The organism is Paenibacillus flagellatus, assembly GCF_003217775.1.
Classification (GTDB): Bacteria; Bacillota; Bacilli; order Paenibacillales; family NBRC-103111; genus Paenibacillus_AB; species Paenibacillus_AB flagellatus.
The window spans coordinates 115,344-346,029 of sequence record NZ_QJVJ01000009.1; the positions used below are offsets into that span (position 1 = coordinate 115,344).

The 230,686-nt window shown below is 61.6% G+C and carries 206 protein-coding genes, 1 pseudogene and 2 riboswitches (2 of these 209 only partly in view); of the genes and pseudogenes, 140 read left to right on the forward strand and 67 right to left on the reverse strand.

The window, feature by feature from the left end; genetic code table 11:
* From DLM86_RS20070 to DLM86_RS20085, 4 genes are all read right to left on the reverse strand, one after another.
* Window positions 1-133, reverse strand: the 5' end (the start) of a protein-coding gene (locus tag DLM86_RS20070; protein WP_425453985.1) for an LLM class flavin-dependent oxidoreductase. The gene continues 938 nt to the left of window position 1, outside the view; only the first 133 of its 1,071 coding nucleotides appear in the window; it begins with the start codon at window positions 131-133; its stop codon lies off the left edge, out of view.
* Window positions 134-237: 104 nt separating this feature from the next.
* Window positions 238-1,212, reverse strand: a complete 975-nt coding sequence (locus DLM86_RS20075) for a 2,3-diaminopropionate biosynthesis protein SbnB (RefSeq protein ID WP_110841848.1) — start codon at window positions 1,210-1,212, stop codon at window positions 238-240.
* Between the two features lie 4 nt (window positions 1,213-1,216).
* Window positions 1,217-2,194, reverse strand: a complete 978-nt coding sequence (gene sbnA / locus DLM86_RS20080; protein WP_110841849.1) for a 2,3-diaminopropionate biosynthesis protein SbnA — start codon at window positions 2,192-2,194, stop codon at window positions 1,217-1,219.
* Complete coding sequence (locus DLM86_RS20085; protein WP_245954738.1) at window positions 2,184-3,428, reverse strand: phenylacetate--CoA ligase family protein; 1,245 nt, start codon at window positions 3,426-3,428, stop codon at window positions 2,184-2,186. The genes sbnA and DLM86_RS20085 overlap by 11 nt, the downstream gene beginning before the upstream one ends.
* 195 nt (window positions 3,429-3,623) lie before the next feature.
* Between DLM86_RS20085 and DLM86_RS20090 the strand changes: the two genes are divergently transcribed.
* The 4 genes from DLM86_RS20090 (at window position 3,624) to DLM86_RS20105 (ending at window position 8,028) form a co-directional block, all read left to right on the forward strand.
* Window positions 3,624-4,424 carry a YheC/YheD family protein gene (locus DLM86_RS20090; protein WP_110842072.1) on the forward strand — a complete coding sequence of 267 codons (801 nt, stop codon included), beginning with the start codon at window positions 3,624-3,626 and terminating at the stop codon, window positions 4,422-4,424.
* Window positions 4,425-4,555: 131 nt separating this feature from the next.
* The gene (locus DLM86_RS20095; RefSeq protein WP_110841850.1) at window positions 4,556-5,797 is read left to right on the forward strand and encodes a DEAD/DEAH box helicase; all 1,242 of its coding nucleotides are present in this window, start codon (window positions 4,556-4,558) and stop codon (window positions 5,795-5,797) included.
* A gap of 96 nt (window positions 5,798-5,893) precedes the next feature.
* Window positions 5,894-5,997: riboswitch (purine riboswitch) on the forward strand.
* A gap of 130 nt (window positions 5,998-6,127) precedes the next feature.
* The gene (locus DLM86_RS20100; RefSeq protein ID WP_110841851.1) at window positions 6,128-6,736 is read left to right on the forward strand and encodes a xanthine phosphoribosyltransferase; all 609 of its coding nucleotides are present in this window, start codon (window positions 6,128-6,130) and stop codon (window positions 6,734-6,736) included.
* A gap of 2 nt (window positions 6,737-6,738) precedes the next feature.
* Window positions 6,739-8,028, forward strand: coding sequence for a nucleobase:cation symporter-2 family protein (locus tag DLM86_RS20105; RefSeq protein WP_110841852.1), 1,290 nt, complete (start codon window positions 6,739-6,741; stop codon window positions 8,026-8,028).
* Between the two features lie 69 nt (window positions 8,029-8,097).
* On the opposite strand, the gene DLM86_RS20110 is transcribed toward DLM86_RS20105, so the two are convergent.
* The 5 genes from DLM86_RS20110 to DLM86_RS20130 all read right to left on the reverse strand — a co-directional run bounded on the left by DLM86_RS20110 (window position 8,098) and on the right by DLM86_RS20130 (window position 12,858).
* A complete protein-coding gene (locus DLM86_RS20110; RefSeq protein ID WP_110841853.1) occupies window positions 8,098-9,357 on the reverse strand; it encodes a saccharopine dehydrogenase NADP-binding domain-containing protein in 1,260 nt (419 codons plus the stop codon).
* A gap of 160 nt (window positions 9,358-9,517) precedes the next feature.
* Window positions 9,518-10,282: an SDR family oxidoreductase gene (locus DLM86_RS20115; protein WP_110841854.1), complete on the reverse strand. Its 765-nt coding sequence runs from the start codon at window positions 10,280-10,282 to the stop codon at window positions 9,518-9,520.
* A 59-nt stretch (window positions 10,283-10,341) separates the two neighbouring features.
* Window positions 10,342-11,172: a MerR family transcriptional regulator gene (locus DLM86_RS20120; RefSeq protein ID WP_425453986.1), complete on the reverse strand. Its 831-nt coding sequence runs from the start codon at window positions 11,170-11,172 to the stop codon at window positions 10,342-10,344.
* Between the two features lie 137 nt (window positions 11,173-11,309).
* Entirely contained in the window at window positions 11,310-12,323 is a 1,014-nt protein-coding gene (locus tag DLM86_RS20125) for a DUF3231 family protein (RefSeq protein WP_158289583.1), read from the reverse strand.
* A gap of 109 nt (window positions 12,324-12,432) precedes the next feature.
* Entirely contained in the window at window positions 12,433-12,858 is a 426-nt protein-coding gene (locus tag DLM86_RS20130) for a MarR family winged helix-turn-helix transcriptional regulator (RefSeq protein ID WP_110841857.1), read from the reverse strand.
* 286 nt (window positions 12,859-13,144) lie between these two features.
* Here DLM86_RS20130 and DLM86_RS20135 point away from each other — a divergent pair, with 286 nt between their 5' ends.
* From DLM86_RS20135 to DLM86_RS20170, 8 genes are all read left to right on the forward strand, one after another.
* Window positions 13,145-14,353 carry an MFS transporter gene (locus DLM86_RS20135; RefSeq protein ID WP_110841858.1) on the forward strand — a complete coding sequence of 403 codons (1,209 nt, stop codon included), beginning with the start codon at window positions 13,145-13,147 and terminating at the stop codon, window positions 14,351-14,353.
* A 143-nt stretch (window positions 14,354-14,496) separates the two neighbouring features.
* Entirely contained in the window at window positions 14,497-15,207 is a 711-nt protein-coding gene (locus DLM86_RS20140; protein WP_110841859.1) for a response regulator transcription factor, read from the forward strand.
* A complete protein-coding gene (locus tag DLM86_RS20145) occupies window positions 15,200-16,255 on the forward strand; it encodes a sensor histidine kinase (protein ID WP_110841860.1) in 1,056 nt (351 codons plus the stop codon). Before DLM86_RS20140 ends, DLM86_RS20145 begins: the two co-directional genes overlap by 8 nt.
* Window positions 16,256-16,339: 84 nt before the next feature.
* Complete coding sequence (locus tag DLM86_RS20150) at window positions 16,340-17,260, forward strand: ABC transporter ATP-binding protein (RefSeq protein WP_110841861.1); 921 nt, start codon at window positions 16,340-16,342, stop codon at window positions 17,258-17,260.
* A complete protein-coding gene (locus DLM86_RS20155) occupies window positions 17,253-17,987 on the forward strand; it encodes an ABC transporter permease (RefSeq protein WP_110841862.1) in 735 nt (244 codons plus the stop codon). The genes DLM86_RS20150 and DLM86_RS20155 overlap by 8 nt, the downstream gene beginning before the upstream one ends.
* Before the next feature lie 17 nt (window positions 17,988-18,004).
* Window positions 18,005-18,832 (forward strand): undecaprenyl-diphosphate phosphatase, encoded by an 828-nt coding sequence (locus DLM86_RS20160; RefSeq protein WP_110841863.1) that lies wholly within the window; start codon window positions 18,005-18,007, stop codon window positions 18,830-18,832.
* Between the two features lie 182 nt (window positions 18,833-19,014).
* Window positions 19,015-19,293 carry a hypothetical protein gene (locus DLM86_RS20165; protein ID WP_110841864.1) on the forward strand — a complete coding sequence of 93 codons (279 nt, stop codon included), beginning with the start codon at window positions 19,015-19,017 and terminating at the stop codon, window positions 19,291-19,293.
* Between the two features lie 43 nt (window positions 19,294-19,336).
* The gene (locus tag DLM86_RS20170; RefSeq protein ID WP_110841865.1) at window positions 19,337-19,651 is read left to right on the forward strand and encodes an MGMT family protein; all 315 of its coding nucleotides are present in this window, start codon (window positions 19,337-19,339) and stop codon (window positions 19,649-19,651) included.
* Between the two features lie 21 nt (window positions 19,652-19,672).
* On the opposite strand, the gene DLM86_RS20175 is transcribed toward DLM86_RS20170, so the two are convergent.
* On the reverse strand, window positions 19,673-20,029 hold the full coding sequence (locus DLM86_RS20175; RefSeq protein ID WP_110842073.1) for a DoxX family protein: 357 nt from the start codon (window positions 20,027-20,029) through the stop codon (window positions 19,673-19,675).
* A 141-nt stretch (window positions 20,030-20,170) separates the two neighbouring features.
* Between DLM86_RS20175 and DLM86_RS20180 the strand changes: the two genes are divergently transcribed.
* Window positions 20,171-20,869, forward strand: coding sequence for a Crp/Fnr family transcriptional regulator (locus tag DLM86_RS20180; protein ID WP_245954740.1), 699 nt, complete (start codon window positions 20,171-20,173; stop codon window positions 20,867-20,869).
* 77 nt (window positions 20,870-20,946) lie between these two features.
* Here the strand turns inward: DLM86_RS20180 and DLM86_RS20185 are convergent, their stop codons facing one another.
* Both DLM86_RS20185 and DLM86_RS20190 read right to left on the reverse strand, forming a co-directional pair.
* The gene (locus tag DLM86_RS20185; protein WP_110841866.1) at window positions 20,947-21,789 is read right to left on the reverse strand and encodes a 1,4-dihydroxy-6-naphtoate synthase; all 843 of its coding nucleotides are present in this window, start codon (window positions 21,787-21,789) and stop codon (window positions 20,947-20,949) included.
* Entirely contained in the window at window positions 21,786-22,445 is a 660-nt protein-coding gene (locus DLM86_RS20190; RefSeq protein WP_110841867.1) for a futalosine hydrolase, read from the reverse strand. Before DLM86_RS20190 ends, DLM86_RS20185 begins: the two co-directional genes overlap by 4 nt.
* A 71-nt stretch (window positions 22,446-22,516) precedes the next feature.
* Here DLM86_RS20190 and DLM86_RS20195 point away from each other — a divergent pair, with 71 nt between their 5' ends.
* The 8 genes from DLM86_RS20195 (at window position 22,517) to DLM86_RS20230 (ending at window position 30,272) form a co-directional block, all read left to right on the forward strand.
* Entirely contained in the window at window positions 22,517-23,074 is a 558-nt protein-coding gene (locus DLM86_RS20195) for an SRPBCC family protein (protein WP_146250262.1), read from the forward strand.
* A 609-nt stretch (window positions 23,075-23,683) separates the two neighbouring features.
* A complete protein-coding gene (locus DLM86_RS20200; RefSeq protein WP_110841869.1) occupies window positions 23,684-25,141 on the forward strand; it encodes a serine hydrolase domain-containing protein in 1,458 nt (485 codons plus the stop codon).
* A gap of 110 nt (window positions 25,142-25,251) precedes the next feature.
* Complete coding sequence (locus DLM86_RS20205; RefSeq protein WP_110841870.1) at window positions 25,252-25,728, forward strand: GyrI-like domain-containing protein; 477 nt, start codon at window positions 25,252-25,254, stop codon at window positions 25,726-25,728.
* Between the two features lie 47 nt (window positions 25,729-25,775).
* Window positions 25,776-26,588 carry an AraC family transcriptional regulator gene (locus DLM86_RS20210; RefSeq protein WP_158289584.1) on the forward strand — a complete coding sequence of 271 codons (813 nt, stop codon included), beginning with the start codon at window positions 25,776-25,778 and terminating at the stop codon, window positions 26,586-26,588.
* 93 nt (window positions 26,589-26,681) lie between these two features.
* Window positions 26,682-27,080, forward strand: coding sequence for a VOC family protein (locus tag DLM86_RS20215; protein WP_110841872.1), 399 nt, complete (start codon window positions 26,682-26,684; stop codon window positions 27,078-27,080).
* A 192-nt stretch (window positions 27,081-27,272) separates the two neighbouring features.
* Complete coding sequence (locus DLM86_RS20220; RefSeq protein WP_110841873.1) at window positions 27,273-28,550, forward strand: MFS transporter; 1,278 nt, start codon at window positions 27,273-27,275, stop codon at window positions 28,548-28,550.
* Window positions 28,551-28,591: 41 nt separating this feature from the next.
* Complete coding sequence (locus tag DLM86_RS20225) at window positions 28,592-29,506, forward strand: polysaccharide deacetylase family protein (RefSeq protein WP_110841874.1); 915 nt, start codon at window positions 28,592-28,594, stop codon at window positions 29,504-29,506.
* 127 nt (window positions 29,507-29,633) lie between these two features.
* On the forward strand, window positions 29,634-30,272 hold the full coding sequence (locus tag DLM86_RS20230) for a TVP38/TMEM64 family protein (RefSeq protein ID WP_110841875.1): 639 nt from the start codon (window positions 29,634-29,636) through the stop codon (window positions 30,270-30,272).
* A gap of 79 nt (window positions 30,273-30,351) precedes the next feature.
* On the opposite strand, the gene DLM86_RS20235 is transcribed toward DLM86_RS20230, so the two are convergent.
* Window positions 30,352-30,669, reverse strand: a complete 318-nt coding sequence (locus DLM86_RS20235) for an antibiotic biosynthesis monooxygenase (RefSeq protein WP_110841876.1) — start codon at window positions 30,667-30,669, stop codon at window positions 30,352-30,354.
* A gap of 386 nt (window positions 30,670-31,055) precedes the next feature.
* Between DLM86_RS20235 and DLM86_RS20240 the strand changes: the two genes are divergently transcribed.
* The 7 genes from DLM86_RS20240 to DLM86_RS20270 all read left to right on the forward strand — a co-directional run bounded on the left by DLM86_RS20240 (window position 31,056) and on the right by DLM86_RS20270 (window position 38,656).
* The gene (locus DLM86_RS20240) at window positions 31,056-32,240 is read left to right on the forward strand and encodes a ParM/StbA family protein (protein ID WP_146250264.1); all 1,185 of its coding nucleotides are present in this window, start codon (window positions 31,056-31,058) and stop codon (window positions 32,238-32,240) included.
* Entirely contained in the window at window positions 32,237-32,722 is a 486-nt protein-coding gene (locus DLM86_RS20245; RefSeq protein ID WP_110841878.1) for a hypothetical protein, read from the forward strand. Before DLM86_RS20240 ends, DLM86_RS20245 begins: the two co-directional genes overlap by 4 nt.
* A gap of 34 nt (window positions 32,723-32,756) precedes the next feature.
* Complete coding sequence (locus DLM86_RS20250) at window positions 32,757-33,218, forward strand: hypothetical protein (RefSeq protein ID WP_110841879.1); 462 nt, start codon at window positions 32,757-32,759, stop codon at window positions 33,216-33,218.
* A gap of 74 nt (window positions 33,219-33,292) precedes the next feature.
* Window positions 33,293-34,126, forward strand: a complete 834-nt coding sequence (locus tag DLM86_RS20255; RefSeq protein ID WP_110841880.1) for a DUF2935 domain-containing protein — start codon at window positions 33,293-33,295, stop codon at window positions 34,124-34,126.
* A gap of 136 nt (window positions 34,127-34,262) precedes the next feature.
* A complete protein-coding gene (locus tag DLM86_RS20260) occupies window positions 34,263-36,620 on the forward strand; it encodes an ATP-dependent DNA helicase (protein ID WP_110841881.1) in 2,358 nt (785 codons plus the stop codon).
* Window positions 36,621-37,005: 385 nt separating this feature from the next.
* Complete coding sequence (locus tag DLM86_RS20265; RefSeq protein WP_110841882.1) at window positions 37,006-37,443, forward strand: DUF1641 domain-containing protein; 438 nt, start codon at window positions 37,006-37,008, stop codon at window positions 37,441-37,443.
* A 34-nt stretch (window positions 37,444-37,477) separates the two neighbouring features.
* Complete coding sequence (locus DLM86_RS20270; protein WP_110841883.1) at window positions 37,478-38,656, forward strand: NAD(P)/FAD-dependent oxidoreductase; 1,179 nt, start codon at window positions 37,478-37,480, stop codon at window positions 38,654-38,656.
* 55 nt (window positions 38,657-38,711) lie between these two features.
* Here the strand turns inward: DLM86_RS20270 and DLM86_RS20275 are convergent, their stop codons facing one another.
* Window positions 38,712-39,773, reverse strand: coding sequence for a YeiH family protein (locus DLM86_RS20275; protein WP_110841884.1), 1,062 nt, complete (start codon window positions 39,771-39,773; stop codon window positions 38,712-38,714).
* Window positions 39,774-39,903: 130 nt separating this feature from the next.
* Between DLM86_RS20275 and DLM86_RS20280 the strand changes: the two genes are divergently transcribed.
* Window positions 39,904-40,797, forward strand: coding sequence for a LysR family transcriptional regulator (locus DLM86_RS20280; RefSeq protein ID WP_110841885.1), 894 nt, complete (start codon window positions 39,904-39,906; stop codon window positions 40,795-40,797).
* Window positions 40,798-40,831: 34 nt separating this feature from the next.
* On the opposite strand, the gene DLM86_RS20285 is transcribed toward DLM86_RS20280, so the two are convergent.
* The 6 genes from DLM86_RS20285 to DLM86_RS20310 all read right to left on the reverse strand — a co-directional run bounded on the left by DLM86_RS20285 (window position 40,832) and on the right by DLM86_RS20310 (window position 46,217).
* Window positions 40,832-41,290, reverse strand: coding sequence for a hypothetical protein (locus DLM86_RS20285; protein WP_110841886.1), 459 nt, complete (start codon window positions 41,288-41,290; stop codon window positions 40,832-40,834).
* 16 nt (window positions 41,291-41,306) lie between these two features.
* Window positions 41,307-42,068, reverse strand: a complete 762-nt coding sequence (locus DLM86_RS20290) for a hypothetical protein (RefSeq protein WP_245954746.1) — start codon at window positions 42,066-42,068, stop codon at window positions 41,307-41,309.
* Window positions 42,069-42,232: 164 nt separating this feature from the next.
* Window positions 42,233-43,300 carry a potassium channel family protein gene (locus DLM86_RS20295; RefSeq protein WP_281272178.1) on the reverse strand — a complete coding sequence of 356 codons (1,068 nt, stop codon included), beginning with the start codon at window positions 43,298-43,300 and terminating at the stop codon, window positions 42,233-42,235.
* 35 nt (window positions 43,301-43,335) lie between these two features.
* Entirely contained in the window at window positions 43,336-43,761 is a 426-nt protein-coding gene (locus DLM86_RS20300) for a PadR family transcriptional regulator (protein ID WP_110841889.1), read from the reverse strand.
* A gap of 28 nt (window positions 43,762-43,789) precedes the next feature.
* Window positions 43,790-45,610 (reverse strand): ABC transporter ATP-binding protein, encoded by a 1,821-nt coding sequence (locus tag DLM86_RS20305; RefSeq protein ID WP_110841890.1) that lies wholly within the window; start codon window positions 45,608-45,610, stop codon window positions 43,790-43,792.
* Window positions 45,611-45,626: 16 nt separating this feature from the next.
* The gene (locus tag DLM86_RS20310) at window positions 45,627-46,217 is read right to left on the reverse strand and encodes a PadR family transcriptional regulator (protein WP_110841891.1); all 591 of its coding nucleotides are present in this window, start codon (window positions 46,215-46,217) and stop codon (window positions 45,627-45,629) included.
* Window positions 46,218-46,663: 446 nt separating this feature from the next.
* Between DLM86_RS20310 and DLM86_RS20320 the strand changes: the two genes are divergently transcribed.
* From DLM86_RS20320 to DLM86_RS20335, 4 genes are all read left to right on the forward strand, one after another.
* Entirely contained in the window at window positions 46,664-48,019 is a 1,356-nt protein-coding gene (locus tag DLM86_RS20320) for a dicarboxylate/amino acid:cation symporter (protein WP_110841893.1), read from the forward strand.
* Window positions 48,020-48,209: 190 nt separating this feature from the next.
* Entirely contained in the window at window positions 48,210-48,800 is a 591-nt protein-coding gene (locus tag DLM86_RS20325; RefSeq protein ID WP_110841894.1) for a TVP38/TMEM64 family protein, read from the forward strand.
* Window positions 48,801-48,996: 196 nt separating this feature from the next.
* On the forward strand, window positions 48,997-49,515 hold the full coding sequence (locus DLM86_RS20330; protein WP_110841895.1) for an Rrf2 family transcriptional regulator: 519 nt from the start codon (window positions 48,997-48,999) through the stop codon (window positions 49,513-49,515).
* Window positions 49,512-50,729: a response regulator gene (locus tag DLM86_RS20335; RefSeq protein WP_110841896.1), complete on the forward strand. Its 1,218-nt coding sequence runs from the start codon at window positions 49,512-49,514 to the stop codon at window positions 50,727-50,729. Before DLM86_RS20330 ends, DLM86_RS20335 begins: the two co-directional genes overlap by 4 nt.
* Window positions 50,730-50,766: 37 nt before the next feature.
* Here the strand turns inward: DLM86_RS20335 and DLM86_RS20340 are convergent, their stop codons facing one another.
* Entirely contained in the window at window positions 50,767-52,440 is a 1,674-nt protein-coding gene (locus DLM86_RS20340; protein WP_158289585.1) for a two-component system sensor histidine kinase NtrB, read from the reverse strand.
* 141 nt (window positions 52,441-52,581) lie between these two features.
* Between DLM86_RS20340 and DLM86_RS20345 the strand changes: the two genes are divergently transcribed.
* The gene (locus tag DLM86_RS20345) at window positions 52,582-52,800 is read left to right on the forward strand and encodes a YwbE family protein (protein ID WP_110841898.1); all 219 of its coding nucleotides are present in this window, start codon (window positions 52,582-52,584) and stop codon (window positions 52,798-52,800) included.
* A gap of 48 nt (window positions 52,801-52,848) precedes the next feature.
* Complete coding sequence (locus tag DLM86_RS20350) at window positions 52,849-53,382, forward strand: DinB family protein (protein WP_110841899.1); 534 nt, start codon at window positions 52,849-52,851, stop codon at window positions 53,380-53,382.
* Between the two features lie 59 nt (window positions 53,383-53,441).
* Here the strand turns inward: DLM86_RS20350 and DLM86_RS20355 are convergent, their stop codons facing one another.
* The 5 genes from DLM86_RS20355 to DLM86_RS20375 form a co-directional block, all read right to left on the reverse strand.
* A complete protein-coding gene (locus tag DLM86_RS20355; protein WP_110841900.1) occupies window positions 53,442-53,921 on the reverse strand; it encodes a hypothetical protein in 480 nt (159 codons plus the stop codon).
* Window positions 53,922-54,096: 175 nt separating this feature from the next.
* The gene (locus DLM86_RS20360) at window positions 54,097-56,022 is read right to left on the reverse strand and encodes an ABC transporter ATP-binding protein (RefSeq protein ID WP_425453987.1); all 1,926 of its coding nucleotides are present in this window, start codon (window positions 56,020-56,022) and stop codon (window positions 54,097-54,099) included.
* The gene (locus DLM86_RS20365; RefSeq protein WP_110841901.1) at window positions 56,006-57,751 is read right to left on the reverse strand and encodes an ABC transporter ATP-binding protein; all 1,746 of its coding nucleotides are present in this window, start codon (window positions 57,749-57,751) and stop codon (window positions 56,006-56,008) included. The genes DLM86_RS20360 and DLM86_RS20365 overlap by 17 nt, the downstream gene beginning before the upstream one ends.
* Window positions 57,735-58,229, reverse strand: coding sequence for a MarR family winged helix-turn-helix transcriptional regulator (locus DLM86_RS20370; RefSeq protein ID WP_110841902.1), 495 nt, complete (start codon window positions 58,227-58,229; stop codon window positions 57,735-57,737). Before DLM86_RS20370 ends, DLM86_RS20365 begins: the two co-directional genes overlap by 17 nt.
* 168 nt (window positions 58,230-58,397) lie before the next feature.
* A complete protein-coding gene (locus DLM86_RS20375; protein WP_110841903.1) occupies window positions 58,398-59,084 on the reverse strand; it encodes a hypothetical protein in 687 nt (228 codons plus the stop codon).
* Between the two features lie 181 nt (window positions 59,085-59,265).
* Between DLM86_RS20375 and DLM86_RS20380 the strand changes: the two genes are divergently transcribed.
* The 3 genes from DLM86_RS20380 (at window position 59,266) to DLM86_RS20390 (ending at window position 62,784) form a co-directional block, all read left to right on the forward strand.
* Complete coding sequence (locus tag DLM86_RS20380; protein ID WP_110841904.1) at window positions 59,266-61,554, forward strand: sensor histidine kinase; 2,289 nt, start codon at window positions 59,266-59,268, stop codon at window positions 61,552-61,554.
* Window positions 61,484-62,185, forward strand: a complete 702-nt coding sequence (locus tag DLM86_RS20385) for a response regulator transcription factor (RefSeq protein ID WP_245954751.1) — start codon at window positions 61,484-61,486, stop codon at window positions 62,183-62,185. Before DLM86_RS20380 ends, DLM86_RS20385 begins: the two co-directional genes overlap by 71 nt.
* A 104-nt stretch (window positions 62,186-62,289) precedes the next feature.
* A complete protein-coding gene (locus tag DLM86_RS20390; RefSeq protein ID WP_342773101.1) occupies window positions 62,290-62,784 on the forward strand; it encodes a CcdC family protein in 495 nt (164 codons plus the stop codon).
* 101 nt (window positions 62,785-62,885) lie between these two features.
* On the opposite strand, the gene DLM86_RS20395 is transcribed toward DLM86_RS20390, so the two are convergent.
* Window positions 62,886-63,632: a Crp/Fnr family transcriptional regulator gene (locus DLM86_RS20395; protein WP_110841905.1), complete on the reverse strand. Its 747-nt coding sequence runs from the start codon at window positions 63,630-63,632 to the stop codon at window positions 62,886-62,888.
* A gap of 257 nt (window positions 63,633-63,889) precedes the next feature.
* Between DLM86_RS20395 and DLM86_RS20400 the strand changes: the two genes are divergently transcribed.
* The 3 genes from DLM86_RS20400 to DLM86_RS20410 all read left to right on the forward strand — a co-directional run bounded on the left by DLM86_RS20400 (window position 63,890) and on the right by DLM86_RS20410 (window position 66,280).
* Window positions 63,890-64,354, forward strand: coding sequence for a GAF domain-containing protein (locus DLM86_RS20400; RefSeq protein WP_110841906.1), 465 nt, complete (start codon window positions 63,890-63,892; stop codon window positions 64,352-64,354).
* 86 nt (window positions 64,355-64,440) lie between these two features.
* On the forward strand, window positions 64,441-65,094 hold the full coding sequence (locus DLM86_RS20405) for a response regulator transcription factor (protein WP_110841907.1): 654 nt from the start codon (window positions 64,441-64,443) through the stop codon (window positions 65,092-65,094).
* Window positions 65,087-66,280, forward strand: coding sequence for a PAS domain-containing sensor histidine kinase (locus DLM86_RS20410; RefSeq protein ID WP_425453988.1), 1,194 nt, complete (start codon window positions 65,087-65,089; stop codon window positions 66,278-66,280). The genes DLM86_RS20405 and DLM86_RS20410 overlap by 8 nt, the downstream gene beginning before the upstream one ends.
* A gap of 119 nt (window positions 66,281-66,399) precedes the next feature.
* Here the strand turns inward: DLM86_RS20410 and DLM86_RS20415 are convergent, their stop codons facing one another.
* From DLM86_RS20415 to DLM86_RS20425, 3 genes are all read right to left on the reverse strand, one after another.
* A complete protein-coding gene (locus DLM86_RS20415; protein ID WP_110841908.1) occupies window positions 66,400-66,822 on the reverse strand; it encodes a LexA family transcriptional regulator in 423 nt (140 codons plus the stop codon).
* Window positions 66,809-67,441, reverse strand: coding sequence for an ImmA/IrrE family metallo-endopeptidase (locus tag DLM86_RS20420; protein ID WP_158289586.1), 633 nt, complete (start codon window positions 67,439-67,441; stop codon window positions 66,809-66,811). Before DLM86_RS20420 ends, DLM86_RS20415 begins: the two co-directional genes overlap by 14 nt.
* Window positions 67,442-67,588: 147 nt before the next feature.
* A complete protein-coding gene (locus DLM86_RS20425) occupies window positions 67,589-67,981 on the reverse strand; it encodes a helix-turn-helix domain-containing protein (protein ID WP_245954754.1) in 393 nt (130 codons plus the stop codon).
* Between the two features lie 254 nt (window positions 67,982-68,235).
* Between DLM86_RS20425 and DLM86_RS20430 the strand changes: the two genes are divergently transcribed.
* From DLM86_RS20430 to DLM86_RS20545, 27 genes are all read left to right on the forward strand, one after another.
* On the forward strand, window positions 68,236-68,877 hold the full coding sequence (locus DLM86_RS20430) for a hypothetical protein (RefSeq protein ID WP_110841910.1): 642 nt from the start codon (window positions 68,236-68,238) through the stop codon (window positions 68,875-68,877).
* 254 nt (window positions 68,878-69,131) lie between these two features.
* Window positions 69,132-69,302, forward strand: coding sequence for a hypothetical protein (locus DLM86_RS32135; protein WP_158289587.1), 171 nt, complete (start codon window positions 69,132-69,134; stop codon window positions 69,300-69,302).
* Between the two features lie 134 nt (window positions 69,303-69,436).
* A complete protein-coding gene (locus tag DLM86_RS33205) occupies window positions 69,437-69,508 on the forward strand; it encodes a CD1375 family protein (protein ID WP_425453989.1) in 72 nt (23 codons plus the stop codon).
* A gap of 226 nt (window positions 69,509-69,734) precedes the next feature.
* Window positions 69,735-70,598, forward strand: a complete 864-nt coding sequence (locus tag DLM86_RS20435) for a hypothetical protein (RefSeq protein WP_110841911.1) — start codon at window positions 69,735-69,737, stop codon at window positions 70,596-70,598.
* 63 nt (window positions 70,599-70,661) lie between these two features.
* Entirely contained in the window at window positions 70,662-70,877 is a 216-nt protein-coding gene (locus tag DLM86_RS20440; protein ID WP_110841912.1) for a YqzN/YkzM domain-containing protein, read from the forward strand.
* Complete coding sequence (locus DLM86_RS20445; protein WP_110841913.1) at window positions 70,877-72,346, forward strand: phage tail sheath family protein; 1,470 nt, start codon at window positions 70,877-70,879, stop codon at window positions 72,344-72,346. Before DLM86_RS20440 ends, DLM86_RS20445 begins: the two co-directional genes overlap by 1 nt.
* 16 nt (window positions 72,347-72,362) lie before the next feature.
* Entirely contained in the window at window positions 72,363-72,767 is a 405-nt protein-coding gene (locus DLM86_RS20450) for a phage tail tube protein (protein ID WP_110841914.1), read from the forward strand.
* A gap of 51 nt (window positions 72,768-72,818) precedes the next feature.
* On the forward strand, window positions 72,819-73,208 hold the full coding sequence (locus DLM86_RS20455) for a phage tail assembly chaperone (protein WP_110841915.1): 390 nt from the start codon (window positions 72,819-72,821) through the stop codon (window positions 73,206-73,208).
* A gap of 180 nt (window positions 73,209-73,388) precedes the next feature.
* Entirely contained in the window at window positions 73,389-74,642 is a 1,254-nt protein-coding gene (locus tag DLM86_RS20460; protein WP_110841916.1) for a hypothetical protein, read from the forward strand.
* Window positions 74,639-75,313, forward strand: coding sequence for a LysM peptidoglycan-binding domain-containing protein (locus DLM86_RS20465; RefSeq protein WP_110841917.1), 675 nt, complete (start codon window positions 74,639-74,641; stop codon window positions 75,311-75,313). Before DLM86_RS20460 ends, DLM86_RS20465 begins: the two co-directional genes overlap by 4 nt.
* A complete protein-coding gene (locus tag DLM86_RS20470) occupies window positions 75,310-76,320 on the forward strand; it encodes an XkdQ/YqbQ family protein (RefSeq protein WP_110841918.1) in 1,011 nt (336 codons plus the stop codon). The genes DLM86_RS20465 and DLM86_RS20470 overlap by 4 nt, the downstream gene beginning before the upstream one ends.
* On the forward strand, window positions 76,307-76,699 hold the full coding sequence (locus DLM86_RS20475; protein ID WP_110841919.1) for a hypothetical protein: 393 nt from the start codon (window positions 76,307-76,309) through the stop codon (window positions 76,697-76,699). Before DLM86_RS20470 ends, DLM86_RS20475 begins: the two co-directional genes overlap by 14 nt.
* A 2-nt stretch (window positions 76,700-76,701) precedes the next feature.
* Window positions 76,702-77,169 (forward strand): DUF2634 domain-containing protein, encoded by a 468-nt coding sequence (locus DLM86_RS20480; protein ID WP_110841920.1) that lies wholly within the window; start codon window positions 76,702-76,704, stop codon window positions 77,167-77,169.
* Window positions 77,169-78,740, forward strand: a complete 1,572-nt coding sequence (locus tag DLM86_RS20485) for a baseplate J/gp47 family protein (protein WP_110841921.1) — start codon at window positions 77,169-77,171, stop codon at window positions 78,738-78,740. Before DLM86_RS20480 ends, DLM86_RS20485 begins: the two co-directional genes overlap by 1 nt.
* The gene (locus tag DLM86_RS20490) at window positions 78,737-79,306 is read left to right on the forward strand and encodes a putative phage tail protein (RefSeq protein WP_211326562.1); all 570 of its coding nucleotides are present in this window, start codon (window positions 78,737-78,739) and stop codon (window positions 79,304-79,306) included. Before DLM86_RS20485 ends, DLM86_RS20490 begins: the two co-directional genes overlap by 4 nt.
* Window positions 79,307-79,321: 15 nt before the next feature.
* Window positions 79,322-81,847, forward strand: a complete 2,526-nt coding sequence (locus tag DLM86_RS20495) for a hypothetical protein (protein WP_110841922.1) — start codon at window positions 79,322-79,324, stop codon at window positions 81,845-81,847.
* Window positions 81,848-81,860: 13 nt separating this feature from the next.
* A complete protein-coding gene (locus DLM86_RS20500; RefSeq protein ID WP_110841923.1) occupies window positions 81,861-82,289 on the forward strand; it encodes a hypothetical protein in 429 nt (142 codons plus the stop codon).
* A 34-nt stretch (window positions 82,290-82,323) separates the two neighbouring features.
* Window positions 82,324-82,431 (forward strand): CD1375 family protein, encoded by a 108-nt coding sequence (locus tag DLM86_RS33030; RefSeq protein WP_281272179.1) that lies wholly within the window; start codon window positions 82,324-82,326, stop codon window positions 82,429-82,431.
* 52 nt (window positions 82,432-82,483) lie between these two features.
* Window positions 82,484-83,059 (forward strand): putative phage tail protein, encoded by a 576-nt coding sequence (locus DLM86_RS20505; protein ID WP_110841924.1) that lies wholly within the window; start codon window positions 82,484-82,486, stop codon window positions 83,057-83,059.
* Complete coding sequence (locus tag DLM86_RS20510; RefSeq protein WP_110841925.1) at window positions 83,060-84,265, forward strand: hypothetical protein; 1,206 nt, start codon at window positions 83,060-83,062, stop codon at window positions 84,263-84,265.
* A 185-nt stretch (window positions 84,266-84,450) separates the two neighbouring features.
* Entirely contained in the window at window positions 84,451-84,684 is a 234-nt protein-coding gene (locus DLM86_RS20515) for a hemolysin XhlA family protein (protein ID WP_110841926.1), read from the forward strand.
* Window positions 84,685-84,688: 4 nt separating this feature from the next.
* Entirely contained in the window at window positions 84,689-85,009 is a 321-nt protein-coding gene (locus DLM86_RS20520; RefSeq protein ID WP_110841927.1) for a hypothetical protein, read from the forward strand.
* The gene (locus DLM86_RS20525) at window positions 84,993-85,739 is read left to right on the forward strand and encodes a glycoside hydrolase domain-containing protein (RefSeq protein ID WP_110841928.1); all 747 of its coding nucleotides are present in this window, start codon (window positions 84,993-84,995) and stop codon (window positions 85,737-85,739) included. The genes DLM86_RS20520 and DLM86_RS20525 overlap by 17 nt, the downstream gene beginning before the upstream one ends.
* Before the next feature lie 108 nt (window positions 85,740-85,847).
* Window positions 85,848-86,246, forward strand: coding sequence for a hypothetical protein (locus DLM86_RS20530; protein WP_110841929.1), 399 nt, complete (start codon window positions 85,848-85,850; stop codon window positions 86,244-86,246).
* A gap of 283 nt (window positions 86,247-86,529) precedes the next feature.
* Window positions 86,530-87,762, forward strand: a complete 1,233-nt coding sequence (locus tag DLM86_RS20535; protein WP_110841930.1) for an ornithine--oxo-acid transaminase — start codon at window positions 86,530-86,532, stop codon at window positions 87,760-87,762.
* Window positions 87,759-88,673 (forward strand): arginase, encoded by a 915-nt coding sequence (gene rocF, locus DLM86_RS20540; RefSeq protein WP_110841931.1) that lies wholly within the window; start codon window positions 87,759-87,761, stop codon window positions 88,671-88,673. The genes DLM86_RS20535 and rocF overlap by 4 nt, the downstream gene beginning before the upstream one ends.
* Window positions 88,674-88,841: 168 nt before the next feature.
* Complete coding sequence (locus DLM86_RS20545) at window positions 88,842-90,500, forward strand: glutamine--tRNA ligase/YqeY domain fusion protein (RefSeq protein WP_110841932.1); 1,659 nt, start codon at window positions 88,842-88,844, stop codon at window positions 90,498-90,500.
* 143 nt (window positions 90,501-90,643) lie between these two features.
* Here the strand turns inward: DLM86_RS20545 and DLM86_RS20550 are convergent, their stop codons facing one another.
* On the reverse strand, window positions 90,644-92,233 hold the full coding sequence (locus tag DLM86_RS20550; protein ID WP_158289588.1) for a lectin-like domain-containing protein: 1,590 nt from the start codon (window positions 92,231-92,233) through the stop codon (window positions 90,644-90,646).
* A gap of 171 nt (window positions 92,234-92,404) precedes the next feature.
* On the opposite strand from DLM86_RS20550, the gene DLM86_RS20555 reads away from it, so the two are divergent.
* A complete protein-coding gene (locus tag DLM86_RS20555; protein WP_110841934.1) occupies window positions 92,405-93,766 on the forward strand; it encodes a sensor histidine kinase in 1,362 nt (453 codons plus the stop codon).
* Window positions 93,763-94,440, forward strand: a complete 678-nt coding sequence (locus DLM86_RS20560) for a response regulator transcription factor (protein ID WP_110841935.1) — start codon at window positions 93,763-93,765, stop codon at window positions 94,438-94,440. The genes DLM86_RS20555 and DLM86_RS20560 overlap by 4 nt, the downstream gene beginning before the upstream one ends.
* Window positions 94,441-94,475: 35 nt before the next feature.
* Here the strand turns inward: DLM86_RS20560 and DLM86_RS20565 are convergent, their stop codons facing one another.
* Complete coding sequence (locus DLM86_RS20565; protein ID WP_110841936.1) at window positions 94,476-95,192, reverse strand: DUF6483 family protein; 717 nt, start codon at window positions 95,190-95,192, stop codon at window positions 94,476-94,478.
* 134 nt (window positions 95,193-95,326) lie between these two features.
* Between DLM86_RS20565 and DLM86_RS20570 the strand changes: the two genes are divergently transcribed.
* On the forward strand, window positions 95,327-95,953 hold the full coding sequence (locus DLM86_RS20570) for a DsbA family oxidoreductase (RefSeq protein WP_110841937.1): 627 nt from the start codon (window positions 95,327-95,329) through the stop codon (window positions 95,951-95,953).
* A 76-nt stretch (window positions 95,954-96,029) separates the two neighbouring features.
* Here the strand turns inward: DLM86_RS20570 and DLM86_RS20575 are convergent, their stop codons facing one another.
* A complete protein-coding gene (locus tag DLM86_RS20575) occupies window positions 96,030-96,344 on the reverse strand; it encodes a hypothetical protein (RefSeq protein ID WP_110841938.1) in 315 nt (104 codons plus the stop codon).
* A 191-nt stretch (window positions 96,345-96,535) separates the two neighbouring features.
* On the opposite strand from DLM86_RS20575, the gene DLM86_RS20580 reads away from it, so the two are divergent.
* From DLM86_RS20580 to DLM86_RS20600, 5 genes are all read left to right on the forward strand, one after another.
* Window positions 96,536-96,973: a hypothetical protein gene (locus DLM86_RS20580; RefSeq protein ID WP_110841939.1), complete on the forward strand. Its 438-nt coding sequence runs from the start codon at window positions 96,536-96,538 to the stop codon at window positions 96,971-96,973.
* A gap of 209 nt (window positions 96,974-97,182) precedes the next feature.
* On the forward strand, window positions 97,183-97,668 hold the full coding sequence (locus tag DLM86_RS20585) for an RNA polymerase sigma factor (protein ID WP_110841940.1): 486 nt from the start codon (window positions 97,183-97,185) through the stop codon (window positions 97,666-97,668).
* Window positions 97,665-98,369: a zf-HC2 domain-containing protein gene (locus DLM86_RS20590; RefSeq protein WP_110841941.1), complete on the forward strand. Its 705-nt coding sequence runs from the start codon at window positions 97,665-97,667 to the stop codon at window positions 98,367-98,369. The genes DLM86_RS20585 and DLM86_RS20590 overlap by 4 nt, the downstream gene beginning before the upstream one ends.
* A 149-nt stretch (window positions 98,370-98,518) precedes the next feature.
* Window positions 98,519-99,373, forward strand: a complete 855-nt coding sequence (locus DLM86_RS20595) for a DUF72 domain-containing protein (protein ID WP_110842081.1) — start codon at window positions 98,519-98,521, stop codon at window positions 99,371-99,373.
* 289 nt (window positions 99,374-99,662) lie between these two features.
* A complete protein-coding gene (locus DLM86_RS20600; RefSeq protein WP_158289589.1) occupies window positions 99,663-107,510 on the forward strand; it encodes an S-layer homology domain-containing protein in 7,848 nt (2,615 codons plus the stop codon).
* A gap of 288 nt (window positions 107,511-107,798) precedes the next feature.
* On the opposite strand, the gene DLM86_RS20605 is transcribed toward DLM86_RS20600, so the two are convergent.
* Window positions 107,799-109,673 carry a sensor histidine kinase gene (locus tag DLM86_RS20605; RefSeq protein WP_110841943.1) on the reverse strand — a complete coding sequence of 625 codons (1,875 nt, stop codon included), beginning with the start codon at window positions 109,671-109,673 and terminating at the stop codon, window positions 107,799-107,801.
* Window positions 109,674-109,764: 91 nt separating this feature from the next.
* Window positions 109,765-110,433 carry a response regulator transcription factor gene (locus DLM86_RS20610; protein WP_245954761.1) on the reverse strand — a complete coding sequence of 223 codons (669 nt, stop codon included), beginning with the start codon at window positions 110,431-110,433 and terminating at the stop codon, window positions 109,765-109,767.
* Between the two features lie 233 nt (window positions 110,434-110,666).
* On the opposite strand from DLM86_RS20610, the gene DLM86_RS20615 reads away from it, so the two are divergent.
* Window positions 110,667-111,221 carry a hypothetical protein gene (locus tag DLM86_RS20615; protein ID WP_110841945.1) on the forward strand — a complete coding sequence of 185 codons (555 nt, stop codon included), beginning with the start codon at window positions 110,667-110,669 and terminating at the stop codon, window positions 111,219-111,221.
* Here DLM86_RS20615 and DLM86_RS20620 read toward each other — a convergent pair.
* From DLM86_RS20620 to DLM86_RS20630, 3 genes are all read right to left on the reverse strand, one after another.
* Window positions 111,215-111,694 carry a nucleoside deaminase gene (locus DLM86_RS20620; protein ID WP_110841946.1) on the reverse strand — a complete coding sequence of 160 codons (480 nt, stop codon included), beginning with the start codon at window positions 111,692-111,694 and terminating at the stop codon, window positions 111,215-111,217. The genes DLM86_RS20615 and DLM86_RS20620 overlap by 7 nt on opposite strands.
* 160 nt (window positions 111,695-111,854) lie before the next feature.
* The gene (locus DLM86_RS20625) at window positions 111,855-112,040 is read right to left on the reverse strand and encodes a hypothetical protein (protein ID WP_110841947.1); all 186 of its coding nucleotides are present in this window, start codon (window positions 112,038-112,040) and stop codon (window positions 111,855-111,857) included.
* A 5-nt stretch (window positions 112,041-112,045) separates the two neighbouring features.
* The gene (locus DLM86_RS20630) at window positions 112,046-113,071 is read right to left on the reverse strand and encodes a DUF4062 domain-containing protein (RefSeq protein ID WP_158289590.1); all 1,026 of its coding nucleotides are present in this window, start codon (window positions 113,069-113,071) and stop codon (window positions 112,046-112,048) included.
* A 180-nt stretch (window positions 113,072-113,251) separates the two neighbouring features.
* Between DLM86_RS20630 and DLM86_RS20635 the strand changes: the two genes are divergently transcribed.
* The 11 genes from DLM86_RS20635 to DLM86_RS20685 all read left to right on the forward strand — a co-directional run bounded on the left by DLM86_RS20635 (window position 113,252) and on the right by DLM86_RS20685 (window position 127,107).
* Entirely contained in the window at window positions 113,252-113,539 is a 288-nt protein-coding gene (locus tag DLM86_RS20635; protein WP_110841949.1) for a hypothetical protein, read from the forward strand.
* A gap of 227 nt (window positions 113,540-113,766) precedes the next feature.
* Complete coding sequence (locus DLM86_RS20640) at window positions 113,767-115,458, forward strand: spore germination protein (protein WP_110841950.1); 1,692 nt, start codon at window positions 113,767-113,769, stop codon at window positions 115,456-115,458.
* Window positions 115,376-116,623, forward strand: coding sequence for a Ger(x)C family spore germination protein (locus DLM86_RS20645; protein WP_158289591.1), 1,248 nt, complete (start codon window positions 115,376-115,378; stop codon window positions 116,621-116,623). Before DLM86_RS20640 ends, DLM86_RS20645 begins: the two co-directional genes overlap by 83 nt.
* Complete coding sequence (locus tag DLM86_RS20650; protein ID WP_110841952.1) at window positions 116,616-116,858, forward strand: hypothetical protein; 243 nt, start codon at window positions 116,616-116,618, stop codon at window positions 116,856-116,858. Before DLM86_RS20645 ends, DLM86_RS20650 begins: the two co-directional genes overlap by 8 nt.
* Window positions 116,858-118,174: a GerAB/ArcD/ProY family transporter gene (locus tag DLM86_RS20655; protein WP_110841953.1), complete on the forward strand. Its 1,317-nt coding sequence runs from the start codon at window positions 116,858-116,860 to the stop codon at window positions 118,172-118,174. Before DLM86_RS20650 ends, DLM86_RS20655 begins: the two co-directional genes overlap by 1 nt.
* Before the next feature lie 86 nt (window positions 118,175-118,260).
* Window positions 118,261-120,729, forward strand: a complete 2,469-nt coding sequence (locus DLM86_RS20660) for a S1C family serine protease (protein ID WP_110841954.1) — start codon at window positions 118,261-118,263, stop codon at window positions 120,727-120,729.
* A 104-nt stretch (window positions 120,730-120,833) separates the two neighbouring features.
* Window positions 120,834-121,094 (forward strand): hypothetical protein, encoded by a 261-nt coding sequence (locus DLM86_RS20665; protein ID WP_245954764.1) that lies wholly within the window; start codon window positions 120,834-120,836, stop codon window positions 121,092-121,094.
* 17 nt (window positions 121,095-121,111) lie between these two features.
* On the forward strand, window positions 121,112-122,107 hold the full coding sequence (locus tag DLM86_RS20670; RefSeq protein ID WP_110841955.1) for an acrylyl-CoA reductase family protein: 996 nt from the start codon (window positions 121,112-121,114) through the stop codon (window positions 122,105-122,107).
* A gap of 35 nt (window positions 122,108-122,142) precedes the next feature.
* Window positions 122,143-122,226, forward strand: a riboswitch (cyclic di-GMP riboswitch).
* A gap of 75 nt (window positions 122,227-122,301) precedes the next feature.
* Complete coding sequence (locus DLM86_RS20675; protein WP_110841956.1) at window positions 122,302-124,335, forward strand: hypothetical protein; 2,034 nt, start codon at window positions 122,302-122,304, stop codon at window positions 124,333-124,335.
* A gap of 158 nt (window positions 124,336-124,493) precedes the next feature.
* The gene (locus DLM86_RS20680) at window positions 124,494-125,954 is read left to right on the forward strand and encodes an HD-GYP domain-containing protein (RefSeq protein ID WP_110841957.1); all 1,461 of its coding nucleotides are present in this window, start codon (window positions 124,494-124,496) and stop codon (window positions 125,952-125,954) included.
* Between the two features lie 97 nt (window positions 125,955-126,051).
* On the forward strand, window positions 126,052-127,107 hold the full coding sequence (locus DLM86_RS20685; protein WP_110841958.1) for an LCP family protein: 1,056 nt from the start codon (window positions 126,052-126,054) through the stop codon (window positions 127,105-127,107).
* Between the two features lie 70 nt (window positions 127,108-127,177).
* Here DLM86_RS20685 and DLM86_RS20690 read toward each other — a convergent pair whose 3' ends face one another.
* A complete protein-coding gene (locus DLM86_RS20690) occupies window positions 127,178-128,074 on the reverse strand; it encodes a cation diffusion facilitator family transporter (RefSeq protein ID WP_245954766.1) in 897 nt (298 codons plus the stop codon).
* Between the two features lie 190 nt (window positions 128,075-128,264).
* Window positions 128,265-128,462: a hypothetical protein gene (locus DLM86_RS20695; RefSeq protein ID WP_146250265.1), complete on the reverse strand. Its 198-nt coding sequence runs from the start codon at window positions 128,460-128,462 to the stop codon at window positions 128,265-128,267.
* Window positions 128,463-128,816: 354 nt separating this feature from the next.
* Between DLM86_RS20695 and DLM86_RS20700 the strand changes: the two genes are divergently transcribed.
* The 21 genes from DLM86_RS20700 (at window position 128,817) to DLM86_RS20800 (ending at window position 165,346) form a co-directional block, all read left to right on the forward strand.
* Window positions 128,817-130,124, forward strand: coding sequence for a hemolysin family protein (locus DLM86_RS20700; RefSeq protein ID WP_245954788.1), 1,308 nt, complete (start codon window positions 128,817-128,819; stop codon window positions 130,122-130,124).
* 124 nt (window positions 130,125-130,248) lie between these two features.
* Window positions 130,249-130,842 carry a TetR/AcrR family transcriptional regulator gene (locus DLM86_RS20705; RefSeq protein WP_110841961.1) on the forward strand — a complete coding sequence of 198 codons (594 nt, stop codon included), beginning with the start codon at window positions 130,249-130,251 and terminating at the stop codon, window positions 130,840-130,842.
* A 143-nt stretch (window positions 130,843-130,985) separates the two neighbouring features.
* Window positions 130,986-132,413, forward strand: a complete 1,428-nt coding sequence (locus DLM86_RS20710; protein WP_110841962.1) for an MFS transporter — start codon at window positions 130,986-130,988, stop codon at window positions 132,411-132,413.
* A 114-nt stretch (window positions 132,414-132,527) separates the two neighbouring features.
* On the forward strand, window positions 132,528-134,210 hold the full coding sequence (locus DLM86_RS20715; RefSeq protein ID WP_110841963.1) for a PhoX family protein: 1,683 nt from the start codon (window positions 132,528-132,530) through the stop codon (window positions 134,208-134,210).
* A 200-nt stretch (window positions 134,211-134,410) separates the two neighbouring features.
* Window positions 134,411-136,723, forward strand: coding sequence for a helix-turn-helix domain-containing protein (locus tag DLM86_RS20720; protein WP_158289592.1), 2,313 nt, complete (start codon window positions 134,411-134,413; stop codon window positions 136,721-136,723).
* A gap of 150 nt (window positions 136,724-136,873) precedes the next feature.
* Entirely contained in the window at window positions 136,874-138,499 is a 1,626-nt protein-coding gene (locus DLM86_RS20725; RefSeq protein ID WP_110841965.1) for an extracellular solute-binding protein, read from the forward strand.
* Window positions 138,500-138,601: 102 nt separating this feature from the next.
* On the forward strand, window positions 138,602-139,558 hold the full coding sequence (locus DLM86_RS20730; protein WP_110842084.1) for an ABC transporter permease: 957 nt from the start codon (window positions 138,602-138,604) through the stop codon (window positions 139,556-139,558).
* A 15-nt stretch (window positions 139,559-139,573) separates the two neighbouring features.
* Window positions 139,574-140,452, forward strand: coding sequence for a carbohydrate ABC transporter permease (locus tag DLM86_RS20735; RefSeq protein WP_110841966.1), 879 nt, complete (start codon window positions 139,574-139,576; stop codon window positions 140,450-140,452).
* A gap of 109 nt (window positions 140,453-140,561) precedes the next feature.
* Window positions 140,562-147,311, forward strand: coding sequence for a polysaccharide lyase family 8 super-sandwich domain-containing protein (locus tag DLM86_RS20740; protein WP_146250266.1), 6,750 nt, complete (start codon window positions 140,562-140,564; stop codon window positions 147,309-147,311).
* A 99-nt stretch (window positions 147,312-147,410) separates the two neighbouring features.
* A complete protein-coding gene (locus DLM86_RS20745; protein WP_110841968.1) occupies window positions 147,411-152,063 on the forward strand; it encodes a tandem-95 repeat protein in 4,653 nt (1,550 codons plus the stop codon).
* Between the two features lie 604 nt (window positions 152,064-152,667).
* The gene (locus DLM86_RS20750; RefSeq protein ID WP_110841969.1) at window positions 152,668-154,176 is read left to right on the forward strand and encodes a glycosyltransferase family 39 protein; all 1,509 of its coding nucleotides are present in this window, start codon (window positions 152,668-152,670) and stop codon (window positions 154,174-154,176) included.
* A 186-nt stretch (window positions 154,177-154,362) separates the two neighbouring features.
* On the forward strand, window positions 154,363-155,241 hold the full coding sequence (locus tag DLM86_RS20755) for a polysaccharide deacetylase family protein (RefSeq protein ID WP_110841970.1): 879 nt from the start codon (window positions 154,363-154,365) through the stop codon (window positions 155,239-155,241).
* A gap of 62 nt (window positions 155,242-155,303) precedes the next feature.
* The gene (locus DLM86_RS20760; protein ID WP_110841971.1) at window positions 155,304-155,873 is read left to right on the forward strand and encodes an RNA polymerase sigma factor; all 570 of its coding nucleotides are present in this window, start codon (window positions 155,304-155,306) and stop codon (window positions 155,871-155,873) included.
* Window positions 155,870-157,378, forward strand: a complete 1,509-nt coding sequence (locus DLM86_RS20765) for a DUF4179 domain-containing protein (RefSeq protein WP_110841972.1) — start codon at window positions 155,870-155,872, stop codon at window positions 157,376-157,378. Before DLM86_RS20760 ends, DLM86_RS20765 begins: the two co-directional genes overlap by 4 nt.
* A 156-nt stretch (window positions 157,379-157,534) precedes the next feature.
* Window positions 157,535-157,963: a VOC family protein gene (locus tag DLM86_RS20770; protein ID WP_110841973.1), complete on the forward strand. Its 429-nt coding sequence runs from the start codon at window positions 157,535-157,537 to the stop codon at window positions 157,961-157,963.
* Between the two features lie 17 nt (window positions 157,964-157,980).
* Complete coding sequence (locus tag DLM86_RS20775; RefSeq protein ID WP_110841974.1) at window positions 157,981-158,781, forward strand: VOC family protein; 801 nt, start codon at window positions 157,981-157,983, stop codon at window positions 158,779-158,781.
* A 12-nt stretch (window positions 158,782-158,793) separates the two neighbouring features.
* Window positions 158,794-159,312, forward strand: a complete 519-nt coding sequence (locus DLM86_RS20780; protein ID WP_110841975.1) for a GyrI-like domain-containing protein — start codon at window positions 158,794-158,796, stop codon at window positions 159,310-159,312.
* Entirely contained in the window at window positions 159,309-160,361 is a 1,053-nt protein-coding gene (locus DLM86_RS20785) for a cysteine peptidase family C39 domain-containing protein (RefSeq protein ID WP_110841976.1), read from the forward strand. Before DLM86_RS20780 ends, DLM86_RS20785 begins: the two co-directional genes overlap by 4 nt.
* Before the next feature lies 1 nt (window position 160,362).
* Window positions 160,363-161,271 (forward strand): aldo/keto reductase, encoded by a 909-nt coding sequence (locus DLM86_RS20790; protein WP_110841977.1) that lies wholly within the window; start codon window positions 160,363-160,365, stop codon window positions 161,269-161,271.
* Window positions 161,272-161,614: 343 nt separating this feature from the next.
* Complete coding sequence (locus DLM86_RS20795; protein WP_110841978.1) at window positions 161,615-163,300, forward strand: hydrogenase maturation protein; 1,686 nt, start codon at window positions 161,615-161,617, stop codon at window positions 163,298-163,300.
* Window positions 163,301-163,342: 42 nt separating this feature from the next.
* The gene (locus DLM86_RS20800) at window positions 163,343-165,346 is read left to right on the forward strand and encodes a bifunctional diguanylate cyclase/phosphodiesterase (protein ID WP_110842085.1); all 2,004 of its coding nucleotides are present in this window, start codon (window positions 163,343-163,345) and stop codon (window positions 165,344-165,346) included.
* Window positions 165,347-165,523: 177 nt separating this feature from the next.
* On the opposite strand, the gene DLM86_RS20805 is transcribed toward DLM86_RS20800, so the two are convergent.
* Together DLM86_RS20805 and DLM86_RS20810 are read right to left on the reverse strand one after the other, a co-directional pair.
* Complete coding sequence (locus DLM86_RS20805; protein WP_110841979.1) at window positions 165,524-167,314, reverse strand: ABC transporter ATP-binding protein; 1,791 nt, start codon at window positions 167,312-167,314, stop codon at window positions 165,524-165,526.
* Entirely contained in the window at window positions 167,280-169,100 is a 1,821-nt protein-coding gene (locus DLM86_RS20810) for an ABC transporter ATP-binding protein (RefSeq protein WP_158289593.1), read from the reverse strand. Before DLM86_RS20810 ends, DLM86_RS20805 begins: the two co-directional genes overlap by 35 nt.
* A 367-nt stretch (window positions 169,101-169,467) precedes the next feature.
* On the opposite strand from DLM86_RS20810, the gene murQ reads away from it, so the two are divergent.
* The 4 genes from murQ (at window position 169,468) to cysK (ending at window position 173,399) form a co-directional block, all read left to right on the forward strand.
* Window positions 169,468-170,382 (forward strand): N-acetylmuramic acid 6-phosphate etherase, encoded by a 915-nt coding sequence (murQ, locus tag DLM86_RS20815; protein ID WP_110841981.1) that lies wholly within the window; start codon window positions 169,468-169,470, stop codon window positions 170,380-170,382.
* Between the two features lie 27 nt (window positions 170,383-170,409).
* Window positions 170,410-171,387, forward strand: a complete 978-nt coding sequence (locus DLM86_RS20820; protein ID WP_245954769.1) for a DUF4434 domain-containing protein — start codon at window positions 170,410-170,412, stop codon at window positions 171,385-171,387.
* Window positions 171,384-172,325, forward strand: a complete 942-nt coding sequence (locus tag DLM86_RS20825; RefSeq protein ID WP_110841982.1) for an ROK family protein — start codon at window positions 171,384-171,386, stop codon at window positions 172,323-172,325. The genes DLM86_RS20820 and DLM86_RS20825 overlap by 4 nt, the downstream gene beginning before the upstream one ends.
* A 138-nt stretch (window positions 172,326-172,463) precedes the next feature.
* Window positions 172,464-173,399: a cysteine synthase A gene (gene cysK, locus DLM86_RS20830; RefSeq protein WP_110841983.1), complete on the forward strand. Its 936-nt coding sequence runs from the start codon at window positions 172,464-172,466 to the stop codon at window positions 173,397-173,399.
* 202 nt (window positions 173,400-173,601) lie between these two features.
* On the opposite strand, the gene DLM86_RS20835 is transcribed toward cysK, so the two are convergent.
* Genes DLM86_RS20835 through DLM86_RS20845 form a run of 3 tightly spaced genes read right to left on the reverse strand, consistent with a single transcriptional unit; the run spans window position 173,602 to window position 177,000 of the window.
* Window positions 173,602-175,179: an FAD-dependent oxidoreductase gene (locus tag DLM86_RS20835; protein ID WP_110841984.1), complete on the reverse strand. Its 1,578-nt coding sequence runs from the start codon at window positions 175,177-175,179 to the stop codon at window positions 173,602-173,604.
* A gap of 12 nt (window positions 175,180-175,191) precedes the next feature.
* The gene (locus DLM86_RS20840) at window positions 175,192-175,887 is read right to left on the reverse strand and encodes an N-acetylmannosamine-6-phosphate 2-epimerase (protein ID WP_110841985.1); all 696 of its coding nucleotides are present in this window, start codon (window positions 175,885-175,887) and stop codon (window positions 175,192-175,194) included.
* A gap of 42 nt (window positions 175,888-175,929) precedes the next feature.
* The gene (locus DLM86_RS20845; RefSeq protein WP_110841986.1) at window positions 175,930-177,000 is read right to left on the reverse strand and encodes a glycoside hydrolase family protein; all 1,071 of its coding nucleotides are present in this window, start codon (window positions 176,998-177,000) and stop codon (window positions 175,930-175,932) included.
* Between the two features lie 315 nt (window positions 177,001-177,315).
* On the opposite strand from DLM86_RS20845, the gene DLM86_RS20850 reads away from it, so the two are divergent.
* The gene (locus DLM86_RS20850; protein ID WP_110841987.1) at window positions 177,316-179,634 is read left to right on the forward strand and encodes a helix-turn-helix domain-containing protein; all 2,319 of its coding nucleotides are present in this window, start codon (window positions 177,316-177,318) and stop codon (window positions 179,632-179,634) included.
* Window positions 179,635-179,705: 71 nt separating this feature from the next.
* Here the strand turns inward: DLM86_RS20850 and DLM86_RS20855 are convergent, their stop codons facing one another.
* The gene (locus DLM86_RS20855) at window positions 179,706-180,749 is read right to left on the reverse strand and encodes a metallophosphoesterase family protein (RefSeq protein ID WP_342773102.1); all 1,044 of its coding nucleotides are present in this window, start codon (window positions 180,747-180,749) and stop codon (window positions 179,706-179,708) included.
* A gap of 293 nt (window positions 180,750-181,042) precedes the next feature.
* On the opposite strand from DLM86_RS20855, the gene DLM86_RS20860 reads away from it, so the two are divergent.
* The 4 genes from DLM86_RS20860 (at window position 181,043) to DLM86_RS20875 (ending at window position 185,603) form a co-directional block, all read left to right on the forward strand.
* The gene (locus DLM86_RS20860; protein ID WP_110841989.1) at window positions 181,043-181,999 is read left to right on the forward strand and encodes an ABC transporter permease; all 957 of its coding nucleotides are present in this window, start codon (window positions 181,043-181,045) and stop codon (window positions 181,997-181,999) included.
* Between the two features lie 25 nt (window positions 182,000-182,024).
* A complete protein-coding gene (locus DLM86_RS20865; protein ID WP_245954771.1) occupies window positions 182,025-182,900 on the forward strand; it encodes a carbohydrate ABC transporter permease in 876 nt (291 codons plus the stop codon).
* Between the two features lie 70 nt (window positions 182,901-182,970).
* Window positions 182,971-184,566: an extracellular solute-binding protein gene (locus DLM86_RS20870; protein WP_245954773.1), complete on the forward strand. Its 1,596-nt coding sequence runs from the start codon at window positions 182,971-182,973 to the stop codon at window positions 184,564-184,566.
* A gap of 320 nt (window positions 184,567-184,886) precedes the next feature.
* The gene (locus DLM86_RS20875) at window positions 184,887-185,603 is read left to right on the forward strand and encodes a TerC family protein (protein WP_110841990.1); all 717 of its coding nucleotides are present in this window, start codon (window positions 184,887-184,889) and stop codon (window positions 185,601-185,603) included.
* 47 nt (window positions 185,604-185,650) lie between these two features.
* Here DLM86_RS20875 and DLM86_RS20880 read toward each other — a convergent pair whose 3' ends face one another.
* A complete protein-coding gene (locus DLM86_RS20880) occupies window positions 185,651-188,128 on the reverse strand; it encodes a beta-propeller domain-containing protein (RefSeq protein ID WP_110841991.1) in 2,478 nt (825 codons plus the stop codon).
* 234 nt (window positions 188,129-188,362) lie between these two features.
* On the opposite strand from DLM86_RS20880, the gene DLM86_RS20885 reads away from it, so the two are divergent.
* Together DLM86_RS20885 and DLM86_RS20890 are read left to right on the forward strand one after the other, a co-directional pair.
* Entirely contained in the window at window positions 188,363-189,106 is a 744-nt protein-coding gene (locus tag DLM86_RS20885; protein WP_158289594.1) for a CPBP family glutamic-type intramembrane protease, read from the forward strand.
* Window positions 189,107-189,136: 30 nt separating this feature from the next.
* Window positions 189,137-189,772, forward strand: a complete 636-nt coding sequence (locus DLM86_RS20890) for a TetR/AcrR family transcriptional regulator (RefSeq protein WP_110841993.1) — start codon at window positions 189,137-189,139, stop codon at window positions 189,770-189,772.
* A gap of 190 nt (window positions 189,773-189,962) precedes the next feature.
* Here DLM86_RS20890 and DLM86_RS20895 read toward each other — a convergent pair whose 3' ends face one another.
* Genes DLM86_RS20895 through DLM86_RS20905 form a run of 3 tightly spaced genes read right to left on the reverse strand, consistent with a single transcriptional unit; the run spans window position 189,963 to window position 195,125 of the window.
* A complete protein-coding gene (locus DLM86_RS20895) occupies window positions 189,963-192,965 on the reverse strand; it encodes a DEAD/DEAH box helicase (protein WP_110841994.1) in 3,003 nt (1,000 codons plus the stop codon).
* Window positions 192,962-194,578, reverse strand: coding sequence for an SWIM zinc finger family protein (locus DLM86_RS20900; protein ID WP_110841995.1), 1,617 nt, complete (start codon window positions 194,576-194,578; stop codon window positions 192,962-192,964). The genes DLM86_RS20895 and DLM86_RS20900 overlap by 4 nt, the downstream gene beginning before the upstream one ends.
* 40 nt (window positions 194,579-194,618) lie before the next feature.
* A complete protein-coding gene (locus DLM86_RS20905; RefSeq protein ID WP_110841996.1) occupies window positions 194,619-195,125 on the reverse strand; it encodes a GNAT family N-acetyltransferase in 507 nt (168 codons plus the stop codon).
* Between the two features lie 125 nt (window positions 195,126-195,250).
* On the opposite strand from DLM86_RS20905, the gene DLM86_RS20910 reads away from it, so the two are divergent.
* The 4 genes from DLM86_RS20910 to DLM86_RS20925 are packed head-to-tail and all read left to right on the forward strand — an operon-like array spanning window position 195,251 to window position 197,777.
* Window positions 195,251-195,700 (forward strand): hypothetical protein, encoded by a 450-nt coding sequence (locus tag DLM86_RS20910; protein WP_110842089.1) that lies wholly within the window; start codon window positions 195,251-195,253, stop codon window positions 195,698-195,700.
* A gap of 30 nt (window positions 195,701-195,730) precedes the next feature.
* Complete coding sequence (locus tag DLM86_RS20915; protein ID WP_245954775.1) at window positions 195,731-196,030, forward strand: hypothetical protein; 300 nt, start codon at window positions 195,731-195,733, stop codon at window positions 196,028-196,030.
* A 23-nt stretch (window positions 196,031-196,053) separates the two neighbouring features.
* Window positions 196,054-197,343, forward strand: coding sequence for a glutathionylspermidine synthase family protein (locus DLM86_RS20920; protein ID WP_245954776.1), 1,290 nt, complete (start codon window positions 196,054-196,056; stop codon window positions 197,341-197,343).
* Window positions 197,340-197,777 carry a DUF350 domain-containing protein gene (locus DLM86_RS20925; RefSeq protein WP_110841998.1) on the forward strand — a complete coding sequence of 146 codons (438 nt, stop codon included), beginning with the start codon at window positions 197,340-197,342 and terminating at the stop codon, window positions 197,775-197,777. The genes DLM86_RS20920 and DLM86_RS20925 overlap by 4 nt, the downstream gene beginning before the upstream one ends.
* A 68-nt stretch (window positions 197,778-197,845) precedes the next feature.
* Here the strand turns inward: DLM86_RS20925 and DLM86_RS32140 are convergent, their stop codons facing one another.
* Complete coding sequence (locus DLM86_RS32140) at window positions 197,846-198,001, reverse strand: hypothetical protein (protein ID WP_158289595.1); 156 nt, start codon at window positions 197,999-198,001, stop codon at window positions 197,846-197,848.
* Between the two features lie 134 nt (window positions 198,002-198,135).
* Here DLM86_RS32140 and DLM86_RS20930 point away from each other — a divergent pair, with 134 nt between their 5' ends.
* The 4 genes and pseudogenes from DLM86_RS20930 to DLM86_RS20945 all read left to right on the forward strand — a co-directional run bounded on the left by DLM86_RS20930 (window position 198,136) and on the right by DLM86_RS20945 (window position 200,544).
* Window positions 198,136-198,321, forward strand: coding sequence for a hypothetical protein (locus tag DLM86_RS20930; protein WP_110841999.1), 186 nt, complete (start codon window positions 198,136-198,138; stop codon window positions 198,319-198,321).
* Between the two features lie 89 nt (window positions 198,322-198,410).
* Window positions 198,411-199,250 (forward strand): sulfurtransferase, encoded by an 840-nt coding sequence (locus DLM86_RS20935; protein WP_110842000.1) that lies wholly within the window; start codon window positions 198,411-198,413, stop codon window positions 199,248-199,250.
* A gap of 233 nt (window positions 199,251-199,483) precedes the next feature.
* Window positions 199,484-200,031 (forward strand): annotated as a pseudogene (locus DLM86_RS20940) (VOC family protein).
* Between the two features lie 45 nt (window positions 200,032-200,076).
* The gene (locus DLM86_RS20945) at window positions 200,077-200,544 is read left to right on the forward strand and encodes an SRPBCC family protein (protein ID WP_110842001.1); all 468 of its coding nucleotides are present in this window, start codon (window positions 200,077-200,079) and stop codon (window positions 200,542-200,544) included.
* A 113-nt stretch (window positions 200,545-200,657) separates the two neighbouring features.
* Here the strand turns inward: DLM86_RS20945 and DLM86_RS20950 are convergent, their stop codons facing one another.
* The 3 genes from DLM86_RS20950 to DLM86_RS20960 form a co-directional block, all read right to left on the reverse strand.
* Entirely contained in the window at window positions 200,658-201,422 is a 765-nt protein-coding gene (locus tag DLM86_RS20950; protein WP_110842002.1) for an exodeoxyribonuclease III, read from the reverse strand.
* A 49-nt stretch (window positions 201,423-201,471) separates the two neighbouring features.
* Complete coding sequence (locus DLM86_RS20955) at window positions 201,472-202,563, reverse strand: VanZ family protein (protein ID WP_342773103.1); 1,092 nt, start codon at window positions 202,561-202,563, stop codon at window positions 201,472-201,474.
* Between the two features lie 299 nt (window positions 202,564-202,862).
* Entirely contained in the window at window positions 202,863-203,537 is a 675-nt protein-coding gene (locus DLM86_RS20960) for a TetR/AcrR family transcriptional regulator (protein ID WP_110842004.1), read from the reverse strand.
* A gap of 174 nt (window positions 203,538-203,711) precedes the next feature.
* Here DLM86_RS20960 and DLM86_RS20965 point away from each other — a divergent pair, with 174 nt between their 5' ends.
* Window positions 203,712-205,415 carry an MFS transporter gene (locus DLM86_RS20965; RefSeq protein WP_110842005.1) on the forward strand — a complete coding sequence of 568 codons (1,704 nt, stop codon included), beginning with the start codon at window positions 203,712-203,714 and terminating at the stop codon, window positions 205,413-205,415.
* Between the two features lie 104 nt (window positions 205,416-205,519).
* Here DLM86_RS20965 and DLM86_RS20970 read toward each other — a convergent pair whose 3' ends face one another.
* The gene (locus DLM86_RS20970; protein WP_110842006.1) at window positions 205,520-206,545 is read right to left on the reverse strand and encodes an AI-2E family transporter; all 1,026 of its coding nucleotides are present in this window, start codon (window positions 206,543-206,545) and stop codon (window positions 205,520-205,522) included.
* A 210-nt stretch (window positions 206,546-206,755) separates the two neighbouring features.
* Here DLM86_RS20970 and DLM86_RS20975 point away from each other — a divergent pair, with 210 nt between their 5' ends.
* The gene (locus DLM86_RS20975) at window positions 206,756-208,021 is read left to right on the forward strand and encodes a WD40/YVTN/BNR-like repeat-containing protein (protein WP_110842007.1); all 1,266 of its coding nucleotides are present in this window, start codon (window positions 206,756-206,758) and stop codon (window positions 208,019-208,021) included.
* 216 nt (window positions 208,022-208,237) lie between these two features.
* Here DLM86_RS20975 and DLM86_RS20980 read toward each other — a convergent pair whose 3' ends face one another.
* The 6 genes from DLM86_RS20980 to nikR all read right to left on the reverse strand — a co-directional run bounded on the left by DLM86_RS20980 (window position 208,238) and on the right by nikR (window position 214,383).
* Window positions 208,238-208,834, reverse strand: coding sequence for an ABC transporter ATP-binding protein (locus tag DLM86_RS20980; RefSeq protein WP_110842008.1), 597 nt, complete (start codon window positions 208,832-208,834; stop codon window positions 208,238-208,240).
* Entirely contained in the window at window positions 208,824-209,750 is a 927-nt protein-coding gene (locus DLM86_RS20985; RefSeq protein WP_110842009.1) for an ABC transporter ATP-binding protein, read from the reverse strand. Before DLM86_RS20985 ends, DLM86_RS20980 begins: the two co-directional genes overlap by 11 nt.
* Before the next feature lie 48 nt (window positions 209,751-209,798).
* Window positions 209,799-210,674 carry an ABC transporter permease gene (locus DLM86_RS20990; RefSeq protein WP_110842010.1) on the reverse strand — a complete coding sequence of 292 codons (876 nt, stop codon included), beginning with the start codon at window positions 210,672-210,674 and terminating at the stop codon, window positions 209,799-209,801.
* Window positions 210,671-211,657 carry an ABC transporter permease gene (locus DLM86_RS20995; protein WP_110842011.1) on the reverse strand — a complete coding sequence of 329 codons (987 nt, stop codon included), beginning with the start codon at window positions 211,655-211,657 and terminating at the stop codon, window positions 210,671-210,673. The genes DLM86_RS20990 and DLM86_RS20995 overlap by 4 nt, the downstream gene beginning before the upstream one ends.
* A 25-nt stretch (window positions 211,658-211,682) precedes the next feature.
* Complete coding sequence (locus DLM86_RS21000; RefSeq protein WP_110842012.1) at window positions 211,683-213,281, reverse strand: ABC transporter substrate-binding protein; 1,599 nt, start codon at window positions 213,279-213,281, stop codon at window positions 211,683-211,685.
* Window positions 213,282-213,810: 529 nt separating this feature from the next.
* Window positions 213,811-214,383: a nickel-responsive transcriptional regulator NikR gene (gene nikR / locus DLM86_RS21005; protein ID WP_110842013.1), complete on the reverse strand. Its 573-nt coding sequence runs from the start codon at window positions 214,381-214,383 to the stop codon at window positions 213,811-213,813.
* Window positions 214,384-215,280: 897 nt separating this feature from the next.
* Between nikR and DLM86_RS21010 the strand changes: the two genes are divergently transcribed.
* From DLM86_RS21010 to DLM86_RS21025, 4 genes are all read left to right on the forward strand, one after another.
* Window positions 215,281-217,083: an RNA polymerase sigma factor gene (locus DLM86_RS21010; protein ID WP_110842014.1), complete on the forward strand. Its 1,803-nt coding sequence runs from the start codon at window positions 215,281-215,283 to the stop codon at window positions 217,081-217,083.
* Window positions 217,080-218,189, forward strand: coding sequence for an ABC transporter substrate-binding protein (locus DLM86_RS21015; RefSeq protein WP_110842015.1), 1,110 nt, complete (start codon window positions 217,080-217,082; stop codon window positions 218,187-218,189). The genes DLM86_RS21010 and DLM86_RS21015 overlap by 4 nt, the downstream gene beginning before the upstream one ends.
* A gap of 400 nt (window positions 218,190-218,589) precedes the next feature.
* Window positions 218,590-219,042 carry an SRPBCC family protein gene (locus DLM86_RS21020; RefSeq protein ID WP_110842016.1) on the forward strand — a complete coding sequence of 151 codons (453 nt, stop codon included), beginning with the start codon at window positions 218,590-218,592 and terminating at the stop codon, window positions 219,040-219,042.
* 85 nt (window positions 219,043-219,127) lie between these two features.
* Window positions 219,128-219,553, forward strand: a complete 426-nt coding sequence (locus DLM86_RS21025; protein ID WP_110842017.1) for a DUF6157 family protein — start codon at window positions 219,128-219,130, stop codon at window positions 219,551-219,553.
* A 133-nt stretch (window positions 219,554-219,686) separates the two neighbouring features.
* On the opposite strand, the gene DLM86_RS21030 is transcribed toward DLM86_RS21025, so the two are convergent.
* Window positions 219,687-220,496, reverse strand: a complete 810-nt coding sequence (locus DLM86_RS21030; RefSeq protein ID WP_110842018.1) for a helix-turn-helix domain-containing protein — start codon at window positions 220,494-220,496, stop codon at window positions 219,687-219,689.
* Window positions 220,497-220,607: 111 nt separating this feature from the next.
* On the reverse strand, window positions 220,608-221,150 hold the full coding sequence (locus tag DLM86_RS21035) for a hypothetical protein (RefSeq protein ID WP_110842019.1): 543 nt from the start codon (window positions 221,148-221,150) through the stop codon (window positions 220,608-220,610).
* A 94-nt stretch (window positions 221,151-221,244) separates the two neighbouring features.
* Here DLM86_RS21035 and DLM86_RS21040 point away from each other — a divergent pair, with 94 nt between their 5' ends.
* Window positions 221,245-221,862 carry a TetR/AcrR family transcriptional regulator gene (locus DLM86_RS21040; RefSeq protein WP_110842020.1) on the forward strand — a complete coding sequence of 206 codons (618 nt, stop codon included), beginning with the start codon at window positions 221,245-221,247 and terminating at the stop codon, window positions 221,860-221,862.
* 250 nt (window positions 221,863-222,112) lie between these two features.
* On the opposite strand, the gene DLM86_RS21045 is transcribed toward DLM86_RS21040, so the two are convergent.
* The 3 genes from DLM86_RS21045 to DLM86_RS21055 form a co-directional block, all read right to left on the reverse strand.
* Window positions 222,113-222,466, reverse strand: a complete 354-nt coding sequence (locus tag DLM86_RS21045) for a DUF4190 domain-containing protein (RefSeq protein ID WP_425453990.1) — start codon at window positions 222,464-222,466, stop codon at window positions 222,113-222,115.
* A gap of 355 nt (window positions 222,467-222,821) precedes the next feature.
* A complete protein-coding gene (locus tag DLM86_RS21050; protein WP_110842022.1) occupies window positions 222,822-223,274 on the reverse strand; it encodes a MarR family winged helix-turn-helix transcriptional regulator in 453 nt (150 codons plus the stop codon).
* A 71-nt stretch (window positions 223,275-223,345) separates the two neighbouring features.
* Complete coding sequence (locus DLM86_RS21055; protein WP_158289596.1) at window positions 223,346-223,993, reverse strand: sensor domain-containing protein; 648 nt, start codon at window positions 223,991-223,993, stop codon at window positions 223,346-223,348.
* A gap of 176 nt (window positions 223,994-224,169) precedes the next feature.
* On the opposite strand from DLM86_RS21055, the gene DLM86_RS21060 reads away from it, so the two are divergent.
* The 3 genes from DLM86_RS21060 (at window position 224,170) to DLM86_RS21070 (ending at window position 227,200) form a co-directional block, all read left to right on the forward strand.
* Window positions 224,170-224,823, forward strand: a complete 654-nt coding sequence (locus tag DLM86_RS21060; RefSeq protein WP_211326563.1) for a glycosyltransferase — start codon at window positions 224,170-224,172, stop codon at window positions 224,821-224,823.
* A 173-nt stretch (window positions 224,824-224,996) separates the two neighbouring features.
* A complete protein-coding gene (locus DLM86_RS21065) occupies window positions 224,997-226,424 on the forward strand; it encodes a PQQ-dependent sugar dehydrogenase (protein WP_110842025.1) in 1,428 nt (475 codons plus the stop codon).
* Window positions 226,425-226,636: 212 nt separating this feature from the next.
* A complete protein-coding gene (locus DLM86_RS21070) occupies window positions 226,637-227,200 on the forward strand; it encodes an FAD-dependent oxidoreductase (RefSeq protein WP_110842026.1) in 564 nt (187 codons plus the stop codon).
* Between the two features lie 132 nt (window positions 227,201-227,332).
* Here the strand turns inward: DLM86_RS21070 and thrC are convergent, their stop codons facing one another.
* Entirely contained in the window at window positions 227,333-228,643 is a 1,311-nt protein-coding gene (gene thrC, locus DLM86_RS21075) for a threonine synthase (protein ID WP_110842027.1), read from the reverse strand.
* A gap of 161 nt (window positions 228,644-228,804) precedes the next feature.
* Between thrC and DLM86_RS21080 the strand changes: the two genes are divergently transcribed.
* Window positions 228,805-229,728 (forward strand): LysR family transcriptional regulator, encoded by a 924-nt coding sequence (locus tag DLM86_RS21080; protein WP_110842028.1) that lies wholly within the window; start codon window positions 228,805-228,807, stop codon window positions 229,726-229,728.
* Window positions 229,729-229,916: 188 nt separating this feature from the next.
* Window positions 229,917-230,686 carry the start of a BglG family transcription antiterminator gene (locus DLM86_RS21085; RefSeq protein WP_110842029.1) on the forward strand. 1,207 nt of this gene lie beyond the right edge of the window, so 770 of the gene's 1,977 nt are visible here — the first part of the coding sequence; the start codon lies at window positions 229,917-229,919; the stop codon falls past the right edge of the window.

Below are 230,686 nucleotides of genomic sequence, written 5' to 3' on the forward strand. Positions count from 1 at the left end.
CGGCCAAGACGATCTCCTCGACCGCGCGGCGCAGCCGCTCGGCGTGGCTGACGCGCTCCCCCGTCACCGGGTCGGGGGTTGCTTCCAAAAACGTACTGATTCCGATTTCCATGCGGCTTGCCGGTTCGGGCATATCGAATTCGCCTCCTTAAACATTACCTCCAGTTTACTCATTTTTTTAAGGTTTCTCAAATTAAGTAAGCTGGGGCGGAGGAGAGGCCCGTGTTCGACGTCCCGTTAGACGCCGGCCTCCAGTCGCATGCCCTTGCCGAGTCTCGACGCTTCCCGCCCGTAATGAGCGGCCACGGCGATATCGAAGGTGGCGAGACCCATCGGGTTGAAGAAAACGGGTTCGTCCCGGCCGAAGGCGGACAATTCGTCACGGCATACAATATCCGCCAACGTCAGGACGTCGGACCGCCGCAAGCCGTAAAGGAGATGCAGACGCTCCACGTCCGTGTTCTCCCGGCACACCTCCGTCCAATCGTCGACGACGATGGCCCGCACGCCCGCCACGCTATCCGGCATGTAGTCCCGCAGCGACACGTTGAGCAGCAGCGCTCCTTCCGGCGGCGTCTCGTCGATATAGCGTTCCGCGGCTACGGTGCATGTGGCGACGATGTCGGAGCCCCGGTATGCCGGCCTCCAATCGTCGGCGATCCGCGTCTTCGCCCGGACGGCTTCGGGGACCGTGTCGGGATCGACGGGCTGCAAGTCGTACAAGGTCACGCGCTCCAGCCGATCCCCCCATAGGGCGGCGCACATGTCAAGGTGGGTGCGCCCGATCGGTCCCCACCCGATGATGCCGATCCGCAGCTTGCCGGTCGGTCTGGCGGCGAGATATGCCCGCATCATCGCTCCGCTGACGGCGGCCGTCCGCAGCCCGTTCAGCAGCCCGCTGCGAAAGAAAGCGGTAGGCTCGCCGGTATCGGGATCGTTCAGAACGATCGTATTGTGGGCGCGGGGGAGGCCGATCAGCCGATTGTGCGGAAAGCTGGCGATCCACTTGATGCCCGATGCGCCGATATCGCCTCCGACGTAGGCCGGCATCGCGATGATCCGGTTCGCCGGCTCGCGAAACCGCAAATACGGCTTCAACGGACGGACGCAATCGCCCTTGTCCTCGAGCCGGACGACCTCCTCGACGATGCCGGTCAGCTTCCGCCAATCGATGCCGATCTCCCGGATATGGCCGTCGTGCAAATAGATCATCTGCTTAGCCTCCATTCCCGGCATTCGGGTCCGAGCCGAGCTCGCGCCGCACCCAGTCGTCGTCGTATACGGTGTCCAGGTACCGTTCGCCGCGGTCCGGCATAATCGCCGCGCAGACCGCTCCAGCCGGGAGAAGTCCGGCCATGGCGCGTACGGCGGCGACGACGCCTCCGGAGGAGGCGCCGGCCAAAATCGACTCGTACCGGACCAAATCGCGGCACCCCCGCACGCAGTCCCAATCGGAAACGTGCACGACATGATCCGCAACGTCGGGCCGGTACAGGGCGGGCGTCACGCCGGCGCCGAGTCCGGGGAACTTCCGCGGACCCTTCGCCGCGCCGAAAATGACGCTTCCGGCGGCGTCCACGGCCACGATCTTCGTGGACCAGCGCCGGGAACGGATATATTCCATGCAGCCGCGTATCGTGCCGCACGAGCTGACGCCGCAAAACAAATAGTCGATCTCCCCCAGCCGGTCGCCGATCTCCTTCATGGTTGTCTCCGCATGGGCCCGGCTATTGTCCGGATTCCCGTATTGATTCGTCCAATACGCTTTCGGCAGCTGAAGGAGCAGCTCGCGAACCCGGCGAATCCGCGCCGGCAAAAATTCGCCGGTTTCCGGGTCCGGCGTCTCCACCATGTCGATTTCCCCGTGGAAGCTGCGGATGATCCGCTTATGCTGCTCCGTCGTGCGGGGATCCACGACGCAGATGAACCGGAGCCCCGCATACCGGCACAATTGGGCGAGGCTGATCGCCAAGTTGCCCGAGCTCGATTCGATGACGACGGTGTCGCTCTCGATGTCGCCGCGCCGTATCGCTTCGCGAAGCATGAACAAGGCGGGCCGGTCTTTGGAGCTGCCGCCCGGATTCATCCATTCGAGCTTGCCGTAGACGCGAAACGGTGCCTCGCCGAACAGCCGCTTGAGCCAAACGAGAGGCGTGCCGCCGATCGCTTCCGCAATTCCGCTTTCAAGGTTCAAGGCGATCCCTTCTCCGCTCGTATACGATTTTTTTATGCTTGATGGCCCCGCCGGGATCGCCGTCCTCGACGGCTCCCCCGGTGACGCGGATGCCGTCCAGCATACCGGATCGGATCATCGCGCCGATTTCCGGGATACGGTTTTCCAAATCGCGCCGAATCGCATTCCGATCCGCCTCGGCGACAGCCGGGCCGTCGATATGGACGCGAAGCGCGTTGTCCGCCATGCTCACCCGGATGTCGGCCTCGGTCAGATGGCGGTAGACGACATTTTCGATATCGTAGATGCTGATCTTCTCGCCGTGCTTCAAGTCCGGACCGATTCGCTTCGATAAGCACCGGAAGCTGGGCCGGAGGACGCCGTCCACCGCAATCGGGCGAAGATCGCGGACGACGTCGTACGTGACGTACCGCACGGCGGGGAACGCCTCCCTTACGGCGGACGTCAGGACGAGCACCCGCTCCTCCTCGTCGGAAAGCGGCTCCAGCCGTTCGCCGGTCTCCTCCGGCCGTATCCCTTCCGCTACGAGGTCGTCCGCCAATAAGTACCGCCCATGCTCGTGGGAGAAATAGGCGATCGTGCCGATCTCGATGGAGCCGTACGTATCGGTAATCCGCTCCGGGCCGATGCCCAGCGATCGGGCGGCCCGTTCGATCCAGGCGGGGGCAGCCGTCTCGCCGACCAGCACCACATGACGGATGCCGTACGCCTGCGGATCGGCGGACTTGAGCAATATTCGGTTCAAAATGGACGGCATCGTATAGAGCACCTCGGGCTTGAACCGCTCCAGCCGCTCGAGATGCCGCTCGATCGGCAGCCGGAACGAGACCGACTCGGCTTCCATGCCGAGACGGCGAAACACGTCCAGGGCGGTTGCCTCGGCGTGTCCCGTGCCCAGATCGGCCATCGCCGTCCGGTAGCCGGAATCGCCGAGAATCGCCCGGAATACGTCCGTCTTGATCCGCAAATAGTGCGCCTCGTCCGACTCCGAATAATAGATCGATTTGCGCAAGCCGGAGCTTGTGCCGGACGTTTGGTACCGATGCACGCCGCTTCGCGTCGCGAGCGGATTGTCCTCGGTGTAATAATGCGCTTCCAGCACGGAAGCGGTCATAAGCGGCATTCGTTCCAACGCCGCGTCCGTCGCGCCTTCCGCTTCGAGTCGATGCCGGTACCACGGCAAGTACGTCCGCATCCGGCCGATCGCTTGCTCCAGCTTCGCGTGGAGACTCATAGGCTTTCTTCTCCTCGTCCTGTCATGGTTCGTTCCGATTCCGGATCCGTTACCGTGATTTACCATATGCGGCCCGTCTTATCCAAGTTCCGCCGGGTCACTCGGGATTCCCGGATTCCTGCAGAACGTTCCTCACCTTCTGGAACGTCACATCGTATGATGGAGAAAAAACAGTACGGAAAGAAGGAAACGGGGATGCCAAACAGCCCGAACGCCGTGTCGAGCAAACTGGTCAAAACGCGGCTGCTGGTCCGGGACCGGGAGCTGTCCCGGCATGTGCCGGACACTCGCGAGTTCGCGAGACGCGTCTTGGCGGAGATGCTGGATCGGTACGGTCTCGTCTACTTGAAGCCGGATACGGGCTCGCTGGGCGTCGGGGTGATGCGGATCGAGAAGCGCGGCCGCGAATACCGCTGCCAAAGCGGGGTGAATATGTTCGCGTTCCGTTCCGTTTCAGGGATGTTCGGGTTCGTCCGGAGCCGAATGGGCGGCCGGCGCTATCTCATTCAGCAAGGGATCCGGACGTTGACCCGCGAGGGCCGGCCGTTCGATTTCCGCGTCATGATCCAGAAAAATCCGTCGCGCCGATGGGAGCCGACCGGTACGGTCGGCCGCGTCGCCCGTCCGCGGAAGGCGGTCACGAACGGGAGCCAGGGAGGCACGATATTCCGCGCCGTCGACCTGCTCCGGCCGTTCGCAAGAGCGGACGGGGCGGATAAGGCGGTGCTCCGCAGGATGGACCGGCTCGCCCGGCGGACTGCCGCACGCTTCGGACGCGCCTATCCCGCCATGAACGAGCTCGGCCTGGATATCGCCGTCGATCGCCGCCTGTACCCGTGGATTTTGGAAGTGAACACTCGCCCCGATCCGTGCCCGTTCACGAAGCTGGACGACAACAGCGCCATCCGCAAAATCGTCGCCTACGGGAGGGCGTACGGCCGAAAGTACGAGCTGACCTGCTCGCGCGCGAAAAAGGCGCCGAAGCCCGACCGATAGAGCGCCCCGGCGGTTCGGATCCGAATTTTGCTATCCCGTCCGCGCGGCGCCGGGATGTATTTTCGCGAAAATCTGTTATACTCCTAGTAGCCGATGAACTTGATCGCGATCAACGAACCGAAGGAGACTATATGACGTTCCAAGACTTGAATATCGTTCCCCCGATTTTGAAAGCTCTCGCCAAAGAAAACTACACGGCGCCGACGCCGATCCAGGAGCAGGCCATTCCGGCGGTGCTGGCCGGACGGGATTTGTTCGGCTGCGCGCAGACGGGGACGGGGAAGACGGCCGCATTCGCGATCCCGATCATCCAGCTGCTGAGCGGACAAGCCGTCCCGCCGAACGCGAAGCGCCGCATTCGTTCCTTGATCCTGACGCCGACCCGCGAGCTTGCGATCCAGATTTACGACAATATGACCGCGTACGGGCAATTTACGAACTTGCGCTGCTCCGTCATCGTGGGCGGGGTATCGCAAAAGGCGCAGGAGTCCTCGCTTGCGCAAGGAGCCGATATCGTGATCGCCACCCCGGGGCGGCTCATCGACCTGATGAACCAGAACGTGGTCGATTTGCGGCACGTGCAGATCGTCGTGCTCGACGAAGCCGACCGGATGCTGGACATGGGCTTCATCCACGACATGAAAAAAATTATGGCCAAGCTGCCGGAGCGGAGGCAGACGCTGTTCTTCTCCGCCACGATGCCGCCGGAAATCGCCAAGCTGGTCCAATCGCTGCTGACGAACCCGGTGAAGGTGGAGATTACGCCGGTCTCGTCGACCGTCGATCGGATCGAGCAGTCCGTCTATCTGGTCGATAAGGAGAACAAGCTGCAGCTGCTCATCCATCTGCTGCAGGATCCGGCCATCGAATCGGCGCTCGTCTTCACGCGGACGAAGCATGGGGCGGATCGCGTCGCGCGCGGCCTGACGAAGGCGCGCATCACCGCTCAAGCCATTCACGGGGACAAATCGCAGAACGCCCGTCAGACGGCGCTGAACAATTTCAAGAGCGGCGTCACGAGGGTATTGGTCGCGACGGATATCGCGGCGAGGGGAATCGACATCGAGGAGCTCTCCCACGTGGTCAACTTCAACCTCCCGAACATTCCGGAGACGTACGTGCACCGGATCGGCCGGACCGGACGGGCGGGGCATAGCGGAGTCGCGATCTCGTTCTGCGAGACGGAGGAGCTGCCGTATCTGAAGGATATCGAGAAATTGATCAAGAAGACGGTTCCGCAAGTGGCCGATCACCCGTTCCCGATGACGGGCGTCGTCGCCGCGGCCCCGGCCAAGCCGTCCAAGCCGCCCGCGCCGGCGCAAGCAAGGACGCAACCGAAGCCCCAGCAGCGGCAAGCGGGGAGAAGACGGTGACGTCTTCCCGTCATCGCCCGGACGAGCCGGACGCGGCCGCTTGCAGCGCCATAAAAATTGCCTCTTGAAACGGTCCGGCAGACTGTGTACGATAGACGAGATATCTTTCATAAGACTCATATAATATTGGGGATATGGCCCAAAAGTTTCTACCGGACGACCAACGGAATCGTCCGACTATGAGTGAGAGCGAGCGCACCGAACCGATCGGTGCGGCAGACGCGTTTTCGTGTACGCCATAAGGGGTAACCGGAGGGACAAGCTCACTTGAGGAAACGGCTCAAGGGGGCTTGTCTTTTGTCTAATCAGAAAAAGGAGCGGCAGACGATCATGGACATGCTAAAGCAGCGCATACGCCAGGAAGGGCAAATATTGTCCGACAAGGTGCTGAAGGTCGATTCGTTTTTGAACCATCAAGTGGATACGGAGCTGGCGCTCGCGATCGGGCGGGAATTCGCCCGCCTGTTCGCCGACAAGCCGGTGACGAAGGTGCTCACCGTCGAAGCGAGCGGCATCCAGTTCGCGATGGCGACGGGGATCGCGCTCGGCGTCCCGTTCCTGTATGCGAAGAAGAAAAAGGCGGTCACGCTGGCCGAGAACGTCTACTCGGCGCCGGTTCATTCGTTTACGCGGCAAGAGACGTACCAGATCAGCATTTCGCAAAAGTATTTGGGTCCGGCCGACAAGGTGCTCATCGTCGACGACTTCCTGGCGACGGGAGCCGCGTTGGCGGGGCTCGTGCAGATCGTGCGGGAAGCCGGTGCGGAGCTGGCGGGCGTAGGCTGCGTCGTCGAGAAAAGCTTCCAGGAAGGCCGAGGGCTGCTGGAGGGGATGGGCGTCCGCGTCCATTCGCTGGCCCGGATCGCCTCGATGGCGCCCGGTGAAGTTCATTTCATGGACGACGAACGGACCGTCCAACCGATCGGGGAGACCAAGTAACGATGCTGAGCAAACAAAGGGTACTGACGTTAGGCTTCCAGCACGTCATGGCGATGTATGCGGGTGCGGTCATCGTCCCGCTCATCGTCGGCGGGGCGCTCAAGCTGACCGCTGCGCAAATCGCCTATTTGATCGCGGCCGACCTGTTCACGTGCGGAATCGCCACCATTTTGCAGGTCATGGGAAGCCGGTATTTCGGCAGCGGGCTGCCCGTCATTCTCGGATGCACGTTCACGGCGGTCGGGCCGATTATCGCGATCGCCTCCGCGTCCAATCTCGCCACGGCGTATGGCGCCGTTATCGTGTCGGGCTTGTTCGTCGTCTTGTTCGCGCCGTTGTACGGGAAAATGCTGAAGTTTTTCCCGACGGTCGTGACCGGAACGGTGGTGACGATTATCGGTCTGTCACTCATCCCGGTCGCGATGAACAATGCGGCGGGCGGCCAAGGCAGCGCCGATTTCGGGGAGCCGCGCAACTTGCTGCTCGCTCTCGGCACGCTTGTCGTCATCCTGATCGTGAATCGGGTGGCGACCGGATTTCTCCGCTCGATCTCCGTGCTCGTCGGGCTGGCTGTCGGGACGGTCGCCGGGTATGCGATGGGCATCGTGCATTTCTCGGCCGTAGCGGAGGCGTCCTGGTTCAATATGGTGCAGCCGTTTTATTTCGGCTTTCCCCAGATCAGCGTTACGGCCGTCTTGACGATGATTCTGGTCAATATCGTCAGCATGGTCGAGTCGACGGGCGTCTACTTCGCCGTCGGGAAGGCGACGGACCGGAAGGTCGAGCCGAAGCAAATCGTGAGCGGCCTCCGGTCGGAAGGCGTCGCGATCATGCTGGGCGGCATATTCAACGCGTTTCCGTATACCGCCTTCTCGCAAAACGTCGGGCTGATCTCGCTCACGCGCGTCAAAACCCGGGACGTCATCTTCGCGGCCGGGGGCATCATGGTCGTCTTGGGGCTGCTGCCGAAGCTGGCGGCGCTGACGACGGTCATTCCGAACGCTGTGCTCGGCGGCGCGATGATCGTCATGTTCGGGTCGGTGGCGGCGTCCGGCATCTCGATCTTGTCCGAGGTCGACCTGCGCAAGGACGGCAACCTGCTGACCGTCGCGTGCGGCATCGCGGTCGGCTTGGGATCGGCGACGCTGCCGCAAATGTTCGACAAGCTGCCCGACTATGCCAAGATGCTGCTGCAAAACGGTATCGTGACCGGTTCGCTGACCGCCATTTTGCTTCACCTGCTGTTATCCCGGTCCAAGGACGCGGCGCCCGCTGCCGATCCCGGCCCGTAACCGAATCTTCACGGCTCCCGCGTAGGCGCGCGGGGGCCGTTTTCGTAGCGACCGGCCGGCGGACGTCCTTCAGAACGGTTTCAGCCGCTGCAGCAGCAAGCCGTCCGTTCCGGCGTTTTCTCCGGTGACGAACCGCTCCAGGTAGCGGGAGACGTATTCTCCGTACGAGCTGTCGGTGGCGGCCAGCAATTCGTCGACGAAGAACAGACCGGTCTCCAAATCGTCCAGCAGCAGGGTGCATATTGCGCCGTAGACGCCGCAAGCGACCTGAAAATACGTTGCGTTGACGCCGTACTTTGCGTATATCGTCCGGGTCTCCAGCGTGTTGTACATATACCGTTCCTTGTCTTCGTAGACGACGAGAACACCGACCGTATCTTCGCCCTCCAATTCGTCCTCCGCCGGGTCGAGCGTCCGGTGCTCCCAGTCCCACAGCGCATTCGGCTGATCCAGGTTGGCGCGAAGCAGATCGATCATGTAATCCTGCACTTTGTAAATGAACCCCGTCTCGAGGCCGTACAGCCTCCCCAGCGTCAGCACTTCCTCGTGCGGCATCAGCGCTCCGTAAAACTGCAGGTCGCCCAGCGTCACCTTGAACGCTTGCCCGTACGCCGGAGCGTACAAGACGAGCGGCACGCGGCGCTGTACCAGCATCGGGTAGTTCAGGAGCGCTTCGTCCAAGAAGCATTCGGGGGACCAGGAGGAGTAGATGGTGTTCGGCTTCGCCCGCTTGGGATCTTTGAAAAACGTGCTGTCGGTTTCGACGATGTAGCAGGCGAGAGGGGGACGATCGGAAGGCTCGCTCAGCAGCGTATGGGCCATCCATTGGACGACGCCGGGATTCATCCCGGAGCAGACGATCCCTTTCACGCGGGTGAAGCGGTGCCGGTTGTTCTCGAACATGCGGTACCTCTCCAGCAGCGTGAAGCCTTCCAGCTCCTCGTTGTCATCCACCTCGACGATTTCCAACGCCGTATTCGTGTACGCGATGCCGAGCTCGTCGCAGAGGGCGATCATGTCGACCGTATCGGCCCAGGACAGATCGATGACAAGCGACGTCCCGGTATCGGCCAGGTGGGCGCGGACCCGGTCGAGCTCCAGCAGGTCGAATTGATGGAGGACGAACCGGCCTTTCAAATTCGGCGCGATTCGGCCGTACTCGTCGAGCTTCTTCGGCTTGCGGTCGATCAGATGAATCTCGGCCCTGTTCAGGAAGGGGTGAAGCGGATCGGTCGGGTCGGCCGCCGCTTTGTTCAGCAGGGACAGGACGGCTTTGGCGACACCGCCGCCGCTGCCCAGAACGGATACGATTAAAGGTCGATTCTCCAAGCTATCATCTCCTTTTTCGTACTCTATTCGTTCCGAAGCGGCGATGCTTGTACGTTTGAACTTGATAGACGGCAGAGATTATAGAATGGGGGAAAACGATAGAAAAAAGGACTCGGCCGATTCGATCGGTAGAGTCCTTTTACGGCGAAGCCACGTTCGGTTACAAGTGCGAGCCGCCGGTCGCGTCGACCATCTGCGCCGTTACCCACCTGCCGTCGGGGGAGGCGAGAAACGCGACGACATCGGCGATATCGGCGGGCTGCCCGACCCGGCCGAACACCGACATGTCCGAGGCATGGCGGGTGCCTTCGGGGGTATGCAGCCACGAGGCGTTGACGTCCGTGTCGACGATGCCCGGCAGGACGGCGTTTACCGTAATGCCGCGCGGCCCGAGCAGCTTCGCGAGATGAAGCGTGAACGTATTGAGGGCGCCCTTGGTCACATTATAGGCCATCAGATGCGGGTAAGCGATGCGAGTCACGCCGGACGAAATATTGACGATACGCCCTTCGTCCCGCAGAAGCGGCAACGCTTGCCGGACGAGGAAGAATGGGGCCTTGACGTTGACGGCGAGCAGCTCGTCGAATGATTCCTCCGTCGTCTCCTCGAACGTCTTCGACGTGCCGATTCCGGCGTTATTGACCAAAATATCGAACCGGTTGTCGCCGGTCCGGCGGGTAAGCTCCTCCTCGAAGGTCCGGACCAACCGGTCTACGCCGTCGACGGATTTCAGATCGGCGCCGACGGCGAACGCCCGCCCGCCGCGATCCTCGATGGCGCGGACGACATCCTCCGCCGCGGAGCGTGCGCTGCCGTAATGGACGGCGACGCTCGCTCCCTCCTCCGCAAGGCGCAACGCGATGCCCTTGCCGATCCCTCTGCTTCCGCCCGTAACCAGGGCGATTTTTCCTTCCAACCGTTTCATTCTCCATCACTCCCTTGTCGTCTATACCCCCACTTTAAACGCTCCCGTTAAGGGGAGAGTCAAGCGCGGACGACAGGGACGAGCAATTCGGCCCATCGGGTCGGCCCGTACATGTCCCGATCCGGGGTCAAATACGTTTCGCGGATCGGCTCGCCCGGCGCCGGGACGAACCCGTTGGACGCGAGCCAGGACGCCGAGTCGCCGATGGCCGTACAGACGGAGCCGTACGGATCGCATCGGTGGAGGAACACCGCCGCCGTCTTCACTTCCGGCAAATAACCGATTCGTACCCGGTCGCTGCCGGGGATCGTATGGGCAAGCGGCATGGCGACCTCCAGATCGACAGGGTCCGTTCCGTCGGAACGGCCGTGCCAGATGACGGTCAGCGGACCGCTCCCTTCCTCGCCGAACGAACGGACGTAGCTTGCCGCCTCGTCCAGCAGGAGGCAGAGGCGCGTACGCGGTACGACGTCGCGGATCGTGGCCGCGAGCCGGGGTTCGACGGTTCGCACGATGACCGAGTCCGCAGGAGGGACGAATTCCGTACGCTCCACGCGGGCCATTCTGGCGTCGATATCGTCCAGTTGGCGCTGCGCTTCCCGAATCGTCCGCCGCAGCTCCGCTTGTTTGTCCGACAGCTTGCTTTTGACGTCTTCCGGCGACAGCGATTGCTGGAGGAAAGGGACGATCTGCTCCAAGGTAAAGCCTTGTTCCTTGAACGCGGCTATTCGCTTCACCGTCAACAGCTGAGCTTCCGTATAATACCGGTACCCCGTATGTTCGTCGACCGCCGCGGGCTTCAGCAGCCCGATATCGTCGTAAAATCGCAACGTCTTGACGGATACCCGGCTCCATTTGGCAAACTCGCCGATTTTCAGCAACGACAACACGCTCCTTTCACATGACCGATCGCTCTGTAGCCATCTTACCCGGTTGAGGCACCGCCGCCAAGATCCCGCGTTTCGCCGGTAACGCCAAAAAGCGAACCCTTGTGTACGGGTTCGCCCGATTCCCTGCTTCGAGACGGTTACGTCCGGTCCGCCGTCGCCAACGCTTTCCGGTTTTCGGCGAGGGGCGGCTGCTCGAGCCACCGGTTGTCCGTCATGATTCGGATCCAGTCGGAGCCGACCTTCATGTCGTCGGCGATCGCGACCGTATATTTCGAGATCAAGTCCTTGCGCGGAGAGGACGCCATGCCGGAGCCGTAATACACCATCGCGGTCGAGAATAAAAACCCGACCAGGAACATCATCAGCTTGTCGCTAAACGGCGGCGTCGTGGAGTCGCTGATTTCCGCATCCAAGCTGGGAGGCGCGGGCAGGTGGTCGTCGTCCAGCGCTTTGTTGAGCATGTCGATATGCTTTTCCTTGATCTGAATCGCTTCCATGAAAAAATCGGTGACCTGCTTCGCTTGCGCCACTTGGCTGAAGGCGACGAGCGCCGCTTTCGCCAAAATGCTTTTTTTCAAATTAAACAAAATATCGGTAATTTCCACGCAGCTGAGCGGCCGTTTGTCGCCGAACCACCCGGAGACGAACGACTGGCTTCTGACGAATTCCGGCGTATCGGGGGCCGATATCGAAGGGGGGCGGAAGTACAGCCCCTTGCTCAGCAGGACGTCCTTGGTTCGATTGCACAGCTGCATGGAGGACACGCCGCATTCCGTAAAGTATTCCCGTACGTCCTTCCGCGAAGAGGTCGTAACGGCGCCGCTGTAGCCGTGGCAGCCGTGAATCGACATGATGTTCAAATAATGGAGCGACAGCGCATCGGAGAACAGCCTGGGAGCGGCCAGGTTCACATCCTGCTCCGAGAAGCCGACAGGGATGGGGAAGCCGTCGGTCTTCAAAAACGACCGGATCCGATCGACGTGCTTCTCGCCGAGACGCAGCGCATAATCGTACAAGGCTCGAATGTTCGCATCCTCCACATGCTGATGCAAAAACCGGTTGATGCATAGCCCGGCCGTTTCATTCATATATTGCGACCACAAGCCGGCGATTTCGGCTGAAGTCAGCTTCGGATGATGCGTCGAATGCAACAGGATCACCCCGTTCTATCGATTGGCTTTTCCTATACTGTTTCCCGGATCGGCCGTAATATGCATAATAGGGGCCGGGAGGAAGGTACGGGGTAAGCCGGGGGATCGTTCAATCGATAAACGTATGGTTCAACTTGGACAACAGCTGCTGCAGCGTGCGGCATTCGTCCGGCGTCCAATCCTGGAACAGGATGGCGAATCGCTCCAGCCGAATCCGCTTCGTCCTCGTCAGCTGTTCCATGCCGAGCTCCGTAATGGCGAACGTACTGGCGCGGCCGTCCTCCGGGTCCGGCTGCCGGCGAACGTATCCTTTCGCTTCCAAGGCGGCCGTCTGCCGGCTGATCGTCGAGATGTCCAGCCGGAATTGCTCGGAGAGCGTCTTCACGCCGACCGGCCCCTGTTCGGACAGCTGGTGCAAAAGCAGGAAGGCGGAGCGCTCCAGCGTGCCGAGCTTTTTGTCCAAAGCGGAGGAGGTCGCCCTCCGGACGAGCGTGGCCAGCTCCAGGTATATCGCCTCCAGAGGCTTGTCTTCCATCGGTCCCGTTCCTCCCTTGATCCAAGTCTGCTACTTGTACTTTACTTGATCGGCCGATCGAATGGCAACCGGCCGCGCGAAATCGGGTAAAGGATTGACACGCCGGCATAAAGTTGTATAATACAATCATGTAGTTTCATCATACAACTAAACGGGTCGGCAATGCAAAAAGATGGCAGAGGACTTGACGGTTCTGCCTTTTTTTCGCGTTTCGGGCATACCGCCGTCGGCACTGTCAAAGCCTATGCGTAACCCGCAGCGGCCAGAAATGGAGGAATCGTTGGTTATGTCGTCTAGTGTCCCTTATGAAGAAATCCGGAAGCGGTCCGGTACGTTCACTCAACCGTTGGCCGTCTGGGCGGTCGCCTTCGCCTGCGTCATCTCGTTTATGGGCATCGGTCTCGTCGATCCGATCCTGCCGGCGATCGCCAAAAAAATGCAGGCGACTCCGAGCCAAGTGTCGCTCCTGTTCACCAGCTACAATCTCGTTACCGGGGTGGCGATGCTCATTACGGGCTTCGTCTCGAGCCGGCTCGGGACCAAATGGACGCTGATCGCGGGCATTTTCCTGATCATCGTATTCGCCGGGCTGGCCGGCGGCTCCGATACGATTAACGCCATCGTATGGCTTCGGGGAGGATGGGGGCTCGGCAACTCGCTCTTTTTGGCGACGGCGCTGTCCGCCATCGTCGGGCTATCCGCCTCGGGCACCGCGCAAGCGATCATTTTTTACGAAGCGGCGCTCGGCCTCGGTATCGCCGTCGGTCCGCTGCTCGGCGGGGAGCTCGGCTCGATCTCGTGGCGCTGGCCGTTTTTCGGCGTCAGCACGTTGATGGGGGTCGCCTTCCTGTTCCTGCTCTTCATCATGCCGAACGTGGCGAAGCCGAACAAGCCGATCAAGCTGTCGGCGCCGTTCAAGGCGCTTGCCTATCCCGGCCTGCTGACGCTCGGCATCGTCGCCTTCTTGTACAACTTCGGCTTCTTTACGCTGATGGCGTATTCGCCGTACGTCATGGAGCTGGACGAACGGGGGCTCGGCTACGTCTTCTTCGGCTGGGGGCTGCTGCTCGCGATTACGTCCGTATTCGTCGCGCCCAAGCTGCAAAAGCGGTTCGGGTCGGTCGCCTCGATTCTCGTCGTCCTGTCGGCGTTCGCCGTCATCCTATTAGCGATGGGGATCGGCGCGTATACGCCCGCGATCGTGGTCGGCTGCGTCGTGCTGTCGGGCATGTTCCTCGGCATCAACAATACGCTCATCACGACGGCCGTCATGGAATCGGCGCCGGTAGAGCGCTCGGTCGCTTCGGCGGCGTACAGCTTCGTCCGGTTCATGGGCGGCGCCGTGTCGCCATGGCTGGCCGGCAAGCTGGCCGAATGGTTCAGCCCGCGCGTGCCGTTCGTCTTCGGCGCCGTCATGGTCCTGCTCGGCGTTCTGTTCTTGGCGGCCAGACGGAGCCATTTGAGCGGCATCGATTCGGCTATTTCCCACCATTGACCCCATCGCAAAGCGCCGCGCACGCGGACATTCGGGGCGTCTCCCGTCTTCGGACGGCGGAGGCGCCCTGTTTCGTTTTCCCGGAAAATTCATTACAATAGATGGAACGATACGGACAACGAATTTAGCGAGCGGGTGGAACCATGCAACCGATACAAGTGCTGATAGCCGACGACGACAAAGAAATTCGAGATTTGGTCAAAGCGTATTTGGAGAAGGAGCAGTACAAAGCGGATACGGCGGCGGACGGAGAGGAGGCGCTCCGGCTGTTCGATACGAAGACGTACCATCTCGTCCTGCTCGACCTGATGATGCCGAAGATCGACGGAATCGAGGTTTGCCGCGCGCTCCGGGCGAAGTCGAACGTCCCGATCGTCATGCTGACGGCGAAGGACACGGAGATCGACAAAGTCGTGGGACTGAGCGTCGGGGCCGACGATTATATGACGAAGCCGTTCGGGATTCACGAGCTGGTCGCCCGGATCAAGGCGCATACGAGACGATACTTCTTGCTGGGCGGCGACGGCGGGGCCCAGCAAGAGACGGCGCTTCGGTTCAAGGGGATCTCGATCGATCCGAAGACGCATACCGTCACGAAAGCGGGGGAGCCGGTTCATTTGACGGCCAAAGAGTTCGAGCTGCTCCACTTTCTCGCCTCGCATCCGAATCAGGTGTTTACGAAAACGCAAATTTTCCGCCAAGTGTGGGACAGCGACTATATCGAAGACGACAACACGGTCATGGTCCATATCCGCAAGCTGCGGCTGAAAATCGAGACCGATCCATCCGATCCGAAGCGGATTCAGACCGTGTGGGGCATCGGCTACCGGTTTGCGGGAGAAAAAGATGAGTAGCGGCAAGGGCGTCCTCCTGCTATTGCTGCAAGGGACGGCGGCGGCCGTCCTGCTGCTGTCGGAGCTTGCCGGACAGCCCCTCGGATTCGGCCGGGGGGCTTTATTCGGCGTGCTTTTCGTCTGCACGATCGCGCTGCTCTCGGGCCAGCTGCGCTTCTCCTCGCGCCTTCGGCGGATGAAGGCGGAGCTTGCGCGGGCGCGGAGCGGCAACTGGAATGCCCGTCTGCTGACGAACGGAGACCGTTCGCTCGACGACGTCGTCTTCTCCGTCAACGAATGGATCGAGAAGCTCGAGGAGATCCAAATCCGGACGGCCCGGTCCGAGGCGGCGCGCAAGAGCTTGCTGTCGAACATTTCCCACGATATCCGGACGCCGCTCTCATCGATCATCGGGTACGCGGACGCGCTGAAGGACGACGTGGCGGCTACGCCAGAGCAGAAGAAGGAATATATCGAGGTCATATCCGACAAAGCCCGCTCCTTGAAGCGCGTCATCGACGACATGTTCCAGATGGCCAAGCTCGACGCGGACGAAATGCCGCTTACGATGGAGCCTGTCGACTTCGCCGAGGTCGTCCGGGAATCGCTGATCGAAATCTTGCCCGACGTGCAGCTGCACGGACTGGAGCTGCACGTCCGCCTTCCGGACGATCCGTGCGTCGTGGAGGCGGATCGGATCGGCTTGCTGCGGCTGACGGGCAACATTCTTAAAAACGCCGTGCATTACGGGAGGGACGGCGGTGCGGTAGGCGTCGAGATGAGTGAAGGGGCGGAGGAGGTCACGCTGCTGATTTGGGACCGCGGAGCGGGCATCGCGGAAGCGGACTTGCCCCGCGTATTCGAGCGTACGTACCGGACCGACCGGGCGAGACGCGCGCAGACCGGCGGGAGCGGGCTCGGGCTCGCGATCGCGAAGGCGCTGGCGGACAAGCATGGCGGCAAGCTGTGGGCGGAAAGCGTCCCCGGGGAACGGACGACGTTCGGCCTCGTCCTGCCGAAGCGGGGGCCGAGTGCGAACGGAATTAAGAAACCGTTAAGAGACGGTTAAGCGCCATTTAAAACCGCCCGGTTATGCTGAATACAGCGAACGAAGCCAACGCATGGCGTTACGCGGGAGAGGAGGCACCACACCATGAGCATCGTCATCCGAACGAACGGCCTGACCAAGACGTACGGGACGCAAAACGCGGTGGACAACCTGAGCATGAATGTCCGTCACGGGGAAATATACGGGTTTCTCGGCCAGAACGGCGCGGGCAAGACGACGACGATCCGCATGCTGCTCGGGTTGATCCGGCCGACGCGGGGGGACATCGAGCTGTTCGGCGAACCGCTGCACCGCAGCCCGAAGGAGCTGCTGCGAAGAGTCGGGGCGATCGTCGAGTATTCGGGCTTTTACGAGAATTTGACGGCGCGGGAAAATTTGCTCATTCATGCGAGACTGATGGGCGTCCATAAGCCGAATGCGCTGGATGAAGCGCTCGATCTCGTCGGCCTTCTGCACGAGACGAAGAAGCGGGTCGGGCAATATTCGCTCGGGATGAAGCAGCGGCTCGGCATCGCCCGCGCGGTGCTCCATTATCCGGAGCTTCTCATCCTGGACGAGCCGACCAACGGGCTGGACCCGATCGGAATCAAGGAAGTGCGGAGGCTGATCCGGTCGCTCGCCGAGGAACGGAAAATGACGATTCTCGTCTCGAGCCACATTTTGTCGGAAATCGAGCAGCTGGCGGACCGGATCGGGATCGTCCATAAGGGCAAGCTGCTGGAGCAAATATCGTTTGCCGAGCTGCGTGCGCGAAACCGCAAATACGTCGAATTTCAAGTGTCCGACGATAACAAGGCGGCCATGCTGCTGGAGCGGCATTACGGCATTGTCGATTACGAAGTGCTGGACGAGGGCCGCATCCGCGTCTACTCGCATATCGGCGAGCAGGGCAAGCTGAACAAAACGTTCGTGGAGCACGGCATCGAGGTGCGGAAGATGGCGCCGAGCGAAGACCGGCTGGAAGACTATTTCGTCAAATTGATAGGCGGTGGAACGATTGGTTGATCTGGTGTACGCGGAGCTGCTCAAGCTGAAGCGGGCGAAAATGTTCCTCGTCAGCGTCATCGGAGCGGCGGCCGCCCCCGTCATGGTATTCATCGGGTATTTGGACTTGCGGGCGAGAAAGCCGGAGGAGATCGTCACGTTCATGAAGATGTTCTCCGAGACGAACCTGTACGTGACGCTGCTCATCGGAACGCTTCTGTACGGCGTCATTACGTCTTACGTGTTCCATCGCGAGTATGCCGAAGATACGCTCAAGCATCTGCTCACGATTCCGGTGTCCCGGCTCAGTCTCCTTGCAAGCAAGCTGGTGCTGCTGTTCCTCTGGATCATGACGTTGACCGTGTTCGCGTGGGGGCTCGTTCTGATTTTCGGCTTGATCGGGCGGATCGAAGGACTGAGCGCGGACGTCGTGCTGGAATCGCTGAAGCAGTACGCGATCGGGGGAAGCTTGCTGTTCCTGCTCACGACGCCGACCATGTTCGTCACGTTCCTGTTCAAAAATTACGTGCCGACGATCATCTTCACGGCTGCCGTGACGATGGCGAACGTGGCGCTGGCGAACCGGGAGTACAAGGCGCTGTTCCCTTGGTCGGCGGTACAGGTCATCGCCGAGCGGAGCTTCGTGCCGGCGTACCCTCCGCTTTACTCGTATATCGCGGTCGGGGCGGCGTCCGTCGTCGGACTCGTCGCGACGATTCTTTACTTCCGAAAAGCGGACATTCATTAAGTGCGGGAGAGTGAACCATGAACGGGTGGGAAGCGTTTGCGGCCTTTATTCTGGGGCTTGTGGAGGGGCTGACCGAATTCGTGCCGGTCTCGTCCACCGGCCATATGATTATAGCGGACGATTTCTTGTTCCGCACGAAGGAGATGTTCTCGCCGGAGGTGGCGGTCACGTTCAAAATCGTCATCCAGCTCGGCTCCATTCTGGCCGTCGTCGTGCTGATGCGGGACCGGTTTCTGCGCCTGCTCGGGCTCGGGGGCGGAGGAGGGCGGCCGTCGTCGGAGCCGCGGCTGCGACTGCCGCACGTCATCGTCGGCTTGATGCCGGCGGGCATCTTGTACTTGCTGCTCGACGATTACATCGATGCCTACCTGTTCTCGACCGGTACGGTCGTCGTCGGTCTCGTGCTCGGGGCCGTGCTCATGCTGGCGGCGGACCGGTTCCGTCCGCGCGTCCCGACGACGGAGACGGTCGACCGGATGACGTACCGGCAGGCGCTCGCCATCGGACTCGTCCAATGCTTGTCGATGTGGCCGGGCTTCTCCCGCTCCGGGTCGACGATTTCGGGCGGGGTGCTGATGGGGATGAGCCACCGCGCGGCGGCCGATTTCACGTTCATTATGGCCGTGCCGATCATGGCCGGCGTCAGCTTCTTCTCGCTGCTGAAAAACTGGGAGTTCGTCACGTCGGACGTGCTGGCGTTTTTCGCCGTCGGGTTCGTGAGCGCCTTCGTCTTCGCGATGCTGTCGATCCGCTTCTTCCTGAACATGGTCAATCGGATCAAGCTCGTTCCGTTCGCGCTTTACCGGCTGGCGCTGGCGGCCGTTATCGCGATCGTGTTTTTGTAATCGAGATGGGAGCCTTGTCGGTTGTCCGACTTTCTCGAAGCCTCGGCGCAGTCCTTCACGGCCTGCGCTTTTTGTTTCGTTTTCGCACGGCATTCGGCGATGGCTTGCTTAGGCCGGTTTCGCCTGGCGGTACAAATGATGGTACAATAGCGGTAAACCTATCCGAACAGGAGTTGAACGCATTGGCGGTTCCTTATACCGAGCAAGAATTGATTACGTTCGTCACGGGACGGACGGGCCTTGACGCCGCGGCGGTCCGGCTGGTGCTGAAGCATGCGCAGACCTATATCGACCAAGCGAACGCCCGCTCGAAAGGCGAAGCCGAAATCGACGGCGACGAGCTGACCGACTACGTGCTGGGCCGGCCGGACGTGAAGCTGAACGAGCTGCAGGTCGAGGCGATTTTGGAGGCGGAGATGGAATTTCTGATCGACAAGGGCGTCGCCGGCTACGACGACTGAGAAGCGGGAGGGAAGATCGACCGCCGAAGAGGGGGGAGAGCGTATGGAGCCCTTTACGCGCCGGGTCATCGACATCATCAAGGGCATTCCGGAAGGCCGCGTCATGACGTACGGGCAAATCGCCGAGATGGCCGGGAGCCGCCGGGGGGCGAGACAGGTCGTGCGCATTCTGCATTCGTCGAGCCGAGCGCACACGCTGCCGTGGTATCGGGTCGTCAACGCCAAAGGGGAAATCGCGATCCGCGACGAGGAAGGACGCTGGTCGCAAGCGCAATTGCTGGAGGACGAAGGCGTCGAGGTGGACGATCACGGCCGCATCGACCTGTCCCGCTTCCGGCATCAGCCGGACGGCGACTAGCGGCCGCCGAGGGGGTCGACGCTAGGCGCCGAAACGCTGCAGCGCGATCAGGGCGATCGAGCAGGCGAGCATAAGCGCGGCGTTGGCGGCCATGACGGGCTTGTGCTTCGCCCGGAACAGATGGGCGTGGATCGCGCCGAGCATCAGGACGCCGAGCAGCGCCGCCGAATAGGAAGCCGCGGCCGGATAGCGGAAGGCCGCGATCATGCCGAGCACGCCGAGCAGCTCGAGTACCGCGATGCCCTGCATCATCCACATCGGGTATCGGTATTCGGTCCAATGGCGGACCATCGAGGGAGTCCGGGATACTTTCATGTAGACGGACAAGAGGAACATGACGGCCATGATGATTTGCAGCGTAATAACGGTCGTGTGCATTGGGAACATCTACTCCTTGTGCGGCGGAGCGACCCGCCTGTTTTAAGCCAGTATAGCGCACGGCGTAGGCGTCGGAATGTAGGCTGGACTACAACGAGAACGGAAACGAAAGAGGGGAACACGCTGGACAAGCTGAAATGGTTGTCGAGGATCGATCTTCTCCGGCGGCTCGACCCCGAGGAGCTGAGACGGCTGGAGCCGGAGACGCCGATCGAAACGGTGCCGAAAGGCGCGCTGATCGCTTCTCCCCATGACGGGCGCCACCGGCTGTACTTGATCAAGGCGGGCTCGGTGCGGCTGTACAAGCTGACGGCGGGAGGCAAGGAGCTGACGGTCGACTTGCTCGGCGCGGGGCATATTTTCGGAGAGATCGGGACGTTCACGACGGGCTCCGACAATTTGTACGCGGAGGCGAGGGAGACGAGCGTCATTTGCTCGATCGATAAAGCCCGGTTCGACCGGCTGATCGGCGAGCATCCGCAGCTGGCCCTCCATTTCATCGAAATCGTCTCAAACCGGTTGAAGGAAGTGGAGGAGATGATGGAGCGGATGGCTTACGGAAGCGTGCGCCAGCGGCTTCTTTTTTTGCTGGGCAAATTGACGGACAAGTACGGGACGGCGCTTCCGGCGGAGGCGAACGGAGGCGGCGAGCCGGGATGGGTCCGGCTGGACGTCGGCCTGACGCACCAGGAGCTGGCCGCCATGGCGGGCAGCATCCGCGAGACGGTGACGGATGCCCTGAACGCCTTAGCCGCGGACGGCATCGTGTCGAAGGAAGGGCTCCGGAAGCCGCTGCGCGTACATCGGGAGCGGCTTCGGGCGGCCATGGAGGAAGGGTAGAAGGGCATAAAAAGACGAAGCGAACGGCTCCATGGAGGAATCGTTCGCTTCGTCTTTTTATACCCGTAAGGGTGCCATCATCTTCTCAGCAGGCCCAAGTCGAACGCCGGCACGAGTCCTTCCGCCGCCGCTCGGCCGAGCAGCGCGTGGACGGCCTCGTATCCGCTGTCGCCCAGATCGGCGGTGAACTCGTTCACGTATAAATCGATATGCGCCTGGACGACGTCCGGAGCAAGCTCTTGCGAATGGCTCAGCACGTACTCGCGCGACGCCTCCGGATGCGCCCAGGCGTATTCGACGGACGCCCGCGCCCAGCCGGCGATCGCCTCGAGATCGAGGGAGCGGCGCGCGACGATCGCGCCGAGCGGGATCGGCAGGCCGGTATCGGCCTCCCACCAGCTGCCCAGATCGGCCAGCATCGTCAGCCCGTAGGCCGGATAGGTGAATCGGGCTTCGTGGATGACGAGGCCCGCGTCGATCCGCCCGTCGCGCACCGCCGGCATAATTTCGTGGAACGGCATGACGACGATGTCGCCGACGCCTCCCGGCACTTGCTGCGCGGCCCACAGCCGGAACAGCAGATAAGCGGTGGAGCGCTCGCTCGGCACGGCCACCCGCCGGCCGGTGAGCGCCGCCGGGCCGCGCTCGGCGGCATCGGGGCTCGCCGTCAGCACGAGCGGTCCGCAGCCGCGGCCCAAGGCGCCGCCGCAAGGCAGCAGCGCGTACTCGGACAGCACCCAGGGGAGCGCCGCGTACGAAATTTTGAGCACGTCCGGACCGTCCGGCCGCGTGGCCAACGTGTTCGTAATATCGATGTCCGCATACGTGACGTCTAGCTTCGGCGCGCCGGGCACGAGCCCGTGCACCCAGGCGTGGAATACGAACGTGTCGTTCGGACAGGGGGAAAAGGCGATTTTCATCGTAGCACCTCCAGAAGTACGGCGCTCGCCGCCTCGAGCGACTGCAGCGCCTCGCCGATTCGCCAGGCGGCCCGGTCGCGCGGACCGACCGCGTTGGAGACGGCGCGAATTTCGAGCGCCGGCACGCCGCGATCGAGGGCGGCGACGGCGACGCCGTAGCCCTCCATCGCCTCGGCGGCGGCGCCGGGCACCCGCGAGGCAAGCTCAGCGGCGGTCGCCGCCGTGCCCGTCGCGGTCGAGACGGTGAGCACCGCGCCGGCGCAGGCGGCGAGCCCGGCCGCTTGCAGCGCCCCCGTCAGCCGGGCCGCCAAGCCGGCGTCGACCGGGACGCGGGCGGAGCCGAAGCCGAGCTCGTCGACGGTGCGGAAGCCTTCGGCGGTTTCCGCGCCGAGATCGGCGGCGACGATGGCGTCCGCGACGACGAGCGAGCCGACGGCGGCCCGGCCAGGGAAGCCGCCGCCGATGCCGGCGCTGACGACGAGCGCGTAGTCGCCGGCGGCGAGCGCGGCCGCCGTGCGGGCCGCGGCGGAGGCCGGTCCGACGCCGGCGAGCCGCACGTCGACGCCGTCGGCGCCGTTCAGCCCGCGCAGCACGGCGTCCCGCTCGGCTTCGACGGCGGTCATCATCAGGATGCGTCTTGCGGGTTCGGGACGCATGAGGGTTCATCTCCTTGTGAACGATAGGAAGCTTCGTGTTCCATTGTACCACAACCTGTCCGGGAGAGGTCGTGACGAAGCGGTGGCGCTGCGGTGCGGCGGCCGGGACGGTCGGCTTCGGTCTCGATCTCCGGCGTCCGCCGCTTGTCCGATTTGTTCAATCCGGGGCGGTCATTCTCGATTATACTGCAAGTATAGACCCGTTTCGGGAACAGAGAGGAGCCGATATCATGTCCGTCCTGCAAGCGTTGACCGTAACCGTCACGATCGCTCGCCCGCCGCAAGAGGTGTACGACTATGCGCGAGAGGAGCGCAACTTTGCGGCTTGGACGACCTCGTTCAGCCGTTCGATCCGCCAAGAGGACGACTGGTGGATCGTCGAAACGGATGAAGACCCCGTGTACATCCGCTTTGTGCCGCGAAACGACTACGGCATCCTGGACCATGAGGCGCGGGTTGGCGACGGTTCCATCGTCTGGAACCGGATGCGCGTCGTGCCGAACGGGTCGGGCTCCGAAGTGCTGTTCACGCTGTTCCGCCAGCCCGACGTGTCGGAGGCGAAATTCGCCGAAGACGCCGGCATGGTGCGGCGCGACTTGGAGACGCTGCGGCGCGTGCTGGAGGGGTGACTTGTCCAGCACGGAATAGGAAAAGACGGGTATATCCGCCTTGTGCGGCCTGCCCGGCTTTTTACATTTGCGGATTCGCCAATGCTCTGTTGCGCCTGCCGAATTACCCCCGAAGGGGAACGAAAAGGGATAACGCCGGACGATTTGAAGCACCTTTCGCCCGCACGATAATTAAGAAGAACCGGGTTTCATGGCGAGTTTTGTGTTCTTTCCTGGGGTGGTCAAGAACAACGCCCTTATTCATTGCCGGCTAAACCTATGGGATCGGAGGAAAACGGACGACGCATACCGGTTGTTTGATTTAGTGAAGGTGAAGGAATTTGTGGAGATTCCGGAAGGCTTTGAGACGACGGGATAGGTCATTACGAATTTTAAAACCGCGCTCGACATGTTAAAAATAGAAGGAAAGGGAAGAGCGGATAGAGGTTATTAGAAGGGCGGGTATTTTGTCGGGGCAGCTTGCGGAAGAGGTATAGTGAAAAGGACTTGTTTTCATTTCTTTGTGTTACACTCGACCGTCCGGAATATATCAAGGGTCTTCCATAGCCCAAGCTTTACATGCGAACGTGCGTGCTCTACAGTATATGGTAATTGAATTGGAAAGAGGCGATGGAACGATTGAACCCATTCCCAATCGATATCCCGGACAATCACGGTCTTTCCTCGGCAGCACTTTCACGTTTTTTTGATAAGATCGAACAGCATGGTTTGCCGATGAACAGCTTTATGCTGCTTCAAGACGGCCATGTCACTGCGCGGATGTGGCGTACCCCCTATCGACCGGATCGCCCGCAACTGCTGTATTCGCTTAGCAAAAGTGTTACCTCCATAGCTGTTGGCATAGCGGTGGATAGCGGATACGTTAAACTGGAGGATCCCGTTATCCAGTTTTTCCCCGAACGGTGTCCGGAAAAGATCTCGGACAATTTGGCGAACATGACGGTCCACCATCTTCTTTCGATGAATACGGGGCATAGCGCTAATATTTACAAGGCCGTTACCGGAGAGAAGGATTGGGTTCGCTCGTTTTTATCCTTAGAGGTACAGTTTGAGCCGGGGAGCCACTATTCGTATAATACGCCCGCTACTTATATGCTATCGGCTATCCTGGAGCGAGCGACCGGCCAACATTTAGTCGATTTCTTAATGCCTCGATTGTTCGAGCCTCTAGGAATCGAACGCCCGGTTTGGGAAACTTGTCCCATGGGCATTGCCGCAGGCGGGATGGGGCTGAGCCTGACAACTGAAAGCGTAGCCAAATTTGGTCAAATGCTGTTGGACAAAGGGAAGGTCGACGGCAAAACGATTGTGTCCGAGTCTTATGTGGCTAGGGCTACACGGGAACAGAGCGACAATCGTCGAGGGGCGACTGAAATCGATTCCGCTCAAGGCTACGGCTACCAATTTCATTTAGGCCGCAGAGGCTGTTTCCGAGGCGCCGGTGCGTTCGGCCAGCTTTGCTTCGTGGTCCCTGAACAACGTATAGTTATTGCGGCTACGGCGGCTTTTGGCAAGGGGCAAAGCCAGACATTGCTCGACTTGATCTACGAACATATCATCGATGAATGGAATGGAAGCCATACCGCTCGATTGCATACGGGAGACAGTGCCGTTCTCCGGCAACGTCTTGCCGGTTTGAAATATCCGGTGCCGGACGCCCGCCCGATTCCGGTCGATTTACCGAGTCTGGATGGCGTCTGGTACAGGCTGGAGGATAACCCGGAGAAGCTGGATAAACTCGGTTTTGCCCGTTTAGGAGAACGTTTGGAGGTTCGGCTTTGCTACGGGGAGCGGGAGCGGCGCGCACTCGTATTGGACTTCCGGGCTCCCTTGCATCAATTCGATAGGTATGTTAAAGACTTGGCCATACACCGGCAAGAGGTTGTCGCCTTTGCCGGCTGGGATGACGGCACGACGTTGAATTTGACCTTACTGTACATCGAAACCCCATACTGCGTGAACTACAAAATACGATTTCAAGCTGGAGGCATGGATCTTCATTTTCATAAAAATGTATCCATGACTTTCACGGACTACCGGGTCTCGGGGTTTCTCGTGTCCAGCTAGCGAACTTTCTCGTTAACCCTGACAGTCGGTTGTCAAGTTTCCGGGGCTATACTGGTGACGTTGACCGTTGGCAGAACGGGCACGAACCTACGACGAAACGGGGAAAGAATATGGATATCAGACAGGCGCATCGAGCGGGCTTCGAGCTGGCCGGAATCACGGTACGGACGAACAACAAGCGGGAGAGCGGCGCGCAAGGGGAATTGCCGAAGCTGTGGGAGCGCTTCTATCGTGACGGAACGGCCCAAGCGGCGGGCGATTCGCGCATCTATGCGTTGTACACGGAGTACGAGAGGGAGCATCACGGCGACTATACGGTGTTGGTAGGATTCGAAAGGAAGGAAGGCATGCGTCCCGAAGGCGGGGTCGTCAAGCAAGTGCCGGAGGCCGACTACCTCGTCTTCCGATCGGAGAAAGGACCGGTTTACCGCGTCGTGGCGGAGGCGTGGGGGCGTATATGGGACTACTTCGAGACATCGAGTATCCGGCGTACGTATACGGGCGATTTCGAGGTGTACGAGGCGTCCGCCGACCCGAACGAGGCGATTGTGGACATTTACGTGGCGGTGGACGTATCGGATTCGTAAGAAATCGGGAATGCAAGCGAAGTTCGAGATCGATGGGAGGAAGTGTCATGCTGGTTCGCACGTACGTGCCGTCGGCCCCTTTATCGTCGCATATAGACATGTTCTGGCATATGGAAGGGTATGCGCCGTCCCACGGCAAGGAGCTGACGCTGCCGGACGGCACGGTCGAGCTCGTGATCGATCTGCGCGGCAGCCGGAACGTGCTGTACGATCGATACGGGCGGGCGATCGACCTGGGCGCGGCGATCGTATGCGGCCCGCATTCGGAGCCGTTCGCGATCGATACGTCCTCCGGCACGTCGGCGATCGGCATCCATTTCAAGCCGGGCGGGGCCTCTCCGTTTCTGCGCGCGCCGCTGGACGAGCTGCATAACCGGCATCTCGACCTCGAGCTTCTATGGGGAGCCGGCGCGAACGAGCTGCGGGACGAGCTGGCGGAAGCCGGAACGCCGGAAGCCCGGTTCCGCTTACTCGAAGCCCGGCTGCTCCGGCGGTACGACGTTCGGCTCGCGGAGCGGCATCCCGCGGTAAGCTATGCCTTGCGGCTCTTGGACGAGCCGGGGGAGCCGCTTGCGATCGCGGATTTGACCGGACGAATCGGGATGAACCCGGATCGGTTCCTCCGCTTGTTCAAGTCGGAAGTGGGCATGACGCCGAAGCGTTACGCCCGTCTGCGCCGGTTCCAGCACGTTCTCGGACTGCTGCAGGCGGGAGGTCCGGCGGACGGGGCGGCTCTTGCGGCCGCATGCGGGTATTACGACCAGTCGCATTTCATAAAAGACTTTCAAGCGTTCGCCGGCCGGAGTCCGACCGGGTATCGCCCTGCGGCGGACCGGCATCCCAATCATGTCGTTTTGTAAAATGTCCGTCGATCGACGGTTTTTTTACAATACAAGCCGCCGACTTTTTCGGTACACTGGCAAGGAAGTCGGAAACGAGAGGAGGACGGAAGGATGAGCGGCAGCAAGCCTATGCCGGACGGCTTTCATACGGTAACCCCCTATTTGCACGCGAAGGGGGCGGAACGACTGATCGCCTTCATGCGGCAAGCGTTCGACGCGATCGAGACGGAGCGGAATGCGGGGGACGCGGGCGAAATCCGCCACGCCACCTTACGCATTGGCGATTCGATGATCGAGGTTTCGGAAGGAAATGAGGCATACCCGCCCATGCCGTGCGGACTGCACGTCTACGTCGCCGATACCGACGCTTGCTACCGGAAAGCGCTGGACGCCGGGGCGACGTCGCTGTACGAGCCGCAGGAGATGCCGTACGGGGAACGCAGCGCCGGCGTCAAGGACATGTGCGGCAACCATTGGTATATCGCCACGTATAAGCATGTCGGGAATTGAACGAGTACCGGAACGGAGCCGCCGAGACGAAAGGCGGCTCTTTTTCGCGTCTTGCGACGGGAAGCTTGTCTGCCGGTTGACGACGGGTAGCCCCGCCCGTATACTAATGGCAATAAAAGGATAATGGCGCCGGCAAGTGACAGCGCTTACACCCCGAATCCCAATCCGATCCTAGATGCGGAGGAGTCCAAGATGCGGACGAAACGGTTTGCGAATTCCCCGGTCGCGTATGCGCTCGGCATGTTCGCCATGATGATCCCGAGCCAGGCGTTCAGTGCGTTCTACAGCTATTATTACGTGGAGAAGCTCGGTCTCGGCGTAGGGCTCGCGACGTTGGCGCGAACGGTGTACTTGATCTGGGACGCCGCCAACCAGCCGCTGTTCGGCTACTTGTCCGACAAGACGAGGACGCGCTGGGGCAGGCGAAAGCCGTGGATTTACTCGGCGGTTCCGCTTTTCATGGCCTCGTTCGTCATGGTGTTCGCCGTGCCGGAAGGGATGAGCGGCGGCAGCTTGTTCGTCTGGTTTCTGATCGCGCTTATTTTATACGAAGGGGTGGCGACCGTCCTGTGGGTCAACTACGGCGCGCTGTTTCCGGAGCTGTTCCGCGGCGACGGAATTCGGGCGAAGGCGTCGGCGATTCAGCAGGGGTTTCAGATCGCGGCGATCTTGATCGGCTCCGCGTTTACCCCGATTTTGTTCGCCAAGCTCGGCTTCGGCTATATGGCCGTCGTCTACGCGATCGTCTTCGCCGTCTTCATGCTGCTGTGCATGTCGACGGTGCGGGAGAACAAGGAAGCGAGTCTCGAGCCTCCGCTGCGCATCGTCGAGGCGTTTCGCGAGACGCTGCGCAACAAGGAGTTTTGGCTGCTGAACGTCGCCAATTCGTTCGCCCAAACGGTCAACGGACTGCTCAGCTCGATGATTCCGTTCTATGCCAAGTACGTGCTGCGCATACCGGAGTCGCAGGTGTCGCTGCTGCTCGCTTCGATCTTCGTATCGGTCATCCCGCTCGTCGCGGTATGGTATGCGATCGTCCGCAAGCTCGGAGGACTCCGAAGCTGGCGCCTGTCGCTGCTCGTCTACGGCCTCTCCGTCATCCCGCTCGCCTTCGCCCAAAACCTCGGCACCGGCATCGCCGCGGGCATCGTCGTCGGCTTCGGCTTGGCCGGCTTCCTCGTGACGCCGCCCGTATTGAACAGCCGGATTATCGACCGCGATCACGAGATGACGGGGAGGAGGCGGGAGGGGACGTATACGGCGGTGAGCGGCTTCATTACCCGCTCGAGCGGCCTCATCTCCGCTCTGGCGTTTTGGATCGTGGGTATGCTGTTCGGCTATGTCAGCGGCGACGAACCGGGTCCGGATCCGGCGGGCACGTTCCAGGTGCTGATCAGCGTCGTGCCGCTTTGCCTGCTCGCGGTCGCGTGCGTGCTGTCGTTGTTCCTGCGCGACGACTCGAAGGCATGAACGGCGCGCAGCCGCATACCGTAACAAAAGAGGAGGAAGCGATGGACAAATATTTGATCCTGAACTGCGACGATTTCGGCCAGAGCGAGGCGGCGAACCGGGCGATCATTCATTTGCTCGAGGAGAACAAGGTGTCGTCCGCGACGATTATGCCTCCCGCTCCCGCCTTCGAGCAGGCGGCCGCCTGGTGCCGAGCGTCGGGCGCCGACAACGTCGGGCTGCACGTGACGCTGACGAGCGAGTACGACGCCGTCCGGTGGAGCAGCTTGACCGGGGAGCCGTCGCTTCACGACGAAAGCGGACGCATGCATAAAACGGTAGCGGAATTCGAGACGAGAGCGGAGGCGCGGGCGGTCGTGAGGGAGATCCGGGCGCAATTTCGGGCCGCCGAACGGGCCGGCATCGCGATCAGCCACGTCGACAATCATATGGGCAGCCTGTACGGTCTGGCGACCGGGCGCAGCTTCCTCCCGCACATATTATGGGAATGCTCGAAGCGGAAGCTGCCGTTCCGGCTGTTCCGGCACATTTACGAGAAGGACGCCTTCCTCGCGTCGATCCCCGGGGCGTCGGAGGCGCTAGGCAAGGTGGTCGCGCTGGCCGATACGCTCGGCGTCGGCATCCCGGATTATTTGCTGACGCATCCGTATCATGTAGAGGAAGGGGAGACATACGACCGGTTCAAGCAATCGTTGATCGCGAAGCTGTACGAACTGCCGGCAGGGATTTGCGAGACGTACATCCATCCGGCGGTCGAGGACGAGACGCTGGCGGCGAGCATTCCTTCGTGGGAGAAGCGGGTATGGGAATACCGGCTCATGCTGGACGACGATTTCGCCTACGCGCTTCGGGACGCCAAGGTCACGCTGACGAGCTACCGGATGGTCCGGGATGCCGGGAAACGGCCTCGGCTGAGGGCGGCGGCGGCCTTGGTCGGCTTCGTCTTCAAAAAATGAAAGCGCCGGTTTCGGCGGCAAAGGTTGCGTATCGGCGCGCCGCCGATCTTGTCATCGTTCGGGTCATCCGCTACGATAGGAGGATAGCGAATGACAACGCCATTGCGGAGAACGGGTGGAAGCATCGATGGGAATCGCCGATATCGTCTCGTCCTTAACCGAAGAGCAGCTGCTGGAATGGCTGGAGCGCTTCCGGTCGTTCGGCCCGTTGCCGGGCATGCTGCTCACGTTTTTGAAATCGTTCGTTCCGCCGCTTCCGACGATCGTTATCGTCGGCGTCAACGCGGCCGTATACGGCTTATGGCCCGGCTTTCTGTACTCGTGGATCGGCATGGTAGCCGGCTGTCTGGTCACGTTCGCCCTCGTCCGCAAAATCGCCGGACATCCGGTGCTGGAGCGATGGGCGCGCAAGCCCCGCGTCCGAAAAGGAATGAGCTGGGTACGCCGCAACGCGTTCGGCTACGTGTTCGTGCTGAGCCTGTTCCCGGTTGGCCCGTTCGTCGTCATCAATATCGCGGCGGCGCTTGCGGGGATGCGGTTCCGCTCCTTCGCGCTCGCGGTCGCCTTCGGCAAGGCGGTCATGGTGTTTACCGTGTCGTTCATCGGCTACGACGTCGCGGGCTACATCGACAATCCGATCCGTCTCGTCTACGTCGCGCTGTTCATCGCAGTCTCGCTGTTCGTGAGCAAAAAAATCGAGGCGCGCTACACGAAGGAGACACCGGCGGCGGAAGAAGCCGGACGGGAGCCGCCGCTTCACGGGTGACGCGGCCCGGTGCCGGCTTCCGAGCGGACGACGGACGAATAACCCCCCTGCCCCGATCGAGGGCAGGGGGGTTCGTTATTCAGCTTGGCGTTTTGACCGCTTTCACGTCGTAGACGGAGCTTTTGGAGCTTAGCACGAAATCCGGCTTGCCGCGCTCCCGCTCCCGCCGATGGCCTTCGAGGTGGGGCTCGCTCCGCTCCCATTCCTTCCAATGCTTCTCCGATTCCCAGCGGATGAGGACGACGACTTCTTCCTCGCCCCACCGCGCCTTCTTCACAAGCACGCTCAAGTCGACGAACCCGGGCGCCTCCTCGACGGGGCCCTTCCGGCCGAACCGCTCGACGACTTGGTCGGCGAACCCTTCCTTGACGTGAATCGTTAACGTTTCGATGACCATGCGCGCACGCTCCCTTGACGGAATGACATTTGTGCCCATTTTAATTGATAAAGATTCTCATTGTCAATTGGGACGCTGCTGGGTACGACATGGAGGGCTTTGTTGCCGGGGCGGAGCGTGACGGCTGTTCTTCCAATATATAAGGCAAGCTTCCAATCTTAAAGTTTAAAGTTCGAAATTTGAAGCTTAAAGTTTAAACCTTAAACTGTAAGCTTTAATCTTTACACTTTAAATTTTACATTTTTCGAATGGCGTCACCTTTGCCCGCTTACCGTAGATCTGCCCATCGCAGGGAGAGAATGGGCGGCGACCCTCCCAATTCGGACGGGCCGTCTCGAACCGTTTATAGATAGAACCCAGATCCGTAGGACGAGAGGAGAGTAGAGTTGGCTAAGAACGAAACGCTTACCACTACCATCACTCTATCGATGGATAACGGCAGCAGCCATATTAAAGGCATCTATGACGATATGAGCAACGCGTTTCTGTTCCCCAACGTGGTTGCGCAACCGGTGGGGGAACGGTTTCTGCTTACCGAGCAAGGAGAGCCGCTCGATTTTCTGGACGTGCAGCTGACGTCGCCCGCGATCGAGAGCGAGCGGTACCGTCACGTCTATGTCGGGAACTTGGCGATCGGCGACGAAGGGATCGTGCACGAAATCGTCGGGGACAAGGCGGCGCAAAAGAAGGCGCAGCGACCCGAAACGATGGTGACGCTGCTGACGGGTGCAGCCTACGCGGTCGCCCGCAAGCACGAGGATGCGATCAAGAAAGGGCGCAAGCGGATCAAGGCGGCGGTGCGGCTCGGAACCGGGCTGCCGATCAGCGAAATCGCCAAGTTCCGCACGGAATTCGCCGCGCGCATTACGGGAAGCGTCCACACCGTTACGTTCGTGACGACGCCGGTCTATAAAGGCGTCACCGTCGAGATGGAATTTACGCTGCCGATCGACATCGGCATCGACGACGTCTCCGGCGTGTACGACATCGAGGCGACGTCGAAATCGCAGCTGTCGCACAAAGGCTTCGGCATCGCCGACGTGGGCGGCGTCGATATGGACATCGCCTTTTTCCGGCCGGGACTCGATCTCGACCAGCGCCATTCGACGGGGACGAAAATTCATCTGAACGACGCGCTGGAGCATATCCGCAACGAAGTCAACGCCCAAGGCGAGGAGCTGATCGCGAGCACCGCCGAGCTCGCGCACATGCTCGTCCGCAAGGAATACGAAATCGTCGCCGAAGGAAAAGTCGTGTTCGATATGACGAACCTGGTGAACCGGCATATGCGCATCTTGGCGGAAAAGGTGCTGAAGCACGCACGGAATGCGTGGAAGCATGTCCGCTATGCGAACGAATTTTGGTTTATCGGCGGGGGCGCGATCGTGCTGCAGCCGTGGATCGAGAAGCTGAACGCGGAGCTCGGCCTGCCGCTCCGGTTCGACGAGGCGGAATACAGTCAGTTTCGCAACGCGCGCGGCACGTTTCTGCTGCTCGACCATGCGCTGCGCCACGGCGGCGAAGCGGCGGCGGCCGGTCCGGAATCGGAGGCGGGGAGCGAGCCCACTTGAGAAAACGGCGCTCGACCGTATTCGTCAAGCCCGGCAAGGACGTGACGCTGTATGTGCCGACGGATACCCCGCCCGCGGTCATCGATTATTTGAACCGGTTGAAGGCGGAAGGCGCGTTCAGCCAAGGCGTCATGGAGATCGTAGCGAACTATGTGCTCGGCTTGGAAGAGGGCGACCGGGAACGGCGGTCGCCGTGGAATTCGCCGCAATCGACGGTTGAGGATTCGGAGGACGATGTCGCGTTTACGGCGGCGGTTCCGTTCGGCCTCGAGAAGCCGGCCAAGGACGAGCGTCCGGCCGAGGGCTTCGTAGCGGAAGGCAGCGGGCCCGATGACGGCGGCGAATCCCCGGGAGCGGCGAAGCCCGATCCGAAACCGAAGCTGGATATGGCGGAACTATTCCGGAAAGCGCAGCATAACGCGGGCAAGCTTGCGCCGGATCGTCCGTTCGACGGCGGCCCGCGCGCCGACACCCGGCCGTAACGTTTCCTAACGAATAAGGAAAGAGGGGATACGCATGTCCAATGTACAAGCGACCGACAATACGCGGAACTTTACCCTTTCCACCGAAATGTTCCAGCTGCCTCAGCTCGATCTGTACAGCCAGATGGTGTATATCGTCTTGAAGGCGTTCGCGGCGGAATCGTCGCTGCCGACGCTGGCCGAAATCGCCAAGTACGGCCGGATGACGGCCAAGCAGGCGACGAAGGCGCTGCAAAGCTTGACGGAGCAAAAGCTGGTGTCGCACAAGCTGTTCCGGCAAATCGTAGGCGAATTCGCCGACGACCGGCTGTCTTGGGCGGCGAAAGGGCTGCTCGCCTACTGCAAGGAGCATCCGCACGTTCGGATGGCCGAGCTGCAGGAGCTGTCCGGCCAGTCCGGTGAAGACGAGCACGGCATCCGGAAGGCGCTCAAGGAGCTGCGGCGCCACGGCTATCTGGAGGAATATCCGGAGCTGATCAAGCTGGCGACCGGCTGAGCCCATCATGATTTCCGCGCGTAACGCATACGTATGAGGGGAAGACTCTGCAGCGCGGAAGGGGGAGCCGTCCGATGGCGAACGGTCAGCCGCCGATTACGGTCTGGGAGGAGCATGCGTTTTGGCTGGAAATCTTGGGCGACCATGCCATATTCGTCCGCGATCATTTGTCGCCCGAGGAGAAGAAGTGGATTGCCGCGGCGCAAGGGTATATCGACGCCTTCGCCCGGCTGGCGGGCCGGCTGCGGAACGTTCCGACCGACCGGGACGCGTCCTCGCCGGAGATGATCGCCATGGCCGGCGAGATCGGTCCTGTCGCCTACGGCTATTTCCAGCTGGAAGGGCATATTCAGCGTCTGCGCATTTTTAACGAGGTGCGGATCAATTTGTCGCCGACCTATTTCAACGGCACGTTGAACGAGAACCAAGAATATTTGCGGCTGCTGCAGGCGTACATGCAGGGCAAGCTGCCCGAGCCGCTGCCGCTCGTGGAGCTGCTCGATCTGTGGCTGGAGGATCAGCTCGGCCACGCGGTGCTGCTCCGCAACGTGCTCGACCCGGTAGAGGCGGGACTTCTCCGGGAAACCGACCGTTACGTGGAGACGTTCTCCGCCCTGATTGTCCAGAACCGGCAGATGAAACGATACCTTCGCTTCTCGCCGCCGGGGATGCCCCGCGAGCGGCTGCTTGCCAAGGATGCGGGGGAAGCCGCGATCGCGATGAACAAGTTCATCCGGCTCGTCGTCTCCCGGTACGAAGGGACGACGCTGCTCAACAAGACGACGCTCCGGTTTCTGGAGCATCATTTTCCCGAAACGTGCTACTTCCTCCACGGGCTTAGCCGCTTCGATCCGGAGCTGGCGAAGGAAGCGTTCCCCTGTTCGCTGCGCAAGCCGTCGTTCGCCTGAGAAGGGACGGCGGACAGATTCACACTCCCGGACCGGGAGTTTTTTTGTTGCATGCGAGGCGAACGTATGTGTGGTATAGTGGAGAAAAACGCGCGCCGGTCGGACCGGCGCCGGAGCAACCGGCGGAGGGTCGGACATGACGGACAGGATCGACATATCGGTTCGCGCCTTGGCGGAGTACGCTCACCGGAGCGGAAGCATCGAGGCCGGCTTCCGGACGGCGGCGGCGCTCGTCGAAGGCACGAAGGCGCATCGCGCCGTTCAAGAGACGTACCGCGAGACCGACCGGAAAGAAGTGTACGTCTCGGGCGAAGTCGAGCACGAGGGCATCGTGTTCCGGATCGACGGAAGGTGCGACGGGCTGCTTGCGGACGAGGACGGCGCGATCGCGACCGTGGACGAAATCAAATCGACGGCCGGCGATTGGAGCGCCGCCGAGAGCGAGGGGGCACCCGTCCACTGGGCGCAAGCCCAATGCTACGCGTACCTGTACGCGCGAGCCGAAGGCTTGCCCGGCATGCGCGTCCGGCTGACGTACGTGCACCGGACGTCCGGGGAGCAGCGAAGGTTCGAGCGGTCGTACGCTTTGGCGGAGCTGGAGGCGATCGTCCGCGAGCTTGTCCGCACGTACGCTCCGTTCGCGGCCGTGCAAATACGACATGCCAAGCTTCGCGATGCGAGCGCGAAGGCGCTGTCGTTTCCTTATGCGGACTATCGTCAAGGCCAACGCCGCTTCGCCGGGGCGGTCTATACGGCGATCGCGGAGCGAAAGCGGCTGTTCGCCCGGGCGCCTACGGGGACGGGGAAGACGATCTCGACGCTGTTCCCCGCCGTGAAGGCGATCGGCGAGGGCGTGCTGCAGCGCTTTTTTTATTTGACCGCCAAGACGACGACACGCGCGGCGGCGGAGGACGCCTTTTCGCTTATGGAGTCGAAGGGGCTGCATCTGCGGCGGGTGACGATCACCGCCAAAGAAGCGATCTGCTTCAAGGAGGAGACGCGGTGCGACAAAGCGTATTGCGAGTACGCCGACGGCTACTACGACCGGATCAATGGTGCACTGCTCGACCTGCTCGGCTCCGAAATCGCCATTACCCGCGAAATCGCGGAAGCGTACGCCCGCAAGCACCGGGTTTGTCCGTTCGAGATGTCGCTAGATGCGGCGTATGCGGCCGATGCGATCGTATGCGACTACAACTATGTCTTCGATCCGCGCGTGTCGCTGAAGCGGCTGTTCGAGGAGCAGAAGCGGCATGCCGCCGTGCTCGTCGACGAAGCGCACAATCTGGTCGACCGGGGGCGGGACATGTTTTCGGCCGAGCTGACGAAGGCTCCGTTCGTTGAACTGAAGAGGTTTGCGAAAGGACGCAACCGCACGCTCTACGAGGCGGTCAAGGCGGTCAACGACTGGTTGATTGCGCTGCGCAAAGGGCAAGGAGACGAACGCGTCTTCACGTCTGCGGAAGCGCCGGCCGAGCTGGTCGGCTTGCTCGAGACGTTCGCGGAGGAGGCCGGACGGGAGCTGGCCCGTTCGCCTGCCGACGAGACGACGAAGCTTTTGACCGACGTGTACTATGCCGCCCAGAACATGATCCGCACCTCGGGATATTACGACGAGCGGTTCGTGACTTATGCGGAATTCGCGAGAAACGACGTCCGGCTCAAGCTGTTCTGTCTCGACCCGTCGATGCTGCTCCGTCAGGCGGTCAAAGGGTACCGTTCGCTCGTCGCGTTCTCCGCCACGTTGTCCCCGCTCGGCTACTATCGGGACATGCTCGGAGGCGAGGCGGACGATTATACGATGTCGATTCCGTCGCCGTTCGGGAAGGAGCAGCTGGAGGTGTACGTCCTCCCGCTGTCGACCCGTTACGCGGACCGCGGCCGCTCGGTCGCACCGATCGCCGCCATGCTGCATGAGCTGATGGGCAAAAGGCCGGGCAACACGCTCGTCTTCTTCCCGTCGTACGAGTATATGAACGCCGTATACGAAGCGTATGAGGAGAAGCCGTCCGACGTACGGACGCTTGTCCAGCGCAGCGGCATGGCCGAGGAGGAGCGCTCGGCGTTTCTCGAAGCGTTTCGCGAGGAAGGGGAGCAGCCGGTAATCGGGTTCGCGGTGATGGGGGGCGTGTTCTCGGAAGGGATCGATTTGACCGGAAACCGGCTGACGGGCGTCGTCGTGGTCGGCGTCGGTCTGCCCCAGGTCGGGCTGGAGCGGGAGCTGATCAAGCGGCAGGCGGACGAGACGGGGAGGAACGGCTTCGACTACGCCTACCGCTATCCGGGCATGAATAAGGTCATGCAAGCCGGCGGAAGGCTCATCCGGACGGAATCGGACCGGGGGACGCTCGTGCTCGTCGACGACCGGTTCGTGCAGCCGGGCTACCGGATGCTGCTTCCGGACGAGTGGAGGTCCGGGACGGTTTGCCGCACGATCGGGGAGGCGATGTTCGGGACGACATCGGCGGAGGAAGATGGAGGAACCGGAGGATGATTGTTCTTCCGGGAGAGGCGGGGTTTGTCGGTTCCGCCCTCCTTTTCAGCGGACGGACACAAAATGTTCACAATTGTCGAAAATTGATTTTTCTCTAATTTTCGGATCGGGGGTATAATAAGAATCACATAGGGTTCGTTTCATACCTGTTCCTGCTCTTGATCGGGAAGACTGCAGTTCCGGCAGAACACCTGTGATGACGACACGGATGCGAAAGCATCCTCATTCGGGCATTGCTTGTGAAAAATGGAACAATCGCTCCGAATCAAGCTTTTCAAAGCCATCATCCGGATTTCTTGCTAAGACGACAAGACGTCTGCCTTGCTTGAACAGGTATCGGGAAACAGCGGGCTTCTATTTTCAAAGCAAAGGAGGACGTTTACTTATGTCAGAAACATCCGCGCAACAAGTTCTTGCTCCCGTGGAAGCCGCGACGGCTCCTACGACCGACGTGCTCGATCAATTGATGAAGCCGGAGGTGCAGCAATCGCTAACGGTGCTCGTCGACAACTTGCCGAAGCTGGCGGAGATGGTCACCATCTTGACCAAAACGTACGATCTGGTGCAAAACGTCGTCACCGACCGCGTCCTGATCGAGGATCTGAAGGGCGGCTTCGACGAAATGGTCCGGCCGATCACCGAAAAAGCGAAAGGCCTCGCCTCCGCCGCGATCGAAGCCGGCGACCGCTCGCAAGCGGAGTCGGGTACGATCGGGCTGTTCGGGCTGCTCAAAATGCTGAAGGATCCGCAAGTGCAGCAGACGCTCCGTTACGCGCAAGCGTTCCTGGAAGTGCTCGGCGAACGTCGGAACCAACAAGGTTAATTAAGGACGCGTACATTCAGGACGGAGGATGAGTATGTCGAAGCAAATAGTAATATTGGGCGGCGGGTACGGCGGTTTGCTCGCTGCATTGACGACGCGCAAATATATGTCGGCCGAGGAAGCGACGATTACGATCGTGAACCGGTTCCCGACGCACCAAATCATCACCGAGCTGCATCGTCTGGCCGCGGGCAACCTGTCGGAGAAGGCGGTGGCGCTGCCGCTCGAGAAGCTGCTCAAGGGCAAGCAAGTGAACCTGATGGTCGACACCGTGCTGGAAATTTCCCCCGACAACAAGCAAGTGAAGCTGGCGGGAGGCGCTTATCTTCAGTATGATCTGCTCGTCGTCGCGCTCGGCAGCGAAACGGCGTTCTTCGGCATTCCGGGACTGCAGGAGCACAGCTTCACGCTGAAGTCGGTCAACGACGCGAACAAGCTTCGCGCCCACGTCGAAGCGCGCATCGAAGCTTACAGCATCTCGAACAACAAGGCGGACGCGACGTTCGTCGTAGGCGGCGGCGGCCTGACCGGCATCGAGCTGGTCGGGGAATTCGCCGACATGCTGCCGCAGCTGTGCCGCAAGTACGCGGTCGACTTCAACGACATCTCGCTCTACTGCGTGGAAGCGGGTCCGTCGATTTTGGCCGGCTTCGCGCCGGAATTGGTGCAGCGCGCCCAGTCGAGCCTCGAAAAGCGCGGCGTGAAGTTCCTGATCGGCGTCGCGATTACGGAAATGAAGGAAACGTCCGTTTCCTTGAAGGACGGCAGCTCGATCGAGACGAATACGCTCGTCTGGACCGGCGGCGTACAAGGCAATGCGGTCGTAGCGAACTCGGGCATCGAAGTGAACCGCGGACGTGCTACCGTCACGGAAAGCTTGCAATCGACGTCGCACCCGGACATTTTCCTGGCCGGCGACAGCGCGGTCGTCATGAGCCCGGAAGGACGCCCGTACCCGCCGACGGCGCAGCTCGCTTGGCAAATGGGCGAACTGATCGGCTACAACATCTACGCGTACTTCAAAGGCGCGACGATGGAGTCGTTCAAGCCGGTATTCTCCGGTACGCTTGCGAGCCTCGGACGCAAGGACGCGATCGGCACGATCGGCGGCAACCAAACCCGTCTGAAAGGCTTGCCGGCTTCGCTGATGAAGGAAGCGAGCAACATCCGGTATTTGTCGCATATTAACGGCGTATTTACGCTGGCGTATTGATCGTAGGACCGCAAAAAGGCACCCGGAACGGGTGCCTTTTTGCATGGGTGCCGTCTTATGCCGCGAAGAACGCGAGCACCGACAGCAGCACCGACGTGACGCTCATGGCGAGCAGCGGGCGAAGCGCCTTGGAGCGGAGCCGGCGCAGGTCCACGTTCAGCCCGAGACCGACCATCGCCATCGCCAGCAGCAGCGTCGTCGCGACCGACAAGCCGTCCGCCAAGCCGGCCGGGAACGGAACCCGTACGCCCAGCACGTAGCTGCCGATGACGCTGGCCGCCATAAATCCGAGCAAAAACAACGGGAACTCCGGCTTGACGCCCGATTGATGCGAGCCCGACCGCTTCCTCCAGGCGATGAGCACAAAGCAGAGCGGGACGAGCAAAAATACCCGCCCGAGCTTCGCGAGCAGCGCCGCCGCGAGCGCGTCCGGTCCGGCCGGCTCGGCGGCCAGCGCGACGTGCGCGAGCTCGTGCAGGCTGACGCCGGCCCAACCGCCGTATGCGGCCGCGTCGAGCGGCAGAAGCGGGCGCAGCAGCGCATAGGCGACCGCGAAGACGGTGCCGACGAGCGCGATCATCCCTGCACCGATCGCCGTGTCTTCCTCCTTCGCGTCCACGATCGGCGATACCGCCGCGATGGCGGCCGCCCCGCAGACGCCCGTTCCGATGCCGAGCAGCAGCGACAAGCCGGCGTCGGCTTTGAGCCGTCGGCCGAGCCATACCGTAAGCGCGATCGAGAAGACGATCGCGGCGGCGTCCCGGGCGAGCAGCCCGATGCCGTCGCGCAGCACCGTGTCGACGTTCAGCTTGAGTCCGAACAGGACGATGGCGGTCCGCAGCAGCGTTTTCGAGGAAAAACGGATACCCGTGCGCAGCGGCTCCGGGTAACCGTGAAAATGACGGTACGCGACGGCGATGCCGATCGCGCACGCCAGCGGCCCCGCCCGGTCGAAGCCCGGCAAGCGGGCCAGCCCCCAGCCGAGCAGCGCCAGCGTCAGCGTGAAGGCGACGCCTGCTATCCATAGGCGGGCGCGCGACGGCTGTTCCAGTCCCGGCCTCGGTCTGCCATAATCGATCGTTTCCATTGCCAGTGGCGGTGTCGATTGCACGTTCATTCGTCCGCACCTCCGTTTTCGTTCTATTCCAGCATACGCGCGGCATTGAAATAAGGGAAATAAATCGTTATGATGATTTGCATAAGTAAACGGTTATGGAAGGGCGAGAATCGGGCGCGGAGGGAATCGAATGGATCAAGCGCTGATCGTATTCATTGCGGTGGCGGAAAAGAAACATTTTACGAGGGCGGCGGAGGAGCTTCATATGACACAGCCGGCGGTCAGCCAATATATCCGGGCGCTGGAACGGACGGTCGGGACGCGGCTGCTGGAGCGGGACCGGAAGCAGGTGCGGCTGAACAAGGCGGGGGAGATCGTCTACCGGCATGCCAAAGAGATCGTCGGTCTGTACGGCCGCATGCAGTCGCTCGTCGACGATTTGCTGCACCAGGCGAGCGGCCGGCTTGCGATCGGGGCGAGCTACACGTTCGGCGAATATGCGCTGCCGCGGATCATCGCCCGGCTGCAGTCGTTGTATCCGTCCGTGAAGCCGGCCATCTCGATCGGCAATACGAAGGACATTTCCGAGGCGGTCGCTGCGGGGGAATTGGATATCGGCGTCGTCGAAGGCGAATTCCCGCACGAGCGGCTGCGCATCGAGCCGTTCGCGGAGGACCGGATGCACGTCGTCGCCATGGCCGGCCATCGGCTGGCGCAGACGGAGCGGGGCAGGCTCGGCATCGACGAGCTGGCGGACGAGACGTGGATCGTCCGGGAATCGGGATCGGGGACGCGCAAGGCGACCGAGTCGATGTTCGCGCGCTTCGGATTCGAGCCGCGAAGCCGAATGGAGTTCGGCAGCACTCAGCTGATCAAGGAATCGGTGGAGGCCGGGCTCGGCGTCTCGCTGCTGTCGGGCTGGGCGATCCGCAAGGAGCTGGCGCTCGGTACGCTGCGGGTGCTGGACGTCGCGGGAACGCCGGTGTCGCGGCAGTTTTACGTCGTCATCCCGGCCGCCGACTTCCATACCCGGGCGACGGAGGTGTTCCGCGAGCTGCTGCTGCGCGAAGGGGCGCATCCGTAATCGGCGGCGCTACGCTTGGGCGCCGGACGGCGCATTACTGCGGTTCGGGCAGCCGGCCTACCGTCATCGCCCGGTACCGCCACATGATCCGGCGAACCGGATTCGACAGCTCCTCCCGGCATTGGACGATGATCGTCACTTCCGGCAGCCGGGAAGGCGGCTTGCGTCCTTCGCTTTTTTGAACGGCCTTGAACGTGCCGAAGCCTGCGGCGAATCCGATCACGGTGGAGATCAGCCCCCAGATGAGCGGTCCCCATGCGAGCCGGAAGCCGACGCTCGTCCCGATGACGCAGCATGCCGTCGCGCACGCCATGCCGGCTTCGATCGGCTTGCGGTTCTGCTCGCCGGAGACGTCCGTCCGCACGAACGATTCCTTCGGATCGGCGTCCATCGGGACGACCATCATATATCGGCGCTCGATCCCGGTTTGCTCGAGCTCGGCCAGCGCCTGCTCCAGTTCGAACGAATGCTCGAACGTGCCGATGATCAACAACGTGCTTCCCCTCCCGCTATGGAAAAATACGAACGTCGGAATGCCGGTATCGTTCCGCGAAATGCTGGCGCTGCTCGATCCGGAACAGCCGGTTGTGCTCGGAGGCCGTCGAGTACGCGTGGTATACCGCTCCGCCCATGACGGAAGGCATGAACAACAGCCAGTGCGGGTGCAGCATGGCGATCGAATCGGCGAGCCGGCCCTGGAGCAGTGCGATCAACGATTCGTGGGAGCGGGACAGCCCCATGTACACCCACCACCAGAACATGCCGTAAAAAGCGAGACAAAGTCGGTGATTGTACAGCTGTCCGAGCCCGGGGAAGAAGAAGGAGCTGACGCTTGCGGCGAACGGGCTTTTGGGCTCCAAATATTGAACCTCCACAGGGTGCAGGGCGAACCGGTTGATTCGAACGTTCTCCGCTTCGGCCAGCGCGATGAGCTTGTTCTGGACGACGGCCGACCGGTAGCTGTCCCAGATGGCGAACAAATAGATGATGACATAACCGAACGTCCAACGAGGCGCGATGGTCGATTTGGCCAGCTCGAACTGTCCGCAGAACGAGTACACCATCCCTTCGTTGATCCGGGCCAGCGTGTTGATGACGACCTCCGACAACGTCAGCAGGATGCCGCGGAAGTATTGGTTCAGCACCATATGACCGAAGCCCGGAAACGCGGCGGACCACCAGGCGACCATAAACGGATTTTGCCTTTGCAAATAACTGACGCCGAAAAAGCTGACCATCGCCCGCGGCGTCCGCTTACCGCGTCTATTCACGGCCGTCCTCCCGTCCCGATTGGTAAATATATACACACGGTCGATCGTTCGACTTCCATAGTATGTAAATGGACGGCGCGTTCGATACGCCGGACGGCAAACGAAATAACCGTCCTCCCGAGAAGGAAGGACGGCACCATGGCGACGACGGTTCGGCCGAGCGCTTAGCCGGTCAACCGCCGGTACGTCTCTTGATCGCAGACGACGAACAGCCGCGCATCGGCGGGGATCGTCTCGTCCAGCCGGCGGTTGATGTCGAGCCGATCTCCGTCGGCAATCAGCGTAGCGCCCTCGCGAAGCAGCTCGTCGAACGCGTCGCGGTACGTGATCCAGTTCGGCTTCTTGCCGATCCGGTGCAGGTCGCCGGCATCCCGGCGGGTCAACAGCTGCGAGACGAGCTTCGAGGCGCCCGGATCGAAGGCGGAGCGAACCGCTAGCTGGGAGACGGTTTCCGAGCCGACGATGAATTCATCGACTTTTACATGGGTGAAAGAAGGGATGTTCTCTCGTTCCCGCACCTCGACGATCGTATGGAGATGGCCGAAGTGGCGCTCGATCGTCGTGGCGATCAAGAGCGTCTTGCCGTCGATGAAGGCGTTGTCGCGGAGGACGTGCTGGTGCTCCGTCGTCTCGTCGGCGAAGATGAATACCGCCCTCGCCTCGGCCAGGTTCGCCCGCTCCAGCGTTTCGCGCTGCACCGGGTTGCCTTGGACGTAATGGACCCGGTCCAGATCGACGGGCGTTTTCGCCAACTGGGCGATCAGTACGATTTCGGCGGACGGGTCGCTCGTCGCGATTTCCTGGATGGCGAGCTCGGCATGCTTGCTCCAGTCGATCATGACGAAATGGTTGCTGCCCTTGTAGCGCAACTTGCCTTCCTCCTTTTTGCGGTTGTAGGCGAAGACGAAGTCGATCATCTTGCTGATGACGATCGAGATCAGACTGATGCCGAACAGGTACAGGAAAACGCCGAGCAGCTTGCCGGGAACCGTTTTCGGGTAAAAGTCGCCGTAGCCGACCGTCGTTACGGTCGTCATGACCCACCAAAAGCCGTTGAACGGATGCTGAAACGTATCCGGCTCAAGCAGCCAGGCGAGCAATGAGCTTAGCAGGAGCAGCAGGGCGGCCGCCAAGAAGACGACGCGGTTGCTCATGCGGATAATCCGGATTAAAAGTTTGCTGAAAAATAGCATCCCGTTCCACCGCCGTCGGTTAATGGGTTCGTAAAGCATCGGTCGTATAGGGCGAATTATACCATAAGAGCGGATCAGGCGCTTCGCGAACGGGATCGAGCGCGCGAGCCGATCCAACCGACGACGATCGCGAGCGCCGCCAGCAGCGGAAGGCAGACGAGGGCGGTCTTGTCGTTGAGCGAGTCGGTGCGGACGCTGTACACGAGCAGCCCGGGCGTATCGCCTTCGCCCATCAGCTTGCTGTAAAAGTCCCACGCAAAGTGAAAGCCGATCGACAGATAAAGCGACTTCGTCGCTTGATACATCAAGCCCATGACGAGGACGTTCGTCGTGGCGAGCCCTTCCTCGACGAGCTTTTTCAGGTTCGGGTAAATTTGACCGTAGCTTTCGCTCCAGAAGTGGCTCAGCTGCTGCTCGATCCGGCGCTTGACGTCGTAGCCGGAGTGAGGGCCGAACGCGAGAAGGCCGAGCAGGGCGTAATAGCTTTTGTTCGTTCGCATGCGATAACGTCAGCGTCGGCTTGTCGACTTACCCGGCCGGGCTATCCCCGGCCTCCTCCTGCGGAAACTGCAGGTCGTGCAGCTTCTTGTACTTGCCGTTGCGCGCCAGCAGCTCCTCGTGCGTGCCGGCTTCGGCGATCGAACCACCGTCCATGACGACGATCCGGTCCGCCGACCGAATCGTGGAGAGCCGGTGGGCGATGACGAGGCATGTGCGTCCGGCGAGCAGACGGGACAGCGCCTCTTGGATCAGGTGCTCCGACTCCGTGTCGAGAGAAGCGGTCGCTTCGTCGAGCACGATGAGGCGGGGGTTTTTCAAAATCGCGCGGGCGATCGAGATGCGCTGCTTTTGCCCGCCGGACAGCTTCACCCCGCGCTCTCCGATCTCGGAGTCGTACCCGTTCGGGAACGACGCGATGAACTCGTGCGCATTCGCGGCCCGGGCCGCGGCGGCGATCTCGTCGTCGGTCGCCTCCGGCTTGCCGTAGCGGATATTGTCCCGCACCGTGCCGTTGAACAGGACGATGTCCTGGGAGACGACGCCCATCTGCTCCCGCAGCGATTTCAGCGCGACGTCCTTCAGGTCCAGCCCGTCGATGACGATCGAGCCGGCTTGCGGATCGTAAAACCGGGCGATCAGATGGGCGACCGTCGATTTGCCCGCTCCCGACGGACCGACCAGCGCCGTCACCTTGCCGGGCTCGATCGTCAGGTCGAAGTCGCGCAGCACCGGCACGTCGGGGCGATAGGCGAAGGAGACGCCGCGGAATACGATATGCCCGTTGACGGGCGGAAGCGGCACCGCATCGGCTTTCTCGACGACTTCGGGCTTCGTCTCCAGCACCTCGACGATTCGCTCGTAGGCGGCGGCGGATTGCTGGATCGTGTTGAGGATGCGGCTGAAGTGGCGGATCGGATTTTGCAGCAGACGAAGGTAAGCGAGGAAGGCGACGATCGCCCCGACCGTCAAATCGCCCCGGATCGTCTGCCAGGCGCCGAAGATCAGGACGGCGACCATGCCGACGTAATTAAGCAGGTCGATGACGGGCTCGTAGATCGCCCGCAGGCGAACGGTGCGCAAGTTCGCCTTCATATTCGTCTCGCTCCGCTCGGCGAACCGCTCCAATTCGTAATCCTCGCTCGCGAACGACTTGATGAGGCGGATGCCGGACAATGTGTCCTGCAAATGGTTGCTCACTTCGGCGACCGATTGCTGAACCGTCTTGAACGAAGCCCGGATCCGCTTGCTGAATTTCCGCGTCGTATAGAGCATGAGCGGGAACGTAGCGAGCATGAGCAGCGTCAGCTGCCAGTCGACGTACAGCATATACAAGGCGATGGCGAAGAAGGTGAAAGCGTCGGTCAATATTTGCATCATGCCCGAGGAGACGAGCTGCTGGAGCATATTGACGTCGCTCGTCACCCGCGACATCAGATCGCCGGTGCGGTTGCGGTCGAAGAACGCCATGTCGAGACTCTGCATATGGCGGTACAGCTCGTTGCGCAAATCGTACACCGCGCGCTGGCCGACGGTGGCCATCGTGACGCTGCTTAAATAGCCGAACAAGCCGAGCAGCAAAGCCGTGCCGAGTATCGCCGCCCCGATCCAGGCGAGAGCGCCGGTATCGCCGTCCGGAATGACGCGGTCGATCGTATGCCGGGTCAGCTGGGGGATGACGAATTCGAGCAGCGAGTTCGCGACGAGGCAGACGAGCGCCAGCAGCATAAGCGCCCAATGCCCTTTGACGTGAAAAAACATCCGCTTGTACATATGGCGAACGGTACGGTCGCGGCTTCTCGGGCCCGGTCGGGCTTCGGCCGCTTCGACGGTCCGTCGTCGGGATTCCATGGCCGTCACGCTCCTCTCATAAGACGGGGCCGCTTCGGGCGTCCCGGCCGCCGTCTTCGGCGTCCCGCCGTCCCTCCGCACGGGCCTCCGCCAGCATCGCCCGCAGCTCCCGGATCGCCCCGTCCAAAAAGCGCTGATACCGGGCCGCGCTATCCGGGTGAACCGCCGCCCGCTTCTCCGCCTTCGTCATGAGCCGGATGAGCTCGAAGCCGTCGGCGAGCCGCCGTTCGCGCGGAGGCGCCGAATCCGCGTCTTCCCGCGGGCGATCGTCCCGCTGCCGCCAGTCGTGCAGAGCGGCTTCGCCTTCCGCGGTCGGGCGGTAAATCTTCTTGCCGTCCGCCTCCTCCGATACGATCCAGCCGCGGTCTTCCAGCATCGCGAGCGTCGGGTAGATCGAGCCGGCGCTGGGCGTATAGTGTCCGTCGGAACGCTCCTCGAGCGCCTTCATCATCTGGTACCCGTGCATCGGCCCGCCGGACAGCAGCTCGAGCAGGGCGAATTTCACGCTGCCGCGGCCGAAATACCGTCTGCCGGGGCCCCCTCGGCCTCCCGAGCGGAAAGCGCCGCCGCCGGATGCGCACGGTTTGCCGGAATCGGAATCATGCATATCGTCTTACCTCCATGTTAGATTACGATACTCGAATACGATATATATCGTTAAAATAAACGATATATCGATAAAGTGTCAATCGTAAAAAGGAAAGCGAATTCGCAGCAGCGGCGAATGAGGGGCGGCGGATCTGGAAACGTTACCTATAAGCGAGGCGGAAGCAGGCGCCGCGAGCGGGGACGAACGGACAACGCCCGTCTGGCGGCTCTTGTCATCTTTGACCCGCACGCCCAATACAATACAAGTAGGAAACGGTTTCACGACAGGGCGGTATTCATACGCGAGGGGGTGGCGAATGATGCCGAAACGATCCGACTTTATTCCCATAAAATAGAAATGCAAGAGAGAAAGAAAAAAACGATTGACAATATTGTGAACCCGGGAGTATTGTTATGTACATAATTCCTATCCGTTAGGTCGGGTTAAAAAGGAGATGCATCAGCTTGAAGAACAACTTGTGGACGGCCTTGGAAACGAACTGGGTCAGCCTGCTAGTCTCCATCGTCATTATCGGCGTCTTGTACTTCATGGCGAAAAAGCGGATCGGCTTCGGCTATCGGGTGCTGATCGCGCTTGGCCTCGGCTTGATCGCCGGTATCGTATTCAACAGCTACAAGCTCGATTACAAGAGTGTGAGCACGATCGGAACGATTTACGTCAACCTGATCAAAATGCTCGTCATGCCGCTCGTCTTCGTGCTCGTCATCAACAGTATCGCCCAGCTGTCCAGCATCGGCCAGCTGCGCAAAATCGGCGTGAAGACGATCACGTGGTTTCTCGTCACGACGGGGATCGCCGCCATTATCGGCTTGATCATCGCTCTGATCGTCGATCCGGGATCCGGTATCGAAGCGGCGGTACCGAAGGATTACAAGCCTCGCGACATTCCGACGTTCTCGCAGGTCATTCTCGACCTCGTGCCGTCCAACCCGGTCAGCGACGCCGCCGGCGGCAAAGTGGTGCCGGTGCTTATCTTCGCCGTCTTCGTGGCGATCGCGATCATTCACGTCGGCTCGAAGAAGCCGGACGTCGTCGCACCCGCTAAAGCGCTTATCCAATCGCTTGCGCAAATTATGCACCAAGTCGTCAAATACGTCATCCGCCTGACGCCGTACGGCGTATACGCGCTTGTCGGCGCGATGGCCGCCCGCTACGGGCTGGAGACGCTGGCGCCGCTCGTCAAAATTATCGTGGCGTCGTACATCGCGCTGATTCTGCACTTCGTCTTCGTGTTCGGCGGACTCGTGTCGCTCGTGGCGAAGGTGAATCCGATCAAGTTTTTCAAGAAGGCGTACCCGACGGTCGCCGTCGCGTTTACGACGAGGAGCAGCTACGCGACGCTGCCGGTCAACCTCGAAGTCATCACGAAGCGGCTGCGCGTATCGCCGCGCATCGCGAGCTTCGTCGCTCCGCTCGGCGCGACGATGAACTTCAACGGCTGCGGCGGCATTTGGCCGGCGATCGTGGCGGTGTTCGTCGCGAAGGTGTATAACGTGCAGCTCGGGCTGTCGGACTATATCGTGCTCGTCCTGGTGGCGGTCATCTCCTCCATCGGCGTAGCCGGCGTACCGGGGCCTGCGACGATCTCGACGACCGTCGTGCTGACGGCGCTCGGCCTCCCGCTCGAAGGGATGGGGCTCGTCATCGCCGTCGAATCGGTCATCGACATGGGCCGTACGGCCGTCAATGCGACGGGTACGACCGTCACGTCGCTGCTGGTCGCGAATGCGGAAGGCGAATTCGACCGCGCCTCCTTCGACCGCGACGAGGAAGATCCGCTCGAGACGAGCGTCGCTTAACGATCCAAGAACCGTCCGGAGGCTTCCCCGGACGGTTTTTTTAAGCCTCCGTCAAGAAGAGGGTGCCGTGGGGTGCCGCGGGGCGCAACCCGACCTGCGGACGGGGCCGAACGCGACCGAGGGCGGATTTGCTTTTGCTCGTTCCCGGATAGTATAGTGGTAGTATCTATACAGGGGTGGAACGAATCGGATGATCGGAAGCGTGGATTTGTCGGCGATGACATGGGAAGACGTGGAGCAGCTGCTCAACCACTTCGAGTCGCTCGGGCCGCTGCCCGGCTTTTTCGCGGCTTGGCTGGAGTCGCTGCTGCCGTTTTTGCCGTTGGTTGCGATCTTGATCGCCAATGTGAATATATACGGACTCGGGGAAGGGTTTCTTATCTCTTGGCTCGGCGTCTTTTGCGGCGCGCTGACCGTCTTTTGGCTCGTACGCCGGTTCGGGGGCAGGCTGCGCCATTTCGTGGAGCGGAAGAGTCCGCGTTCGACGAGGCTGATCCACTGGCTGGAGCGGCACGGCTTCATGCCGATTTTCCTGCTGTCTTGTTTCCCGTTTACGCCGTCGTTTCTGGTCAATATCGTATCCGGCATCTCGAAGGTGCCGTTCCATACGTTCGTGACGGCGACCGTGCTCGGCAAGGGCGTGATGATCCTGATGGTGTCGTTCGTCGGCTACGATCTGGTCGATCTGTTCAAGCAGCCGTGGAAGCTCGTGCTCGTCATCGGCGTGTTCGGCTTGATGGCCGTAACCGGGCGCAAAATCGAGTCGAAATATTTCAAATAAGAAGCGGAAAAGAGGGCCCTCCATGCGGAGAGGCCTTTTTCGCATACGCCGGCGCCATAAGCCGGATTCTCTCGCCTGCAGGCATCTCGGGACGTCACGGGATGAGATGATAATTCGGCCAACGGTTGTCGCAATTTCAGGCGATTTGGTACAATGAAACTATTCGGATGAAAGAAAGAAGGGACGGCTCGGGGCCATGAACAACTCGCTCAGCATCGAGTACGCGCTGCACAGCGTCGTCAATTTGGCGGCCATACCGCCGGAAGTGACGGTTACGATCAAACAGCTGGCTCACCTGATGGGCATCGCGCACGCCTACCTGGCGAAGGTGTTCACGCAGCTCGCCAAGGCGGGCATCGTCCGCTCGACGGTCGGCAGCAAGGGCGGCATCAGCTTGGCCCGGCCGGCGGACGACATTACGTTTTACGACGTGTTCGTGGCCGTGAACGGCCGGGGACAATTGTACCAATGCGCCAACATTCGGGCGTTCTCGCTCGGATACGTCCCGATGCCCGGCATGTGCGAAATTCATCAAACGATGCGGGAGGCGGAGGAGCGCATGTTCGACCATTTGCGTAAAGTCAAAATATCGACGATGGCCGACCTGCTGTTGGCCAAGCTGCCGCAAGGCAGCGCGGAGGAACGGGTGGAGCTGATCCGCGGCATGCTTGGCGGCGCTCCCGGACGGCGGGTCGAGCCGCCGAAGCCGCAATGAGGGCGATCGTAGTCGACGACGAGCCGTTCGCGCTGCAAAGCATGGAGCGAATGCTGCAGCGCGCCGGGGTGGAAGTGGCGGCGACGTTTCCCGACGCGCGCAAGCTGCTCGAGCAAGCGGACCGCCTGCGGCCGGACGCGGCGTTTCTCGATATCGAGATGCCGGGGTTGAACGGGCTCGAGGCGGCGGTCCGGCTGCAAGAGCTGTGCCCCGACATCGAGATCGTGTTCGTGACCGCTTATGATCATTACGCCGTCGCGGCGTTCGAGCTTGAAGCGATCGATTACTTGCTGAAGCCGGTGCAGCCGAGCCGGCTCGACAAGACGCTGGCGCGGCTGCGCCGGCAAGCGGAGGAACGGGCGGACGCGCGTTCGGGACCGCGGCCGATAGCGGGGCCGGTGTCCGCGCCGGTATCCGACGCAGAAGCCGGGCACGGCGACGAAGCGCCGGCCACCGCTGCGCCGGCACCGACCTTGCTGTGCTGCTTCCACCATCTTGGCGTCATCGGTGCGGACGGCGTGCCGGTCGATGTGCCTTGGCGAACGATGAAGGCGAAGGAGCTGTACGCCTATTTGGCCCATAGGCGGGGGGCAGCCGTATCGAAGGAAGCGATTTTGGATTTGCTGTGGCCCGACGCGGGCGACGAGAAGGGCCTCGCCAACCTGCACACCGCCGTGTACCAGCTGCGCAAAACGCTCAAGGCCGCCGGCATCGCGTCGCCGATCGATTACGTCGAAGGCCGGTACCGGCTCGAGCATGCGGCGATCGAGCTGGAGGCGGACCGATGGGAGGCCGGATTGGAGAGGGCGAGCCGGTCGGCGGACGGCGATGCCGACCGCGAGCTGCTTCGGCTGCTGCTGGACGTATACCGGGGCGACTATTTCGAGCAGGAAGGCTATTTATGGGCGGAGAACGAGCGGGAGCGTCTGCGCATCAAATGGCTTGAGCACGCGCTCGCGGCGGCGGGCCGGTTCGAGCGCGGCGGACGGATGAGCGAGGCGATTCGGCTGTACCAACGCGTACAGGAACGATTTCCGCTGCTGGAGGAGTCTTATATGAGCCTGATGCGCCTCTACGACCGTCTCGGTCGGCCGGCGGAAGTGAAGGGCCAGTACGACAAGCTGCGGCGGAAGCTGCAGGACGAGCTCGGCACCGAACCGGCCGAGCCGATCGCCGCCTGGTACGCCGGCTGGTCGTCCCGCCGCAAGGAATAGACGGAAGCGTGGCGGATCGGGACGCCGCCATAGGGTCTTATCCGTCCGAATCGGCTGCCTCCGCCTTCAGCGTGACGATGAAATCGGTGCCCTTGCCTTCCTCGGAACGGATGTCGATCCGGCCGCCGTGATTGTCGACGATGCTCAGACAAACGGTCAAACCGAGACCGGTCCCCCGCTCCTTCGTCGTGAAGAACGGCTCGAACAGACGCTCCAGCGTCTGCGGGGGGATGCCCGGGCCGGTGTCGGACACGATCATGCGCGCTTCTCCGGCCTCCCCGTCGAATCGCGTCTCGACGGTCAGGACGCCGCCGTCGTCCATCGCTTCGACCGCGTTGCGCGTCAGGTTGAGGATCAGCTGCTTGATCTCCTTGTCGTTCAGCAGAAGCGGCGGCACGTCCGAATCGAGAAGGAGACGGATGCCGATACGGCGCATGTTCGCTTCGGCTGCGATGAGCGGGTGCATCGCGCGGATCAGGTCGTTCAGTTCGAGCATCTGCTTCGGCGTGATCCGATTTTGCGCCAATGACAAAAAATCGTTGATGATTTCGTTCGTCCGGTCCAGCTCGGCCACGATCAGCTCGAAGAACGGCTTCTGATGCTCGAGCGTCGTCCGCTCCTGCATCAGCTGGACGAAGCCGCGGACGACCGCCATCGGATTGCGGATTTCGTGCGTGATGCTCGCGGCCATCCGGCCGACGAGGCTGAGCCGCTCCATCTGCGATACTTGCTGGCGGAGCTGGTACACCTCGGACACGTCGAGTCCGAGACCGACCGCACCGATGATGGCACCTTCACGGTCGAGGATGGGGACGGCGGAGGACAGCATCATTTTGCCCTTCACGTCGATCGCCTTCAGACGCGTCTCCTCGCCGCGCAGGGCGGCGGCAAGGATCGTCGTCTCGTAATCGAAGCCGTACATGTCGACGAACTGCCGATAGGGGCATCCGATCAACGACTCGCGCGAATAATTCGGATTGTAGACGAAAAACGTCTCGTTCGCCTCGGTGATGACGCCGTTCCGATCGACCATCAGAACCGCGTAGGGGCTGGCGTCGAGCAGCTGCTTCAGCTTGAGCGCTTCGTTGCGCGTGCGCGCCGCGGACGCCTTCAGCTCGCGGTGCAGCGCCCGGTTCTCGAGGCCGCTCTGGATGAGCATGATCGAAACCCACAGGCTGACCATATGAATGGCGTAGTAGACGGCGATAAAGACGTAGAAGGACGAAGGAATATCGGTAGGGGACAGCACAATCCGGAATTCGATAGCGGCGAACGATAAGACCGAGGCGAGCCCTACGAGAGCCAGCCCGATGGCGGCCCGCCGGTCGGAGCCGCTTCTCGCGAATAGCGGGACGCACAGCAGGGCGATGACGATCAGCGGAACGTGAAGCGCCGCGAAGGCGACGAAGGGCGGCCCGCCTCCCCATAGCGCATAGCGGAATCCGAAATAGAGGACCGACATGACGACGCCGAACCGTCGACCGCCGTATAAAATGCCCACGATGAACGGAACGAGACGCAAATCGGCATAATAAAAATCGAATACCGGAAAGGCGAATATCATGCAAAGCAGCATCGTCCCGAAGCAGACGAGTCCGAGCGTCGCTTCGACATGCTTCGAAGGCCGGTGCAGGCTCAAGTAAATATGGACGGTAACGATCGGCAGCAGCACCAGCAGCAGCTGAAGCAGCGAATCTTTGATTTCGGCCATGAAGGGAACCTCCCATGCTCGCTTCATTCATTTTAGCCGAAAACGCCGATTTGTACTAATGAGTCAAGGGTCCCGGGAGCGGCTTAAGCCGGCGACTCCCTAGCGGGTAGGACACGACAACGGAGAGGGGGAGAGCGGAACATGAGCACGGACGGACGGAAGCGGGCCGCCATAACGCCCGGAGCGGTGGTGGACATCGTGCTGAAGCAGGATCAGCGGACGGGCAAGACGACGCGGGGCGTCGTACAGCACATCTTGACGAAATCGCCGGACCATCCGCACGGGATCAAGGTGCGGCTGCAGGACGGCCAAGTCGGCCGGGTCAAGCGGATTTGGAGCGGAACGGACGGCGAAGGGTAAGCGCGAATAGACGATATTCCAATCGAAACGGCAAAGGAGCGGATCGAGATGCAATGGCGAAAACCGGAGATGGACGAATTTCATTCGTATTACGAAGGGTACATCGGGCTCGTGCCGGAGGGCGATCTGCGGGTCTTGCTGGAGAACCGGCTGACGGAAGCGGAGCGGCTGTACGGGGCGATTCGGGAGCAGGACGGACTGTATGCGTACGCACCGGGCAAATGGACCGTCAAGCAGCTGCTCGGTCATCTGACGGATACGGAGCGCGTGATGGGATACCGGCTCTTGTGCGCGCTGCGCGGGGATACGGTCACGCTGCCGGGCTTCGACCAGGACGACTACGTGCGAAGCGCCGAATCGGACCGGCAGCCGCTCGACCGACTGCTGAGCGGCTTCCTCGCCGTTCGCCGGACGACGCTCGCCTTGGTCGAGGAAGCGCCGGGGCCGGCTTGGGACAACCGGATCGAGGTGAACGGGAATCCGATTACCGCCCGGGCGCTCGCCTACATCATCGCCGGCCACGAGATCCATCACAGCCGGGTGCTGCAGGAACGGTACGGCGAAGTGCTCGGACGGGGATGACCGGACGGTCGGCGTCGCCGATGCCGGCGTTCGCGGGCGGGCACGCCGGGGTGCCGTCCTCATTCGACCTCGGCGACGTAGACGACGTCCCGTTTCGCTTTCGCCCGCAAGGACGTCCAGGCCGATTCGAGCGCCTGGGCCGCCGCCAAGGCGACGATCAGACCGCAGAGCGATCCGAGCACGCAGACGGGCAGCGTCCATACGGCGGGTATCGGCGTGAAAAACGGAATGAGCGACACGGCCATGATCGGCGCCGCATGAATGCGGATCAGCCGGATGAGGCCCATCGTGAGCAAGCATGTGGCGAGAAAGGCGGCCGGGCCCGGGCTCCACGCATGGAGCGCGCTTCCCGCCGCTGAAGCGGTTACCGCGCCCGCGACGATCGTCGCGGCGTCTTTCCCGCTCAAACTGCGGCTGATCATAAAGTAGCCGAAAGCGCCCAGTGTCGGATAAAAGCACAAGCGAAGCGCGCCGAAGCGCGAGGATAGCCAGTAGGCCGCGAGCAAAAACAAGGCGATGACGATCGAACGAATCCACATGCCGGTCCTTCTCCTCCAAACGGTTATAGCACAGTAAGTCCATCGTATTTGGCGGAAAAAAACGCCAGACTCTATTGTAAGTCGGCGTTCGGATCGGGTCAATGGCGAATTTTCGCGCGGTTGCCGCGCGTCGTGCCGGAAAGAAAGGTCGGTCCGGCCGTGCCACGACGCAGCATTACGGGGCTATGCCGGATTTCGGTTCTCGGTGCTCGTTCGGCTCCTGCGTCTGTCGCCGGAACTGGTTCGAATACAGCTCGTAATAAAAGCCGTGGCGGTTCAGCAGTTCCTCGTGGGTACCCCGCTCGACGATTTCGCCGCCGTCGATGACGAGAATTTGGTCCGCTTCCCGGATCGTGCTGAGCCGATGGGCGATGACGAAGCTCGTTCGGCCACGCAGAAGCGATTTCATCGCCTCTTGGACGTGCATCTCCGTCCGCGTGTCGATGCTGCTCGTCGCCTCGTCGAGAATGAGGACGGCCGGGTCGGCGAGAATCGCCCGCGCGATCGTGATCAGCTGCCGCTGCCCTTGGCTCAGATTGCCGCCTTCCGCGGACAGCACCGTATCGTAGCCGCCGGGCAGCTTGCGAATGAACCCGTCCGCGTTGGCCAGCTTGGCCGCCGCTTCCACCTGCTCGTCGGTGGCGTCGAGCTTCCCGTATCGGATATTCTCGCGGACGGTGTCGGAGAACAGGTACGCGTCCTGCAGCACGATGCCGAGCTGCTCGCGCAGCCGGTCTTTGTCCCAGCAATGAAGCGGCACCCCGTCGATCGTCGCCGTTCCTTCCGCGATGTCGTAAAAGCGGGTCAGCAGGTTGACGATCGTCGTCTTCCCGGCACCCGTCGGTCCGACGAGGGCGATCGTTTGCCCCGGCTCGGCCTTGAGCGAGACGCGCTTCAGGACGGGCACGCCTTCCTTGTAAGCGAACGTGACGCCGTCCAGTACGACTTCGCCGCGAATCGGCTTGCGGACGCGTTCCGCTTCGTCGGTTCGGTTGACGTCGTATTCGGACGGCGTATCCATGATCTCGAAGACGCGTTCCGCTCCGGCGATCGCCGATTGGATCAGGTTGTACTGGTTGGCCAGCTCGTTGATCGGGCGGCTGAACTGCCGGGAATACGTGAGAAAGCTGACGACGATGCCGATGGTGGTCAGGTCGCGGACAACCATCCACCCGCCGATCGCGGCGATGAGCGCGAAGCCGAGGTGGCCGATGACGTTGTTGGCCGGGCCCATCAGGCCGGACATGATTTGCGCCCGCGTGCCCGCTGCGGCCAGCTTCGCATTGTACGACTGGAACCGCTCGATCGCCCGTTCCTCCCGGTTGAACGCTTTGACTACCTTTTGCCCCGATACGGTCTCCTCGATAAACCCGTTCAGCTCCCCCAAATGCCGCTGCTGTTCCGTGAAGTGACGGCGCGTCCGCTTCGCGATCTGCCCCGTCGCGACTACGATGACCGGAATCGTCAGCAGGCTGACGATCGTCAGCGGGACGTTCAGTCCGATCATCAGCGCGAGCGAGCCGACGACGGTAAGCAGGCTCGTGATGAGCTGCGAGACGCTTTGGTTGAGCGAGTTGGACACGTTCTCGACGTCGTTCGTCGCCCGGCTCATGAGCTCGCCGTGCGTCCGGCCGTCGAAGAAGCGGAGCGGCAGCGTCTGCAGCCGGGCGAACAAATCGCGCCGCAGCTCCCGCACCGTGCGCTGCGACACGCCCGCCATCACATACCCCTGCACCCAGCCGGCCGCCGAGCCGACCAAATAAACGGCGAGCAGAACGCCGCACAGCCGCAGCAGGCCGCCGTAGTCGCGCGGCAGGATGTAGTCGTCGATCGCCCGGCCGATCATGTATGGGCCGACGAGCGACAGACCGGCCCCGAGCGCGGTCAGGACGAACGCGGCGGCGAGGCCGGCGCGCTGGCGCCCGAGGTAGCGCCACAGCCGCAAGAGCGTCGGCCCCGTCCGCTTGGCGCGAGCCTTCGGCATCGTGCCGCGGTGCTGGCCGTGGCCGCCTCCGCCCATGCCGAACGCGCCGCCGGGCCCTATCGCCGGGGCGTTCGGGCGAGCCGCGCCGTCCGCCGCCCGGTTATGCGATTCCGCCATGGCCGATCTCCTCCTTCCCGAGCTGGGATTCGCAAATGTCGCGGTAGACGGGGCTCGTGCGCATCAGCTCGTCGTGCCGTCCCGCGGCGACGAGCCTGCCTTCCTCCAGGACGAGAATGCGGTCCGCCTCCATGACCGAGGAGATGCGCTGCGCGATGACGATCGTCGTGCTGGCGCGCATCAGCTCTTGAAGCGCCCGTTGGATGCGCGATTCGGTGCCGAGGTCGACGGCGCTCGTGCTGTCGTCCAGAATGAGAATCTTGGGCCGGACGAGCAGCGCCCGGGCGATCGAGAGGCGCTGCTTCTGCCCGCCGGACAAATTGACGCCGCGCTGCCCGATGACGGTGTCGTACCCGTCCGGCAGCCGGGATATAAATTCGTGGGCTTGCGCCGCCCGGGCGGCCGTCTCGATCTCCTCCCTGGTCGCGTCCGGCTTCCCGTATCGGATGTTGTCGAGGATCGTGCCGCTGAACAGGATCGCCTGCTGCAGCACCGTCGCCACTTGACCGCGCAGATGGCCGAGCCGGATATGGCGGACGTCGACGCCGTCGATCCGGATCGCCCCGCCCGTCACGTCGTACAGCCGCGAGACGAGATGGACGAGCGTCGACTTGCCCGACCCGGTGGCGCCCAGTACGGCAATCGTCCTGCCCGGCTCCGCCGTGAACGTAATGTCCGTCAGCTCGTTGCCGGTGCGGGCCGGATCGTAGCCGAACGACACGCGGTCGAACTCGATCCTTCCTTCCGTAATGACGCCGTCCCGGGCGCCCGGAAGGTCGGCGATGTCCGGCTGCGTGTCGAGCACTTCGCGGATTCGTTCCGCGGACGCCTTCGCCCGCGAGACGAACACCATCATCATGCCGACCATGAGCAGCGAGGACAGCATCGTCGTCACGTAGTTGATGAACGCGACGAGATCGCCGATCGGAAGCGAGCCCCGCCCGTTCAGATCGGCGCCGAACCAGAGGACGGCGACGATGCTCGCGTTCATGATCAGCATCATGATCGGCATGTTGATAGCGACGATCCGCGACGCCTTCACCGCGACGTCCATATAGTCCGTATTCGCGCGGCCGAACCGGCCGTTCTCGAAAGCGGAGCGGACGAACGCTTTCACGACGCGGATGCCGGACAAGTTTTCCTGGAGCACGGTGTTGACGCGGTCGAGCTTGCTTTGCACGCGGGCGTACAGCGGGAACGAGGCGCGGATCAGCACATATTGGGTCGCGAACAATATCGGGATGGAGACGACGAGAATGAGTGCAAGCCGAGGGCTGACGGTAAACGCCATGATGCAGCTTCCGACGGCCAGAAACGGCGATCGGACGAGAATGCGCAGCGTCATTTGCACGAGGTTTTGCACCTGCGCGACGTCGTTCGTCAGACGGGTGACGAGCGAGCCGGACGGGAACCGGTCCAGATTGCGAAACGAGAACGTCTGCACCTTCGCGAACACGTCCTTGCGCACGTCCGCGCCGAACCGCTGAGAGGCGATGCTGGAAAAGACCGTGCAGCCGACGCCGCCCGCGAGCCCGATCAGGGCGGCGACGAGCATCCATCCGCCGGTATGCTGGATGTGGGCGAGGTCGCGCTTCATGACGCCTTCGTTGACGATGCTCGCCATCAGCTTCGGCTGCAGCAGGTCCATATACACCTCGACGAGCATGAGCAGCGGGGCGAGGAGCGTCGATATCCAATACGGCTTCAAGTAATTAATCCATCTCGCCATCGTCCGGCGCTCCTTTCGTATGCCGGCTAATGAATCGTTCGTGCCGGGTTACGTTGTCATACATCCGAAGCAGAATACGGCGCAGCTCCATTCTCTCCTCCGGGGTGACGCCTTCGAGCGCGTGCGCTTCGCTCTCCTGCAGCGCGCCGCGCACTTCGTCGACCGCGCCGCGGCCTTTGGCGGTCAAGTAGACGCGGGTCGCACGCTGGTCGTCCGGATCGGCCCGGCGCTCGACGAGGCCGTTCTTGACGAGCCGGTTTACCATGACCGTGACGGTGGCCGGCTTGACGCGCAGCCGCTCGGCCAGCTCGTGCTGCCGCAGCCCGTCGTGCCTCGCGAGCAGGAACAGAAGCGGCGGCTGGCCGGGGTGGACGTCGTTCGACTTGAGCAGCAGGTGCGAATTGGAATGGTGCTGGCGCAGCAGCTTGGACATCAGATGCGTGATCGAATCGGGTAGGGAGGAAGCGTCGCGATCCATGGAAAGGGGACATCCTTTCATTTCGTTAGTCGACTAATGAATAGCGTACGGCCAATGCGCGGGGGTGTCAAGAGGAGATGGTCGACTTGACCCGGTTCGTCAAAAGGAAACGCCCCGGCACAAGCACGGGCCGGGGCGCGAGAGGCGGCGAGACGATACGGAAGACGGTCAGGCGGAAGGAGCGGCGGCTTCCGGCGAATCGGCGGCGGCGATTCGGCCTCGGCCGAAGACGATCGCGGCGCCGTACGCCGCGAAGGCAAGATGCACATACGAGAATGCCAGCTCGAAAAACCGGATCGGCACGAACCGCCCGATCACGAGCAGCGCGAATACGACGAGCAGGGCGACGCCCGGCGCCTTGTGAATCGTGCGGGACGTCAACGTCGCGATGCCGAGCAGCACCATACCGGCGAACAGGAACGGCACGATCGGCACCAGGACGAGCAGCTGCGCCGGATACCGGTCGACCGACAAATGGTTGATCTGATCGGAGACGGCCTGCAGGGCGGCCGGCGAATCGATCGAGCCGAACAGAATCGGGTACGCCAATATTTGCACCGGACCGTGGAAGATTTCGAACATGAGGGCGATGAACAGAAGCGGCAGCGCGAGCCAGCCCCACCATTTCAATCCTTGCGCCTGACGCAAAAAGATCGCCGGCAGCCCCATCAGGACGAACGCCGACGCCCAGGCCAGCAGCACGTGCACGTTCACCGCCATGTCGAGAAAATGGGGGATATGTTCGACCGAATCGGGAACGTCCGGGGCATGCACGAGCTGTCCGACCGCACCCATTGCGCCTCCGAGCATGAGCGCCCACCCGCCGAATGTCAAATAGCCTTTAGGGATGATCATTTATTTTTCCTCCTTGGAAGGTCTTGCCGTTATGGTACCATCCGGAGCTTTCCCGACGGGAAGAGAAGGCGTTTCCCAAGCGTCGGGAAATGCGTCGGGAAAGTGGCGGCAGTCCGGCTGCGGCCGTTGTCGCGTCGGAACGGCGGCTGGTATACTACTCGTAACGAATGGAGGGACGGAGATGGCGGATCGACAGGCGGAGGAGCGGACGGACGCCGGTTCGTTTCAGGGCGGAGCGCGCAAGGCGTACCGGGTCGCCGTACTCGCGGTATGCGCTTGGACGGCGGCGATGTTTATCGTCGCCCTCCCGGCGTTTTATGCGGAGATGCGCGACCGCTGCGCGACGCAGGTCTGCGAACCGTTCTACAACCCGCCTCCGGGCACGGAATGGCTCGCCGCTCACGGCTACGGCGCGGGGACGTACGCCATCGCGTATACGGCGATATACGCGGTATTCGGCTTCGTCTGCATGGGGGCGGGGGTTGCGCTGTACCGGCGGCGGACGATGATGGGGCTGCTCGGAACGCTTATGCTGTTCACGTACGGGGCGGCGTTTACGCCGGTGATGACGGTGCTGTACGAGTGGGGGGACTGGCTCAAGTCGACGGTGCGGCTCGTGGAGGCGGGGAGCTTCGTCGCGTTCCTGCTGTTTTTCGCCGTCTTCCCGAGCGGGACGTTCGTCTCGAGACGGATGGCTTGGCTGTTGGCCGTCCTTGTGCTTGTCCGCGTGCCCGGCTATCTGTTCCCCGCGACGCCCGTCGATTTGGCGTATTGGTCCCAGTGGCTCGTCGGCGGCTGGCTCCTGCTCTGGGCCGGCATGCTGCTGTACGTGCAGCTGTACCGGTACCGGTTCGTATCGGGGCCGCTCGAGCGGCAGCAGACGAAATGGGTCGTCTACGGGCTATCCGTCGCGTTGACGGGACTGCTCGCCTTTACGGCGGTTTTCTTGTGGTGGCAGGCGAACGGCCTGCATACGCCGTACCGGCTGTACGCGATCGAGGTCGGCATTCACGCGTCCATGCTCGTCATCCCGGCCTCGCTGCTCGCCGCCGTCCTGCGGAAACGGCTGTGGGCGATCGACCCGATCGTCAACCGGACGATCGTCTATGCGCTGCTGTCCGTCTTCGTCGCCGCGGTCTATACGGCCGCGGCCTGGTATATCGGCTCGATCTTCCGAACGGACGGCGGCTGGCTCGTTTCGCTCGTCGCGACCGGCATCGTGGCGGTATTGTTCGCGCCGCTCAAGGAACGGCTGCAGCGGTGGGTCAACCGGATGCTGTACGGCGAGCGGGGCGATCCGTATTCGGTGCTGTCCCGGCTCGGGAAAAAGCTGGAGGAGCCGTTGACGCCGGAGGACGTGCTGCACGTCGTCGCCCGGACGATCCGCGAGGCGCTGCGGCTGCCTTACGTGTCGGTGTCGCTTTACCAGAACGGGCAGACGGTGAACGTCGCCCGCGACGGCGATCCCGCTGCGGGGGGCGAGCGCGCGGCGATCGAGCTCATCCACCGGGGGCAGCTGCTCGGGCTGCTGGAGGCCGCGCCCCGGACGCCGGGCGAAGGGCTGGGCGCGCCCGACCGGGCGTTTCTGGACGTGCTCGTCCGGCAGGCGGCGGCGATCGTGCAAAGCGTCAAGGTGTCGCTCGACGTGAAGCTGCTTGCCGCGGACCTGCAGGAATCGCGCGAGCGGCTCGTGCTGGCGCGGGAGGAGGAGCGTCGAGAGCTGCGGCGCAACCTGCACGACGACACCGCCCCGCGGCTCGCCGCGCTTGCCTTGACGGCCGCGGCGGCGGAGGAGCTGCTCGAGGCCGATCCGGCGGCGACGCGGGCGATTCTCGCCGAGCTGCGGGCGAACATTCGCGCCACGGTCGCGGACATCCGCAGCCTTGCGCACGACTTGCGCCCGCCCGCGCTCGACGAGCTCGGGCTGCTCGGCGCCGTCCGCGAGCGGGTGCGCGAGCTGTCGCACGCGGCGTCCGGGGCCGGCGCGCCCGGCGGCGGGGCGGTCCGGTTCGAGCTGGACGCGCCGGACGGGCTGCCCCCGCTGCCGGCCGCCGTGGAGGTGGCCGCGTACCGCATCGCCTCCGAGGCGATCGCCAACGTCGTGCGCCACGCGGAGGCCGGCCGGTGCCGCATCGGCGTCCGGTTCGTCCGCACGGCGGAGCGGACCGGCCTCGAGCTCGCGGTCGCCGACGACGGCCGGGGCGTCCGGGCGTCGCAGGCGGCGAAGCCGGGCGGCTCGGCCGGGACGGGCCGCGGCGGAATCGGCCTGCGGTCGATGCGGGAGCGGGCGGCCGAGCTCGGCGGGACGTGCCGGATCGAGCCGGCCCATGCGGACGGGAGCGGGACGAAAGTGATCGTTTTTTTGCCGGTATCGGACGGGAAGGAAGGGGAGATGATCGATGATGGAAGCGAAGGAACCGGAACGATCGGGACAGCCGGCGAAACGGCTGCGGATCGGCGTGGCGGATGACCATCCGCTCTTTCGACACGGCGTTCGGACGCTGCTGTCCACGACGCCGGATATGGACATTGTCGGCGAAGCCGTTTCGGGCGACGAGGCGGTCGAGCTTGCCGTGTCCGCGAAGCCGGACGTCATGCTGATGGACATCCGGATGCCGGGTACGAACGGTATCGAGGCGACGCGCCGGATCGTGGCGAGCGTACCGGGCGTGCAGGTGCTCATCTTGACGATGTTTCAGGACGACACGTCCGTCTTCACCGCCATGCGGGCGGGTGCGCGAGGCTACGTGCTGAAGGACGCGGAGAAGGACGAGCTGCTGCGGGCGATTCGCGCCGTCGGCAGCGGAGAGGCGATCTTCAGCCCCGACATCGCCTCGCGGATGATCGACTATTTCGCCGCCACACGTCCGGCCGCGCGTGAGGAGCGGTTCCCCGAGCTGACGGTGCGCGAGCGGGAAGTGCTGTACTTGATGGCGGAAGGGGCGACCAACGCCCGGATCGCCGAGAAGCTCGAGCTGAGCGGCAAGACGGTGGCGAATTACGTCACCAATATATTGAACAAGCTGCAGGTGGCGGATCGCCACGAAGCGATGCGGCTCGCGCGGGAAAGTCGCCCGTCCGGCGACGCGGAGCCGCTCTAAGCGCGGAGATGGCGTTTGGGAGTGTTGGATTTTGCGGCGGTTCGGGAGTACAATGGAAGAGAAGATTCGCAAGCGTTCGTTCAAGAAAACGGAGGTAGACGAAAGTGGGCGCATCGTTCTCCATGACCCATCTCGCGTCGGCTCTGGTCACGCTGCTGTTCGGGGCGACCGTCATCGCGGTCCGGCTCAAGGCGGCCGACCGGCCGACGTCGCTGCGCAAAATCATCATCCCGCCGATCGGGATGTCGACCGGCTTCGCGATGTTTCTCGTGCCGGCCACGCATATTCCGTGGCTGTGGGCGCTCGGCGCTTTTGTGGCCGGAGCGGTCTTCTTCTCGTACCCGCTCATCCGCACGTCGACGTTCGAGCGTCGGGGGGAGCACGTTTATTTGACCCGCTCCAAGGCGTTTATCGTCATCATTATCGCGCTGCTGGCGATTCGTCTGCTGCTGCACGACCTCGTCGAGCAGGCGGTCACCATTCCGCAGACCGGGGCTCTCTTCTTCCTGCTCGCGTTCGGCATGATCCTGCCGTGGCGGCTCGCGATGGCGCGGCAATATCGATCGCTGACGAAGAAGAGCGAGGAAGCGGGGAACTGATTCGGACCTAAACCGTCACGTCGCGCCAGCCGAACGGGCCGCGCGACGCGGCGGTTTTTCGTTTCGTCTGCCGGGACGGGCCGAGCGTCGGCGTCTCCCTGCTACAGCCGGCATATTTCCTTCGGGCATGCCGGGTACGAGGGGCAATGGCAAATGCGGCGCAAGCCGTCGATGTTGCGAATGACGATTTGGTGATGGCTGACCGAAATCGTTCCCTCCTCCCGCATCGCGCTCAGCATCCGGTTGACGCTTTCGCGGGTCGTGCCGATCAGGTCGGCCATTTCCGCGTTCGTCATCTTCAGATCGATCCGGATGCCCTCTTCGCACGGAATGCCGAACGTATTGCTCATTCGGATCAACGTGGAGGCGAGCGCGCCCGGCTTTCCGTACAGCAGCAGGTCGCGGAATTTCGATTGGACGATCCGGTTTTGCAAGCTCATCCATTTCATGAACTCGACCGCGAAGTCGCCGTGCCGCATGAGCAGCACCTCCAAATCGCGCTCCTGCACGATGCCGAGCTCCGCCTCCTCCGTCACTTCGGCGCTGTAGCCGTGAACCGTTTCGCCGAAGCCGCCAAGCTCGCCGCAAAAGTCCCCTTCCTTCAAGATGGACAGGATGAATTCCCTGCCGTCCTCGGTCGTTTTTCTTACCTTGACCCGTCCCGACCGAATATAGTACAGCTTCCCCGTCGGATCGCCTTCCCAGAACAACGTCGTGCCGGCGGACGCCGTTTTTCCGTACATGATGCCGCTCAGCATCCGGAAATGGTCCGCCGATAAAAGCGCTCCGAGTCCGCTTGCGGACGCCGTCTCCGATTGGCCGATATTCCCCGCGCATGTCGTCGTCATCAGACAATCCCCCTTGAACCTCTTGTTGCTTCTCATCATACGGGATTCCGCTCCGGCGAGGTATCGGGGGATTGCCTGAACTTGCCGGGAGGATTCCCCGATTGTGCGGCGACGGCTTGCGGTGCGATCGGATCGGGTGCAGCACGCGGCCGTTTTCAGGGAATTCCCCGACATACATCCGGGCGGTGTTATTTTACAATGGAAGGTAGGCACAATCCGAACGGTACGAACCAAACCGGAGGAGGGGAGGGAATGCGATGACGGCGAGGGGGCATCCGACGAACTTGCAGACGGAGCTGGATGCGCTTCGTCTGGCCACTTCGTCCGATTTCGCCGCGGCGGCGTTCGCAGGAGGGGCCGATCGCGGCATTCGCTGGATCGGGGCCAGCGGCAGCGTCGGAGAACGGTATCGGCTGCTCGTCGAGAAGGAATCGGCCGCGGATCGCGGCATCGCCGGATGGGTCGTGCGGCACGGCCGGCCGTTCGTCGTCTGCGGGACGGAGTCGAATGCCGAGGGGAGACGGACGAAGTACCCGCTCCTGCTGGCGGAGAAGCTGACCGCGATTGCGGCGGTGCCGATCCGGGACGGGGCGGATGTCGTCGGCGCGCTTCTGATCGGCCAACGGACCGAAAGGGCGTATGATCCGGCGGATACCGAGATGCTGGAGCGGGAGGCGGAGCGCAGACGGCTATCGGCCTATGCGGGCGGGCCCGTTCGTTGAACCGTTTCCCCCGGTTCTGGTAGGATAAAAGGAAATGGCGCCGCGGCCGCGGGTCGTTAGGGCATTGCGAAGAGGAGGGGTGCGGAATGATACGGATCTTGGTCGTCGACGATCATGCGGTCGTTCGCTCGGGCTTGATGTCGCTGCTGGACGGCAAGGAGGGGCTGCGGGTCGTAGGCGAGGCCGCCGAAGGCGACGAGGCGATTGCGCGGGCGGCGGAGCTGCGGCCGGACGTCGTGCTGATGGACTTGAGCATGCCGCACGGCAAGGACGGGCTGACGGCGACGAAGCAGCTGAAGAAGGAGCGGCCGGACACGTCCGTCCTCATCTTGACGATGCATGACGACGAGGAGTATTTGTTCCGGGCGATTCAAGCCGGGGCGTCGGGCTATCTCTTGAAGAGCGCGCCGCATGAAGAGCTGCTGACGGCGATCCGTACCGTCGCGAGGGGCGACGCGTACTTGTACCCGACGGCGACGAAGAAGCTGATGAGCGAATATATGGAGCAATGGCGCAGCGGCGAGCACGCGGGGACGTACGAATCGTTGTCCGAGCGGGAGAAGGAAGTGCTGGCCTGGACCGCCAAGGGCTACTCCAACAAAGAAATCGCCGAGCAGCTGTTCATCAGCGTCAAGACGGTGGAGACGCACAAAAGCAACCTGATGGAGAAGCTCGGGCTGAAGACGCGGCCGGAGCTGGTCAAATATGCGCTGAAGAAAGGGCTGTTGCAGTTTGAGTAACGAACGGGGGCGGCTTCGGCCGGGAAACGGCGCGGAAGGCATCGGGCATGACGTCGACGCGATTTTGCCGCAGCTGGACGACAACGTGGCGGACCCCGCCTTTCGCGAATGGCTCAAGCAGTCGCTCGAGCAGCTGGCCGATCTGAAATTCGCGCTGAACGAATCGACGATCGTCGCGGTGACGGACCGGCGCGGCGCGATCACGTACGTGAACGACCGGTTTTGCGACATCTCGCAATATGCCCGGGAGGAGCTGATCGGTCAAGACCATCGGATCATCAACTCCGGGTACCACGACAAAGCGTTCATGCGCGAGCTATGGCGGACGATCGCGGCCGGGCGGGTATGGCGCGGAGAAATCCGCAATCGGGCCAAGGACGGCTCGTACTATTGGGTGCATACGACGATCGTGCCGTTCCTCGACGAGGCGGGCAAGCCGTATCAATATTTGGCCGTCCGCAACGAGGTGACGCAGCTGAAGCGCGCCGAGGAAGAGATCAAGACGATGATGGCGCGGGTGATGGAAATCCAGGAGGAGGAGCGGAGGCGGTTTTCCCGGGAGCTGCATGACGGCATCGGGCAAAGCTTGTTCTCGCTCCTGATCGGCATGGACGGGCTGATCGCCGACGCTGCGGCGGAATCGGCCGACGAGGCCGCCGGCACGGAAGGCGCGGACGGGCGCGAGCGGACGTATGTCTCGCGGCTCGAGCGGCTGCGCCGGGACGTCTCCGGGTTGATCGAGGACGTGCGCGGGCTCGCTTGGGAGCTGCGGCCGTCGGTGCTCGACGATCTGGGCGTCGTACCGGCCGTCCGGACGCACATCGCCGGCTTCTCGCGGCATTACGGCGTCCGCGTCGCCTTCGACTGCAACCTGCGCCGGCGGCTCGACGTCCAGAAGGAAACGGCGATCTACCGCGTCATTCAGGAGGCGCTCGCCAACGTCGGCAAGTACGCCGAAACGGCCGAAGCGACCGTGACGCTGACGGAGGCGGACGACGCGGTGGTCGCCGTCATCGCGGACCGGGGACGCGGCTTCGATCCCGACGGCCGGAAGGGCGAGGGCGTCGGGCTGTTCAGCATGGAGGAGCGCGCTCGCGGCGTCGGCGGCTCGCTGACGGTGGAATCGTCGCCGGGTGCGGGGACGGTTGTGACGTTGGTGGTGCCGAAGGATCGGGAAACCGTGTGACGGTTCAACGATTGGCGGATGTAGAGAGCGTACCGCTTCCGAACGAACGAAAGAGCGAACGGCTGGCTGCCGGATCGCTTCGTTTCGGAAGAGGACGCTCTTTTCGGCGTGAGGACGCGTCATCCGAACCGGACGACGCGTGCCAGCTCGTCGTTCCGGATTACGTCGTCCAACACGGCGGCGATGCGGACGTTTTCGGTCGGGACGATCAATGTCGGATACGTTTCACCGGGGACGCGAAGCATCGTCGTATCGCCGGACCAATACGTCTCCCGGATAATGAACTCGTCCTCCTGCCGGACGAGCGAAATTTGTCCGGACGATCGGAGCGGGGCCGACGTGCCGAACAGCAAGTAATCGCCTACTCCGATGCCGATCGATTGAAGGCCGCGGTCCCCCATTTGAAGCGCGAAAAGCGCCCGGGAGTATCCGTTCAGCATCAAATGCGGTTGCGAGGCCAAATCGGACGATTCCAGATCGAGCGAGAAAAAGGCTTTGCAATAGCCGTCTCGGACGACGGGTACGATTTTAGTCGGTTTCATCGCGGTCCCTCATATAGCCGATCACGCCGCGTTCCCGGCAAAGCAGCATGCGGGATCCGCCGGTCGGCACGATATAATCGATTCCTTGATTGCGCTTGACGATCTCCTCCGCATGGAAATAAGCGGTGAGCCGTTCCGCGATGCGGGCTGACGTCAACTGGCGGCGATGCCGCTTCAGCCGCTCGCCGGCGAACTCGCTCGTCACGCCGAACACGGCCGCGATCGAAGCGGCGGCTTCCGATTCGAGGCGAGGCAGCTCGACGGCAAGCAGCATGAACGTCGGGACGCAAAACTGATAGGCGAAGTTCGTCGCCTTCGTCTCCTGCAGCCGGATAAACGATTCGCCCATGGATAATTGATTGCCGGCATGGTGCATCAGGTGGCACAGCTCGTGGCCGAAATCTTGCCATTGCTCTTGCCTGGACAGCCGGTTGTCGAGGACGATTGATTGCAAGCCCCCCCGGTCGATCGCCCGGCTGGAGAACGGCGCATAGTGCACCCATATGCCGAGCTTGTGAGAAATCGTCTCTACGTCCAGCTGGTGAGGCTCGCGAATATCCATCGTCGAATAGATCCGTTCGATCGTCTGTTCCAGCGGCGTGAGCCGGTAATCGTACATAATTGGCATCTCCTTTCCAATAAAGGGGAATGTATGTTCGGTTTGACGCGGAAAAGAAAAGCCCTTGGCGGGCTCCGGCGGTTTAAGTCTGCGATAGGCGGCCCGTGCGCGGCCGCTTTACTTTCCTTCGTCTATTTCATTACTTCTTCATTCTTCGCCTTGCTTGGCCCCGGGCGTTCGGTCGGCTTCCCTCGTCTTAATAATTTCCCAAATTTTGCGAAGCTCGTCGCGTCGTTCCTCCGGCGCTTCCAGCAGTTCCTTGAACCAGAGCCCCAGCTCCGGGTCGTCCAATTCGGGAGCGGGAGGCGGAAGGTCGGGAGAAGCCGACTCCGGCTCCGGCTGCTGGCCGACGAGCTCGTCCAAGCTGACCTCGAACAGCTCCGCCAGGAGGCGCATCGTGTCCAGAGAAGGCTCGCGGTAGCCCGATTCGTAGCCGGCGTAGGTGCTCTTTGCGATTTTCAGCCGGTCCGCCACCACTTGCTGGGACCAGCGTCGTTGCTTGCGCAGGCGCGTAATCGTATCGCCGATCAAAAGGGCCACGCTCCGTTCTCTCTCCATCGATTCGCTAGGTTCGCTACTCCTTGATGCTAATATATTCGCATACCGCGAACTTTTTTTCAAGATATTAGGATGATTATCCAAAAAAATGGTTGAAAAGTACGCGTTTCGCGTACATAATAAAAGACACGAACATATGTTTGGTTTGTCAAATGAAGTAGTCGGACGCGATATGCGTATTTTTTGGAGGAGCCACGCTTACGGCAATAGCGAATAGGGGAAAGGAGCGGATCGTGATGAACAAGCTGACGGCGGAGGATATCGATTTGTATAGGGACGAGGTGTGCGGCCGTTGTCCGGGAAGCTTGTGGGGGGCGAAGAGCATTTGCCGCATCCACCAGCTTTCGATCGGCCAAATCGAGTTTTGCCAACAATGGGAGGTTTCCCAAGCCGCCCCGCAGTCGCCGGCCTCGTACCGCCGCGGTTCGGAGCGGTCTTCGAACAAGACGGAGCATATGGAGCTGGTCGAAGAGGACTTGAAGGACTTTCCGTGGATGCAGCGGGAAATCGAACGGCTGCGAGGCCTGCTCGATCATGTGGGTGCCGGGTTGACCGGCGTATACGGGCTGGACGGGGCGATGCCGAAGGGAAAGGGACGGCATGCGGACCACGTCAACCGCGAAGCGCAGAAGCGGGAAAAGCACCGGGACCGGCTGAAGGAGCTGGAGGCGAAGGTGACCCGTATCGAGAACGCGGCCGAGCGGGTCAGGGACGATCGGCAGCGCACGGTGCTGGAATGCATCATGGAGGGACAGCGGATGAATGCGATCGCCCGTCACATCGGGGTATCCCGGCAGCGGTTGTACGAGCTGAAGCACGAGCTGGTCCGGTTTCTCGCCGACGAAATATTCGGAGACGATCGGAAGGGGATCTCCTGAAGATGAGCGTTCTGGTTTACATTTTCGACAAACCGGACGGGTAAGACGAAAATTGTGCGAACATATGTTCCCGTTTTATAATCAAGACAGGAACACGAAATGAAGCAGAGCCGCCGAATTTCGGAGCGGACAAGCCCGAATTTGGTTGACCGACATACAAATTGCCAGCCGGATTGAACCGGTACAACGGCCGCCCTAGAGGCGGCTTTTCGTTTCTCCACAACAATTCGGAACCGGGAAAGGAGGAATCGATCATGATCACCGTTGCGGTGCCGCCGAGCAAGTCCGACGAGATCTTGTACCGCCAGCCGGACAAATGCGTCGCCTGCGTCTGGGGTCGCTGGGAAGCGAGCCGGCAGTTTTGCATGATGCCGTTGTGCGTCAAGGAAGCCGTCCCGTATGAGGACGAGCGCGAGAGGGGGTGAACGGCGAAGTTGCGCCACGAGACGAACGGCCCATGGCCCCGGGCGGGGCCGATGGTTGGGGGATGTGGGGGAGGAGTTGGGGGCGTGGCGATTTATTGCTGTCCCAGCCCGACTGGAACGGAGGTGATAGTCCAATGGCACAAATCTACGCAACATTAATTCGAAGAGGCGTAAAGACGATCGAGGACGTACCGCTAACCTGCTGAAAGAGGTTGAGGTTTTATTGGACGCCGCCGGAAAAGCGTGAGTACTTGATAGACATTCCAGACACCATGTACAACTTTGACGATAATTGATCGAACACATGTTCCCATAATATAATCAAAACAGGAACACAAACCAAACAACTCCCGGCCGAGGCCGCCCTTAAAGGGGCGGTCTTTTTGTTGCCCTGCAACCCGACCCGGGCGCGAAAGGGGGTGAACACCGAAGTTGAGCACGAACATGCGCACCGCTATAAAAGCGAGGCTGGCGGCAGAGCTGCCCGCCCTTGGCGGAAGATGCTACGACTGGCATGAGCCGACGGGGACGACCGTCAAACCGTTCGCGACCGTCAAGCCCGCCGAGTACGCCGCAGAGGTCGAAAACGCTCCATGGTGCGGAACAAAGGCCGTATTCGAAATCGCCTTGTACGCGGACAAAAGCGCGGCCGCCGATTTGGACGCCTTGGTGGCCGAAGCGGAACAAGCGCTCGACGGCATAAAGCTGTCCGCGGGCCCGTCGGAGCCGGGTTTTACGTGCCGGTTCGAAGGTTTCGCCGGTTCCGAACGCATCGAGGAAACGGTCCAAGCGCTGGTTCGCATCCTGAGGATCGCGGTCGTCGCGGCCGGCAGCGATAGCGCGGCATCCGCTTCGTCGGCCGACGAATGGCTGGAGGCGCTATGCGGCTGGACGTCCGCGGCAGCGGGAGCGGACTGGTCCGTTTACCGTCAGCAATGGCCGCAAGATTACGCTGCACCGGCCGTCCTATGGCGGATCGAGCAAGCGGAATCGGAAAATCGCGACGCCGCCTCGGCAGAGCTGCGCAAACGGATGGTCGGTCACGTCGTCGGCCGAACCGACGCCGAGCGGTACGCGATGGTCGGCACGCTCGCAGCCGAGCTGGGCCGTCTGACGAGGCTGTCGATCGATCCGATCGGAAAGCAGGCGGTCCAACCGGGCCTCGTGACGGGCGACTATCGACCGGACGGCCTCACGGCGGGGCAAATCACCGTCACGTTCCGGCAGATCGTACCGAAATCGTCCCCGAACGCCCCGCTGATCGGGGACGTGCATTACGGCGGCGGGTTGAACTAACGGCCGAACGGGCGAACGCCCCCACCGGCCGCTCATTAACAAACAGAAGGAGGAACCCCCGACATGGCTACCAAAAAAGGAGTGCCGCAACCGGCCGCCGAGCCGGCCGATTCCCCGGCTTATACCCGGGAGGAGCTGCTGGCCAACGCGGAAGCATTGTTCGGCGTGAAGCCCGAAGTATTGACGGGCGCGCTGTACGGCTGCGAAGAGCAGCCCCTCACGATTCAACAAACGGAGCGGATGATCCGCCAATTCCAACAAAGGAAGGTGCAACTGTAATGGCTGGAGGAACTTGGAGCACGACCGATCGGCCCGTATTGCCGGGCATGTACATGAACTTTCAGGCGGCGGCGATCGCGGCCGTCCAGCCGGGTGCGCGCGGCGTAGTCGCCCTCCCGGTCAAAGCCCACTGGGGACCGGTAAAGCAGTTCGTCGAGATCACGAGCCTGACCGGCGCCGACGACATGTTCACGAGCGACGAGACGGGAGGCGCGACGGCATACTCCGCGTTGAAGCTCGCTCTGCTGGGCGGCGCCAGAACCGTGCTCGCCTACCGGATCGCCGATGCGGACGCGGCCAAAGCGTCCTGCACGCTGCAGGACACGGCGGGAACACCCGAGAACGTCGTCAAGCTGGAGGCAAAATACCCGGGCGAGCGGGGCAACCGGTTTAAGGTGACGGTGCAGACGAACCCGGTCGACGCGTCGAAGAAAGACATTCGCCTCTTCGAAGGCACGACGCTGCTCAAGACGTTCACCTTCGCCGCCGGTACGGCTCAAGCCGCCGTCGACACCGTGAACCAAGACCCGGCGAACAAATGGATCGTCGCGACGAATCTTGCCGACGGCAACGGCCAATTGAAGGACGGCAGCAGCTTCCCGTTCGGCGGCGGCGATTCCGGCATCGACGGCGTCGCGGCCGGCGACTACACGAATGCGCTCTCCGCATGCGAGACGCAGGAGTTCAACCTGTTCGCGCTGGACGGCGTGTCGGATTCCGGCATCCAGGCGAGCGTCGTGTCGTGGGTGAACCGCGTCCGTTCCGAAGGCAAGCCGGTCATCGCCGTGCTCGGCGGCTCGGCGGCCGACGACACCGGGGCGACCGCCGTCAGTGCCGCAACGTCGCGCAGCGCGGTCTATAACCACGAGGCCGTCGTCAATGTCGGGACGGGTGCCGTTCTCGACGGCGTTTCGTACAGCTCCGCGCAGCTTTCCGCTTACGTCGCGGGCTTGATCGCCGGGCAGAAGCTGAGCGAATCGACCACGTACGCGCCGGCTCCGTTCCAGGACGTCACGCGCCGCTGGACGCGAAGCGAGCAGGAGCAGGCGGCCGCGAGCGGCGTATTCCTGTTCGTTCATGACGGCAAGCGGGTCAAGGCGCTTCGCGGGGTCAACTCGCTCACAAGCTTGCGCCAAGGCCAAAGCAACGCTTGGAAAAAAATCCGCACGATCCGCGTCATGGATGCGATCCAAAGCGACCTGGCCGGCTCGGCCGAAGCCGGGTACATCGGCAAGGTCAACAACACCGCCGAAGGCCGTCTCGCCTTGATCGGCGCGGCGAAGCAGTACATGCAGTCGCTCGCGCAATCCGGGGTCATCGAGGCGGAGGGCTGGGACGTTTACCTGAATCCGCAGTACTACGGCCCGACCGCCGTATTCACGCCGGAACCGGATCAAGTGTACTTGAACTGGGAAGCCCGTCTGACCGACGCGATGGAACAAATTTTCGGCACGTTCATCGTGCTGTAAGGGGGACTTATAGACAATGGATGCAAACCGCGTATTTTTGGGTACGTATGGGAAAATCTTCATCGGCGGCGTCTGGCAGAGCAATTTCAACCACCTCGAGGCGAACGTGGAAATCCAGAAGCGGGAGCTGAACCTCGCCGGGGACCCGTGGGTCCGTCACAAGAAAGGCCCGATGAAGGGAACCGGGACGGTCAGCGGCTTCAAGGTAACGAGCGACATGATCGCCCGCGGTTTCGACAAGTTCGAGCTGGTCAGCAAGCTGGAGGATCCCGAGGCGTACGGGTACGAGACGATTACGCTCCAGAACGTCATGCTCGACAAGCTGCAGCTCGCGAACTGGACGGCCGGCGAAGAAGTGAAGGAAGAAGTGTCCTTTACGTTCGAAGGGTACGTGTTGAACGACAAAGTTACGGCGGTGTAAGGGCGGTCAGCCCGCACGGCCCAAACTCAAAATTTCAGGAGGTAACCGACGATGATGGACGATGATATTTTGCAAAAACTGCTCGAAGCCGACAAGCTCCCGGAGAAAACGGTGACGCTGTCGCGTCTCGGCATCCCGGTCACGCTGCGCGGCTTGACCGGCAAACAGGTGTACAAGCTGCGCGAACGATGCACCGAGCGCTCCGACCGTCGCGGCCACCAGTCCGAGCGGCTGGACGAAGAGCAGTTCAACGTCGCCCTCATCGCCGCGGCCACCGTCTCCCCCAATTGGGGAGACTCCCGGCTGCTGGCGAAATACGAGGCGAGCGGCGGCGAGGAAGTGATCAAGCGAATTCTGCTCGCCGGCGAGCTGTCCGCCCTGGGCGACGAAGTGCTCGATTTGAGCGGCTTCAATACGACGCTTGACGAAGTAAAAAACTGATCGACTCCGGGGGGCTTGCCGGTATGCTTCATGCCATTTGGGTGAGGCATCATTTGCGCCCCGGAGCGTTCTGGCAGCTGCCGCGCGGCGAGCAGCTGTTTCTCCTAGCGAGTATGGAGCTGGAGCTTGAAGCAGAGGCAAAGCGCCAAGCGCAAATAAGGCAAGGAAGGCGGTGAGAGAATGTCTGATATAGCTTCGATACTCAAGGTAAGTGATAAAATAGTTCAGTCCCACAAGCGTCTAATTGAGCAAGTGGACAAACTTACCGTTGCTCTATACCGCATGGAACAATATGCAACCAGAGTATCGAAAGTGTTGGGCTCGATCCGATTTGTTGCAGAAACTTTGAACGTAAGCTCATCCATAACTGTTTCGATTCCAAAGGCAGGGGAAGCATCAAGTGAAAAAACAAATTCGTCTGCCGCCGAGAAGAACCAGGTTGATAACAAAGGCTTACTGTCAAAGATGTTCGACTCACTTTGGGAACCAATAGCCGGCTTCGCGAGTTTGTTTTCTTTTGCTAAGGACGTCGGGGATGTGGGGAAAGAAATCAAGCAAAGGCGGGGCGGAAGTAAACCGAGCGAGCCAAGTCCTGAGCAACCCGGAGATCCTTCGAAATCAGCGAAGACTACCAGCACAATGTCTAAATCAAAAGAGATAGTCGACCAGCACGGAAGGGTCTTGCGATCTATATCCCCGGCGGTCGAACAGACATCTTCGAGGGTATTTCCGGAAAGTCAAACCACTGCTAGCCCTTCAGCATTGTCTGAAAAAATGGATATGCCGCCAAACAATAAGTTGTTACCAAAAGGAACAGAAAAGGCAAAGGGATTTTTAGAGAAGATCCCTTCTTTTTTTAAAGGTAAAGGAACATCCCTGCTAAAGGTAGGCGGCGTTCTCGGAGTGGCAACAAACGTCATCGATGTAGTTACCGCGAAAGATAAAAAAGAAGCAACGGTCGGCGCAGTAGCGGGTGCAGGTGGAGCAGCAATCGGTGCGGCTATAGGCAGTTTCATTTTGCCCGGCTTTGGTACTGCTATTGGAGGAACTCTTGGAAACATGGCGGGTACCTTTTTGGGAAAAAAGGTTTATAACATGTTTTCGGGGAAAAAGACCGAAGAGGAAACTTCTAAGGAAAAAGCCCCCGCCGAGAATACCTCCAACGCTTCAAGCATTACCCAGACTACTTCCATGAACCTAGAATTGTATAGGGCGGATGGAAGGGAGTCGGCAATCCTTAGCAATACAGGGTATAGCATGAGTACCTCCGTCCCTCAAGCCGCTCAAGCCGAAACCGCCTACAACATCAGCGTCGAAGGCGTTCAAATCGTAATGCCCAAGGAAGAAATCGACGAAGAGGCGTTGGCGACGAAGATCGGTTGGGAAATCGTAACGAAAATGAAAGCCACGATGGAAAACCAGGTGACGCCATGATCAAATCGTTTTCGCATTTATTGACACAGATCGATATTACGCTGGAGGATGCGGCGGGGACCAAGCTGTGGTTCCCGGTCAATCCGACGGAAATCAATATCAAGCGGGATCGGAGCTTCGAGACGTTCCCAATCATCAATCTGGGCGAGGTCGACTTGCCCCAATCGGAGAAAATCAAAGAGATTTCGTTCTCTTCGTTTTTCCCCGCCGAGTCCGATCCCAGCTACTGCCGCTATAACGACATTCCCGATCCTCAGCTGACGATGAACCAGATCAACACGTGGATGTCGGAGAGGCTGCCGCTGCGCCTCATGATTCCGCCGACGCAGGTCAACGTGCTCGTCATCATTTCATCGCATAACAGCGCCTTCAAGGCGAACGAGCCGGGTGACGTCTATTTCGACCTGACGTTCCGCACGTGGAGGGACTACCGGATCCGGACGTTGGACGAAGTCGGCGGCGGAGGCGGAGCGGCCGGGGAGCCCCGACCGGACTTGAAGCCCGTCCCGAAAACGTACGCGGTTCAACCCGGCGACTCGCTCTGGGCGATCGCGAAGCTGAACCTCGGCAACGGCGCCCGCTGGCGGGAGATTTACGATCTGAATACGGGCGTGATCGGGCCGGACCCCGATCTGATCCGGCCCGGACAAGAGCTGGTGATGCCGACATGACGGACGCCCAAGAACGCGTGTACGAAGTCGTTCTGGACAATCGGTACTTGCTGGGCGACCTGGTCGAAAGCATTACGCTGGAGGAGTCGCTCGACGAGATCGCCTACCGGGCGACGGTCAACCTGATGGTGACGGAGGATTTTCCCGGCATCCGGCCGGGTCAGGAAATACGCGTTTCCGGCATCCCCCATCGCGGCAGCGCCATGGTGTATTTGCTGCACCCGGGGGTCGTGTGGGAATGCGAGAACAGCTACCGCGGCGCGAACCGGCTTACGGCGACGCTGTACGACCGAACGATTTATTTGTCCAAGTCCGAGGACGAGTATTTGTTCCCCGCCGGCCAAACCGCATCGCAGCGCTTGGCCAAATACGCGAGCGACTGGGGAATCCCGCTCCATCAAATTCCCGATACCGTCTACACGCTCAGCAAAAAAGTGTACCGCGCCCAACCGATCTACTCGATGCTGATGTCCGACCTGAAGGAGACGGCGCGCGCCGGAGGCTGGCCGTACCGGCCCCGGATGACGCCGAACGGGCTGGAGCTTTTTCCGATCGGGAGCAACGAGACGGTATGGGCGCTCGAACCGGACGGCAACATCGACTCCATCACGCAGCGGCGGACGCTGGAAGGCGCCGTCACTCGGGTGAAGGTGCTCGGCAAGGAGGAGAACCCCGAGAGCGCGACGGAAATTTTGGCTGTGGAATCCAAAGATACCGATCTGTACGGCACGCTCCAGAAGGTGCACATGGACAGCAGCATCACGACGGTGAGCGGCGCGGTCCAAGCCGCCAAAGGGATGCTGTCCGGCATTCAGGAGACGCTTACGGTCACCGCGCTCGACGTCAACACGATTCGGGCCGGCGATCGGGTGGCGCTCATCGGCAGCGGCATGGATCTGATCGCGACCTCCGTCCGCCACGAGCTCGGCCGTCCCGGCAAAATGACGCTCGAGCTCGCCACGTTCGATTATGTCAAAAGGAGGTACTACTTGGATGGACCCGTATAAAAAGCTGGCTTCCGTATTCGAAAGCCGCATGGCGGGACATGCCTCTACCGCCGTGACGGGCGTGCCCGCCGAATTAGCCACGATGACCGCGGGCGGTTTGAAGCTCGACTCGTTCAAGCACGAAATCAAGGATTACCTCGTGGCCGATTGGGAGACGAAGCTGAAGGTGCCCGCTTTCGAGATGACCGGAACGGTAACGGGCTTGAAGGACGGCGGAGGTGGAAACGTGTCCGGAACCGGCACGTTCGCATTCGCGGAAACCGAGATCGAAGGGGTCGGGCTTCTGTTCAAAGACGGGCTGAAGCCTGGCGATCGGGTGCTGGCCGTCCCCGTGGCCGGCGGCTCGGAAGCGGTCGTCCTTTGTAAGGTGGTGCGGTAACGATGCCGAATTTGTTTCCGATCACGGGCGGCAGCCCGAACCCTACCCCCGGCACAGCGAACGAATCGTCGGGCGGCGGCCAGGTGAAATTCGGACGAAGCTGGCGGTTCGACTACGAGGCCGGCGACTTCGTCCTGACCCCGACCGGTACGGTCGCGACTTGCACCGACGCGGACGCATGGCTGGAATGGTGCAAAAAAGCGCTGTGCACCGAGCGCTACACGTACCTCGCCTATTCGCGCCAATACGGTCACGAATTCGACGAGCTGATTCCCCGCAACCTGACGCGCCAAGCGAATGAGCTGGAAATCGCCCGCATCGCGACCGAGACGCTCAAAACCGATCCCCGGACGAGCCGGGTCGACGGCTTCTCGTTCACCTGGGAGGGCGAGCGCTGTTATTTCCAATGCGAGGTTACTAACGTGCGGGGGCAAAAAGCGAGAATGGAAGGAAGCGTGGTGACGTACTGATGGCGACATTGCCGAATTATTTGCAGGAACAAACCGAAGAAGCGATCCGCCAGCGGATGCTGGACCGGTTGCCCTCCGATCTCGACAAGTCGGAGGGTTCTTTTATATGGGATGCGTTGTCTCCGGCGGCGATCGAGCTGACGCAGGCGGCGATTTGGGCGCAGGAGACGCTGCGGCGCGGCTTCGCCAGCACGACGTTCGGGCCGTATCTCGATCTCCGCTGCGAGGAGCACGGCTTGACGCGGCGCCCCGCCGTCAAGGCGAAAGGGCAGGTGAAGCTGACGGGAGCGGCCGGCACCGTCGTTCCGGCGGGGACGCGGGTCGCGACACCAGCCGACCGGGTGACGGGGACGTCGTCGGTCGAGTTTGCGACGACGGAAGCGGTCGCGATCGGGGGCGACGGTACCGCGGTCGCAGACGTGGAGGCGTTGCAGGCCGGCGCGGCCGGCAACGTATCGTCCGGGGCGATCTCGCTCGTCGTCACTCCGGTGCCGAACGTCACGGCGGTTACGAATGTCGCGCCGACGGCCGGCGGGTTGAACGTGGAGGATGACGCCTCCTTGCTGGCCCGGTATTTCCAGAAAGTGCGCAGCCCGTCCGCAGGCGGCAACAAAGCGGACTACGTGAACTGGGCGCTCGAGGTGCCCGGCGTCGGCGGCGTATCGGTCGTTCCGGTACGGGACGGACCGGGGACGGTGAGCGTGGCCGTTATTAATAACGGCAAGCAGCCGGCGGACGCCGATCTGATCGATGCGGTGCAAAGCTACATCGCTCCTCCTCATCGGATCAAGCTGGCAGCCGAGTCGATGACGCTTAGCGGCTCCGGCGTATCGGTCGATAAAAGCCTGCCCGACGACGAAGGCGACAGCGTAAAGCTGGCCTACAGCTCCGCCGGAGCGGGACGGATCAGCCAGCCGCTTCATGCCATGCTTCCTCAGCCCGGCGTGTGGCAAGTTCGGCTTGCTTGCAAGGCGGGCGGTATGACCGGGACAAGCCCGCTTCTGCAGATCGGCGTATGGAACGCGGCTGCGGAGAGCTGGCTGAAGACGCGGCCGAGCGGCACGACCGACGCGGTTCGCACGCTGCGCGCTGCGGATATGACGCCGGATTTTGCGGTAACGATTCAGGAGTTTTACTGGAACGGACAGGACCCGATCGAGCTGCGGGTCGATCGCCTGCAGACGGATACGACGACCGTCGTCTGGGTGGACGGGTGCGAGCTGCGATCCACGTTTTCGAAAGCAACCGGGGAAGGGAAGGCGCCTATCGGAGCCAAGGTCGTGGTCGAATCGGCCAGCCCGGTACTGATCAACGTTTCGGCGACGCTTACGTTCGTGGAGGGTTACAACCAAGAGAGCGTGGAGGCGGCCGTCCGCCAAAACATCGAGACATACTTGCGCTCGCTTGCTTTCGCCGAGGACAACGATGTGCGGTACGCGCGCATCGCGCAGGCGGTACTCGATACGACGGGCGTGCAGGATTACGCGAATCTCCAGGTCAACGGCGGCCCCGGGAATGTGACGGTTGGCGTCCAGGAGGTTGCCGTCTTGGGGGCGGTGACGCTCGCTTGACGACGCCCATCACCAGCCCGCACGGGCAGCGCATGGCGGGGTATTTGCCGAGATATTACGAGACATCCCGCATCATCCGTTCGGTTCTCCAAACCGAAGGGGAGGAATTCGATCTCGTCCGGGAAACGTTGGCCGATACGTTAAATCAGTGTTTTGTGCGCACGTCGACGTGGGGCTTGGACGTCTGGGAGGACGAACTCGGCCTCCCGCCCGCGCCGGATCAACCGGTAGGGGAGCGGCGGGACAAGATCGTCTCCCGGCTTCGCGGCGTAGGGACGGCGACGATCCGCGTCGTCCGCGACGTGGCGGAGAGCTACGACTACGGGGATGTCGAGGTGATGGAGGACGCCCCGGCCTACACGGTCGTTGTCCGTTTCATCGACACCCTCGGCGCCCCGCCCAACATCCATGACCTGAAAGCGGCCGTTCGGGCCGTTCTACCGGCCCATCTGCAGGTCGAGTACGCTTATAAATATTTGCTGGTCAACCAGCTGCACGATACGATGACCATCGACACGTTACAGACCAGGAAGCTGACGGACTTCGCTCCGATCGTTCCGGTATAAGGAAGGAGACTTCGCATGTCGAGCACGACTCCGAATCTGGGCTTGCACAAGTACGACCCGGCTGCGGACGGGAGCAAGACGTTTGATCTTACGAAAGCGATCAACGAGCCTTATGACATCATCGACGAGAGGCTGGGCGGGGAGCTTGTCGAGGCGGCGGATATCCCCGTCACCATCCCGCAAGGGGTAAGCATCATCAACGCCAACCGGACATCGCGGTTGAAGGATTTGCGCGTCACGGGGCGAACGCTGGTGAATTTGTTGGGGCGGGATGGGAATTGTGAGGATCAAACGAAGTGGGGTAGCTTCCAGGCTACGCACACTCTTGACGCGAACAATAAAGTCTATGGGAACCACGGATTTAAAGTAGCGGTTTCAAGTGGATCATCCGGGTCAACATATAAGTCAAATGTGAGTTTTAGAGCCGGGAAATATTATGTATTAGTTGGCGAAGCGAAGAACGGGAACGCCTCGCATGTACTAATTTCCCTATCGGGAAGCGGTGGAGTCTCTTCTATGCTTCTTTCGGATACGACGAAATTCAATATTCTTTGGTGCAAGGTTGCTCCGATTTCCGATGTCCATTTAAACCTTGATCTAAGCGTTATTGGTATGAATGGCACATACGGATACTTTGACGGTATTCGCTTATTCGAAATCAGCGCTGCAGAGTATGCCGCTCTTGACTCGATGACTTCCGCACAGATCGCCATCAAGTATCCTTACGTTGACGACATGAAATCGGTCAACGCGGTCTATGCGATGAACCCGGGGCGGAACCTGCTGCCGCCGTTTTCGGAGTGGGGTAAGACTGGTGGGGATGGGAACTTTAATGTACTTGGCTCTTACGAAGTGCAGTTAGTTGCGCCGACCAATAGTTCCAGCTTCTTCGATTCACCGAAAATTCAATTTGTTGTCGGGCAGTCCTACGCGCTTTCTGCCACTGTTACGAGCGGGTCGTTTATGCAGATTGTTGATTCGCAGGGAATACTTGCCAGCGTGACCGATACTGTACGAACAGTAACATTCACCGCGAGAGAAGCTTCGACTTCATTCATTCGATACTCGCAGAGCAATTCTGGGACATTTAAAGTCGAGAATCCCATTCTCAATATCGGCTCGACCGCGCTACCGTTCGAACCGCAAAATCCGTCCTACTTGTTCGTGCCCGATTGCCAGCTCCGCTCGAACGTTGACGGTAGCGTCGCGGACGTGCTGGAAGGGAAGACGATTACGCGCCGTTTCCGGGAAACGGTGCTGGACGGATTTATCCAATGGTTGTATGACCATGCATCGTCGGGAACTGGTTATAAAGGCGTTTACTTCCAAGCTTCAAACGCAGTAATTAATTCAGGTTTTGCGATTAAATATGATGGCACACCGCTCAAAAATACGCTGAATACTACGGAATATCGCACAGGGGCCGATAAATTACTGTTAAATACGAATGTGAATATCACCATAGCGAACAGTGATTCCGGTTGGGGCGACAACTTTACACCATCGACGGAAGAAATAAAGGCGTATTTCATGGGCTGGAAGATGTACCAACTTGAAGGCGGGGTAGACTCGGTTTATAACGGATCGGGGACGAAAGCTTGGTTGCCGCAGTACGAGTATATCCGGCACAACGGTAGCTATCCCGGATTTACCACAACCTTGCCGACCCGGCCAGCACCCAACAATACCGGGATTAAAAATTGGGAGTCATACCGCCTGCAATACCAACTCGCACAATCCGTAGCCGAGACGGTCAACTACGAGGGCGAGCTGCTGCTGCATGACGGCCCGAATCAGATCGAAATGGGGACGGGTGTCGTGGTGCGGGAGGCGGCAAAGCCATACGCTACCGGAACGAACAATCAGGTCAACAACACGAACTATCCGTCATCTTTGTTCAAGTATCGGGCAAATACGATTTACCGCTTCTACAAGGGCGGTGTCGACGACACGGGTAAATGGACGAGGGACACTACGGTTGCGAACGGGAGAGTAAGGGCATATGCCGACAATGCGAATTTCGACCCGAACGCCGCATACTCCGTAACGTACTTCGCGCTGGACACCTACACGCTCGGCATCGCCCCGGCTTCGATAACCGGAGTCGTGACGGCGAACATTCGGGAAACGGTTGACGACGCGGTCGAGGCGATAACCGGGCTCCGGCGGGACGTGTCCGCGCTGCAAACGGTCAAGGCTGGGAAGCAGCAGCCGCAATGGATCGCGGCGGGCTTGCAAAACGGATGGGTGAATATCGGATCGGGGAACACGGAAGCCGCTTATCTGAAGGATGAATTTGGATTTGTTCATATTCGAGGGAGCATTTCCAGCGGTTCGACCGTTTACAATACGCCGATTTTTAAACTCCCAGCCGGGTATAGGCCAGCCAAGAACACCAGTTTCGTCACAATATCTGGAAATGGAACGAGCGACATATTGGCTAGGGTCGTAATCGAATCAAACGGGAATGTTTCCTTCCTCGTTGGCGCAAACAATTATTTCGTGTTGGATAGCATAGCACCGTTCCGAGCGGAACAGTAAAGGAGGGCTGACCGTGAAAGAAGCATATAAAATCGGCCTCGACGGCCAATTCATCGAACCGGAGCTCGTCCCGTTCGACACGGAAGGCGTCGCCGAAATCTACGAAACGCCCGCGCCGACGGAGGAGACGCCGGAACCCGAGCCGGTCCTCATCGGCTACCGCGTGGCCGTCCCGTTACCGCCGGGGCTGTATAAGCCGCGCTTCAACCTTGCCTCAGGGGAATGGGCCGAAGGACTGGCTCCGGAAGAAATCGAAGCCATCCGCCAAGCTTCTCAACCCCCACCATCTTTAGCTGATCAATTGAGCCAGCTTCAGCGGGAAAACGAAAGCATAATGTTGGCCTTAGCCGAACTATATGAATCTTTCGGGCAGGGATCCCCTGTTACTGAGAAAGGCTCCCTGTTTGCTACCTTAAGTCAGAAGTGGAAAGCGTTACGCTAAAAAGCAAACTGAACGAAAAGGTGGTTTTAAAAGAATGGTGGAGATTTATGCAATATTGATCCGCAAAGGCTTAAAAACGATTTGGGATGTCCCTGAAAATAAACGGGGGGAAGTCCAAGCCTTCCTAAACCGTAAGGGATGAGGCCATAAAATTTATTGTTGTTTTCCAGCCACAATAAAGGTGGTGATTGAGAATGAATGCCCCAAAACTAACTAGTTTCCGCGGGCAAAAGATGGCCTCCTATGTGCCGCGCTATTATGAAACTTCGAGAGTTTTCCAATCTTTGCTCCAGACGGAGGGGCAGGAAGTAGATGACCTTCGGGCAGCTCTGGATAGTATAGTAAAGCAATTTTTTGTGCGGGTATCGACTTGGGGACTAGACGCATGGGAGCAAGAATTAGGCCTTAGTCCGACTCCCAATCAGCCGGAAAACGAAAGAAAAGATCGAATCGTTTCCCGGTTGCGGGGAGTTGGCACTGCTACGATTCGTGTGTTAAAGGAAGTGGCCGAGGCCTACCATAATGGAACGATTGATGTGATCGAAGATTGCGATAACTTCAATGTCATCGTCCGCTTTGTTGATACGAGCGGCATTCCGGCAACCTTAAACGATATACATGCTGCCGTGCGCAACGTGCTGCCGGCTCATTTGAATTTTCAATTTGAATTTAAGTACTTCTTATGGTCGGACCTTGATGCGATGGCATGGACCTGGGATCAGTTCGACGATTTGAACCTCACATGGGACCAATTGGAGGTGTACGTGTAAATGCCAGACGTAACGGCAAAACTCGGCTTAAAGAAGCCGCTGGGCAACGAGACATTCAGTCGTGCAGCCTATAACGAAAATCTGGATCTGATCGAGCAAAACGCTGCCGCCCAGTCGGACCTGACGGATCACCGTAATGCTACTCAGGTTCATGGGGCTACGTCGGATGCGATAGCTGGCCGCCTGATCATGCGCGATGCGGCTGGTCGTGCAAAAGTTGCCGCTCCTACGGCAGCGGATGATATTGCACGCAAGGCCGAAGTGGATGCGGCGATGACGGTTGCCAGTAATGCACAAGCAGCGGCAGATGCGGCTTTTCAATCAGCCAGTAGTGGTAAAAATGCGGTCGCTGCCGCAATTACTGGCATGGGGCAAACGGCAAGCGGCAGCGACACTTTTACGCAGTTGGCTTCGAAGATAAGCTCTATCTCTAAGGACGCAACTGCAACGGCCGGGGAAGTATTAACTGGTAAGACGTTTTATCAGGGCGGTACAAAAAAGTCTGGGACGATGCCCAATAATGGGGCGCTTGGAACGATCATGCCGGGTACGACGAATCAATCGATCCCAGCCGGTTATACGACTGGTGGGACGATCGCCGGCGATGCCGACCTTGTCCCGGGAAATATCCGATCGGGCGTCAACATTTTCGGCGTGACCGGAAATGTCGTTCAGGCTAGCGGTAACGCTGGGGCAGCACAAGTTCTTACTGGTTATACGGCTAGCAATTCGAGCGGAGGGTTCTCGGGAAGTATGCCGAACAACGGCGCGCCGACTTGGGTGCCTGGGACTAGTAGCCAAAATCTAGCCGCAGGGTATTACAGTGGTGGTACGATAATAGGTGACTCGGATCTCGTTGCATCTAATATTCGGTCCGGCGTAAATATATTTGGCGTTGTGGGATCCTTAGTTGAAGGGCATCATCATGCGAAGGGAACAGGGAGTTTAATTGATAGTTCCATGGTGGTTACTGGATTGGGTTTCCAACCAAGTTTTATCATATCAGCTGTTTGGTATCAGTGGGATACGATCGTTTACATTTTTTCTGATGGGGCAGTTTGGGGATACACCACAAACAAAGGTTTTGGAACAAATATTAGCGGAACTCCGCAGTACGTGATCCAACCAAACGGATTTACAATTTCCGGTATATCGGGGAATACAAGCGGTGAGGCCCAAAGTATGCGTTGGATGGCAATTGGATAGAGAATGAAAATGTTATTTTAGAAGACAACTTTAGAATCATCATCCTACAATTCACCCACAAGTAGTGAAAAATGAACGAATAAGAGTTTACGAAATGGAACTAGCCTTAGCCAATCTGCTATCAAGCGAAGGGAAATAACATCGGCATCACCCAAAACTGCCCACAGGAAAGGAGGGCATCGGCCATGGGAGATAGCGACATTCAGAAGGAAATCCTTCAGCGCCTCACCCGAGTCGAGACGAAGCTGGACATGATGTCGAGCGTCCGGGACATGGCGCAGGAAGCGCTCCAATCGACGGCGGCGGCGCACAAGCGGCTGGACCGGCTGGAGAAGATCGTGTATTGGGCGGCCACGACCATTATCGGCAGCGTTATCGTCGGGGTCATGGCGATGCTGTTCAATTTGAAGGAGGGCTGAGCCCGTGCAAGACACCCAACTGTTCACCTGGACGGCCCTGCTGACGATCGGCGGGGCCTCTTTGCTGACCTTCTACATCGTGCAGTATACGAAAATCCTCGTCGACCGCGTCCTGCGCAAATGGCGCGTCCCGACGGACGTGTACGCGGTGGCGGTGGCGTGGGTCGTGCTGCTCGCCGCGCAGTTCGCCATCGGCACGGAGGCGGATTGGCGCACGTATTTCCTCGCGTTCGCGAACGCGTTTCTGGTGGCGGCGGCCGCCGGGCAAATTCAGAATAAATCGATACACCCGCCGGGAGGAGATGCGCATGACGAAAGGACTTGATTGCGCCACGCCGCTGTCGGCCGCCAAGGCGGCGGCTTTCCGGGCGGACGGCTATGAGTTCGCCTGCCGCTACTTGGTGCCGAGCGGGTGGAAACGGCTCACCCGCGAGGAGGCGGAGGCGATCAGCGAAGCCGGCCTGCACATCGTCTCGGTGTTCGAGACGACGGCCGACCGGGCGCTCGGCGGACGAGCCGCCGGCCTCGCGGATGGCGCTGCGGCGGCGCGCACGGCGCAGGCGATCGGCCAGCCCGAGGGCAGCGCGATTTATTTCGCCGTCGATTTCGACGCCTCAGCCACGCAGATGGCCGCCGTCATCGACTACATCCGCGCCGCCAGCGAGGCGACGCCGGCGTACGCCACGGGCGTCTACGGCTCGTACGCCGTCATCGAGGCGGTCCGCCGAGCGGGCGTCTGCTCCCGCTATTGGCAGACGTATGCCTGGAGCCGCGGCCGGAAAGCCGACGGCATCCACCTGTACCAGTACCGCAACGACATCGACGTGAACGGCGTCGGCATCGACATGAACGAATCTTACGGCAACGAAGGATGGTGGAACACGATGGGATACCCGTTGAAGGCGGAGGACGCGAACGAGATTATCGCGCGGTTTTTGAGCCACGAGTTCAATCTGGCGTCGGACGAGGACAAACGGCGGCGCAACGAGCTGGCCAACGAGCTGCGCAAGGCGTCGGGACAAGCGGTGCAGCCGTATGCGCCGAACGGCGGCTAGCGGCCGCTACAATTTTTTAACAAAACCTGCGATTCCCTCTAACAATCCTTGGTTACACTAAAAGCAAATAAACACTATACGGATTCAAAAAGGGAGGAAGCCGTTACGATGAAGTCGATTCGCCAATGGCTGGCGCCGGTGCTCACGATCGTCCTGCTGATCGCTCACGGGGCCGTACAGCGCCAAGCCGATTATGCTATCGCCGGGAATGTCCCCGCCGAGCTGGCCGCGTCGCAGCAAGTCGTGCCCGCCCTCTCCATCGTGGAGGCGAAAGATCTGCTCGGCCAAACGGTGACGATCCGGGCCACGATCGCGGGCCAGCCGGTCGTCCAGCCCGACGGCAGCTACCGGGTGCTGGTCGAAGACGAGACCGGAACGCTCGAGCTGTCCGCCGACGCGTTGCAGCTCCGGCCCGGGGACGTCGTCCAAATTACCGGCCGCATCGGCGGCTCCTTCCAAGACACGCTTCTGCAAACCAGCTCCGCCGGCATCGTGCCCGTTCGGTAACCGCCGCTATTTGGCAAACCAAAACCCTACCCCATATCCCTTCCAGCGCCGGGCTAGTCGTAGTCCGGCTCTTTTTGCGTTTCCAGCGCATATACTGATCTTACAAAATGTACAGGTGCCTTTCGACGGCCGCATTCGGTATAATGAATGTATAGAAAACGCTTTCAAAGACTCGTGATCTCCCATCGCTTGCAGGCGAACCAACGGATGGGAGTGAGCTTCGTACCCTAACGCTGCATTCCCGTTTTGCTGCGATTCCATCACACGGAAGGGGGAAGTGCGGATGAGTTCAACGAACGAAAATATGGAGACCATTCGCCGGTACGGCGCCAACAACTACAACCCGCTGCCCGTCGTCATCGTCCGGGGGGAAGGCGTCTGGGTCGAGGACGAGGCGGGCAACCGTTATGTGGACATGCTGAGCAGCTACTCCGCCCTGAACCACGGACACCGGCACCCGAAAATAGTGGCGGCGCTCAAGGATCAGGCGGACCGGGTGACGCTGACGTCGCGCGCCTTCCATAGCGAGCCGCTCGGGCCGTTCTATGAACGGCTGGCCCGTCTGACCGGCAAAACGATGTTCCTCCCGATGAACACCGGGGCGGAAGCGGTCGAGACGGCGATCAAGGCGGCGCGCCGCTGGGCCTACGACAAAAAGGGCGTACCCGACGGGCAAGCGGAGATCGTCGTTTGTGCGGGCAATTTCCACGGCCGGACGATTACGGTCACGTCGTTCTCGTCGTCGCCGGCGTACAGGCGGGGCTTCGGGCCGTTCACGCCGGGGTTCGTCATCGTCCCTTACGGGGATGCGGCGGCGCTCGAACGCGCAATCTCGCCGAATACGGCGGCGTTCCTCGTGGAGCCGATTCAAGGCGAGGCGGGCATCATCGTCCCGCCGGAAGGCTACTTGCGAGCGGCCTCGGACATCTGCAAACGGCATAACGTCCTGCTGTTGGCGGACGAAATCCAAACCGGCTTCGGCCGGACGGGACGCCCGTTCGCCTGCGATTGGGAAGGGGTCACCCCCGACGCGTACATTTTGGGCAAAGCGCTTGGCGGGGGCGTCTACCCGATTTCGGCCGTGGCGGCCGATCGCGACGTGCTCGGCGTGTTCGATCCCGGCTCCCACGGCTCGACGTTCGGAGGCAATCCGCTTGCCTGCGCGTGCGCGACGGCGGCGATGGACGTGTTCGAGGAGGAGCGGCTTGCGGACCGTTCGCGCGAGCTGGGCGATTATGCGATGGAGCGACTGCGGAGGACGGCGAGCCCGGTCGTGAAACAAATCCGCGGCAGAGGACTCTTCATCGGCATCGAGCTGGCCCGGCCGGCCCGGCCGTACTGCGAGCGATTGATGGAGCTCGGCGTATTGTGCAAGGAAACGCACGAGACGACGATTCGTCTCGCCCCGCCGCTCACGATTACCCGCGAGGAGCTGGACTGGGGACTCGACCGCATCGTGCAAGTGTTGAGCGGTCCGAACCCGGGCATGACCGAGAAGGAGGCGGATGTCGTATGAATTCCCGTATTCGTCAGGACGTTTCGTTGATCGGAGTGCCGATGGATTTGGGCGCGGACCGCCGCGGCGTGGATATGGGGCCGAGCGCGATCCGGTGCGCGGGGCTCGAGTCGCGTTTGGAGCAATTGGGGTACGCGGTGCACGACGAAGGCGATCTGGTCGTGCGCCGAGCGAAGGCGTATTCGTCCGTTCCGGAGTCGAACTTGAAATATTTGTACGAAATCGTCCGCGTCAACGAGGAGCTGGCTGAAGCCGTAGCCGGCATCATCGCCCGAAAGCGGTTCCCGCTCGTGCTCGGCGGGGACCACAGCATCGCGATCGGGACGCTGGCCGGCATTCTCCGGCACAAGGAGAACGTCGGCGTCATCTGGTACGACGCGCACGGCGACGTCAATACGGCGGATACGTCCCCGTCGGGGAACATCCACGGCATGGCGCTGGCGGTGGCGATGGGATACGGCCACCCGGCGTTGACCGGCATCGGCGGGGAGCGCCGCAAAGTAAAGCCGGACAACGTCGTCATCGTAGGCTCGCGGTCGCTCGATCCCGGCGAGCAGCGCTTCCTGAAGGAAAAGGGCGTAACCGTGTATACGATGCACGAAGTGGATCGGCTCGGCGTTTCGCGCGTGATGGAGCAGACGCTCGATCAGGTGACGCGAGGAACGGACGGCGTGCACCTCAGCCTGGATTTGGACGGCCTCGATCCGAAGGAGGCGCCGGGCGTCGGCACCCCGATTCCCGCCGGCATGTCGCTGCGCGAAAGCCTGCTCGCGGTGGAGATACTGTCCGACGCGGGCGTCGTGACGAGCGCCGAGTTCGTCGAGGTCAATCCGACGCTCGATATTCGCAACGAAACGGCGAAGATCGCCGTCGAGCTCATTGCCTCCTTATTAGGCGAAAAAATTATGTGAAGCCGCAAGCGGAGCTCCCCCGGATGAATCGATCCGGGGGCTTTTTTCGTTGACGGCGGGCGTTAGGCAAATTCGGGGCGGTGGCGCCAACGCCGGCATCTTATATTTTCCCACAATTTTGTGTATGATAGAGGGATAGCTAACGTTGCGGAAAGGGGATCGCCGATCATGGAAACGAAACCGGCATCATCGAACTTTATTAAAACGATCATAGCGGAAGATTTGAAGGAAGGCCGCGTCCGGCAAGTCGTCACGCGGTTTCCGCCGGAGCCGAACGGGTATTTGCACATCGGGCACGCCAAGGCGATCTGTCTCAATTTCGAGCTGGCCGACGAATTCGGCGGACGGACGAACCTGCGCTTCGACGATACGAACCCGGTCAAGGAAGATACGGAGTATGTCGAAGGAATTCTGAACGATATTCGCTGGCTCGGCTTCCAGTGGGACGAGCTGCATTTCGCTTCCGATTATTTCGAGGAGAACTACAACCTCGCCGTCATGCTGATCCGCAAAGGACTCGCCTACGTCGACGACCAATCGCCGGAAGAAATGCGCATCAACCGGGGGACGCTGACCGAGCCGGGCAAAGAAAGCCCGTACCGGAACCGTTCCGTGGAGGAAAACCTCGACCTGTTCGCGCGGATGCGCGCCGGCGAGTTCAAGGACGGAGAACGGGTGCTGCGCGCCAAGATCGATATGGCGTCTCCGAACATCAACATGCGCGACCCGGTGCTGTACCGGATTCTCCATGCGCACCATCATAAGACGGGCGACGCCTGGTGCATTTACCCGATGTACGACTTCTCGCATCCGCTCGGCGACGCGCTGGAAGGCGTGACGCATTCGCTCTGCTCGCTCGAATACGAGGACCATCGTCCGCTGTACGATTGGGTCATCCGCGAATGCGAGATGGAGCACGTCTCGCGCCAGTACGAGTTCGCCCGGTTCAACATGACGAACACGATCATGAGCAAGCGCTACTTGAAAAAGCTCGTCGAATCCGGCTCCGTCGACGGCTGGGACGATCCGCGGATGCCGACGATTACGGGCATGCGCCGCAGAGGCTATACGCCGGAAGCGATCCGCAGCTTCATGCGCGAGGTCGGGGTGGCGAAGGCGGTTTCGACGGTCGACGCGTCGTACCTGGATCATTTCGTGCGGGAGGATTTGAAGCTGAAAGCGCCGCGGACGATGGCGGTGCTGGAGCCGCTCAAGGTCGTCATTACGAACTATCCCGAGGGGCAAGTGGAGATGCTCGACGCGGAGAACAACCCGGAGAACGAGGAAATGGGCATCCGCCAAATCCCGTTTTCGCGTGAAATTTGGATCGAACGGGACGACTTCGCGGAAAATCCGCCTCCGAAGTACCATCGGTTGTATCCGGGCAACGAGGTGCGGCTGAAGCACGCGTACTTCATCAAGTGCGAGGAAGTGATCAAGGACGCCGACGGCAACGTCGTCGAAATCCGCTGCACGTACGACCCCGAGACGAAGAGCGGATCCGGCTTCACCGGCCGGAAGGTGAAAGGAACGATCCACTGGGTCGACGCCACGAAGGGCTTGCCGGCGGAGTTCCGGCTGTACGAGCCGCTCGTGCTGGACGAGAAGGTGGACTCGGAGACGTTCCTGGAGCGGCTGAACCCGAATTCGCTGACGACGCTGCAAGGCTACGTCGAGCCGAATATGGCGGAGGCGGCGCCGCAGGACAAATTCCAGTTTTTCCGCCACGGCTACTTCAACGTCGACTCGAAATATTCGGCGCCGGGCAAGCCGGTATTCAACCGGATCGTATCGCTCAAAAGCTCGTACGACCCGGGGGCGAAGTAAGGCATCCCTTCCTTATACGGGAAAGGCAAATAGAGAGGCGGCCGAAGCTTGGCCGACGCCTCTCTTTTTGTCGTTCGCGCAAAAACGCGCGTCGCGAGCCTAGCCGATTCGGCGGCAGGCCCGTTACGCGCGTGAAGGGGCGATCAACCCTCGACGGCCGGGTTCAAGAACGGCGGGACGAGCAGCCTCAGCAGCAGCTTCACGTCGCTGCGGTCGAAGCCCGGCAGTCCGTTCGCGTCGGGGACGCCCGACACGACGTTGCCGAGAACGTCGTCGATATGGAGGCCGTCCTCGCCGCCTCCGCCGAACCGCTCGAGCAGGTCGGTTTCGTTCAGGACAGGAATGTGCAGCTGGGCGATCGGGTTATTCGTCGTGTCGTTCAACGCTCCCGGCAGCAGGCTGAGCGATACCGGCGTCGTCGAACCCTCGATCGGCCGGTCCAAAACCAGATGGAAGCGGTGCGGGTTCGGGCCGTGTTCGGGAAATATTCGCTCGATTTTCGAAGCCGTGCCCTTCAAGACAAAACGGCTGAAGTCGAAAGGAGCATCGCCCGGCAGTCCGATCCCCTCCTGGACGTACACTTCGAGGAAGGAAGCGTCCAGCCGATCGAGCATCGCATACCCGACCTTGGAATAAGCGGGGTCAAGCCGGTGCAGCGCGAACCGGTACTGGTTCGATACCGTTCCGTCCTCGGACGTGACTTGGACGTTCATCGTATGCACCGGACGGTAGTCCGCGAACCGAATCGTGCCGGCCGTCGTGGACGGAGCGAAGGCGAAGCCGCCGTACGTAACGTCGGTGACGGAATACGTCGCGTCGGAGACGCTGATCGCGAGCCTGGCGTTGGCGTCGGATTGCCGGATCGAGAACGGAACGGCCGTCAAGTCGCCCGGCACATAGACGTCATAGGTCGTTGAGCCCCCGGAGAACGGGGAGGTCATCAGCGTATTCGGAAACGAAGCATCCTCCAGAAAGGCGTTGCGGCCGAGCGGCTTCGAGATGACGACGTCGTCGATTTCCTGCAGGCTGGAAAACGCACCCGTGCTGGCCGTAAAGCCGACGCCGGCGTAGGTATTGTCCAAGGAGATGCCGGTCTTGTCCATGACGAGCGCGCCGTCGATCGTCACCTTGACGCTGTCCGGCCGGACTTCGATGCGGGCGTCGTACCATTTGTCCTCGATTCGGCTGTTCTCGATAAAGGCGTCGTATCGGGCCTGCTCGATCAACTCGTTCGACAGGTGCTCGGCGTTATCTTTGAACAGCGAGACGTGCGAGTACACGGGATCCCACGGGTTTTGCCACCAGCTGTCGAATTCGACGCCATAGCCGTTGCCGGGCTCGAAGCCCATGCCGCCGCCGCTGACGGGCAGCAGGTTTTGCTTCTTGTTGAACATGAAGACGATGCCGTCCGCGGGGTAGTCCGAGGGATCGTACATGCGGAACTTGAACGTAACGTCATAGGGCGGCGACAGCTTCTGCTTCAGCCAGGCGGTGCCGACTTGGCTCTGTTCCCTATCCGTCAGACGCATGCGGCCGTCCACGATCGCGGGGTGGCCGACAACCTCGGACGATTCGCTGATCAAATCCCACAGCCCCGAATCCCGATCGAAATGGTCCTCCACCAAAATTGCGCCGGGCGGCGGCGTATCCGCATGGACCGTCCCCGCATTGAAGCCGGAAACGGCCGCGAGGCCCAGTAAAACGGCAAGAAAGCCGGTAACGGTTTTGATCAATTCCTTTCCCTCCATCGCGACGAAAACGAATCATTTCGATAGGCATACGCCTATTTTTCATTATACGCCGTTCCAACAAGAGCAGGAAGGGATTCCGTGGTATAATGCTGTCATGAGATTTGTCATTCGACCGCGTAACAAAGACGGTTGACGGGGAGAGGAACGGTCGACATGTTGTTCGTATTGATCGCGCTGTGGGGCGTCGGAATCGTGCTGCTCGCAACGGGCGCGCGCAAAAGCTCGATAAGCTGGCTGAGCGCGGTCACCTTCTGCGGCGGCTCCGGAGCGCTGTCCGCCGTCATCGGCGACACGCTGATACCGTATGCGGCGGCAAGCGGAGCGGGCTCCGGCACGACGGAGCTGCTGGACGGCTTGCGCGTAGCGGCGTCGCTGCTCCAATACTACGGCCTGCCGTTTACGTTCATGATGTTCGCGTTCAGCTACAATCCGGTACGGCTCGGCCCCCGCGGGAAAAGAGCGCTTGCGCTCGCGCTGCTCGCGCCGATTGCCGCGACGCTGCTGCTCGTCCGGCCGATCCACCCGATCCCGTACGGCTTGACGGCGGCTTGGGCCGTCCCGTACGTGGGCTTCGCCTCGCTATGGGTCGTCTTCAAGCGCGAAACCCATGCGGCGCTAAGGCGGAGCGAGCGGCTGACCGGGCTCGCCATCGTGCCGACCGTGCTGCTCTGCTCGGTTATGAATTACGTGCTGCCGACGTTCGGGTTCGTCGAGATGTGGCGGTACAATACGTGGATCATCGCGTTCGCCGTGCTCGTGTTCGTAGTGGCGATTTTCAAGTACGGCTTTCTCGGCATCCGCTTCCTCATCCAAGCCCGGCGGCTGGACGTGTCGATCCGGGCCGTTACGTCCGGCACCGCCGTCCTGAACCATGCGATCAAGAACGATGTCGGCAAGATGAAGCTGTTCGGCGAAAAAATACGCGCTTACGCCGAGCGGACGAACCAGCCGGAGCTGGCCGCGGATATCGGCGTCGTGCTGGCGGCGTCCCGGCATATCCAGGAGATGATCGCCCGGGTGCAGGACCAGACGCAAGAGCTGGCCATACGACCGGATCGCCACGACCCGCTGGGGATGCTGTCGGCGCTGCGCGACCAGCTCGGCCTAGGAGACGGAGCGGCGGTACGCATCCGGCTGGACGTGCCCGCCGGCATGGAGCTCGTCTGCGATCGGGCGCAGACGGTGGAAATGTGGAACAACGTGCTGACGAATGCGATCGAGGCGATGCCGAACGGCGGGGAAATCGCGGTCAAGGCGTACGAGACGAAGAAGTTCGCCATCGTAGAGATCAAGGATACCGGACCCGGTATGGACAAAAAGCTGCTGAAGCAGGTGATGGAGCCGTTTTTCACGACCAAGGGCGATCGCCGGATGAATTTCGGGCTGGGGCTGTCCTACTGCTATCAGGTGATGCGCAAGCACGGGGGCTCGTTCGATCTGTTCAGCGAACCGGGCCGAGGGACGACCGCGGTCATGCGGTTTCCGAAACGAGAATGGAAAGGACGGGGCCGATGACGGACATTCGAGTGCTTATCGTGGAGGACGATCCGGATTGGCTGCGCGGGCTGTCCGGCTATTTGGCCGAGCAGCCGGGCATCGCCGTCGTCGGCAGCGCCGATACGGCGGAGGAGGCGGCGCGGGCGATTCGCGAGCTCGACTACGACGTCGTGCTGATGGACGTCATGATCGCCGACGAGGCGGCGGGCATCGCGCTGGTGCAGGACGTCCTGCTGCACGGCCATGCGCGCGTGCTCATGCTGACGTCGATGGAGCTGAAGGAGCTGATGTTCGACGCGTTCCGCGCGGGGGCGACCGATTACCTTATCAAATCCGACTTCGAGAGCATCCCGGACGCCATCCGGAACGCCTACCGCGACGAATCGCCGATCAGTGCCGCCGCGGCCGCCCGGATGCGGGAGGAGTTCCGCCGGCTGAAGCAGCTCGAGCAGACGTACAAGAAGAAGGAGCTTCAGGATAAAATTACGCCTTCCGAGCTGCAGGTGCTGGAGCTGATCGACAGCGGCCTGTCCCAATCGGCCATCGCCGACAAGCTCGTCGTCTCGCTCCGCACGATCAAGGTGCACGTCGGCAACGTGCTCAAGAAGCTGGGCGGGGGCAGCAGCAAGGAGGCGGCCCGCAAAGCGCGGGAGCTCGGCTTGTTCGAGGAGAAGCGGGAGCGGGACGGCTAGACGGGACTATCGCTAGCGGTCGGGGGGCGGCCCGTTCAGTCGTCCGCCCGGCCGCTCCGGAGGGCGGCTTCCGCAGCCCGAACATCGCCGAGCGCTTCGCGTACCTCGTCGAGAGGGAGGCGGCCGGCCTCGAGCGCCGCTTCGTCCGTCTCCAGCAGCCGCTCGTAGAACAGCCGCGCTTCCGCAAGCAGCTTCGCGTACGCGTCTCCGCCGGCGGCCGGTTCTTGGACGCGACGGTGCCGCTCGAGCAGCTCGTACAGCACGTCCTCGGCGTCGGCGTAACGGCCGGTCCTCTCGTACCAGGGCCAGAGCATCGTGAGCGTCTCCGCCGGCAGCTCGAAACGGCTCAGCCTCTCGGTTAACCCATCGATCAGGGCGGGCGCGTCGAACAGGTCCGAAGCGACGTCTTCGCGGGTCGCCAGGAGCGCCAGATTGAGCGCCTTCAGATGAAGCGGGTAGCCGTCTTCCGGCCGGCCCAGCTCGGCGGACAAGTCCGCCTCCTCCTTCATCAGTCCGGCGATGACGAGCAGCTTCTCCGCCGCAGCCTCGCCGTCGCGGTTCAGCAGCTCGATCAGATCGCGCTCGGACAGCGCCCGGATCAAGTTCGGATGAAGGCCGAACAGCTTCTTGTACGTTTCCCCGACGAGCTCCATCGCCTCATGCGGCTTCATGTTCCGTTTCATTCCCATCAATACGGCGACCGCATTCGTAAATTGCTCGATCAGCCGAAGAATATAATCGCGCTGGTACATGGACAACCGTCCTCCTCCCGTGTTCATACCCATTTCTTACGTTTTACTATACCATACGTTTCCCTTTCGGCCGATTTCGGGTACACTAAAGCCAATATCCTTGGCAAGCAGCAGACGGAAGGCGGGTAGCCCGAATGAGAATCGATATTTTTCAAGACATGGTTTGTCCATGGTGCCGTATCGGCAAAACGAATTTGTACCGCGCGCTGGAGATGCGGGGCGGGGAGCCGCCGGAGCTTCGCTGGCGGGCGTTCATGCTCGATCCGAGCGTGCCGGAGGAAGGGCTGCCGTTCATGCGGACGATGCAGCAAAAGTACGGCGAACAGTTTTCCCACGAGGGGATGCTGGGCCGGGTAACGGAGGCGGGACGGTCCGTCGGCTTGACGTTCGACTTTCGGAAGGTGGAATACATGCCGAACACCCGGCTCAGCCACCGGATGACCGCGATCGCGCCGGACGAATTCAAGGCGCCGCTCGTCGACGCCATTCATCGCGCTTACTTCGAGGAAGGGCGCAATATCGGGGACCGGGCGGTGCTGATGCGAATCGCCGAAGAAACGGGGCTCGATGCGAACGATCTGGCCGACCGGCTGGACCGCGGCGAGGGAGAGGCGGAGATCGAGGAGGATTTCGAGATGGCGAAGCGGATCGGCATTACCGGCGTGCCGTTTTTCATTATCGGGCGCAAATTCGGCTTGTCCGGCGCGCAGCCGCCCGAGGCGTTCCTGAACGTGTTCCGGCGGCTGGAAGAGCAGGCGTAAACGAAAGCGGAGGCCATCCCGTCAAGGGGTGGCCTCCTGTTTGCAGCTGCGTCTATGAGGTGATGATCGAGTTCGGTCAATACGGCTTCGATTCCCGTTCGAATTGCTCCAGCAGCTCGGTCGCCCGCTCCACGTCCTTCTTGTGGACATACAGCTTGACGGTCGAGTGGCCGGCGGCTTCCCCGATGCCGGGCTGGGCGATTCCGACTCCCGCTCCGGCTTCCGAGCGGAGCTTGCACTTCACGTTATTCGACTTGAGATAGGCGTACTTCGCCTCGAGCTCCTCGGCGTTCCCGCCGGTTGCGGCTTGCACCGTCTTCCAACCCGCGCTTCGGACGGCAAACCACGCGACAATCAACAAGGCGACCAACAGCATAATCATCCATTCCATAGTCCAGCACCACCTTCAATAAAATTGTCGGTTATGAGGCATTCTGGCAAACGATTACGGGTTGTAACCACATCATTCGGGGCGTGCCCTTTTTTTGGGGGGGTACGCCCCGAATTTTTTTTGGGCGGCTCGAATGCTGTAGCAATCCGCCGGGAGGGCGGAACGGTGAAACGCGAAAGGAGAGGGTACCGATGAACGAACGCTCCAGACCTGTTCACCCGCAGCAACCGAATGAAGAACGGGAAGCGGCCCGGAAGGAATGGTCCGACGCCCGTCGCGAGACGGGTGCCGCGCATGCGCCGGATACGACGGTCGTGCCGGCGGCGAGGGTCGTCTACATCCCGCGAAGAGACAAATACAAGAGACGCTGGTACAACCAAGGCTGGCTATGGATGATCGTCGCGTTCGCCGCGTTGATCGTGCTGGTCGCGGGCTTCATGAACATGTCGCAGCAAGCCGGACAGATTGCCGACGCGGTGAACGGCCAGACCGAGGCGATCCGCGAGCAGACGGGCGCTCTGGGCTCGATCGAGGCGGGGCTCGACCGGATCAACGAAACGGTCCGCGACGGCTTCGATCGGCTGGCGCGGCTGATCGGGGAAGCCGTCCAAGCGCTTCAAGGCTCATAGCCATAATGGCGAATAGGAAACGACGAAGGGGACCGACGGGGTCCCCTTTTCGTATGAATCGCTTCAGCGGACGTTCGTCCGGGCCTCGCCTCAGCCGAGGCGCGTTGCACTTTGAACGGGGATATTGCGGCGCGAGAAACGATTTTCGATCGGATTTGTAACGAAACGGACGCGGATCAGTCTTATAAGGGTGAGGAAGGGAGGGAGCGATGGATTTCGAGGAGCTGTACCACCGGCATTTCCGGGACGTCTACTCGTTTGCTTACGCGCTAAGCCGAAACGAGACGATCGCCGAGGAAATTACGCAGGAGACGTTTTTCAAAGCGTTGAGAAGCATCGACTCGTTCAAAGGGCATTGCAAGATGACCGTCTGGCTTTGCCAAATCGCCAAAAACACGTATTTCACCTACGAGAGCGGTCAGAAACGGTTCGCGCGGCATCGCGTTCCCGAACGGGCGGGTGCGGAAGACGTCGAGGACGCCGTCCTGAACAAGGACGATGCGTTCCGCATACATCAGGCGCTCCATCGCTTACACGAACCGTACAAGGAAGTGTTCACCCTGCGAGTGTTCGGGGAGCTGTCCTTCGCTCAAATCGCTCAACTATTCGAGAAGAGCGAGAGCTGGGCGAGAGTCACGTTTTACCGGGCGAAACAACACATACGAAACGCACTGAAGGAGGAGTCCCCGCAATGAGCAAAAGCGAATGCGATATCGTCAAGGATTTGCTGCCCTTGTACGTGGATGACGTGTGCAGCGAGGCGAGCGGGCGCATGATCCGGGAGCATCTCGCCGTTTGCGGCGACTGCAAAGACGAATGGGAGCATCTGCGATCCGGGTTTGCGGTTTCCCCGGAAACGGCGGACAGCAGCCGCAGCGAGATCGAGGTGATCAAGGGGATTTCCGCGCTATGGAACCGTTCCATGGCCAAAGCCTTTGCGAAAGGGGTTGCCATTACCGCTTTATCGGCAGCGATCCTGGTCCTAGCCTATATCGGACTGTTTCGCTGGAACGTGACGACCGTATCCGCCGATACGATCAAGATTACGGACGTCAGCAAGCTGGCCGACGGACGAATCGCGTTTCATGTCCGGCTGACGGACGGCTACGAGCTTCATGAGGTTCGCTTCGATTCGGACGGGAACGGGAACTTTTATTTGACCCCGTACCGGCCCATCGTCAAAGAAAAGCCGATCATGGAGGGCGGGCTCGCCAACCGGTATTATGTGTTGGACGACTTTTTGCAGCACGTATACAGGGAGAAGCACGGGGGCAGCGGGGAAATTACGGCTCTGTACTTCGGCACCCGCGAAGACAACGTATTGATTTGGAAAAAAGGTATGGACGTGCCCGCGGCAAGCGAAGCCGTCGAGGCGCTGCTGCGCGAAGCCCGCTGACGACCGGGCCGGGAAGCCGGAATAGGCCGCGGCGCTGCGAAAACGTCCGGCTCATCCGCCGGATGAACGAAGAAGCTTTCGCCGGCCTCCGCGAAAAGGTACAATAATAGCGAATTCTTCACAAGCGGAGGCAAGGGATGAAGCGGGGAATCATTCGGATCGGACTGGCGGGCTGGGGCGACCACGATGCGCTGTACCCGCCCGGGACGGGGGCGCAGGACAAGCTTCGCGTATACGGCAGGACGTTCCCGATCGTCGAAGTGGACAGCTCGTTTTACGCGATCCAGCCGGAGCGGAATTACGAGAAATGGGCGCGGGAGACGCCGGCTCATTTCGGCTTCGTCGTCAAGGCGTTTCAAGGCATGACCGGGCACCAGCGGGGGAAGCCGTCGCACGATTCGACGGAGGCGATGTTCGCCGCGTTTCTGGACTCGATCCGGCCGCTGCGCGAAGCGGGCAAGCTGAAGGCGGTGCTGTTCCAGTATCCGCCATGGTTCGACTGCGATCGCAAGCATGTGGACGCGCTGCGCTACGCCAAGGAGCGGATGGGCGACGTGCCGCTCGCGCTGGAGTTTCGCAACCGGACGTGGTTCGAGCCGGACATGCGGGAGCGGACGCTGTCGTTCATGAAGCGGGAAGGCTGGGCGCACAGCATCTGCGACGAGCCGCAGGCGGGCATCGGATCGGTGCCGATCGTGCCGGAGCCGACGCATCCGGGGCTGACGATCGTCCGGTTCCACGGCAGACACGCGGAGGGCTGGCACAGCAGCGGAGAGCCGAATTGGCGGGACGTCCGCTATTTATACCGCTACAGCCGGGAGGAGCTCGAGGAGTGGGCCGAGCGGCTGAACGGGCTGCGCGAACGGACGGACGACATTTGCGTCATTTTCAACAACAACTCGGGCGGCGATGCGGCCGCCAACGCCATCCAGCTGGCCGGCATGCTCGGCCTCGGCTATCCGGAGCTGCCGACCGTCCCGGTCCAGCTCGATTTGTTCGAATAACCCCTGCGCGTTTTTTTTTTTTTTGCCGTTGTCGGGGGGCGAATGATGACAAAGCGGTGACCCGGTCACGAAATGGTGGGCCGTACCTCTCAATTGACCCAAAAGCCATAGGAAAACGAGCCGGAACGACGTATAGTTAAACGTGTTTACGATACGATTCGGATCGGACAATGGGGCGCGAAGGCGCACATCGTCGTGGCCGCGCAGGCGGTGCGGGAGGTTTGCGCCAAACGGCCCGCCCAACCGTTCCGTCCGAACCAGAAGCATGCAGGAAAGAGGGATTTCGCGCATGAAACGACAATGGACGTCGTGCTTGTTGATCGCAAGCCTGCTCGCGGGACTGATCGTTCCGTCGGGAGGGGCGGGAGCGGTCGCCGATCCGGTGCCGACAGGGGAAGACGGAGGCTACGGGACGCTGTGGCAAGCCGATCCGGCAAGCCATACGCAGCTTGTCGCCGAGCTTGCTTCGCCGGAGGGCGGGGGCGCCCCGGTCGGTTCGGCGGTATACGGTGCCAAGCCGAGGCTGGCGGGGACGATTGCCGCGCCGGTACTCGATCCGCTGCCGGAGGTGACGAACGCGAGCGATATACGCGTCGCCGGAATCGCGCCGCTGAATGCGGAGGTGACGATCGGCTACGGCTTCGCCGGCGGCGGATTTCCGTATCAGGAAGGACCGGTCGTCGCTTCGGACGTATACGGACCGGGCCTCGGACGATTCGAAATCACGCTCCACCTGTCGGAGCCGGGGGTATACGAATTGATCGCTTTCGCCCGATTGAACGGCGAGCAAAGCGAGGATACCGCGCCGGTTCGCGTGGAAATCGACCGGACCGCGCCGGAAGGTTGGACGAATCTGCAGTGGAACAACGTCGGCTATAACGAAATCGAGCTGCGTTGGGAGCCGATTATGGTGCCGGATCCGGAGAACCCGCCGGAGTACATGCCCGATCCGACGATCGACCGGTACCGGCTGGAGCGGCAGGACGGGGATTCGTGGACCGTATTGAAGGAAACGAAGGACGATTTCTATTACTTCGACGCCGGTCTGCCGGAAGAGCAGTACGTGAACTACCGGCTGTCCGCCTTCGACAAGGCGGGGAACCAGTCCGAGTACGACCGGGTATACGCCTCGACCTTTCACCGGTACGCAACGAAGATCGCCGAAGTGGAAGGCTGGGACGGCGGCTTCTGGGATGCGAAGCCAAGCCGCGACGGATCGACGGTCGTGTTCGTCTCCGATGTGAAGGATTTGCCCGGCGGGGGCGGCTCCGGATTCCAAGAATTCGGAGTATACGTCTACGACGTCAAGACTAAGGCGATCGAACGGATCGGAACGACTACCACCATCCATAGGGCCGGCGACGCCGTGTCCGTCAGCGGCGACGGCCGATACGTGGCGTTCGAGACGGCAGACGGGATCGAGGAGAACTATTATGTCACCGTATACGATCGAGTGACGAAGACGAGCGACAACGTGGTTGCTTCGCACGCATCGTTCGGATATATCACGATCAGCGACGACGGCAACCGAATCGCCTTCTCCTCGAGCTCCGACGATCTGGTTGAGAATGACACGAACGAATACGGCGACGTGTTCCTGGTCGACCGGACCGATCGGGCGAACGTCAAGCTCAAGCGGATCAGCGTCAGAGTGGAGAACGGGCAGGAGGTTCAAGCGAACGACGACAGCATGGAGCCGGTGATTAGCGGCGACGGCCGATACGTCGCGTTCGTCTCCGCCGCTCCCGAGCTGATACCGGGCGGAACCGCAAACGATTCGACGTCCCGGCTGTTCCTGTACGACACGACGGCGGGAGGGTTGGAGCACATCCCGCTGACGGTTGACGGCGAGGAGGTCGGCGTCTCGTCCCCGAGCTTGTCGGCGGACGGCCGATATATCGCCTATCGGATCTACGTCAATTTTAGGGGCGTCCGTACTTCCGTGTATGACCGGAGTGCCGGATCGCAGCAAGAAGTGTGGTTCGTGCCGGGCAGCTCCAACTTGAGCCTGGGCAACCCCCAAATTACCGACGACGGGAAATACGTAGGTTTGGACTACACGAATTACAATCCCGGGCCGGATACGAAGCCGTTCCTTTCGCAGTTCGGCGCCATCCGCTTCGAAGTGGCGAACAAGGACCATTACCGGTATATCGGGCGTTTGAGCGGCGACACCGATGCGGTCCGCCTGAGCGGTGACGGCAAGAAAGCCGTCTTCATCAGCGGGGGAGGCGGCGAGGCGGGCGGCCGGGAGCTGATCTGGGTTTGCCTCGACGACTGCTCCGATACGCCTCCTCCGCAAGATCCGATCGCCAAAGCGGACGTACGCATGACGCAGCAGGTGCACGGACAGCCGACGATAGGCGGGAAGCTGGACATACGTGCGATCGGCAAAGCCGGGCAGCTCCTGAAGGCCGTCGTCGAGTACCGAATCGCATCGGAGACGGCGAATCGCACGGCGGTCGTGGAGCTTGTCGGGAATGACCGCGCGTATGCAGGAACGTTCGAGATTCCGGCTCATACGGAGAGAATCGAGAAGATCCGGGTCGAACACCAGAGCGATCCGAGCGTGTATAAAGAGGTTTCCGGATTTCCGGTGGAAGTGGCCGGCCGGATCAAGATGACGATCGCGTCGGCTTATCCGGAACAATTGAAGGGCGCGAAGCTGGCCGTATGGAGCGAATCAAAGCGGCAGGGCAACTCCGTCAAGTTCGCCGATTCGCTGGAAGCGACGGTCGCTCTCGGCGCGGCCGACGATTATACCTTGCAAATCGTCGATGCTGGCGGAAGCCTGCTGTACGAGCGGACCGGAATCATCGTGGAGCCCGGGCGGGAGCTTGCGCTCGGAGCCGACGTCATGCCCGTCGCCGACTTGGCGGTGCGCGTCCACGGCGAGCAAAACGAGACGCTTTACGGAGCGACGGTGACGTTCCGCGATGGCGAAGGCCGGTTTTTGCACAGCGGCAAGCCGACTTACGAAGGAACGGTGCGACTGAAAGGAAAAGTCTTTGCCGGCCAAGTCGTCCAAATCGAGGTTGCGGCTCACGAGCCGTACGAATTGTCCAAAACGGCAAGCGTCACGCTGACCCCCGGGGCGAACCGGACGGACATCGGGCTGCTCAAGCTGACGATGGGCGTCATAACCGGAACGGCCAGCTTCAACGGCCAAGGCGTGCCGGGCACCGTCGTCAAGCTGCTCGGGTGGGGGAGAAGCGTTGCCGTTGCGCAAGGCGTTACGGATGCACAGGGGACGTTCAGCATCCGGGTTGATCCCGGCGCGTATTATTTGACCGCCGAGTCGTCGGGGACGCCGGATTACCGATCGGATACGTACGAATACGTGACGGTCGGGAAGGGCCAGACCGTGACGAAATCGATCCCGCTGACCAACCGCGGGCCGGGGATGCTGGCGCTCCGCGCCTGGGTGAAGCCGGTCAACGGCGACTACGCCCCGATCTCCATCGCCGATTGGCGGTCCGCCGTGCACTACGGGCTTAGCGTCAAAGCGGTCAAGGCGGCGGTGGGCTGGAGCCAGTCCTCGTTGACGGAAAACGGCATCCAGATAAACGCGTCGCCGGGCGACGAGCTGGAGGTATGCATGAGCGGCCGGGAAGCGGGTCTTACCGGAGCCTGCGAGCGCGTCGTCCTGGACGAACGGCGCAACGGCTCGGCCGAACTGAAGCTGGAGGAGAAGGCACGGATCGTCGGCGCGATTGCCGACGTCGATAATGCCTTCAACTACTCGGTCACGTTGTACCATAACGTCGGCGGCCAGCTGGCTTTCCGCAAAACGTATTCGGTCGATGCCGACGGCCGCTTCTCGCTGTCGGTCGCGGAGCCGGGCAAATACGCCGTCGTGCTGAACCGGCTAAGCTGGAGCTCGAACTGGTGGAGAGAAACGAATGCGTATCGGGTGGACGTCGAAGTGGCGGAAGGACAGCTGCTGGAAATTCCGGATATCCGCATCCCGACCGATTCTCCGCTGTTTACCGGCAAGCCGGGCAACGGAATCGGCGTGACGGATATGACCGCCGCCGCGGGCGATACGGTTACGATGCGGGGAAGCTACGAAGTTCCATACGGGAACCACTCGCTGCAAGACGCCTATCTGGCCATCGGTGTGCCGGCGGGCAGCGAGCTCGTGCCGAACAGCGTGACCTTGAACGGGACGCCGGTCGTGCCCGAGAGAGCGAACGACGGCATGTACAAAGTGCCGCTCGGCAGTTTATCCTCCGGGAAAAAGGGCGCGCTCGGCTATAAGCTCGCCATCGGCGAGAACGCTTCTTCCGTCCTGGAAGCCCGGCTGTTCATCGGGTACCGGAAGCAGGGAGAGGAAAGCAAGGAAGAGTCGCTCGGCAGCGCGTATATCCGAGTTTCTCAGGTGACGCTGGAAGCGCCGGCCCGAGCCAAGCTTCCGGACATTGCGCTGAGCGGGCGCGCGCCGGCGGGGCAGACCGTACTCGTCGAAGCCGACGACCGGCTGATCGCCACCGCTCAAGCGACCGCCGGCGGGCTTTGGTTCGCCAAGGCGAAGCTTCCCGAATCGCCGCGTACGGGCATATGGGGCGACGAAACCGTCTATCGCCTCGTAGCCAAAACGACAACGGCCGGTGGCGTCGTTCAGTCGGAGCCGGCGAAGGTGCTGCTCGATCAGACGAGGCCGGTCGTGACCGAGGTCGTCATGCGACAGACAGACGGGCGGGAGATGAAGATCAACCCGTCGGAAGGCGTATCGCGCTTTCCGTACGTCGTCGTGCCGGGCATGGCGATGATGTTCGCGGTGAAGGTCAGCAATCCCGAAGCCGTCCGGGCGGTCCGGGTCCAAATGGGCGACAAGGTGGCTCAGGCTTGGCTGGAAAGCGAGGGCGTATACCGGGCGTCGATCAATGTCGACAACCAGATGGGGACCGGCGTCTATGTGACGATCGACGAGAAGCCGCGCGACGTATACGGTCCGACGACGCCGCCGACGGAGGAGCAGTGGAAACGGGCGCTCGCCTCCACGCCGGACTATTGGAGCGGAGCCGTCTACGAGAAGGTCGAGGGAGAGCCGGAAGGGTTCGCTTCGGCTGCGGCGGACGAGGACGGATACGTGCATGCCCCGACGGTCAAGGTAACGCATCCCGGGGAGAAGGAGCCTTCGTTTTTCCGGTTCTCGGTGAAGGCGGTCGACGCCTCCGCGGAGAAGAGCAGCGTAAGCTACGACGCTGCGACCGGCATTATGGAAATCACGGCGACCGTGTCGACGGCGGGGCTGGGCGAATCCGGCAAGGCGATGCTCGCCGCCGCGTTCGGAAGCGAGTCGCTCGCGAAAGGCATCGGCGATCATATCGCCGTGAAAATGACGACGAAAGTGGCCGGGGCCGCCTTCGCCTACGCAAAGAGCGGGTACGATTTCGCCAATTATGCGGACGCCCTGCTGGACTTCCAGGATTACGTCATTAACAGCGAATGCCATACGCCGACGGTCAACCACTACATCCGGGAAACGGAGAGGCTGTACGAGAAAGCGAGCCGGGACTTGGTCGCGAAGCATATGCTGACCGGGGTAGCGGGCGTCATCGGCGCCCTGACGATGGTCGTTCCTCCCGTAGGCGGTCTTGTGGCCGGGGGGATCGCCGGCAAAGTCGGCGGGCTGATTACGAAAAACTGGAACGAAGACTTGGAGCAGCTGAAGCAGGAGTTCGAGAAGGACAAAAAGTGGCGCGACGACATGGCTGCCGCCGGTGCGATCGACCGCTGCAAGAAGAAGGACGACGACGATGACGACGACGAAAAGCGCAAGAAGAAGCCCAAGGACGATGACAAAGTAGCCGATCCGACATGGATTTGGGACCCGAGCGGCTATGTGTACGAAGCCGTGCCCGATAACCGGGTGGAAGGCGTCACGGCCACGGTGCTGCAGCAGGACCCCGACCGTCCCGACGTCTGGGGGGAATGGGATTCCGCCTGGTTCGGCCAGCAAAACCCGCTTGTCACCGACAAGGAAGGGCGCTACGGCTGGGACGTGCCGGAGGGCAAATGGCGGGTCGTGTTCGAGAAGGAAGGCTACTTGCCGGCGCAAAGCGAAGATTTGACGGTGCTGCCGCCGCACTTCGACGTCAACGTGCCGATCGTATCGCTCGAGCCGCCGACCTACACGGTCAGCGATGCGGTGTACGGCTCCAGCGTCCTGCTCACCTTCAGCAAGTATATGGTGGCCGATACGGTAACCGAGGACGCCGTGTTCGTCGAGACAACGGACGGCGAGCCGGTGGCGGGCAAGGTGGAAGCCGTCGATCCGCAGCCGGACGCCTCGAACACGATGCTGAGCCGCCAGTTCCGGTTCATACCGGACGAACCGCTTGCGGAAGGCGACAACCTTTACAAGATCCGCGTGCTCGCCCACGCCCAAAGCTATGCGCATGTGGCGATGGCAGAAGAGAAGACGTACGCGCTGACCGTCAAGCCGTCGACGGCCGCGCCCGCGGAGGCGGTTAGCGGTTTTACCGCCACGGGCGGTTCAAAAATGCTGACGTTGGAATGGGACGAAAACGACGCCGTCGATTTCGACAAGCTGAAGCTGTATTGGGTGCCGAAAGGGTCGTCCTGTACGCCGAAATCGGTGGACGTTCCGAAGGGGCAAGGACATACCGTGCTGGAACCGTTATGCCCCGGTACGACCTATTCGCTAAGGCTGGTGACGGTCGGCCCTAACGGAGTCGAGTCGGCCGGCATCGAGACGGAAGGAACGACCGCTCCGGAAGCGGCATTGGTTCAAGATACGAAGCCGCCGGGGGTTGTGGCCGGCGTCGCCGTCACGGCGGAAGCCGAGGCGCTGACGGTCGGCTGGAAGGATCCGTCCGATGCCGACTTGCGGAAAGTGCTCGTATCCTGGAGGAAGAAGGGCGAAGCGAAATACGGCAAGCCCCTGTATGCGGATAAAGGCGAGCAGTCGCTGCGGATCGAGGGGCTCCAGCCGGGAACGGAGTACGAGATCCGCCTGGCGGCAGCCGACACGTACTGGAACGTCTCGCCGGACGTAGACGTAAGTGCCGTTACGAAGACGAAGTCGACCGGCGGAGACGGCGGAAGCGGAGACGGCGGCACGCCGCCGCCTGCGGGTCCGGTCGGCGGACCGGCGCCCGGCAAGCCGCCTGCCGGCCAAGGCGCGGCCGTCGTCGAGCTGACCGGCAAGGAGCAGCGATGGGCCGGCTTCGACGACCGGATCGCGATCGTCGTGCCCGAGGGCGCGTTCGAGGCCGGCGAGCGGTTGACCGTGCAGCCCGACGCGAAGGCGCAGGAACGGCTGCCGGACGGCTACGCCCGGTACGGCGACGCGTTCGCCGTGACGGTGCCGGCTGGCGGGCCGAAGAAGCCGATGACGCTTGTCCTGAAATACGATGCGCAGAAGCATCGCGATTTCGACGCGCGCAAGCTCGGCGTGTACCGTCTGGACGACGGGGGGGCGGGGGCGTGGCAGTACGTCGGCGGCCTGCTGCATTCCGCCGACGGCACGATCTCCGCTTCGGTCGAGCGGCCGGGAACGTATGCCGTGCTCGATTATACGCTAGCTTTCGCGGACTTGTCGCAGCATTGGTCGAAAAGGGACGTCGAGGTGCTCGTCTCGCGGCATATCGTCGACGGGCTGAGCGCATCCGAATTCGGCCCGGACCGGCCGATCACGCGGGCGCAGTTCACGAAGCTGCTCGTCGAAATGAAGAACGGCAAGGAAACCGTCGCGTCGTACCGCCCGAACGGCACGCCGTTCGCGGACGTGTCCGCCGATGCGTGGTACTACGTCTACGTCGCCCTCGCGAAGGAGCAGGGGCTCGTGCAGGGCAGCGGCGGGACGTTCCGTCCGGAAGACCCGCTTACGCGCGAGGAGCTGGCGGTGCTGATCGTCCGCGCGATGGGACTGGAAACGGAAGCGCAACAGAAAGCGAAAGAGCTGGAAGCGGACGGACGCGCGCCGTCGTTCGCCGACGGCCGTACGATCGCTCCATGGGCGAGTGCGTACGCGGAGACGGCCCGGATACGCGGGCTGATGAACGGCGTCGAGGCCGACCGCTTCGACCCGCAGGCGACGGCAACCCGATCGCAGGGAGCCGTGCTCATTCTCCGCGCCATGGAGCGGTCCGGGATGATCGGCGAATAGGGGAAGCTTTAGCGGCCCGACCAGCATTTGAGGGTGTCCCGGAAGCCATGAAAATGGCCGAGGGCACCCTCGCTTCATTTGGAGAGAATCGGTTCTTTGGTAAAAGGGAGGTACGCGTAAGTTTGTGATACCTGCGTGACAAAGAAATGGCGATGCAAGGATGAGCACCCTGGCATCGCCATTTCTTTATGTTTGCCTCTTTTTGATCAAGCAAGGGGACTGTCCCGTCCGTGAACAAGCTCTCTTTTGGGACAGCCGCAATAGGTTGAATCCATGTGCCGGCCGATGCTACTGGATCAGCGGAACGCCGATGGCCAGCTCGCAGCCGCCGTCGGCGTTGGCCAGCCGGACCGTGCCGCCGATGCCGGCGATGCGCTCGGTCATCGTCTGCAGGCCGAAGCCGGGCGGGCCGGTCTCGACCTTGCGGCCGTCGTTCCAAAGCGTGAACCGGAGCGAGCCGCCGTCGAGCTCGAGACGAAACCGGAACCGGCTGCACGAGCCGTGGCGGATGCCGTTCGTTAACCCTTCCTTGAGAGCATAGTACAGCACCTTTTTTTGCAGCGAGGTGAGCGGCGGGAGCGGATCGAGGTCGTACTCGATGTCGATGCCGGTATTGAGAGCCGTCTCCTCCATCAGCTTCGCCATCGACGACTCCAGATGGAACTCCGCGGCCGTATGCTTCATGATGCGGACCGCATCGCGAATGTCGTCCAAGCTTTTGCGGACGAGCTGGCCGGAGAGGTGCAGCTTCTCGAATCCCCGCACGTCGTTCCGGTCGATGAGCATTTTGGCCGCTTCCATCTGGATGATCGTCGTCGTCAGCGTGTGGCCGACATTGTCGTGGATTTCCTCGGCGATCCGGTTCCGTTCCTCCATAACCGACAGCTCCGCCAGCGTTTCGGCCGTCTCGCGGGCCGACGCCTGCAGCCGCAAGTACGACTCCTCCAGCTCCTCGGTCCGCAGCCGCACCTGCTCCTCGAGCGTCCGATTCCACAAGCTGACCTGCCGATACGTCGCCATGAACCGGTTCAGCAGGACGAGCCCGAGACAGAGGTCGAATACGAACATGCAGAGGAACAATTGATCGTAGCCCCATACGCGGGCGAGAACAGGAAACGTCTCGCGGACGAGGCCGGATACGGGCGTCGGGTAATTCATCACGATATGGAGCACGCTGACCGGCGCCACGACGTAAAAACCGAACGTCATCCAATGCCGGGACGACGAAGTATCGGATGCGTCCGTCCGCCCTTCGGCCGTGCGGGCCGCCCGGAAGCAGACGGCGATGGCCGCGGCGAGCAGGACGGGGAACAAGTACCCGAGCATGAAATCGTAAGCGGGCGCGCTTATGAACGCAACGGCCGTAAGCGCGAGGGCGAACGCGAGCGTCGCCCGCTTCACCCGGTAGAGCGAGGCCGGAGCCCGTCCCTTCAGCACGGCCCCCCAAAAGCCGATCCACGCGTACGTCCCGAACGGGAACGACAAGTCGTGGACGTACGGAAGCCAGCTCATATCCGCCGCCATATGCGACAGATGGGTCCGAATCCAGCCCGCATACGCCAGAATGAGCGAAAACGCGCCGAAGTGCAAATAAGCGGATTCTTTCCGGTAAGCGGCATAAAAACAAAACGACCCGATGCCGAGCGCCCCGAACAGCACGGTCAATACGAGCTTTAGCGCGTCCTCTTGGAGGAGGAAGGCGTATATGTCGGCGGTGCTGCCGAGCAGGAACGAGCCGGCGGGTACGGCATCGGTCGGATCGGCGTCAGCGCGGGCCCATACCGGCAGGCCCGCATCGGCCGGCTGCAGCGGGAACACGCCGCCGTCGAGCGAGGCGACCCGATGGGCGGGCTCTCTCCGCGTCTCTTCCCGGACGGCCGGACCGATGTAGAGCCGCGGATCGTGCCGCCCGCGAACGAGCAGCACCGGCGACTCCGGCAGCCGGTCCGGCAGCTCCGCTCCGAGCCAGCGATGCCCGTCCGGGTCCGGGGGCGCTTCGCCGGTCCCGCGCTCCGACACGTGCCAGCCTCCGTCGGCGGGGAACGGCGTAAGCGCCCGGCTCCGGTCGGGGAAGACCGCTCCCGGCAGCAGCGGGGCGAACACGCAGAACATAAGACCGATCACCAGCCCGGGTGCGGCGAACTTCCACCAGCTGCGCTTCATCGGTCGGCCCCTCCCCGCCTCGCGGACGAAGCGCCCGCCTGCCCGCCGATCCGCCGAGCAGGGCAGGGGCGGCGGACGGTTGCGGAAGCGGTCATGATTCTACACCCAGCAAGTCCTTCAACGTCATGACGGCCAACGTCCGGTCGTTCGTGCCGATTTTCCCGTAGATGGAGCTGACGTAATTTTTGACTGTCCCTTCGCTCATATACAGCGTGCCGGCGATTTCCCGATTCGTCCGGTTTTCGAGCATCAATCGGGCGACGGCGCTTTCCTTGTCCGACAGCTTGACGCCCTCCGTCCGGACGCGCGCCACGCCTTTCAGCGCCTGGGCGGCGGCGTTCGCGCCGGACAGGCGGGAGGCGAGCTTCGCGGCGATTCGCGACGGGAGCAGGAACTCGCCCTTGACGGCGTCGCGAATCGCCTGCGCCAGCTTCTCCCCGGGGATGTCCTTGAGCAGGAAGCCCGCGGCCCCGCCCGCGAGCGCGTCGATGATATAATCGTCGTCGTCGAAGGTCGTCAAGATCAGGATGACCGTATCCGGCAGTTCCGCCTTGATCCGCTTCGTGCACTCGATCCCGTTCATAACGGGCATGCGAATATCCATAAGCACGAGCTGCGGAGCCAGCGCTTGCGCCATCCGGAACGCTTCTTCGCCGTCCTTGGCGAGTCCTACGACGTGCATGTCGTCCTGCAATCCCAAAATCGTCAGCAAACCGTCGCGCATTAAAGTTTGATCGTCGGCAATCATGATTCGAATCAACGCACATCGTCCCCAATACCGGTCTATTCTTGGCATAAGTATAAGCCGGAACCGATGTCCCGCACAACGGCGTTCAGGCCCATTCCGGCAACGAATGACAGCTTGTGACGCAAATGGTGACGTCGTCACTTCCGAAATGGGCTAATCGGACCTGTGACGCACCGGCCCCGATTCCGATAATGGGAACGTCGGCGCAATCCGCGACCGAAACGAACGGAAGGAGAAATTTCGGCATGCCTATCGATAAAACGGTTTCCGTCCTTGGCTTTATCGCCGTGGCCGGCGGTGTGGCGAGAATCGCCATGACGCCCGCCGCGCTTATTTGGGGGACGGACAGTCCCCAGGAATTGTGGGCGGGCTTGATCGCTTGCTGGCTCATGGCCGCGGGCTCGCTCGGCCTGTTCATGGCGCAATCGTCGCGTACGGGCGTTCTCGGACTCGGCTCGGCGCTCGCGCTTGCCTTTTCCAACATGATGACCGGGTGTCTCGTCTGGTCGACGATGGTGCACGCCGATCCGGGTGCCGTCGCCGTGCTGCCGGCCGTGAACAACGCGCTCATGCTGGCCGGGCTCGTCGTCTTCGGCATCGTCAGCCTAAGGGCGGGCTTGCTGCCGCGGTGGGCGTCCGTCCTGTTCTTCGTCTGGCCGCTGATCACGTTTGTCCCCGCGCTCAGCAATTACGCCGCCGTCATGTGGGGACTGTCCTACGTCGGGCTCGGATGGCCGGTATGGCGGGGGACGAAAGAAAGACGCGCCCCGGTATGGAGCGCGTCGCATCTGATTCAGTAGTCCGTCCGGTGCGGCGACTCGCGCCACAGCTCGAACGGGTTCGGATCGGCGGAGGCCGGTTCGAGCCGGACCATTTTCAGCCGGCGTTCCCCAATCGGCTTCGGGATTTCCTCATAGAGGAGGCTGTCGTCGAAGCCGGCGGCGGAGGCGTCGTCCCGGTCGAAGCCGTAGTAGACCGTGCGGACCCTCGCCCAGTACAGGGCGGCCAGACACATCGGGCACGGCTCGCAGCTCGTATAGACGTCGCAGTCCGTGAGCCGGAAATCGCCCAGATGGCGGCACGCGTCCCGGATCGCCTGCACTTCGGCGTGGGCGGTCGGGTCGTTCGCCGACGTCACCTCGTTCACGCCCCGGCCGACGATGCGGCCGTCCTTCACGACGACGGCGCCGAACGGTCCTCCCCGGACGCCTTGCGCGTTGCCGCACGCCATGGCGATCGCTTCTTGCATGAAAGCTTCGGATTGTCGTTCCATTCTCGAATGCCCTCCTAATGATCCGCGTCTGAGGTACGGGTACGGTTGTTTCCATACTAGGATCGACCGCGCCCGAACGGCCTTATTCGGGGCTGCCCGAAAAAAAGGCCTTCTTCCGGTCGACGAAAGAAGGCTCCTTTTGCGGCTGCGAGCAAGGCGGCTACGCCTTCAGCTTGGCGAACGCGTCGCGGGGATGAAGAAACGCCGTCGGCGCGGAAGCGACCTTCCGGAACACGACGTCCCCCTTCAACACGGACGGGCCGCTCGTAAACAAGTTGCCCGGCTCCTCCCCGATTTGCCGCTTGGCGCGGCTCGCTTTGTTCGTATCGGAAGCACGTTTGGCCATCGCACTCACACCCTTTCCAGAAATAACGCCAATATGCCGAACAAAACTTGGTTCTTATGCGTGAAGTCGTCCAGCACGAGCCGCGAGTCGAACGCCCGGCGGCTTTGCTTCTCGAGGAAGCAGTGCAGGGTCACGACGTAATGCTTCGCAATCGGCACACAGATAATATATTCACGGAAGCCGAGTTTTTCGACTTCGAACAGCTCGGTTTTTCCGCTTAAATACGTTTGGGATACGTAGCTCGTCGAATCGGCCACCTGAAACGATTCCCGTCCGCCCACATTGCCCGCGCTGCCGAGCTTGACCAACCGCTCGCCGTCGGCGGTAAGCCGATACAGGGTGGCGCCCGTCACCTGGCTCAATTGCAGCTGCAGCAGATGGCTGCGGATTTCGCCGGTATGCAGCTCCTGGATGAATACCGCGAGGACGCGGGCGTAGTCCGGCGACGCATGGTCGCTGTTCTCGAGCAGCGAGACGAACAACCGGTTGGCGCTTTCGTTGATCCGGCTTGTCCTTATTATATCATGAACTTCCGGCGGATTCAGTCCGGTACGCACATAATTTTTGAGCAAAATCGACAATTGGGCCCGCAAATAGCCGAACGCGTCGTCGGCGTTCTCGAACGGCTTGACGTTGCGGGCGAAGTTGCTCGACACTTCGTCGATGAACTGCTTCAACCCGGATTCGAGCGTCGGGGAATCGTCCTGGTACAAAATCCAGATCCGGTTCAACACGACGACGAGCACCGGCTTGCGCAGGGCGACCGCATGGCGGTATTCGGCATGCGTGATGCTGATGCCCCATTCGGGCACTATGCTTCCGTAGCGTTCCCCGATGACGAGCAGATAGACGTCCGACTTCGCAATTTCGTCGAGGCAGCTGTCGACGATCGAGCCGGAGCCGGTAAAGTCGAATTCGATCGATTCGCTCGTGACCGCACGGTGGCCGAGCGCCGATTCGATTTGTCCCGCCAAATCGGCACGGACGAAATGCAAGTCGCGTATAGTCGAGCTGATGAAGACGCGAAGCAAGGCGATCCCTCCCCACAACGTTACATGTATTAGACGGACAGGGTTATTTTTCCTGCAAGCGGTTGGAAAACGGGCCGATCGTCCCGGTCCGAAGCCGGGTATAAAACGGCGGACGATACGTCATAGTAAGGACGAACGGCGTTTCAGAAAAACGAATGCATCCGCATCAGGAGGATAACGATGACCAAGACGAAGTACGATTCGAGCCTGCAATCGCAAAACCCGATCGCCCAAGCGCAAAATTCGGTCGAGAAAGCGCACCGCGCCGTCTCCCAGGCGCAATCGCATCCGACGGAGCAGACGATCGAGCAAGCGGGCAGCGCCATGGAGAAAGCCGAACGGGCGGTCGACCAAGCGGGCCTGAGCCACAATGCGGCGCCGGTGGAGCTGGCGGAAGAGATGCTGGCGGAGGAACGCCGAGAGTTGAACGCGCTTGTCTCGAGCGAGCAGGCGAATAGCGAAGCGTAACGGGGACGTAAACGAAAGCGGTCTCCGAAGCGCAAATGTCGCGGACAGCGGCCGTCGGGAAGGCTCCCGGCGGTTTTTTGCCGTGCGGATCGGACCGTGTCTTACGCTTCCGCTTCCCGGTTTCCGGGCGGTATGCGTTTCGGGGAAGGGCACGGACGAACCGGATAAATTAGGGTTGAAATTGGGAAAGTAAGCAGAACTGACGAATCTTTCCGGGAGGTGAGCCCATGCGTCGCACGAGAAGGTCCAAGCCGCCGAAGGAGCCGATCCGAGACGAGCTGTATATCGAAAGCTTGAAGAAGGTGCCGCTGGTCGGCGCTTTGGATGAGAACGAACGGCGAATCCGCGAAATCATGAGCGAAAGTTCGGATTTTGTCATCCGCGAATTCCGCATGGAGAACGGTGTCAAGGCGCTCGCCCTGTACGTGGACGGCTTGGCCAACACGCAGCTTGTCGACCGGACGGTCGGCAGCCTGATGATCCGCAAGGGCGACCGGACGCGGATCGAGGACGTGCTCGAGCGGACGCTGCCGGTATCCCAGCTGTCCGAAGCGGACAACTTCGGCGACTTGCTGCACAAGGTGCTGAGCGGCGATGCCGGCCTGCTTGTGGACGGCAACGACCGCGCGCTCGTCATGGGACTTCGGGGAGCGGAGCACCGTACAGTGGCCGAGCCGGAGACGGAGTCGGCCATCCGCGGGCCGCGGGAAGGCTTCACCGAGCTGCTGCGCACGAACACGTCGCTTCTCCGCCGGAAAATCAAGTCGCCGCGGCTCAAAATGAAGCCGCTCGTCGTCGGCAAAGAAACGAATACGGACATCGTCGTCTCCTATATCGACGGATTGGCCGATCCGGAGCTCGTGCGCGAGGTCGTCCGCCGGATCGAGGCGATCGATATCGACGGCGTTCTCGAGTCCGGATATGTGGAGGAGCTGATCCAGGACCACGGCTACTCGCCGTTTCCGCAGATCATGTATACGGAGAGGCCGGATACCGCGGCCGGCGCCCTGCTCGAAGGCCGCGTCGCGATCTTGACGGACGGAACCCCGTTCGTGCTCGTCGTACCGGTGACGTTTTGGACGTTTTTGCAGGCGAACGAGGACTACTTTGAACGGTTCCAAATCGCTTCCTTTTTACGGGTCATCCGCGCGTTCTTCATGATTATCGCCTTGACGACGCCCGCGCTGTACATCGCCGTCACGACGTTCCATCAGGAGATGCTGCCGACGACGCTGCTGCTCAGCGTGGCGGCCGCGCGCGAGGCGATTCCGTTCCCTGCGGTGATCGAGGTGCTCATTATGGAGCTGACGTTCGAGGCGCTGCGCGAGGCGGGCGTCCGGCTGCCGAAGGCGGTCGGGCAGGCGGTCAGCATCCTGGGGGCGCTCGTCGTCGGCCAGGCGGCGGTCGAGGCGGGTATCGTTTCGGCGCCTCTCGTCATCGTCGTATCGATTACCGGAATCGCTTCCTTCGCAATACCGAAATTCAACGCGGCCATCTCCGTCCGGCTGCTGCGATTTCCGCTCATGCTGCTCGCGTCCATCTTCGGGCTGTACGGCATCGTCATCGGAACGATGGTCATCATCGGCCATCTCGGCCGATTGCGCTCGTTCGGCGTACCGTACTTGTCGCCGATCAGCCCGCTGACGTTCGCCGATTTGAAGGATACGATCGTGCGGGTGCCTTGGTGGAACATGAAGCGGCGGCCGATGGCGCTCGACGTCCGCAATACGGTCCGGATCGGGGAAGCCACCGTCGAGCAGAAACGGAATATCGGGATAATGGGGGATCGGAATGAGAACGAGAAGCAGGAACAGGATCGAGAGCGGAAGGGTCAGCATGACGGAAGCCGTTCCGAGAATCGGGAGGAGCGCTCCGGCGACGACCGGAACGGGCGGGAACGGGATCCGAGGAGCGAATAGACGTCGGGTCGCACTGCTGTCGGCGGCGCTGCTGCTTCCGCTTCTGCTCGGCGGATGCTGGGACCGTACCGAGGTGAACGACATCGCCATCGTCATGGCGACCGGCGTGGACAAGGAAAAGGACGGCTATCGCATCAGCGTCATCATTCCGCTTCCGGGCAATATGGGGGGCGCGTCCGGCGGCGGCGGAGGCAGCGGGGGGCAGGCCCCCTACACGATCGATTCCGAGAAGGGGCGCACGCTGCGCGAGGCGAACGCCCGGCTGCAGTCCCGGCTGTCGCGCCGTCTGTTCTACGCCCACCGCAAAGTGCTCCTGATCGGCGAGGAGCTGGCCAAGGAAGGTTTGGTCGAGGTGATGGACATTACGGCCCGGGTCGCGGAAAACCGGCTGACGAGCTATATGGCGGTTACGAAAGGCAAGGCGTACGACGTGCTGAACGCGTCCCCCAAGCTCGAGCGGTTTTCCTCGGAAGCGATGCGAGAGCTGCTCAAGTCGGACAACACGATCCAGGTGCAGGTGAAGGACGTCGTTATCCGAATGAGCGGCGAAGGGCAGGACGCCATCCTTCCCTATGTGGAGGTCATCCGGTCGGAAGGTACGAAGAAACCGAGCGAGGAGCTGCAAATCAGCGGCTTCGCTTATACCCGCAACGGCAAAATGGTCGGCGTCGCCAAAGGCGACGAGGCGAACGGCATGCGCTGGCTGACCGAATCGTTCAATCCGTACGTGGAAACGGTCGAGATGAAGAACGGACTCGTCAGTCTGATTGTCCGACGAGGCGAATCGGCGATCCGGCCGTCCGTCGTCGGCGGCAAAATCCGGTATCGGATCCGCGCCGAAGGGGAAGCGACCATTCTCGAGGCGCAGGACGGCAACGAATACGAGCACGAGCGGAATATCGAACGGCTCGAGGAGCAGCTCGAGAAAAAGATTCGCGAGGATATGGCGGCGGCGATGCGGGTCGTCAAGACGGACCGTTCCGACTTCCCCGGATTCGGCGTCGTGCTGAAACGGACGTTTCCCGGCCGATGGCGGGACGAATGGCGGCGGGAATGGGAGACGGCGATCCGGGACGTCGAGCCGGAATACGAGGTGAACATGGTCGTCAACCGGACGGGCATGTTCTCCAAAAACGTCGGACTGAAGGAGCGGGACCATGAATGATTGGCTGTTCGGGATCTTGCTGTGGGCGGGCATCGGGCTGACGGTATTGCTGCAGTGGAAGCCGCTGCGGGAAGGCTCGGCCCCGCAACGGTGGGTCTTCTATACGATGGGCGCGCTGTGCGTCGTCATGTTCGCGCTGTATGCGGCCGGCATCGAGAGCGCCATGCCGTCCCGGTTCATCACGCAATACGTGGCGCCGTACGTCGAGATGTTCGTGAAAGGAGAAACGGGCTGATGAAGGAAAGGATCAGCGGCTATCAGCTGTTCATGCTGGCCGCCGTTCTGTACATCAACGGCGGGATGATCAGCATGTTCAAGACGTTGGCCGAAGTATCCAGGCAGGACGCTTGGTTCAATTTCATCTTCTCGATGCTCTACGCGATCCTGATCGCTTATTTGATGTACCGGCTGTCGGTCGCGTATCCGGGACGGAACCTGTTCGACATATGCGAGGAGGTTTGCGGCAGACGCTTCGGCAAGCTGCTCAACGCGCTTCTTCTCGTCTACACGCTGCACCTGCTCACCCGCGATTTGCGAATGTTCGGCGATTTTATCGGCACGGCGGTGCTGCAGCGGACGCCGACGGAGTTCATCTACCTGTCTTCGATGCTCGTCCTGATTTACTTTGCGACGGGAAGCATGGAGGAGTTCGTCCGGTCGGTCAACGTGATCTTTCCCATCTTCGTCGTCAACCTGCTGCTGCTGCCGCTGCTGCTGAGCAACGAGATCGAGTACCGCAACTTGCAGCCGTTTCTGTCCCAAGGGCCGGCGGATATCGTCAAGGCGGGGCTGCTCGGCACCGGCTGGTCGGGAGACGTTATCGTATTCGGCGCGTTCCTGAACTACTTTCGCCATGCGAAGCAGTTTTACGTCTCGCTGAAGCTTGGAATCGTCGCGTCGGCGCTCGTGCTGACCGTCCTGATGCTGCTCAGCGTATCGGTGCTCGGCACGGTCACCGTGGCAAGGGCCATGTACCCGGTCTATACGCTGACCGAGCAGATCAACATTACCGATTTTCTCGACCGGCTGGACGTCCTGCTGATCGGCTTCTGGATGCCCGCCTTCCTGATGAAAATCATTACGATCTACTTCTGCTTCCTCGCCGGGGTGTCGTCGATGCTGAAAACCGGGCACATGCGCGGCATCAACGTCATGAGCGGATGGTTCATTCTGCTGCTGACACTGCTGTCGTTCAAAAGCGTCATGGAAGTGTACCGGTTCGGCAACTACGGCAGCTTGCCCGTGACGCTGTTCGTCCACGTCATCTTCTTCGGCTGCGTCCTGACCGCATTCGCTTGGAAACGCCGCGGGAAGCGGGCCGGCGGCGACCGGGCAAGCGAAGGCTCCGGGGCATCCGAGATCGGCTGGCGGGCGGCGACCTGCATCGCGCTGGCCGCCTTGTTCGCCGGCAGCTACACCGGGCATTGGTACAAGGCGTACGGCATGGCGGGAGCGGCGGTTTATGCGGCGGCTTTCGTCGCGATCGTCGCGTTCAGCGTCGCGCAGTTCTGGAGCTGGAACCGGATCGTGCGTCCTCCCGCCGGACCTTGACGATTTCTATTGCCTCCTCTCGAAGCCGTGTGATAGATTCAGAGTGCACGGCTTACATAATTATTCAAGTGAGAGGAAGCGGATGCATGAAGAGGGGAACGTTGCCGGTCAAGGCGCTGGTATGGATGCTGATCGCCTGCATGGGCTTCGCCTTCGGGGGAGCCGTACCGGTATCGGCCGCCGACACGGGAGAGATTCCCGCCGTCGTGCAGCAAGCGGCGTCTTCGGTCGTCGCGATTATCGGAAAGCCGGGAGGAGACGACGAGGAATCGTCGAGCCGGTTTGATCTGGCGCACGGGACGGGGGTTGTCGTCCGTTCGGAAGGGTATGTCGTCACGAATGCCCATGTCGTCAAAAATATGAGCAATATCGTCGTCGTGACGTCTGACGGAAAGTCGTATCCCGGCAAAACGACGCATTTCGACGAGGAAAGCGATCTCGCGCTCGTGAAGATCGAGGCGAGCGGCCTGCGGCCGGCGACCTTCGCCTCCCCGTCGGACGTGAAAGTCGGGGAAACGGTCGTCGCCATCGGCACGCCGATCTCGTTCGCGCTCCGCAACTCGGTGACGATGGGCATTATCAGCGGCCTGGATCGCGCGGTCAATTCGAAGTACCAGCTGCTCCAGACGGACGCCGCGATCAATCCGGGCAACAGCGGGGGCGCGCTTGTCAACATGAAGGGACAAGTGGTCGGCATCAACACGATGAAGTTCGTCGATTACTCGATCGACAGTCTCGGGTTCGCCATACCGGTGGACACGGTGCAATACGTGCTGGATCATTTTTTCAAGTATGGAAAGGTCATGCGTCCGTATCTCGGGCTCGAGCTCGAGGAGAGCTGGGAGGCGGTCGTCGGCCTGCCGACGGACGAGGCGCCGCGGGTCGCCTATGTCGATCCCGATTCGCCTGCCGCCGAGGCGGGCATCCGGCAAGGGGACTCGCTCCTGAAGCTCGAAGAGTCGCCGGTGAAGACGATCGTGCAGTATAACGAGCTTTTGAAAAAATATTTGCCGAAGCAGACCGTCCGGCTGACGATGCAGTCCGGCGGCAAAACCGCGACGTACGACATCCTGCTCGGGGAAGAGGAAAGCGGAAGCGACGATTGGGTCCGTACGTCCGACGGCTCGTACATCGATTCCGATCGCGGCAAAACCCGTATCGGCGACAGTCATTTCGGCTGGTCGATGAAATACCCGGCGGGGCTGTTCAAAGCCCGGCAGTCCGAGGACGGCAAGTCCGTCACGTTCGCCGACGCGAAGGGCGAGTTCGCGCTTCAGATTTCGGTCGAGGAGGAGCAGAGCGACGATTTGTCCCCGGCCGGGCTGCTCCGCAAGGTAGCGGTCAAGTCGGGCGACCTCGTACTGGAGAAGCGATACGTCGAGCAGGAGGACGTCTCCTACGCGAAGGTGTCCGGCCAGACCGATTCCGGCTCGTACTATCAGGCGCGCGCTTATTTGAAGGACGGCACCGTCTACTATGCGATGCTGTACGTGCAGCAGAAGGAGAAGGCCTCCAACGGCTTCAAGCAAAACGCCTACCTCGATTTGCTCGACAGCTTCCGGGTGTCGTTCGACGCCGGCGACGAGACGCTCAAGGACATCTCCGTATTCAAGGAAGGCAACACGTCGTACACGAACGAATACGGCTTGACGTTCGAGCTCCCGTCGGATTGGAGCGAGAGCGAATACGCCGACGGCATGACGTATGCGAACGAAGACGATACGATGCAGGCGGACGTCTACGTCACGTCCGCTTCGTCCGGCGATACGCTCGACAAGTGGACCGAGCGCGAAGAGAAGCGATTCGCCGACAGCTTCGCGGAAGGCTACCGGAAGACGGGCGGCTGGCGCGAGCTGGAGCTGGCCGGCGGCATACCGGCCAAAGCCAACCGGTTCTACTCGACGTTCGGCGAAGAGTGGGACGTGCGGCATTCGATTTTTTTCATCAAGGACAAATACAAATACCAGATCGTCGTGACGTTCCCGCAGGATGAAGAAGGGGACGAGCTCGACCGGCTTCTGGACGATTTGACCGCCTCGATATCGGTGTCGAAGGACGATATCCATTCGGGCCTCGGCTTCATTCAGGACGAGGACGAGCTGCTCGATCCGGACCGGACGATGACGATCCGCAACGAGAAGTACCGGTACACGGTGAAGGTGCCGGAAACTTGGGAGTCGCTGTTCGGCGGTTACGGAGGCGAGGACGAGGCGGATGTGACCTATTCGTTCACGGGCGGCCTGTTCGAGATCGAGGCGGACAACCGCGGCAGTCTGGAGGATGCGGTCGAGGAGCTCGAAAAGTCGTACAAGAAGAGCAGCGAGAACGACGCCAAATTCCAATACGTCGTCACCGACGAAACGCTGTTCGGCGCGGCCGGCAAAAAATTCGAGGTGACGTACCCGAAGAAGGATGCGCCGTACCGGGAAACGGTGTACGTCTTCGCAATCAACGGCATCGTGTATACGATCACGCTCGAGCTTGACGACGCCGCGAGGACGGAAGGCAACGTAAACCGGCTGAACGAGGCGTTCCGTTCGTTCGTACCGGAATAATCGGCGAAGCGCCGGGCAGGGGGCTCCGACAAGCATGCTTGACGAGCGCCTCTGCCCGTATTCGCTTGCCGGAACCATCGAAAGCGAAGGGAGGCGCGGCAGACGTGAAATGGACGATCGAAGACGCGGAAATGACGCATACCAAGGATGACGGGTATGTGGGCAAAGTCCGGTTTACGCTTGAAGGGCATAAATCGGCTTACGAGATTACGCTGCACAGCAAGAAAGGAAACGAATGGAGCTATAGCTTGAATTTCGCCGCGGAATCCGGCATCGAGAAGGAAATCGAAGCGGCCGAGGAGCGGATCGAGGAAGACGACGAGCTGTTCGACGCGCTGGTCGAAGCGGCGAAGAGCAAGCTGTAGCGGGAAGGAGGACGGCCATGACGGCTTTTCGGGCATTGTTCGTGGACAAGGAAGGGGACCGCTGCGTCACCCGCGTGAGAACGGCGACGGAGGACGAGCTGCCGGCGGGCGGCGTGACGATCCGGGTCGCCTACTCCGGCGTCAACTACAAGGACGGTTTGGCCGTCCGGCCGGACGGCAAAATCGTGACCGCCTACCCGTTCGTGCCGGGCATCGACTTGTCCGGCACGGTCGTCCGGTCGGAGGACGGGCGGTTTCGCGAAGGCGACCGCGTTCTCGTGACCGGCTACGGGCTCGGCGTCTCGCATTACGGCGGCTATTCGGAGCTGGCGCGCGTGCCGGCCGACTGGGTCGTGCCGGTGCCGGACGGCCTCAGCCTGCGCGAAGCGATGATCGTCGGCACGGCCGGGTTCACGGCGGCGCTCTCGATCGAGCGGCTGCGCGAGCACGGCGTCCGGCCCGAGTCGGGCCCCGTCGCCGTCACGGGCGCGACCGGCGGCGTCGGCAGCGAGGCCGTGGCGCTGCTGGCCGCGCTCGGCTACGAGGTCGCCGCCGGCACCGGCAAGGCCGACGCGGCCGCGTTTCTGCGCGCGCTGGGCGCCGCCGACGTGCTCGGCCGCGACGAGATCGCCGGATCGACCGCCAAGCCGCTCCAGAAGGAGCGGTGGGCGGGGGCGGTCGATCCGGTCGGCGGCCCGGCGCTGGCCGGGCTGCTCGGCGCGGTCCGCTATGGCGGCGCGGTCGCCGTGAGCGGATTGACGGGAGGCGCCGACGTGCCGGCGACCGTCTATCCGTTCATTTTGCGCGGCGTCAGCCTGCTCGGCATCGACAGCGTCCGCTGCCCGCACGAGACGCGCGTCCGGGTATGGGGCCGGCTCGCGGACGAATGGAGGCCGGCCGGCGGCTATGAGCCGCTCGTCGCCGACGAGATCGGGCTGGACCGGCTGCCGGAAGCGCTCGCCGCGATCGTGCGGGGCGAGATGCGCGGACGAGTCGTCGTGAAAATATCGTGACTCCGGTAGGAAGTATATGGTATAATAGTCCCAAATCGCAAACCGGATACGAAGAAGCTTGCGCTCCATCTGGGCATCTGGCGCAGGTGGAGTGAGTGATGCAACCGACCCCTTTTTGTTTCGAGGCGGTCTTTTTTTTCATCCCGAGACCGGCTTTTCGGTTATGCGAAGTTTCGTAGCGAGGAGGCCATCGCATGATACATTCGACCTCAAACGCCTGGGCGACGATTCGCCAGTGGGCGGTCAAGTTCGACCGGGAGGCTGCGATCCGGACGCCGTCGAAACCGCCGGAGGGCGGGAACGGCGGCGAGACGTCGTTCGATCCGACGTTGGTGGCCATCTACGAGAAAGCCCGCATCAAGTGGGGAGCCGATGATATCGATATCCGCCTGTATACGAAGCCGAGGCCGGATAAGCCGGATAAGCCGGACAAACCGGGTGGACCGTCGCCGGTATTCGAAGCGCGCCGGCAGTACCGGGAATGGCTCCAATCGATGCCGGAAGAGCGGGACCGGCTTCTCGATGCCGTCCGGACGGCGATCGACGCTTCGCCGACCGCGATCGGCGAGGAAGGGATGAAGCGGTTCAAGAGCGAGCTGAACCAATGGATCGGCGATCAGCGGGACCGGCTTCAGGCGATGCTCGACGACGCGCCCAAAGGAATCGCCAAGAAGCTGATCCGCCGGGCCGATCTTCGTTTGGGCGAGCTGAGGGATCAGATTTGGGAGGCGATCGACCGGACGGCTTCCGCTCATGCGAAGAAGATCGAGACGGCGAACAAGACGTATGCGGACTGGGGCCAGACGCTCGACGACTCCGGCAAGCTGTGGCTGGAGCGGGTGAATGGCGAGCTGCAGCAGGACGCCGACGGAATCGTCGACGAGGAGGAGCTTGCACGGCTGGCCGCGTCGCTGACCGAGTGGATCGCCGGCCGGAAGACGGACCTGGCGGGGAAGCTCGAGGCTGCTCCGTCCGGCGTTCGCGACGCCCTTCTCGGCCAATCGGACGGACGGCTGTCGGCGCTTCGCGAGAGCGTCTGGCAGTCGGCGCTGTCGGCCGTTCAGGCGTATACGGCCGTCGCGGCGCAATTCCGCGATAAATACGGGGATTGGGACGATCGGTTGCCGGGCCGGTCTTCGCAGCTGCTCGATTCGATCAACCACAGCATTTTCGACGATTCCGACGTCATCAGCGACGCGGAGCGCAGCCAATTTCAGTCGCGGATGAACGGATGGATCGCGGAGCAGCGGACGAAGCTGGAGCAGGAGCTGGCCCAGTCGCCGGCAGGCCTTCGCCGGACGCTGCTCGCGGACGCGAACGAGCGGCTGGACGACGTCCGGGCGACGATGGACCGGTTCGTGCAGGATTCGCTTAACTTCCGGGCGGCCGGCGAGGCGAAAGCCCAGCAGTATTACGGCGGCTGGGCGGGTGGCCTGCAGCAGCGGGCGGACGCGTACCTGCAGACGATCGTCGGCGAAATTCGCCAAGACCCGGACAAGATCAGCGACGCGGAGAAGGAGCAGTACCGGCAAAAGCTGGTCGGCTGGCTCGACGGGGTGAAAACGGGATTCGCCTCCGGGCTTGCCGGCGAGCTGAACGATTCGCTGACCGGGGTCCGGCGCAAATATACGGTGCAGGCTAACGCCGCGGTCGCCGACCGGTACGATCCGCTGTGGACGTCGATCCAGGACGCGATTCACCAATGGAACGAACGGCAAACTCCTGGGAATGGCAACGGGAACGGTAATGGCAATGGGAATGGGAACGGGAACGGGAACGGAAACGGTAATGGAAACGGCAACGGCAACGGCAACGGTCCCGGAAGGAAGCCGTTTCTCTTCAGGCCGGAACGGGAGTACAAATTCGATTACGGCTTCGGCGATCGCCGCATGATGTTCAGCTTGAAGGCGTACGGCTCGGCCGCGTCCAAGTCGATGCTGTACGTGTCGGACGCCGCGGGCAACAAGCGGGAAGTGACGTTCAAGTTCGGCAGCGGCGACATGGAGAAGAAGTTCGAGGAGCTGCTTCGGGCGAACAACCTGTACGGTTCCACGCTGTCGATGGATAAGTTCGAAGAGCTCGTCGACAAGCTCAAGGATAAGCTGAAGGGCGTATCGGACATCGATCTCGACCGGTTGAAGTCGATACTGTACGGCGAAGACGAATCGCATAAGATGGAGAACGCGTTCAAGCAGCTGCTCGATCTGTTCAAGGAAATGCGGCTGTAGCGACTCGTTTGGGACCCTTTGCAGGAGGACGGAGAATGTGCCGTCCTCTTCGGCGCTTTCTATAGTCCATTTTCCCCGGATGTTGTGGTAAAATAGTACCAAAACAATCATGTAAACGTCCTGCATCCATTCGTCGGTGAGAAGGGGATAACCGTGTTATGAAATTTCATGGATTTGTCGGACCCTTATTGGCTGTTGCGGCGCCGTTGCTGCTGTTCGAAGGGTTGCGATCGTGGTCCGGCTACGACGTCCGCATGAACAGCCCGCACGGCCACTTCTACATCGTCAGCTCCGTGGCGTTTCTGTCGACGGTTATCGCGGTGCTTGTCGGCGTCGCCGGCAGCCGGCTCCGCAATATCGAGGTGAGCTTCCTGGCCCTTGCGTTCATTTCGCTCGCCGAGATGTTCACCGTTCACGGCTTCGCCACGCCGGGACTCGTCATGCATTCGACGTCGCTGCCCGGTATCGCCGCCCAATTGAGCGTGTTGTTGGCTTCGGCATGGCTGTGGCTCTCCTCGCTCTCTTCCGATCACCCGTTCGTCGCCAAGCTCTCGCGCTGGAAGAACGGGCTCGTACCGGCTTGGACGATCGCGCTTGGCTTGTTCGCGCTTGTCGGCGTGCTATTCCCGGACGTCGCCGACTTGGTGCCGTGGAATCGCAACCCGCTCCAATCGATCGTGACCGTCGTCGCCCTCGCGCTCAATCTGATAACCATGTATCGATATAACCGGTCGTACCGGTATTCCCGCTTTCCGCTGCAAGTGTCGATCGTCTACAGCTCCGCCTGGCTGTTCGCCGCCCAGCTGATCATGGTGTCGGGGGAGGTCTGGATGCTCAGCTGGTGGCTGTACCACTTCCTGCTGCTCGCCTCGATGATCGTCATGCTCGTCGGCCTCGTGCTCCAGTACGCCTCCAAAAAGTCGATCGCCGACTCGATGAAGGCGCTGTTCACGCAAGATCCGATCGAGCGGATCACGAACAGCCTGTCGCCCAGCGTGAGAGCGCTTATTCTCGCCACGGAGACGAAAGATCCGTACACCGCCGGACACAACTTCCGGGTAACGATGTACGCGCTCCGGCTGGCCGAGGAGCTGCAGCTGGCGCCGGAGCTGCTCCGGGCGTTGGCGCAAGGGGCGATCGTGCACGACGTAGGCAAAATTAACGTCCCTGACGCGATTCTGAACAAGCCCGGCAGGCTGACCGACGAGGAGCGCAAGGTGATTGAGCAGCATCCCGTCAAAGGCTACGAGCTGTGCCGGAGCCTCGGCTTCATGAAAGAAGAGCTGGACATCATTCGTTCCCACCACGAGCGATGGAACGGAACGGGCTACCCCGACCGTCTGCAAGGCGAACGCATTCCGCTGCTTGCCCGCATCGTGGCGGTAGCCGACGTCTATGACGCGTTGACCTCGAACCGGTCCTACCGGCAGGCGCGGACGCACGCGGAGGCGATCGCCTTCCTGAACGACCAGAAGGGAGCGCACTTCGACCCGGCGTGCGTGGACGCTTGGACCGCTCTATGCGAGCGCGATCCGCAAGCCTACCAATATCCCGCTACGATGATTCAGGAAGGCATCTCGCTTCCGGGCCGTACGCCTCCCACCGGCGCGGCCGTTTGAACCGAACCCGCCCGGGCGCTCGATCGTCTACATCTGTAGGAGCAACGTTCGGCAGGGGATGTCGGCATGCCGGGCGACCCGAGGTGGGAGGGACATCATGAGAGACAAGAGAACCGGATCGTCGCGCAACAAATGGCTGCTGTCGGCGGCCGCCGTGCTGGGCGCGCTTCTGATCGGCACGGCGAGCTATGCGGGCTTCCTGTACCAGAAGGCCGATTCGACGCTGGAGCGAATATCCGTGGCCGGGCCGTCCTCGTCCGACGAAACGGGCGGGAAGACGGAGACGGTGCAGGCGAAGCCGATTACGTTTCTGCTCGCGGGAGTGGATCATCGCGACGGAAGCGGCGGCTCGATGAACACCGACGTGCTGATGCTCGTCGCCTGGAATCCGCAAGCCCGCGAGGCGACGCTTCTCTCGCTGCCGCGCGATCTCGAGCTGAAGCCGAAGTCGCTTTCTTCGCAAAAAGCGAATTATTATTACGCTTACTTTTACAATAAAGACAAAGAAACGGCGATCGCGGAGACGAAGACGTTTTTCGGCGATCTGCTGCAGCTGCCGATCGATTACATGGCCGTCATCGACTTCGACGGCTTCCGGCAGTGGGTCGACCAGCTGGGCGGCTTGGAGATCGACGTCGATATGGATATGCGGTATACGGACGAAGAGGACGGGACGCGGATCGATTTGAAGAAAGGGCTGCAGAAGCTGAACGGGAAACAGACGCTCGACTTCGTACGCTACCGCAAGTCGAACGACGGCACGGCCGAATCGTCCGATCTGGAGCGGAACGCGAGGCAGCAGCAGGTGCTCGGCAAGCTGCTCGACAAGATGACATCGCTTGGCGGCATCGCGCAATGGAGCGGGCTGCTCGATACGATCGGGCGCAGCGTGCGGACCGACGTTCCGGCGGACCGTCTTCGCGAGTGGGCGCTGCAGGCGGGGAAGCTGAAGCCCGAGAAGTTCGAGCTCATTCCGCTCGAAGGCCGATGGGACAGTCCGTACATCGTGCCGAAGGAAGACGACCTCGCCGGCGCACTCGCGAAGCTGCGCGCGACGGTCGGCCTTACCGGCGGCGTCAACGGCCGATTGTCCGACCGAATCGGGCTCGATCGCGCCGATTCGTCCACCGTCACCGGCTCCACGTACCGGTAAGCCCCATACGAAAAGCCGAGGTCCGGAAGCCGGCCTCGGCTTTTTTCACTGCGCGCCGGCCTTCTCCCGGCTACCCCTCGTTCCGGTACCACGGATTCAAGTGGATCAGCACTTCGTCCACTTCTTGATGCCGGTCCATAATCGCCGTCTTGATCGTACGGGAGATGTCGTGCCCTTCCTGAATCGTCATCTCCCCCGGGATACTGACGCGCAAGTCGACGAGAATGTAGTGCCCGTGCTCCCGGGCGCGGATCCGGTCGATTCGCTTCACTTCGGGAATGCCCCGGATGAGCGTCACGTATTCGCTCAGCTTCTCGCTGCTCACGTTTTTCTCCATCAGGATGTCGATCGCTTCCTGTCCCATATGCCAAGCGAGCTTGAGCACGAGCAAGGAGACGATGATTCCCGCGGCCGGATCCCCGTAAGACAGCCAGCCGATGCCGTAGTGCTCGCCGATCCAAGCGAGTCCGATGCCCGCGACGGCCGCGGCGGAGGCGTAGACGTCCGCCAGATGGTCGTAGGCGGTCGCGAGAAGTCCCTTGCTGTTCGATTCGCGTCCGACCCGCAGCGTGTAGACGTAAAGCGCCTGCTTCCAGACGAGAGACAGCACCGCCGCACCGAACGCGATCAAGCTCGCTTGAGCCGGCTCCTCGAAGAAGCCGAGCACCGCATGATACCCGATGTACAAGGCGGCCAACGCCAAAATGATCGAGACGATGCCGGAGCCGAGCACTTCCGCTTTCCCGTGACCGTAGGGGTGATCGTCGTCGGCCGGCCGCTTCGAAATGCGCATCGAGCTCAAGGCCGCGGCGGTGGCGATGACGTCCCCCGCGTTATGGACGCCGTCAGCCAAAAGCACTTGGCTTCGGAATACGAGACCGACCGCGATTTTGATAATCGTAAGCATAATATTGCTGATCAAGCTTACCCAAGCCGCCAACATGGAGGCGTTGTTTTCCCGCGCCACAAATGATTACCCCCTGCAGAAGTTTTTCCTCCGGGAAACAAAAATCCTTGACCGCTTCCGGCCAAGGATTTCGAATGTATACGTATGAAGGACAATTCCCGAACGATTCATGTCGACCACCACGCTTTTCCAAACTCCCAGCATTATACCATACTTTTCGAAGGAGTCCAATAACCGGCGGGCCGGTTGTTCAAAACGGATCGCGAAACCGGCGATGCTCCCGGCTTCTCGCCTGTTTTTTCGACGCGAATGCGATGCCTCCGACGGACACGACGATGAGCAAACCGCTCTCGACGGACGAAATGTACCCGTCGTTCGCCCACATGAACGCCAAAAATAATAAAATCCACATGGTGACATAAATATACTCGTAGAGCAATCTTGGCATCGTTATCATCCCCGAACTCGTTCTGCTTGATGCACGGTACCATCCATTATATGCGAGGTCGACTTCATTGTAGCATGCGCCGAAGCCGAGAGCCAAACCGCAATTCGAACGTAGAATGGGGGTGCATCCCCGAGCAATCGGGAAGAACAATGTAAGAAAACGCCGTCCGGCGCCGATGATCTTCGTATTTGCAACGACAACCCGAGATACGGCCGCACAAGTTTCTTTGATCTTATTTGACGTTCGTTTATAATGGAGGAGAATCCATCTTTTTTTCAAACCAAAGGAGGTGTACCTGTCCGTCTTGCGTAAAGGCGGGTAGGGGATTATTTGGACAGTGACCCTGGGCCGATAATATTGAATTTGAGCATTGCGTTCATTTTGGTGCTGTTGAACGGATTTTTCGTCGCGGCGGAGTTTGCGTTCGTCAAAGTGAGAAGCAGCCGGATCGACGCCTTGGCGTTGGAAGGCAACTTGAAAGCGAAATTCGCGAGCCGCGTGCTGGGCAACATGAATGCCTACTTGTCCGCGTGCCAGCTCGGCATTACGCTGACGTCTCTTGCGCTCGGCTGGCTCGGAGAGCCGACGATCGCGAGAATGATCGAGCCGCTGCTCAGCAAAGCCCACATGCCCGAAAGCGTCATTCATATTATTGCCTTTTTGATCGGTTTTACGATCGTGACCGCCTTTCATATTACCGTCGGCGAACAGGTGCCGAAAACGTACGCGATCCGCAAATCCGAGGAAGTGACGCTATGGACCGCCGGTCCGCTCGTCGTCTTCCACAAGCTGATGTTTCCGCTGATCTGGTGCTTGAACTCCGCGTCCAACTGGATGCTGCGCAAGTCGGGCATCGAGCCCGAAGCCGAGCATGAAGCGGTGCATACCGAGGAGGAAATCCGGCTTCTCGTGAAGGAAAGCCACAAGAGCGGGTATATCGACAACACGGAGCTGACGCTCGTCGACAACGTATTCGAATTTACGGAAACGGTGGCGCGGGAGATCATGATTCCGCGTACGGAGCTGGCCTGCTTGTATGTGGAGAAGTCGTTCGAGGAAAACTTGGACATCGCCACGACGGAGATGCGTACGCGATATCCGGTATGCGACCCGGACAAAGACAACATCATCGGATTCGTGCATATCAAAGACTTGCTGAAAGCCCGCAACGGGCTTGATGATATAAGAAAGATCGTAAGGCCGCTGATGAGCATCCCGGAATCAATGCCGATCAGCACGCTGCTGAAGCTGATGCAGAAGCGGCGGACGGAGGTCGCCCTGCTGATCGACGAGTACGGCGGCACGTCCGGACTCGTGACGATGGAGGACATCTTGGAGGAGCTGGTCGGGGAAATCCACGACGAGTTCGACCAAGAGCGGCCGAGCATCGAGAAACGGGACGACCGGACGCATTCCGTGGACGGATTGCTCCATATCGACGAGTTCAACGACTTTTTCGGACTCGAGATCGAGACGGACGATTACGACACCATCGGCGGCTGGGTATACTCGCAGGTGGAGACGCCGCCGAAGCGGCATCAGAAAGTGATCTATGAAGGCTACGAGCTTATCGTGGACGAAGTGGACCATATGCGGGTGTCCCGCATTCTCGTCCGCCAGACGGCCGCGGAGAAAAACGGCGCCTTGTCGGACGTGTCGTAAACGGAATCGAAGAGCTGAAACGATGAGCGGAAGCGTTGGTGCGGCCGCTCATTTTTTTTATCGCGTTTTCTTGACTGAATGATCCGGAATGGATACAATAAAGCTCGGAAGGAGGTGCGAACGAATGGGGAGAAGCAAGGAATTCGATACGACCGCCGTGCTGCATAAAGCGATGGAAATATTCGGGCACTACGGGTACGAAGGCACATCGTTGCAAAATCTGCTCGACGGACTGGGCATCGCCCGCCAAAGCCTGTACGATACGTATGGAACGAAGCGCGATCTGTTCTTCTCCGCGGTCAAGCATTACGTCACCGGGAAAACGTCGGCGGTGCTCGCCCATCTGGAGCGGCCGGGACCGGTGAAGGAAGCGGTGGCGGGCATTTTCCGGGAGGGGGTCGCGGTCCTCAAGGACGAGCGGCGGCGCAAAGAATGCTTCATCATGCACAGCGCCATCGATCAAGTCCCTCACGATCCGGAGATCGCGGCGTTTTTCCGCGATGATATGGCGCGGCTGGAGAAAGCGTTCCATGACGCGCTGGTTCGCGCACGGGAGCGGGGGGAATTGGGGGGACGACGCGAGCATGCGGATCTCGTCGCGCTGGCCCGCTATTTGAACCATGCGAGGTATTCGCTGACGCAGGCGGCCAAGCTGACGACCGACCCGGAAGTATTGGATCACATCGCCGACGTGACGATTTCCGTGCTGGACCCATAATGAAGCGGTCGTGCGACGCTTCGTTCTATTTTTGTCCATTTTAGATCGATTGGTCCGGAAAAACGCCATTTTACGCACGGGTGATGAACCTATTTTTTTATCTATTTCGGACCGAATAGTCAAGAATAAGGAGCGGATATAACATGCATTCGAACAAACGAAAAGGATTGGCACTGCTTCTCCTGGCCGTCTCCCAGCTCGTGCTGGCGCTCGACTATACGATCATATTCGTCGCCTTGCCTTCGCTCGCCGCGGATTTGGGCTTCTCGGCCAGCCATCTGCAATGGGTTGTCAGCGCCTACGCGCTCGCTTACGGCGGCTTCCTGCTCATCGGCGGAAGGCTGTCGGATCTGCTGGGCCGGAGGCGGATGTTCATGATCGCCATGAGCCTGTTCGGCTTGGGCTCTCTGCTGGGAGGCGTCGCCGGCTCCCAATGGACGCTCGTTATCGCGAGAGGGCTTCAGGGCGTGGGCGGGGCGCTGCTGTCGCCGGCTACCTTGTCGCTGATCATGTCCAACTTCGAGGAAGGACGCGAGCGGAACCGCGCTCTGGGCGTCTGGGCGGCCATGGGCGGGGTCGGGTTGTCCTTGGGCTTGCTATTGGGCGGGCTGCTGACGAGTTTTATCGGGTGGGAGGCGACGTTCTTCGTCAATGTGCCGATCGCCGTGCTCGTCGTCGCGCTCGCTCCGGCCGCCCTTTCGGAAAGCGCAACGCCGGAGGGGGCCCGCCATTACGATGCGGCCGGCACCTTATCGGTGACCGCAGGCATGATTCTCGTCGTCTATTACTTGATTCAAGCGCCCGTCACCGGCTGGCTGCGCGCCGACACGCTGATTCCGGGCGTCGTCGGAGCCGCTTTGCTTCTCGCGTTCGTCGCCATCGAGCTTCGTGCGCGGGAGCCGCTCGTCCCGTTCCGGCTGTTCCGCATCCGCAGCTTGACCGGGGCCGCTTTGTCCGCGGCGATTTTCTCCGCCTCGTTCGGTACGCTGTACTATTTTTTGACGCTCTATATGCAGGAAGTGCTGCACTATTCCGCGATCCGTTCGGGATTGACGTTTTTGCCGCTGACGCTGAGCGCGTTTTTCGGGGCGAGATGGATCAACAGGATGGTGGCGACCTTTGGCGTAGCCGGGACGATCGCGATCGGCATGGGACTCGGCGCGACCGGCCTCCTGCTGCTGACCCGGCTGGGCGAGGCGGGAACGGCGTGGGGCATCGTCCCCGGGACGGTTATTCTCGGCGTCGGTCAAGCGTTCGTGTTCACGACGATGTACATTGCGGGCAGCTCGGGCATCGATTTGAAGGAGCAGGGCGTCGCCTCCGCGATCGTCTCGACGGGCCAGCAGCTCGGCTCGTCGGTCGGCTTGGCCGTCATCATGGCGGTAATCGCCTACGTTTCGGGCATGACCGGATCGCTCGAAGCGATGCCGCCGGCGCGTCTCAACGATGCGGTCGTGACGGCGTTTCTCCTCGAAGCCGCCATCGCGCTGCTCGGCGTCCTCGTCGCCCTGCTGACGCTGAAGCGGAGCCGGTCCGCCCCGGGCGGGTCGAAATCGTTGCCGCTTCATTAAGGTGAACGCGCGGACAGCGCATCTTTACAACAATTTCATACGGCCCAAACATTCCGATGACATTCGTCCCGTATCGTTGTCCATGAATGGACAATCGTGACGAAGGAGTGTTTCATGGTGAAGAAGATCGACCGCCGCACGTTCTTATCGTATATGGGTACCGGCGCCGCCGCTCTTGCCGCCGCCTCGGCCGGGCTCGGCGTACTGGAAGGGAAGGCGTCGGCGTTGTCGCCGACCGCCGACCACCTGTTCGGCTTCAAGACGAATAAAGTAAGCGGATACTTCGAACCGATCGAGCCGTCGAAGGAAGATTTGCTGCTGCTGCCGAAGGGATACCGGTACGATGTCGTGGCGGCGTTCGACGACGTCATCAACAAAGCCGGCGAGAAATTCGGCCAAGGGTCGGATTACAACGCCTACTTCCCGATTCACGGCTCCAACCAGCGCGGCTTGCTCGTCAACAACCACGAGTACACGAACATTTTCTCGATCGGACCGATCGCCGCGGACGGCAAGTGGACGAAGGAGCAGGTCGAGAAAGATTTGTATTACCAAGGCATGTCGGTCATCGAGGTGTTCCAGGACAAGGAAGGCGTCTGGAAGATGGACACGAGCTCGGCGTATGCGCGCCGCATCAACGGCTTCACCGCGTTCGAGCTGACCGGGCCGGCAAGAGGGACGTCCGCCGTAGGCGGGGCGACGACGGCGAAAGGCACATTCGCCAACTGCTCCGGCGGCGTGACGCTGTGGAATACGGTGCTTTCGTGCGAGGAGAACTTCTCGGAGACGGCCGAGCGGGCGGGCTTGCCGCTGACGCATTACGGCTGGGTCGTCGAGATCGATCCGTTCGACGGCAAATATTTGAAGAAGCATACGGCGCTCGGCCGGTTCAACCACGAGAATACGGCGATGGGCTTGACCGCCGACGGCCGCGTCGTCGTCTATATGGGCGACGACAAGAAGGACGCCTGCGTCTACAAATTCGTGAGCAAGGGCAAATATGACGCTTCGAAGGGCCGCGCCAACTCGGCCCTGCTCGAGGACGGCACGCTGTACGTCGCCAACCTGAAATCGGGCAAATGGGCGGCCGTGACGGCGGAAGCGATCGCCAAGCTGCTCGCAAGCGACGGCTTCAAGGCGCCCTCCGGCGTGAAAGGAACGCGCGAGGAGCTGCTCGCCAAGTTCAAAACGCAGGGCGACGTCGTGACGAACTGCCACGAGGCGGCGCTTCTCGTCGGCGGTACGCCGACCGACCGGCCGGAGGACATCGAAATTTCGCCGTTCGACAACACCGTCTTCGTCAGCCATACGAACAACGATACGCACGGCAACATTCACGGACACATTACCCGCATCTTTGAAAAAGACGGCGATCTCGGCGCGACCGAGTTCGACTTCGAAATTTTCATCGCCGGCGGCCGCCAATCCGGCTTCAGTTCGCCGGACAATCTCGCATTCGATTCGAGCGGCAATTTGTGGATCGTGACGGACATTTCGTCCAGCAGCCATAACAAGGGCGTGTACAAGACGTTCATGAACAACGGCCTGTTCGTCGTACCGACCCATGGCCCGGGCATGGCGCAGGCGATGCAGTTCGCTTCGGCCCCGGTCGAAAGCGAGCTGACCGGCCCGTTCTTCACGCCGGACGAGCAGACGCTGTTCCTGTCGGTGCAGCATCCGGGCGAGATGACGACCGACCTGAGCAAGCCGACCAGCCTGTGGCCGCACCGTCCGGGCGACAAGATCGCCCGCTGCGGCGTCGTCGCCATCAGCGGGTTCCGGCTGGGCGGCAAGTAAAAGCGAAGAACGAGCGAAAGGCGGGGGATCGTGTTCATCCCTCGTCTTTTTTTGTTCGGCTCGGTTCCCGTCCGCATCCATTGAAGGCCGCCCCCAAAATGTGTTACACTGCACCCATGCAAGCGTCTCGCGAAAACCGAAAACGGTTTCAAGCAGGTGAAACGCCGGCAAGCCGATCGACAAGACTGGGAGGATTCGCCATGCTCCGCCGCCGCAAAAGCGTGTTTTTGACCTTATGGTTATCGTATATCGTCATTCTGATCATACCGGTCACGGTTTCGGCCATGCTGTACGCCAGCATGGAAAAGACGATGGTGGCCAATGCCAGCCGCTCCAACCTGGCGATGCTCGAGCAGGTGCGCCAAATCGTGGACAACCATCTGCAGGAGATCGATCAGATGGCCGTCCAAATCGCGACCCATCCGAAGCTGCAGACGCTCTGGACGATCGAGGAGAGCGAGAAGTACGTCCAATACGAGGAAGCGGTACGGGCGCTTCGTAATATTCGCAGCGGCACCGGGTTTATCGATGATTTCTATATCCATCTGCGCAAGCAGGATACGATTTTGACCCCGACGATGAAGACGGATACGGAGACGTTTTTTACGCAGCTGTATCCGTTCGACGACAAAAGCTTGGACGAGGTCCGGTCGGAGCTGCTGTCGGGCTACCATTTCAAAACGTTTTGGCCCGTAACGGGGGTGAAGGAGAACGCGGTCGTCAAGAACGTGATTTTGACCGCCGTCTCGCTGCCGCTCGGGGAGAAGGAGAACGTCTGGGGAACGCTGGTCATGATGATTCAGGATCAGCAAATATACGATTTGCTGAAGCAGATCGAGTGGGCGAACAGCGGCGCGATGTATATATTGGACGATACCGGCCAAGTCGTCCTGTCCACCGCGAACCGGTACGACTTGCCGGAAGGGCTGCGGGAAGAGGTCGCGGCGGGGAGCGGCTATACGAGCTACCAGTCGGGCGGCAAGGCCAATCTGCTGTCGTATACGACAGGGCAGAGCGGCTGGAAGTATGTCTCCCTCGTGCCGAAGGACGTCGTGCTCGAGCGGATTAACGAGCTCAAAACGTGGGCGTTGACGCTGCTCGGACTCGTCGTCGTGGCGGGCGCCGTAGCCGCCTATTGGATGGCGTACCGGAGCTACAGCCCGATTCGGGATATCGTCTACACGTTCCTGAACGGCAAAAATACGGACGGCCCGATGAAGGTCAACGAGTACGAATTCATCAAAACGTCGATCGCCGAGACGATGGCCGAGGGGAAGGAGCTGAAAGAAAAGCTCGAGGGCCATCTTCCCGTCGTCCGGGCGTACTTCCTCTCCCGCCTGCTCAAGGGACAGGCGGATACCGTCTCGCTCGAGGCGCCCGCCCTGCAATTCATGGGCGTCCGGTTTCCGCACGAGCACATGTGCGTCGTCATTCTCGAGGTGGACGAGAGCAGCGAATTCGTCCGTGACGGAAGCGAGCGGGATTGGGCGCTGATCCGCTTTATCTTGTTTAACCTGAGCACCGAGCTGATCGGAGAACGCGGTTACGTAACGGAGACCGAGCGCAACCGGCTGGCGATCTTGCTGAGCGTCCCCGATTCTGGGGAAGGGGCGAAGCGGGAGCGGGACGGGCTGATCGAACAGCTGAAGAGGGTGGTCGAGGAGCGGTTCCGGATGAAATTGTCTGTCGGCGTCAGCTCCATCCGCTTCGGCGTGCCGGAAATCGGCCGCTGCTACGGCGAGGCGCTGAACGCGCTCGATTACCGGATTATTCACGGCGCGAGCTCCGTGATCCATTTCGAGCAAATCGGCGATATGGAGCACGTGTACTACCACTACCCGATCGAAACGGAAGCCCAGCTGATCAATTACATGAAAAGCGGGGAGTACGAGGAAGCGGTGCGGCTGCTGGACGAGCTGTACGAGCGCAACGTCGCGAAGCACGGCATTACGCCGGAAATGAGCAAGACGCTGTTCTTCGACCTGCTCAGCACGATGCTGAAGGTCATGAACGCCTTGAAGCTCGACGAGAAGCAGCTGTACGGGGAAGCCTCCGATCCCGTCAAACAAATCGCCAACGGCAAGTCGGCGGAGGACATGATGAACCGGATCAAGGAGCTGTGCGGCGCCATTTGCCAAAGCGTCCGGGGAGCGCGAACCGACCAGACCGGCCGATTGAACGAGCGGTTGAAGCGGTTTATCGAGGAGAACTGCTCGGACAATGCGCTCAGCCTTACGTCCATAGCCGATCATTTCGGCATGACGCCGCAGTACGTGTCGGGACTGTTCAAGAAGCAGAACGGGGTCAACGTGACCGATTACATGGTGGAGGTGCGCATTCGGGAGGCGAAGCGGCTGCTCGCCGATCCGGGCTTGACCGTGCTCCAGGTAGCGCAGCAGGTCGGGTATGCGACCGATATCGGCTTCATCCGCGTCTTCAAAAAAGTAGAAGGGATCACCCCCGGGAAGTACCGGGAAACGTTGCTGCAAGCGGGCGAGATGAAGGACGGTTAGCCCGGTTGAAGATCGGTTGGTGCCCGATATGAAGCCCGGTTTATGGTTCGTTACAACGGATTGTAGGCACGCATCCAGAGTTCTTCTATAGTGAAGGTGCGGACGGAAAGACGGACGCAAACCATAGGGTATAGGAGGGTCAACAAGAATATGGTCAGAAAGATGAAAGTGCTTACATCGTCGGCGATCGCCGCAACGCTCCTGGCAACGGTGCTGGCGGCATGCGGAGGCAAAGAAGAAGCTCCGAAAACGGCCGATCCGACTCCGGGCAACACGGCGGAGGCGCCGAAGGACGTCCCTTATCCGAAGTCGCTTACCTATTGGGTATCGTTGAACCCGAACGTGGCGGCGACCATGAAGAACTACGGGGAAATCGCGGCTTATAAAGAACTGGAGAAAAAGACCGGAACGAAGGTGGAGTTCCAGCATCCGCCCGTCGGTCAAGAGAAAGACCAGTTCAACCTGATGCTCGCCTCGGGCAAATTGCCCGACGTCATCGAGTACGGCTGGAACGCCGCTCCGAAGGGCGCGGACAGCCTGATCAAAGAGAAGCGCATTATCCGGCTGAACGAGCTCATCGAGAAGCACGCGCCGAACTTGACCAAAGTGTTGAAAGACAACCCTCAATTCAAGAAGCTGATCACGACCGACGAGGGCAACATTTATGCGATGCCGTTCCTGCTCGGAGACGAGATGCTCGCGGTCGTTAACGGTCCGGTGCTCCGCAAAGACTGGCTCGATAAATTGAATTTGAAGGTGCCGACGACGATCGCCGAGTGGGAGACGGTATTGACCGCATTCCGCGACAAGGATCCGAACGGCAACGGCAAGAAGGACGAAATCCCGTATTTCTTCTCGATCGCCGACCTGGACTATAACCATCTGTTCGTCGGGGCATGGGGCATCACGTCCGACTTCTATAACGAAGGCGGCAAAATCAAGTACGGCCCGATCGAGCCGCAGTTCAAGGAATTTTTGGCGACGATGGCCAAATGGTACAAGGATGGGCTCATCGACAAAGATTACGCGACGACCGACGCCAAGCTGAAGGACGCGAAGGTGACGAACAGCCAGCTCGGCTCGCTGTCCACGTATCCGGGAAGCGGCATTTCCCGCTACTCGCTGCTCGTGCAGCCGACGCTCCCGAGCTTCTCGCTGGTCGGAGCGCCGTATCCGGGGCTGAAAGCGGGAGACAAGCCGCTCGGTCAATATACGATGCCTTTCACGGGAATCGGCGCGGCGATCTCGGCGACGGCACAAAATCCGGAACAAATCGTGAAATGGCTCGATTACAAGTACGGGCAGGAAGGCCACTTGCTGTTCAACTTCGGCATCGAGGGCGAGAGCTACAAGATGGAGAACGGCTACCCGAAATATACCGATATGATCATGAAAAATCCGGACAAATTGCCGATCACCCAAGCGATGGCCAAATATTTCATCGCCAGCTGGAGCGGGCCGATCGTACAGGACAAACGGTATATCGAGCAATATTTCACGATGCCGGAGCAGCGCGAAGCCGCCCAAACGTGGGCGAAGGCCGAGCACGGCAAGCAAATGCCGCCGATTACGCTTACGGCCGAGGAAAGCTCGAAAACCGCTTCGATCATGAACGACGTGAAAACGTATCGTGACGAAATGATCAACAAATTCATCATGGGCGCCGAGCCGATCGAAAACTTCGACAAGTTCGTGCAGACGATCAAGAGCATGGGAATCGACGAGGCGATCAAAGCGCGTCAAGCCGCGTTGGACCGCTTTAACAACCGGAAATAACGCAAGAAAGTTACGGCAGGAGGGGGAGGCCGACTCCCCCGACGCCGGGCTTGCCGTTGATTGATACAAAATGGATCAAAAGGAGGGCCTTTTATGTCCGTCATGCTGAACAAACAGTCCGGGCCCCCGAAGCCGACGGTGGACAAGAACAGCTTCAAGTATCGGTCGATCCGCGATTTGAAGATCAACAAATACGTCTATTTGATGCTTCTGCCGGTCGTGGCCTATTACATCGTCTTTTATTACGTGCCGATGTACGGTCTGCAAATCGCCTTCAAGGATTATTCTCCGGGTCTCGGGATGTGGAACAGCGATTGGGTCGGCTTCCGCCATTTCCAATCGTTCTTCGACAGCTACTACTTCTGGAGGCTGCTGCGCAATACGCTGCTGCTCAGCTTCTACGAGCTCCTGTTCGGATTTCCGGCGTCCATCATCTTGGCGCTCCTGTTGAACGAGCTGCGAAGCGCCGCGTTGAAGCGGTTCGTCCAAACCGTGACGTACATGCCGCACTTCATCTCGATCGTCGTCATCTCGGGCATGCTCGTCGACTTTTTGGCGCGGGACGGATTGATCAATAACGTGCTGTCGTGGTTCGGCGTCGAACCGATCGCCTTTCTGCGGGAAAGCGAATGGTTCCGGACGATCTTCATTTCCTCGAACATTTGGCAAAATGTCGGATGGGGCTCGATCATTTATTTGTCGGCCATGTCCGCCATCGATCCTTCGCTGTACGAAGCGGCCAGAGTCGACGGTGCGAGCCGTTGGAAGCAGGTGCTGCACGTGACGCTGCCCGGCATCATGCCGACGGTCGTTATCCTGCTTATTTTGCAGATCGGCAGCTTCATGTCGGTCGGTACGGACAAAATCCTTCTGCTCTACAACAGCACGACGTACGAGACGGCCGACGTCATCGGGACGTTCGTCTACCGCAAAGGGATACTCGAATCCGACTTCAGCTACAGCGCCGCGGTCGGTCTGTTCAACTCGCTCATCAACTTCACGCTCCTCGTGCTTGCCAATGCGATCAGCCGGCGGACGAGCGAGAATAAGCTTTGGTAAAGGAGGCGCGGACTCATGTTGAAACGAAGCTGGGGAGAACGCCTCTTTGACGGGGCGAACGTACTGTTCATGATTTTTCTGTCCGTCATCACCTTGTATCCGTTTCTGTACGTCCTGTTCGCCTCCTTGAGCGATCCGGCGTGGGTCGTGAAGATGCGCGGACTCATTTGGTATCCGAAGGACATTACGCTGGAGGCGTATAAGCTGGTGTTCGACAACCCCGCCATTTTGACGGGGTACGCCAATACGCTGTTTTACGTGATCGTAGGAACGACGCTTAACATTTTCATGACGTCGCTCGGGGCGTATGCCTTGTCGAGACAAAACGTCATGTGGAAAAATCCGATCATGTTCGTGATCGTGTTCACGATGTTTTTCAACGGCGGCCTGATCCCGACGTACTTGCTGATCAACGATCTGGGCATGCTGGACAGCCGCTGGGCGCTGATCATTCCTACCGCCATGAGCGCCTACAACCTGATCATCATGCGCACGTCGTTCCAAGGCATTCCGGTCAGCCTCGAGGAGTCGGCCAAGCTGGACGGGGCCAACGACTTCACCGTCCTGTTCCGCATCGTGCTTCCGTTGTCGATGCCCGTCGTGGCCGTCATGATCCTGTTTTACGGCGTCGGTCACTGGAACGCCTGGTTCAATGCGCTTATCTACTTGCGGACGCGGGACTTCTACCCGCTGCAGCTCATCCTGCGGGAAATTCTCATTACGAACAGCACGGATTCGATGATGACGGGCGTCGGCGGCGCGGACAAAATGCCGATCGGCGAGACGATCAAGTACGCGACGATTATCGTGGCGACGATTCCGATCTTGCTGCTGTACCCGTTCCTGCAAAAATATTTCGTCAAAGGCGTCATGATCGGCGCTATCAAGGGGTGACGCACCCCGGATCAGGCCCTCGGCACAGGAGGGCTTGTTTTTGCGGCCGAATGTAAGCGCTATCGCAAGCGTAAGGCAGACGTGTCGGTCGAACGGAGGAGGGAATATCGTGATCGGAAAACGGTTCAGGCGGTTGGCGGGGGTGCTCGCGATCGCGCTGATCGTCCAATGGGCGGCCGGATGGTCGCCTGCGGTGCGGGTGAACGCGGCGGACGAATTCGATGCGCTGCGACAAAAATGGTACGACGTGTTGACGGGAGGAAGCGGAGTCGATCCGGGCGACCCCGATGCGGCCGCTCAAATCGCCGGCTTGGACGATCAAGTATCCAACGCCGGCTCCACGGGGGTGTGGGATCTACTCCGGCGCGGAACCGACCGCTCCGCGTGCGGATGCTTGTGGACCGATCTCTCCGAATTGAAGTCGGACAACATCGTGGTCAACTACGGCCGGCTGCGCACGATGGCGCTCGCGTACGCCACGGAGGGAAGCCGGTTTCACCGGGACGAGGCGCTGAAGTCCGACCTGCTCGGCGCTCTCGATTGGATGTATGCGAACCGCTACAACGAAACGACGGTGAAGTACGGCAACTGGTATCACTGGGAAATGTCGGGGCCGCAGCAGCTGCTCGATACGGTCATTTTGCTGTACGAGGACTTGTCGGCCGGGCAAATCGCCGACTATATGCGGGCGGTGGCCGCTTTCGCGCCGGACCCGAACTTGACGAACGGATCGACCGCCACCGGGGCGAACCGCGTGGAGAAGGCGTGGGTCTATATGCTGCGCGCGATCGTCGTCAAGGACGGGGCGCAACTTGCGCTGGCCCGCGACGCCTTGAGCGACAAGACGGGGACGCCGACGTCGACGGCCGGTGCCCAAAACGTGTTCGCCTACAACACGATCCCCGAGACGGACGGCATGCACAAGGACGGTTCGTTCCTGCAGCACGGGCCGCATCCGTACATCGGCAACTACGGGACGACGTTCTTCCAGCTTGTGGCGAACGCCATGTACGTGCTGAACGGCTCCGCCTGGCAAATCGAGGATCCGCAAGCGGGCAACGTCTACCGCTGGATTTACGATTCTTTCGCGCCGACGATGGTAAAGGGCGCCCAGATGGACATGGTCCGCGGGCGGCTCATCTCCAATTCCGGGGTGCAATCGCATGTGGCCGGCCACCGGGTCATCCAAGGGGTGCTGACGGTGGCGTTGTTCGCCCCGGAGCAGGACGCGCTCGCCTTCAAGAGCATGGCGAAAGCATGGGTAACGGAGGATACGTACCGCAGCTTTCTTCGCAACGCTCCGTTGTTTTATTCGGCCATGGCCAAACGGATTGTCGCCGATTCGGCCATACCGGCTTATACCGATTGGGTCGGCCATAAGCTTTTCACGCAATCCGATCGAGTCGTGCATCACCGCCCGTCGTTCTCTTACGGTCTCGCGATGTCGTCCGCGCGCGTATTCCGGTACGAATCGATTAACGGGAACAATTTGCACGGATGGCGGACGGGCGACGGCGTGACCTACCTGTATAACGGCGACTTGAGCCAATACGACGACGACTACTGGGCGACCGTCGACAAGTACCGGCTGCCGGGCATCACGACCGACGTGCGGACGCTGGGCAACGCCGCCGGTCAAAGCACGAAGACGCCGCACGGCTGGGTGGGCGGAGCGTCGGACGGGACATACGGCGTCGTCGGCATGCAGTTCACCCCGTACGGCTCCAAGCTGACCGGCAAAAAATCGTGGTTTCTGTTCGACAAGGAAATCGTGGCATTGGGGGCGGGCATCACGTCCATGGACGCGAATCCGGTCGAGACGGTCGTGGAGAACCGCAAGCTGGCCGATCCGGCCGCGAACGTCCTGACCGTGGACGGCGCGGAGCAGCCCGCCGGCATGACGTCGGCGCCGGCCGATTATACGGGGGCGCGATGGGCTCACCTGGCCGGGGCCGCGCCCGGATCGGATATCGGCTACTATTTTCCCGAAGGAGGCGCCTTGAAAGGACTTCGCGAGGCGAGAACCGCCACTTGGGGAGACAGCCAGGGCGGGGTGCCGACGGAGCCGATTACGCGCAATTACCAGACGTTATGGCTCGACCACGGCTCCAAGCCGGTCGGCGGTACGTACCAGTATGCGGTGCTCCCGAACCGGAGCCGAATCGAGACGGAGCAGTACGCCGCCGCGGCGCCTTTCCAGGTGTTGGACAATTCCGAGGATGCACAGGCGGTCCGGCAAGCCGAACTGGGCGTCGTCGGGGCGAACTTCTGGAACGACGCGGACAAGACGGTGTATGCGGACGGGAAGCCTTGGCTGACGAGCCGCTCGAAAGCGTCGGCGATGACCCGGCTTCAGGGAGACGAGCTGGAGCTGTACGCCGCCGATCCGACCCAGACGCGGACGGAGCCGATCGAGCTGGAGCTTCATACGGAGGCGGTCGGCGTCATCGCGGTCGATCCGGGCGTGTCCGTCCGGCAGTTGAGTCCGACCGTCCGTTTGACGATCGATGCGAGAGGGGCGGCCGGGGGCACGAAGTCGGTCCGGCTCCGGCTGACGAATCCGGCCGGCGACGTAACCCCGCCTTCGGCGCCGGATCGGCTGAGCGCGGCGGCGCTGTCGCGTAGCGCCCTGAAGCTGCAATGGGCGGCGTCGGCCGACGATACGGCGGTAGCCGGCTACGAGGTGTACCGGGACGGCGAGAAGGTGGCCGACGTCCGGTCGCCGGACTATATCGACGCCTCTCTTGCGTCGGGCGTCACGTATACGTATACCGTCGTCGCGTACGACCCGTCCGGCAACCGGTCGGCGGCAAGCGCCCCGGTGAGCGCCGCCACGCTCGGTGGCAGCCTGTACTTGATCGAGGACCGGTTCGACGGGCTCGAGATCGGATCGGTGCCGCCGGATTATACGATCACGACGGCCGGGGGGACGGTTTCGGTAGAGGGCGTAAAGAGCGCCTCCGATCGTAGCTTGAAGCTGGAGGACACAAATTCGGGAAAGGAGGTGGTCGTGTCCAAGCCGTTCGGTTTGCAGGGCGGGCCGCTCTTGATCGAATTCGACGTCATGTTCCCGCAGAAGCAAAATTACCACGCTTGGATCGTGAAAGGGGACAACAACGCGAACGCGGTGACGATTACGACTGCCGGCGGCAATTTCGCTTACAAAAATGCCTCCAACGGCGACGTCGTCCTGATGCCGTATTCGGCGAATACGTGGTATACGTTCCAGCTGATCGCCGATCCCGCGACGAAGCGCGTCACGATTGCGATCAACGGGACCGTGTACGCGAACGGCGTGCCGTTCCGGACAGCCGTTTCGTCCTTGAACCAATTCGTCGCGACGACGGGATCGGCCGGAGTCGGAACGCATTATGTGGACAACGTCGTCGCCTACCCCTTCCTGCCTTTCCTGGAGGATTCGTTCGATACGGAGCCGCTTGGCGCGGCGCCCGGCGGTTACGAGATCGGCCAGGGGGGAGGACGAGTCGCGATCGCAGCGGTTGCCGGTACGCCGGGCAAAAGCGTGAGGCTGGAACCGGCGGGCGACGGGCGGGCCGCGGAGGCGATCAAACGGTTTCCGGCCCAGCGCGAGGCGGTAGCGGCGCGATTCGACGTCTTGCTGCCCGAGGCGGCCGATGGCCACCGCTGGAGCCTGCTTGACGAAGCGGGGAGTCCGAGCGTAACCGTATCGACATACGGCGGCCGGCTGGTCGCGACGGATGGGGACGGCCGGCGGATCGATTTGGGCGGATACCGTCCGGGTACATGGCACGAGATCAAGATGGTCGCGGACGTAACCGCACGGAACGCCGCGTTCGTCGTAGACGGCGTCGCGTCGGCCGTCGATGTGCCGTTAGCCGGCTCCTTCGGAGCGTTGTCCGGGTTTTCGGCGGCCGCTGAAGGCAATGCCGGCGCCGCCCACTATATCGATAAGGTGAGCGTCTTTCCGTTCCGGTATTTGATCAACGATACATACGAGCGCAGCGCGATCGGAACGGTTCCGCCCGCGTATACGATCGATCCGGGGGCCAGCGGCAATTCGGTCCGGGTCGCGCAGGGGCCGGACGGAGAGGGAAGGAGCCTGTATTTTACGGACAGCACCAACAAGGCGGCGGTCGCGACCAAGACGTTTCCGACCCAGACGGGTCCCGTCGTAGCCGAGTTCGATATTTGGCTGCCGAACAAGGAGGCGTACCACTCCTGGAATATGAAGGACGATGCGGGCACGAACGGAATCAGCATCTTGACGTCGCAAATCGGCGGGGAGGACGTCTTCACGTATAAAAATGCCGCCGGAGGCGATACGGTCATCCAGCCGTACGAACCCGGCAGGCGGTATCGGTTCAAGCTGGTGGCCGATCCGGGCGCCGGCAAGTACACGATCTACGTCGACGGGGCTCCGAAAGCGGTGGACGTCCCGTTCCGGTACGGGGTAAGCCACTTCGGCAAGTTCGCGGCGTCCACGGCGACGGGGGGCACCGGGTCGTTCCATGTGGACAATCTCAAGGTGTATCCGCTCGGCTTGCTGCAGACCGAACTCCCCGTCGTCACACTCGAGGGAGAAAGCGAGCTCGTCTGGCCGCTCGGCAAGCCGTTTGCCGATCCGGGATACACGGCCTCGAGCGAATATTACGGCGATGTGACCGGTCGCGTAACCGTCGAGGGCTCGGTCGACGTCGATACTGCGGGCGACTACGAGCTCCGCTACCGGGCGAGCGATCCGCTCGGCAGGTCCGGCAAGGAAGCGGTGCGCCGCGTCCGGGTCGCCGACAAGCTGCAGGCGGCCGAAGCCGGGCTGACGCCGGAAGTCGGAGGGGACGGCGCCGAATTCGTCCTGCGGGCCAAAGTGTGGCACGCGGAAGGGGAGAGAGTCGAAGTGTCGTCCTCGATCGGCGGAGTCGGGAAGAGCGTCGTGCTGGAGCGGTCGCCGACCGAGAAGCCGGCCTTCGCCAACGCGGCGCTGGTCTGGAGCGGCGCCGAGCTGCCCGAGGGACGGTACGAACCGGCGATCGTTACAGCGCGGGGAGAGGACGGCACGCGGGCGAGCGTGTCCGCTGCAGCCGGCGTAACGGTCGACAAGACGGCGCCCGCGCTGGCGATGACGCTGCTTCGCGAAGACGGCGCGCCGTATGTGCCGGGCGAGACGGCCGACAAGGCGGTCACCGTTACCGCGAACGTATACGATGCGTTCGACGGCGCCTCGGCCGTGAGCTACCGGCTGAACGATTCCGCATGGACGGCGTATACGGAGCCGCTGCGGCTTGCGGATACGGGCTCGTACACGGTCCGTCTGCAAGCGGTGGATCGGGCGGGCAACCGCAGCCCGACCGTGACGGCAGCCGTGTATGTCCGACGGGAAGCGCCGGTTTTGTCGCTGCTCGGGGACAATCCGGTCACGGTTCCGCTTTACGGTACGTACCGGGAGCCGGGCTACATCGCGACGAGCCCCGCATACGGCGACATTTCCGACCGCGTAACGGTATCGGGAGCCGTGTACGCCGATCGGGAAGGCACGTACACGCTCGTTTACCGGGTGAGCGATCCGGCGGGCTTGGCGGCGGAGCAGAAGGAGCGCATCGTGATCGTAACGGCCGGAGATCCGGATCAAGGCTCCGGGGAGGATGGCGGGGAACGGATTCCTTCCGTCCCCGGCGGAGAGTCCGGACGTCCGCGGACGGACGGCGTGGCGGGAGAGCCTCATGTTATCGTGGGAGGCCGCCCGCTGCCCGTTCGGGATCCGTTCGATGCGGCATCGGGCATCACGATTTCCGTACCGGCAGCGGCGGGACCGTATACGGTAGAGCTGCCCGCCGAGACGCTTGCGCTGTGGCACGAGGCGGAGCGGACGGCCTACGTCACGATTTCGACGGAGGGGGGCGATTATTCGCTTCCGCTGCAGGAGCTGCTGTCCTTTGCGGGGACGGAGGGAAGCGTCCGCATCGAAGCCGGGCCGGTACCGGAGCGGGAGATGACCGCCCTGCGCCTGGCGGCGGAACGCGACGGGCTGCGCTTGGCGGGCGAGGCGTGGTCGTACCGGGTCGAAGTCGTCGCAGACGGCGGCGGTGCGCATACGGAAATCGAGCGATTCCGCGATTTCGTCCTGCGCACGATCCGTCATCCGGATACGGTCGGAGCGATCCGGGCCGGACGCATTCCGGGCGTAGCCCGCTTCGATCCCGCAAGCGGGACGTGGACCCCGGTCCCGGCATCCGTCGTGACCGACGGCGGCGAATACGGGCTGACGTTCCGTTCGAACGGCAACAGCGTGTACGTTCCGATCGAGGCGAACGTTACTTTTGCCGATATGGAAGGACATTGGGCCAAGTCCGGCGTGGAGCGGCTCGCGGTGCAAGGCATGGTCCGCGGAAGCGCGCCGGATCGCTTCGATCCGGATCGGTCCGTGACCCGCGCGGAATGGCTGACGATGCTCGTACGCGGACTCGGGCTGCTGAACCGCGCGGAGGAGCGGCCGTTCGCCGATACGCCGCTCGGCGACTGGTATGCGGACGCCGTAGCGGCGGGTACGGCGTATGGCATCGTCGGGGGATACCCGGACGGGACGTTCGGGCCGAATCGAATCGTCAGTCGGCAGGAGGCGGCGGTCATGCTGTACCGGGCATTGACGGCAGCCGGCATTTCCTTCCCGCAGCGGAGCGGCGACGGCGCCTCGGCCGGACGATTCGCCGACGCCGGCGAGATCGGCGGCTTCGCGGCCGAAGCGGTCGATGTCCTGACGACGGACGGGATGCTGCAGGGCGTCGGGGAAGCCGTCTTCGCTCCGCTGCAGCCCGCTACCCGGGCGCAGGCGGCCGTTCTGCTGCAGCGGCTGCTCGACCGCATCGCCAGCGGAGAAGCATGAGCCTTACAGGCAGGAACAATCGGCGGCGGACCGGAAAGCCCGGCTCCGCCCCGGCCTTCTCGAAATTCCGAAATTCCGAATGAGACAAGGAGGTTTGTTATGAAACGAGCGATTGGCATGCTGCTTGCCATGGTCATGATAGTAAGCTGGATTCCGTTCCGCCCGGTGCATGCGGCAGCGGCGGCGGCGAACCCGAACCTGCTCGCGAACGGCGGCTTCGAGACGACGGCCGCCAACTCCGCCTGGCAGGGGGGTGTCGCGGCGGCAAGCTGGACGCGGTACGTCTTTACTGGTACCCCTTTGTTTGCGGTTGACGGAAACGTTTCGCACACGGGCGCAAGATCGGTCCGCTTAGAAGCGTCCGCATCCGCACGCGGCACCGTCTTCCAGCAGATCGGCGTGACGGTGGGCAAGACGTATCGGGTCAGCGGCTGGATGAAAACGGAGGACGTATCGAGCAAGGCGCTCGTCCGGTTCCAGGTCGGCCGCACGGCGGGCGGCGCGCTGCTCGTGAACATCGCGGAGGCGAAAGGCACGACGGACTGGACGCGATTCGAGCGAACCGTCACGATTCCGGACAACGCGACGCTTCCGGCGGCGCTGAAGGTCGAAGCGTTTCTCGAGAACAGCACCGGTCGGGTCTGGTTCGACGACTTCGCCGTGGAGGAATGGGTCGGCGTACAGGGCGTCTCCTTGTCGCCGAAGGTCGTTTCGCTGCAGCGGGGGGAAACCGCTTCCATCGAAGCGTCGTTCGTCCCCGCGAACGCCTCGAACCGCGCCTTGGCGTGGTCGTCGTCGGATGAAGCGGTGGCGTCGGTCGACGCGAACGGAACCGTAACCGCCAAGGCGGACGGCTTCTCCGTCATAACGGCGGCCTCGCCCGAAGGCGGATACGCCGATACGGCGGTCGTCAGCGTGGGCGCGTCGCCGACGTTGACGGTCGAGCCCTATACGGGCACGGCAGCCGAGGACGGCGGGTTGGAAGGCCGGCTGATCGCGTCCGATTCGACCGGCGCGGCGGTTTCGTTCGCGCAGGCGACCTCGCCGAAGAACGGCAAGGTGACCGTGTACCCGGACGGCCGGTTCGCGTATTACCCGAACCCGGATTACAGCGGCCCGGACGAATTCGCGTTCATGGCCCAAACCGGCAAAGGAGGCCCCCGATTCGCCATGGCTTCGATCGAAGTGCAACCGGTCAACGATGCGCCGTTTCTCGATTTGGCTTGGTCGTCGACGATTAAAAACAAGCCGCTTTCCGGCCGGGTGCAGCAGGCTTCCGACACGGACCGTGACCCGCTCGTCTGGAGCAAGGCGGCGGAGCCGGAGCACGGTACGCTGCAGCTGAACGCGGACGGCACGTACGTCTATACGCCGCAAGCGGACTTCGTCGGCTACGACGGCTTCCGCGTCGCGGCGAGCGACGGGAAGGGCGGTCGTACGGAAGGAACCGTCCGGATCGCCGTCATCCCGGAGACGGGCGATTTCGCGGCGCTGTTCAAAAGCCGGCCGAGCTACGGCCAGCATCCGCGGCTGCTCGGCGATCGGGATGACTACGACCGGGCGCGGGCGCTGATCGGGACCGATCCGTACATGAAGGAATGGTACGCGCGGCTGCAGAAGGAGGCGGAGCCGATTTTGTCGACCTCGCCGCTGCCGTACGCGGCGAACGGGGCGAACAACGGCGCGATCCGCGACCGGCTGCTGCGCATCGGCCTCATGTACCAGCTGAGCGGCGACGCGCGTTACGCGACCCGCACGATTCAAGAGCTGGAGGCGCTGGCCGGCTACGCCGACTGGGGGGCCCGGACGAACAACATTTTGGCGATGGCGGAGCTGTCGCACGCCGTGTCGCTCGCTTACGACTGGGTGTACGAAGCGATGACGGCGGAGCAGCGGGCGAACGTGGCGGAGGCGATCCGCATTCACGTGCTGAACGTGGCGCTCGACTGGTACCGCGGGGCGTTTACGCATAACGGCGAGTACAACAATATCAATCTGGTGGACAACGGCAACTTCGGCATGGCGGCGCTTGCGATCGCGGATGCGAGCCCGCAGGCGGGGGCGGCGGCGGCCGAGGTGCTGCAAGGCATGTACCGGAAGCTCCAGCAATCGCTGCGCCACTATACGCCCGACGGGGCGTGGCCGGAAGGCCCCGCCTACTGGCATTACGGCGGTCAATATTTGTCGTACATGATCGCGACGATGAACAACGTCCTCGGCACCGACTTCGGCTTGTCGGCGCTTCCCGGCTTCGAGGAGTCGGGCGCGTTCCCCGGACATTTGCTCGGCGAGGGCGGCTACTTCGACTTCTTCGACGGCGGCATCTCGCTCGCGCAGCCCGAGTCGATGTGGTTCGCGGACTTTTTCGGCAAGCCGGAGTACGCTTGGCATCTCGGCGATTTGTACCGGCGCAAGGACGTGTTCCACCCGCTGTACCTCGTCTTGTATCGACCGGGCATGTTCGACGTGAAACCGACCGAGCTCGACCGGTTCTACACGGCGATCGAATCCGGCTCGATGCGCAGCGCTTGGGACGATCCCGACGCGCTGTTCGCCTCGATGAAGGGCGTGAACGAGACGTTGAAGAGCCATCACGACCTCGATGCGGGCACGTTCGTATTCGACGCGCTCGGCGTGCGGTGGGCGATGGATTCCGGCAACGAGGACTACAGCCTCCCCGGCTTCTGGGATTACAAGTACCAGCGATGGACGTATTACCGGAAAAAGACGGAGGGCCACAACACGATCGTCGTCAATCCGGTGCAAAATCCGGTCGTGCAGCAGGACCCGCTCGGCACGGCGGTCCGCATCGCGCAGCAATCGAAGCCGCGCGGCGCGTTCTCGGTGCTCGACATGACGAACGTGTACCGCAACGACGCCGTTTCGATGAAGCGCGGCATGATGCTGGCGGACGACCGCACCAAGCTGCTCGTGCAGGACGAGATGAAGCTGAAGCAGCCGTCGGAGCTGTATTGGTTCATGCATACGAAGGCGAGCGTCGAAATCGTCGAAGGCGGTCGCGCGGCGATTTTGCGGCAAGGCGACAAGCGGCTGTATGCGAAAATGGCGGAGGCGCCCGCAGGGGCCGTGTTCTCGGTCATGGACGCGGTGCCGCTGCCGACGTCGCCGAATCCGACGGAGCAGTCGGCCAACTTCGGCGTTCGCAAGCTGGCGATCCATATGACGGACGTGACGGAGGCGAACGTGGCGGTCTGGCTCGTGCCGCTGTACGACGCCGACCCGATACCGGCCTCGCTGCCGGCGTTCGCGCCGCTTGCGGCCTGGTCGATTCCGGACGGCGAGCTGCCGCCGCGCCCCGCCCGTCCGACGCTGGACGCCTTGACGGTGGACGGCGTGCCGGTCCCGGGCTTTTACCCAAGCAAGACGTACTACGAGGCGTTCGTTCCGTTCGACTCCTCCACCGTACCCGTGGTCGGAGCGACGTCGTCCGCCGGGCATGACGTGAACGTCACCCAGGCGACCGCCGTGCCGGGAAGCGCGCGCATCGTCGTGCGGGACGCCGCCCATCCGGCGAACGCGAACGCGTACACGGTCGCGTTCAAGCGGCTGCCGCTGATCGGCAGGCCGACGGGCATGCAGCAGTATGCGGTCGCCGGCGTCGAGGCGAGCGCGGTGCCGGAAGCGGCGCAGGGCAATACGCCGGACAAAACGATCGACGGCAATTTAAGCACCCGCTGGTCCGCTCCCGGCCGACAGTGGCTTCGCTTCGATCTCGGCAGCGCGAAGCCGGTCGGCGCGATTTCGGTCGCGATCTACAACGGGACGCTGCGCAAGGCGTATTTCGACCTCGAGGCGTCGCTCGACGGCCAGACGTGGACGACGCTGTTCAGCGGCGAAAGCTCGGGTACGACGCTCGAGCCGGAAACGTTCCTCGTACCGCTGACGGAAGCGCGATATATCCGGCTCGTCGGCAGCGGCAACTCGTCGAACAACTACAACAGCATCACCGAGGTGGCCGTCTACGGACCGCCCGCCGTCAGCGGGGTGGAGCTGGATCGCAGCGAGCTTCTGCTGACCGCGGCCGGCAGCACCGATCGGCTTGTGGCTCGCGTGCTGCCGGACGGAGCGGGTAACCGGTCGGTCCGCTGGACGTCGACCGATCCGGGTGTGGCCGTGGCGGCCGCCGACGGTACGGTGACGGCCGTCGGCGAAGGGCGGACGACGGTGACGGCGACGACGGAGGAGGGCGGCTTCACCGCATCCGCGGCCGTCGTCGTCGATACGAGCGGGCCGACGGTCGCCTTCGGCGGGCCGGAGCGCGTCTCGCCCGTCGACACGGTGACGCTCAGCGTCTACGCGAGCGACGCCGTGACCGGAGTCGCGTCGCTCGACGTCACGCTCGATGGCGGACCGCGCCCCGCGGTCATGGCGATCGCGCCGCTCGAGCTGGCGCTCGGCGAGCACGTCGTCCGTGCCGTCGCCGTCGACCGTGCCGGGCACGAGACGGTGCGCGAATTCCGCTTCACCGTCGACGTGGCGGCGGACCGGCTGCCGGAGCTGGTGCAGCTCGGCTTCGACCGCGGCTGGCTGCGCAACAACGGCATGCTGCAAAGCTTGAAGACGAAGGCGGAGCGTGCGGCCGACGCGCAGGGCGACCCGCGCAAGCTGGAGCAGGCGCTTGCCGCGCTCGAGCACGAAGTGCAAGCGCAGGCGGGCAAGGGCATCGACGCCGGCTTCGCCCGGCTGCTGCTGGACGGTATGGCGCGCATGGTTGCCGCGTCCGGGCGATAATAAGAACCGAAGGGACGGTCGAGAAAGGGGAGGGGTCGCGATGGCGGCCCCTTCTTTTTTTCGCTCGACATCCATCACCGACTTGGACCAACGCGAGAGGCGGTTCGTTGGATAGAATCCAATCGATTTCACGCTTCGGGTCGCGATGAGGATCTTCTGTTGGAACATATCCAGCAGAATTCCGCTTCTGGCCGTGTTTGAACCGTTTGAGGGAAGATCCGTTGGATATAATCCAATTGGATGCGCCGGTTCGTGTCGATCCGCACCGTTCCATTGGATAAAATCCAATCGGCATCGAATCCCGGCGAACCGATGGGTTGCACGGATAACCGAACCGTCGCCCATATCGCGTCCAAACCGTTGTTGCCCCGCTTTCACCCCTATACCCGCTTTCATCGTTACTCCTTGTGCTATCGCCAAGGCTCGTCGCGAGTCCCGCACGGATCGCCGTCTTTTGCCGTTTCCGTAATCGTCCCCCGCTCCCGAAAATGCTTTACTCCGTTCTTCCCGCTTAGGTAAGATAGTACATATGTAAAAAGACCATGCGGTACGGGAAACGGAGGTGCGGGCGCGAAGGGGATGAGCCTCGACGCCGCCCGACTGAATGATGTCCAATCAAACGATAGCCGACCGGACGACGACGCCGCCGGACGAGGCTTTGCCGGTTCGAACCGCTCCGGGCACGGGCGCGCATGTTTTAACCAGAGTGTTGGCCGTCTTCGGCGTCGCCCTGTTCGGCTGGATGCTGTGGCACTCGGCGGCGAACACGGCGGTCTTTTTCGACGGCGGCTGGACGATCGCCCTCGCTATGCTCGGCTCGATTGCGGCGGCGCTTCTGCTGACGTCCGTCGCGGACCGGTGGATGAAGCGGCTCCCGTTCGTCGCGGTTCTGCTGCTCGCGACCGTCGGACTGCGGCTCGCGTGGGTGCTTGCCGTCGACACGCAGCCCGTGTCCGACTTTCTCGACATGTACGCGGCCGGCGTGAGCGCGGCGAACGGCGACGTGTCGTTCGGGACGAACGACTATTTTTCCCGGTGGGTGTACCAGCTCGGCTTCGCCTTTTACGAGGCGCTGCTGATCAAGCTGTTCGGCAATTCGCTGCTCATGCTGAAGCTGTTCAATATCGCGTTCCAAGCCGGAACGGCGCTTGTGATTTATCGTACGGCCGCGCTCGCGTTCAACGACACGTGCGGCAAAATGGCCGCGCTCCTGTACGCGCTCTACGTGCCGAACATTCTCATGTGCTCGGTGCTGACGAACCAGCATGTGTCCACGTTTCTCTACTTCCTCGGCCTTATGCTGCTGATCGGCCGAAGCTTCTCCGGCAAAGCCGGTTGGCTGTTCGTCGGCCTCTGCTTCGGCGTCGGCAACTTGATGCGGCCGCTCGGCAGCTTTTTCCTGCTCGGGTTCGTCGCCTATGTCGTGCTGATTCGGCTCGTCCCGAGCATCCGGGAACGGAAATGGCCCGCGCTTGCGGCCAAGACGATCGGGGTGCTTGCGGTATATTGGCTCGTGCAGCAGGGGGCGAGCTTCGCGCTCGTCCAGTCCGGCGTAACTCCTTATCCGTTGTCGAGCCAGGAGCCGTACTGGAAGTTCATGATCGGCCTCAATCCGCAGACGAACGGCGGCTGGTCGTACGAGGATACGCTGTACGTGCTGCAATTTCCGCTCGGCGAGGAGCGCAACCGCGCGGAGCTCGAGCTTCTGAAGGAGCGGCTGCGGGACAAACGCCAAGTCGCGGAGCTGTTCGTCTCCAAGACGAAAACGATGTGGGGCGCGGACGATTCCGCCCCGCTATGGAGCATGCCCGATCAAGACCGGCCGGCGCTGCAAAAAAAGCTGATCCGGGCCGAGCGGATCGAATATTTGACGATGGCTTTGTTCGGCTTGATCGCCATGGCCGTTCTGGCGATCCGGGGACGAGGCTCGCCGGAGGCGTCGCTGTACATGCTGCTCCTGCTAGGCTACGCCGCCCTGCACGTCGTCATCGAGGTGCAGACCCGGTACCGCTTCGACATTATGCCCTGCGTGTTCGTGCTGCAAAGCTTCGGCTTGTATGCCGCGTACGCGGTGTTCAAGCGACGGTGGGGCGTATCGGCCGCGGGCGGTTGATCGTTCCGGTGCCGCAGGCGTCTCCGGCAGGCGGGCACATTCGAGGGGCCGAACGATGTTCGTTCGGCCTCTCGGGCGTGAAGCCGATTTCAAAAAGTCCCGAACAGAGATTGAACCGCCGGCTCCGTCCTTCCGCCTTTACCTATGAGCGCGCATCTTGCAAACAGGTAAAGGTTGAACGAGTCCATGAAAAAAATCATAAGCTGCTGCCTGGCGGCGCTTCTGCTCGGGTTCGTGCTGTCCCGAACGGAAAGCGGCACGTCGGCGGACATTCATTACGAGAATCGCGCCATCGTGCTGCTGTACCACGATATTGTCGGCGAGACCGATCCGCGGGCCGGCGGTCCTTCCACGCTGACCGGCTCCAGGCTGGAGGAGCATTTGCGCATGCTGGCGAAGCGAGGGTTCCGCATCGTCGCGATGGACGAGTTCGTCCGGTGGATGCAGGGGCGGGGGACGATTCCGCCGAACGCCGTCGTCCTCACGTTCGACGACGGCTACGAATCGTTCTATACGCATGCGGCGCCGGTTCTGAAACGTTTCGGGGCGACCGCCTCCAATTTCGTGGTCGGCATATCGACCGATCTGTACAATCCCGATGCGGACCCGCACATGAGCTGGGAGCAAATGCGCCGGCTGAAGCGGGAGGGCATGGGCTTCTACAGCCATACCTACGATTCGCACCGGACCGTCGCCGCCGCCATGAGCGCGGGCGAGCAGCCCGCGCTGACTTCCCGAATGAAGCTGGCCCGGAAGGGCCGTCCCGAGAGCGAGGACGAATACCGGCGAAGAATTGTGCAAGATATGGAATTCATGGAGAAACGGCTCCGGGAGGAGCTCGGGGAGCAACCGAAGCTGCTCGCGTTTCCATACGGGGCGTATGACGAGAAGGCGGTGCAGGCGGGGGAAGAAGCCGGGATCGAGCTGTTTTTTACGATAGAGGAGGGGCTGAACGCGCCCGGAAGCCGGTTCGTCAAGCGGATCAATGCGGGCGAGCCCTACATGACGGCCGACTTGGTCTGGAACCGGATGAAAACTTTTTTCGATTCTTCGAAAGTTCGTTGAACCGGACAACGTATCGTTACGCCGTTATAGGGAGAGAGCTTGGAAAGGTGTGACCCGACATCATGGATTGGGAAAACGAACGATCGACGATCGAGCGAATACGCGAAGGCGATCACGAGGCGTTCGGCGAGCTGGTGAAGCCGCTGATCGCCCAAGCGTACCGGACTTCGCTGGCCATCGTAGGGGCCGCCCACTTGGCGGAGGAAGCGGTGCAGAACGCCCTGCTCGAATCGTATTCGTATTTGCGAAGCGGCAAAGAAATTCGACATTTCCGCGGCTGGTTCGGTCGCCTCATCGCGAACCGGTCGATCGATATCGTGAGAAAAGAGCGCAACTACAAGATGAGCCTCGACATCGACGGGATCGAAATCGACGACGGGGCTTCCTCGCCGCTGGAGGATCTGCTGCGAAAAGAACAGTCCGGCCGGTTGTTCGACTCCGTGATGAAGCTGGAGCTGCCTTACCGGACCGTGCTCGTGCTTTTTTATTTCCAAGAGCTGTCGATCGCGGAGATCGCGGCGGTCTTGAACGTGAGGGAAGGAACGGTCAAATCGAGATTGCATCATGCGAGGCTGAAGCTGGGCCGCATGTCGTCGCTAACACAATGGTTCGGAAAGGCGGTTCGGGCATGAAACGGGATCGGAAGCTGCAGATGGAATTGTCGGAATCGATAGATCGGATCGCGGTGCCGGATTCGTTGTACCGGTTCGCGGAGCAAGTCCCCGGGAAAGTGGAGTCGGGCGAATGGACGCCGCCTGCGGATTCGGACCGTCCGCCTGTCGCGGAACCGGCACGGCCCCGCTCTCGGATACCGGCCTGGCTGAAAGGGGCCGCGGTCGCGACGATTGCCGTCGTGACGTTCTCGGCCGGCGTGAAAGTATCCCCCGCATTCGCCTCCTATATGAAAAGCGTGCCGGGCTTCGAAATCGCGGTCGATTGGCTGACGCAGGTGAGGGAAAGGGACGGCGTCCAAAAGGCGGTCGACAACGGGTATACGCCCATCGAGCCGGTAACGGTCCGGTTCGGCGGGACGACCGTCAAGATCGGCGATATTTATTTGACGGACGAAGAGCTGCTGTTCAAAGCGTTTATCCGGACCGACGAGTTCGACGTGACCGACGGCCGACGAAGCGTCGATCTGTGGGTGCATCCGGACAATGTGAAGGCCGGCGGCTCGACGACGGGCTCCTCGATCGCAGAGACGGCCGACAGCGGGGAAAGCCCCGTTTTGCAAGTGTCGTACAAATACCACTTGGAGCCGGGGGAGGCTCGCCGTCTGGTGGAGTCGGGCGAACGCGAGCTGCGGTTCGCAATCACGAGGCATACGAGCGATTCCGTCAAGCGGCAGACAAAGCTCGAGCAAGCGGCGGTCGCCTCCGTTCCGTTCGATCCGGGCAAGCTGCTGCATAACCGGGGGGCGGAGCTTCGCCAAGCGTTGCCGCTGCCGGTCGGCGACCCCGATTGGAAGGAGCTTGCGGTCGAGAAGCTGACGATTCAGCCGACTACGATGAACGTGCGGATCGCGGGGAAGGAAGGCTGGGACTTAAGCTTCCCGAGAGACGTCCCCGAAGCGCCGTATTTGAAGGACGATAAAGGAAACGTGTACCGGTACGATCCATCCGGCCCCGGACTTCTGTTGGACGACGGCAAGTTCCACCTGCCGTTCTCCTCCTCCGTCTTCTTCGATCGGGACGTCCGTTCCTTGACGCTGCATATCGGGGACATCATCGTGGGCGAGTACGAACCGAGCGCGAGCTTCGCTTTGTCGACGAAGGATACGTTTCCGAAGACCGTCAATTTCAAGGGGAAGGATATCGTCATCGAGGGCGCCGAATTTCACGAAGAAGGCTATTTGATGCTGAAGATCAAGAAGGAGCGACCGGAGCAAACCGGGCTCGCCGGCGTGTCGTTCGACCTTTCCGAGAAAGGAATGGCCCATCCGGAGATGGAGCGAACGAACGAGCTTCGCGAACGCTTGGGCATCGACGGCTTCGGCATCGCGCAGGATTACAGCGGGAAGCCGTATCTCGCGCTTTACCTCCCGACTTCCGAGCGAGAGTCTTATACCGTGTTCATGCGGCGTGTAAACGACCGGATCGTCGTCAACCGGGATTATCCGCTGCAATGGGACGAATAGCGTTCGCCCGCATACCCTCGAAGGTCGGTTTCCGCCCTCGGGGGTCATTTTTTTCGCCGCGTATGGAATGGGGTTCCGTTTCCGTTCATTGTGGTACGCGGGCGAAAACCTCGGAAAGCGAGCGATCGCCCAAGAAACGAAGGAGGCTCTTGAACGATGACGACAACCCCCACCAAACAAGCATTATTGAAACGAATCGAGTGCGCCTATGTACCGGTCGCGGACCCGGCGGCTTCGGCGGCATGGTACGAGCGCGTGCTCGGCTTGAAACTGCGCTCCCCGGTCAAGCCCGGGCGCGGCGCGATCATGATCATGGGCGACGGCCAATGGCTGTTCCTGCTGCCGAGCCCGGGGATGACGCCGCTCACGTTCGAAACGACCGGCTGGGCGGAAGGCGACGAGCCGTTCGAGATGTTCCCGCTTTGCTTCGAGACGGACGATATCCGCTCGCTGTACGCTTCGCTGAAGGAGGCGGGAGTCTGGGTGGAGGCCGACATTCGCGACGAGGGCGGCTGCGGACTGCAGCTCGACTTCAAGGATCCGGACGGCAACAAATTCCAGGCGTGGCAGCGGCCGGCGCAATAGGAAGGGGCGATTCCGATATGGCGTATCCGAAGACGATTGGAAGCACGCTGACCGTCTTTCTCGTCAGCGATGCGGCGCGTTCGCAAGCGTATTACCGGGACGTGCTCGGCTTTAGCGTCACCGATTGGTGGGCGGAGCGGGACGGACTGAACGGGCTGGCGCTCAAGCTGCTGCAAGCGGCGAAGCCGGAGGACGTCCGGCCGAATGCGCCGGCCGCCGGACAGTCCGTCGGAGTGGACGTTTATGCTTATGTGGACACCTGGGCGAAGCTGGAGGCCCTATTCGACGAGTTTAAGGAAAAGGGCGCACCTATCGCCCAAGAGATCGTGACGTATCCGGAAGGCGGGCCGTGGAAAGAGTTCATCGTGCGCGATCCCGACGGATACGCGATCGCATTCGGCGGCGTGGACGGCCGGCCCGGAGGACGGCGGAGCCCGATCCGTCCCCATATCGGCTCCGTCACGATCGCCGTAAGCGATCTCGGGCGGGCTGCCGAGCGATATGCGAGGTTGCTTGACCTGAACGTACCCGGGCCGGATCGGGTGCTGGGGCGTTCGCACATGCTGACGTTCGAAGCCGGCTCGGACCTGACGCTCGTGTCGGAAGTCGAGGATGGCGGTTCGGGAACGGAACATCCGTTGTTCACGGTGTTCACCGACGACATCGGGGGCGCGCGCGATTTTGCGCTGTCGCTCGGATTCGAGGTCGAATCCGGGACCGGGTATGCGGGAGTGGCCGGGACGGATGCGGGGGGGCTTCTCCTCCGCGACGAAGACGGCAACCGACTGCTCGTGGCGGGGCTGCCCGCCGGCCGATAGGAGGAGAAAAGGATGCGGCAAACGGAAGACATTCAAATCGTGACCGTACCGGCCTTTCAGGCGCTGGCGGTCCGCACGGGGACGACGCCCGACAAAGGCGGAACGAGGGAGGCATGGCGAAAGCTGACGGAGGCGATTCCGCCGGACGATGCGCGATGGGCCGATACCGGCGACGTGTGCGTGTTTATCCCGCAGCGGCAGTGGTCCCGGGAAGTGGACACGCTATGGGTGGGGATGGCCGTTCGGGAATTCGGCGACGTCCCCGACGGGGTCGAGCGGATCGACTTCCCGGAATCGCTCTGCTTGAAGGCGCGGGTGTACGGCGACGAAGCCCGGATGAACGAAACGTACGGCGCCGTATTCGGCTGGCTGGAGCAGTCCGCCGAATACGAATTGGACGACCGGGAAGGCGTCCTGGGGATCGAAGCGAACCGGCTGACGCCGGTTAACCCGCTTACGGTTCCCTACGAATCGATCCGGACGTTCGACTTCGACATGCTGTACCCGGTGCGCAGACGGGGGGCCTTATGAAGTCGCTCTCTCGGCAAATCCGGTTTTCCGGCATGCATGCTTCCTCGATCGGGGCGATCGTGTCGGCTTTGAACTATTACGGAACGGACGTGTCGCCGGCTTGGGTGTTCGGCATGACCGGCCACGCGTTTCTGACGGTCGTCGACGAGCGGTTGTCCGATCCGAATGTCGGTCTTCCGGAGGAGACGATGTTCAAGCTGTCCGGCCATCTCGGAGCGAATGTCGAAGGATTCGATGCGATCGCGGCCGGCGGGACGTTCGAGACGATGCAGCGCGAGGCGTGGGAGAAAGCTCGGACCGCGATCGACAAAGGGTATCCCGTATTTGCCAAGGAGCTCGATCTGGGCAACGAAACGTCGCTCGTATATGGCTATACGGACAACGGGTACCGGACGTTTTCCTGGCATTCCGGGAACGGACACGAAGGAGCGGACGACGACATCCCGTGGACGATGCTCGGCCGCAACTACTGCCCTTGCCGGATGTGCAGGGGGCGACCGCCCGGACCGAGCACGGACATCTATCTGGGAGGCCCGAAGGACGGCGGGTTGATTTCGCTGCATTGGGTTACGCTGAAGGGAGAAGCGGACGGCTGGACCGCTCTCCGCGAGGCGGTCCGTTTCGCGGCGGCGTTCGGCAAAACGGGGCCATACCGATACGGGCACGGGACGTTCTACGCCGGCCCGCGCGCCTACGACCGCTGGATCGAGGCGGTTCGCGACGGGACGATAACCTGTTTGCATATGGGCTATTTCGCCGGGATCTGGCACGAAAGCCGTCATTACGCCGTCGACTTTCTGCGGGAGGCGCAAGACCGGTTCGTCCCTCTTGCCGGCTTGCTCGGGGAAATGGCGATCGTCTACGAGTCGATCCGCGACGATTACCGCCGTCTGGTCGAGGCGTTTCCTTGGCGGCAGCCGGAGGACCCGATCGGAGCCCATCCGGAGCGGCAGCAAGCGATCGACCTGCTGACTCGCATCCGGGATTCGGAGCTGGAGGCGTCGCGGTTATTGGACCGGCTGAGCAAGGAGCTTGAAGGAAGGGGATAAAATGAGAACGAATCGATTGGGTTCATCCGAGCTGATCGTCGGCGAGATCGGATTGGGCTGCATGTCGCTCGGGACCGACGAGCGCGAGGCGGTGGCTCTTATCCATGAAGCGCTGGAGCGCGGCGTCAATTTCCTCGACACGGCCGATTTGTACGACTACGGGCGCAACGAGGAGCTTGTCGGCAAGGCGATTCGCCATCGGCGCGCCGACGTCATCGTGGCGACGAAGGTCGGTAACCGCCGGGAGGCGGGCCGGGAAGGCTGGACGTGGGATCCGTCCAAGGCGTATATCAAATCGGCGGTCAAGGAGAGCTTGCGCCGGCTCGGTACCGATTACATCGATCTGTACCAGCTGCATGGGGGAACGACGGACGATCCGATCGACGAGACGATCGAGGCGTTCGAGGAGCTGATCCGAGAGGGATGGATCCGGTATTACGGCATTTCGTCGATTCGTCCGAACGTCATCCGGGAGTATGCGAAGCGGTCCCGGATCGTATCCGTCATGAGCCCGTACAGCGTGCTTGACCGCCGGCCGGAGGAAGAAACGCTCCCGCTGCTCGCCGAGCGAGGGATCGGTCTGATCGCCCGCGGGCCGCTGGACAAAGGCATTTTGACCGATGCCGGCGCCGCGAAAGCGGACCGGGACTATTTGGACTACAGCCGGGAGGAGCTTCTCGCGGTTCGAGCCCGGCTGGTCGAGCTGGCGCGCGGTTCTCGGAGCCTGACCCATCTGGCGCTGCGCTATACGCTTGCCGATCCGGCGGTGGCCGTCGCCATTCCGGGCGCGCGCACGTTGGAACAGCTGCTCGACAATATTGGCGCGAGCGAATCGCCGCCGTTGTCGGAAGAGGAGCGGAAGGCGATTCGGCGGATCAGCAAAGCGACTCGGTACACGCAGCATCGATAAAGCCGTAAAGACGGTCCGAAGCGGGCGAAAGAAGCCCCTTCGGGCCGTTTTGTCGTCTTGTCGCCGCTTCCTCCGAGTCCAGCCATGACCGTAATATCGGCAGGTACCGGAAGACGAGGGGTTACTCTTGACGATAAAACGGATCCGCAAAAGGAATTTACCGAGCCTTCGATATGATAATGGAATGCCGAAGGATGCCTGCCTATTGGTCATCGCCCACCAAAAAAAACCAAAAAAACTTCGACAACATTCGACTAATCACGGGAAGCTGGAAAGGGTTGCATGGTATAATGTGAGTAGCGATTATGGCGCAAGTTGTCGTTTATCGAAGGAGATGACGAGAGTGAACATTTTGTTTCTATCTACCAGCCACAACAGCATGAGCCAGCGGTTGTACGTCGAACTGACGGAACGCGGTCACGACGTGACGGTACATACGGTAACGACCGATCAAGCGATGCTCGAAGAGATCGAGCGGGTTCAACCGGAGCTGATCGTGGCTCCGTTTATGAAAACGCTCATTCCCGAATCGATCTGGACCTCGTACACCTGTCTGGTCGTCCACCCCGGAATCAAGGGCGACCGGGGCCCCAATTCCCTGGATTGGGCCATCATGGAGAATCGATCCGAATGGGGCGTCACGGTTCTTCAGGCGACGGCCGAAATGGATGCGGGCGACATTTGGGCTTCGGCCCGTTTCCCGATGCGACCGGTGAGCAAAAGCCAGCTGTACCGCCGCGAAGTGACCAACACCGCAGTCCGGTGCGTGCTTCAGGCTCTCGATTCGATGGCCGATCCGTCGTTTCGTCCGGAGCCGCTGGACTACGCCAGACCGGACGTCGAGGGGCGGCTTCAGCCGAAGCTGACGCAGCGCGAAAGGAAGATCGATTGGAACGGATCGACGGAACAAATCGCCAGAACGATCCGGGCGGCGGACAGCCACCCCGGCGTGCTGGACGAGCTGTACGGGGAGGCGTTCTACCTGTTCGGAGCCCACGAGGAAGACCGGCTCAAAGGGACGCCGGGCGAGCTGCTGGCGGTGCGGGACGGCGCCATATGCCGGGCGACCGGCGACGGCGCGATATGGATCACGCACCTGAAGCCGAAGGGCGGGTTCAAGCTGCCGGCTGCGCTGGCGCTGAAGGACAAGCTGACATCCGTTCCCGAGCTGCCGCTATCCCCTTTCGAGCCCTGCGAGGGCCGCACGTTCCGGGACATTTATTACGAGGAAGCGGATCGAATCGGCTATCTGCACTTCCCGTTCTACAACGGCGCGATGTCCACCGACCAGTGCGAGCGGCTGAGACGGGCCGTGGCCGAGATCAAGAACAGACCTCCCAAGGTACTCGTCCTGATGGGGGGAGAGGACTTCTGGTCGAACGGGATTCATCTGAACGTCATCGAGCATGCCGAAAGTCCCGCCGACGAGTCGTGGGCTAACATTCAAGCCATGGACGATCTGGTCAAGGAAATCCTGCTGGCCGACGAGTTTCTGACCGTCTCCGCGATGCAGGGCAATGCCGGCGCCGGCGGCGTCATTCTGGCTTTGGCCGGCGATTACGTCTACGCCCGGGAAGGAATTGTTCTTAACCCGCACTACAAAAAAATGGGGGGGCTGTACGGTTCGGAATACTGGACGTACTTGCTGCCCAAGCGGGTCGGCCGCGAACGGGCGCTGCAGCTGACCGAGCAATGCTTGCCCGTCGGAACGGCGGCAGCAAAAAGAATGGGCCTCATCGACGACGCATTCGGGGAGACGGGGGACGCGTTTGGCCGGACCGTATCGCAGCTGGCCCGGGAGCTGGCCCGTCGGCCGGACTACGATCGGCTGTTGGCCGACAAGCGGGCGTCCCGCGAGCGGGATGAGCGGACAAAACCGCTGCAGCAATACCGGGATGAGGAGCTGGCCCGGATGTGGGACAATTTTTACGGCAGCGACAAGTCGTATCATGCGGCCCGACGTCATTTCGTGTACAAAATTTCCTGCATAAGCGACACGCCTGCGCCTATGGTATCCGTATCGCGATAAACCGGAGACGGTCCGACGAGAAAGGAGGGGAGTACCGTGCAATTGGAAGGAAGCTACAACATCTACATCGTGGCGCTTTCGGCCGTCATCGCGATACTGGCTTCGTTTTCCGCCTTGAGCATAACCGCCAAAATATCCCATTCCAAAGGAAGAAGCCGTTATTTCTGGCTGCTCGCCGGCGCGCTCGTCATGGGAAACGGCGTCTGGTCCATGCACTTTGTCGGCATGCTGGCGTTTCACCTCCACGCGACGGTCAAGTACGACGTTTGGCTGACGCTGTTGTCTATGGTCGCCGCCGTCATTTCGTCCTTCATTGCCTTTTACATTACCGCGCCGAAAAACATTTATTGGTACAAAATCGCCATAGGCGGGTTTATTATGGGCAGCGGCATCGTCACCATGCACTATATGGGCATGGAAGCGATGATCATGCCGGTCGAGCTGTCCTACGATAAGGGGCTCTGGATCCTGTCGGCGGTTATCGCGCTCGTCGCTTCGTATGCGGCGCTGTTTCTTTTTTTACGCTTCCGGAATCAGGCTTCATCCAGCTGGTTAAAGTGGATGTCCGCATTCGTGATGGGGTTCGCCATTTGCGGGATGCACTACACCGGGATGAAGGCGGCCCGGTTTCACGCGCACGAAGGCCCAATGTCGGACCATCTCCCGGGAGTCGACCTGTTTTTGCTGTACGGTGTCACCGTCACGATTTTCATTATTTTGATGGTTTCGTGGGGAGCCATGTTTTTCGATCGTCACGTCCTGGAGCGGATGGCGTACGAGGATCCGATTACCGGTCTTCCGAATCGCAACGAAATGAACCGGTTTTTCGATACGCATCTGGGCAACGAAAGCATCGGCGTCCTGTTTTTGGATCTCGATCAATTCAAGGCGATCAACGACACGCTCGGCCATAATTTGGGCGATTTGCTGGTCCAGGAAGTGGGCAAGCGGCTCGGCGAATTTATTCGCAGCGATCAGCAGGCGTTTCGGATCGGGGGGGACGAGTTTCTGCTGGTCGTCAAACGGTGCGACCGGGAACGGGCGGAGCGGCTGGCGGAGCAACTTTTGAAAAGCATCAAAAAAGGTTACCGGATCGAAGGGAACGAGCTGTACGTCACGGCCAGCATCGGGATCAGCATCGGCTCGATTCGGGAGGCGGACCGGGCGCACCTGCTCAAAACGGCGGACACGGCGATGTACAAGGCGAAGCGACTGGGAAAAAACCAGTACTGCGTCTACACGGAGGAGATGGGCACGCAAGAGGTCCGCAAAATGGAGCTGGAGAAAGATTTGCAATGGGCGCTGGAGCAAAAACAGTTTTTCCTCGTGTACCAGCCGAAGTGGAACGTGAAAACGAACTCGCTGTTCGGATTCGAAGCGCTGCTTCGCTGGCATCACCCCCGGCTGGGCAACGTGTCGCCGGTCGAGTTTATCCCGATCGCCGAAGAAACGGGGCTGATCGTGCCGATGACCCTTTGGACGCTGGAGGAAGCATGCCGGCAATGCAAGCAGTGGAAGTCGCAGGGCATCGACCAGCCGGTTTCGGTAAACTTGTCGGTGCGCTTGTTCCATACCGACAGCTTGACGGAGTGGGTGCAGGCCATCCTCGAGAAGGTCGAGCTCGAGCCGAATGACTTGGAGCTGGAAATAACGGAGTCCATGGTGCTGCACGATATCAACGACATTATTCGGCAGCTGAACAGCATCCGCAAGCTGGGAGTGCGCGTGTCGATGGACGATTTCGGCACCGGCTATTCCTCCATCGGTTTGTTGGACCGCATCCCGATCGATGCGCTCAAGCTGGACCGGCTGTTTACGAACGACCTGGATACGCCCGGCAAGCGGGCGATCGTTCACGCCATCGTGCTGATGGCGGAAAACTTGAAGCTGGACGTGATCGCGGAAGGCGTGGAGCATAAGGAGCATATCGAGTTTTTGACTCAGCTGGGCTGCTATGTCATGCAGGGCTATTATTACGCAAAGCCGATGACGCAGGAAGAAATCGGGCACTGGATTCGTCGTCAGTATGAGAACGTGAATGAATAGTTCTTTCATCCAATAGAAGTAAAAGCGATGGAACCGGATAGATCGGTTCCATCGCTTCATGTCATGCCCTCCAACCGTTTACCGCAAAAATGCTTTAGACGGATCATCGTATTTCATGGTGTAACCCTCCGCTTTCCATCGGCCCCCTAACGATCCGCCGGTCCCCACATCTTGATTTCATCGACCTGAAAGTGGGGGATCCACAACCTCCCCGAATGCTTCGCCTCCCTCGGCGTGCTCGCACAAGCGCCGGAACAAGGTCGGTCCCTCGATCAGCTCCCGGTACGTCCCGCTCTCCGCAATCGCGCCTTCCCGCATGACGAGAATGCGGTCGGACCGCTTCGCGATCGAGAGGCGGTGCGTGATGAACAGCAGCGTGCATCCTTTCAGGCGGCCGGTCAAGTTGCGCAGCAGCCGATGCTCGGTGCCCATGTCGAGCGCCGACGTCGCTTCGTCCAAGATCAGGACGGACGGCCTGCGCAGCAGCGCCCGAGCGATGCTGATCCGCTGCCGCTCCCCGCCGGACAGCTGCAAGCCCTGCTCGCCGACCCGGGTGAACCAGCCGTCGGGAAGCCGGGCGATCCACTCCTCCAATTCGGCCAGCCGGACGGCTTCGCGAACCGATTCGGGGTCGGCCCCTTCGCTGCCGTAAGTCACATTGTCCCAAATCGTGCCGCTGCGCAGCATGACGTCCTGCGTGATGCACAGGAGACGGCGGCGCAGCCAGTCCGAATCGACCTCCGCCAGCGGGATGCCGTTCAAGCGGACGGTGCCGGAGTCGGGCTCGTGCAGCCCGAGCAGCAGATCGGCCAATGTCGACTTGCCCGATCCGCGGTGCCCGACGACCGATACGACGGAGCCCGGTGGAAGAACGAAGCTGACGTCGCGCAGCGCCGGCCGATCTCTTCCGTCATAACGGAAGGACAATCGGTCCGCCTCGAGCGTAAACGGCCCTTCGGGGATCGCGCCGGCGTCCTTGAGCGCGACCGGATGCGCGATTTCCGCGACGCGGTCGACGGCCGGCAGCGACTTGATAGCGGTCATCGCCATGTTGACGAGCTGGATGCCGAACGGGCGGAGCCAGTTGTAGACGGCGACAAAGGCGACGAGCGATCCGACGGTCATGCCTCCGTGCAGGACGAACCAACCGCCGGCCGCGTACATCAGAACGAGAAAGCCGGCATTCAGCGCGGCGTTCGCAACGTTCACCCGGTGGTCGGTCAACGCGCCGCGCCGGGTATGGCTCCATTCCTGCCGAAGACATTCGCGAACGGCGCCGAGCGCCTTCGCCTCCTGTCCGGCCGATTTGAGGTAGGCCGCCGCGGACACGATCTCGCGCACCGTCTCGGCGACGAGCGAGTTATGGCGCGCCGTCTCCGCCGCCCTCCGCTTCACGCGACGGCCGAGAACGGCCATGAGCGCCGCTTGTCCGGCCCACAACACCAGCACGACGGCGCCCAGACCGGGATGCAGGTCAAGCAGCAGCGCCGACCCGGCCGCGATCGTCACGACATGGAACAGCGTGAATCCGATATGCCCGTTGACGAGATCGGTCAACGTCCGGGTATCGTCCAGCATGCGCGTCAGCAGATCGCCCGTTCGGCTTCGCCGCAGCGTATCGAGCGATAGGCGTTGAAGGCCGTCGTACAAGTCGGTGCGCCCCTTGCCGGACAACGTCAGCATGAATCGGCCCAACACGTTTTCCACGACGATCAGGGCGCTTCCCGTAATCGGTGCGGCGACCATGCAGACGGTCACCAGCGCAAGCCACGTCCAATCGCGCGCGGGCAGCACCGTTTCCAGCACGTATTTGGACAGGAGAGGAGGGAGCATATACAGCAAGCTTCCGATCACGTTTTTCAGCAAAATGAACAGCAAATTCGGCCAACGCGGCGCCAAGCTCGCCCGGGCGTACGCCCAAGCGGCTGACCGGCTACCGGTCGGCGGCGGGTGCAAGCTCTCGCTCAAGGTCGCGTCCTCCTTCCGGCGATTCGTACGGAACCTGTTCCTGGTCGTCCGCACCGGCGGACGATTCGCGTTCCCGGCGCCACAGCTCCGCGTACAGCCCACGCTTGCGCAGCAGCTCCTCGTGGGTGCCTTGCTCGACCAGCTCTCCGCGATCGAGGACGAGAATCCGGTCGGCGAGCGCCGCGCCTCTCAAGCGGTGCACGACGCTGATCCGGGTGATGCCGCTCGCATGGGCGTTCAGCGCCTCGTACACGCGCGTTTCGCCGGCTTGATCGAGCGACGAGGTCGCTTCGTCCAGCAGCAGCATATCCGGCCGCTTCACCATCGTTCGGACAAGGCCGACCAGCTGCTTCTGCCCGCCGGACAGCCTCGACCCTCCCGATCCGACGTCCGAGTCGTACCCTTCCGGAAGCATCGATACGATATCGTCGGCCCCGAACGCCGTCATCCACCGGTCGAGCTCTCCGCGCTCCGCCTCGGCCAAGTAGGTCAAATTGCGGTACAGGCTTCCTCCGAAAAGGGCGCCCTCCTGCATGACGTATCCGACTCGCGTCCGCAAATGGGTGGCGTCCAGCTCGCGAAGCGGCTCGCTTCCGATGAAAATGCCGCCTTCGGACGGCTCCCGCAGCCGCACGAGCAGTTGGAGCAGCGTACTCTTGCCGGCGCCGCTCGGCCCGACGATCGCAACATGCTCCCCCGGCGCGACCGAGAACGTGAGGCCGCGCAGCAGATCGCCCCGCTCTCCGACGACCCGGACGTCCCGGAACGACACCGGGAGACCGCGAAAATCGGCCGGCCGCCGCAAGCCTGGCCGCAACCCGGGCTCCTCCGGCAGACGGGAATAGTCGAGAATGCCGGCGATCCGCACCTTGATGTCGGCAAAGCCGGAGTACAGCTCAAAAAACGTGCGCGCAGGCGCATTGAGCGCCGGGACGAAGGCGAGGACGGTCACCAGCTGGCCGACGGACGCTTGTCCGGCGATCATCTGCCACCCGGCGAACAGGAAGACGAGCGCCGGCGCGAGCGAGTCCGGGATGCGCGGAAACGTCCGGTACCAGCTGTCGACGATGCCTTCCCGGTAATTCAGGTCGGCCCAGCGGCTTTGCTCGGCCTCGACCGATTCGCGTTCCCGGCGCTCGGTTCCGTACAGCTTGATCTGCTTGACCGTCTCGAGCTTCTCCAGCAAGCTTTGCCGAACCCGGGCGTCATGGGCGACGAGCTCGCGGCGGGCTTGTCCGCGCTTGCGGCCGAATATCCGGACGGGGACGAACAGGACGGCATAAGAGGCGACGAGCGCGACGGCGAGCCAGACGTTCCAGCGGGCGATCACCGCCAGCGCCATGCAGGCGAGCAGCAGCTCCTGGGCGAAGCCCGGCAGGACGGCCAAGCCGAACCGCTGAATCGTCCGCGTATCCTGCGTGCACCGCTGCAGCAGCTCTCCCCTCGGCGTCTTGGCGAAAAAATCGGCCGACGTCCGCATGACGGCGGATAACGTGTTCTCGGTCAGCTCGTAGGAGAGGCGAACCATCGTTCGCGACGAGACGTAGGCGCGCAGCGCCATGCACAGCTCGGAAGCGAGCAGTGCGGCGAGCAGGAGCAGTGCGGTTCTTGCCAGGCCATCCCCGCCGTGCACCGCGATGCCGTCCATCAGCCGGCCGATCAGCAGCGGCGCGGCGGCCCCGCACGAGGCGGCGGACACGGTCAGCAGCGTGACGAGCGCGAACGCTTGTTTGGACCGGCCGAGCTGGCGGACGAAAAAGACGAACCATTCCGGAAAACGCGGCATTTTGTGTCCCCCTTTCCTTTTCAGCTTCAACTTCTCCTTCACCGCCCCAAATGCTGGAAAGTGCATTCATCGTAGCAGTCCGGTTTCGATAGGGTCAAACGGTAAAAACAAGTGTTCGCTTTTTTTCGTCGGGAACGCGGACAGCATCGGGACGCCGGGGACGAACATTTTCAGAAAACGGAATCTCCCGAATGCTCGTTCGCTCTTCTTTTTTCGGCGGACGGTCGGGCGAGCTGGCGAATACTTTACGCTTTACAGGGAAAGCGGCGGTCTTCTATAATGGTGGAGAAGAGTTCCTTTTTACTTTTGTAATTTTGGAAATAATTTTCGAAAAAGATAGGCTGACGATTCGAGAGGAGAACGAACGATGCAAGCGGATCCGAACATACGCCGGCTGGATACGGAGCAGGTCAACCCGCGTACGCGCGATTTGGACCGGTGTTCCACGCCGGAGCTGCTCCGGCTCATGAACGAGGAGGACCGCCGCGTCCCCGACGCGGTCGCGGCCGCGCTTCCCGCCGTCGCCGAAGCGGTGGAGCGGATCGCCGCCGCGCTGCGGCAGGGCGGCCGGCTGTTCTACGTCGGGGCGGGCACGAGCGGACGCCTCGGCGTCCTCGACGCATACGAGTGCCCGCCGACGTTCGGCACCCCGCCCGAGCTCGTGCAGGCGCTCGTGGCGGGCGGAGTCACGCGGGATCGGGCCGACGAGTCGGCCGAGGACGATCCCGCGCTCGGCGCCGCCGACCTGGCGGCACGCGGGCTGACGGCGGCCGACGTCGTCGTCGGCATCGCCGCGAGCGGCCGTACGCCGTACGTCGTCGGCGCGCTCGAGTACGCCCGGGGCGTCGGCGCGTCGACCGTCGCGCTCGCATGCAGCCGAGGCTCGGCGATCGGCGCCCTCGCCGACCTCGCGATCGAGGTGCCGGTCGGGCCCGAGGCGCTGACCGGCTCGACGCGGCTCAAGGCGGGCACCGCGCAGAAGCTCGTGCTCAACATGATCAGCACGGCGACGATGGTGAAGCTCGGCAAGGCGTACCGCAACTTCATGGTCGACATGCAGCCGTCAAACGGCAAGCTGCGGGAGCGGGCGAGGGGCATCGTCGCGATGGCGACGGGCGCCGACGAAGCGGCGGTGAGCCGGGCGATGGAAGCGACCGGCGACCACATGAAGGCGAGCATCGTCATGCTGCTTGCCGGCGTGTCCGCCGAAGAAGCGTTCCGGCGGCTGGACGAGGCCGGAGGCGTCGTGCGGGACGCCTTGCCGCCGCAGGCGGAACGATAACGTCCGATACGGAAGGGGAGCGTTAACATGGCGCTGATGCGCATTACGGGATCGTGGTTCGACTTTTATCATCCGAATCCGTACGAAGGGGATTGCTGGAACTCGACGACGCAGCGGTTCACCGACGCGGACTGGGACTTGAAGCTTGCGGAGATGGCCGAAGCGGGCATGGACACGCTCGTCCTGCTGAACGTGGCGCTGCACGGAAAAGCGTTTTATCCGTCGGACATCTGGTCGCACCGATGGGATACCGTATGCCCGGATCCGCTGGAAGCGGTGCTGAAGGCGGGCGACCGGCTCGGGCTGACGATTTACGTCGGCAACGGCTTCTACACGACGCCGATCATGGGCAGCTTGTCGACGACCGGCGACAAGTCGTCGCTGCGGTTCGACTTCGCCAAGGAGCTGGCGGCCAAGTACGGCCATCATGCGTCGTTCGCCGGCTGGTATTTGCCGGTGGAGGCGGCGATTTTCACTCACTTCCCGGACCACTATATCGCGTACGCGAACGAGATGGCCGATTTCCTGCGGAAAATCGGTCCGCAACGGGTCATGATCGCGCCGTACGGGACGCGCTCCATTCAGGGGGACGCCCGCTTCGTGGAGCAGCTCCGTTCGCTGGAGGTGGATTATATCGCCTACCAGGACGAGATCGGGGTGGACCGGACGACGTTCGAAGCGGTGGATGCGACGTTCGCCCGGCTGCGGGAGGCTCACGACCGCGCGAACAAGCCGCTCTGGTCCGATCTCGAGCTGTTCCGGTTCGCCGGAAAGGTGCTTCACCCGGGCCCATTCGAAAGGGTGCGCCGCCAGCTGGAAATTTTGTCGAAGTATTCGGATAAAGTGCTATGCTATCAATATCTCGGCATGATGAACAAGCCGGGCAGTCCGGTGCATGCCGGACACGAGACGTCGGTTCGGCTGTACGAAGACTATATGGCCTTCCTGCGCGACAACGGATTGTGGAACGTCGCGGAGCGGGCCGGGACGGAGCGGAATTCATGACACGGAAAGTCGTATTCGGAATCGACATCGGAGGAACGAACATCAAGTCGGGCATCGTCGACGAGGCGGGAACGATTTTGCACGCCGACAATACGCCGACCGACGCGCAAGCCGGACCGGATTCGCTGCTCGGCAAGCTGTACGACATCGCCCGCCGCTACAAGGAGCGGTCCGCGGCCGAGGGCTGGGACGCCCGCGGCATGGGCGTGGCGACGGCGGGCTACGTCCACGCGAGAGAGGGGCGTATCGGCTACGCCACCTCGAACTTGCCGGGCTGGACCGGCGTGCCGCTGCGGGACAACATGTCGCGCGAGACCGGGCTGCCGGTGGCGCTCGTCAACGACGCGCACGCCTTCGCCATCGGCGAGGCGTGGATCGGCGCCGGCAAGACGCTCGAAGGCTTCCTGTGCGTGACGCTCGGCACGGGCGTTGGCGGCAGCTGGGTGACGAAGCACGGCGGGACGTACTTCGGCCGCGACGGCTATGCCGGCGGCTACGGGCATATCGTCATCCGTCACGGCGGGCAGCCGTGCAACTGCGGCTTGAGCGGCTGCTGGGAGCAGTACGCTTCCGTGCGGGCGCTCATGCGGCTCGCCGCCGAAGCCGGCGTCGACGAGTCGGAGACCGGCGGCTCGGCGAAGACGCTGTTCGAGCTGGCCCGCGGCGGTCATCGGACGGCGCTCGAAGTGATCGACCAATATGCCGAGTACGTGGCGCTCGGCATGACGAACCTGATCCATATCTTGAACCCCGAATCGATCGTCGTCGGGGGGGCGGTTACGGCGCAGGGCGACTTCCTGTTCGACCGGATCCGCGCGCAGGTGGAACGGCAAATGATGCCGGCGTACGCGCCGGTCCGGATCGTGCCGGCCGCGCTCGGCGAGCAGGCGGGCTTGGCCGGTGCGGCCAAGCTGGCGTGGCAGGCCGGCGGAGCATAACGGCGATAAACGACGGCAAGAGGCGGAACCGCGCGGAAGAGCGGGGTCCGCCTCTTCGCGTCCCGAAGCGCGTTTGGCGGACCGCCCTCCCTTGTGCTAAGATTTGGGGGACGAGACGGCAGAGAGGATGAATGGACGATGGCGAACATCGCGAACAACTTGACGGAATTGATCGGCAACACGCCCTTGCTGCAGATGAACAACTATGCCGAGCGCAACCGGCTCGGGGCGCGGCTTCTGGCCAAGCTGGAATATTTCAACCCGGCGGGCAGCGTCAAGGACCGGATCGGCTACGCCATGATCAAGGACGCCGAGGAAAAAGGACTGCTCCGCCCGGATTCGGTCATCATCGAGCCGACGAGCGGCAATACGGGCATCGCCCTCGCCTTCGTGGCGGCGGCGCTCGGGTATCGGCTCATCATCACGCTGCCGGAAACGTTCAGCATCGAGCGGCGGAAGCTGCTCAAGGCGCTGGGCGCCGAGCTGGTGCTGACGCCGAGCGCGGAAGGGATGCAGGGTGCGATCCGCAAAGCCGAGGAGCTGGCGTCGCAAATCCCGAACGCGTTTATCCCCCAACAGTTCAACAACCCGGCGAATCCGGACATGCATAAACGAACGACGGCGGAAGAAATATGGCGCGACACCGACGGCGAAGTCGACATTTTCGTCGCGGGGGTCGGAACCGGCGGCACCGTGAGCGGTGTCGGGGCGGTGCTGAAGCAGCGCAAGCCGTCCGTCCGCATCGTCGCGGTCGAGCCGTTCGATTCTCCCGTGCTGTCCGGCGGGAAACCCGGGTTTCATAAAATTCAGGGCATCGGCGCCGGCTTCGTGCCGGAGACGTATGACGCCTCGTGCGTCGACGAGATCATCAAGGCGCCGAACGAGGAAGCGTTCGAGACGGCGCGCCGGCTCGCCCGCGCCGAAGGACTGCTCGTGGGCATTTCGTCCGGGGCGGCCGCCTGGGCGGCGACGGAGCTCGCGAAGCGGCCGGAGAACGCGGGCAAGACGATCGTCGTCCTGCTGCCGGATACCGGCGAACGGTACTTGTCGACGACGCTGTTCCCGGACGAGTAAGGGCGGGACCCGTGCTTGGCATGGCGGTAAAACTTGCGGTTTCGGCAGGTGGAGGAGTCCGGCTTGAGGCCGGACTTCTCTTTTTTTGTCGCAGAACGATCGAATAATAAAAGGCCCAAGCCGGTAAGCTTGGACCTGAAGACCTACTCTACTCGTATTCCAACAAGCGCAGAGCCGCCGTCAATCGGCTGTCCCTCGCGGCTTACACCGCACTGATGACCGGCCAATCCAGCTCGATGCCCTCGCGCACGAGATGCGCTTGGAAATCGCGCAGATGCGACTCCGTATTGCGTACCTCGCGAGGCGTCAGCCCGCGATCGAGGCAATAGGCGGCGAGATGGCCGGCCGCTTCGCCGACGTTCCACTCGACCGGATGAAGCCGGTAGCAGCCGTTCGTCAAATGGGTGACGCCGATATTTTTGCACGCCGGCAGCAGGTTGTCGACCCGAACCGGAATGAGGCTGCCAAGCGGAATTTGGAACGGCAGGCTCGGGATGTAGAAGCCTTCGCGACCGCCGGTCGTCGGATGCAGGTCGATCCGGTAGCAGCCGATGCCGACCGAGTCGGCGAACTTCTCCGCCTGCCGGCCGGGGCCGCGGACGTCCGGGCTGATATGCTGCTCCAGCACCGTGAACTCGGCGCGGATGCGGCGCGATTCGCGGATGTACGGCGCCTTCGCCAAGCCGTCGGCGGTGCCGACGACGTCCTTGCGCAGCCGCAGGCCGGGATAGCCGAAGCCGCCGTCGGGGCGGGGCGCCTCCGTCTGGAGCCAGTAGAGCAAGCTCAGGCTGAGCTGCTTCGCGCGCTCCAGCTGGCGGTCGCGCTCCTCCTCGGCGACGTCGATGATGCTGCCGAGCCAATAGTCGTTTTGCGGCCAGTTGACCAGCGTAATGTCGCTGTCGAACGTACCGGGGATGAAGTTCGCCTTGTCGATGACACGCCGGTACTCCCACAGCGAGAAGACGCCCGGCGTCGGATCGCGGAACAGGCTGAACGATTGGAAAGGGCTCAAGTTCGACGTCGCCCAGCTGAGCATGACGTCCTTCATGAACGGCGCCTTATACGTCTTCCACTCGTCGTAATCGCGCGGCTTGGCGATCGTATGATCCTCGCCTTCGCGGTAGTCCAGCGCGAAGACGTACGTGAACGCCTGCATGTCCTGCGGCTCGGCGTCGCCGTCGAGCGCGTTCGGCTCGCCCGTCTCGCTTTTGGACTCCGCCCCGGTGACGTATTCGACGCCGGCAAGCGGGAGGACGTCGCCGCATTCCGTCGCGTCCAGCACGTATGGCGCGCGGAGCGTCAGCTCCTCCCCGGTCGGGGAGAGGCGGACGGTGACGCTCTCCACCCGGTTGCCGTCGCTCGTCGCCGCGACCGGCTTCGCGTTCACCAGCAGCTCGATCCGTCCGCTCTGCACGTACGGAGCCATCATGTCGTGCAGCACGGCCAGCGCGGCGCGAGGCTCGACGCACAGCCGGCTGACGATGCCGTTGCCCGGGTCGAGCCGGGGGTTCGCGGCGGCTTCCGGCGTAAGCGGGAAGTTGCGCTTATAGTACGCCCGCACGTTGTCGCGGAACGTCCGGTACGTGCGGGTGCAGCCGAATTGCTCGATCCACCGGTGCTCGTCGGGCGGCACGGCTTGGCTCGTCACTTGGCCGCCGATCCAGTCGGTTTCTTCCGTCAAAATGACGCGTTTGCCGGCTTTGGCCGCGGCCATGGCGGCCGCGCAGCCGCCGAGACCGCCGCCTACGATCAGAACGTCGGCGCTTATCGGTTGTCGCATCGAATCCACGTCCTATCGCGAGGAGGCCGTCCGGTCCAAATACCGGCCGAGCCGTTCCGCATATTTTTGGGTAATGAACTGGGGCCGCGTGATGGCTCCTCCGACGACGACGTACTCCGCGCCGGCCTCCATCGCCTCCTCGGCTTCCGCCGGGCTCCAGATGCGGCCTTCGGCCACGAGCGGCTTCGTCAGCTTGCGGGCGAGCTGGCGGACGAGCTCCAGGTCCGGGCCCTCCTGCTTCGGGCTGTAAGGCGTGTAGCCCGACATCGTCGTCGAGATCAGATCGGCGCCGAGCGATTCCGCAAGCACGCCTTCCTCGAAGGTGGAGATGTCGGCCATGACCGCGACGCCCGCCTCATGGCAATGGCGAATGAGCGGCACGACTTTCTCGGCGCGGTCTTCGCGGTTCGTCATATCCATGGCGACGACGTCGGCGCCGGCTTCGATGATCGCCTGCACGTCGACGAGCTCCGGCGTGATGTAGATGTCCGAGCCCGGAATATCGCGCTTCAGCAGCCCGATGACCGGCAGCTTCACGACCGCCTTGATGTCGCGAATGTCGTCCGGCCCGTTCGCCCGGATGCCGATCGCGCCCCCGAGCTCCGCCGCCTGCGCCATGCGGGCCATCGTTCCTTGCCAGTATAACGGTTCGCCGGGAAGCGCCTGACACGAGACGATCAGCCCTCTGCGTGAAAATATCGGTTTCATGGTGAGTACACTCCTTCAATTTATCGTATGGGACGATTGCGCTTACCGGTTAGCGGCTGCCGAATCCGCGAGCGGATCAAGCCCGATGCCGCACAAAATGCCGGCGAACGTGGCCGCCTTCCGGAACGTCGTCGTCACCGGGGAACGTTCGGGATCGTCGGATTTTACTTTGGGTCGGAAGTAGGCGATGCCTTCGCGGTCGAGCCCTTCTTCGATTTCCGTCAGACGCCGCTCCACGTAAGCGTTCGCCTCCGGCATATGCGGCACGCGCGAGAACGCCAGGGAGATCTCCGCCACGTTCGGCCAATCGCGGCACCACCACGGCGCTTCGTTGTCGTCGTTAGGCCCGTCCTGCAGCGCTTGGAGAATAATGGCGGACGCCTCCTCCTCGATGCGCAGCCATCTCGAACGAAGCGGCTCGGGCAGCAGCGGCAGCAGCGGGTGCGCGAACGCGATGATCGTCGCTTGGTAGGCGACGCTGTTGCCCATGCCGACCGAGCCGTCCCACTGCTCCGTATACGGCCACCAGCCGGGAGAGTGTTTGCCGAACCGGTCGGCGACGTGGGCGACGGTCCGTTCGATTTGCTCGAGATAGACGGGGCTGCCCGTCAGCTCGTAAGCCCGGCCGAGCGTGTGCGCGGCGTAAATGTCGCCGTTCAGCACGTCGTGCATGCGGGCGTTCGGATTTTTATAGATCGCGCCGGGCTGCTCCTCCGCCACCTGCGTGAGCAAGTAGTCGGCGGACCGGACGAGGCTCGTCTTGGCGGCTTCGTTGCCCGTAGCCCGATAGACGTGATACAGGCTGTTGGCCGCGGCTCCGATCTCGGCGATATCAATGGTGCCGGATTCGCCTTTCTTGACGTAATACGGCTGGCCGAAGGCGCCGGACGGCAGCTGGCGGTTCAGCACATCGTCGATCAGCTCGGCCGCCTTCTCCAGATCGGCCGCTTCCCCGCCCAGCACGTACAGGCACGCGGCTTCGGCGGTCGTGCAGCAGCTGGCGCGGTCGCCGAGCTCGTCGTCGAGCACGTACAGCCGGCCGGACTCGTCGCGCCGGAGCAAGCTGTCCAAATATGTTTTCAATGTCGCGGCAATCGATGCGACTCGCTCCATCGGAGAGATCACCTTCCGTCTTGAAATGGGATGCAAAAGGAACTACAATGATTATATCATAATTATGGAGAAAAGTTCCCTTTAAGTTCTCTAGTATGAAGAAAATATTCATTAAGTTCCGGCGCGGTGCGTTCCGTTCTCTGCCATTGACACGGCCTTCCGCCCTATATTATAATTTTCGACACTATACGACGCAGTTCTGCCACGGCAACGGATCGGGAGACTGCTTCTTTTTTTGCAAGCGATTCCGTATCACGATACAGAGAAACAGACGGTGGAAACAACCGGTACGAACGCGAAAAGGGGGATCGGCCGATGCGGCTGTTCAAGCGGACGACGTTCAAACGAAAACTGTACGTATATTCGCTCCTGCTGTACATCGTGCCGGTTCTCGTCCTCGGCACCGTTTCTTCGACGATCGCTTCCCGGATGGTGCAGGAGGAAGTGGATCACAACCATCAAATTATTTTGCGGCAAATCCAGTTCCAGGTCGATCGCTTTTTGCAAACGCTGGAGAAAGCGTCGATCGAGCTGGCCAACAGCACGGTCATCGAGAAATCGGTCGAAGCGGGCCCGTCGATCCAGACGTACGACCTGACGATGGACATGATGGAGCTGCTGCAGAAGCAGCGCAATTTCTCGGAAATCCAGTACGACGTCTCCGTCATTTATAATCGGTATCTGAAAGTGTATTCGAGCCGGAGCGGGCTGATCGACTTCAGCGATTTCGCCTACGCCGATATCGCGAGGCAGCTGAGCGACAGCGCGAGCGGGCCCGTCGTCATCTCGCCGAAGACGTACCCGTACCAGAACGAGCTGCTCGTCATCCGGCCGGTGCCGCTCTTTTACGCCGACCGCGCCAACGGCTACATCATGCTGCACGTCCAATCGTCGAAGCTGACGTCGTTCGTCCAGGGCGTCCAGCTCGGGGAGCGGCGGAAGCTGCTCGTGCTCGACGAGAACGGAACGGTGGTCGCGAGCCATAATCCGGCCGAGATCGGCACCCGGATTTATTCGTCCGAGCTGTACCGCTATTGGAACGACCCCCAGCAAGCGACGGCCGAGGTCGAGCTGGACGGCGTCTCGTACCAAGTGTCGATGGAGCGCTCCATGTTCAACAACTGGACGTATCTCGCCTTGACGGAGAGCACGCTGCTGACCGGCAAATCGCAGCGTATCCAGACGCTGACGTGGGTTATCGTCGCGGCGCTCGTCGCGCTCTGGATGCTGATCGCGCTTGTCGGCGCCCGGTCGCTGTACAATCCGATCCAGCGGCTGTCGGCGAAATTTTCCGGCGACGGCCGCGGCGGCAAATCGCCGCGCGACGGCTTGGAGGCGCTCGATTCGTTCATCCATCACGTCGTCATGACGAACGACCGGCTGCAGCACAAGCTGAACGAGCAGCTTCCCTACTTGAAGGAAACGGTGTTCCAGCAGCTGCTCCGCGGCGAGATGGACGATCGGGAAATTCGCGAGAAAACCGAGCAGTACGGTTTCCCGCTGAAGGGCAACTGGTTTTGCGTCTGTCTCGTCGACGTCGACGAATTCGGCCGCTTCCGGCAGACGTACCGGGAGAAGGACCGTTCTCTCATGCTGTACGCGCTTCGCAAAATGTGCGAGGAGCTGTGCGAGGAGCTTCCGCAGGCGTCGTGCATTACCGCGGCCCCGCTGCCGGGTCAAGTCGCCATCATTATCGGACTGGACCGCGTGAGCGACGGCATCGAGCGGAAGGTGACCGAGATGGTGGCTCAAATCAACGGCAAAGTGCGCCAATACTTCCAGTTCACCGTTACCGTCACGCTCAGCGACCCGGTGAAGGATTACCGCGGCATCAGCGACGCGTACCAGCAGGCGCTCGAGCTGCTCAGCTACCGGCTGCTGCTCGGGCACAGCCAGCTGATCACGAACCGCGACCTGAAGCCGTCCGTTCAGCAGTCGCGCACGACGATCGTGAAATGGCAGAAGCGGATCGTTTCGAGCATCGCGCAAGGCGACTTGGAAGGGGCCGCCGCCCAGCTCGACGAGATGATGAGGCTCGTGCCGCTGTATGTGCAAAATTCCGAGACGGTGCTCGGCCTGTTCGCTTATTTGATCGGGGAGCTGGACGTGCTCATGCAGGAAATCGGACTCGACCCGAAGACGTTTTTCCCGGACGACCCGTATAAGGAGCTGTATGCGAAGACGAGCCTGGACGAGGTCAAGGAATGGCTGACGGGAGCGATATTCCCGGCGGTGGCGCGCCATATGGGCGGGCTGCGGATGTCGAAGCAGAAGGCGCAAATCCAGCAGGTGCTCGCGTACATCCACGACCATTACGATACCGACCTGTCGCTGCAGCAGGTAGCCGAGCGCTTCGGGATGTCGCCTTCCCAATTGAGCCGGTCGTTCAAGGAAGAGACGGATACGCATTTCGGGGATTATTTGATCCATTACCGGATGGAGAAGGCGAAGGAGTTCCTCGTTCATACCGACATGCCGATCAAGGACATTTCGGAGAAGCTGTGTTACACGTCGGTGCAAAACTTTACGCGCATTTTCAAGCAGACGGTCCAAATCCCTCCGGGGCAGTACCGGAAGCAGTTTCGGGACGCCGACTACGAGGCGGGAGCGGCAGAAGAGGACGAGACGTCTTAAAAGCACGGCGGACGACCTGAGCGATAATGCGAAGGATAGCAGGATGAAGAACCGGGGGTGGAGGCTCCCGGTCATTCGCCGTTTCCCGCCTCCAGCGGAATCGTCCAGTCGGCGCCCGCGACCCACGTCCGGTCGGCGAACTCGCGCCCGCGTACACGCACCTTGTCGGCGTACACTTCGACAAACAAGCCTTGGGCGATGTCCGCATTCGCCGCCTGCGGCGCGGACGATTGGGGCTGCCGGCTGCGCGCCTTGCCGACCGACGAGTTGTTGAAGCCGTGAAACGTCTCCCGAACGTAATGCGTGCCCGAGTCGAAGGCGAGATGGTTGTGGCCCCAAAAGACGAACACGTTCGGATACGGCTTCAAAATATCGCGGAATTCGATCGCACGTATCAGTTGGTGGGCGCCCCCGTCGCGCCCGGCGGGCGGCAAAGGCTGGTGGATCATGACGAAGACGGGCTTGCCGCCGGCAGGCTCCGCCATGGCGCGCCGGAACCAGTCCATCTGCTCGTCGGAATACCAGGCGCCTTCGCTGACCTCCGGTTTTTCCTGCACGTATGTCTCCTGCGACAGCAGCACGATATGGTGTCCCTTCAGCCAGACGTCGTGGTACGGCTTCTTCAAGCCGAAAAACGACAGGAACGCTTCCCGCGACATGGCGTCCGACTTGCCGTTCGGCGCCGTTTCCTTGCTCCAGCCGCCGTTTTCGTTGATCCAGATGCTGTAATATTCGTGATTGCCCATATTCGCATAAATCGGCGGCAGCCGCTTGAAGTCGTCCAGGATGGAGCGAAGCTCCGCATAATCTTTCTCCGTGGCCGACTCCGTCGCGTCGCCGGTCACGACGATCGCCTCGGCCTTGGAGCCGAACGTCTCGATGTCGGCCAGCGCCTTGCGCAGACGGTCGCCGGGCGTGCGGAACCCCGCGTTGACGTGCAGGTCGCTCAGGATGAAGAAGGAGAGCAGCGCCCCGTCGTTCGCCGACACGTCCGTCGGAGGGTGCAAAGCGATGCCGGCGTCCTGAGCGACGCGGCCCCCTTGCCGATTTTCCCATTTCCAAAGACCTAGCCATGCGGCACCCGCCGCTGCGGCAACCCCTGCCAGCCAACGCAAAAACGCCCGTCTCCCCATACCGTCACCACCCGCCGTAACGGACCGATTTCCGGTCCTTCTCTTTGTCTTTTATTATATCCGCATTCGCGAAGGCGTGAAAAGCGCGGGCCGGGCGGGAACGCGACGAAACCCGCGCCGTTCCGCCGCTTTCCGGCATTCGACGGTTTTATCTTTTCGTGCGTTCCGTTTATCTTTTGCGTTCCGGCAACTGATAATTGCACATAAAAGCGCGGCGCGGGTATGCTACGGACATAGACATCCAGACCGACGAAAAAGGGGGACGAACGAAACAAATGAAAACGGAGTCAGTGGCATCGCCGCCGATCGGGTCGAACGTCTCGGCCTGGAAACGGCTGCGGTCCCGATTGTGGAAAGACCGATACTTGCTGTTGCTCGGGTTTCCGGGGTTGGCTTACTTCCTCGTCTATAAATACGCTCCGATGTTCGGCTTGTACTTGGCCTTTGTCGAATTCAACCCGTTCCAGGGCGTATTCGGGAGCGAGTGGGTCGGCCTTCAGCACTTCCGGCGCATTTTCGAAGACACCGAAGTGACCCGGGTCCTGATCAATACGTTGTACTTGTCGTTTTTGCAAATCGCGTTCGCCTTCCCGATGCCGATCCTGTTCGCGCTCATGCTGAACGAGGTTCGCAACCAGGTGTACAAGCGGGTCGTGCAGTCGATCATCTATTTGCCCCACTTCTTGTCGTGGGTCGTCGTCGTGGGCATTTGGATCATTTTCTTCCGCGGCGAGGGGCTCGTGAACGTCTTTCTGAAAGAAGCGTTCGGGATGGACCCGGTTCCGTTCATGACCGATCCGGCGTTTTTCAAGCCTATGGTCGTCACGCAGGTCATCTGGAAAGAAGCGGGTTGGGGAACGATCATCTTCCTGGCCGCGCTGGCCGGCGTCAATCCGAACCTGTACGAGGCGGCCGTCATGGACGGCGCGGGACGGTTCCGCCAAATTTGGCACATTACGCTGCCCGCGATCCGCTCCACGATCGTCATCATGCTCATTTTGCGTCTCGGCACGGTGCTGGACAGCGGCTTCGAGCAGGTGTTCCTGATGCTCAACCCGTTGAACGAAGAAAACCAGAACGTGCTCGACACCTTCGTCTTCTTCAAAGGGATCGAGCAGTCGGACTACAGCTTCGCAACCGCGGTCGGCATGTTCAAGGGCGTGGTCGGACTCGTACTCGTCATGGCGGCGAACCAGCTCGCCAAAAAATTCGGAGAGGAAGGCGTATATTGACGCTTTCGGATAGGAGGCTGCTTCTTTGAAAGACACGACGTTATCGAGCCGCCTGCTCGATGTGTTCAACTACACGCTGCTCGCGGCCATCGCGCTTCTCATGCTGTTCCCGTTCTTGTACGTTATTGCGGTATCGTTCTCGTCCTTTACCGAATACATGCAGAGCGAATTCATGCTCATCCCGAAAGAATGGGTGCTCGACGCCTACAAGTTCATCTTCGCGTCGGATTCGTTTCTGCGGTCGCTGTGGGTAACCGCGTACATTACGCTCGTCGGTACGCTCGTCAATCTGGCGTTCACGTCGACGTTCGCTTACGTCTTGTCCCGGCCGGTATTCGGCCAACGGACCGTCCTGTTCCTCGTCCTGTTCACGATGATGTTCAGCGCCGGCATGATTCCGACCTACCTCATCGTCAAGGAAACCGGACTGATGAACTCGACTTGGGCGCTCATCCTGCCGGTGGCCATTACGCCGTTCAACCTGATCGTCATGCGCCAGTTTTTCCAGAGCATCCCGAGCGAGCTGCACGAAGCGGCGAACATCGACGGATCGAACGACTTCCAATCGTTCTGGCGCATCATCCTGCCGCTGTCCAAGCCGTCTCTCGCGGCGTTCGGGCTGTTCTATGCGGTGTACCATTGGAACAACTATTTCTCGGCCATTTTGTATGTCAACGACCAGCGCTGGTGGCCGGTGCAAGTCATATTGAGGCAAATCGTCGTCGTCAACGAGGCGCAGACGTCGCTCGGCAACGGGCAAATTTTGCTCGAAAACGCGCCTCCCGCCGAGACGATCCAGATGGCGGCCATCATCGTCGCGACGCTGCCGATCCTGATCGTCTACCCGTTTCTGCAAAAGCATTTCGCCAAGGGGGTGATGCTCGGCTCGGTGAAAGGGTAACGGGAAGAGGCAACATATTCCAAAGCGTCAAGCAAGCTTGTCTCATTCGAATCGAGAGGGGATCTCACCAATGGCAATGAAAAAAGTTTTGGCAGCCGGCCTCATCGTCGCGCTGTCGGCAACGGCCGTCGCCTGCGGCTCGGCAAAAGAAGAACCGAAACAGCCCGCGGCGTCCGGCAACAACAACGCCAACACACAGACGGCGTCCAACAAAAAACATACGATCTCGATGATCGACTACCGCTACGGCGCCCTGCCTCCGGCAGACGGCAAAGGCATCCAGCTGATCAACGAAAAATTCAACGTGGACTTCAAGCCGCAATATGTCGTCCGCTCCGACTATACGCAAAAGCTGAGCGCCGTCATCGCATCCGGCGATATTCCGGACATCATCGTGCTCGAGGCGCCGGACGCGAACTTCTACAAATGGGCGAAGCAGGGAGCCTTCCTCCCGCTGAACGAGTATATGGACAAATATGAATCGTTCAAGCTCATTCCCGAAAACGTTCGCAAATCGGTTACCGTCGGCGGCAAAATTTACGCCATCCAAAAATATTTGACCGAAAACTACGACCTGACGCCGATGATCCGCACCGACTGGCTCGACAAGCTCGGCCTGAAAATGCCGACGACGTACGAAGAGCTGAAGCAAGTGGCGATCGCGTTCACGAAGAACGACCCGGACGGCAACGGCAAAGCCGACACGTACGGCATGGCGATGGCCGAGAACATCAACCCGCAATACGCGATGGGCACTTATTGGGATCTTAACGCGTGGTACCATAAAAACGATCAAGGCCAGCTCATCCCGGGCTTCATCTCGAACGCGCGCAAAGAGCACGTGCAATGGCTCGCCGATCTGTACAAGGAAGGCGCGATCACGAAAGACTTCGCCCTGCTCAACTGGGGACAAGTCAACACGAAAGAGTTCTACGCGGGCAAAGCGGGTATCTTCATCGGTACGCCGCGCGGCATGAACCCGACGTATATGCAAAGCTTGGTCGACATCAACCCGAACGCGAAGCTCGCTCCGATTCCGGCGTTCAAGGCGCCTGACGGCAGCACCGGCTTTACGTCCTCGCCGGGCTACTACGGTCTCGTCATGCTGAACGCGAAGCTGAAGGACGATCCGGACAAAGTGAAGCGCATCATGGAAATGATCGACTACGGCCGCAAATTTTATCCGCTCGAGCAGCGCAACCCGAGCAACAAAGAGTTCGACTGGCTGAACGGTATGGAAAACCAAGGCTACAAAATGGACAACGGCGCCGTTCGCCGCGAGCTGGAGGAAAAAGGTCTCGCCCCGATGAACTATTTGCCGGACGCTCGCATGTGGGCTCCTAGCGACGACGCCAACGGCTACTCCAAAGAGTACACGGTGCCGCTGCTGCGCGACGTAGCCGCTCAATTCGAGACGATGCACAAAAACTTGAAGCACTACGTCAACCCGGTGAACGCCGTCTTCTCCGAGACGAGAGCGACGAAAGACACCGACTTGAGCAAATTCCTGTACACCGAGCAAACGAAGATGATTTTCGGCGAGAAGCCGGTCTCCGATTGGGACAAAATGGTGAAGGAATGGATGGACAAGGGCGGCGCGCAAGTCGTCAAAGAAGTGAACGACGCCTTGAAAGAAGCGGGCTACAGCGGTCCGCAATGGAAATAACGTACCGACGCCGTCGGGAAGCCGCTCCGGGTGACAAGTCCGGAGCGGCTTTATTTCGCGGCTTGACTAGGAGACGAATGTTCGGGTACAATAATTTCAGGTTAATCAAAGGGGAGTAGCTGCTACAGCAAAGTCGTCATTACGGGACGTTTCGTCCTCGGCTTTGTTGGCAACGCCTGTCGTTGTTAGCAAGACCTTTGCCGAACAGGTAAAGGTCTTTTCGTGTTCCGATGTGGAAACGGCCTTTACCGGGAGAGGTAAGGGTCGTTTTTTTCGCGTGCGAAGGGACGACCCGCCTGACACAAAAGGAGGGATCGGGAATGGATTGGTTCACTGCGGACATGTTGTATGCGTTGTTCCTCATCGTCGTCATCGATCTGGTGCTGGCCGGGGACAACGCGATCGTCATCGGGATGGCGGCGCGCAACCTGCCCAAGGAGCAGCAAAAAAAGGCGGTTATTTGGGGAACGGTCGGCGCGGTCATCATCCGGGCGATTGCCACGATCGCCGTCGTCTGGCTGCTGAAAATTCCGGGACTGCTGCTCGCGGGCGGACTGTTCCTGATCTGGATCGCGCTGAAGCTGCTGATCGAGGAGAAAGACCACGGAGCCGTGAAGGCGGGCACGTCGCTCGCGGCGGCCATCCGGACGATCGTCATCGCCGACGCCGTCATGGGCATCGACAACGTGCTGGCGGTAGCGGGAGCGGCTCATGGCGAGACTTGGCTGGTCATCGTGGGGCTCGCCATCAGCGTACCGATCATGGTTTGGGGAAGCACGATGATTTTGAAGGTGCTGGAGCGGTACCCGGTTACGATGTATATCGGCGCGGCGGTCCTCGCGTTCACGGCGGCGAAGATGGTCGTCGACGAGAAGTTCGTCAAGGCATGGATCGGCACCGGCTTCCTGAAATGGACGATCGTCGCGCTGATCGTGATCGGCGTCATGCTCGCCGGCAATGCGATCACCCGCGCCCGCGCCCGCCGCAAGGCGGAGTCGGAAGCGGAGAGCGGCCGTGAGCCTTCGCGGGCTTCATAAGCGAATCGAGAAAGGCCCGGGACATGGCGTCCCGGGCCTTTTGGGATTCAGGGGAGGGGGAGGCTCCCCGTTTCTTTCATCGAGTGCAGGTCGTTCGCCTTGATCATGCCGCGGGACAGCGTGTAGAGCGTGTCGCCGATATAGAGGATCCGCTCGACGTTGCGGTCGCTGTCGTACCAGCCGCTGCCGGCTTTCAGCCGCTCCTCGTCGGTCATATGCGTGATCGCCGCTTTCCGGTCGAAGCCGTTCGTCAAGTCGAGCCGGTACACATAAGCCCCCTGGAACGTGAATTGACCGTGGCTCATGACCGAGTCCGGGCTTCCGGACGTTTTGTTCGGAATTTCCGCTACGGTAACCGGGAATGCGAGCAGGCTGCGATCCTTCGAGAACAGCAGCGCCTTGTGGTTATGGAGCAGCTCGGACTCCGTACCGCGGTCGCCGATGACTTCTTTGAACTTCTCCACCGGCTTCGACACGTCGGTGACGTCGAACAGCGAAACCTTCATGCCCTGATAATAAGCGACGGTGCGGTCGGGAGCGCTCGGGTCGCCCTTCACCGGAATTTCCGCCGTTTCTTTGCCGAAGCCGATCAAATGGGTTTCGTCGTACGGATGCAAATAGTCGCTGTAGCCCGGTATTTTCAAAGCGCCCAGGATAGCCGGGGCGGCCGGGTTCGACAAGTCGAGGGCGAACAGCGGGTCCGTATTTTTGAATGTGACCATGTAGGCGCGGTTGCCCATGAACCGGACCGAGTAAATCCGCTCGCCCGGGGCGACGCCCTCCAGCTTGCCGAGCGGCTTCAGCGCTTCGTCGAGCGTGTACACGTTGTTTTTGGACGTGTTCTCGTCGGTGCGCCACATATCGCCCTTCGTCGTCGCGATGCGGAAGATGCCGTTATGCTCATCCATCGAAAATTGGTTCAGCACCGTACCGGGCACTTCGCCCTGCGTGATGAACGTCGTCTTGCCTTGATCGAGGCGGAATTTGTAGACGACGGTCTTTTGCTCGAAGCGGGGCGGGGCCACCCGTTTGCTCTTCGCCAGCGCGTCGGAGCCGGGCGCCGCCTGGTCGGCCGCGACACCGCCGTTCTCCGCCGGAAGCGGTTCGACCTCGAGCGGCTCGTGTTTCGTCACCGAGACGTACAGATTGCGCTCGGAGGCGTATACGTTCCGCCCGGAGCCGAGATAGGCGGCGACGTCCATCGGCCGGTCGGGGCGATCCAGATCGATGCCTCCGATCAGCATGTAGGAGGCGTCCGTAAAGTCCGGGAAATACCGAATGTCCTTGTAATCGATCGGCTGCGTTCGTTCGGATACGGCCGAATCCCGATAGAACGGCGCGTTGGCTTTCGCCTCGTCGCCATCGGCGGCGGTGTCCGACCCGTACGGCATCGCACGGACGATGCCGGCGTACCGGTTCGCGATCAAATAGACGGCCGAACCGATCTTGCGCGAGGAGACGTAATCGCCGTCGAGCTCGACCTCGCGCAGCCGCTTCGGCGACGTCTTATCGGCGATGTCGTAGACGATCGCTTTCACCGAAGCGGACATCGGAACGATCGGAGCGATCCGTTTCTCCGCGCGGACCGCCGGGCTGCCGCTGACGGCGGCGGAGCCCGATTCGGCGGCGCTCGCGTACCCGTTCGTCCGGCCGATAACGATCAGATGCTTGTCGTCGACGTACAGCTCGTTCGGCCGGAACGACCGGTCCTCGAAGCCGATGACGCTTGCCACGCTCATCTCCGCGGAAGGGACGGCCTTGGTGATGACGATTCGCTCCCGGTTCACTTGATACAAATAGGTGCCGTCGGTCTTGACGACATCGGCTTCGTCGACGCCTTCGACTTGCGTATTCGTCTGCGAGTAGGATGCTTTATCCTTCGATGCGGTCGGAGGAGCCGGCGCTTCTGTCCGCTCGGCTTGGACGCCCGTCGAAGCCGAGTCCGCTGTCGCGGGCATCGGGCCTTCCGTTTTCGCGAGAAAATCGATTTGCGCTCCGTACGCCATGCCGCCGGCTTGTTCGAGCAGCGTCTTCAGGTTGGCGTAGCTGCCGACCGCGGGCAAGCTTTGGAGGCGATCGATCGCGGCGGTACGCGTCTCGCCGTTCCAGATGACGAGCGCGTCGAACGATTCGCCGATGAAGCGAAGCGGCACCATCGTCACGTCGTCGATCAGCCGGGGAGCGGCGTCCAGACGGATCGTCCGGCCGTTCTTCACCGCTTCGTCCGAGCCGACGTCGAGACGGATTTCGGCGTCGTCCTTGCGCAGCGTCGCCGACTGGGCGCGGTCGTCCCAGCTTACTTCGGCCCCGAGCGCCTCCGCGATATCGCGCAGCGGCACAAGGGCAACCCCGTCCACCAGGACGGGAGGCCGTTGTCCGGAAAACGGCTCGCCGAACAGCGTTATCCGGATCGGCTCGCCCTCTTCCCCGTCCGCCGCCAGAACCGGCGGCGTGCTCATTTTCCCGGGTGCGAACGACGCGATCAACGCGAGCGCGAGCAAACCGGTCAACCCTATTTTCTTCATTCAACCATCCTCCCGATCGTACCAGTATCCGTTTGTACGTTTTAAACGGGCGCAATTGGGAAAAAGTTGCAGGCGGGGCGAAGCGAGTGGCATAAGGGGGAGATCGGCATGCTATATTAACGAACGTTCACTATTGACAAATTAACGATCGTTCACTAAACTGGACGAAGCTCGACAACCAAACGCATCATGACAATGAGGTGGATTTCTATGACAAACACGGCGACTTCTCCTATGCATCCATCTTTACCCGCCAAAGACGTACATACGGGAACCGTTCTGTTCTCCCTCTTGCTGCGGACGGTGCTGTTCGTTGTCTTCGGTCTGCTGCTGGCAGCCGTGCTGGCGATGGCGGGCAGCGACCATCCGTTCAAAGAAGCGGAGAAGTGGTGGCCGTTTCAGGCGATTCTCGCCAACTTGGCGACGTTTTTCATGCTCCGCTATTGGCTGCGCAAGGAAGGGCGGACGTACGGCGGCTTGTTTCAGCTGCGCAAGGACCGGGTCGGCAAAGATTTGCTCCAGTTTCTATGGCTGGCGCTCGTCGGATTCGCGCTGGGCGGCATCCCGCTGTTCCTGTTCTCGTATTGGATACTCGGCTCCTTCGTGCCGCCCGATCTCATGTTCCAGCCGCTGCCCGTCTGGGCGGCCGCCATCGCGCTGATCGCGTTCCCCGTGACGAACGGGCTGGTCGAGACGCCGACCTACATCGGCTACGCGATGCCGCGGCTGCACGCCCGTCTGGGGAAGCTGTGGCCGGCCGTCATCCTGGCCGGCACGGCGCTCGCCTTCCAGCACGTGGCGCTGCCGCTTGTCGGAGACGTCCCGTACATGCTGTGGCGATGGACATCGTTTCTGCCGCTCGCGATTGCGCTCGGCTTTATTTTCCACCGGACGAAACGGCTGTTCCCGATCGCGCTGGCGCACGCCGTCATGGATTTGCAGCTGGCCGCCCAGCTGTTCGTCGTCTCGTTGGGATAACCTAGGGGAAAGAAGAAAGGAGAGGAAGCGATGCTGGACCGATGGTTTCCGGCGAAAGAATCGGCCGGGACGAAGCGAAAAATTATCGAGGCGGCGATCGAGCTGTTTTCCCGCAACGGGTTTTCCGCCGTGTCGGTACGGGAAATTACGAAGCAGGTCGGGATCAAGGAAAGCGCACTGTACAATCATTACAAGACGAAGGACGAAATACTCGAGACGATTTACGCGATGTTTCGCGAGGACAGACGTCAGCACGCCCTGCCCCCGATCGGGAAGCTCGACGAGATCGTCAAGGCGGTTCCGCCGGAAACGTTTCTCCTGCAAGGCTTCGAAAGCTTCAAGCAGACGGTCGGCGACCCGCTGCTCGTCAACATTTGGCGTATCCTGAACATCGAGCAATACCGCGACAGCCGGGCGCGGGACATCATTCTCGAGGACGTGTACAAAGGAACGATCGGCTTTCTGGAGGCGGCCTTCGCGAAGATGATCGCCTACGGGACGATCAAGCCGCTCGATCCGCGCATGCTCGCCTTCGAATACCAGTACCCGCTCTTCGCCGTCATGACCGAATACGTGCTGCTGCAATTCGACGGCCGCGATACGCGGGAGCTGGAGGAACGGGTCGAGCGGCATATCCGCGCGTTCATCGATCGCGTGAAGCCGTAGAGCCGTCGGCATCCGGCTCCTCCGCACGACGAAAAGGAGGACCGGCTCGCACCGGTCCTCCTTTGCTATAGCCTGCATGTAGGATCGCTTCGAACCTACGCAGCGCGGATGAGACTGCCAAGATCGGCCTGACTTCGGCGGATGATGGCACAGTGACGTTCTGCACGGAACTTGCGGACGTCCTGCCCTCTCACACTTCCACCCATTGCCGCCGCAGGGCGAACAGCTCCTTGAGCTGGTCCGTGGACAGCTCGGTGATCCACTGCTCGCCGCTGCCGACGATTTGCCGGCTTAGCAGCTGCTTGCGCTCGATCATCTCGTCGATCTTCTCCTCGAGCGTGCCGAGCGTAACGAACTTGTGCACCTGCACCCGCTTCGTCTGGCCGATGCGGAACGCGCGGTCGGTCGCCTGGTTCTCGACGGCGGGGTTCCACCAGCGGTCGTAGTGGAAGACGTGATTCGCCGCCGTCAAATTGAGGCCGATGCCGCCGGCTTTCAGCGACAGCAGGAAAATACCGCTGCCGTCTCCGGACTGGAACCGCTCGATCATCCGGTCGCGCTGCGCCTTCGGCGTGCCGCCGTGCAAAAAGAGGACGTCTTCGCCCGATTCCCGCGCGAGCGACCGCTGGAGCAGCTGGCCCATCTCCACGAATTGGGTGAAGACGAGGCACCGGTCGCCTTCCGCCCGCAGCTCCTTCACCATATCGAGCAGCCGCTCCAGCTTTTGCGACCGCGCGGCGCGGTCGGCGGAGACGGCCGTCTCCTTCGTATACGTGGCCGGATGGTTGCAAATTTGCTTCAGCTTCGTCAGGGAAGCGAGAATCATGCCGCGGCGCTCCATCGGCGGAAGCCGGTCGAGCCGATCGAACAAATCGGCGATGACGTTCTCGTACAGCGTCGCCTGCTCGACCGTCAGCGAGACATACGTCTTCGACTCCAGCTTCTCCGGCAAATCGAGCTCGATCGCGGGATCGCTCTTGACCCGGCGAAGCAGGAACGGCTGCGCCAGCTTCTGCACCTGACCGATCAGCTCCTTGTCCTGCGTCTTCTCGATACGGCTTGCGTATCGCTGCGTGAACGCCCGCAAGTTGCCGAGATAGCCCGGGTTGATGAAGTCGAAGATCGACCACAGCTCGCTCAGCCGGTTCTCGATCGGCGTGCCGGTCATCGCGATCCGGTGGTCGGCTTCGAGCTTGCGGATCGACGTCGCCTGCTTCGTATACGCGTTCTTGATGTTTTGCGCCTCGTCGAGACAGACCGAGCTCCAACGGACGCTCGTCAGCTCCTCTTCGTCGAGATGGGCGAGCGCGTAGGAAGTGAGCACGACGTCGCAGTCGCGGACCGACTCGGCGAAGGCGTCGCCCTTCGCCCGGTTCGGCCCGTAATGAAGCCTTACGTTCAGCTCGGGAGCGAACCGCTCCAGCTCCTTCTGCCAGTTGCCGAGCACCGAGGTCGGGCATATGAGCAGCGAGGGCGTCGACGGACGGTCCCGCTCCTTCACCGCGAGCGCGTACGTGATCCACTGAATCGTTTTTCCGAGACCCATGTCGTCCGCCAGACAGCCGCCGAGGCCGAATCGCCGGAGGAAGAGAAGCCACGACGCGCCGAGCACCTGGTAATGGCGCAGCGACCCGCGGAAGCCGGCCGGCGTAGCCAGAGAGGGCACCGATTGCGCCTGCTTCAGCTGCCGGACGAAGCTTCGCAGATGGTCGTTCAGCTCCACCTCGATCCGCAGCGCCTCATGGCGGTCCGGCTCGGCCGGATCGTACGGCTCGTCGTCCTGCGGGCCGAGAAGGTGCATCTCGAGCACGTCGCGGAACGAAAGGCCTTTTTTCTTGCGCACCTGCTTGATCCATTGCTGCACCTGCTGCAGCATGTCCGGATCGAGCAGCACCCAGCGGCCGCGAATGCGGACGAGCTGCCGGTTGTTCTCGACGAGATTGCGGAATTCGGCTTCCGCCAGCTCCGCGTCCCCGATCGCGAGCTTCCAGTCGAACTGGACGATGCCGTTCAGCCCGAACAGCGACTCGCCCACCGCACCGACGCCGGAGCGGACTTTCGCCTTCAGCCGCGGCTTCGTCTTGCGCAGCTTCTCCCACCATGCCGGCAGCAGCACCGTCTGGCCGAACTCGGCGAGCAGAATGCTTTTCTCGGCCAAAAAATCCCACGCCTCGGCGTAGTCGATCTCCGTGCGCACCGCAACCTCCCCGTCTTCGCTCGGAGCGCGAAGCCACGGGATGACGGCGGCCCACTTGGCGATCGCCTGGCGGACGCGGGGCGCGAACGGGCGCCAATCGTCCGGGCAATCGTCGCCCGGCACGCCCGCGGCGTCGCATTCGACGATCCGCTCCGGATCGGCCCGGTCCTGCAGCACGACGGCAAGCGGCCACGTCTCGCCCGTGTCGGGCTCGCTCAGCCGCAGCGCGGGACGGAACGGCGTCTCGTCCGGCAGCCAGCCGATCGAGACGAGCCAATCGTCCTCGTCGTGCCACAGCTCCTCCGGCCACGCCGCGCCCACGTCGGCCGCCTCCGGCTCCTCCCGCCGTCCGTCCCGGTCCACGCGGTCCGGCGCGTCCGCGTCGGAGCCCGGCGCAGGCGCCGCCGCCGCTTCGCCGGCTTCCGCCCGGCGCTCCTCGACGCCCGGCGCCGCCGGCACGTCGACGCCGAGCGCGGCGGCCCGCTGCCGGCGTTCCGCGCCGCGGAGCACGATGTCCCGCTCCGGGTACCGCTCCTCCATGATGCGCTGCATCCAGTCGTCCCAGTAGGGCGGATACGCCAAGTCCGGGTCAACGGCGACCGTGCCCGCGCCTCGCAGCCTCCAGCCCCAGCTTCCGGCCTTCCACTTGTCGAAGTCGGGGACGATCCGGCCCTCCTCGAGCGCCTCCGTCATGACGCGGGCGATATCCCTCAGCGGCTTCGCCTCGTCGCTCCAGCGAAGCGGGGCGTGCCCGTTCCACGCCGGCGCGACGAAGTAGGCGAGCGCTTCGGTTGCGGGCAGCAGCGCGCCTTCCCGGCGGTCGAGCTCGAGCGTCTCGATGAACGTGCCGTAGAAGGAAGGCTCGTGCCAGGCGAACAGCAGCGACTTCAGGGAGAACGCGTCGAGCGCGAAGCCGCCCTGCTCGGCCGTGAGCAGGAACGCGCCGGACGCTATCCATTTGCAATGAACCGTAATCGGAGCCGCCTTCGTCTTCATCGGTACAGCTTTCCTTTCGTCAGTTCTTCCCGGAAGGCGCGAAGCCGGGCGTACTGCTGCGACAGTCTCCGCAAAAACAGCTCGTAGCGGTCCGACAGACCGGCCTGCTGATACAGCGTGCCCAGCTTTTTCAACAGACGGATCGCCTCCCGGTAGGCCGTACGGTTTTTTTGCAGGATGAACCGCTCGATCGTCTGGTGATAGAGCGGGAACAGCAGCGTCGGGTCGTGCGCCTCGGCGGCGCGAACGTCGGACGGGTACAGCTCGAAGACGGCGACGCGCTCGGCCAGATGGTAGTCCGCCCACTCGCGGAACCGTCCCGACTTGATCAGAAACTCCGTATACACGTAATAGCTCGCCGGCAGCATCGCGACAAGCGCGCGCGCCCATTCCTCCTCGCGCCCGAGCTGCCGGGCCGCCTCCGCCGCGAACGAGCACAGCGACTGGAACAGCTCGCGGTCGTTTCGGCGGCATTGCGGCAGCAGCCATTCGAGCCACTGCCACAGCCGCTCCCATTCGCCGCCGCGGCGAAACTCGTTCACATAAAATAACGCCTCGGCCGGGTGAAACGAGGAGGCGCGGCCGAACCGGCTCCATGCGTCCTTGTCGTTGCCGGCCATCACGTCGAAATGAGCGGCCGCCTTCAGCAGGTCGTCCCGCTCGCCGTCCGTCATGGGGGAGGCGCCGTCGAGCCGCCGACCGATCCGCTCGATCTCCTGCCGCATCCATGGCTCGTGCCGGAGCAGCCGGGACCAAAGCAGCCGGTACACGTCCAGCCATTGGACGAGCGGATACGCCTTCGTCGAGGCCCACGCGTCCGCGGCGAAGGCGCCCAGCCGGAGCAGATGGTCCGGCGAACGGCGCCGGGCTTCTTCGGCGTCGACTTCGTCCGCGGCCTCCGCAAGCTTCCGTTCGAGCGATTCGGCCGTTTCCCGATAGCCCGCCAGGCGGGGGGCCAACGCTTGACCTCCCGAATCGTAATCGAGCTCCAGCCGTTTCAGCGCGTAGACGAGTCCGTATACCGTCAGCAGCTTCTTCGCGTCGTTGCCCCACCAGGTCGCGGGGCGGACGGCCGTCTGGAACGCCGCATTGTAATATTCGTCGATATCGTATTTGAATTTGTTATGCCGTTCGGAAAAGGAAGCGAACTCGCGCTCCATATGCCCAAGCCATTCGTCCGCGCCGGCGGTTTCCTTCAGCGCCACGGTAGCGGGCTGCGACGAGGGCAGCAGCGCCGTTTGCCGGTGCAGCTTGGAGCCTGCCTTGACGATCCGCGGCTCCTCCTGGCGCAGCTTCCAGTCTTTGACGAACGCGTCCGGCCGGCCGAACGCCGACAGGGCGTAGAAGAATACCGCCGCCATATGCGAGCAGGAGCCCTCCGTCGGACAGGAGCATTCGCTCAGCCCGAAGAAGTTGAGATCCAGCTTGACGTCGTACACCTCGCCGCCCTGCACCTTGGACACGATGGTGCGCTCGGGCAGCACGTCGGTGTTGTAGACGTACCCTTTTTGCTGGTACTCGAGACCGCGCTCCACGGTATGCAGTTCGAAATGGCGCCGAATCTCATCCCCGAGACGGTCGAGCTCTTCCCGGGAAATTTGCGTTCTCAGCATCGGTATGCATCAACTCCGTCATGGCATGGCATTCCCGCTATTATACCACAGTTGCGTCCGAATCGCCGCCGTAAACCATACAGTGGAACTCGTTCGGACCGGTCGGCGTCCCCCGGACGTAGGTGTCGGCGACGGCGAAGCCGGACTTGAGATAAGCGCGTATCGCCCTCGTGTTGGACGCCAGCACTTCCAAGTCGATGCCGTTCCGCGGATTCCGCTCCCGAGCGCGGCGGACGATCGCGCGGACGAACGATGGGCCGAGTCCGGATCCGCACAAGTCCGGCCGCAAGCCGAGCCCGAGACGGGTCCATCCCTCCAGCGGAAAAAACTGCGCGAATCCGCACAGCTCGCCCGATCCGTCCAGCACCGCCTCGTACTGGGCTGCGCGGACGAGCGGGTCGGCGAACTCCTCCGACCGCTCCGCGAGCTTCTCCCACGGCGCCCAGTCGAACACGTCGTAAGGGGGCGGATACCGCCATTCGCATATCGCTTTGCCGTGGCGTTCCTCCATCGGGACGAACGCCCATTCCGTCATCGAACGCTTCATCGCTGCGGGCTCTCTCCTCTCTTGTATTCCCATTGTACCGAAAAGTTTACGGAAAATGGGAACCATTTTTCCCGTTCCGGCGTATATATCGATAGTTTTGGATAAGGAACAAGGAGGGCTTGGACGTGGCCAGACTCGAATATCGGCTGTTGGACGAATCGCGCGGATTTCCGCTGCTGTACTACTACGATTTCATCGACAAGGACGAAGTATCGCTTCGCTTCGCTTGCGACTACCTCGTGAAGGACCGAATCGTGTACGAGAAGACGTCGTGCGCGATCGAGCCGCGGACGTACGTCATCTACGTCAAAGTGGCGGAGGAGGAGGACGCGCTGGCGGGAGGGACCGAGCTGCCCGGACGCTGGGGAGGAATTCGGATCGAGCTTCGGGAATATAAAGAGGGGGCGTCGCATTACCCGGTAGTCCGCGTCCTGCAATTTCAGGACGACGACGACGCGCTGCTCCACCTGCAGAGCGACTACCTGATGCTGGACGGCGTCGAATGGGCGAAGACGTCCGCGGAGGTGGACGAGGACCGCAAGGTGTACGTCTACTACGCGCAGCCGTCCCACTAACGAATGCGGCAAGCCGCGGGAGGGAATACGTTGGAGACGAAAACTGGCAAAACCCGCAAGCTCGTCGGCCTGTTCGTCGCGGCCGCGCTCGTGGCGGCTCCCGGCTGCGGAAGCCGGACCGCGTCGGCCGGCGAATGCTGGGACAACAACAACGACGGCTACTGCGACGACGACGGGAGCGCGGTCGGCAGCAGCTATTATTATTCGAACGGGCAGAAGCGGTATTACAAAAGCTCGACAAGCTCCGGAAGCTCCTATAAGCCGTCGTCCGGCGTGTCGAGCGGCTCGAAGGGCGGCATCGGCAGCTCGTCCAAGTCGAGCGGCGGATAAACCGCCGGGAAAGGAAGAGAGTCGTGGATTACGAAGCGTGGAGGGAGCGGCTGTATGCGCCGCTTCGGGAGGAAGGCACGTTCACATGGGACCGGATGTACGATGAGGAGTACGCCCTGGCGACGATTTTGCCGATTTCGGAGACGTTCCGGGGCGAAATCGCCGAAGCGACCGAACGACTCGGCGCGCTGATCGGCCGTACGGTTGGGATCGCGCGGCAGGCCGACGACGCGCTGTTCGAGGAGCTCGGTCTTCCCGCCGAGACGTGGCGGGCGGTGCGGATCGCAGTATCCGAGAGCTTGCCGACGGTCATCGGCCGGTTCGATTTCGCAATGACGGGCGAAGGGCTGAAGATGCTCGAATTCAACGCCGACACGCCGACCGGCATCGTCGAGGCGTTTCACGCGAACGGGCGCATCTGCGCGGCCTACGGGCTCCGCGATCCGAACGAAGGGATGGCGGACCATCTTCGCGATGCGTTCTTGGAAGCGGCCGCCGCCTATCGGGATAACGGCTACCGGACCGACAAGGTCGTCTTCAGCGCGCTCGATTGGCACGAGGAGGACGCGGGCACGACGCGGTACTTGATGCGGCAGTCCGGCTTGCCCGGCGCACGGTTCGCGGCGCTTTCCGAACTGCGCGTCTTCGAGGACCGGCTGTGCGTCCTCCGCGAGGACGGCGAACACGAGCCGATCGATCTGCTGTACCGGCTCCACGCGCTGGAGAAGCTGGCTGAAGACCGCGACGAGGACGGGTATCCGACCGGCGCGCACGTGCTCGATCTGATGGCGGACCGCCGGCTCGCCGTGCTCAATCCGCCGTCGGCCCTTATCGCACAGACGAAGGCGATGCAGGCGCTCGTCTGGAACTTGTACGAGGCCGGCGAATTTTATACGGAAGAGGAACGGGAAGCGATCGGCGCCTACATGTTGCCGACGTACATGGAGAACCGGTTCGGCGGAGGCGTCCCGTACGTGACGAAGCCGATTCTCGGACGCGAGGGCGGAGGCGTCACGCTGTACGAGGCCGACGGCACCCTGGCGGAGCGGGACGGGGAGGAGCTGTACTGGGAGCAGCCGATGATTTATCAGAAGCGCGTCGAGCTGCCTCTCGTGCCGATCCGCCATGCGGGCGGTATGACGGAGCAACGGCTGCTGTGGGGATCGTTCTGGATCGGCGGCCGCGCGTCGGCGATCGTGGCGCGCGCGGGAGGCCGGATTACCGGCAATTTGGCGTATTACGTGCCGGTCGGCATCGCCGAGGGAGGACGGGGGCAGGACCAACTTAGCGGAATCGGGGAGGACGTTTCATGAACGAGCAAGTGAGCAACATTTTGAATTTTCTCGCCTATTTGGGCGTAACGCTGCCGATTCTCGCGTTCGGCATCGTGGCGTTTATGGTGACGACGCCGTACAACGAATACAAGCTGATCCGCGAAGGGGCGTCGACGGACGATCCGCGGAAAGTCAACGCCGCGAAGGCGGCCGCCCACGATTTGGGCGGCAAAATTATCGGTCTCGCCATCGTGCTGGCGTCGGCGGTGTTCCACTCCGTTTCGCTGCTCGATTTGGCGTTGTGGGGCATTATGGGCATTATTTTTCAAGTCGCCGTGTTTTACTTGTTCGAGCTCGTGACGCCGTTTCGGGTCGTATCGGAAATTCCGAACGGCAACGTGAGCGTCGGCATCTTCGCTTCGCGCCTCAGCGTGGCGACCGGACTGCTGATGGCCGCGCTGATCAGCTACTGAGCCGCCGGGCGGCTTCGCGGGTCGAGAGCCGACGGGAGAGAGGGTTCTCCGGTCGGCTCTTGCGCGTCTTACAGTAAAAACGACAGGGCGACGAGAGCGACCGAGACGTGGAAGGCGATATCGAACCACGGCTTGCGGGAGCTTCCTCCGAGCGTGAACGCCTTGTAGGCGCTTCGGGCGACGATGACGATCAGCGCGATTTGGATGAGAAGGGACGGAATCACGGCAATCTCCTCCTTTTTCGGTGTTGTTCTATACGTATGGGACGGGGCGCTCCGGCATGAGCGAAAAAGATAGAAAAGCCCCGCAAACCGTGGTATGATAAGGAAAAACCGAGATCTCACGGAGGGAACGACCGATGAGCTTCAGCATCGCCGGCAATCGGGTGGATGGCGTCATTGTGCAAGCGATCCAATCGGGCAAGTCGACCGCGCAGCAGATCGTGCAGCAGCAAATCAATGAAGTCAAGAACGACCCGGCCAAAAATATCCGAGAAATGCAGCAGCCTTCCGGGCTGAGCAGCTTTCTGGACATCAAAGTTTAATACATAGCCGACAGAGCGCCGGGGCCGACGTACCCCGGCGTTGTTCTTGCGTGCGGCGATCCGAACGATACGATAAAGGAGCGATCAGGATGGGCAATTTGGTGGAATTCGATTGGCTGAGAGAACATTTGGACGACCCGAACGTCGTCGTCGCCGACTGTCGCTTCGCGCTCGGCAAACCGGAGTCCGGCAAAGCCGAATACGACGCGGGACATATTCGAGGCGCCGTCTACTTCGATTTGGAGCGGGATTTGTCCGGACCGAAGGACGCGCACGGCGGGCGGCATCCGCTGCCCGATCTGCAATCGTTCGCGTCCGTGCTCGGACGGGCCGGCATCGATGCGACGAAGACGGTCGTCGCTTATGACGATCAGGGCGGCGCGATGGCGTCCCGGCTTTGGTGGATGCTGCGGTACGTCGGGCACGACGACGTGAAGGTGTTGAACGGAGGCTACGGCGAGTGGAAGGCGGCGGGATACCCGGTTTCGGCCGAGGTACCGCAGCCCGCGGCGGTAACGTTCGTGCCGGCGCCTAGACCGGAGATGCTGCTGTCGATGGAGGACGTGAAGGCCCGGCTCGGCCGGCCGGGTACGACGCTGATCGATTCGCGGGAGCCGAAACGGTACGCCGGACTGGAGGAGCCGATCGATCCGGTGGGGGGACATATTCCCGGCGCCGTGAACCGGTTCTGGAAGGACGCGCTGGGCGCGGACGGCCGCTGGCAAGGGGCGGAGGCGCAGAAGGCGCGCTTCGCCGGCTTGAACGCGGACGACGAGCTCGTCGTCTACTGCGGATCGGGCGTCACCGCCTGCCCGAATGTGCTCGCGCTGACGGAGGCGGGCTTTCGCAACGTGAAGCTGTACGGCGGGAGCTGGAGCGACTGGATTTCTTACGCGGACAATCCGATCGCGACCGGGGAAGAGGAATAAGAGTCGAGAGGACGCGTCTGACGCGGGTTGGAGGGCTGTGACAGGCTGCCGGGAGGCAGGCTGCTGCAGCCCTTTCGGCGTTATCGTTCCGTTTCGCGCCGGCAGCGTTACTTGGCCAAGACGGAGCGAACATTCGCGACACACTGAGGCCCTCCTGACGGCCGCCGACCCATCCGGCCGGGAAGCTCGCAAGCCCAAGACAGCAATCGAAAAGAAACGGCGGTTCGTTATATATGCTACGATTTGGCAAGAATAGGGGAACGAAGGAGGACGAGCTCGTGGGTGCCAAGCTTCAAAAGATTACGCCGAACCTATGGTTCGATACGCAAGCCGAGGAGGCGGCGAAGCTTTATACGTCGATCTTCGACAACTCGAGAATCGTTAGGACGACCCGTTACGGAAAAGCGAGATACGACACAGGCGGTACGGAGGAAGGAGCGGTCATGACCGTGGAATTCGAGCTGGAGGGGCAAACGTTCGTCGCCCTGAACGGCGGTCCGCATTTCCGATTCAACGAGGCGATCTCCTTTATCGTGCATTGCGACAATCAGGAGGAATTGGACTATTATTGGGACAAGCTGTCCGAGGGCGGGGACGAGAAGGCTCAAGTCTGCGGATGGCTGAAGACAAGTTCGGCGTTTCGTGGCAAATCGTTCCGGCGACGTTGTCCGAGATGATCAGCGGCCCCGATGCCGAGAAATCGGAACGAGTAATGCAGGCGCTGCTCCGAACGGAGAAAAAAATCGATATGAATGCGCTGCTTCGGGCGTACGAGGGATAAGGGAACCCGTACGGCGAGCGTGGCGCCGAGAAAGGAGAAACCGAGATGACCGTCTTAAGCGAAGCGCCTGTCGTTCAAGCGGAAATGCTGATCCGAAAGCCGGCGAAGGACGTGTTCGAGGCGTTTGTCGACCCGGCTGTTACGGTCAAATTTTGGTTCACGAAAAGCAGCGGCAGGCTGGAGGCGGGGAAACGCGTCCGATGGGAGTGGGAGATGTACGGCGTCGGGGACGACGTTCTGGTCACAAGCATCGAGCCGAACAGGCGGATCGCGATCGAATCGTCGGACGGCACCCGGACCGAGTGGGAATTCGTCTCCAGGGCGGATGACGAAACGTTCGTCACGATAAAGAATTCCGGGTTCACGGGCGGCGGAGACGAGATGGTCGGCCGCGCCCTCGATTCGATGGGCGGATACACGATGGTGCTGTGCGGGCTCAAGGCCTATCTCGAGCACGGCGTCATCTTGAATGTGGTGGCGGACAAAGCTCCCGACGCCCACGTGCGGCGGTAGACAACGCCGCGCGCCGGCCGTTTCATTTGAAGCTTCGGCAGTTCACCGTCGGTGGCCCGCCGAAGCTTTTTTTGGCGTTCATGCCGCCGGAGGAAAGTCGCTCCGGGGTTCGGTCATACTCCGATCTCTTTCGTTTCCAGCACGATCGGGCAATGGTCGCTGCCCAACACGTGGGCGTCGATTCGCGCGTCGAGGAGGGAAGGGGCGAGCCGGGCGGAGGCGAGGAAATAATCGATCCGCCAACCGACATTGCGCTCTCTCACCTTCGGCATATTCGACCACCAGGTGTAGGCGTCTTCCCGGTCCGGATAAAAGTGGCGGAACGTATCGATGAAGCCGGCGTCCAGGAGCCGCGTCATTTTGTCGCGCTCCTCGGGGGTGAAGCCGGAGTTGTTGCGGTTCGCCTTCGCATTTTTGATGTCGATTTCTTGATGGGCGACGTTCAGGTCGCCGCAGACGATGACCGGCTTAAGGGCGTCCAGCTGCACGAGGTAGTTGCGAAACCGGTCCTCCCATTCAAGCCGATAAGGGAGCCGGGACAAATCGCGCTTGGCGTTCGGCGTGTACACCGTAACGAGATGGAAACCGTCGAATTCGAGCGTGATGATCCGACCTTCCGGCTCCTGATCCGCCTCCATGCCGTACCGGACCGAAAGCGGCTTGCGCTTCGAGAAAACGGCGGTTCCGGAATATCCTTTCTTGATCGCATAGTTCCAGTACGGCGTATAGGCTTCCCCCAGCTCGAGTTCGATTTGACCGTCCTGGAGCTTCGTTTCCTGCAGGCAGAACAAGTCCGCGTCCGTTTCCTTGAAATAATCGAGAAATCCTTTGTTGACGCACGCTCTCAATCCGTTGACGTTCCACGAAACCAGCTTCATGTGTCCGTTTCTCCTCCCGTCGGTTCGCGGATCGGATGCCCGATGCCGCTTACGTAATGATGTGGGTCGTTCCGCCGATCGCGTCATGGAACGGCTTTTTGCTCCGGCTGAACAGCCGGGTCAGCAGATGCAGGCATACCCAGACGTCGACGGCGAACAAGCCGATGGCGTAAAAGGCGATGACGATTTTCGGGAATTGCCGGAACGTCTCGCTGATGTACAAGGCGTGCAGTCCGCCGAGCAGCAAGTAGAGCGGACCGTTCCGGAGGACGATCTCGCGAAGCCGGAGTCGGGGAGCGCTCCCCGCGATCCGGATCCGGACGACCCATTTTCCGAACGTTCGACCGTTCGTCGCGTACGGGAGGACGATGAAGTAGAGGAAAACCGCAATCAGGTACGCGACAGGGGACCGAAACGCCCCGAATAAGGCCAAGAACGGGTACAGCAGCATCCAGTCGAGCGTCAGGGCGACGCCGCGGCGGGTATAGCTGACGCGCTTGCCCGTCAGATCGAGATGGTCGTCCAGCTTGTCCATGCGCGGAAGCCGCGACGACAGCCATTCGGCCGCCACGAAGCCGAGCAAGCCGCCCGTCGTATTGAGCAGCAAATCGTCGATGTCGAACAGCCGGTACGGATAATCGTAGTAGCCGTACAGACCGGTCACCTGCGTCACCTCGAAGAAGAGCGAAAGCCCGAGCGAGGCAAGCAAGCATGCCCTCCAGCCGGCGCGAAAATAATAACGGAGGAACATCCCGAACGGAACGGTCAAAAAGATGTTGAAGACCGCTTGCAGAAACGCCCGTTCCTTCAACAGATGCCAATAGGTGGAAGGCCGGTCGGCCACGACGCCGGTTTCCCGCGCGATGTCGAGAACGAACCGCAGCGGCACCCACTGGACCCAGGCGGCCGCGGCGGGAGGCGCATTGTGTCTCGATGCCGGCAGCGGCAGCAGAACGAGGAACAGCGCATTCATCAAGTACAGCAGGAACAGATAGAGCAATGCCCCGCGAAGCTTATGGATATAGCCGTGCCTTCGGTATTGGACGATCAGGAACGGCAGCGTGAACAGAAGAGCCGCCACGGGAAACAAGAGAAACGCATACGAAATCGGAAACAGATAAGAGGTAAGCAATACAAGCACCTGCCAAACATTCGGATACGGGCGACGCCGCTGAAGCATGTACAGAATAACACAGGTTAACGGTCGGCAACAAACCCGAAGCGGAAGCTGTGCCGATCCTTTTATACCTTTGCGGAAATATATCCGTTTGGTAATTCAACAAACGGAAAACGGGTATACCGCTCGTTTCGATCGACATCTGAAGCATCCTGTCGAAAGGTACGGTCGTCGCTGACGGAAAACGAACAGCAGTCGAAACGGCTTTTCGCCGCTCCATCGCGTTGATCCCGGCGGCCATGCAGATCGCGGCTCTCTCTGCGTCACGGGTTCGGAGATTCAATCCGCTTGCGCCGGTCCAGCAGCGGAATCGCGTTCGGCGACAGGCGCTTGACGGCGAATGCGCCTTTGTCGGCACCGAACAGCTTTTCCATCGTCTCGCCGACGGCTTGAAGCTTCGTCTCGAGCTCGTCCGGCGTCCATGGGAAAATGCCCGGATCGAACAGGAACAGAACGCCGACGAGGAAAAACTCGACCGCCTCGCGCGGATGTTCCGTCCGAAACGCGCCTTCGCGAACGCCTTGCTCGACGATCGACGTCAAAACCGGCGTATAAGCCTGTACCGTCTTCACGAGCGACTTCTGGTGAAGCAATGCGTTGCTTTCGTGATGCAGATATTCCTCGGCGTCGAGGTTTTCGCCGCGGCGCATGAAGACGTCCGTCACGACGCGAACCATCTTCTCGTAACCCGGCAAGGAGGAGTCGTCCGCGATTCGCCGGATGATCTCCATCTGGCGCTCCACCATACGGTCGATGAGGGCGTCGGCAATCTCCTCCTTGGATTTGAAATAATAATAAAACGTCCCTTGCGCTACGCCGACATGCTTTACGATATCGCTAACGGCCGTTCGTTCGTAACCTTTGCTTTGAAACAAACGCTCGGCGGCAAGCAAAATTTCGGTTTTGCGCTCTTCGGGATTTTTCGTGACACGCGCCATGGTAGTGGGCCTCCTGTTTGAAACGTCGTCGTACCGGGATACGCTCCAAGCGGGCTTGAAACGGTTTGGCCGATACATTCAATTTACATATTGACTGGCAGTCAGTCAATAGAGTATAGTGTTACTCATCGACTGATTGACAGTCAGTCAATAACAAACGGAGGTTGTTAATCGATGAATACCAAACGTATCGCTATGGCCGTAATCCCGCTTTTGCTGGCCTTCTTCATGGCGATTCTGGACACCGGCATCGTGAATGTCGTCCTGCCGAAGATGACCGCCCATTACGGGGCGAGCGTGCAAAGCATCTCATGGGTCGTGAACGGCTACAGCTTATCGTTCGCGGTCTTCCTGCTGACCGCTTCGCGTCTGGCCGACCAGTTCGGGCGCAAGAAGGCGTTCGTCGCCGGACTGCTCTTGTTCACCGTCAGCTCGCTTCTGTGCGGGCTGTCGGACACGGTCGGGCTGTTGATTATGTTCCGCGTCCTGCAGGGGATCGGAGCGGCGTTTATCGTACCGCTCGTCGTGCCGCTGCTGCTCGCCCTGTTCCCCCCGGAGAAGCGGGCGATGCTCGTCGGCATTACCGGCGCGCTTGCCGGACTGGCCGCGGCGAGCGGACCGGCGCTCGGCGGTGTGCTGTCCGACCGGCTCGATTGGCAGTGGGTGTTCTACATCAACATCCCGTTCGGGATCGCGGCAGTGGCGCTGGCGGCGTACGCCTTGCGGGAGTCGGTCGACCCGACCGCCGGCCGCCGGCTGGATTGGGGCGGCATGCTGACGGCTTCGGCCTTCGCCTTGACGTTGACGCTCGCGCTCATGCAGGCCAACGACAAGGGCTGGACATCCGCTTACATTTTGACGCTGTTCGCCGTCGCCGCCGTTTCCTTGTATTTGTTCGTCCGTATCGAAACGAACGTTCGTGAGCCAATGCTCCCCCTGTCGTTGTTTCGCATCGGAAAATTTACGGCAGGCAACGCCGGCCTGTTCCTGCTCGGCGTCGGCATGACGGGCCCTACGTTCGTTCTGGCCTTTTTCCTGACCGAGGTGGTCGGCATGACGGAGCTGCGGACGGGGCTCATTATCAGCGTGTTGGCCGTCGCTTCGATGATCTGCTCGGTGTTCGCCGCGAAAGGCGTGGAGAAGCTGGGCGCGCGGCCGTTCTCCGTAACCGGGATGCTTCTGCTCGGCTTGGGCACTTACTTGCTGGCCGGCTTGGACGGGGATTCCGCGACTTGGGCGTACGTATGGCGGCTCGTCATCGCCGGGATGGGCACCGGGCTGACCATCGCCCCGCTCACGGCTGCAACGCTGATGCTCGCCCCGGAGGATAAGGCGACGATCGCCATGGGGCTCGGCACGATGTCCCGCACGCTGGGCACCGTTTTCGGCATCGCCGTTCTCGTCGCGCTGCTGTCGCATACGACGCGGACCGGGATGGAGCTCGGCAAGGAGGAGGCGATTCGGCTCGTGGCGGAGAGCTCGCTGCCGGCGGACGCCAAGGCGGCGTGGGCGGAAAGCCTTGGCGGTGCCGGATCGAGCGGCGGCATCCGGGAAGCCCGGGGGGCGATGGCGGCGAAGCTGGCCGCGGAGATGGAGCGTCTGGAGAAGAAGGCGACGGAGGCGGCTCCGCTCGCCGAGAAGGAGCGAGTAAAAGCGTCGTTCGAGAAGCAGAAGCGAGAGATGGAGCCTCTGATGACGCAAGTCCGGAAGACGTTCGACGATCGGCTGTCCGGCGCGTTCGGTCTCGTGTTCAGGTGGAGCAGCTTGGCGCTGCTGCTCGGCGCCGTGTTCGCTTTTCTGAACGGGGAGCGGACGAGCCGCCGAATTGTCGGAGGAAAGGAGGCGGCCGCGCAGACGGCGAAACAGGCGAGGGGTTGACCCTGTGCCTATGGAGTCGTTGGTGAACGGGGAAGGGGGACGGGACCGTCCCTCTTTCTCCGGTTCGGCAGCAAAAAGGGAGCCTCGGCGGGAGGCCCCCATTTTTACCCTTGCTTGGTGCCGTCTTCCGTAACACCGAGCACGTCGAGCAGGAACATGAAGATCGGAATGCCGATGATCAACCCCCATACGCCGAGAAAATGCTCGGACAGGACAAGCACGATGAACGTATAGAACACCGGCAAATTCGTCTTCGACGACATCAGGTTCGGATTCAGGATGTAGCTTTCGATCGCGTGGATGACGACGATCATGACGACGACGGACAGGACGAGTGTAATGCCGCCCAGGCTGTATGCGATCGTGCAGAGCGGGATGAGCGAGATGATGACCCCGGCGACGGGAATGAGCCCGAGCAGGAAAATCATCAGTCCGAGTCCGAGCAGCTGCGGGAACCCCATTATCCAGAGGGCGATGACGGACAGCACGCAGTTGACGGCGGCGATCAAAAATTGCGCCTCGATGACCTTGCCGAACGACCGGACGAACCGGCTGGCGAAATACGCCAGCTCGCTGTAGATCGCCGATACTTTGCTCCGCTTGAACTTGGACGTAAAGGCGATGATCCGCTCTTTTTCCAGCAGGAAAAACAAGCTGAGAATGAGCGAGATGACGATGCTGAAGCTGAGCTTCCCGATGTTCGTCACGTATTTGTAGAGCACCTCGACACCCTGTTCCACGTATTTCGAAATTTCCACGTCTTTCAACGCGTTGAACAAGTAGCCGAACCATTCGCTCTCTTGGGGAGGGTGCTTGTAAAATTCGTTGACGAGCTTGAGCAGCTGGGAAATTTGCATGACGATCTTGGGGAAATACCGGTACAGCCCGATGCCAAGGCCGATGACGACAAGCGCGTACAGCACGATGACGACCAGCTTGCGGTTCAGTCGGAACCATCGGCTGGCGAACCGGGTAATGTTCGATTCCAGCCTGTCCATCAAGTACGTAATGATGAACGTAATGAGAATGATGTTAATCACGCTTCGCATGGCGAACAGAACGAGTACGATGAACGCCATGACCAGAAGCCGCTGAAACCCTTTGCTCTGGAAAAAAGGATTGGTCGGCATAGTCTGCGAGTCTCCTGTCCGAAAAATACCTGCATACGTTGTACGAACGAGATGCCTTATCGTTTCAAAAAAATGAAAATAATTTTAGCCGAAACCTTCCGGATGACAGGATGTGCCAATGTGGAGTCCGGCAACCATTTCGATTGGCGGTACGTCTATTGGGGTATACAGAGAAAGAAACCGTCCGAGCGACGAGAAGGAGTGACAGCGATGAAGCGATTCCGGGTTGTTTGGCTCGCGAGTGTAATCGTGCTGCTGGCGATATCGATATTGACGGGGTGCGCTGCCCCGGAAACGAGCGCGGACCCGGGCGGAGGCGGGGCGGCAGAGACGCCGCCGCCAACCGCCGCCGATCCGAAGCCCGGTTCGTCCGACGCGACGAAGCCGGATCCGGGAGTCAAGCCGCCCGCATCCGGGGAAGCGGGCTCCGGGTCGCACCCGACGGCTCCCGCCAATGTGCGGATGGGCAAAGTGACGGCCGTCCGTCTGGCCGATCCGCAGTCCGGCTGGGTCGGCGGGGAAGGCTGGATCGCCCGCACCGACGACGGCGGCAAGTCTTGGAAAGCCCAGTACGGCGGCGCGGGTACCGTCGCCCAGCTTTTCGCCCTGAACGGGCGGGAGGCATGGGCCGCTCAAACCGGAACGGGCTCCGCCCCGTCCGGCGGGCGCGTTCTGCTCGCCACGACGGACGGCGGCGAACACTGGGCGCCGGCCGGTATGGTGCCGAACGAAGGCTTCCTGCACTTCGTTTCGAAGGAGGAAGCGTTCAGCGCGAACGCAAGAACGACCGACGGCGGGAAGACGTGGACGACGATGCCGATACCGCCGCACACGGTCGGAGACGTTTATTTCCACGACAAAGACAACGGCTGGGCGGCGACGCAGGAAAAAGATACGATCGCGGTCAAGCGGACGACCGACGGCGGACAATCGTGGCAGACGGTCATGACGCGGCGTACGGTCGCACCGGCGACGGGGGCGGTCATCCGCTCCGCGGGGGTGAACGACGCATGGGTCGAATGGATCGGCGATTCCGGCATGACCCAGACGTCCTACTCGTTGTTCCATACGGCGGACGGCGGGAAGACGTGGACGACGGTTATCGCCAACTCGACGGCCGGGGGCGGCCCCGCGCCGGGATTCCCGATCGACCATTCGAGCGGGCCGGAAAACGCGGGAAGCAAGCCCGGCGCGCTGTACGTCGTCGATCCGAAGGTCGCTTTCATGGGCGGCCAATGCATGGCGTGCGACAAGCCGAACACGATCGGCTGGACGACCGACGGCGGGAAGACGTGGACGAACGGGGAGGCCGCCTTCGAAGGATACGGGGAGCAGCTGCTCGCGATCGCCGACGCGAACAACGGCTGGTGGATCACGACCGACAGCACGGCGCCCTCGGTGATGTACACGACGGCCGACGGCGGCAAGAGCTGGAAGAAGGTTTACACGTTCGAGACGCCGAAACCGGGGTCTTGACGGAGAGCCGATATGGAGAGAAGGAAGGGGCACAGCTTGTGCCCCTTTTTTCTTCTCCGAATCGATGGGAAGACCGAGTCGTATCGCGGCATAATACAACTACGGTCTTGTTTATACGGCACTCCTCCGCTGCGGATCCGTAATACTACGATTCATAGATTGCATAAACAAATATTCATAGATTGCATAAACAAATGGCCTGATATACCAAAAGGCTTACGCCAGCTCGATCACCCGGCTGCACAGCCGCTGCACCAAGCTGCGCTCGTGGCTGACGACAAGCAGGCCGAGCCGTCGTTCGCGGGCGATGTCCAACACCGCGTGCCAAATTTGCGCCTGCGTAATGGCGTCGAGCATCGTTGTCATCTCGTCGGCAATCAGAAACCGCGTCGCCGGACCGAGCGCCCTCGCCACGCAAAACCGCTGCAGCTCGCCGCCGGACAGCTCGTGCGGGAACCGGTCCAGCCATTCGTCGGCGATGCCGAGCGAGGCGCGGAACGCGCGGTCGGGTTTCCAGCCCTCGTTCAGGATGCCGCGCATGCGCATGCGCGGATTGACCGCCTTCTCCGGATGCTGGAACACGAGCTGCACGGGGCTGTAGCCTTCGGCCGGCAACGGCTTGCCGTTCAAGCGGACGACTCCCTCCTCGGGCTTGTCATAGCCGGCGAGCAGCCGGCCGAGCGTGCTTTTGCCGCGGCCGCTCGGGCCTATGAGGCCGACGATTTCCCCCGCCTCGACGGCGATATCGACGTTCCGCAAAATCCACGGCCCCCGGCCGTACCGGTAACCGAGTCCGATTCCCTCAAGTCGCATGAATGCACCTCGCTTTGCCGCCGCGCAGCTCGCGCATCGCCGGCCGCTCCCGGCTGCATTCGGCGGTAGCCATCCCGCACCGCGGGGCGAACAGGCATCCTTCGGGAAGCTCGGCCGGATGGGGCTGAAATCCCGCGATCGGGACGAAGCCGTTTTGTGGCAGCGCCCGCCATAAGGCGCGGCTGTACGGGTGGCGAAGCTGCGAGCCGTCGCCGGCGAAATCGGCGGCGGAGGCGAGCTCGACGGTCGTGCCGGCGTAGAAGACGGCGACCCGGTCCGCAACGCGGAGCGCCGACTCGATATCGTGCGAGATGAGCAGCACTGCGGCGCCTTCGTCGGCGAGCTGCCGCAAGCGGGCCAGCGCCTCCCCCACGACGGCCGGATCGAGCCCCGGCGTCGGCTCGTCGGCGACGAGCAGCTTCGCCCCGGACACCGTGGCGGTCGAGACGAGCACCCGCCGCGCCATGCCGCCGGACAGCTGGTGCGGGTACCGCTTCTCCGCATCGGCGGGAAGCCGGAGCCGCGCGAACGCCTCCCGCTGCTCGCGAACCGGGTCGCCGCCGTTATGCACGGCGCTTCGCACTTGGGCGCCCACCCGCATGAGCGGATCGAGATAATGGACCGATTGCGGGACGAGCGCGATGTCCCGGCCGCGCAGCGCTTCCAGTCGGCGGGGCGTCAGCGCCTCTCCGTCGAAGCGGATCGTCCCCCGCACGACGGCGTTGTCCGGCAGGATGCCGAGCAGGGCGTGCGCGAGCAAGCTTTTGCCGGAGCCGCTCGAGCCGATGACGGCAACGATTTCCCCACGGTCCGCCTCTACATGCAGATCGTGCATGACGGCCGTCTCCGATTGCCGAAAAGCGCCGTCGTATCGGGTGAAGGCGACGGACAGCCGGTCCACCTCAAGCAAAGCCATACCGTTCTTCCTCCTCCGAGACCGTTTCGTTTTGACGTTAAGAAGCGGTTATTCGTGCGCCCGCTTCGGATCGAGCAGCCGCCTCAAGCTTTCCCCCGCCACGTCGAACGAGCGGATGACGAGGAGCAGGCTCAAGCCGGGGAATACCGCGAGCCACCACATGCCTGTCGATAAATACCGCATCGATTCCGATAAAATGATCCCGATCGCCGGCTGATGCGGCGACAAGCCGAGCCCGACGAACGTAATCGCCGCCTCGTGCAAAATGGCGTGAGGGAACAGCAGCAGCAGGCCGACGAGCAGCTGGGGCAGCAAATGCGGCAGCATATGCCGCGTCGCGATCCAGGCGCGAGACTTGCCGAGACGTCGAGAAATCGCGACATAGTCGGCGTTTCGCAGCTGCAGCGCCTCCGCTCTGATGACCCGGGCGAGGCTCGGCCAATGCGTGAATGCGACCCCGATGACGACCCCCTTCATGCCGCCGCCGAAGACGAACGCGATCAGAATAAGCGTAACGAGATGGGGCACGCTCAGAAACAAGTCGATCAGCCAGCCGACGATCCGGTCCGCCGTCCTGCCGAAGGCGGCGGCGATCCCCATCGCCGCAGCGATCGCCGTGCTGGCCGTCGCGGCCGCCAGGCCGACGCCGATGCTGAGCGCGAGGCCTTTGACCGTCCGGACGAACATATCGCGCCCGAGCCAGTCCGTCCCGAACGGGTGTGTGAGCGATGGAGCCAGGTTGCGCCATGCGAGCCGGGTCGTCAGCGCCTCGTCGCCGATCAGGAAGCCGGCCAGCCAGACGGCGACGATCAGACCTACGGCGCCGCAAGCGGCCAGCAGGGCGCGCTGCCGGCCGGGGAGGCGAGGGCGCGAGGACGTTGAGGGCCGTCCGTTGACGACGGCGTTTCGCAACGGATTGGTCATGGCGTCCGACCTTCCTTCATCCGCGGATCGAGCAGCCGGTACAGCACGTCCGCCATCGTGTTGCCGGCGAAGACGAACAACGCGCTGAACAGGACGATGCCGAGCAGGAGCGGCACGTCCCCGCGTAGCCCGGCCTCGACGGTCGCCTGCCCGAGTCCGGGATACGAGAACACTTGCTCCGCCAGCACCGCGCCTCCAAACAGCTCGCCGAATGCGGCGAAATGGAGCGAAACGGCCGGCAGAGCGATGTTGCGCAGCCCGTGTCTGCGGAACAGCGTATAGCCCCGTTCGCCTCGCGCCCGGGCGAACAGCACATATTCGCTGGACAGCACCTCCGTCAGCTTCTGCCGCGTATGCAGGGCGACGGGGGCGACGCCGACGATGCTTAGCGTGAGCGCGGGCAGGACCAGGTGACCGAGCCGGTCCGACCAAGTGACTTGCTCGGCCAATACCCCGGCGGGCGTGCCGAGTCCGACGGGGAACCACCCGAGCCATACCGCGAACACCATCAGGAGAAGCAGCCCCATCCAGAACGTCGGCGTCGAGGCGAGCGTATAGCAGTACCATTTGACGACCCGGTCCGGCCATTTGTCCTTGTTCATCGCGGCGAGCGAGCCGAGCGCGAACCCGAGCAGGCCGGACACGAGCCATGACAGTCCCATCAGCGCGAGCGAGGCGGAGAATCGTTCCCGGATGATGTCCGCCACCGGCTTCCGGAACGTCATCGAGGTGCCCATATCGCCGCGCACCAGCGCCGAGCCCCATTCGAGAAAACGTTCGACCGGCGGTCGGTCGAGCCCCCAATAGGCGGCGATTTGCGCCCGCTGCTCGGGGCCTACGCGCATCATGTCCGCGCCGACATACGCCTGGATCGGATCGATGGGGGAGGCGCTGACCAGCGCAAACGAGACGATGCTGATCGCAACCAATAACGTGACGAGTCGGACCAGCTTCAGTCCGACAAAGGCAGCCGTACGGTGCATGTCGAGGTGCTCTCCTTTAAGAGGATTATTCGTTCCATCGCCACTGCTCGATGTTGTCGGTCACCGGCCAGCCGTGGCCGTGCGGATGGATCGGCTGCTTGCCGATATCCAGCTTTTCGTTCACGACATACAAATGGTCGATATTGACGAGCCACGCCCAAGGCGCGTCGCCCAAAGCGCTGACGCCGGTTTTGCCGTCCCATTGCGCTTTTTTCCAATATTCGTAGGCATCCTCCTCGCGGGTCGCCTTGAGCGCCTTGCTCATCCACTCGTCGACCGTCGGATTGCCGTAATAGCCGGTGTTGTAGTATTCGACTCCTTTATACTTGCTGCTGTACAAGTTGTACATTTCGAGCGGATCGTTGCTGCCCCAGCCCATCAGTACCGGGTTCGCGTGCATGAGCGTCTTGATGTCGTCCCAGCTTTTGCCCAGCACGTCGACCTGAAGGCCGATCGGCTTCAGCATGTCGGCGACGGCGAGCGCGAGCGACTGGCGATTCATGTCGCCGGCCGGGTAGTAGAGGGACAGCTGCGCTTTCGTCGAGCCTTTCTCGAGTACGCCGTCGCCGTTCGCGTCGGTCCAGCCCGCATCGGCGAGCAGTTTTTTCGCTGCGGCCGGATCGCCGTCGGCGATGGCGGCGCTCGGATTCCACCACGGCAGTCCGTCGTTGACGGTGAAAGCGGGCGTCCCGTATCCTTCCAGCACGCCTTGCACGAGCGCCTTCCGGTCGATCGCCGCATTGATCGCTTTGCGCACCGCCGGGTCGGCCGTCACGTCGTTGCCGATCGGGTAGCCCTCCTTCGTTTTGGCACCGGCGGGGACGACCGGGAAGGCGATGCCGCGGTTGTCGACGGTGCGGACCGATTCGAGCCGCATGCCGTCGATCTTTTGCTTGCTGAAGGCGGCGGGGATGTAGGCGATATCGACTTTGCCGGCTTTGGCCGCGGCGAAGGCGGTATCTTCGTTCAGGAACAGAAACGTCAGCTTGCGAAAAGCGGGCTTGGCGCCGTAGTAGTCCGGGTTCGCCTCGACGATCGCCTGCTGTCCTTGGTCCCATTGGACGAGCTTGTACGGACCGGAGCCGATCGGATGCCGGGCGTAATCCGCGCCGTAGGCGTGCTTCGGAACGATGCCCGTCGAGACGAGCTGCGTCGTGAAGGTGGACTGCGCTTCCTTCAGCGTAAACCGGACCGTATATTCGTCCGGGGCTTCGACGGCTTTCAGGTTCGTCAGGTCGATGACGGAGCCGTTGCCCGCCGCCGTCTCGAAGGTGAATGTCACGTCGGCCGACGTGACCGGCTTGCCGTCGGAAAATGTGGCGTCCTTGCGCAGCCGCACCGTGTAGGTCGTACCGTCGCCGCTCACTTCGTAGCTTTCGGCCAGATCGCCCTCGATTTTCATCTGCGAGTCCCGCTTCAGCAGCGTGCTTTGAAACAGCGGCGAGCCGTACCGGCCCCAGCCGGTCGTCGGATCGAAGCCGGTTTCCGGCTCGGCGCCGACGGCGAGCACGAGCTCGTCCTTCGGCCGGTCCTGCGGCTGTGGCCGTCCGGCCGTCGAGCAGCCCGCGAGCAGGGCGACCGCCAACAGCGACAGCGCCATCGCCCGCCATGGTCGTGTAAACATGATTGATCCCTCCGTTTTTTCGTCCGGTAGCACAATTACCGAATATTGTAACACAGTGTGAAGGAGGGCGGAACGACTTCTTCCGGTCTTTTTTATGGGGGAAGAGGGGAGGCGGATTGGGGAAGGCGGGAGCAAGAAATAGTCAAACGGATGCGATTGACGGGGATCGGGCCCAAGAATGAAGCCGGGTGCGAATCAGGTGCGAACGCGCACTTTCTTGGCTGACCCGCTTCGTTTGGCAACCGGTTAGGTACAACTGTACGTAAGTGGCGCCGGATCGGCCGACAAAAGGGAGTCGCGGTACATGGGCGGTTAGTGCTCCGGCGTAGGCGTACTCCGTTAACGGTGGTGTCGGGAGGGAAAGATGCCGGAACGGGCGGTATTGCGCGCATCCATGCAAGCAGTAAGACAGACATGATGTCCATCGTAATACCGTGCCCATGCTCGATACCGTGGTTAAGCTCGTGCTCGTACTGTGCATGCTTATGCCCATCCGCGCTTACATACCCAGGCTGCACATACGCATCCCCTATCCGTGCCCGTGTCCATGCCCACTGTCCCGCTTATGAGTATGTGCATGCTCATGACCATACCCATACCCATGCTCATGGTCATGCTCGTGCTCATGCCCATGCTCATGCTCATGCTCATGCCCATGCTCATGCCCATGCTCATGCTCATGCCGCTCGTCCACGTACGTGACCGACAGCTCGCAGTACAGGACGCCGCGCTGCACCTGGATTTGCTCTTGCAGCTCCCTCAGTCTCGCCATCCGGCCGCGGACGGCGATGATTTCGAGACATTGGTCGTGGTTCAGATGGATATGCATGTTGGAGATGATTTCCCGATGAAAACGATGCTGAAGCTCCATGAGCACCAAGGGCAGCTCGCTGACCTGGTGGTCGTAGACCATGACGATCGTCCCGGCGACCAGCTGCTCCGGCAGCAGGCGGCTCGGCTGAAGCATCGCCTTGCGCGCCAGGTCGCGAATCGCTTCCGACCGGTTCGTGTACCCCTGCTCGGCGATGTATAAATCGAATTGCTGGATCAGGTCGGACGGCATCGAGACGCCGAATCGGACCAACTCGTCTTTGCCGGACATATGCTCCTCCGCTCGCGATGATGGATTATTTCAAGATTGTAGCATGCCGGGTCCGGTTTGACGAGTGCGGCAGGGAGGCGTGACGAGCGACGAGCGAAAGGTTGAAGCGTGTATCCGGGTTCGCCCCCATGTGCCCGTCTCCCGGGAGCGCAGACGTATTTTCGGGCTGCGATGTACGTGCTGCAAAGCCGTAGAAGCTCTCAAAGGCCTTTTTACCTCTTTTAGGATCGCCGTTTTTCACTTGTGATGCCGCGTGCGATGTCGAAACCCACGTATCGGATGAAGGTTGGATCGCATTAAAGGGAAATGATCCTGTTAATTTTTTACCTGTTTACGAGACACGGGCAACGAAATGGAATTTCTCCCGCTAATTTCAGTCAAAACCGCCTGTCATCGGCCACTAGGCCTATTTAGCTGGAGGGTTTCCATCAAAAGCTTCGTATCCAGGCCCATCGTCCGAAATAAAGGGATGTTTTCCTGCTACCGATCCGCCGTCTAGAACCGTTTCACACAGGGTCCGACGTTCGCGCCGACCGCGAAGACGCGGACTGTCCGCAAACAGACAGAGGGAGCCCGTCTCACCCGAGAAGCAGGGGCTGCGTCTCTCCCGGGGATTTCGGGTCATCCCGTACCGACTACGGACTCCGTCACCTCGTCCCGGTTCCGGACGGTGTCCGCGAACAGCGGCGACTCGAGGGGGGCCGCTTCTTCCGCCGCTAGCCGGGGAGTGTCGCCACGCGGACGTTCTTGCTAAGCCGAAGAAGTGCGCCAGAGACTTTTTTTGCCTATTCGAAAAGGATTTGGGCCGGCAATCGGGAATTGGTGATCCATCTTGTTCAAAAAAGGTCGGCGGATGGCATCTCTCTACATGGGGCGATTCCAACGAGGGAGGAAGGTATGGAGGACGTGACGGATTTGGCGGGGGGATCAGTCGGGGGTGAGAGCGGCGCGGACAGGCGGACCGGCGGCGACCGGGAACTGGTCGAACGGGCGCGGCAAGGAGATACCGAGGCGTTCGGCGAGCTGATCGGGAAGCACCGGAGCAGGGCGCGGGGGTGGGCCGAACGGATGACCGGCGACCCGCATATGGCCGACGATATCGTACAGGATGCGCTCATTCGCGCTTTCTTGCACATGGGGTCGCTTGCCGATACGAGCCGATTCCTTCCTTGGCTCCATCGGATCGTCCGCAATCAAGCGAACATGCGCCTTCGCCGGGGCGGGCCGCACCGGAGGGAGAAGCCGTTCGCATCGTTCGGGACGGGGGACGGCGGCGACCGGGTCGATTGGGGGGATCTGGACAGCGTTCTGCGCCATCTCGCGCGCACGGCGGCGGACGAGGCGGCGAACGATCGGGATCCGGCGGAAAGCTTGCTGCGCAAAGAAACGTACGAAACGATCCATGCGCTGCTTCATTGTCTCAGCGAGAAGGAGCGGGGGATATTCCAAGCTTATTTTTTTCGCCAGCTGAGTCCGGAGCAGATCGCCGACTTGTACCGGATGACGACGGGGTCGATCTACACGTATATCCACCGCTCCCGGAAGAAGCTGCGCCAGGAGCACATCCGCGTCTCCCTCGGTTTATCGCCCGTACGGAAGGGAGGGGACGGCTTGGTACGGCACAACGTTCTGGCGCTGCCGGAATGGCCGGCGCATCGTTCGACGAAGACGACGTTTATGGACGGGATCGCACGCCTGCTGGACGCGATCGGGGACCGGCGGGAGACGGCCGAGCTGATGGGCGTATCCTTGTTCGCGTTCCGTATGAAAATCTCGGATCGATCGACGTTCGCCGACGGCATCTACATGTTCGATTGGAAGGAAGCGTTCACCGCGACTATGCGGGAGTTCGGCTATCGCGCCGCCGTACTGTGCGGGCAGCTGGCGGATTCGCCCGCTCCGCTGCTCGGCGCCGTGGAACGGTTCCCGGTCGTGCTGCCGGTGGAGGAGTCGGTGCTGCCGTTTATCCGCAAGCACCTCGATCGCGGAAAGCCGCTGCTGTACTTCGACACCTCTACGGCCAGACCATACGTTCACGAATGGTCGGTGCTGTACGGGTATGACGACGACCGGCGGATCGTTTACTTGACCGACCCGGCGTTTCCGGAGGGGAAGACGATGTCGTACGACGACGTGATCGACAATCCGATCCGGTTTTTGGCGGCCGTCGAGGGCGATCCGCACGATCGCGACGGAACGGCGGGGACGCGCGAGCGGGAGGCGGATCGCCGACGGCGGGCGGATCGCACCGTCCGGCTCGCAGTCCGTTTCGCCAAGCAAGGCTGCGAATACGTGCCCATGACGAACTACTTGCGCTATACGTCGGGCTTGGCGGCCTACGATCGGTGGATCGGTCATCTTCGCGGGAGGCATACCGAGCCGAACCGGTACGGGCTCGGACAGCTGGCGATGGTATACGCCGACGCCCGCCGTCAGGCGGCGGATTATTTGCGCGGCGCTCCGTTCGAAGGGGAAGCGATGCGGCTGACGCTGCTCGCTTCGGAGGCGTACGAACAGGCGGCGGAGGCGCTCGGCAAGCTGAGCGGGGCAATGCCGTTCGTCCGTACGTCCGAGAGGCTGGAGCCGGATGCGCGAGAGAGGTGCGCCGTCCATGTCGAACAAGCTCGGGCGTTCGAGGCGGCCGCCGTCGGCTACTTGGAAAAAGCGATCGAATCGATGGGAGAGGGGATTACCGGATGATTGAACTGCGCTTTGCGACGGAAATATCGTATAACATGCATCAGGTGAATGCGGCGAAGGAATCGTTCGAGCGGGCGAAGCCCGGCGTCACGATCGTCGTCGAGCAATATTCGGATTATTTCGAAATGATGCGCGCGTACAAGTCGGACGCTCCGCCCGATATGATGGAGACGGGCGGCCTGCAGATGAGCAACGCCGACGGCGTTTTCGTCGACTTGAACCCGTTTGTCGCCGAGGACGGGCTGGAGGAGGATCTGTACCCGGGCTTGATGAGAGCGGCCCGGCATTTCGGCGCGCTATACGGGCTTCCGGTGGAAGTGAGCGCCCCGTTGATCGTATACGACAAGGAAGCGTTCGATCGCGAGGGACTCGCATATCCGTCGGAAGACTGGACGTGGGACGATATGGTCGGGCTGGCGAAGCGGTTGACCGTTCGAGACGGGCAGGGCGCCGCGAGACGGTTCGGCCTTGAGCTCGGGATCGACGTCGAATGGTTCGAGCCGTTCGTCATGCGCAACGGAGGATCGTACCTCGCTCCGGACGGAGCGACGTCGAGAGGGTACGCGGACAGTCCCGCAACGGTGGAAGCGTACCGGATGCTGGTCGACGCTTACGCGAGGCACGGGATCGTCCGCAAGCCGAACGAGCCGATGGCGGCGGATGCCGAGGGCGGAGGAGCGGCCATGACGTTCGCCTTCTCCTGGCATGCGGAACACCAATTTCGGAATCAGGAGCGTTACGGCGTCGTCGGGCTGCCGAATATGCCGGGGCAAGTCCAAGCGAACATGATCTATATGGGCGGAGCCGGCGTGACGGCGAAGTCGGCGCACCCCCGGCTCGCTTGGGAGTTTCTGCGCCATTACGTCGTCGATTGCCCTTCGTGGACGCCGCCGATCGCAAAATCGCAGGCGGAACGGCGCGGATTCACCGGACATCCGTTGTTTTCCCGGTATTTGGAGGAGCTGGACCGCGTACAAGTAAGCGGGTTTTTCCTGAGCCGGAGGTGGAACGCCTCCCGCCAGCTGATCAACGAAGATATCCAAAGGATGATTACCGAGGGAGCCGATGTCGTGCAGACGCTGCGGTCCTGGTCGAGGTATGCGTAAAGACGAGGAGCGAAAGCAAGAAGGGAGTTGCCGCGATCGGCGCTGCCTGCTTCAACGGACGCTGACGGTGAGCGGCTTGTGGCGGAATGCCGGGCCGTCTCCCTGCCGGGAGAGGCGTCCCGCTGCCTCTGCGATCGTATTCTCCGAAACGAAAGGCCGTCCGGAACGTTCCGGACGGCTGTTTCTCGTTCTAGCCGAGGCCAATCGGCGTTTTTCAGCCTTGGTTTTGCTTGATTTCGTTCGGGAGGGAGACCGGTTCGGCGTCCGCTTCCTGCCGATTGCGATTTTGCGCTTTGTCGCGTTTTTACAATACCGGGGCGGGCGGGCTTGGCTATACTGTACAATACGAGCGGCGAACGAGCCCGCCAAGAGAACCGCATTCGAACGGAGGAGACGCTTCATGGAAGAGTTGAAATATGTCATCTATATCGGGGCGAAGCCGGAGGACGTTTGGCGGATATTCGTGACGCCGGAAGGGACGAAGGCGATCTTTTTCGGCTGCATCCTCGAGTCGACGTTCGAGGTCGGGGCTCCTTACCGGTACGTAGGGCCGGGCAACGACGGCGATCAGACGGTTCACGTATACGGCACGGTACTGGAATTCGAAGAGAACCGCCGCATGAGCTACACGGAGCATGCGGGACCGTCTTACCGCGACAATCACGCCGAGCTGGAGACGAGAATAACGCTTACGCTGGAGCCGGTGGGCGGCTGCACGAAGCTGACGCTCGTGAACGATCGGTGGCCGGACAACCATCCGTCCTATGAAAGCACGAAAGAAAGCTGGCCGATGATTTTGAGCAACGTGAAAACGTACGCGGAGACGGGGAAAACGCTGGACTTCGGCTGGTGAGCTTGCGCGCCTGCCTGCCTTGAAACGGCGCGTCGAATGGGCGATAATGCGGATATAGGCAACATAACGGGAGGTTGACTCGCTAGTGGAGTGGAATTACTACAATACGTTCATTACGGTCGCTCCGGATTGTCCCGCCAAGCAAGCCGAGGTGCCGCCGGACAAGAAGGGCGGGAAGACGAAGCCGGGCATCGAGTTCGAGCTCGCGTCGCAGCGGCCGTACGGGTATACGCAGGAAGAGCTGCTGTACGAGGTGCACGTTCGGCACAAGCAAATCCCCGCAGAGGAATTGGAAGCGAGCGGCACGCGAATCCGGGACGAATTTCTCCAAAAGCCGCAGCCGTGCTTGAGAGCGTCCATGCTTCCGAAAAAATACGGATGGGGCATCCATTTCAACGAGGAAGGGAAGCTGGCGTTAATTCCCATCGAATCGGAGACGTACCGCAGCTTCGTCGAGGGCGAGCGGCCCGGCGTGAGGCTGGTGGCGGCGATGCGCAACAGCAAAAAATAACGTGTCCGATCAAGCGGACACGACACGAAAGGTTTTCGGCAGCCCCCGGGAGGGTCGCCGAAAACCTTTTTTTTGGGAATGCGGCATTTACGCGATACATCGCGGAACGTGCCGGCGATCGTCATTGCGACGGTTATTGCCCGATTGCTCTGACATACTCCTCCGGCGATTGGCCGATCAACGCTTTGAAATCTTTTATGAAATGAGCTTGGTCGTAGTAGCCCAAATCGGCGGACAGCGCCGTCCAGTCGACGATGCCCCCCTTCTCGATCAGCTCGGCGGCTTCTTGAAGACGGTAGCGCTGAATCATCCATTTCGGGCTCACGCCGACGTACCGGCTGAATAGACGCTGCATCGTCCTTTTGTTGACGCCGAACCGGTCGACCAAGTCGTCGACCTTGGTCATCCCCCGGTCTTCGACGATCGCGTCCGCGATCCGGTTGACGAGATCGACGTGGGCGTCGCGCTCCGGCAGACGCTCGCGGAAAAACCGTTCCGCGCGCTCGACCATCCGCCGGTCGTCGTCCATCGCCAGCAGCTCTTGCTCCAGCGGCTCGTGATCGATGCCGAACACCTCCCGGAATTCGATCGTGCGGCCGGACAGCTCGACCAGCGACGACTTCCAGAACGGATAAAAGCCGGCGCAGCGAAACTTGACGCCGAGCACCTTGCCTTTCCCTTGCAGCAGATGGGCGGTCGACGCCAGCTTCGGGATCCCGTATATCCGGGTAAGGCCGCGCTCGAACACCAGGTTGACGTTCGGGTGGGGGAGCATCAGCTGCTCGTACGGAGGCTGTCCCTGCAAATCCCATTCGACGACCCAATATCGCTTGATGAAAGGCTGCAGGTCCGGTTCCGGATAGTAGCGCGTCAGACGAAATTTCGACTTCCCCGCTTCCCGGTTCAAAATGCCTTTGTCGGTATGCTCGCCGGGCGTGAACATGGCGCTCCTCCTGACCGATTTCGATTCGTTTCGTTCTACCCTAGAGACTAGCAGGCGAAGACGAATTTCGCAACACGCGAATCGATGGGACGGGGGCGGCTTGCTCCCGATCTAGGCCGTTTCCTTGCCCTTGCGCGGCCATAGCGTATAGCTGAAGCTGATGAGGAAGTCGATGCCGAGCACGAGCGACCATAGCCGGGCGAGCTTGACCAACGAGTCGGTCCGGTCCGCATCTCCGGTCAACCAGACCATACCGTACAGGACGGCGCAGCCGATCGCCCACGCCAGCAAATGATGAAGCCAGCCGACCCGTTCGGCGCGCGCATGCTCGCGGCCGTGCTTCGGCTTCTTCGCCGGGGGCGGTCCGCCGGCGAACCGGTAGGCGAACCGTTCGTCGGCCCACCGGATCATCCGGTGGCCGAACGCGATGGAGACGCCGATATAGATGGCGGCGACGCCGTGCGCCGTGCCGGCTTCCGCCCCGTTCCGCAAGTCGACGACGGTGGCGGCGAGCAGCGCCAAATCGATGACCGGGGTGCAGAGCAGCAGCAGCGCCCCGGTCTTTCTCATCTTGAACAAGTAACGGCATGCCAAGCCGGCGACGATGAACAGCCAAAAGGCGATTTCGCAGCCGACGATCAGTGCGGCGATCATGGAAAGTCACTCCTTTAAATAATACAACTGTGCTATAAAGTTGTTTTTATTTTAGCACACTTGTAATAAAAAGCAACGATGCTACAATAAAGACATGCCCAAAATCGTAAACCATGACCATCGCAAGGAACTCATCGCGGAAGCGGCTTGGCGCGTCATACGCCGGGAAGGGTTGGAGGCCGTGTCGGTGCGCAATGTCGCGGACGAAGCGGGGATCTCTCTCGGCTCGCTGCGGCATTATTTCGAGACGCAGTCCGAGCTGCTCGCCTTTGCGATGAGGCTCGTATCGGAGCGGGTAAGCCGGCGCATCGGGAAGCTGCCGTTCAGCGGGGACCCCCGACGCGATATCGGGTTGGTGATCGCCGAGATCTTGCCGCTGGACGAAGAGCGACGAGGCGAAGCCGAGGTGTGGCTCGCTTTCGCGGGGAAGGCGATCGTCGACCCGACGATCCGGGAGCTGAGCCGGGAAGTGCACGGGCAGCTGCACGCAGGGTTCGCCAAGATGCTGCGAGTGCTCGTCGAGCAAAAGATAGCCCGGGAGGGGCTCGATGCCGAGTACGAGACGAAGCGGCTGCATGCGCTCGTCGACGGGCTCGTCGTCCATCACGTTACGTGTCCGGAGTCGGTCGCGGCTGACGAGATGATGCGAATCGTAGAACGCCACGTGGACAGCTTGATCGCCGAGCCTGGGGCGAGTCCGGGCAGGAGCTAGGGAGCCTTTCCGCCGAGGAAGGCTTTTTGGCGTCTGCAGAATTGGCATAACATTTGGAATATACGCGATGCAAGCGGCCGGAATCGCGATCGGCCTGATTCCGCTTCTGATCGTCCGCAGCTTGAAGGAGATGAACGGGGCCCGGCATGTTGTAACAGGGGCGACCCCGCACCATTCGGCGAACGGCAAAAAACGTCCGGGGCCGCAAGCCAGGGACGTTTTTTGCATGGTGCGCCTCCGCCGATGCCGCTCAGATCGTGAAGGAATCGGTCGAATAGGTCAGAAAAACAGCCGCGATAATGACGATGAGGACGATGATGGCGTAAATCGCGGTACCGATAATCCCGCACACGAGACCGGCGATCGCCATGCCCCGGCCTTGCTCTCCGGTTCTCTTGATTTCCTTGAAGGAAAGCGAAGCGAACACGATGGCGATAATGCCGATGATCAGGCCGATATAGGGCAGGACGATGGAGAGTATTCCCAACACAAGCGCCGCGATCGATTTGCCGTTCGTCTTCGGCTGCTCGTATCGGGGCGGCTGCGAAAACTCCGACGGGTGAAACGAGGGTGAGTTCACGTTCGGACAAGCCTCCCTTTGCATGCTCAGTGAACCCATTATACCGGGCATCCGCCGTAATTTCTATACAAGATTGGCGCCGAGCGAAGGGGGGACGCACAAAAGGGCGTGCCGAGCAGGAGGGCCGTTGCGCCTTCGCAGGCGCGGACGAGGGAATCGGGACGTCGTAGTCGCCGTACCGGACGTCCACGTCGTGCTCCCTCCGGTGCCGCCGCGTGCGGCTTGCGGATAACCGCGATCGGCTCAATTTAGTTAAATATCTAACTATATCACGAAAAAAATAAGCTCCACGTTTCTCCGCATCCCGGACAGGAGGAGCTGGGAGAAAGCAGCCGGCGTGCGATCATTGGCGGCCGAAAGGCGAAATCGCACATGGCCGTCACTCCGGCTTGGCCTGCAATTTGGCGAGCAGCCGGTTAAGCTGCTGCAGCTCCGGCTCGCTCAGCGCGGCCATCCGTTCGGCGATGACGGCGCGGTTGCCGGGCAGCAGCTCCCGAAGCAGCCTTTCGCCCTGCTCGGTAAGCGTAACGGTACGCTTACGCCCGTCCTTCGGGTGGCCCGAGCTGCGAATATACGATTGCCGCTCCAACGGACCAAGCAGGACGCTGATATTCGCCTTCGTCACTCCGATGCGAGCGGCAAGGTCGGACGGGAGGATGGAGCCGCCGGCTTTGGCGATTTCGACCAAAAGCCGGATGCGGGCTCCGTTCCATCCTTTGGAATGCCAATATTTCTCCGAGGAGCCGATCAGGAGGGCCGTCGTATCCGCCAAGGCGAAGAACGTTTCCGCTTCGGGCGGGAGCTCCGTTACGTATTTCCGAATATCGTCCATGCGCTGCAACCTCTATAGTTAAATATTTAACTACATTCAACTTATCGCAATGATGCGATGTTGTCAACGCTTCAGCCTTCGGTCGCATGCGTCCAGACGATCGGGCGTTCGGCCGGGACGGTCAACCCGCTCAGCCAGCGTACGGAGCCCTTCGCCGCGTTGTTCAGCACGACGATGCCGGCGGATGCCAACACCAAACCGATGCCGGATGCGACCCACGAGCGTTGATAGGGGGACAGCGCGGGCAGCAGAATGTCCATGACGACGTCGTCGGCGAAAATGTCGATCCCATATCGAGCCAGGACGATGTAGACGAGCGGGGACAGCATGACCGCGACGCCCGCCACCGGCAGGACGACGGCTGCGGCGAATTGCAGAACGGCGATCGGAAGTTTGAGCAGCCAATACAAGAGCGGCGCGTAAAGCCTGCCTTGCGTGAACAGGTCGCGGTAGCGGATCGGCTCGTACGCCGGAATCGGCGATTCCGCGCCATCCGGGTCGACGGCCGTCAGTCGCCGCTGCAGGTCGAGATCGAACGCCATGAGCCGGCGGGCGGCGATCAGCGCGCCTTGCAGGATCGGCAGTCCGATCCAAAGCGGCGTCAGCGCCAGTCCGACGACGGCAAACGTCGTCGAGACGACGAAGGCGATGATGCTGAACGGGAGCGTAATGAAAAGCATATACAACGTCTGGCGACCATAGCGGCGCATCGTTTTCATGTTCATCCATCCTTGCGGTCATTTTCTTCCATTGTAAAGGAAAGCGCGTGAAGGGAGTACGGACCTGCGCTGTGGATGCGGCCCCGACTTTGGTCCGGTCCGGTGAATAAAATCGGATGCTTCAACCATAATAAAACTGGCTGTTTATTCCAAAGCCCTCGAAGGAGCCGATGAGAGTGAAAAACAAACGGTTGCCGGCGTTGCTGTTTGCCTTGGCGCTCGTTTTGAGCGTGACGCCGGCTGAAGGTTTCATGCAAGCGAAGGTGGACGAGAAAAAAGATTCGACTTGCCTCAGTCCTCGAATGGTGCAGCTCAAAGGCGATATGCAGAAGGCTTGGATCGACCATACGATATGGACGAGAAGCTATATCGTCAGCGCCATCTCGAATCGTCAAGACCAGAAGGACGTTTTGGACCGGCTTATGCGGAACCAGCAGGACATCGGCAACGTGATCAAGCCTTATTACGGGGAAGCCGCCGGCAATCAGCTGGCCGATCTTCTGAGAGAGCATATCGGGATCGCGGGGAAAATTGTAGCGGCCGCCAAGGCGGGCCATCAGGCGGATGTGAAGAAGCTGGAGGCGGACTGGCATAGAAACGCCGACGATATCGCCAAATTTTTAAGCGCGGCGAATCCGAACTGGCCGTTTAAAGCGATGCAAGACATGCTGTACACGCACCTCCAGTTGATTACGGAAGTCGTCCTGGACTGTCTCAAAGGCGACTGGAAAGCGGATATTGCGGCAACCGACAAAAACGAGATCCATATGATTCATTTTGCGGATGTCTTGACGGATGGTATTGTCAAACAGTTTCCCGAAAAATTTTAAGCGAACGTGACCAAAAAAGGATCGAGGCAAAGCGGGTCGGCTTTTTGTAATCGCCCATACGGGGGGTTACGGAAAGCTTTTTTTTATCGGTTTCATGGGACTTCAATCGGTACTAATCAAGCGGTTCTAATCATATTCGTATCAATAAACCATTGGAGGGAGTGCAACGTTGGTTGATCAAAGCGAAGGTTCGTTTGCGGCCCATTGCGAGCAGGATCAATTTGCCCACCGTTTTGAAAACGGCGATACTTCCGGGCGACTCCGTTGAACGATTATTTATCGCAACCCAGGCGGGAGAGATTTTTTTCATAGGGAACGGCGCTGTAAGGACGTTTTTGGATATTCGTTCACGAATTCTAAAGCTGGGTACCTCCAGTAGCGGATATGACGAACGGGGACTGCTGGGGGTAGCCTTTCACCCTCAATTTTATTACAACGGTCTGTTTTACCTCCATTATTCGGAAGCGGGGACCCAAGGTCCGGGCGCCCTCCCGGGCGGTTTTGAATCATTTAAGCCGAACCCGTGCGATCCCGGAACCTTGAACCTGAAGTGGGTCAATAGGGAAGCTCAATATGATCATATCGATACGGTGGAAGAATGGATGCTGCAATCGAATGGACAGCCGCAAAGACGGCGAACCTTGCTTCGTATAAGAAGGCCGTTTTTAAATCATAACGGTGTAAACAGCTTGAATTTTTCGCCCGAAACGGGAAAGCTCGTTTTGACGACCGGCGACGGCGGGTCGGGCTACGATCCATTTAACTTAAGCCAGGATGATATGGAAATCGCGGGGAAAATCATCGAAATGGATGTCGGGAAACCTACATTTATCGAGCATCCGCCCGTCGTGACGCGGTTTACGGAGCTGCCCGCACCCATTCAGGAAACGCTTGCGGTCATGGCCAAAGGAGTTCGCAACATACCGGGCATTTCCTTTCAGCGGATGTACAACAATCAGTATATCAAATACGCGGGAAATGTCGGACAGGATCTCGTAGAGTCGATTTTTTCATTCATTTCGTACAAACCGATACCGGTTACTCGGCTTGTTCAACACTTTTTAATGAAATCCGAACCCGACCGGGAAGGATTCATCAACTTCGGCTGGCGAGGGTGGGAAGGCGCTTTGCCTACCTCGGTCATAACGGGCTGCCCGGCAAATCCGGCTTTGGACGAGAAGACCGTTGCTTACTACGATGAAGCGTTACTCACTTCGGCTCGGCGTCTTCAGCCTCTAGTCAGCTACTTCCATAAGGATCCCCGGCCCGACAAGTTTGGAGCGACGGCGCTGACGGGTGTCCAGCCCTATATGGGAAACGAAATCCCCGGGTTAACGGGAAGCGTCGTGTTTACCGATCTGGCCCGGGCTGGACAGTCCCAAACCGGGGCAAGAGGGGTTTTAGCTTATACCCGAGTAAGCGCGGATTGTAAGCTTCATGATTTTAGCGTCATGGAAACCGATTATCATTTCGGGTCCCGGTCGGCTTATTATGTTAGCTTGGGATCGAATATGGATCAGACGAAATTATATTTAGGGGTTTATGGATCCATGAATGTGACCGATTGGAACCAAGGTACCGTTTTTGAAATTGTTCCGTAGCTCCACGGTGCGGCAATGCGCCGAAGCGTTCTCGGCGAGACATCGGGCGGTTTAGCCGGTGTCTTTTCTTGCTTTTGCGGACTGCCAAGCTTGTGCCTGGAGTGCAGGAGGAAACGTGCGCAACCGACTTTACTTTGCATTTAACCAAACTTTTTGTATACTAAAGTATAGAAACAAATTCCACCAATTGATCGATGAAGGAGGACAAGTTCATGTATGACATCGCGATCGTCGGAGCAGGTCCGGCAGGGGCAAGCGCCGCTCTTTTCGCGGCCAAGGCGGGCAAGAAAGTGGTGGTCGTGGACAGCGACCAAAGCGTAACGAGACGGGCTTGGATCGAGAACCATTACGGCGTGGCCGAAATTACGGGACCGGATTTGGTCGACATCGGCAAAAAGCAGGCGGCCAAGTTCGGCGCGGAGCTCGTGCAGGGAAAGGTGACCGGCGTCACGCGAGGGCAGGACGGACTGACGGTGACGACGGAGCAGGCTTCGTACGAGGCGAAGCACGTCATCTTGGCGACCGGCATGTCGGTTGAGCTGGCCGAAGCGATCGGGGTGGAGACGGTGCCGGGGACGGAGCCGCGCATCAAAGCGATCTTCAAGGTGGACGCGGCCGGGAAAACCGGGGCGGACGGCATCTGGGCGGCGGGCACGTGCGCCGGCGTCAGCATGCACACGATCATTACCGCCGGAGACGGCGCGAAGGTGGCGATCAACGTCATCAGCGAGCTGAACGGCGAGCGGTACGTCGATCACGACGTCTTGAAAGCGTAATGGAGTTGGAGTGAAGGCGAAGAAACGGCGGGGAGACAGTTCCTCGCCGTTTTTTTTTTGCATGCCGGCATTCCGTCGACGGTTCGGCGAAGCCGCGCGCCGCACGGGAGACGGCGGAGGTCGCGCCCGACGTCAAGGCTTCGCCTGACCGGGAGTGCCTATCCTCGTTCGGATGGCTTCGACCGTGAGAGGCACGGGCGCACCGTCGCCTTCCTCGTCAACCTCCGTCTTTGTCGAAGGTCGGCTGCGGCGGCCCAGGGCAAGCTCGATCGCGTCGGCGTCCTTCAGCAAATGGCCGGTCAAAATACAGACCGCCGTCTCGTCCGGGTGAATCGTGCCGGCGGCGACAAGCCGGCGAAGCCCGGCGAGCGCGGCCGCCGAAGCGGGCTCGCAGCCGATGCCGCTGCGGTCGATCAGGCGCTTCGCTTCAAGGATGTCGGCGTCGGATACGGAGGCCGTCACGCCGTTGGCGCCATCGATCGCGAAGCGCAGCGCCTTTGCCCAGTTCGGCGGATGCCCGATGTTGAGCGCCGAAGCGACGGTACCGGGACGGGGCTCGGGGGTTAGCGTTCGGGCGTCCGCGGCCAGCATCCGGTGAAACGGGGAAGCCCCTTCCGCCTGCACGACGGCGATTCGCGGCACACGCTTGATCAGGCCGAGCCGGTGAAGCTCGAGCAGCCCTTTGCCGAGCGCGGAGGCGTTGCTCAAGGCGCCGCCCGGCACGACGACCCAGTCGGGCAGCGTCCAGCCGAGCTGGTGGGCAAGCTCGAAGACGATGCTTTTTTGCCCTTCGATGCGCAGCGGGTTGATCGAATTGCAGACGTACCAATCGAGCTCCTCGGCGTATCGGTCGAGAAACCGGATGCCCTCGTCGTAGCCGCCCTCCGTTCGAATCAGCGTCGCCCCGTACGCTTCCGTTTGAAGCGCCTTGCTGCGGGATACGGAGCGGGCGGGCAGCAGCACGACCGATTCCGCTTCGGCGACGGCCGCATACATCGCCATCGAGGACGACGTGTTGCCGGTGGACGTGCAGGCGAAACGTCGGTAGCCGAGTGCGGCGCCGTGCGACACCGCGACGGTCATGCCGTTGTCCTTGAACGAGCCGCTCGGATTTTCGCTTTGCGCCTTCAGGAGCAGCCCGCGTACGCCGGCGTAGTGCCGGAGCGTTTCGCTGCCGCGGTACAGCCCCGTATTGCCCTCGTATTTCGTGACGATCGCTTCCGCCGGGAGCTCGGGATGGATAAGCTCTTTATACCGCCATACGCCCCCGGATAGCGGACTGTTCCGCTCGGACAGCCGTTCGTCGAACAGACGCTTCCATCGTTCGGGATCGGCGGAGCGGAAGTCGTGAACCGTATCGAGCAAGCCGCCGCAGCGGCAGCGGTAGTGCGCTTTATCCGATACCGGATAAGAACGGGAGCAATCGATGCAGACGAATTTCATTGGTTGCGGGCGCGCGTCCGGCAGCCGATGCCGTCGCGCTCCATTCCCCCTTTGCCGTTGTATGAGCAGCGCTGCAGCTTTAGAATAAAGGAGGAGTATTGATAAATCCAATATATGTTGTTTAGCTAATCATAAATCACGTTGATGAATGGGGTGTCGAGATGAACCTGCATGCGTTCCGGTTGTTTCATGAAACGGTCGAGTGCGGAGGCGTGACGAAAGCGTCGGAGCGGCTGCGCATCAGCCAGCCGGCCGTGACGGCGCAGCTGCGCAATTTGGAGCGGGAGCTGGGCTTGACGCTGTTTCGCGCCAAAGGGAGAGGGCTTGCGCTGACGGAGGCGGGGGAGCGGCTCGCGGCGGAGGCGAGGCGGCTTTTCGCGCTGGAGCGCGATATCGAGCGGGAGGCGGAACGGATCCGGCTCGGGGAGACCGGAACGCTCCGCATCGCGGCGACGTACGTGCCGGCCCATATGCTGCTGCCGGCATGGATTGCGCCGTTCAAGCGGGCCCATCCCGACGTGAATATCGTGCTGACGACGGTCAATTCGCTCGCCGCCTTCGACCTGCTGCTTCATTACGAGGCGGATTTGGCCGTCGCCGGGGGAGGGAGGGAGCTTCCTGCGGGGCTTGCGTATGAACCGCTGCTGCGGGACGAGCTGCGCTTCATCGTGCCGGCCGGCCATCCGCTGGCGGACCGCACCGTGACGCTCGCCCGCCTGTTCGCGGAGCCGTTCGTCGTGCGGGAGCAGGGCAGCTCCGGCCGCGAGACGCTGACGGCGCTGTGCCGGATGTACGGCGTCGCGGCTCCCGCCGTCGGGCTGACCTGCAGCGGCACGGGCGAGACGATTCGGGCGGTGGCGGCCGGCTACGGGGCGGCGCTCGTCTCCGCGCTCGAAGTCCGGGACAGCGTCCGCCGAGGCGAAGTGGCGGTGGTCGAGGCGGAGGGCGTCCGGCTGCCGAACCCGATCGGGCTGTACCGGCGCCAGGACGACCCGCTGCCGCCGACGGCCGATCGGTTCGCCCGCTGGATCGCCGAAACGCGCGGGAGTCCGACGGCGGCCGGGGAACGGGCGGAAGGCGATTGAGGCAAAGATAGAGGAAGAACGGCAGGCAGACGCCCGTTTCGGGAACGCTACCATCAACCGCATTGGAAGATTGGTGCAACCAACAATCATCGATTGCACCAATCGAGGGGAAGCGATTTGTTCTGTTCCCGGCCTGCGCGCCGGGCTTATAATTTGGTCATAAACGACACGGATCGGAGGCGAAGTCGATGGCGCTGCACGCGCGCGAGAGAGAGGTGCTGCTCGTATTGGCCGAAGCGGAGCAGCCCGTCAAGATCAAGCAGCTCGCCGAACGGTTCGGCGTCAGCCTGCGGACGATCAAATACGACCTTGAGCGGATCCGCGAGCGGCTTGCCGGCACGTCGGCGGAGCTCGTCTCGCGGACGAACCGGGGCGTTTGGCTCGAGGCCGACGCCGACGCGAGGCGCCGGCTGCGCGAAGCCGTGGCGGCCGAGGAGGCCGCGTCGGTCGCGACCGCCTCGGAGCGGCAGACGCGGCTCGTGCTCGCGCTGATCGCGCATCGCGGCTTCGTGACGCTGGAGCAGCTGGCGGAGACGGTGCAGGCGAGCCGCAATACGGTGCTGGCCGACCTGCATAAGGCCGAGGAGATGATCGGCGGCTGGAACGTCGATTTGGAGCGGGAGTCCGGCAAAGGCATCCGGCTTGCCGGAGCGGAAGCCGACAAGCGCCGGCTGCTGCAGGCGACCGTCGAGTCGACGCTGACCGGCAGCGAGATGCTTCGCATCGTGCAGGACTTGTGGCAGGACGCGCCGCTGCAGCGGGATATCGGACGCAAGCTGGAGTCGTCGCTACTCGGCCGGACGGATATGGAGCGAATTCGCATCGTCGCGGGCGGCCTTATCCGGGTATGGCGCAAGCGGACCGGCAAAGACGTGCCGGACGAAGAGGCGATCGGCGTCCTGTTCCGGCTCGCGATCGCCGTGAAGCGGCTGCGGGAAGGCCGGCCGCTGCCGCGCGA

Coding starts and splice junctions, on each gene's coding strand:
- DLM86_RS20330 (WP_110841895.1), top strand. CDS start 48,997: ATGAACAACTCGCTCAGCATCGAGTACGCGCTGCACAGCGTCGTCAAT.
- DLM86_RS20770 (WP_110841973.1), top strand. CDS start 157,535: ATGACGACAACCCCCACCAAACAAGCATTATTGAAACGAATCGAGTGC.
- DLM86_RS20210 (WP_158289584.1), top strand. CDS start 25,776: ATGCTGGTTCGCACGTACGTGCCGTCGGCCCCTTTATCGTCGCATATA.
- DLM86_RS20600 (WP_158289589.1), top strand. CDS start 99,663: ATGAAACGACAATGGACGTCGTGCTTGTTGATCGCAAGCCTGCTCGCG.
- DLM86_RS20345 (WP_110841898.1), top strand. CDS start 52,582: ATGAGCACGGACGGACGGAAGCGGGCCGCCATAACGCCCGGAGCGGTG.
- DLM86_RS20835 (WP_110841984.1), bottom strand. CDS start 175,179: ATGCGACAACCGATAAGCGCCGACGTTCTGATCGTAGGCGGCGGTCTC.
- DLM86_RS20400 (WP_110841906.1), top strand. CDS start 63,890: ATGACGGCGAGGGGGCATCCGACGAACTTGCAGACGGAGCTGGATGCG.
- DLM86_RS20085 (WP_245954738.1), bottom strand. CDS start 3,428: ATGAGTCTCCACGCGAAGCTGGAGCAAGCGATCGGCCGGATGCGGACG.
- DLM86_RS20735 (WP_110841966.1), top strand. CDS start 139,574: ATGTTGAAACGAAGCTGGGGAGAACGCCTCTTTGACGGGGCGAACGTA.
- DLM86_RS20645 (WP_158289591.1), top strand. CDS start 115,376: ATGACGGAAGCCGTTCCGAGAATCGGGAGGAGCGCTCCGGCGACGACC.
- DLM86_RS20695 (WP_146250265.1), bottom strand. CDS start 128,462: ATGCCAAGATTGCTCTACGAGTATATTTATGTCACCATGTGGATTTTA.
- DLM86_RS20925 (WP_110841998.1), top strand. CDS start 197,340: ATGAACGAGCAAGTGAGCAACATTTTGAATTTTCTCGCCTATTTGGGC.
- DLM86_RS20140 (WP_110841859.1), top strand. CDS start 14,497: ATGCAACCGATACAAGTGCTGATAGCCGACGACGACAAAGAAATTCGA.
- DLM86_RS20935 (WP_110842000.1), top strand. CDS start 198,411: ATGGGCAATTTGGTGGAATTCGATTGGCTGAGAGAACATTTGGACGAC.
- DLM86_RS20675 (WP_110841956.1), top strand. CDS start 122,302: ATGATACATTCGACCTCAAACGCCTGGGCGACGATTCGCCAGTGGGCG.
- DLM86_RS20860 (WP_110841989.1), top strand. CDS start 181,043: ATGAAAACGGAGTCAGTGGCATCGCCGCCGATCGGGTCGAACGTCTCG.
- DLM86_RS20930 (WP_110841999.1), top strand. CDS start 198,136: ATGAGCTTCAGCATCGCCGGCAATCGGGTGGATGGCGTCATTGTGCAA.
- DLM86_RS20130 (WP_110841857.1), bottom strand. CDS start 12,858: ATGGAAGACAAGCCTCTGGAGGCGATATACCTGGAGCTGGCCACGCTC.
- DLM86_RS20710 (WP_110841962.1), top strand. CDS start 130,986: ATGCATTCGAACAAACGAAAAGGATTGGCACTGCTTCTCCTGGCCGTC.
- DLM86_RS20725 (WP_110841965.1), top strand. CDS start 136,874: ATGGTCAGAAAGATGAAAGTGCTTACATCGTCGGCGATCGCCGCAACG.
- DLM86_RS20225 (WP_110841874.1), top strand. CDS start 28,592: ATGGACAAATATTTGATCCTGAACTGCGACGATTTCGGCCAGAGCGAG.
- DLM86_RS20825 (WP_110841982.1), top strand. CDS start 171,384: ATGACACGGAAAGTCGTATTCGGAATCGACATCGGAGGAACGAACATC.
- DLM86_RS20875 (WP_110841990.1), top strand. CDS start 184,887: ATGGATTGGTTCACTGCGGACATGTTGTATGCGTTGTTCCTCATCGTC.
- DLM86_RS20780 (WP_110841975.1), top strand. CDS start 158,794: ATGCGGCAAACGGAAGACATTCAAATCGTGACCGTACCGGCCTTTCAG.
- DLM86_RS20260 (WP_110841881.1), top strand. CDS start 34,263: ATGACGGACAGGATCGACATATCGGTTCGCGCCTTGGCGGAGTACGCT.
- DLM86_RS20945 (WP_110842001.1), top strand. CDS start 200,077: ATGACCGTCTTAAGCGAAGCGCCTGTCGTTCAAGCGGAAATGCTGATC.
- DLM86_RS20685 (WP_110841958.1), top strand. CDS start 126,052: ATGAGAGACAAGAGAACCGGATCGTCGCGCAACAAATGGCTGCTGTCG.
- DLM86_RS20250 (WP_110841879.1), top strand. CDS start 32,757: ATGTCCAATGTACAAGCGACCGACAATACGCGGAACTTTACCCTTTCC.
- DLM86_RS20300 (WP_110841889.1), bottom strand. CDS start 43,761: ATGCGAACGAACAAAAGCTATTACGCCCTGCTCGGCCTTCTCGCGTTC.
- DLM86_RS20590 (WP_110841941.1), top strand. CDS start 97,665: ATGAGCAAAAGCGAATGCGATATCGTCAAGGATTTGCTGCCCTTGTAC.
- DLM86_RS20705 (WP_110841961.1), top strand. CDS start 130,249: ATGGGGAGAAGCAAGGAATTCGATACGACCGCCGTGCTGCATAAAGCG.
- DLM86_RS33030 (WP_281272179.1), top strand. CDS start 82,324: ATGGTGGAGATTTATGCAATATTGATCCGCAAAGGCTTAAAAACGATT.
- murQ (WP_110841981.1), top strand. CDS start 169,468: ATGCAAGCGGATCCGAACATACGCCGGCTGGATACGGAGCAGGTCAAC.
- DLM86_RS20220 (WP_110841873.1), top strand. CDS start 27,273: ATGCGGACGAAACGGTTTGCGAATTCCCCGGTCGCGTATGCGCTCGGC.
- DLM86_RS20750 (WP_110841969.1), top strand. CDS start 152,668: ATGATGTCCAATCAAACGATAGCCGACCGGACGACGACGCCGCCGGAC.
- DLM86_RS20880 (WP_110841991.1), bottom strand. CDS start 188,128: ATGAAGAAAATAGGGTTGACCGGTTTGCTCGCGCTCGCGTTGATCGCG.
- DLM86_RS20200 (WP_110841869.1), top strand. CDS start 23,684: ATGGAACGATTGAACCCATTCCCAATCGATATCCCGGACAATCACGGT.
- DLM86_RS20160 (WP_110841863.1), top strand. CDS start 18,005: ATGAACGGGTGGGAAGCGTTTGCGGCCTTTATTCTGGGGCTTGTGGAG.
- DLM86_RS20650 (WP_110841952.1), top strand. CDS start 116,616: ATGAATGATTGGCTGTTCGGGATCTTGCTGTGGGCGGGCATCGGGCTG.
- DLM86_RS20190 (WP_110841867.1), bottom strand. CDS start 22,445: ATGCGTCCCGAACCCGCAAGACGCATCCTGATGATGACCGCCGTCGAA.
- DLM86_RS20440 (WP_110841912.1), top strand. CDS start 70,662: ATGGCTACCAAAAAAGGAGTGCCGCAACCGGCCGCCGAGCCGGCCGAT.
- DLM86_RS20420 (WP_158289586.1), bottom strand. CDS start 67,441: ATGTACGATTACCGGCTCACGCCGCTGGAACAGACGATCGAACGGATC.
- DLM86_RS20870 (WP_245954773.1), top strand. CDS start 182,971: ATGGCAATGAAAAAAGTTTTGGCAGCCGGCCTCATCGTCGCGCTGTCG.
- DLM86_RS20580 (WP_110841939.1), top strand. CDS start 96,536: ATGAACGAACGCTCCAGACCTGTTCACCCGCAGCAACCGAATGAAGAA.
- DLM86_RS20100 (WP_110841851.1), top strand. CDS start 6,128: ATGGACATGCTAAAGCAGCGCATACGCCAGGAAGGGCAAATATTGTCC.
- DLM86_RS20620 (WP_110841946.1), bottom strand. CDS start 111,694: ATGGAACGACAATCCGAAGCTTTCATGCAAGAAGCGATCGCCATGGCG.
- DLM86_RS20965 (WP_110842005.1), top strand. CDS start 203,712: ATGAATACCAAACGTATCGCTATGGCCGTAATCCCGCTTTTGCTGGCC.
- DLM86_RS21040 (WP_110842020.1), top strand. CDS start 221,245: ATGCCCAAAATCGTAAACCATGACCATCGCAAGGAACTCATCGCGGAA.
- DLM86_RS20730 (WP_110842084.1), top strand. CDS start 138,602: ATGCTGAACAAACAGTCCGGGCCCCCGAAGCCGACGGTGGACAAGAAC.
- DLM86_RS20505 (WP_110841924.1), top strand. CDS start 82,484: ATGAATGCCCCAAAACTAACTAGTTTCCGCGGGCAAAAGATGGCCTCC.
- DLM86_RS20230 (WP_110841875.1), top strand. CDS start 29,634: ATGGGAATCGCCGATATCGTCTCGTCCTTAACCGAAGAGCAGCTGCTG.
- DLM86_RS20745 (WP_110841968.1), top strand. CDS start 147,411: ATGAAACGAGCGATTGGCATGCTGCTTGCCATGGTCATGATAGTAAGC.
- DLM86_RS20365 (WP_110841901.1), bottom strand. CDS start 57,751: ATGGCGAGATGGATTAATTACTTGAAGCCGTATTGGATATCGACGCTC.
- DLM86_RS20760 (WP_110841971.1), top strand. CDS start 155,304: ATGGATTGGGAAAACGAACGATCGACGATCGAGCGAATACGCGAAGGC.
- DLM86_RS20615 (WP_110841945.1), top strand. CDS start 110,667: ATGCCTATCGATAAAACGGTTTCCGTCCTTGGCTTTATCGCCGTGGCC.
- DLM86_RS20900 (WP_110841995.1), bottom strand. CDS start 194,578: ATGCTGAGAACGCAAATTTCCCGGGAAGAGCTCGACCGTCTCGGGGAT.
- DLM86_RS20680 (WP_110841957.1), top strand. CDS start 124,494: ATGAAATTTCATGGATTTGTCGGACCCTTATTGGCTGTTGCGGCGCCG.
- DLM86_RS20395 (WP_110841905.1), bottom strand. CDS start 63,632: ATGACGACGACATGCGCGGGGAATATCGGCCAATCGGAGACGGCGTCC.
- DLM86_RS21035 (WP_110842019.1), bottom strand. CDS start 221,150: ATGATCGCCGCACTGATCGTCGGCTGCGAAATCGCCTTTTGGCTGTTC.
- DLM86_RS20555 (WP_110841934.1), top strand. CDS start 92,405: ATGTTGTTCGTATTGATCGCGCTGTGGGGCGTCGGAATCGTGCTGCTC.
- cysK (WP_110841983.1), top strand. CDS start 172,464: ATGGCGAACATCGCGAACAACTTGACGGAATTGATCGGCAACACGCCC.
- DLM86_RS21045 (WP_425453990.1), bottom strand. CDS start 222,466: ATGCAAAGGGAGGCTTGTCCGAACGTGAACTCACCCTCGTTTCACCCG.
- DLM86_RS20625 (WP_110841947.1), bottom strand. CDS start 112,040: ATGGCCAAACGTGCTTCCGATACGAACAAAGCGAGCCGCGCCAAGCGG.
- DLM86_RS20115 (WP_110841854.1), bottom strand. CDS start 10,282: ATGAAACGGTTGGAAGGAAAAATCGCCCTGGTTACGGGCGGAAGCAGA.
- DLM86_RS20090 (WP_110842072.1), top strand. CDS start 3,624: ATGCCAAACAGCCCGAACGCCGTGTCGAGCAAACTGGTCAAAACGCGG.
- DLM86_RS21020 (WP_110842016.1), top strand. CDS start 218,590: ATGGAAGAGTTGAAATATGTCATCTATATCGGGGCGAAGCCGGAGGAC.
- DLM86_RS20560 (WP_110841935.1), top strand. CDS start 93,763: ATGACGGACATTCGAGTGCTTATCGTGGAGGACGATCCGGATTGGCTG.
- DLM86_RS20655 (WP_110841953.1), top strand. CDS start 116,858: ATGAAGGAAAGGATCAGCGGCTATCAGCTGTTCATGCTGGCCGCCGTT.
- DLM86_RS20455 (WP_110841915.1), top strand. CDS start 72,819: ATGATGGACGATGATATTTTGCAAAAACTGCTCGAAGCCGACAAGCTC.
- DLM86_RS20530 (WP_110841929.1), top strand. CDS start 85,848: ATGAAGTCGATTCGCCAATGGCTGGCGCCGGTGCTCACGATCGTCCTG.
- DLM86_RS21080 (WP_110842028.1), top strand. CDS start 228,805: ATGAACCTGCATGCGTTCCGGTTGTTTCATGAAACGGTCGAGTGCGGA.
- DLM86_RS20890 (WP_110841993.1), top strand. CDS start 189,137: ATGCTGGACCGATGGTTTCCGGCGAAAGAATCGGCCGGGACGAAGCGA.
- DLM86_RS21000 (WP_110842012.1), bottom strand. CDS start 213,281: ATGTTTACACGACCATGGCGGGCGATGGCGCTGTCGCTGTTGGCGGTC.
- DLM86_RS20975 (WP_110842007.1), top strand. CDS start 206,756: ATGAAGCGATTCCGGGTTGTTTGGCTCGCGAGTGTAATCGTGCTGCTG.
- DLM86_RS20375 (WP_110841903.1), bottom strand. CDS start 59,084: ATGATCATCCCTAAAGGCTATTTGACATTCGGCGGGTGGGCGCTCATG.
- DLM86_RS21055 (WP_158289596.1), bottom strand. CDS start 223,993: ATGAAAACGATGCGCCGCTATGGTCGCCAGACGTTGTATATGCTTTTC.
- DLM86_RS20360 (WP_425453987.1), bottom strand. CDS start 56,022: ATGGCGGAATCGCATAACCGGGCGGCGGACGGCGCGGCTCGCCCGAAC.
- DLM86_RS20720 (WP_158289592.1), top strand. CDS start 134,411: ATGCTCCGCCGCCGCAAAAGCGTGTTTTTGACCTTATGGTTATCGTAT.
- DLM86_RS20670 (WP_110841955.1), top strand. CDS start 121,112: ATGACGGCTTTTCGGGCATTGTTCGTGGACAAGGAAGGGGACCGCTGC.
- DLM86_RS20640 (WP_110841950.1), top strand. CDS start 113,767: ATGCGTCGCACGAGAAGGTCCAAGCCGCCGAAGGAGCCGATCCGAGAC.
- DLM86_RS21070 (WP_110842026.1), top strand. CDS start 226,637: ATGTATGACATCGCGATCGTCGGAGCAGGTCCGGCAGGGGCAAGCGCC.
- DLM86_RS20475 (WP_110841919.1), top strand. CDS start 76,307: ATGGACCCGTATAAAAAGCTGGCTTCCGTATTCGAAAGCCGCATGGCG.
- DLM86_RS20470 (WP_110841918.1), top strand. CDS start 75,310: ATGACGGACGCCCAAGAACGCGTGTACGAAGTCGTTCTGGACAATCGG.
- DLM86_RS20380 (WP_110841904.1), top strand. CDS start 59,266: ATGGCGGATCGACAGGCGGAGGAGCGGACGGACGCCGGTTCGTTTCAG.
- DLM86_RS20385 (WP_245954751.1), top strand. CDS start 61,484: ATGATGGAAGCGAAGGAACCGGAACGATCGGGACAGCCGGCGAAACGG.
- rocF (WP_110841931.1), top strand. CDS start 87,759: ATGAATTCCCGTATTCGTCAGGACGTTTCGTTGATCGGAGTGCCGATG.
- DLM86_RS20950 (WP_110842002.1), bottom strand. CDS start 201,422: ATGAAGCTGGTTTCGTGGAACGTCAACGGATTGAGAGCGTGCGTCAAC.
- DLM86_RS20845 (WP_110841986.1), bottom strand. CDS start 177,000: ATGGAGCGAGTCGCATCGATTGCCGCGACATTGAAAACATATTTGGAC.
- DLM86_RS20145 (WP_110841860.1), top strand. CDS start 15,200: ATGAGTAGCGGCAAGGGCGTCCTCCTGCTATTGCTGCAAGGGACGGCG.
- DLM86_RS20775 (WP_110841974.1), top strand. CDS start 157,981: ATGGCGTATCCGAAGACGATTGGAAGCACGCTGACCGTCTTTCTCGTC.
- DLM86_RS20215 (WP_110841872.1), top strand. CDS start 26,682: ATGAGCGGCAGCAAGCCTATGCCGGACGGCTTTCATACGGTAACCCCC.
- DLM86_RS20450 (WP_110841914.1), top strand. CDS start 72,363: ATGGATGCAAACCGCGTATTTTTGGGTACGTATGGGAAAATCTTCATC.
- DLM86_RS20355 (WP_110841900.1), bottom strand. CDS start 53,921: ATGTGGATTCGTTCGATCGTCATCGCCTTGTTTTTGCTCGCGGCCTAC.
- DLM86_RS20895 (WP_110841994.1), bottom strand. CDS start 192,965: ATGAAGACGAAGGCGGCTCCGATTACGGTTCATTGCAAATGGATAGCG.
- DLM86_RS20850 (WP_110841987.1), top strand. CDS start 177,316: ATGCGGCTGTTCAAGCGGACGACGTTCAAACGAAAACTGTACGTATAT.
- DLM86_RS20995 (WP_110842011.1), bottom strand. CDS start 211,657: ATGCACCGTACGGCTGCCTTTGTCGGACTGAAGCTGGTCCGACTCGTC.
- DLM86_RS20135 (WP_110841858.1), top strand. CDS start 13,145: ATGTCGTCTAGTGTCCCTTATGAAGAAATCCGGAAGCGGTCCGGTACG.
- DLM86_RS20755 (WP_110841970.1), top strand. CDS start 154,363: ATGAAAAAAATCATAAGCTGCTGCCTGGCGGCGCTTCTGCTCGGGTTC.
- DLM86_RS20105 (WP_110841852.1), top strand. CDS start 6,739: ATGCTGAGCAAACAAAGGGTACTGACGTTAGGCTTCCAGCACGTCATG.
- DLM86_RS20445 (WP_110841913.1), top strand. CDS start 70,877: ATGGCTGGAGGAACTTGGAGCACGACCGATCGGCCCGTATTGCCGGGC.
- DLM86_RS20715 (WP_110841963.1), top strand. CDS start 132,528: ATGGTGAAGAAGATCGACCGCCGCACGTTCTTATCGTATATGGGTACC.
- DLM86_RS20765 (WP_110841972.1), top strand. CDS start 155,870: ATGAAACGGGATCGGAAGCTGCAGATGGAATTGTCGGAATCGATAGAT.
- DLM86_RS20235 (WP_110841876.1), bottom strand. CDS start 30,669: ATGGTCATCGAAACGTTAACGATTCACGTCAAGGAAGGGTTCGCCGAC.
- DLM86_RS20275 (WP_110841884.1), bottom strand. CDS start 39,773: ATGAACGTGCAATCGACACCGCCACTGGCAATGGAAACGATCGATTAT.
- DLM86_RS20175 (WP_110842073.1), bottom strand. CDS start 20,029: ATGCACACGACCGTTATTACGCTGCAAATCATCATGGCCGTCATGTTC.
- DLM86_RS20340 (WP_158289585.1), bottom strand. CDS start 52,440: ATGGCCGAAATCAAAGATTCGCTGCTTCAGCTGCTGCTGGTGCTGCTG.
- DLM86_RS20465 (WP_110841917.1), top strand. CDS start 74,639: ATGATCAAATCGTTTTCGCATTTATTGACACAGATCGATATTACGCTG.
- DLM86_RS20515 (WP_110841926.1), top strand. CDS start 84,451: ATGGGAGATAGCGACATTCAGAAGGAAATCCTTCAGCGCCTCACCCGA.
- DLM86_RS20905 (WP_110841996.1), bottom strand. CDS start 195,125: ATGAAGCGTTCGATGACGGAATGGGCGTTCGTCCCGATGGAGGAACGC.
- DLM86_RS20170 (WP_110841865.1), top strand. CDS start 19,337: ATGGAGCCCTTTACGCGCCGGGTCATCGACATCATCAAGGGCATTCCG.
- DLM86_RS20280 (WP_110841885.1), top strand. CDS start 39,904: ATGGATCAAGCGCTGATCGTATTCATTGCGGTGGCGGAAAAGAAACAT.
- DLM86_RS20255 (WP_110841880.1), top strand. CDS start 33,293: ATGGCGAACGGTCAGCCGCCGATTACGGTCTGGGAGGAGCATGCGTTT.
- DLM86_RS20545 (WP_110841932.1), top strand. CDS start 88,842: ATGGAAACGAAACCGGCATCATCGAACTTTATTAAAACGATCATAGCG.
- DLM86_RS20265 (WP_110841882.1), top strand. CDS start 37,006: ATGTCAGAAACATCCGCGCAACAAGTTCTTGCTCCCGTGGAAGCCGCG.
- DLM86_RS20480 (WP_110841920.1), top strand. CDS start 76,702: ATGCCGAATTTGTTTCCGATCACGGGCGGCAGCCCGAACCCTACCCCC.
- DLM86_RS20405 (WP_110841907.1), top strand. CDS start 64,441: ATGATACGGATCTTGGTCGTCGACGATCATGCGGTCGTTCGCTCGGGC.
- thrC (WP_110842027.1), bottom strand. CDS start 228,643: ATGAAATTCGTCTGCATCGATTGCTCCCGTTCTTATCCGGTATCGGAT.
- DLM86_RS20980 (WP_110842008.1), bottom strand. CDS start 208,834: ATGCGACTTGAGGGAATCGGACTCGGTTACCGGTACGGCCGGGGGCCG.
- DLM86_RS20565 (WP_110841936.1), bottom strand. CDS start 95,192: ATGTACCAGCGCGATTATATTCTTCGGCTGATCGAGCAATTTACGAAT.
- DLM86_RS20325 (WP_110841894.1), top strand. CDS start 48,210: ATGATCGGAAGCGTGGATTTGTCGGCGATGACATGGGAAGACGTGGAG.
- DLM86_RS20660 (WP_110841954.1), top strand. CDS start 118,261: ATGAAGAGGGGAACGTTGCCGGTCAAGGCGCTGGTATGGATGCTGATC.
- DLM86_RS20790 (WP_110841977.1), top strand. CDS start 160,363: ATGAGAACGAATCGATTGGGTTCATCCGAGCTGATCGTCGGCGAGATC.
- DLM86_RS21010 (WP_110842014.1), top strand. CDS start 215,281: ATGGAGGACGTGACGGATTTGGCGGGGGGATCAGTCGGGGGTGAGAGC.
- DLM86_RS21015 (WP_110842015.1), top strand. CDS start 217,080: ATGATTGAACTGCGCTTTGCGACGGAAATATCGTATAACATGCATCAG.
- DLM86_RS20635 (WP_110841949.1), top strand. CDS start 113,252: ATGACCAAGACGAAGTACGATTCGAGCCTGCAATCGCAAAACCCGATC.
- DLM86_RS20185 (WP_110841866.1), bottom strand. CDS start 21,789: ATGAAAATCGCCTTTTCCCCCTGTCCGAACGACACGTTCGTATTCCAC.
- DLM86_RS20310 (WP_110841891.1), bottom strand. CDS start 46,217: ATGCATGATTCCGATTCCGGCAAACCGTGCGCATCCGGCGGCGGCGCT.
- DLM86_RS20495 (WP_110841922.1), top strand. CDS start 79,322: ATGTCGAGCACGACTCCGAATCTGGGCTTGCACAAGTACGACCCGGCT.
- DLM86_RS20350 (WP_110841899.1), top strand. CDS start 52,849: ATGCAATGGCGAAAACCGGAGATGGACGAATTTCATTCGTATTACGAA.
- DLM86_RS20810 (WP_158289593.1), bottom strand. CDS start 169,100: ATGCCGCGTTTTCCGGAATGGTTCGTCTTTTTCGTCCGCCAGCTCGGC.
- DLM86_RS20535 (WP_110841930.1), top strand. CDS start 86,530: ATGAGTTCAACGAACGAAAATATGGAGACCATTCGCCGGTACGGCGCC.
- DLM86_RS20270 (WP_110841883.1), top strand. CDS start 37,478: ATGTCGAAGCAAATAGTAATATTGGGCGGCGGGTACGGCGGTTTGCTC.
- DLM86_RS20150 (WP_110841861.1), top strand. CDS start 16,340: ATGAGCATCGTCATCCGAACGAACGGCCTGACCAAGACGTACGGGACG.
- DLM86_RS20990 (WP_110842010.1), bottom strand. CDS start 210,674: ATGACCAATCCGTTGCGAAACGCCGTCGTCAACGGACGGCCCTCAACG.
- nikR (WP_110842013.1), bottom strand. CDS start 214,383: ATGTCCGGCAAAGACGAGTTGGTCCGATTCGGCGTCTCGATGCCGTCC.
- DLM86_RS20205 (WP_110841870.1), top strand. CDS start 25,252: ATGGATATCAGACAGGCGCATCGAGCGGGCTTCGAGCTGGCCGGAATC.
- DLM86_RS20985 (WP_110842009.1), bottom strand. CDS start 209,750: ATGGCTTTGCTTGAGGTGGACCGGCTGTCCGTCGCCTTCACCCGATAC.
- DLM86_RS20820 (WP_245954769.1), top strand. CDS start 170,410: ATGGCGCTGATGCGCATTACGGGATCGTGGTTCGACTTTTATCATCCG.
- DLM86_RS20575 (WP_110841938.1), bottom strand. CDS start 96,344: ATGGAATGGATGATTATGCTGTTGGTCGCCTTGTTGATTGTCGCGTGG.
- DLM86_RS20510 (WP_110841925.1), top strand. CDS start 83,060: ATGCCAGACGTAACGGCAAAACTCGGCTTAAAGAAGCCGCTGGGCAAC.
- DLM86_RS20335 (WP_110841896.1), top strand. CDS start 49,512: ATGAGGGCGATCGTAGTCGACGACGAGCCGTTCGCGCTGCAAAGCATG.
- DLM86_RS20460 (WP_110841916.1), top strand. CDS start 73,389: ATGTCTGATATAGCTTCGATACTCAAGGTAAGTGATAAAATAGTTCAG.
- DLM86_RS20415 (WP_110841908.1), bottom strand. CDS start 66,822: ATGAAACCGACTAAAATCGTACCCGTCGTCCGAGACGGCTATTGCAAA.
- DLM86_RS32135 (WP_158289587.1), top strand. CDS start 69,132: ATGATCACCGTTGCGGTGCCGCCGAGCAAGTCCGACGAGATCTTGTAC.
- DLM86_RS20970 (WP_110842006.1), bottom strand. CDS start 206,545: ATGCCGACCAATCCTTTTTTCCAGAGCAAAGGGTTTCAGCGGCTTCTG.
- DLM86_RS20485 (WP_110841921.1), top strand. CDS start 77,169: ATGGCGACATTGCCGAATTATTTGCAGGAACAAACCGAAGAAGCGATC.
- DLM86_RS20840 (WP_110841985.1), bottom strand. CDS start 175,887: ATGAAACCGATATTTTCACGCAGAGGGCTGATCGTCTCGTGTCAGGCG.
- DLM86_RS20885 (WP_158289594.1), top strand. CDS start 188,363: ATGCATCCATCTTTACCCGCCAAAGACGTACATACGGGAACCGTTCTG.
- DLM86_RS20430 (WP_110841910.1), top strand. CDS start 68,236: ATGAACAAGCTGACGGCGGAGGATATCGATTTGTATAGGGACGAGGTG.
- DLM86_RS20570 (WP_110841937.1), top strand. CDS start 95,327: ATGAGAATCGATATTTTTCAAGACATGGTTTGTCCATGGTGCCGTATC.
- DLM86_RS20295 (WP_281272178.1), bottom strand. CDS start 43,300: ATGCTTTACGAACCCATTAACCGACGGCGGTGGAACGGGATGCTATTT.
- DLM86_RS20095 (WP_110841850.1), top strand. CDS start 4,556: ATGACGTTCCAAGACTTGAATATCGTTCCCCCGATTTTGAAAGCTCTC.
- DLM86_RS20785 (WP_110841976.1), top strand. CDS start 159,309: ATGAAGTCGCTCTCTCGGCAAATCCGGTTTTCCGGCATGCATGCTTCC.
- DLM86_RS20370 (WP_110841902.1), bottom strand. CDS start 58,229: ATGGATCGCGACGCTTCCTCCCTACCCGATTCGATCACGCATCTGATG.
- DLM86_RS20525 (WP_110841928.1), top strand. CDS start 84,993: ATGACGAAAGGACTTGATTGCGCCACGCCGCTGTCGGCCGCCAAGGCG.
- DLM86_RS20305 (WP_110841890.1), bottom strand. CDS start 45,610: ATGGAATCCCGACGACGGACCGTCGAAGCGGCCGAAGCCCGACCGGGC.
- DLM86_RS20960 (WP_110842004.1), bottom strand. CDS start 203,537: ATGGCGCGTGTCACGAAAAATCCCGAAGAGCGCAAAACCGAAATTTTG.
- DLM86_RS21030 (WP_110842018.1), bottom strand. CDS start 220,496: ATGTTCACGCCCGGCGAGCATACCGACAAAGGCATTTTGAACCGGGAA.
- DLM86_RS20075 (WP_110841848.1), bottom strand. CDS start 1,212: ATGATCTATTTGCACGACGGCCATATCCGGGAGATCGGCATCGATTGG.
- DLM86_RS21050 (WP_110842022.1), bottom strand. CDS start 223,274: ATGGACGATATTCGGAAATACGTAACGGAGCTCCCGCCCGAAGCGGAA.
- DLM86_RS20585 (WP_110841940.1), top strand. CDS start 97,183: ATGGATTTCGAGGAGCTGTACCACCGGCATTTCCGGGACGTCTACTCG.
- DLM86_RS20605 (WP_110841943.1), bottom strand. CDS start 109,673: ATGAAGCGCAGCTGGTGGAAGTTCGCCGCACCCGGGCTGGTGATCGGT.